Source organism: Nonomuraea sp. NPDC052265 (genome assembly GCF_044547985.1).
Taxonomy (GTDB): Bacteria; Actinomycetota; Actinomycetes; order Streptosporangiales; family Streptosporangiaceae; genus Nonomuraea.
This window is the reverse complement of record NZ_JBIUBJ010000002.1, coordinates 451,580-673,601: the sequence shown is the minus strand read 5'-3', so window position 1 is coordinate 673,601 and position 222,022 is coordinate 451,580. Positions and strand designations below refer to the sequence as shown.

The following is a 222,022-nucleotide window of genomic DNA, read 5'->3' as shown; positions in this document are numbered from 1 at the left end:
CCGCGGCCGGGCCCTCATCCAGCTCCGCGAACGCTGGACCTCGGGTTACGACGACGTCCACACGGCCGCCCTGTCCCGGCCCCCGGCCCCCGAGTCCGCGCCCGTCCTCCCCGCCGGAGAGCCGCCCGCGCCCGAGGAAGAGGCCGCGGGCCGCTCACCGGTCGTGGAAGAGGCCGCCGGGCGGTCGGCGGGTGCGGGGCTCGGTGTCAGCGAGCGCGCGGTGCTGACGCTGGTGCTGGTGCACTCGGTCGCGATCCCCAGGGCCGAGGGCCTGCTGCCGGAGGACTCGTGGCTGTCGCCGCACCCCACCCCGGTCGACGAGCTGCGCCGCCACACCCAGGTCCCGATCGGCGAGCTGGAGTCGGCGCTGCGCACGCTGCGGCACGCCGGCCTGCTGGCCCAGGTGAAGGCCGGCGAGGAGGCGGGCGGCTACGTCCCGGGGCCGCAGTTCCACCGGCTCACGCCGGCGGCCAGGCGGCGGTTGCAGGAGGAGCTGATCCTGGCCGCCGGCCCGCACACACCGCTCGCGGCGGCCGTACGCGCCCGCAGGTCGGCACGGTGAACGTCATGACAGATGGAAGGGTTACGGGGGTTCGGGTGTCGCAGATGGAGAACGTCGTCGGAGACCGGGTGCTGATCGCCGTGCAGGCGGTCAACATCTCACGGCTCTCGACCCATCCGGTGCCCACCGTCCCCGGCACGCTCATCGTCGTCGCGGGCGCGGGCCCGAAGGACTCCAACGGCGCGGGCAAGTCGTCGTTCATCGCCTCGATCACGGCGCTGCTCGGCGACGAGCAGTGGCGGTTCGCCTCGGGCGCCAAGGCGGTCTCCGAGCTGCTCTTCAACGCCGAGCTGGCCAGCGGCGCGGGCGCCCGCCAGTGGGCGAGCGCCGACCACGGCTACATCGTGGGCGTCTTCGGCCCGCCCGGCATGGACTCCTTCACCCCGCCGCCTGCCCCACCGCCTGCCCCGGCCCCGGCCGAGCCGGCCGCCGCGCACGACCTCACCCTGACCGAGGAGGACGAGGAGGGCGAGGCCGGCAGCGGGGAGCTGTTCGAGGTGCCCGACACGTCGGGCGGCGCGATCACGGTGTGGCTCAAGGTCAACCAGGAGGCGCCCCACCTGGAGATCCGCTGGCGGGAGGGGGTCCATCTGGCCGCCTCGCCGTCCGAGGCCGAGCGGGTGGCGCGGGCCGACGAGATCTGGGCGTCGCTGCCCAGGTCGGCGGGCAGGCGCGACGTGGTGGCCCGCGACCTGACCAAGGTGCTCTACGGCGACCGGGTCAGGTGCGTGTCGTTCCTGTCCACGTCCGTGCGCAGCAAGGTGGCCACCAACCTGCTCTCCCAGCCGCTCAACGAGATCTCCCCCGAGCGCGTCTTCGAGGCCATCGCGGCGCTCACCGGCCTCGACGCCGAGCTGGAGCAGGAACGCGAGGCCCGGCGCGACGAGCACGCCAAGCGGGTGCGGGCGGCGCAGGCGGCCGACCGGCTGGCCGAGTTCGAGGTGGAGTCGAAGGCGCTGCTCGGCACGTTCGACCGGCGCGACCAGGCCCGGGTGCGCCTGGCCGAGGCGTTGCGCTGCTGGCGCGGCAGGCAGGCGCGCAAGCTCGCCGACGCCGCCGCCAAGGACGAACTGCTGGCCGCCGAGCTCGGCCGCCACCGCGCGGCGGGCGAGTCGGCGGCCGAGTCGATCGCGCTGGTCAAGGCCGAGATCACCACGTTGCGCGAGGACACCCTCGACCGCCAGGTGTCCCAGGCCCGCAAGGAACTGGCCGCCATGCAGGCCCGTGCCACCAGGCTCGACGCCGACCGCGCGGTGGCCGAGAACTCCGCCGACGAGCTGCGGGCCGCGATCCCGGCGCTGGAGGAGACGCGCAGGTTCGCCGACGGGCGTGACGTGCCCGCCGCCGAGGGCGAGCTGCGGGAGGCCGGGCTCCGGCTCAACCAGGCGCTCAAGGCGCTCGGCGTGGCCGACCAGGAGGTGTCCTCGGCGCGGGCGGCGCTCGACGACGCGGAGGGCGGCCCGGCCGCGGCCCAGCTCGACGCGCTGTCGGCGGCGGGCGTCAGGGCGACCGGCCTGCTCGACGCCCTCGACGTGGCCGAGCAGGCCCGCGACGCCGCCTCTCCCGGTGGCGGCCTGCGCGGCTGGCCGCACGAGCACGCCGTCATCGTCGACGCCGAGCGGCTCGGCGAGGCGGCCCGCGCCCTGGCCGGCCTGCCGGGGTCCGTGCTGGTCAGCGCGGCCGGGGTGAGCGTGGTGGGGGCGTTCGACGGGGTGGCGACCGGCCGGGAGGCCCGGATCAAGGCCGCCGGCCAGCGGCTCAACCGGGCCGAGGACGCCCAGGAGAGCGCCGCGTCGGTGGTGCGCGAGGCCGAGGAGTCCGTCGCCGAGGCGCAGCGGCGGCTGGAGGGCGCGCGGGCCGGGGTGCGGCTGGCGGAGCTGGAGGCCAGGCTGGCCGAGCGGCGTGACCGGCTCGTCGGGCTCAACGCGGCGATCGAGGAGCTGACGCCGAAGGTGGCCGAGGCCGAGCGGCAGGCGGGCGCGCTCGACTTCCGGGCCCGTACCAGGGACATGGAGATCGAGCGGCTCGACGGGCGGCGGCAGCGGCACGAGAGCGAGCGGTCGCAGGCCCGCGAGCAGGAGGCGAAGGTCACGGCCGAGCGCGAGGCGCTCAGGCTCGACGCGCTGGCCGCCGACTGGGGCGGCACCGTGGAGACCGCCCGCGAGTGGATCGCGGCGCTGCCCGAGGAGGAGCGACCACGGGCGGCCGAGGAGTGGTGGCGGATCGCCGAGCGCCACTTCGACCAGGCGCTGCGCGACACCTTCCCCGAGGAGGACGCGGAGATCCCGGAGGAGCTGGCGTTCCTGCTGTCCGAGCGGGGCGGCAGCACGGCGCGCGAGCAGGCGACGTTCGCGGCGGTGTGCGGGGCGCTGGCCTCCTATCTGCGCGGCCAGGAGGAGTACGAGAAGCACCAGCGGCGGCAGATCGAGGCGCAGGTCGTCTCCCGGCAGCGCGACCTGGCGGCCGCGGCCCGGGGCGCGGAGGAGGCGGCGCAGTCGACGGCCGTCCATCGGGCGGCGCTGACGGCGGCGATCAAGGCGAGGCTGACCCGGGTGGCCGAGGAGTTCGAGAAGCTCGACACCTCCTACGGCGGCTACGGCGCGACGCTGGAGTTCCCGGTGCCGCCCGCGCCCGCCGATCCCGAGCAGCGCTGGCAGTGGCGGGTGACGCCGAAGTGGCGGCGGGGCGAGGGGCAGGGGTTCGTGCCGTACAACCGGCGGGCCAACACCGCGCTCATGGACGAGAAGGCCGTCAAGCTGGTGTGCGCGGCGGCCATCGCCTCCTCCGGCGGCGGCCATCTGTGCCTGGTGCTCGACGAGCTGGGCCGCAACCTGGGCAAGGAGCACCGCAGGGAGGCGGTCGCGCTGTTCCGGCGGATCGGCGAGACGTACGGCATCACGGTGATCGGGGCGCTGCAGGACGACATGGAACCGTACGCGATCGACGCCTGCGGCCAGTACGTCAAGCTGCGGCGGTCGTCGGACGCGATGCCGTACAACGAGCCGCCGGTGATCGTGGGCCATGACCAGCACGCCGAGCGGGTGCGCGCGCTGGCCGCGTACGTCGACCGGGGCCAGCCGGTCGAGCACGCGGTGTAGGAGGCGGACACGGGCGCGGCGCGGGGGGCGGCGCCGGGGCGGGCGGGTCAGGTGGCGCGGTCGAGTGCGTCCGCCGCCAGGGCCTGGCGGAAGTCGTCCCCCGCGTGCTCGACGGCGGCGAGCTGCACCGCCTCCCGCCGGAACACCATCGACAGCCCCCAGTCCGCCAGCACCCGCGCCTTGTGGTTGAACGTCGGCACCCACACCAGGTGGTACGCCCGGTGCGCCAGCCATCCCAGGAACCCGGTCAGCCTGATCGCGTACACCTGGGCCACGCCCTGGTGATGGCCGAGCCCGGCCACCGACCCCAGGTACGCGTGCCGGTACACCTTCAGCCCCCGCCCCCTGACGTACGCCGCCGGGTTGCGGGCCAGCAGCTTGGCCTGGCGCACCGCGTGCTGGGCGTTGGGCGCGGTGAACCGCCCAGGACGGGTCAGGTCGGGCACCGCCGCGCCGTCGCCGGCCGTGAACGCGCCTTCAGGCCCGCCACCGTCAGGTATTCGGTGGCGCGCAGCCGTCCGGCGTCGTCCACGGTCCAGCGGCCGAGGTCGGGGTGGAGTTCGGGCAGGACGGCGCCGGTCGCCTCGACCAGCGTCCAGCTCAGCTCGGCGGGCGCGATCCCGTCGTGGTAGCGCAGGGCCTCGTCGGCCAGCCCCTGCATCTCGGCCAGCGCCTCGACGCCCGAGAACCGCCGCCGACCACCACGAACGTCAGCGCCCTGCGCCGCACCTGCGGATCGTCGGTCGAGGCGGCCGCGGCGAGCTGGGCCAGGACGTGGTTGCGCAGGTGCGCGGCCTCGCCGACGGTCTTGAATCCGACCGCGTGCTCGGCCAGCCGGGGGATGGGCAGCGCGCGGGTGATCGACCCGGCCGCCATCACCAGGACGTCGTACGTGAGCGTCCTGGCCGGCCCCTGGACCGGCTGGAACCGCGCGGTGCGGGTCTCGTGGAAGACGCGGGTGACGTGGCCGGTGAGCACCCGCGCGCCCTTGAGCACCCGGTTGAGCGGGGCGACGACGTGGCGGGGCTCGATCGTCCCGCCGACCGCCTCGGCCAGGAACGGCTGGTACGTCATGTACCCCCGCGGATCGACCACGGATGTGCCCGCTGTAGCGGAACTCCGTCCTGAACAGCTCGGGCAGGTACGCCCCCATCGGCCCGAAGATCAGGCCCATCAGCCCGAGCGCGCCGGCCAGCGCCAGCCCGGCCAGGACGACCGACCCGGTCTCCATCAGCGGGAACATCACCAGGCCCCACGCGACGGCGGCGGCCGTGCCGGCCAGGAGCGTGCGGCGGCGGCCCAGCCGGTCGCTGACCACCGCCGAGACGACCGTGCCCGCGCCCATGAACAGCACGCCGATCATGGTCAGGCTCGGCATGGTCGTCTTCGGGATGCCGAGGGTGGTGGTGCCGTAGGACAGGCAGTAGGTGGTGGCGGTGTAGAAGAGCGTGTAGGCGACGGTCATCGCGCCGGCGGCGAGCAGCACCCGCCGCCACTGGTGGCGCATCAGGCCGGCGAACGGCACCTTGGCGATGCGGCGCTCGTCCATGGCGGCCCGGAAGACCGGCGTCTCGGAGATCCTCAACCGCACGTAGAGGCCGACGACGACGAGGAGCAGGCTGGCCACGAACGGCAGCCGCCATCCCCAGCCGGCGAACTGCTCGTCGACATGAGGCTGGCCATGGCGATCCTGGTCGTGCTGGGCGCCGCGGCCCGGGGGGAGGTCTTCACTACGTTTCTCACTGTCCGGACTGACATCTTGTCAAGCGATATGACGAAGCTACCACCTGCGCAATGTCACACAGCCGCCCGATAGATTCGACCGCAAACGTCATCTTTTGGGAGGACCGCATCTTGGCCGTCGAACTGGTCATCTTCGACTGTGACGGTGTGCTCGTCGACAGCGAGCGCATCTCGGTACGCGTCGGCACGGCCGCACTGCGCCGCCTGGGCTGGACGATCGACGAGATCGAGTACGCCGAGCGCTTCGTCGGCTGCAGCAACGAATACTGGGACGAGCAGATCGGCGAGACGCCCCCGGGCTGGTACGACCGGATCAGTCAGGAGTACCTGGCCGCGATGGAGGCCGAGCTGCGCGCGATCGAGGGCATCGAGTCCGCCCTCGACCGCCTGGACATCCCCTTCTGCGTGGCCTCCAACGGCCGGCACGCCACCGTCCGCAACAGCCTGGAGCTGACCGGCCTCGCCCGGCACTTCGACGGCCGCGTCTTCAGCGCCGAGGACGTGGCCCGCGGCAAGCCCGCCCCCGACCTGTTCCTGCACGCGGCGGCCACGATAGGCGCCGCGCCCGAGGGGTGCGTGGTGGTCGAGGACAGCCCGTTCGGCGTGCGGGCGGCGATGAGCGCGGGGATGCGCTGCCTGGCGTTCGCGGGCGGCCTGACGCCGCCCTCGCGCCTCACCGGCCTGGGCGCCACCCTCTTCCACGACCCCGCCACAATCCCCGACCTGATCGCCACCCTCCCCTGACCACCCATCCCCGCCCAGGCGGGTGGCCGCCACGCGCCGCCGCGACGCGATCCACGGCCCACGGCGATCCTGGCCGGCACCGACGTGCTCGCCCTCGCCCCGACCGCCGCCGCCGCCTAGCTGACCAGCGTCGAGCCCCTGCGGGTCTTGCCCACCTTGAGCTGCACGGGGATGCGCGTACGCAGCTCGCCGACGTGGCTGACGATGCCGACCGCCCGGCCGCCGTCGCGCAGCCCGTCGAGGATGTCGAGAACGTCGTCGAGGGTGTCCTCGTCGAGCGTGCCGAAGCCCTCGTCCACGAACAGCGTGCCGACCTCCGCGCCGCCCGCCTCGGCCGTGACCACGTCGGCCAGGCCGAGCGCGAGCGCGAGCGAGGTGATGAAGCTCTCGCCGCCCGACAGGGTCGCCGGGTCGCGGTCGACGCCGGTCCAGGCGTCGGCCACCTTCAGGCCCAGGCCGCCGCCCGAACGCGCCCGCGATCCGGCGGTCTTGCGCAGGTCGTGCCGGAGCAGGTAGCGGCCGGACGACATGTGGTCGAGGCGTTCGTTGGCGGCGTCCACGACCTGCCTCAGCCGCTCCCCCAGCACGAACGACGTCAGGCTCATGTTCCACTGGTTGTCGCCGGACGTGCCCGAGGCCAGCGCCGCCATCCGCTCGGCCAGCCGGTGCCGCTCGGCCGCGGGACGCCACCGCTCGATGCGCGCGGCCAGCTCCTCGCGCAGCTCGGCGAGGCGTGCGGCCCTGGCCACCGCCCGGTCGCGCTCGCTCGCCAGCCGCGTGTACGCCTCCTCCGCCGCGTCCCGCTCGGCCTCGGCCGCCACCAGGTCCGGCTCGGGCTCGGCGGCGGCGGCGACCAGCTCGGGGTCGGCCAGCAGGCCGGTGACGGCGGCGTGCTGGTCGTCCAGCCGCCGCAGCAGCTCCGCCTTGCCCTCCCGCTCGGCCGGGCTCCGGTACGCCTCCTCCGCCTCCCGCGCGTCGGCGAACCCGGCCTCGGCCGCCGCCCGCTCGACCGCCTCGACGGCGGCGTCGAGCTCGCCGGCCGCCGCGACCGCCGACCTGGTGGCCTCCAGCGCCTCCCGCAGCAGTTCGGCCTCGTCGTTGAGCCTGGACAGGCGGGCCGTCAGGGTCGCGTCTGCGCCCCGGGCCGCGTCGAGCCGCGCCGCCAACCGCCCGGCGTCCCCGCTCAGCTCCTCATGCCTGGTACGTCCGGCCGCCAGCCGCGCCGCGATCCGCCGCCCCCGCTCCTCCAGCTCGGCACGTTCGCGGCCGAGCGCGGCCACCTCGGCCGCCGCCCCCGGCTCCCTGGCCGCCGTCGCCGCCAGCCGCCGCAACTCCTCCTCGGCCGCGGCCAGCACCCGGCCCCCGTCGAGCTCGCCCCCGGAGTGGCCTGTCGTGAGAGGAGGTTCCGGGAGGGTCTGGGTGAGGCGGGTGTGGAGCCGGGCGCGTTCGGCGGTGAGCCGGGTGCGGTGGGCGTGGTGGGCGGCGAGCGCCTCGGCGAGCTCCCTGGCCTGGTCTCTGACGTGGTCACGTTCGCCTTCGAGGCGGTCGAGCGCGCCGGCGAGGGCGGGCTCGCGGTCTACGACCGACCGCAGCCGGGCGAGCTCCCGTTCGGCCGCGAGCACGCCGTCGGCGGCGGTGTCGGCGGACAGCCCCTCGACGGCCTCCGAGACGTCGGCGAGCCGGGACTCGATCGAGGCCAGAGTACGTTCGGCGGCCTCGCGGTCGGCGGCGGCGGCCTCGTGGGCGGTCTCGGCGGCGTGCTCGTCCTCGGGCGAGGGGGCGCTGGGGGCCGGGGAGGCGGGCAGGGGGTGGTGCTCGGAGCCGCAGACCGCGCACGGCCGCCCGTCGGCCAGGTCGCGGGCCAGCTCAGCCGCCATGCCGTCGATCCTGGCCTGGCGCAGGTCGAGCCAGCGTTCGCGGGTCTCCTGGGCGCGGTCCACCAGGACCTGGTGGGCGGCGGCGGCCGACTCCAGCTCGGCGGCGAGGGCGTCGCGGCGGTGCGCGGCCTCCAGGGCGGAACGGGCGGCGTCGAGGTGTGCGGCGGCGGCGGGCACGGCCGCCGCCTCGGCGCGTACCTCGGCCAGGGCCGCGCCCGCCGCGGCCAGCCGGGCGGGGAGCTCGGCCTCGGCCGCCGCCACCTCGGCCTCGCGCTGTGCCAGCGCTTCGAGCTCGCCCGCCAGGGCGGTGAGCTCCCGGTCGACGTCGATCAGGTCGGCGGCGGCATCGCGTACGGCCTGGGCCGCCGGGATGCGCGCCGCGGCCACCCGCGCGTCGGCGAGCCTGCACTCGGCCGCCTCGATCAGGCCCGGCAGGACGCCGAGCCGCGCGACCACGGCCTCGTCGGCGCCGACCAGGTCGGCCAGCTCCTGCTCCACCCGCAACAGGTCGCGCCGGACGACCGACAGCCGGGCCTCCTCGGTGAGCAGTTCGGACAGTCGAGCCGGCTCGGCCCGCCGCTCCCGTTCCAAGCCCTCCAGCTCCTCCACCGACGGCTCCCCGCCGCCCGCCGGCCCGCCGGGGGACGGGCCGTCTTCGCGCCGGGCCGGTGGGGTGAGGAGGGGGCGGGCGCGGGCCAGGGCGTCGGCGACCATGGCACGGGCCTTGGCGGCGGCCTCGGCCCGTTGCCCGGCGGCCGTGATCAGCGGGAGCACGCGGTCGGCGCGGACGGCGTCGTCGATGAGGGCCTGGAGGTCGGCGCGTTCGTCGGCGCGCTCGTCGAGGGTGCGGCGCAGGGTCAGGGCCTCGGCGTGGCGGCGCCGGCGCTCGGCGAGGGCGGCGGCCTGCTCGAACCGCGACCGCGCCGCCCTCGCGGCCTCACCCGAGGCGGCGAGCCGTTCCTCGCACCGGTGGACGACGGCCCGCGCCGCGTCGAGCAACGCGCCGGCCCGTCCGAGCGGATCGTCGGGGCGCCCCTCGGAAGCCGGAGCCCCGTCCGCCCCGGAGGGGTACGAGGGCGCCGGGGTGAGGGTGGGGCCGGCGGCTTCTTCCAGGCGTTCGACGGCGAAGGCCACCTCCTGCCCGAGCTCCTGCTCCTCCCGCCCCGTGGCCCGCCGCCGCTCGGCGAGCCACGACTCGGCCTGGGTGAACACCTTGACGGTGAACAGCCGCTCCAGCAGCCGGGCGCGGTCGTCGCCGTCGGCGCGCAGGAACTTGGCGAAGTCGCCCTGCGGCAGCATCACCACCTGGCAGAACTGCTCGGCGTTCATCCCGAGCAGCCCGCCCACCAGATCGCCCGCCTCGTCGAGCCGGGTCGTGAGCCCCTGCCAGGCGGACCCGTGGCGCTCCTCGACGACGACCTTGGCCTTCTCCTCGGTGAACCCGGTGCCGCGCAGCTTGGGACGCTGCCACGACGGCGACCGCCGGATGCGCAGCGACCGGCCCCGGATCGAGACCTCCAGCGTCACCGACGGCCCGCTGCCGGCGGGCGCGTGGTCGCAGCGCAGGCTGCGGGCGCTGTTGCGCTGGCCGGGCACGACGCCGTAGAGGGCGAAGCAGAGGGCGTCGAGGATCGTTGTCTTGCCCGCCCCGGTGGGCCCGTGGATGAGGAACAGGCCCGCCTCGGTCAGGGCGTCGAAGTCGACCGTCTCGGTGCCGGGGAAGGAGCCGAAGGCCGTGAGTGAGAGCCGGTGGGGCCGCATCTACGCCATCGTCTCCTTCATCCGCGACGCCTCGATCGCGCGTCTCAGCAGGTCTTCCTCCTCGGGTGCGGCGGGCTCGCCGCGCACCTCGCGGACGAAGTCGAGGGCGACCTCCGCCTCTGGCCGCCCGCTGACCTTCACCGGCCCGGCGGCCGGCGCCGCGCCCACCGGCTCGAAGGACAGGGCGAGGGCGTGCGGGAAGCGGGCGCGCAGCCGGTCCATGGCCTGCTTGGGACGGACGGCGTCGGTCAGGGTGATCTGCAGCCAGTGGTCCTCGTAGGAGGAGAAGACGGGCAGGGTCAGCAGGTCGTCGAGGTCGCCGCGCAGCCGCCCGACCGGCCGGGGCACGGGCGCGGGCACGAACTCCGCGCCCGATCCGAGGGTGACCAGCCAGCAGCCCTTGACGTGGCCGGTCTCGGAGAAGGAGTAGGCCAGCGGGGAGCCGGAGTAGCGCACGGTGTCGGACATGCGCTGGCGCCCGTGCAGGTGGCCGAGCGCGACGTAGTCGACGCCGTCGAAGGCCGACAGGGGGACGTGGGACACGCCGCCCACGCTGATGTCGCGCTCGCTGTCGCTGGCCCGCCCGCCGGTGACGAAGCAGTGGGCCAGCACGACGGCGGCCCGATGGCGTACGGCGTCGGCGCGGACGCGGCCCATCGCGTGGGAGATCGCGGCGGTGTGGCCGCGGTCGGGCAGTTGCCAGGGGGCGCGCACCAGCTCCGGCTCCAGGTAGGGGATGCCGTAGAAGGCGACGTCGCCGACCAGCACCGGCTCCCACGACTGCGCGGGCTCGGTGCGGACGTGCACCCCCGAGGACTCGAACAGCGCCGACCCGAACCCCAGCCGCAGCGCCGAGTCGTGGTTGCCGCTGATCATCACCACCCGCGCCCCGGCGGCGCGCAGGCGGGCGAGCGCGTCGGAGAGCAGGGCCACCGCGTCGACCGGCGGCAGGGCGCGGTCGTAGACGTCGCCGGAGACGGCCACGACGTCGACCCGCTCGGCGCGCACCGTCTCGACCAGGTGGTCGACGAACGCGGCCTGCGCCCCGAGCAGGCTCTCCCGATGGAAGGAGCGCCCGAGGTGCCAGTCGGAGGTGTGCAGGATCCGCATGTCGCAGGAAGCTAACATCTCTCACCGACAAATGCGGCCCCTCCCGTCACAGAAGCCGGGAGTAGGCTGGAAGATCAGCGGGCAAACCAACGCACATGGGGAGGCCGATGCGCACTGGCCGTGGCACCTTGAGCGTCGCCGCCGGCCTGGTGCTGGTGGCTCTCGCGTCGGTCGGTTACGTGCTGCCGCCCGCCTTCGACCCGCCGCCCCTGAAGGCGGACCCCGCGTTCGAGGCGATTCCCGCGCAACCGGCGGACGAGCTGCGCCCGGTGGTCGCCGCCGACCCCGTACGGCGGGAGGAGATCTCGCTGCCGGCCGAGGGCCAGCGTCTGGAGGGCACCTTACGCCTGCCGCTCACGCCCGGCCCGCACCCGGCGATGGTGTTCGTGTCGGGGTCGGGCAACGGGTCGCGGACGGAGTTCACGCCGCAGGCGGAGTTCCTGGCCAGGGCGGGCGTGGCGACGATCGCGTTCGACAAGCGGACGGTCGGCTACGACTTCCGGGATCGCGACTTCGGGCTGCTGGCCGACGACGCGCTGCGCATGGTGGAGTACCTGCGCACCCGGCCGGAGGTGGACGCCTCGCGCGTCGGGCTGTGGGGGGTCAGCGAGGGCGGCTGGGTCGTCCCGATCGCGGCGGCCAAGAGCGCGGCGGTGGGCTTCACGGTGCTGGTCTCCTCGCCGAACGTCTCGCCGCTGCGGCAGGTCGCCTGGGCACTGAACGAGCAGTTGCTCCGGCTGCGCGCCCCCATCGGCGCCCGTGACCTGCTGACCAGGGCGATGGGCGGCGTCGGCCTCAACTTCCTGCGCTACGACGCGATGCCCGCCTTACGGCAGGTCAGGCAGCCGGTCCTGGCGTTCTACGGCACGACCGACCCCTCGATCCCCTTCGTGGAGTCCACCAAGGCGCTGGTCACGGCGCTCACCGAGGCGGGCAACGACCGGTACACGATCCGCTTCATGGACAAGGGCGACCACGCGATGCGGGTCAACGGCGGCCCGTTCACCAAGGGCTACCTGGAGACCCTGGCCAACTGGATCACCGGCCTGCCCGCCACCGCCAGGCCGTCGGTGCACATGGCGGGCAGCACGCCGGTCCAGCGCTTCGAGGCCAGCGACGTGCCCGCGGCCCCCTGGTACGCGGGCGGCACGATGCTCGGGCTGACCATCTGCCTGGCCGCCGTCGGGTACGTGGCGGGCCCGGTCGCGGCGATGGTCGTGCGGCTGCGCGGCCACGGCAGGCCCCCCGTCGAGACCAACGCCCGGTTGTGGCCGCCGATCCGGCGCAGGCTGCGCAGGATGGCGTGGACGGGCCTCGGCCTGCTGGCGTCGGTCGTGGCGTTCATCATGCTGCTGGTGCTGTTCTCGGTGAACCAGGCGGGCGCCTGGCCGGCCGTGCTGGCGGGCTGGCTGGTGGTCCGCGTGCTGGCCGCGCTCATGCTGGTCCAGGAGGTCACGGCGGTGGCCGCGTACGTGTCGGCGCTGCGCGAGGGCATGCAGCCCACCCGGTGGCAGTACGTGGCGATCGGCGGCGTGCTCGGCGGCACCGGGCTGCTCCTGGTGGCGGCGGCCTACTACGGCCTGTTCTCGTTCCCCTGGTAGGCGTTGCCCTGGTAGGCGTTCATCCAGCGGTCCAGCTCGGCGAAGACCTGCTTGCGCGCGGGCTCGGCCGACAGCACCAGGTCGTGCAGGCCGTCCTGGATCCGCACGCAGGTGACGTGGGGGCCGATCGAGGTGGCCCAGCGGGCCATGTGGGCGGGGTCGAGGACGATGTCGGCCGAGCGCGCCTCGGGCACGAAGTCGCGTACCCGCAGGCCGGTCGAGGAGGCGAGGACGAGCACCGGCACGTCCACCGCCAACCCGCGGTGCAGCCGCCGCTGGGCCCGCCGGATGGCGGCCAGCCACATGGCGTGCACGGAGAACCCGACCAGCGGCTTCAGTTCCAGGTCGTAGTCCCATTCGCCCTGTTCGGTGCGGTGCAGGCTCTGGCCGTAGGCGGTGCTGATGCCCAGGGGCAGCGGGCGCCGGACGTAGGACATCGGGGTCTTGAGCAGGTCGGCGGCCAGCCGGAGCGGGGCGGGCACGTTGAGGTCGAGGAACGGGCTGTTGAGCACGAGCCCCTGCACCAGGCCCCGGCCGCGGACGCGGTCGGCCCACAGCGCGGCGACCAGGCCGCCGGTGGAGTGGGCGTTGACGGTCAGCTCGTCGTGGTCGCGGCGGATGAGGCGGACTGCCTCGTCGATCTCGGGGAAGTGGTCGGTGACGCTCCTGATCAGGCCCCTGGTCTGGTGCGGGAGCAGTGAGCGGCCGTATTTGCGCAGGTCGAGGGCGTAGAAGTCGATGCCGCGCTGGACGTAGTGGTCGGCCAGGTGGTCCTGGAAGAAGTAGTCGGTGAACCCGTGGACGTAGAGCACCGCCCTGCGCGAGCCGGTCTTCCTGGAGATCAGGGTCGCGACGACCTCGCCCTCGAAGTCGGGCTGCATGGGGAGAACGGTGATCTCGTACATATCAGACAGAATATGGATTGTCCGGCCATGAGGGGACGCCGGGCGGAAGGTCCGTGCTTACCTTCATCGGGAAGTCGGCCTGACGCTTCTCCAGGAACGCCGTCACCCCCTCCACCGTGTCGGCCGCGCCGCCGAGCTCGGCCATGAGCCGGGAGTCGGCCGCGTGCGCCTCCCACGGCGAGGCCGCCGACAGGCCCGACCACATCAGCCTGCGCACGGCGGCGACGGAGACGGCCGAGGTGTTGCCGGCGATCTCGCGGCCCAGCGCGTACGCGGCGGGCAGCAGCTCGTCGTCGGGCAGGACCCGCGACACCAGGCGGCCCTCCAGCGCCTCGGCCGCGGGGAAGACCCGGCCGGTCACGGCCCACTCCATGGCCCGCGAGATGCCGACCACCCGGGGCAGGAACCAGCTCGACGCCGCCTCCGTGACGATGCCGCGCCGGGCGAACACGAACCCGAACCTGGCGCTCTCGGCGGCCAGCCGGACGTCCATGGGCAGCGTCATCGTGACGCCCACGCCCACCGCCGGGCCGTTGATCGCGGCGATGACGGGCTTGAGCGAGGCGGCGATCCGCAGCGCGACCGTGCCGCCGCCGTCGCGCGGCGCGCCCTCGACCAGCTCGCTCTGCTCCCGGTGGCCGGACGTCCCGTGGTCGGACGTTCCGTGGCCGAAGGTGCCACCGCCGCCGCTCAGGTCGGCCCCCGCGCAGAAGGCCCGCCCGGCCCCCGTGACCACCACGGCGCGGACGTCGTCGTCGGCGTCGGCGAGGTCGAACGCGCTGATCAGCTCGCCGCGCATGGTCAACGTGAACGCGTTGAGCCGTTCGGGGCGAGACAGGGTGATGGTGGCGACGCGATCGGCCACGTGGTACTCGATCTCGGAGAAGGCCATGGGCAGAATCTTATTCGGTTACCGATGTTCACCCTCCGATAAAGACATATTTCGCATCTAATGCGTAGGCTGCCCGCGCTGTTCGTACCTGCGGGTTACGGTGGAGTTCGGGGAAACGGGGATGGCGTGCAGGGTAAGGAACCGGTGAGCGCGGGAGCGGTCCTCGGCTGGCTGGCGCTCTCGGCGCTGGCGCCCGGGGCCGCCCATCTGCGTGCCGGCCGGCGCCGGACCGGCCTGATCATGCTGTCGTGTTACGTCGCCGGGCTGCTGGCGCTGCTGGCGGTGGCGCTGACGACCGACAACCTGCTGGGTGCGCTGACCCAGGACTCGTGGCTGACCGTGATCGTCGTCGGAGCCGTGTCGCTGGGCGTCGCCTGGTTCGCGGTGATCGTGCACTCCTTCGTGGTGCTGCGTCCCGGACGGCTGCCGCGGAGCGGCCAGATCCTGGCCGGCACCCTGGCGGGGCTGCTCGCCGTCGTGGTGGTCGTGCCGTTCGGGGTGGTCGCGAACAACGTGTGGACCTACCAGAAGACCCTCGGCGACATCTTCACCGGCCCGGAGCCGGTCGAGCCCTCCGCGCAGGCCGGGCAGAAGCCGCCGGAGGACCCGTGGACCGGGCGGGAGCGCGTCAACCTCCTGCTCCTCGGCGGCGACGCCGACGACAACCGCACCGGCGTGCGCACCGACAGCATGAACGTGGCCAGCATCGACGTGAAGTCCGGCAACACCGTGCTGGTCAGCCTGCCGCGCAACCTGGAGAACGTGCGCTTCCGCCCCGGAACGCCCATGGCCCAGCGCTTCCCCGGCGGCTTCCGCCTGCCGCCCGACCCCGGCGGCGGCCGCAGCGACCTGCTCAACAGCGTCTGGGAGTACGCCGACGCCCACCCGGAGATCTTCGGCGGCCGTCAGCACCAGGGCCCGCAGGTGCTCATGGACACCATCGGCTACACCCTCGGCCTGGAGATCGACTGGTACGCCCTGGTCAACATGTGGGGCTTCGCCCGTCTCATCGACGCCATCGGCGGCATCACGATCACCGTCGAGCAGGACGTGGTGTTCGGCAAGTACAACGAGGGCCTGGTCAAGGCCGGCACCAGGAAGCTCAAGGGCGCCGACGCGATGTGGTACGCCCGCTCGCGCACGTTCAGCGACGACTACACCAGGATGCGGCGGCAGCGCTGCGTGCTGGGGGCGCTGCTGGACCAGGCCGACCCGGCGACCGTGCTGGCCCGGTTCAACCGGATCGCGCTGGCCGCCAAGGAGCTGATCAGGACCGACATCCCGCGCTCGATGCTGACGAACCTGGTGCCGCTGGCGCTCAAGGTCAAGAACGCGAAGGTGACGAGCCTGCAGTTCGTGCCGCCGCTGATCAGCACCGGCTACCCCGACTGGGACAGGATCCGCGGGCTGACCGCCAAGGCCGTCCGCGACTCCGCCGCGGCCACGTCCGCCGTCGCGGCCTCGGCGACCCCGTCGGCGTCGGGCGGCACGTCCCCCAAGCCGGGGAAGTCCGCCAAGCCGTCCGGGCCGCCGACGAAGGGGCTCACCGAGGGGTGCGGGGCGGGCTGAGTCCACGCGGGACGCCCTGGAGACCCGGTCGCGGATGGCATCCTGGGTGAACCGGCAAATCTGGAGGAGATTCGGGATGTCCCACCCGCTCGGCACGTCACCCGCCATCCGGCACACCCCCCTCGACGCCGACGAGAGAGCGCGAGCGGAGGCGGGCTTCGTCCCCCTGGTCGCCCAGCAGCTCACCGAGAACGGGCGGTTCAGGGTGAGCGCCGACACCCCGGAGCTGGTCGAGGTGTTCCAGGGGGTCGCCCGCAAGGTGGGCGAGCTGCTCGGACGGCCCGTGGTCAGCTACTCCAACGGCCGGTACATGGTGATCACCTTCGGGCAGGGCTCAGCGGCCGGCTGAGGCAGGAAGGCGGTCCAGGAGGGCGCGCAGGATCCGGTGGGGGTGCGTCCACAGCAGGGCGCCGCCGACGCCGGGCACGACGTGCCGTACGGCCCCCGGGATGCGGGCGGTCAGCCCCTCCCCCTGGTCGGGCGAGTGGGTGGCGTCGTGCTCGCCGTACCAGACGTCGACCGGCACCGTGATCGACGACAGGTCGATCCCCCAGCGGCCCATCGCCAGGACGGTGTCGCGGGCGTAACCGGCCGGCCCCTGCGCGAACGCCTCCCCCAGCGCCTCGCGGTACCCGTAGGCGAACTCCGGCCCCTGGTAGACGGCCAGGTCGCAGGCGGGGCTGCCGCCCATCACCAGGTCCCACATCGCCTGCGGCGTGAAGCCCGCGAAGACCTGCTCGGCGGCCGCCGGGTCGTGCGTGGACAGGTCCGTCAACCGCCGCAGCTCGGCGGGCAGCGCGTCGGCGAAGCGGGGGTCGGCCACCTCGTCGGCGGCGGAGACCAGGGCCAGCGCGCCGACCACGCCGGCGGCGGCGCAGGCCAGCGCGAACGGCGCGCCCTGCGAGTTGCCGACCATGGCGGGACGCCCGAGGCCCAGACGTCCGGCGAAGACCTCCACGTCGGCGGCGAAGTCCGCGAACGTGCGGCCCGGCGCGGGGGTGGAGGCGCCCAGTCCGGGCCGGTCGAGGGAGATCAGGCGCACGCCGAGGTCGCCGGGCGCCGCCGCGCCCATGCCCAGCCGGCGGCTCGTGGCCGCTCCCGGGGAGAGCAGGACCGGCGTCCCGTCCGGCGGCCCCCACTCGGCCCAGCCCAGGAGCCTGCCGCCGGGCAGCCGTTCCGCGCCGGTACGGGCGGGACGTTCGATCAAGGTGTTCATGCGCCCATCATCCCGTGAGCACCTCGGGGGACATCCACCGGTTTTCCGGGCGCGCCGGGGCTGCCGCCGGGTGAATCCGCAGGTCATCCGGCACACTGGGCTTGTGCTCATCGATCTGGTCCCGCCCTTTGAGGGGCGTCACTGCGAGACGACGACCGCCGGCACCCTGCTGCGCCACGCGGGCGTGGAGCTGTCGGAATCGATGCTGTTCGGGCTGGGCGAGGGGCTGAGCTTCGTCTACTGGGACAGCGGCTCGCTGGACGTCCCGCTGATCGGCGGCCGGGTCAAGCCGCACGCGCTCACCGAGAAGCTGGCCTTCGCGCTCGGGTTCACGCTGGACACGCAGGAGACCTCCTCCCCCATCACGGCCTGGTCGAACGTCCGCCGCCACCTCGACGAGGGCACCCCCGTCGGGATCCGGCTCGACTGCTACCACCTCGACTACGTCAGGACGCCCTACCATTTCGGCGGCCACTACGTCGCGATGGTCGGCTACGACGAGGGCCACGCCCACCTCGTGGACACCGCCCAGCAGGGCACCCGCAACCGGGTCCCGCTCGACTCCCTCGAACGGGCCCGCGCGGCGACCGGGCCGATGACCGCGCACAACCTGTCGTACACGGTGGGGCCGTGCGCCGAGCCCGACCTGCCGTACGCCATCAGGGAGGCCGTCCGGTCCACCGCAGCCGCCTTCCTCAATCCGGCGATGAGGAACGTCGGCTACCGGGGCATCGAGCAGGCCGCCGCGCTCATCCGCACCTGGCTGGAACGCGGGCCGACCGCGCAGCTCACGCGTACGGCCAACCTCATGGAGCGGGGCGGCACCGGCGGCGCGTTCTTCCGCAACCTCTACACCGAGTTCCTGGCCGAGGCCCAGACGATCGCGCCCGGCAAGGCCCTGGAGACGGCCTGCCAGGCGTACATGGCGCTGGCGCCCAAGTGGAGCGAGGTGGCCGACCTGCTGGCCAGGGCCGGGGAGACGGGCCGGCAGCAGCCGCTCGACGAGGCCGGGGCGCTGCTGTACGACCTGGCCGAGCGCGAGCGGCTGGCCATGGAGACGCTCTACGAGGTCGCGTAGAGACCCTCCCGAGGCTCAAGGGGTCAGCGGGGACGGCGGAAGACGGCACGCCAGCGCCGGCGCCCGCCGTCGGACAGGTCCTCGACCCGCTCCGCCACCAGCCCGCCTGTCGCGAACGCCGCGATCTCCGACGCCGTCAGCGGCCACGGCGGCGCGCCGACCGGCCCGCCGTCCTCGCGGCCCGACGCGATCACCAGCAGCGTGCCCCCGGGACGGACGAACGCGGCGACGCTCTCGGTGGCGGGGGCGTGCAGCTCCTCGGGGAGGGCCTGCACGGTCATGATCTCCACCACCAGGTCGAAGGCGTGCCGCCAGTCGGCCGGCGGGTCGAGCAGGTCGGCGGCGACGTACTCGACGGGACTGTCCGGGAAGCGCTCGCGGGCCAGGCGCACGGCCGACTCGCTGACGTCGAAGGCGACCGTCGCGTAGCCGAGGGCGGCCACGTGCTCGGCGTCGTCGCCCAGCCCCGCGCCCACCACGAGCGCCCGGCCGCCGCCGGGCCCGTGACCGGCGGCCCACTCCACGAGCAGGAAGTGCGGGGAATGCGAGTCCCAGGGCACGATCGCGTCGCCGGTCGCGGACGCGGCGTAGAGGTGCTCGAACCAGCCGGTCGGGTCGTCGGCCGCGAGCGATCGGGCGGCCAGCCGCCTGGCGTCGGCGTCGGGGTCTGGCTCGGTCATGCGTGGAACGACTCCTTGGCAAGGCGGCCCAGGCGGGTCTCGTCGATGACGTGGCCCAGGCCGGGCTGGGTGAGCGGGACGGCGATGACGCCCGCGTTCGCGCCGACCAGCGGCGTGACGATCTGGTTCTGCTTGGGCGGCTGGGTGACGTCGCACGGCAGCGTGCAGCCGGGCAGGCTCGCGACCGCCACCGTGGCGGCCCTGGCCAGGCCCGCTCCCTGGCCGCCCGCGCACTGGATGTCCCAGCCCGCGGCGGCGGCCCGGTCGTGCGCCCGGCGCGCCTCCGACAGCGACGGGAAGGCGGTGGGGCGCAGCAGGAGGACCCTGGCGGCGCGCAGGGTCAGGTAGTCGTCCAGCTCGGCGGTCGAGCGCACCTCGACGGCGACCGAGGCGGCCACGTCGTCCTGCAGCGAGGCGTGCGCGTGGACGTCGCCGAGCGGGAAGGGCCGCTCGATGACCTCAAGGCCGTAGGAGTCGAGGGCGACGAGCTGGCCCAGGTCGGAGTAGGCGTTGCCGCCGTCGACGGCCAGGGTCAGCGCGGGGTAGGCCTGCCGCACCGCGCGTACGGGCTCGACGTCCCAGCCGGGCCTGATGTCGAGGGTGACGTGCCCGTAACCGGCGCAGACCTGCTGGTTGACGCGGGCGACCAGGCTCTCGACGGACGGGTCGGGCGCCAGCCGCACGGTGGCCATCACCGAGGTACGGGTGCCGCCGATGGCGTGCGCGAGCGGCACGCCGCGCATCCTGGTCCACAGGTCCCAGCAGGCCATGTCGACGGCCGGGTCGCCGCTCGGCACGGCGTCGGGGTGCTCCCAGTCGACGCCGATCAGCAGCGCGGCCAGCGACTCCTCCAGCCTGGACCAGGCCTTGGGCTCGGGTGAGACGGCCTCGCCCCAGCCGGTCATGCCGCCGTGGTCGGTGAGCTTGACGAGCAGGCTCTCCGACCTCGCGCCGTGCGGCAGGACCAGCCGGAAGACCTCCAGCTCCCGCACTCGCGGCATGAGAACCCCCTTTAACTCATGACGAGAGAGTCGTCGCGCCTGGTGAAGGCCGTCCACGCCGATGCGTTTGGCAGCGTTCTCAGCACTTTGACGTTCTCATCACTATGACGCGGTCCCTTCCATAGTGCCTGCCTTGGCGGACTGCACAAAACGGGGGGCCAGCACGAAGGCCAGGACGGCGAGCACGACGGTGAATCCGAGTCCCACGGCGTAGTTCTCGCCGGTGGCGGTGAACAGGGCGCCGCTGACCGCGACGGCGACCACGGTGAACACCGACTCGCCGACGCCCACGGCCGCGCTGTTCTGCCCCTCCTCGCCCTCCTTGGACATCTCCAGCACCAGCACGGACACCGTGGGGTGCAGCGCGCCGATGCCGAGGCCCGAGATGGCCATGGCGACGTAGGCGACGGCGATGGGCAGGGAGTCGACGAGCACGAGCGACACCAGCGCGATGCCGACGGCGATCATCGCGGCGCCGCCGCGGATGGCGGCCATGTGGCTGATCGTGCCGCGGCCCTTGATCCAGGAGCCGGTGGACCAGCCGAGCGCGCCGACCGTGAGGACGACGCCGGCGCCGGTGGCGGTCAGGCCGCGCTCGTTCATCAGCATGAGCGGGATGAGCACTTCGGCGGCCATGAGCGAGCCGTAGGCCAGGCCGCGCAGCACGGGCGCGGACGGCAGGCCGCGGGCGGCGCGCAGCGAGCCGGGCAGCAGCAGCCTGGGCAGGGCCACGGCCAGCAGGACGACCCCGGCCACGAGCAGCGGCAGGCCGGCCAGCTCCAGGGCGCTGCCGTACTGGATGAGGGCGGCGGCGACGGCGGTCAGCGAGGCCCAGACGAGCTTGCGGCCGAGTCCGGGGGCCGGTTCGGCGGAGCCGTGCTCGGCAGAGCGGCCGGCGGTGCCGCGCCACAGCAGCAGGGCCGAGGGGATGACCAGCGCGGAGACGCCGAGGAAGATCCACCGCCAGCTCACGTTCTCCACGACGAACCCGGCGATGGCCGGGCCGATCATGGACGGCACCACCCAGGCGGCCGAGAACAAGGCGAACACCTTGGGATGCATGGCCCCCGGGAAGACCCGGGCGACCAGCACGTACAAGGAGACCTGGATCAACCCGGCGCCGAGCCCCTGCACGAAGCGGCCCGCGACCAGCACCTCCATCGTCGGCGCGAACCCGGCCACCAGGAGCCCGGCCACGAAGGTGGCCACGCCGACGGCGATCGGCTGCACCGGCCCCCGCACGTCGCTCCACCTGCCGCCGAGCACGGTCGCGATCACGCTGGCCGCGAGGGTGGCGCTGAAGGCCAGGTTGTACAGGGGCATGCCGCCCAGGTCGCGGGCCACGATGGGCATCGCGGTCGCCACCGCCATCGCCTCGAAGGCCACCAGCATGACGAGCGCGACCAGGCCGACGCTGAGCGCCCGGTACTGCGCGGACAGCACGCCGGCCGGGGCCGGGGCGACGTCCTTGATCGGTTCAACGGTCGTAGTCATGACCGTAAAGTTACGAGGAACCGCAGGTCGGCACATCGGGCGCGGGGCCTAGGCAATTGGGCCTAAGGCATGCGGGACTCGATGCCGTCGAGCAGCAGGTCGAGACCGTAGCGGAAGCGCTCCTCGCCGTCGGCCGCGACCAGGTCGTCGATGTGTTCGACCAGGTAGGGGAAACGGTCCCGCGGCAGCGCGCGGTAGTAGTCGGCGATCTGGGTCGCGAACGAGACGAAGTACTCCTCCGGCGAGGACATGTCCGAGGCGCGCAGCCGGCTGGTGTGCACCGAGCCCTCGTAGGCGTCTCCGATGATGTAGAGGGACAGGCGGTCGAGGGCGAGGGCGGCCTCGCGCGGCGGCATCCCGGCCTCCAGCAGCAGCCCGTAGACGAACTCGCCGGTACGCAGCGAGTTCTCCCCTGTGGGGATGTTCGCCAGGGCCGCCCTGGCGACGTCGGCGTGCTTGTTCAGCACCCGGTAGACCTCCATCGCGTACGCCCTGAGCTGGTCCTTCCAGTGGCCGGGGTCGCGCTCGGGCAGCCGGATCTCACCGAGGACGCGGTCGTAGACGAGTTCGAGCAGCTCCTCCTTGTTGGCGACGTGCGCGTACAGCGAGGCGGGGCCGGTGTCGAGCTCCTGGGCGACGCGTCTCATGCTCAGCGCGTCGAGCCCTTCGGCGTCGAGGACGCGCAGCCCGGTCTCGACGATGAGGTCCTGGCTGAGCTGCCGCCTGATCTGCGCGGGCTTGCGGGACTTGCGCCACGGCGGCACCGGCATGGCTTCTTCCTTGCTCCCCATGGCGAACACTGTACTTGACACGAACACTGTTCGCCACTAAAACGGTGTTCGTAACGAACAGTGTTCGTAGCTAGAACAGCGTTCTTAAGGAGCTCCCGATGACAGTGACCAATGCGGCGCAGGCCACGGAGGCCGTCGCACCCTACCGGTGGCGCTGGGCCGCCCTTTTCGTGATCCTCGCCGCCGAGGTGATGGACCTGCTCGACGCGTTGATCACCACGATCGCCGCGCCCACCATCCGCGCCGACCTGGGCGGCAGCGACAGCCTCGTGCAGTGGCTCGGCGCCGGCTACACGCTGGCCATGGCCGTCGGCCTGATCACCGGCGGGCGGCTGGGCGACCTGTTCGGCCGCAAGCGCATGTTCCTCATCGGCGCCTTCGGGTTCACCGCCGCCTCGCTGTTGTGCGGCGTGGCGGCCGGCCCCGAGATGCTCATCGCCAGCCGCGTGCTGCAGGGCCTGTTCGGCGCCGTGATGCTGCCCCAGGGCCTGGGGCTGATCAAGGAGATGTTCCCGCCGCAGGAGATCGGCAAGGCGTTCGGCATGTTCGGTCCCGTCATGACGATCTCGTCGGTCGGCGGCCCCGTGCTGGCCGGCTGGCTGGTGGACGCCGACTTCTTCGGCACCGGCTGGCGCATGATCTTCCTGATCAACCTGCCGATCGGCCTGGCCGCCGCGCTGGCCGGCATCCGCTTCCTGCCCGAGTACCGCCTCTCGAACGCCACCAGGCTCGACCTGGTCGGCGTCGGCCTGGTCTCGGTCGCCGGGTTCCTGCTGATCTACCCGCTGATCCAGGGCCGCGAGCTGGACTGGCCCGCCTGGACGTTCGTCTCGATGGCCGCCTCGCTGGTGGTCTTCGCCCTGTTCGGCAGGTACGAGTCGCGCCGCGCCGCGTCCGGCAAGGACCCGCTGGTCACCCCCAGTCTGTTCCGCAAGCGGGCCTTCTCCGGCGGTCTGGTGGCCGGTCTGGCGTTCTTCTCCGGCATGATGGGCCTCAGCCTGGTCTTCAGCATCTACATGCAGGCCGGCCTGCACTTCAGCCCGCTCAAGGCCGGCCTGGCCAGCCTTCCCCAGGCGGTCGGCGGTGTGCTCGGCTTCGGCCTGGCCATGTCCGGGCTGCAGGAGAAGCTGGGGCGCGGCCTGCTGCAGATCGGCGTGGTCGTCATGGCCGCCGGCGCGGCCGTGCTCGGGGTGACCATCCACCTGGCCGGCACCGACGTCGGCGTCTGGCAGCTCGCTCCCGGGCTGGCGCTGGTCGGCATCGGCATGGGCCTGACGATGGCGCCGTTCTTCGACATCGTGCTGGCCGGCGTCGAGCCGCACGAGTCGGGGTCGGCCTCGGGCACGATGACCGCCGTCCAGCAGCTGGGCGGCGCGCTCGGCACCGCCGTCCTCGGCACGCTCTTCTTCAACCTGCTCAAGCACGAGTGGAGCTTCGGCTCGGCGATGCAGGTGACCGTCTGGGTCGAGATCGGGCTGCTGGCCGTCACCTTCGCCCTGTCGTTCATGATGCCGCGCAAGGCCCGCCCCGAACAGGCCGGCCACTGAATGCTGACCCGGCCGCGGCTCCCCTACGGGGGGAGCCGCGGCCCCGGCCTTTCCCGGGCCCCTGCTCCCGCTTTCCGGCCCCGTTCGTCAGGCCCCGTTTCTCAGGCCCCGTTTCTCAGGCCCCGTTTCTCAGGCCCCGTTTCTCAGGCCCCGTTTCTCAGGCCCCGTTTCTCAGGCCCCGGCGTGACGCTCGGCCCACCGGGCGATGTCGCGGCGTTCGACGGCGGCGGCCATCAGGTCGGGGAAGGCGTCGGGGGTGCAGGCGAAGGCGGGCACGCCCATCGCGGCCAGCGCGGCGGCGTTCTCGTGGTCGTAGAAGGGCGCGCCCTCGTCGGAGAGCGCGAGCAGCACGATCACCTGCACGCCGGCCTGCGTCATCGCCGCCACCCGGCGCAGCATCTCCTCGCGTACGCCGCCCTCGTACAGGTCGCTGATCAGCACGAAGATCGAGTCGGCCGGGCGGGTGATGAGGCTCTGGGAGTAGGCGATGGCCCTGTTGATGTCGGTGCCGCCGCCGAGCTGGGTGCCGAACAGCAGCTCGACCGGGTCGTGCAGCTGCTCGGTCAGGTCGACCACCGCCGTGTCGAACACCACCAGCGACGTCTTCAGCGACCGCATCGAGGCCAGGACCGCCCCGAACACGCTCGAATACACCACCGACGCCGCCATCGAACCGCTCTGGTCGATGCAGAGCACCACCTCGCGCTGCACCGACCGCTGCCTGCGCGCGTAGCCGACGAGCCGCGACGGGACGACCGTGTTCCGCTCCGGCAGGTAGTTCTTGAGGTTCGCCCGGATCGTCCGGTCCCAGTCGATGTCGGCCACCCGTCTGGGCCGGTGCGTACGCGCGGAACGGTCGAGCGCGCCCGTCACCGCCGCCCGCGTACGGTCGGCGAGGCGGCGTTCCAGCTCTTGGACGACCTTGCGCACCACGGCCCTGGCCGACTCGCGGGCCTGGGCTGGCATGACCCGGTTGAGCGCGAGCAGCGTGCCCACCAGGTGCACGTCGGGCTCCACAGCCTCCAGCATCTCCGGTTCGAGCAGGAGCCTGGTCAGGTTCAGCCGCTCGATGGCGTCCTTCTGCATGACCTGGACGACCGTGGACGGGAAGTACGTCCTGATGTCGCCCAGCCAGCGGGCCACCCGCGGCGCGGACGCCCCGAGGCCGCCCTCGCGCCGGCTCTGCCCCTCGCGGCCGTCCTGGTCGTAGACGGCGGCCAGGGCCGCGTCCATCTGCGCGTCGGCACCCGGCAGGGCGCAGCCGGTGCCGTCGGCGTCGCCACCCCCGAGCACCAGCCGCCACCTGCGCATGCGCTCATCCACGGTCACTCCCGATGATCGCCAGTACGGTCGCCACGGCTCCCGCCGCGCGCCGCTCGTCCACGTGCGGCTCCCCCGCGCCGCCGGTGTCACCCGCGCGGCCCGCCGCGCTCACCCGCTCGCCGACGGCCCGCCGCTCCGGCACCGCGAACCCGCCGAACGTGCGGCGCAGCAGCGGCAGCACGTCGGTGAACTGGTCGGCGGGCAGCGCGGTCAGCCACGCGTCGACCAGGCCCAGCAGGCGCGGGTCGTGCACCAGGAGCAGGCCGCCGCCGGACAGGAAGCCCTCGACCCAGGCCGCCGCCCTGACCGGGGTCTGGCCCCGGGACATGGCCCGGGACATGCGGTCGCCCGCGTCGTCGAGCGCACCGCAGTCGAGCAGGACGCGGGTGAGCCGGCCCTCGATGAGACCGTGCAGGTCCCGCCGGTCGGCGATGCCCCGCAACGTCCCCAGCCACCGCCCGCGCGGCGACGATCCGGCGCCCCCCTCGTCGGCCGCCGCGGTGGGCGGGCCGGCCGGGGGTCCCGCGGGCGGTTCGGAGAGGAGGGCGACGGCGGCGTGGACGGCGTCGACGTGCTTCAGCAGCCCGGCCGCCGAGTCGTCGTCGAGCGCGGTGACCGCCACCGGCAGCCCGACGCAGATCCGGTCGAGCATCGAGCGCACGATCACCGCCAGCCCCTCGGCCGAGGTGCCGCGCACGTCGCCGTAGCGGTGGGCGCGCACCATCGCGGGCAGCGCCGCCATCAGGTGCGTGACGTCGGTGTCCAGCGCCGCCTTGGCCGACAGCGCGGCGAGCACGCCGGGCAGCGCCCGCGGCAGGTCGGCCAGCAGGCACAGCTCCACCAGCGCGGTCAGGTCGGCGAGCGCCGCCGACGCCGCACCGGCCAGGTCACGGGCGCGCTGCGCGGCCGCAGCGGCGACAGTGGTGCCGAGGGCGGCGTGCTCGATGAGCGCGAGGTCGTGCTCGGGCCGCCACTGCAGCGTCCATGACTCCCTGAACGTGCCCTTCCCGCGCGCCTGCCCCGGCGTGCCCCAGCCCACCTCCAGCAGCCGCAGCCGGTGCAGCAGGTGGCTGCGCTCCAGGTCGAGCGGCTTGCGCAGGTCGAGGTCGAGCTCCCGGTCGAGGGCCTCGGGACGGAGCCTCAGCCGCCGCCGCTGCTCGCGCAGGTCGCGCTGGAGCGGGACCATCGGGGTGCCGTCGGTGACGTGACCCAGCCGGTCGCCGACGACCATCCGCCGCTGGATCAGCTCGACGGCCAGGTCGTCGCCCTCGCACAGCACCGCCCTGGCCGCCTCGGTCACCTCGCCCAGCCCGGCCAGCGGCCTGCCGCGCAGCCCGGCCAGGGTCGCGGCCAGGCGTACGGACTCGATGACGTGCGCGGAGGAGACCGGCAGCCCCTCCTCGCGCAACACGGCGGCGGCCGCGGTGAGCCAGCGCTCGACCGGCCGGTCGGGGGCGGTGAACAGGTGGTGGTACCAGCCCGGCGAGGTGATGCCCGCGCCGTAGCCGCTCCAGGAGGCCAGCCGCCCGTAGGTCCACGGCACCCACGTCAGCTCGGCCTTCACCTTCGGCATCCCGCGCAGCAGCGCGTTGTCGGCCGCGGCCGGGGGCAGCGGACCGGCCAGCGCGGGCACGTGCCAGGCGCCGCAGACCACCGCGATCGTGCCGAACCCCTCCTTGATCGCCGCGCGCAGCACCTTGCGCATGTACGCCTCGCGCCTGGCCTCGCGGCCGGCCGGCTCGTGCCCCTCGCGCACGGCGGCCATGGCCTCCGCGATCGCCTCGAAGGGGGTGTCGCCGCGGTGCTCGACGACGTCCTCCCACCAGCGTTCGGGGTCGTCGTGTCCGGCGGCGGCGGCCAGCGCGCCGATGGGGTCGGTACGCAGCCCGTCGCCCCCCTCGTCGTCCTCCTCCTGGCCGGCCAGGGAGTGGGCGGCGGGCAGGTCGCAGAAGCGCACCGGGACGCCGGCGGCGACGCCGTACAGGATCGCCTGCCACTCGGGCGAGAACCGCGCGAACGGCCAGAACGCGGCCTTGGCCGGATCGCCGGGCACGTGCGCGAGCAGCGCGACCGGCGGCTCCATGTCGGGGGCGAGCGGCACGAGCGCGTCGGCCTCCGGCGGCCCCTCGACGAGGATCGCGTCGGGGCGCAGGCGTTCGAGCTCGCGCCGCAGCGCCCGGGCCGAGCCGGGGCCGTGATGGCGCACGCCCAGGACGGAGACGGCGCTCATGACACCTCGCGGCAGGCGCGGTAGAAGTCGCGCCAGTCGGGACGCTCGCGCACCACGGTCTCCAGGTACTCGCGCCACACCACCCGGTCCGACACCGGCTCCTGCACCACCGCGCCCACGATCCCGGCCGCCACGTCGGACGGCCGCAGCACGCCGTCGCCGAAGTGGGCGGCCAGCGCGATGCCGCTGGTGAGCACCGAGATCGCCTCGGCCGTGGACAGGGTGCCGCTCGGCGACTTGACCTTGGTGCGGCCGTCCTCGGTGACACCGGCGCGCAGCTCGCGGAAGACGGTCACCACGCGCCGGATCTCGGCCAGGCCGGTGGCGGTCTCCGGCAACTCCAGCGAGCGGCCGAGCTCGGTGACGCGCCGGGCGACGATGTGCACCTCCTCCTCGGCGTCGGCGGGCACGGGGAGCACGACGGTGTTGAACCGGCGGCGCAGGGCGCTGGACAGCTCGTTGACGCCCCGGTCGCGGTCGTTGGCGGTGGCGATGACGTTGAAGCCCCGCTCGGCCTGCACCTCGCGGTTGAGCTCGGGGATCGGCAGCGTCTTCTCCGACAGGACGGTGATCAGCGCGTCCTGGACGTCGGAGGGCATGCGGGTCAGCTCCTCGACGCGGGCGACCCGCCCCTCGGCCATGGCCCGCATCACCGGCGAGGGGGTCAGCGCCTCGAACGAGGGGCCCTCGGCCAGCAGCCTGGCGTAGTTCCAGCCGTACCTGACGGCCTCCTCGGCCGTGCCCGCGGTGCCCTGGACGAGCAGCGTCGAGTCGCCGCTGACGGCGGCGGCCAGATGCTCCGACAGCCACGTCTTGGCCGTGCCGGGCACGCCGAGCAGCAGCAGCGCGCGGTCGGTCGCGAGCGTGGCCACGGCGACCTCGACGATGCGGCGGGCGCCGACGTACTTGGGGGTGACGCGGTCGCCGTCGCCCAGGACGTACCGGGTCACCGCCCACGGCGACAGCTTCCAGCCGGGGGGCCGGGGCCGGTCGTCGTCCTTGGCCAGGTAGGCCAGTTCCTCGGCGTACTGGTCTTCGGCGTGGGGACGCAGGACGGTCATGCAAGCTCCTTGTACATGTCGGCACGGAAACGCAGGAGGGCGGCGACCTGCTGGATCGGCGCCACCGGCGAGTAGCTCTCGGCCAGCGGGAACAGGGCGGGGTCGATGTGCTCGCCCGCCAGCTTGACCAGCTCGCCCAGGTTCCACGGCTGGATGGCCGCCACCTTGACGATCTTGTGGAGGACGGCCGTGGCCAGGCCCTCCCCCCAAAGGGACGAGACGCCGCCGAGAACCATGATCAACTGGCTGTCCAGGTCGTGTTCCCTGACGAAGCCGGCGGCGAGCTCCTGCTGCTCGCCGGGCGGGAGCGCTTCGAGCAGGTCGGCGATCGGGTCCCAGCCGAACATCGCGCGCGCCCACTCCGGATCCTTCTGCAGCACCGCGGCCCGGACCCAGGCGGCCTTCACCTCGGCGTCCCAGTCGGGGACGCGCATCGTGAGCAGCTCGGACGGCGGCCGGCCCCAGACGCCCAGCGGGGCGCGGGCCAGGATCTGCTGCAACCACCAGGCCCGCTCGCCGATGCCGCGCGGCGGCTTGGGCCGCACGCCGTCGCGTTCCATCGCGCTGTCGCACTCCAGGGGCGCCTCGACGGCGATGGTCGAGCCGGAGATCGACACGCAGGCCCGCGCCCGCTCGGCCATGCGCCTGGACAGGCGGGAGCCGGGCAGCCGGGTCAGCAGGTTGGCGGCGGCCTGGCGGACCTCCCGGCGGCGGTCGTCGAGCGCCGCTTCCAGGAACGGCTCGTCGGCCATGCCGAGCCCGTCGGCCAGCAGCTCGACGAACTCGGCCCGGTCGTCGGGCGTCTCCCGCTCCCACGTGCTCTCCAGCAGCTCCCTGGCTTCGGCGGGGTCGGCGGCGCGCAGGGCGCGCAGGTGGGCGCGGCGGTCGGCGGGGCCGCCCAGCTCCCACGTCTCGCCGGTGGGCTCCTCCAGCAGGTAGCCCCACGCCTGGTTGAGATCGGCCAGCCACCGGCCGCGCCGCCCGGCCAGGAGGCCCAGATGGGCGCGGATCGAACGGTCGCGCCTGCCCCTTTCGAGCAGGTCGGGCAGCACGTCGAAGGGCACCCTGCGGCCGGTCGCGGCGGCCGCGGCCAGCCATTCGGGGAGCAGGCGGTCGTACTCGCCGCCCATGATGCGGACCAGCCGCCCGGCCGCGCGCCTGTCGACGGCGGGCAGCTCCTCGGCGGGGGCGGGCGCCGGCGGCGCGGACTCGGCCGGTCGCCGGCCCGCGCGCCGCCGGGCCGTCTCGACGGCGGCGGCCTGCAGCAGGTCTCCTCCGTACGGCCTGCGGTCGGTGCCCACGAGGGCCGTGGAGGCCAGGTCGTCCCAGGTCACAGGATCACCGCCGTTCCTTCGTCGTCCCAGGTGGTGAGGGGGCGCAGGCCCTGCGGGGTCCATTCGGCGGCCAGCGTGACGGGGTGGCCGCCCGAGACGGCGATCAGCCGCCAGGGGTCGCGGGCGCGGGGGTGCAGCGGCAGCCCGCCGACCGACGTGCGGCCGGGGACGACGCCCGCCAGGACGACCGGCCACGACTCGGTCCAGGGGTCCTCGGCCAGCACCCGCGCCACCTCGTCGAGCGCCTCGTCGCCCGACACCCCGCCCGGCCCCGCGAGCCCGCCCGGCCCCATGACCCCGCCCGGCCCCGCGACCCCGGCCGGGAGGGGGGTGGTGGCGGGGTGGCGGGCGGCGACGAGGGCGCGGAGGGGCGCGGCGCCCGGGTAGAAGGTGAGGTCGGCGTCGATCGAGGTGCCCGTGACCAGCGAGGCGTCGAGCGGCTGGCCCTGAGGGGCGAACGAGAGGATCAGCGCCGCCCGGCCGGTCGAGCGGCCCTTGAGCCAGACGCGGCGGGCGGTCAGCCGGTCGTGCTCGTCGTCGCGCCGGCCGAGCACGTGCCAGTGGTCGCGCACCGCCGGCCCGGCCAGCACCTCTTCCCGGGTGACGGGGAAACCGGTGCGGATCTGGACGGTCTGCGCCAACGGGTCGGGCAGGCCGGCGCGGCGGCGGTAGGCGACGGCCAGGAGGTTGATCAGCGCGTACTCCTCCAGGAGGCGGCCGGGCCAGTCGTCCTCGGCGCGCACCTGGGTCAGCCGGGACACCAGGCCCGCCACACCGGGGGCCTGGGCGTCGATGAGGCGCTTGGCCAGGCCGTGCCAGTCGTGCTCGGCGGAGGACGCGAGGCCCTGGCGGATCTGGTCGGCCAGCCAGCGCTCCAGCTCCGCCAGCCCGGCCCCCACCCGCGCATGCCGCACTGACTCCACCCGCCCCACCCCGGACGCCCCGTCACGGGATGCCTCGTCGCGCGGGGCCCCGTCACTGGAGGACTCGTCACGGGAGGACTCGTCACGGGAGGACTCGTCGCGGGAGGACTCGTCGCGGAGGGCCTCGATGCGGGCCGCGGACCTGGCGGCGCGCTCGGCGCGGCCGTCGAGCCATTCGGTCACCCACTGCGGCGCCGCCTCCTCGGCGGGCACGCCGTCGGCCGACCACAACAGCAGCAGGCCCAGCGCGTGTTTGCAGGGGAACTTGCGGCTGGGGCAGCTGCACCGGTAGGCGGGCTCGCTCAGGTCGACGCACGCCAGGTAGGGCTTGGACCCGCCGCCCTTGCACTCGCCGTAGAGGACGCTGCCCGTCGTGCCGCGCGAGGACCATGTGCCCGCGGCGGCCACGCTCTGGGCCGCCTTCTGGGACGAGGCGTCGGGGGCGAGGGCGAGCACCTGATCACGGCTCCACCGTTCGATCACCTGCCGCAGACTAGCCAGGCCGACCGACAGTCCGCGCACCGAGCACCCCGTTGACGGACACGCTGCCCTCGCCCACTTCCCGTAAGAACGGACACGCTGCCCCCACCCGCTTCCCGTAAGAACGGACGCGCTGAACCCACCCGCCCGCACCCCCGTAAAGACGGACGCGCTGAACCCGCCGCCCGGTCCCCCGTAAGATCGGCCGTGTGGAGCTGAGGATCTATCCCGATGGTGCGCCCACCGAGGTCGCCGACGAGACGGCGGCCCTGGCGCTGGCCGCCACGTTCGACGGCCAGGCCGTCCTCGACGGCACCCGTTTCCTGCGGCGCGACGTCACCGGCGCGCCCGTGGGCTTCGACGAACGACCGCCCGTGGCCGCCGCGCTCGACCTGCTCCCCCATCCGGAGGGCGGCTGGTACCGCGAGACCTGGCGGTCGCCCGTCACGGTCCGGCCCGACGGCTACCCCGGCCCGCGCGCCAGCGCCACCGGCATCTACTTCCTGCTCCAGCCCGGCGAGGAATCCGTTCCCCACATGGTGAGGTCGGACGAGGTGTGGCTGTGGCACCGGGGCGGCCCCCTGAGCCTGACCGTGGGAGACCGCGACGTCGTCCTGGGGCCGCTGGTGGAGCGGGGGCAGGTGCCGCAGGCGGTCGTGCCCGGCGGCGTGTGGCAGTCCGCGCGTCCGGCCGGGGACGAGGCGGTGCTGGTGAGCTGCGTCGTGTCGCCGGGGTTCGACTTCGCCGATTTCACCGCGTGATCGGAAAGATCGTCTTATATAGAAGGCATGCCGGGCATCGAGGCGGCCCTGACCGCCGCTGGGAAGAGCGTCGCGGAACGTGCCATGCGCGAATGGCTGGCCACCCGGGCCGCGCGCAAGGACCGTACGAGTGAGCTGAAGGACCTCGTCCAGAGCGGGTTCCGCGACCGGCTGGCGCCCCGGAAGATCGACAACCAGCTCCAGGGCATCGCGCTGGCCGTCGAGGGCCGGCTGTCGCGGCTCATCGAGCAGGAGTACCGCGGGCTGGACGAGTCCGCCCGGGCCGCCGTCCTGCTGGAGGCCGTGGCCGCGCTGCGCGCCGCCGACCTGTCGGACGAGGCCCTGTTCGAGTCCGACGCCGACCCGGCCAAGCTCGCCGAACGCGTCCTGGCCGCCCTTCCTGAATCCCGTCTCGGGGAGGCCGAGGACCGCCTGTACGCCGTCCTGCTCGCCGAGTCCGTCGACTGCCTGGTCGGCCTCATGCGGCAGCTCCCCCAGTACCTGCCGCGCGCCGCCACCGAGACGCTGGGCCGGCTCAGCGGCCTGGCCGAGGGCGTGGAACGCCTGCTCGCCAGGATGCCGCAGCGCACGCTGGAGGCCCCGGAGGGCACCCAGGACGACGCCGCCTTCGAACGCCTCTACCTCGGCTTCGCCAGCCGCACCCTCGACGAGGTCGAGCTGTTCGGCGTCCGGGTGGAGACCTACCGCCCGCGCACGTCGCTGAGCGTCGCCTACATCAGCCTCAACGTCTCCTCCGGCGAACGCGGGCCGCGCACGCCGGAGCGGCTGTCGGTCGCCGCGCTCACCGACGGGCACCCGGCCGAGCACGGCACCGAGCGCATCGAGTCGGTGCTCGGCCGCTCCAGGCGCACGCTGCTGCGCGGCGACGCGGGCTCGGGCAAGAGCACGCTGCTGCGCTGGCTGGCGGTCACCGCCGCGCGCGGCGGCTTCTCGGGCGACCTGGCCGCCTGGAACGGCTGCGTGCCCCTGATGATCAAGCTGAGGAGCCATTCGTCGGGACGGCTGCCCGCCCCCGCCGCCTTCCTCGACGACGTCGCCCAGGAGGTCGCCGGGCGCATGCCGCGCGGCTGGGCGGAGCGCGTGCTGGACTCCGGCCGCGGGCTGCTGCTGGTCGACGGGGTGGACGAGCTGCTCGTCCGGCACCGGCCGGCCGTACGGGAGTGGCTGTCGCGGCTGCTGGCGGCCTATCCGGAGCTGCGGGTCGTGGTGACCTCCCGCCCGACCGCCGCCGACGCGCGCTGGCTGGCCGACGAGGGGTTCGCGGCGGCCACGCTGGAGCCGATGACGCCCGACGACCAGCGGGAGCTGATCCGCCAGTGGCACGTCGCGATGCGCGACTGCCCGAGCCTGCCGTGCGACCCCGGCGAGCTGGAGGGCTACGAGGTCGCCCTGCTGGCCAGGATGGAGTCCAATCCGCACCTGGGCGTGGTCGCCTCGACGCCGCTGCTGGCCGCCATGCTGTGCGCGCTCAACCTCGACCGCCGCACCCAGCTCCCGCGCAGCCGGATGGGCTTCTACGACGCCGTGCTCAGCCTGCTGCTCGAACGCCGCGACGCCGAACGGCGGATCGACGACGACGTGTCCCTGGACCCCGGCCAGAAGGTCTGGATCCTGCGCGACCTGGCCTGGCGGCTGGTGTCGATGGGCCGTTCGGAGCTGTCGAAGGCGACCGCGCTGCGGCGGGTCGAGCAGAAGCTCGCCTCGATGACCCGCGTCTCGCACACCGCCTCCGACGTGCTCGAACACCTGCTTCGCAGGAGCGGCGTGCTGCGCGAGCCGGTGCCCGGCAGGATCGACTTCGCGCACCGGACCGTGCAGGAGTACCTGGCCGCCGGACAGCTCGTGGAGGACGAGGACGTCGAGGCGGCGGTCGAGCGGGCACACCTGGACCAGTGGCGCGAGGTCGTGGTGATGGCCGCCGGGCACGCGAACGGGCGGCTGCGCGCGGAGCTGTTGAGCGGCCTGCTGGACCGCGCCGACCAGGGCGACAAGCACGCCCGCAGGCTGCGGCTGCTGGTGGCGGCGTGCCTGGAGACCGTCCAGGAGATCCCGGCGGGGGTGCGCGACCGGTTCGAGGCGTGCCTGGCGCAGGTGGTCCCGCCGCGTACGGAGGAGGAGGCGACCCTGCTGGCGGCGGCGGGCGAGGAGATCCTGCGCCGCCTGCCCCGCGACCTGACGGGCCTGCCGGTGCAGCGGGCGGCGTGGACGGTCCGCACGACGTTCCTGATCAACGGCCCGGAGGCCCTGGACCGCCTGGCCGGCTACGCGTCCGACCCGCGGTGGCAGGTGCGTGAGCAGCTTCGCCAGGGCTGGCAGTACTTCGACGCCGACGTCTACGCCCGGCGGGTCCTCGCCGAGATGGAGGACGTCACCTTCTCCAGCGCCCGCCATCTCCGCGGCGCCGCCCTTCTGAAGGCGTCCGAGGTGACCGTCACCGTGCCCACTCCTCTCCCCGACCTGCGATTCCTCCGCGACATGCCCCAGACGGAGCTGCTGATGGTGCAGGACGCCCCGATCGGCTCCTTGGACGGGGTGGCGTCGCTGCCCCGGCTGACCGAGCTCGGCCTGTACTTCTACACCACACCTCATGCCGTCGACCTCGGCGCCCTGGACGGATCGCCGAGTCTGCGCAGCGTGCGGCTCTGGGGAGTCCGGCTCGGCGATCCGGCCTTCCTCGACCGTCTGCCGCGCCTGAGGGAGCTCATCCTCGACCTGCTCGACGACGATCGGGACGCCTGGCACGCGCCGCTCGCCCGGCAGGACGAGCTGGAGTCACTGCACCTCCGGCGCGACGGCCTGCCGATCCCCGGGACGGTCTTCTCCGGGATGCGGCGACTGGAGAAGTTGTGGCTGGACAGCGTCACGGAAGCCGCCGCCTGCCTCGACGCCGCCTCCCTGACCTGCCCGTCCGTCACCGACGTGTCCCTCGACGGGGTCGGCGGGCTCGATCTCGCGGCGCTCGGCCGCTTCTCCCTGACCCGCCTCCGCCTGCGTCACTGCCCCGCTCTGACGGATCTCACCCCGCTGTGCGGGCAGACGCGGCTCTCCACCCTGACCCTGGCCCTGTGCCCAGGCGTGACCGACCTGTCCCCGCTCGCCGCCCTGCCCGGGCTGCGCAGCCTGGGCCTGTTCCTCATGCCCGCCGACCTCGACGTGAGCCCGCTGGCCGGGCTGCCGGGGCTCACCGTTCTGCTCGGGCGTACCCAGAAGGTCGTCAACGGGCAGGGCGTGAGGATCAAGAGGGTGTGACGTCCGGCGGCCGGTGAACGGTCGCTTTATCTACCCGGAATTTCGTGCTAAACGTGGCAATATCCCGTTCGGAGTTCCCATCAACCGGCCCTGCCCGGCCTGGCGCCCTGCTCTGATCACCGTCCAGGCCGTGGTCACAGAACTTGCCCGGCGCGTACACGTTCACCCCCCAGGGACGCCCGGCGCCCGCCTGTGTGCGGGCGCCGCCTCCCGCTGGACGAGAAGGGGAACCACCATGACCCTGCCCCTCGCCGCCACCCCCGCCGTCGAGCCCGCGCCCGCCCGCCGCCGCGGGCTCGTGCTGCTGCTCAGCGCCCTCGCCGGATTCCTGCTGACCGTCGTGTGGTCGGCCGAGTTCGTGGACCGGACGATCGGCTCGACCGTCGCCGACACGATGCTCGGCCGCGACGCCGACGCCACCCCCATCGCCGGGACGCTCTCCGGCATCGTCTTCGCCTTCGCCTCCGGCCTGGCGGGCTCGTTCACCGCGTGCAACATCGCCGCGCTCGGCGCGGTCGCGCCCCTGGTCGGGGCCCGGCCGTCGGTCGGCGTCCGGATCCGGGGAACCCTTCGGCCGCTCGGCTGGCTGGCGGCCGGCGCGCTGACCGTGTCCGGCGCGTACGGCGTCGTGGTGGGCGTCGTCGGCACCTCCATGCCGCAGTTCGCCACGGCCCGGCCCGCGCCGGGCACCCTGTCCCCCGGCCTGATCCAGGCGATGGTCACGTTCGGGCTGATCGGGCTGGCCTTCCTCTACCTGGGCCTGGCCGCGCTCGGCTACCTGCCCGACCCGCTGGCCCGCCACCCGAGGGCCCGCATGGCCGTCATGGGCGCGCTGATCGGCGGCTTCCTGATCGGCCGCCCGTTCCCCTTGTTCCGCCAGCTCTTCAGGGACGCCGCCGAGAGCCACAACCCCCTGTACGGCGCGCTGGCCTTCATGCTCCAGTCGGCCGGCAACATCGTCGTCATGGCGATCCTGTTCACGCTGCTCGCCCTGGCCACGGGGGGCCGCGCGCACCGCTGGCTGACCGCGTCCCCGGCCCGCCTGGCCCTGATCACCGGCGCGGCGCTGATCGTGGCCGGGGTCTTCACCCTTCTGTACTGGGACGTCCGGATCCTGGCCCGCCGCGACCTCATCTGGTACCCGACGGCGCCCTGGAGCTGAGCGGCGCGGCGGCAGCCCCGGGGCGGGCTACCGGCCGTTTCTGCGGGAAGGAGGAAGGTGACCGTGGGAGGTGCGCGATGAGGGCCGTCATGAACGCCGCGATGCTGCGGATCCGCAGGCACCGGCCGGACCGCAACCCGTTGCGCCGCCGCTCCGACCGGCTGGAGAGCGCCGGGCTGGCAGTGGCGGTGCTCCTCGTCCTGCTCAGCGTCTGGCCCGCCGTGCTGGCCGGCCGGGTCGCCTACGAGGGCGGCCTGCGCGACGCCCGCGTGGGGCCGGGCTTCCGCCAGCAGGTGACCGCGACGATGCTGCGGGAGCCCCGGCCGGTGCGGCCCGCGTTCGGCGAGGCCCCGACCTCCACGGTGCCGGCGAGCTGGACCACGCCGGCGGGCGTGGTCAGGACCGGGCAGGTCCAGGTCCCGGCCGGTACGCGGGTGGGCGAGACCGTGCCCCTGTGGATCGACCGCGACGGCGACCCCACGACGCCGCCGGCCGGCCACACCGACGTGGTGCTGCGCGGCGTGGGCATGGCGGCGTTCGTCCAGGTCCTGGCGTTCCTGCTGGTGCTGGGGGTGGTCGCGGCGCTGCGCCGGCTGCTGGACCGGCGCAGGTACGCCGACTGGGACGCGGCCTGGATCCGCGCCGACGACCGCTGGCGCCGCCCCCGGCGCCCGTAGCCGGGTCATCCGGTTTACCGCCGTGTGTCCGGGCAGCCGTACGCCGGAGGAGGCGAGCCATGGAAACCAAGGAGTGGACCGTGCGGATCCATCTCGCCGAGGAGGGCGACGACACCTCGGCGCGGGCGGTCCTGACCAACCCGGACGGCACGACGGTCGAGGGCGCGGGCCGCGCCCGCCGCAACCCCGCCGACCCGTCGATGCCCGTGGTCGGGGACGAGCTGGCGGTCGCGCGGGCGCTGGCCGACCTGGCCGGCCGGCTGACCAGCGAAGCCCGGCACGAGCTCGGCGACGGCGGCCCGGTGCCGACCCGGTCCTGGTGAGGGACGAAGAGGTGAGGGACCAAGGGGCGGAAACGAGGACACCGACCCGGCCATGGCGGCCAACGCCCGGCACGTGATCGGCGAGGTGCTCGGCCACCCCGTACGCTGACGGGATTCTTGGGTTTTTTCCGGCGAGATGATTGTCTGTCCGGAGGAACTACGAGGAGGCCACCGGTGAGCCGTCAGATCGTGTCAATCGTGGGTGGGAAGGACACCACCGGCGAGAGCGTGTACGAGTCGACCAATCCCGCCCGCCCCGGCGAGGTCGTGGCCCGGGTCGGCCTGGCCGACGCCGCCGCGTTCGCCGCCGCCTGCCGCACCGCCAAGGAGGCCCAGCGCGAGTGGGCCAAGGTGCCGGCGCCGGTGCGCGGCCGGGTGATCGCCTCCATCGGGCGGCTGGTCGAGGCCAACGCCGAGAGCCTGGCCCGCCTGGTCACCAGGGAGATCGGCAAGCCGTACGCCGAGGCGCTGGGCGAGGTACGGGAGATCGTCGACACCTGCGACTTCTTCCTGGGCGAGGGCCGCAGGCTCTACGGGCAGACCGTTCCGTCCGAGATGCCGGACAAGAACCTGTTCACGTTCCGGAACCCGGTCGGGGTGGCCGCGGTGATCACGGCGGGCAACTTCCCCGTGGCCGTGCCCTCCTGGTACCTCGTGCCCGCGCTGCTGTGCGGCAACGCCGTGGTGTGGAAGCCCGCCGAGTACGCCGCCGCCTCCGCCGAGGCCATGTACCGGCTGTTCGCCGCCTCGGGCCTGCCCGACGGGGTGCTCAACGTGGTCTTCGCCGACGGCGCGCAGACCTTCGCGGGGCTGGAGGTGGCCCTTGCGGAGGGCAGCGTGCACAAGGTCGGCTTCACCGGGTCGAGCGAGGTCGGCAGGAAGGTCGGCGAGCTGTCCGGACGCCACCTGCAGTCGGCGTGCCTGGAGCTCGGCGGCAAGAACCCGATGGTCATCATGCCGGACGCCGATCTCGACCTGGCCGTCGAGGGCGCGCTGTTCTCCGGCTTCGGCACCGCCGGCCAGCGCTGCACCAGCCTCGGCACGGTCATCGTGCACGAGAGCGTGCACGACGAGTTCGTCGAGCGGTTCGCGCGGGCGGCCGGGGAGGCCAGGATCGGCGACCCCGAGCAGGACGTGCTGGCCGGCCCGCTGCTCGACCAGAAGTTCGCCGACCGGTACGAGGAGTACCTGACCTGGATCGAGCCGCACCACGAGGTCGTCTCGGGCAGCACCGGCAAGATCACCAAGGACAACCCGCGCGGCGACTTCGACGGCGACGGCGGCCTCTACTACCACCCGGTCATCGTCGACGGCGTGCGGCCCGGCGACCGGCTGTTCCTGGAGGAGACGTTCGGCCCGATCGTCGGCGTGACCACCTTCACCACCCTGGACGAGGCCGTCGAGCTGGCCAACCGCCCCGGTTACGGCCTGTCGAGCTCGATCTACACGACCAGCCCCAAGCACGCCTTCCGCTTCCGCGAGGGCATTTCGGCCGGCATGGTCAGCGTCAACAACTCCACCTCCGGCGCCGAGGCCCACTTGCCCTTCGGCGGCAACGGCAAGTCGGGCAACGGCAGCCGCCAGTCGGGCGTGTGGGTGCTCGACCAGTTCACCCGCTGGCAGGCCATGAACTGGGACTTCTCGGGCCGGCTGCAGAAGGCGCAGATGGACGTGGCGGAGATCGTCCCGGATCTGGAGTTCCGGATCTGAGAAAGGCGGAGCCGCCCCCGGGCCGGGGGCGGCTCTCACGCGTACGGGCGGATCAGACCTGGCCGGCCTTCTCCAGGGCCTCGCAGCAGGTGTTCACCAGCAGGCGGGTGACCACGTACGGGTCGACGTTGGCGTTCGGGCGGCGGTCCTCGATGTAGCCCTTCTTGTCCACCTCGACCTGCCACGGGATGCGTACGGACGCGCCGCGGTTGGACACGCCGTAGGTGTACTTGTTCCACGGGGCGGTCTCGTGGTGGCCGGTCAGGCGCAGCTCGATGTCGGCGCCGTACTGGGAGACGTGCTCCATGGGCTTGTCGCCCTCGCCGAGCGCCTCGCAGGCGGTGATGATGGCGTCGTAGCCCTCGCGCATGGCCTTGGTGGAGAAGTTGGTGTGCGCGCCGGCGCCGTTCCAGTCGCCGCGGGCGGGCTTGGCGTCGAGGGTGGCCTCGACGCCGAACTCCTCGGCCGTCCGGTAGAGCAGGTAGCGGGCGACCCACATGTGGTCGGAGACCTCAAGGGGGCCCGCCGGGCCGATCTGGAACTCCCACTGGCCGGGCATGACCTCGGCGTTGATGCCGGAGACGGCGAGGCCGGCCGCCAGGCAGCGGTCGAGGTGCAGCTCGACGATCTCGCGGCCGAACACGGCCTCGGCGCCCACGCCGCAGTAGTAGTGGCCCTGCGGGGCGGGGAAGCCGCCCTCGGGGAAGCCGAGCGGGCGGCTGCCCTTGAAGAAGGTGTACTCCTGCTCGATGCCGAACCAGGACTCCTGGTCGGCGTACCGCTCGGCGATCGGGCGGAGCAGGGCGCGGGTGTTGCTGGAGTGGGCCTCCCCGTCGATCTCCTCGACCTCGCACAGGACGAGCACGGCGTCGCCGCCGCGGATCGGGTCGGGGCAGGTGAACACCGGGCGGAGCACGCGGTCGGAGGCGTGGCCCTTGGCCTGGTTGGTGCTGGAGCCGTCGAAGCCCCAGACCGGAGGCTCGGCACCGTCGGCCAGGATCTTCGTCTTCGAGCGCAGCAGAGCCGTGGGCTCGGTGCCGTCGATCCAGATGTACTCAGCCTTGTAGCTCACGGTGATCCTTTCGGGATTTCTCTCAGCCACGCCGAGTCTTATGGACGGCCATTTCCCGGTTTTTGCCCGAATGTGAACGCCGTGTTAATCGTGCCGCCACCCGTGTCCCTATTAGGGGGTAAATCCAATAAAGGCGGTTAGCTGGGGCAGGTCGGTCGTCCGGGGGACGGCGGCCGTACGACGATCGAGGCCGGGGGATGATGATCATGGAGGATGTCTGGTTCGGCGCGCTTCTGGCGCCCGAGGCGGCGGCCGGCGACCGGGTCCTGCGCCACGCCGAGCTGGCCGACCGGCTGGGCCTGGACCTGATCGGCGTCCAGGACCATCCCTACCAGGCGGGCTTCCTCGACTCCTGGACCCTGCTGACCTCGATCGCGCAGCGCACCGAGCGCGTCCGGCTGGTGCCCGACGTGACGAACCTGCCGCTGCGCCCGCCCGCCGTGCTGGCCAGGGCCGCCGCCTCGCTCGACATCCTCAGCGGCGGCCGGGTGGAGCTGGGCCTCGGCGCGGGCGCGCTCTGGGACGCCATCGCCGCCATGGGCGGCCGCCGGCTCTCCCCCGGCGAGTCGATCGACGCGCTGGCCGAGGCGATCACCGTCATCCGGGCGCTGTGGACGCCGGGCGACCCGGTCACCTTCTCCGGCGCCCACCACCGGCTGGAGGGCGCCCGGCCGGGCCCGTTCCCGCCGCACCCGATCGGGATCTGGGTGGGCGCGACCAGGCGGCGGATGCTGGAGCTGACCGGGCGGACGGGCGACGGCTGGCTGACCTCCTCCTTCCACAGTCCACCCGAGGCCGTGACCGCGCAGGCCAGGATCATCGACGCGGCCGCCGAGGACGCCGGGCGCGACCCGGCCACGATCCGCAAGGTCTACAACCTCTGCGGCAGCCTGTCGCCGCTGCCCGGCGAGGGCTTCCTCGACGGTCCGGCCGCCCTGTGGGCCGAGCAGCTCACGGACCTGGTGTTCCGGGCGGGCATGAACGGGTTCGTGCTGGCCCCCGGGGTGGAGGCCGAGCGGGACCTGCGGGTGTTCGCCGAGGAGGTCGCCCCCGCCGTACGGGCGGCGGTGGCCAGGGAGCGCGGCCGGCCCGCGCCCGAGCCGGCCCGGCGGCCGGTGGTGATCCCCGACCTGGACGAGGCCGGCCGCCCCAGGACGGCGGGACGCGCCCCCGGCACCCTGACGCCCGACCAGGCCCGTCTCGGCCGCCGCCTGGTGGACGTGCACGACGGCTACCGCGCCCAGCTCCGCCAGGTCAGGGACGCGGTCGAGCAGGTGGCGGCCGAGACGGCGGCCCGGCACCCGGACGGCGGCCGGCTCGCGGTGCGCCAGAACCACTGGACGCTCGGCGTGTTCTGCGCGACCTTCCGCCGCCTGCTGACCGTGCACCACGAGGTCGAGAACGGCCGGACCTTCCCGGCCCTCACCGAGCACGACCCCGCCCTGGAGCCGGTGGTCAAGAAGCTGGAACAGGAGCACGAGGTCATCGCCGAGCTGCTGGCCCGCCTGGACCGGGCGTGCGCGGAGATGATCGCCGCCCCGGCCGGGATCGACCGGGTGCGGGCCGGCGTCGAACGGCTCTCGCAGGCCCTCGCCTCGCACTTCGCCTACGAGGAGGAGGAACTGGCCGAGGCCGTCGGCCGCCTGGAGATCCGTCTCTAGCCCGAGGAGCCTTCGTGGACGTGTCCGCGCCCGTGTGGTGGCTGACGATCCTGGGGATCGCCGGTCTGCTGCTGTTCGACTTCTTCTTCCACGTACGGCGGGCGCACGTCCCCACGCTGCGCGAGGCGGCCGTCTGGTCGGGCCTGTACGTCGGGATCGCCCTGCTGTTCGGCGTGGGCGTGTGGGTGTTCGGCGGCGCCGAGCCGGGCGCGGAGTACTTCGCCGGGTACGTGACCGAGAAGGCGCTGTCGGTCGACAACCTGTTCGTCTTCCTCGTCATCATGGCGAGCTTCCGGGTGCCGCGCGCCGACCAGCAGAAGGCCCTGCTGTTCGGCATCGTGTTCTCGCTGGTCGCCCGGACCGGGTTCATCCTCCTCGGGGCCGCGATGATCGAGACGTTCGCGTGGGTGTTCTACGTCTTCAGCCTGATCCTGCTGCTCACGGCGGGCAACCTGCTGCGGCCCGAGGGCAGCGAGGGCCACACCGACAACCTCATGGTCCGCCTGGCCCGCAGGGTGTTCCGCGCCTCCGACACCTACGACGGCGACCGGCTGTTCACGGTGCGGGACGGCAGGCGGGTGATGACGCCGATGCTGCTGGTCATGATCGCCCTGGCCGGCACCGACGTGCTGTTCGCGCTCGACTCCATCCCGGCCATCTTCGGCCTCACCCAGAACGTCTACCTGGTCTTCACCGCCACCGCCTTCTCCCTGCTGGGCCTGCGGCAGCTCTACTTCCTCATCGACGGCCTGCTCGACCGGCTCATCTACCTCGCCTACGGGCTGGCGGTCATCCTGGCCTTCATCGGCGTCAAGCTCGGGCTGCACGCGCTGCACGAGAACAACGTGCCGTTCGTCAACGGCGGCGAGCCGGTGAAGGTGACCGAGATCAGCACCGGGCTGTCCCTATCGGTGATCGTCGGCGTGCTGCTCGTCACCGTGGCCGCCTCGCTGGCCAGCCCCCGCGGCCGGGCGCAGAACGTGGCGTCGGCCGTACGCCGGCACGCCCAGGACTACCTCGACGTGGAGAAGGACCCGGCGCGGCGCGAGGAGGTCTACCGCGAGCTGCTCGCGGCCGAGGCGCGGCTGGGCGAGCTGCCGGACCGGCAGCGGGCCCACGTCGCCCGCGACGAGCGGCTGGCGGCCCTGGTGACCCGGGCGCACGCCGAGCACGACCCGTCTAGGTAGGGGTGGCCTGGCGGGAGGTCAGCGGCGCGGCGATGTGCTCCAGCGGCGTGCGCTCGGCCTTCACCCCGAACACGATCTCCACCACCCCCGCCGCCACCATCATCCCCGCGCCGAAGCAGTAGCCGTAGAACAGCCTGGTCGGGTCGGGGCTGTGCTGGTCGCCGATGAGCGAGGCGAAGACGGTCGGCCCGAACGCCCCCGCGACCTGCCCGAGCGCGAAGAAGATCGCGATGGCCTGGGCCCGCAGCTCGATCGGGAAGATCTCGCTCACGGTCAGGTACGCCGAGCTGGCCGCCGCCGAGGCGATGAAGAAGATCACGGACCAGAGCACGGTCTGCGTGACCGCCGTCAGCAGCCCCTCCTTGAACAACCAGCCGGTCACCGCCAGCAGCAGCCCCGACGTGATGTACGTGCCGGAGATCATCTGCCGGCGCCCGACCGTGTCGAACAGCCTGCCCAGCAGCAGCGGCCCGAGCAGGTTCCCGGCCGCGAAGGCGAACATGTACTGCGGCACCGAGCCCGCGGGGACGCCGTAGAAGTGCGTCAGCACCAGCGCGTACGTGAAGAAGATGGCGTTGTAGAGGAACGACTGGCAGATCATCAGCGTCGCCCCCAGCACCGAGCGCTGCGGGTACGTGCGGAACAACGTCCTGGCGACCTGCGACAGCGGCGCGTGGTGCTCGGGGACGACCTCCAGCGCCTGGTCCTGCGGCACCGGCTCCAGCGTGACCCGGTCCTCCCGCTCGACCTCCCGCTCGATGCGGCCGACGACCTGCTCGGCCTCCTCCTCGCGGCCGTGCGTCATCAGCCAGCGCGGGCTCTCCGGCAGGTGCCTGCGCAGCCGCCAGATGGCCAGGCCGATCACCGGCCCGACCACGAACCCCAGCCGCCAGGCCACGTCGGGCTCCAGCGGCCCGCCCGGGTGCAGCAGCAGGAACGTGGCCGAGGTGGCCAGCAGCGACCCCAGCCAGTACGTGCCGTTGATGGCCAGGTCGACGTGGCCCCGGTAGTGGGAGGGGATCATCTCGTCGATGGCGGAGTTGACGGCCGCGTACTCGCCGCCGATGCCCGCCCCGGCCACGAGACGCAGCAGCAGGAAGCTCCACAGGTCCCACGACAGGGCCGTCAGGCCGCTGGCGACCAGGTAGATGCCGAGCGTGAGGATGAACAGCTTCCTGCGGCCGAGCCGGTCGGACAGCCAGCCGAAGTAGAGCGCGCCGACCACCTCGCCCATCAGGTAGACGGTGGCCGACAGACCCACCTGCGTGGAGGTGAGGCCGAGCGTGTCGGGGCGCTGCAGGAACGCCCCGACGTTGCTGGCGATGGTGATCTCCAGCCCGTCGAGCACCCAGGCCACGCCGAGCGCGATCACCAGCCGGGTGTGGAACGGCGCCCACGGCAGTCGGTCCATCCGGGCGGGGACCAGGCTGCGTACGACGCCGTCCTTGCTCATGCCTCCTTACTGTAAGTGACCATACGATCACCCGTCGGCACGGGCCCCGTTGCCGTTGCCGTCGTAGCCGAGCAGCCGCATGGCCGTGTCCGGGTCCATGGCCGCGGCCAGGAGCTGGGCCCGCCGGTGGGCCTCGTCGCGCTCGCGTTCCGCCTTGGCCTGCGCCGCCCGTACGCCCCTGACCGCCACGAACGCCAGCCCGGCACCCACGATCACCCCGACGACCACGACGAACAGCAGGAGCAGCAGGGCCGGCGAGGCGAGCGCGGGAGCCGCCGCGACGCCCGTGCCCGGCACTGTGCCGGCCACTGTGCCGGTCACTGTGCCGGTCACCGCCAGCGCCGCGATGAGGGCCAGCGCGATCAGCCCGAGCAGGCTGGCCACGACCAGCCACGCCCGCCCGGCGCGCCGCCGCGGACGGAGCTCGGGGCCCGCCACGGGAACCGGCGCCGGGGTCGGGCCCACCGTCGGGACCACGCCCGGCACCGGGACCGCCGCGGGCCTCGGGCCGGGCGACCAGGGCACGAACTCGGGCCGGTCCACGGCCTGCTCCACGCCCTGGCCGACCCGGGTGACCTCGGCCGTGATCACCTGCGCCACCGCCGTGCCGGCGCCCGCGGCCGGGGCGGCGAAGGCCACCGCCCGCGGCTCGGCCTCCTCCTCCACCGGGCCGGGCAGCTCGCGATCGATGCGGCTGTGCTCCTTGTGCGCCCTGGCCGCGTCGTGGTGGTAGTCCTCAAGCTGCTCGTAGAGCTCGTCGGAGGCGTAGATCGTGCCGTTGACGAGCGGTCCGGGCTCCCCGCGGATGACGGCCACCACGTCGTCGCCGTTGAGCGTCTTGTGCGTCTCCAGCGCGTGCGCCAGGCACAGCACCTCCCTGCGGTGTTCCTCCAGCAGCCGCTCGGTCTTCTCCAGCAGCCGCACCAGGTTGAACTCGATCCGCTCGCCCAGCACGTCGGGGGTCAGGTCGGGCTGGGCGCGCACCGGCTCGCGCTCGGTGATGCCGATGCCCCCGCCCCCGCCGGGCCGGCCGCGCACGGCCTTGCCGCCGTGGATGTCCAGCTCCTGGAGCGCGGGCAGCGAGGTGACGCCCGACCCCATCCCCCAGTACGACTCCATCAGCGCGGTGAGGAACGTGGCCGCGTGCAGGTCGCCGGAGACGCCGGAGGAGTTGTCCTCGCCGAAGAACATGCGCTCGCCGGCCAGCGAGGCCAGGGAGACCATGATGTCGGCCTCGTACTCGGACTTCCAGCGGGTGAACTGGTCCTCGGGCTTGATCGAGGCGACCATGCCCAGGTAGTCGGCGCCCTTCTCGATGGTGGCGATGTCGATCTCCAGGTGGAACCGGGTCACGTACGCCACCACGGCGTGGCACGCCTCGTGCACGGCCACCGCGTGCCGCTCGCGCTCGATGTACTCGACGTCCTCGGGCGGGCCGAGCTGCTTGAGCCGCTTGGCGCGCAGCACGTCCGACCAGGTGATGACCTCCCGCCCGTCGCGGATGGCGGTGATCAGCGACTCGTTGACCAGGTCCTTGATCGTGGCCCCGGTCGCGTACGGCGTGATCGTGGCCAGCTTGTCGATCTGCTGCTCGGTGAGCTCGTGCTCGACCTTGTCGAAGTAGCCCTGGTACGTCCGGACCCGTCCGGCCTTGGACGGGTAGCCGACCTTGTAGATGCGGTCGATACGGCCCGGCCGCAGCAGCGCCTCGTCCAGCGCGTCGGGCCGGTTGGTGGCCATCATGACGAGGATGCGGTATTTGGGCGGCGGCTTGGGCCGCATCCCGAGCAGCCGCCTGACCAGCCGGTTGAAGAAGCCGCGCGGCTTCTTGAGCCCGGACAGCTCGGTGAGCAGCGCCTGGAGGGTGCCGGGGTCGCCGCTGTTCATCATGCCGCCGCCGGCGAAGAAGCGCTCGCGCCAGGTGCCCGGCGGCTCGTCGGCCTCGCGGCGGCCCTTGAAGGCCAGCACCGAGCGCGTCTCCTCCGACAGGTACGTCATCCCGTGGCAGCCGGAGTGCGCCGAGAAGCCGCCCTGCCCGGGCGGCCCCTGCTGGGCCAGCTTGCCGCGCTTGCCGAGCGAGTCGGCCTCGTCGAAGAAGACGATCACGCCGCCGTACCGCAACGCCAGCTTGCGCAGCTTTCTGAACAGGCCCTTGACCTTCAGGATGCCGATGCCCATGAACATGTTCGTGAAGGCTCCCGGATCCACGAACACGTACGGCTTGCCGGTCTCGCCGGCCACGGCCTCGGCCATCAGGGTCTTGCCGGTGCCGGGCGGGCCCCACAGCAGCAGGCCGCTGGGCACGTACCCGCCGCGCCGCTCGATCTCGTCGGGCCGCTCCAGGAAGACGATGTTCTCCTGCACCCGCTCGACCACGTGGTCCTGGCCCCAGACGTCGGCGAAGCGGGTCTTGATGTCGTCGGGGAAGTACGTCTCCACGCCGCCCCTGGACAGGAACCAGAACAGGCCGACGAACTGGATGATGACGAAGAAGAACAGGAAGACTAGCTGCATCAGGAACGGCAGCGCCTGCCAGATCAGCGTCGGCGCCTGCAACAGGGCGACGAACGGGCTGACGTCCAGCACGGCCCCCGCCACGAGCGCGGTCAGCGTGACGAAGAAGGCGATCTTGAGGGCCCTGGAGATGCGGTACCTGGTCCAGTCGTCGAAGCGCCGGTGCGTCCACCGCTCGAACCCGCCGAAGACCTTCTGGCTCCAGAACCGGTGGTAGCCCGACCAGTGCTCGCTGACGAGGAAGTGCAGTTGCCGCGCGGCCTCCGCGCCGAGCAGCCAGAAGATCCACTGGTACTCGTAGCCGATCTTCCGAGCCGCCTCGGGGAAGGTCACCACGCCCGTCCAGTCGGCCATCACCTTCCAGGTGAGGATCAGGTAGGCCAGGACCAGCGCGATGAGGAACTTGCTCCGGTCCCAGAACTGCATCTTCTTCCTGGTCACGGAGTCCGGGTCGGAGGGCCCGCTGCCGGGGGCGCGCAGCCCTTCGTGCTGAACCGTGCTCGTCTCTGGGGTGGTCACTGGCGCTCCCTCATCCGGGCAGCCGGAGCAGCTTGAAAGAACCCGCGATCTTGTCGAACTCGGCGCCGCGGTCGCGGAAGCAGGTCGCCTGGCAGCCGATGAGCATGACCGAGACCGTCGCGCCCTTCCCGTCGAGGATCGCGGTCTGGTCGAACGTCTGGACGTCGACGCCGATCTGGTAGTTGAAGCGCACCCGTACGCCCTTGGCGCCGTTGTCCAGGGCGAGGACGTCGTCGCTGAGGAGCTCGAAGTTGGCGAACATGGGCGGCCGGCCGGTGGTCGTGGCCTGCTGCTCGTACGCCTCGCGCATCGGGTCGGTCACCGGCAGGACGAAGTCGCGCAGCCGGTTGAGCGAGATCGCGTCGCGCTGCTGCTCGGTGAGCTTGTGCACGGTGGCGTACACGAAGGGGTCGGACGAGCTCAGCAGGTGGTTGACCGACGGCTCGGACGACTGGTCGAACGCCGTGGACCAGACCCGCTGCGCGCGTGTCGCCGCCGCCAGCGAACCGGGCCGGTCACCGGTCAGATACAGTTCGATCGGATAGGCGTTGAGCTGGGTGAACGAGGCGGGCACCTTGAAATAGGTGGTGCCTTCCCTGTCCCGTACGTAGGTGAAATCCGGCTGCCCGCACGCCGACAGCATGAGGACCGCGACCATGAGCGCGATCCAAGCCCGTGTTTTCGTCACCAGGGCTTACCTCCGCTTTACGGACCAACGGAGTTGTTGTGCCCGCTTTCATGCGGAATGAGGCCGGATGCACGCTGAGAAATCTTGACCAAATCTTGGCCATTGATTGGCTTTACTTGTTACACATCCACAAAACGTGGTATGCGCCGGTCCGCCACACTCTACGGTCGCCCGGGATACAACGTTCGTGCAACCCCCATTGGTTCACCACAGGAAGTAGCAAAGGATATGAGGACGCCCATCCCGAGCCTCGGAGCGCACCATGAAAGAACCCGCGACGGAGACCGTCGATCCCTTCGGCATGACGGCTGAGCGGCAGTTCGCCGACCTGTGGTCGAGGACCGCCCTGTCGGTCAAGGAGCGCCGGCTGCTGCTGCTCGGGCTGCTCGTCGGACAGGGGCTCGACGACATGACCGGCGTGCAGCTCGACGTCGCGCTGCGCGCGGGCGACCTGAGCGAGAGCGAGCTGCGGGAGGTGGTGGTGTTCCTGACCCACTACGCCGGATGGACGCGCGGGTCGCGGCTCAACGACCAGGTCGAGGAGCTGATCGAGCGGGTCAGGCAGGCTCGATCCGGTAGAGCGGACCCCGCAGGCTGAGCGCGTACAGCTCGCCGTCGAGCCCCTCCCCGAACGACGAGAGCTGCTCGACCCGGCCGATCTCGGCCGCCTTCGACGGCTCCCCCGCGGGCGCGGCCCTGACCCAGCCCGCGCAGAAGTCCCCGTACAGGAAGCTGCCGCGCAGCCAGGGCAGGGCGGCGCCGCGGTAGACGTACCCGGCGATCACCGAGCAGTTGCCGTCCTTGTGCAGCGGGTAGGTGATGACCGGCTCGGTCAGGCCGCGGCCCGTGCCGCCGCGGAAGGGCCGCTCGCCCTCGCGCAGGTTCCAGCCGTAGTTCTCGCCGCCCTCGGAGGCGGCCGGCTGGTGGTCGATCTCCTCCACCTCGTCCTGGCCGACGTCGCCGATCCACAGGTCGCCGGTGCGCCGGTCGAAGCCGAACCGCCACGGGTTGCGCAGGCCGTAGGCCCAGATCTCGGCCCGCGCGCCGTCCTTCCCGGCGAACGGGTTGTCCTCGGGCACCTTGTACGGCCTGCCGCGCGGGTCGATGCGCAGGATCTTGCCCAGCAGCGTGCCGAGGTCCTGGCCGTTGCCCTGCGGGTCGCCGGCGCTGCCGCCGTCGCCGAGCCCGACGTAGAGATGGCCGTCGGGGCCGAAGGCGAGCTGGCCGCCGTTGTGGTTGGCGTAGGGCTGCTCCTGGGTGAGCACGTCGCGCCGGCCGGTGGCACGCCGCCCGTCGAAGGCCCATTCGGTGACGTGGGTGGCGCCGCGCGCGTCGGTCCAGTCGAGGTAGAGCCAGCGGCCCGAGGGATGGAAGGCCACGCCGAGCAGGCCCTGCTCGTTGCCGCCGCTCACCTCGCCCGACAGGTCCACGAGGACGTCGCCGTCCGTGGCGCGCAGCCGGCCGCCCTGCTCGGCGACGTAGAGCCGCTCGTCGCCCGCGCGCACGGCGAAGGCGACCGGCCGCTCGAACCGGCCGAGCTCGCGGAAGCGCACCTGCCCGTGCTCGGGAGCGCTCTTCGGCGCGGGATCCGCCGTCGCGGAGGTCGCGCTAGGAGCTGTCGTGGAGGTCGCGGTGGGAGCTGTCGTGGAAGCCGGGGCGAGGGGCACGGAGGCCGGGCCGGGTGGAGGCGGGGCGGCCGAGCAGGCGGTGAGGGCCAGGAGGAGCACGGCCGCGAGGGGGCGCACGCCGTCCATACTCGCACGCCCGATCGAGGACGTTAAGGTTCAGAGCATGCCTACCGCATTGATCACGGGCGCCACCGCCGGCATCGGCGCCGCCTTCGCCCGCCGCCTGGCCGCCGACGCCTGCTCGCTCGTCCTGGTCGCCCGCGACGAGCAGCGGCTCGTCCAGGTCGCCGACCAGCTCAAGCTCAGGTACGGCGTCGGCGTCGAGGTGCTGCCCGCCGACCTGGCCACCGAGGAGGGCCTGGCCAAGGTCGAGTCGAGGCTCCGCGACGGCGTCGACCTGCTGGTGAACAACGCCGGCTTCGGCCACCCCGGCGACTTCCTCAAGGTGCCGGTCGAGGACGAGCTGCGCATGCTCAAGGTCCACTGCGAGGCCGTGCTGCGGCTCACCCTGGCGGCGCTGCCCGCGATGCGCAAGCGCGACCGGGGCGCGGTGATCAACGTGGCGTCGGTGGCGGCGTTCTTCTCGCGCGGCACCTACAGCGCGTCGAAGGCGTGGGTGGTCAACTTCAGCGAGTCCGCGGCCAACGACGTGCGCAACCCGCGGATCAAGATCATGGCGCTGTGCCCCGGTTTCGTGCGGACCGAGTTCCACCAGCGGGCGTCCATGGACACCTCGGGCATCCCCGGCTTCCTGTGGCTGAAGGCCGACAACGTGGTCAGGGACGCCCTGCGCGACCTCGCGCTCGGCAAGCGGGTCTCGGTGCCCGACCTGCGCTACAAGGCCATCGTGGCGATCGGCCGGCTGGTGCCGCACAACCTGGCCGGGCGCGTGTCGGCCCGGCTCGGCCGCCGCTGAGGCGGGGCGTAGGACAAGATGGGCCCCCGCCGCGGGAGGGGGTCGCGGTGGGGGCCCGGGACGGCCGTGAGGAACTCACGGCCGGGAACCGGCAGATCCGGCTGGACCTGCTAGCGGTTGGCCTCGTGGCCGATGGCCAGGCCGCTCGTCGGGTCGAAGAAGTGCAGGTTGTGCGTGTCCAGGACCAGGTCGATGCGCTGGCCGGGACGCGCGTGGCTGCGGGCGTTGACGCGGGCGGTCCACAGGGACTTGTCGCCCACGAGCGGCAGCGCCGCCTCCTCGTCGTCGCCCGTGTCGGCGGCGGCGACGGTGTCCTTGTGCTCGACCGGCGGGGCGTCGATGAGGAACAGCACGTTGATCTCGGAGCCCAGCTCCTCGGTGACCTCCACCTTGACCGGCAGGGTGGCCCAGCCGTTGGCGTGGTTGCCGGCCGAGTTGGCGTCCTCGAAGTCCGACGGGCGGATGCCGAGGATGACCTTCTTGCCGATGTACTGGTCGAGGCCAGGCTTGTCGGCGAACGCCGAGTCGGGGATCGGCAGGCTGATGTCGGCGAAGCGGACGACCGCGCCGTTGTCGCGGACCAGTTCGGCGGTGACGAAGTTCATCGAGGGCGAGCCCATGAAGCCGGCGACGAACAGGTTGACCGGCTTGTCGAACAGGTTCTGCGGGGTGTCGACCTGCTGGAGCAGACCGTCGCGCAGGACGCAGACGCGGTCGCCCAGGGTCATGGCCTCGACCTGGTCGTGGGTGACGTACACCGTGGTGACGCCGAGGCGCTCGTGCAGGGTGTTGAGCGAGGCGCGCATGGAGACGCGGAGCTTGGCGTCGAGGTTCGACAGCGGCTCGTCCATGAGGAAGGCCTGCGGCTCGCGGACGATGGCGCGGCCCATGGCGACACGCTGGCGCTGACCACCGGACAGGGCGGCCGGCTTGCGCTTGAGGTAGGTCTCCAGGCCGAGCATCTTGGCGGCCTCGTTGACCCGCTTCTGGATCTCCGGCTTGGGCATCTTGCGAAGCTTGAGGCCGAAGGCGAGGTTCTCCTCGACCGTCATGTGCGGGTAGAGCGCGTAGTTCTGGAAGACCATCGCGATGTCGCGGTCCTTGGGCGGCAGGTGGTTGACCACCTTGTCGCCGATGGCGATCTCGCCGCCACTGATGTCCTCAAGGCCGGCGATCATCCGGAGCGCGGTCGACTTGCCGCAACCGGACGGGCCGACCAGCACCATGAACTCGCCGTCCTTGATCTCAAGGTTCAGCCCGTTCACGGCCTTCACGCCACCGGCGTAGATCTTGTCGACGTTCGTCAGAACGATGGATGCCATGACATTCCTTCGCGCTCCAGGGCGATCGGCCCGGATGTTGGTTCTCGGTTCCCGTGGATACGTTTTCACGTATCTCACCCGAAACGGACATCGGTGTCAAGGGGTGCCGCGTGACCAGCCCTTGTGGACCCGGTCCGCTTCCGGCGGAACGGAATCCATGATGGAATCGTTTCCATGGAGAAGCGGGCGACGATCAAGGATGTGGCCGAGGCGGCGGGCGTCGGCGTCGCGACCGTGTCCCGGGTGTTGTCGGGCGGCTCGGCCAGCCCGAGCACCAGGGAACGCGTCCTGGCCGTCGCCGCCCAGCTCGACTACCGGCCCAGCGCCCTCGGCCGCAACCTGCGCCAGCGCCGCACCGGCGGCCTGGGCCTGCTGGTGCCCGACCTCACCGACACCTTCTACGGCCAGCTGTCCGAGGGCGTGCTGGCCTGCGCCCGGTCGGCGGGCGAGCCGGTCGTGCTGGGCTCGACGGGCGGCGACCCGGAGCAGGAGGCCGAGCTGATCGGCATGCTCCTCGAACAGAGCGTCGACCGGGTCATCGCGGTGCCCTCCGGCGACGCCGAGACGTGGGCCCCGGCGCTCAGGGCGGGCATGACGGTGGTCTTCGCCGACCGCCTGCCGCCCGAGGCCGGGCGCGAGGAGGAGCACGACCGCGACCCCGCCGAAAGCGCCCTCGACGATCTCATGCTCCTCGACGGCGTGCCCCCGCGCGGGCGCGTCCCCGAGGGCGCCGCGCGTCCGCCGGACGTGCCCGCCGTCCTGGCCGACGACCGCGCGGGCATCCGTACGGCCGTGCGCTACCTCAGGGGCCTCGGCCATCGTCGCATCGCCTTCCTCGGCGGCCCCGGGCACGACCGGCGGGCCGACGCCTTCCGCGAGGCCGTGGGCGCGCCGGTGGACGAGGAGCTGGTGGTGTTCGGCACCGGCAGCCGCGACTCGGCGTACGCCGCCGCCTCGGGCCTGTTCCAGAGCCGTCCCGACCTGTCGGCCGTCGTCGCGGGCGGGAACGTCCTGGGCGAGGCGGCCGTGCTGGCCGCCCGCGAGCTGGACCTGCGGGTGCCCAGGGACGTGTCGCTGGTGATGTACGACGACGTGCCCTGGGCCGAGCTGTGCGCCCCGCCGCTGACCGTGATCGCCCAGCCCGGGCGGGACATGGGATACCGGGCGTGCGAGCTGGTGCTGCGCGAGGGCACCCGGCGGGCCCGCACGGTGGTGCTGCCCACCGAGCTGATCATCCGCGGGAGCTGCGGCCCCCGCAGGTGACCGCGGGTTCGCAGCACCACCTCTCAGCCGCGTAGTACCTCAGAGCTACGCGGAAGGTGCATCCTCCAGCGGGAAGCCGACTACAAGGCGTGATCCCTACCTTCGGTGCCGAAAGGAAGAACCGGCACCGAAGGGACATCCGCCATGGCATCGCTCAGGACCCGCCTGCTCGCCACGCTCGTCACCGCCGCGGTGGCGGTGCCGGCGTCCGCCGCGGGCGGGTCCGCCGGGGTGCCCGCGCCCGTTCCCGCCGCCGTGGCGCCGCTGCGCGCCGCGACCCCCGCCGCGCTCGCCGGGCGGTACGCCGCCGGCCGCGCGGCCGTCCTGGCCGCCGAGCGCACCGCCGCCGCGCGGGGGCACCGCCTGCGGGCGGCGGCGCTGCGGGTCATGGCGGACCCGTCGCGCACGTTCCTGTCCTTCGACGGGCGCGACGGCGGACGGACCGTGGAGGTCTTCGGCGACCTCGCCACGGCCCGGCGGATCGCCGTCCTGGTGCCCGGCTCCGACACCAACCTCGACCGGTACGGCCTCCTGCGCGCCGGCGCGCTGCGGCTGCGCGAGGCGCTCGGGGACGGTTCGGCGGTCATCGCCTGGGCCGGGTACCGCACGCCCAGCACGCTCAGCCTGGACGTGCTGACGCCCGCGCGGGCCGACGAGGCCGTGCCGGGGCTGCGCGCGTTCGTACGGGAGCTGCGCGCGCTCAAGCCCGGCGCCCGGCTGTCGCTGGTGTGCCACTCCTACGGCTCGGTGGTGTGCGGACGGGCCGCGCCGGGCCTGGACGTGGCCGACATCGTCCTGATGGGCAGCCCCGGCGCGGGCGTCCCCGACGTCGCCGCGATGCGCACCCGCGCGGTCGTGTGGGCCGGGCGCGGCGGCGGCGACTGGATCGGCGGCGTGCCCCACGCGCTGGTCGAGCTGCCGTTCGTCACGGTCGGGCTGGGGGCCGACCCGCTCTCGCCCGGGTTCGGCGCCCGCGTCTTCGCGGCGGGCGGCGGCGGCCACAGCGACTACCTGCGGCCCGGCTCCCCCGCGCTGACGGCCGTCGCCCGCATCGTCTCAGGAAGGGCCTCCCGCGATGTCTGACTCCTCCCTCCGCGCCCCCTCCGGCCCGCACGCCCTCCCCGACCGCCCGACCTCCGGCCCGCGCGGGCTCGTCGCGCGGATCGAGGCCGGGACTCCTCCGGAGCGCGACCGGGCCCTCGACGCCCTGCGGGCCCTGGCCATCCTCGGGGTGGTGGCCGGGCACTGGCTGGTGACCGCCGTGGTCACCGACAGCGGCAGCCTGCGCGTCACCAGCCCGCTCAAGGCCCTGCCGCAGCTCGCCCCGGTGTCGTGGGCGTTGCAGATGCTGGCGATCTTCTTCCTGGTGGGCGGCCAGGTCGCGGCGAAGGGCTACTGGTCGGCGCGGGCGGCGGGCATCGGCTACGGCCCGTGGCTGCGCGGCCGGCTGGGCCGGCTGTCGCGCCCGGCCGCGGTGGTCCTGGCGGTGTGGGCCGTGGCCGCGGTCGTGATGCTCGCCTCCGGCGTGTCGCTGGAGGACGTGCGGGTCCTGGTCAAGATGGTGGTGAACCCGATGTGGTTCCTGCTGGTGTTCGCCGCGCTGACGGCCGCCACGCCGCTGGTCGCCCGGCTGCACCCGGCCTGGCCGCTCGCGGCGGTCGTGGCCGCCGACGTGGTGCGGTTCGGGCCCGGCGGCCCGGAGTGGTTGTGGTGGGTGAACGTGGCGGCCGGGTGGCTGGTGCCGTACTGCCTGGGCGCGGCCTGGGCGCGCGGGGAGCTGCGCAGCCGGGCCTCCGGCTGGACGCTGCTGGCCGGCGGCGGGGCCGGGGCCGTGGCGCTGGTGCTGTGGTGCGGTTATCCGGCGACCATGGTCGGGGTGCCGGGCGCCCCGGCCTCCAACCTGGACCCGCCCTCATTGGCGGCCGTCGCCTACGGGCTCGCCCAGTGCGGCGCGGCGCTGCTGCTGCTCGGCCCGATGCGCCGGCTGCTGCGCCGCCCCGCCGCCTGGGCGGCCGTGGCCGTGGCGAACCTGGCCGCCATGACGATCTTCCTGTGGCACCAGACCGCGTTGATCGTGGTGACCGAGCTGGGCCTGCTGGCGAGCCGGGCGCTGGGTGGCCCGCCGGGTGGCGACGCGCTGCCCGGCCTGCACACGGTTCCCGACGGGTTCGGCTGGATGGCGGCCCGGCTGGCCTGGCTGCCGCTGTTCGCGGTGGCGCTGCTGGTGTGCTGCGCCGCCTTCCACACCTACGAACGCCGGCGCGCCCGCTAGAGCAGCTTCTCGATGGCCGCGACGACGGCCGGGTCGTCGGGGGTGGTGCGGGGGCGGAAGCGGGCCACGACGTTGCCCTCGCGGTCGAGCAGGAACTTCTCGAAGTTCCACTGGACGTCGCCCGCCGCGCCCTCCTCGTCGGCGGCCTGAGTGAGCTCGGCGTAGAGCGGGTGGCGGCCGGGGCCGTTGACGTCGGCCTTGGCCAGCAGCGGGAAGTCGACGCCGTAGGTGGCCGAGCAGAACTCCTGGATCTCCTCCGCCGTGCCCGGCTCCTGGCCGGCGAACTGGTTGCAGGGCATGCCGACCACGCTGAAGCCGCGCGGGCCGAAGTCCTGCTGGAGCTTGACCAGGCCGCTGTACTGCGGGGTCAGGCCGCAGCGGGAGGCCACGTTGACCAGGAGCACGGCCTTGTCGCCGGCGAGGTCGCCGAGCGTGGTGGGGTCGTCCGTGAGGGTGCGGAGCGGGATGTCGCGAAGGTTCATGATCTGAAGCTTACAGAACGACGCCGGCCGCAGATTGTGACCTATTCCTCATTTTTCCCCTATAACCCCTGAATATCAATAAGTCGTGATCTTGGATTCGCGCCTGATTTTTCATGGTCAATTAGCAAAGAAGGGCGTTTGTCAGGCAGGGTGACGCGGTCCCCGTCCCCTTCGAAAGGGAATCCGCATGCCCATGCTCCGCCGTACCGGTGTCCTGGTCCTGGCCGCCACGCTCGTGGCGGCGACCGGCACCACGGCCGCACAGGCGCAGAGCTCCCAGAGCAGTGGCAGGAACAAGGCCATCGCCAAGTCCCTGGTCGCCCAGCGCGGCTGGGGTGCCGCGAGCTACGGCTGCCTGGTCAGACTCTGGGCCAGAGAGAGCGGCTGGAACCACAGGGCCGGCAACCGGTCGGGCGCCTACGGCATCCCGCAGGCACTCCCGGGCCACAAGATGGCCTCCTCGGGCGCCGACTGGCGCACGAACCCGCGTACCCAGATCAGGTGGGGTCTGGGCTACATCAAGCAGCGGTACGGCTCGCCGTGTCGCGCGTGGGCGCACTTCCAATCCCACAGTTGGTACTGAGCCAAACCCCAGGTATGTCCGCGTTTTTCCTCAAGGACATGCCATATAGGTGACGGGCAGGGCAATCCTGGCCCAGCGAGATCGCCTTTTATCCGAATTGAGCGCGCAAACACCTGTCCTTCGCGTGTCGAGATCGCGGGCCCGCGGTCACGGCCCGTAATAGGAATCGTGCTAGAGGACACGTCGTGGCGCCTTCCGGGCCGTCCAGCACGATCGGGCGGTACAGGATCCCGGGGGGCCGCGCGGACCCTCCTCGTCCGAGCCACGGGCGCTGGATCGGCAGGGCGCCCCGCGGGGGCGCCCGTCCGCACGCGACCTGGAAGCAAGGATCGCCTTGGACAGCAAACGCGTGCTCAGCGGCACTCTTCTCACTATCAGCGCGTTCGGCGTCACGACCGGTTCGGCCTGGGCGGAGTCCCGGCCTCCGGTGATCAAGACGCGGACCTGGACAACGTCAGCGCAGCCCAAGATCGCGGCCGTGAGGCCCGCCGGAAGAAACAAGAAGATCGCCCTGGGGCAGGTCGTCCAGCGCGCGTGGAACTACCGGGAGTTCCGCTGCCTGGACAACCTGTGGACCAGAGAGAGCAATTGGAACCACCACGCGCTCAACCGGTCGTCGGGCGCCTACGGGATCCCGCAGGCGCTGCCCGCCGGCAAGATGAGCGGCGCGGGCAAGGACTGGAGGTCCAACCCCGAGACGCAGATCCGCTGGGGCCTGGCCTACATCAAGGGAAGGTACGGCAGGCCCTGCGGCGCCTGGGGGCACTGGAGATCGCACAACTGGTACTGATTCCCGCCGCGGAGGGCATCCGGGCCTTTCCCGGGTGCCCTCCTACTGACCGGCGTGCACCGCGATGGCCTGGATCAGCAGCTCGACCCCGAACTCGAACTCCGCCTCGTGGTCGCACTCGGCCAGCAGCGGCGTCAGCGCGCTCACCTCGGGGAACAGCGCCGGATCGACCTCGGCGGCCTCGACCGTGCGACTGTGGACGGGCGCGAACGTGGGCGTCACCCCGACCTCGCGGAGCAGCGAGCCCACGATGAAGGCGATGAACATGCGCAGCATCCGGACCGCGTCCGGCCCGTCGAAGCCCGCGCCGCGCAGCGTGGCCAGCGCCCGCTCGACCGGCAGCAGCCCGGCGTGGGAGTGGAGCTGGCGGCTGACCACCACCATGGTCGAGCGCGGATGGTGATGGGCGATCTGCCGGAAGGCGCGGGCCTGCGCCCGCACCCGGTCGGTCCAGTGGGCGTCGGGGTCGTCGGTGAACTCGATCCCGCTCAGCACGCTCTCGGCCACGCCGTTGAGCAGAGCGTCCTTGTTCGGCACGTGGTTGTACAGCGACATCACGCCGACCCCGAGCTCGGCGGCGATGCGGCGCATGGAGACCGCGTCCGCGCCCTCGCGCTCGATGAGGTCGATGGCCGCGGCCACGATGCGCGGCCTGGACAAGGGCTCGGTGGTCATAGCTCATTCTATTGACGCACGTACACCGTACGTGCAAGGGTCGAGCCGTGGACGTACACCGTACGTAATCCCCTCGCGGAGGTCCCCCATGTCGACGCACGATCTCTACACCCTCCCCGCCGAGCTCTCCACCTGGGACGTCGGGATGGCCGGCGCCAGCCGGTTCACCTGGGAGTACGACGAGGGCCGCGATCGCATGCTGGCCTTGTACCAGAAGGGCAAGGACAAGCAGTGGGACTCGGCCAAGCGCATCGACTGGGACCTGGAGGTGGACCCGTACAACGTGCTCGGGATCCCCGACACCACGATCGCCATCTACGACACCCCGCTGTGGCACCGGCTCGGCCCCCAGCAGCGCCAGGACGTCCGGCTGCACGGCGCGGCCTGGCAGTTCTCCCAGTTCCTGCACGGTGAGCAGGGTGCGATGATCTGCTCGGCCCGGATCGTGGAGTCGGTCCCCGACCTGGACTCCAAGTTCTACGCCGCCACCCAGACCATGGACGAGGCCCGCCACGCCGAGACCTACGCCCGTTTCCTCCAGGAGAAGCTGGGACTGGCCTACCCGATCAACGAGCACCTCAAGGCGCTGCTGGAGAGCACGCTCAGCGACTCCCGCTGGGACATGCCCTACCTCGGCATGCAGGTGCTCATCGAGGGCCTGGCGCTGGCCGCGTTCGGCGTGATGCGCGACATCACCACCAAGCCGCTGCCCAAGCAGATCCTCGCGTACGTGATGCAGGACGAGGCCCGGCACGTCGCCTTCGGCCGCATGGCGCTGCGCGACTACTACAAGAACCTGTCGGAGTCCGAGCTGCGCGAGCGCGAGGACTTCGTCATCGAGGGCTGCTACCTGATGCGCGACCGGCTGCGCGGCGTGGAGTCCTGGGAGCACCTGGGCCTGTCCAAGGCGGAGACCGACGAGGTCATGCGGGCCACCGACCAGTCGGAGTACCTGCGGCTGTTCCGTTCGCTGCTGTTCAGCAGGATCGTGCCGTGCGTCAAGGACATCGGGCTGTGGAGTCCGCGGCTGCAGCAGGCGTACGCCGACATGGGCGTGCTGGAGATGGCCGGCCAGTCGCTCGACGCCCTCATGAAGCAGGACGAGGACATCGCCGACAAGCTGGACGAGGCCCGCTTCGCCGCCGAGGAGTCGGAGCGGCACGCCGAGGTCGCCGACACCATCGCCCTCGGCTCGACCGCCCCCTGACCGGCGCGCCCGCCCGCTCCGCGGGTGCTCAGCGTCCGCTGTGGAAGCGCCGGTGCAGCTCGCGCACCTGGCCGGCCAGCTCGGGGACGGGCCCGTCCACCGCGACGCCCGGCGCGACGGCGTTGACCGGCAGCGTGCTCACCGGCGGCGCCGGCACGCCCAGCTCGCCCAGCCAGTCGGCGAGCTGGGCCGACGACGCCACGTAGACGATGCGCCCCAGCCCCACCCAGGCGTGGGCCGCCGCGCACATCGGGCAGTGCTCGCCGGAGGTGTAGACGGTGGCCTCCGCCCGCTCCGGCGGGGCCAGGTGGGCCGCCGCCCATCGCGCCAGCTCGAATTCCGGATGCCGGGTGCGGTCGCCCCCGGCCACCCGGTTGTGGTCCTCGGCCAGCACAGTGCCGTCCCCGGCGACCAGCACCGACCCGAAGGGCTCGTCGCCCGACTCCAGCGCCTCGGTCGCCAGCTCGACACAGCGGCGCAGGTACGGCAGTTCACTCTCGTCGATCATCGCAACTTCCTGTCCGGTGAGAAAACGTGAGCGGAAAGGACAGCCCCGCCTTGGCCTCCGCCGCGCCCGAGCCGCAGGTGGACGGGCTGCCAGGCCGCCTCGACGGTGGCGGAGGCACGGTCGGCGGGCACGTCATGCAGGTCTCGTTTCTGCACGTTACCTGCAGAAACCCCCACATTTACCGCAAAAAATGGGTTGATCCCACGTATTAACCTGGATGGGATGCCTCCCGATACTGACACACCTCGCCGTCCCCTGCTCTCCTCCAACTCCCTGTGGCGGATGAAGTCCTACCTCCGCCCGTACGCCGCCAGACTGGTGCTCATCTGGCTGGCCGCGATCCTCAGCATCGCCGCGAGCATCGCGCTGCCCCTGATCAGTGAGAAGGTCATCGACGGCCCCGTGACGCGGGGCGACTCCGACGGGCTGCTCCCGCTCGGGCTCATCGCCCTGGGCGTGGGCGTCGTGGAGGCCGGGCTGATCTTCCTGCGGCGCTGGACCCAGGTCAAGCCCGTCCTCGGGCTGGAGACCGCGATCCGCGACGACCTCTACGAGCACCTGCAGCGCCTGCCGATGGGCTTCCACGGCGACTGGCAGTCGGGCCAGTTGTTGTCGCGGGCCACGACGGACCTGTCCACGATCCGCCGCTTCCTCGGCTTCGGCATGCTCTTCCTGGTGATGAACATCCTCCAGCTCATCACCGTGACCGTGCTGCTGCTGAACAAGTACTGGCCGCTCGGGCTGCTGGTGCTGGCCTCGGCCGTGCCGATCGTGTGGACGTCCCTGCGGTTCGAGAAGCGGTACATCAAGATCTCCCGCCAGGTCCAGGACGAGCAGGGCGACCTCGCCACGCTCGTCGAGGAGTCGGCCATCGGCATCCGTACGATCAAGGCCTTCGGCCGCCGCCACCACGTCTACGACCGGTACGACGAGGCGGCCCGCAAGGTGTACGGCAGCTCGGTCGGCAAGGCCAACCTGTCGGCGAAGTTCTTCGCCTTCCTCGAAGTGATCCCCAACGTCACCCTCGCCCTGGTGCTGCTGCTCGGCGCCCTCGCGGTGGGCTCCGGCTCGATGACGCTGGGCACGCTGGTCGCCTTCACCACCCTGATGCTCCAGCTCGTCTGGCCGATCGCGAGCCTCGGCTACATCCTGGCCATGGCCCAGGAGGCGATGACCTCCGCCGACCGCGTCATGGAGGTCATGGACACCGTCCCGGCGATCGAGGGCGGCACCCGCACGATCGAGCTGCCCCGCGGCCACCTGCGGTTCGAGGGCGTCGGGTTCACCTTCCCCGGCGCCGACGGGCCGGTGCTGCGGGACGTCTGGCTGGACGTGCGCCCCGGCGAGACGGTGGCCGTCGTCGGCGCGACCGGCGCGGGCAAGACCACGCTGACCGCGCTGGTGCCCCGGCTGATCGACCCCACCGTGGGCCGCGTGACGATCGACGGCCAGGACGTGCGCGACCTCGACCTGACCACGCTGCGCTCGCTGGTGGCCACCGCGTTCGAGGAGCCGACCCTGTTCTCGATGAGCGTGCGCGAGAACCTCATGCTCGGCCGGCTCGACGCCACCGAGGAGGAGCTGGCCGACGCGATCCGCACCGCGCAGGCCGGATTCGTCTACGACCTCCCCTGGGGTCTCGACACCCGGATCGGCGAGCAGGGCCTGTCGCTGTCCGGCGGGCAGCGGCAGCGGCTCGCCCTGGCGCGGGCGGTGCTGAGCAGGCCGCGCGTCCTCGTCCTCGACGACACCCTGTCCGCGCTCGACGTGGAGACCGAGGCGCTGGTGGAGGAGGCGCTGCGGCACGTCCTGCGCGAGGCGACCGGCATCGTGGTCGCCCACCGCGCCTCGACCGTGCTGCTGGCCGACAAGGTGGCGCTGCTGCGCGACGGCACCATCACCCACGTCGGACGCCACCACGAGCTGCTGGCCGACGTCCCCGAGTACCGCGAGCTGCTGGCCCAGGACGCCGACTTCGACCCCTCGGAAGGAGCGCTGCGATGACCACCGCCCCCGTCTCCTCCTGGCGCGGCGTCGCCTCCGAAGAGCAGGACGAACTGCCGGAGAAGGTCTCGGTACTCCTGCGGGAGCGCTCCCGCAGGCTGCTCGGCGACCTGCTGCGCCCGTACCGCAAGGCCATCGCGCTGCTCACCGCGATCATCGTCGTCTCGAACGCGGCGGCGCTCGCGATCCCGTACCTGGTCAAGGTGGGGATCGACGACGGCATCCCGCCGATGACCCGCGGGGCGGCGCCCGAGATCCTGCTGGTCGTGGTCGGGGTGATCCTGGCCGCGGCCGTCACGCAGGCGCTCACCCGGCAGGCGTTCCTGCGCCTGTCGGGGAAGATCGGCCAGAGCGTGCTGCTGGAGCTGCGCAGGCGGGTGTTCGACCACTTCCAGCGGCTGTCGCTGAGCTTCCACGAGAAGTACACCTCGGGCCGGGTCATCTCCCGGCTGACCTCCGACATCGAGGCCATCTCCGAACTGCTTCAGTCGGGCTTCGACGGGCTGGTCAAGGCGGTGCTGACGATGTTCGGCACGGCCGGGCTGCTGCTGATCCTCGACGTGCACCTCGGCCTGGTCGCGCTCGTCCCGCTGCCGCTGCTGCTGCTGTTCACGCGGTGGTTCCGGCGCCAGTCGGTGATCGTCTACCGGCGGACGCGCGAGACGGTCGCGCTGGTGATCGTGCACTTCGTCGAGTCGATGACCGGCATCCGGGCGGTGCAGGCGTTCCGCAGGGAGCCGCGCAACCAGGAGATCTTCGCCCAGCTCAACGACGACTACCGGGACGCCAACGCGCGCAGCATGCTGCTGGGCGCGGAGTTCATGTTCGGCATCAAGCTGATCGGCAACCTGACCGTGGGCGGGGTGCTGCTCTACGGCGGCTACCTGGCCATCAACGGCGAGGTGACGGTCGGCGTGCTGGCCGCGTTCCTGCTGTACCTGCGGCAGTTCTACGAGCCGATGCAGGAGCTCAGCCAGTTCTACAACACCCTGCAGTCGGCGGGCGCGGCCCTGGAGAAGCTGTCGGGCGTGCTGGAGGAGGAGCCCGGTGTGCCCGAGCCGCGGCGGCCCGAGGCGCTCCCCCAGTCGGCCCGCGGCATGGTGCGCTTCGAGGGCGTGCGGTTCGCCTACGTCGAGGAGATGCCGATCCTGCCCGGCCTCGACCTGACGATCCCCGGCGGGCAGAGCGTGGCGCTTGTCGGCGCGACCGGCGCGGGCAAGACGACACTGGCCAAGCTGATCTCCCGCTTCTACGACCCGACCGCGGGCCGCGTCCTGCTCGACGGGGTCGACCTGCGCGACCTGGACGAGCCGACGCTGCGCCAGGCCGTGGTCATGGTGACGCAGGAGAACTTCCTGTTCAGCGGCACGGTCGCGGACAACATCCGGTTCGGCCGGCCGGACGCCACCGACCGGCAGGTACGCGAGGCGGCCAAGGCGATCGGCGCGCACGAGTTCGTCGCCGGCCTGCCCGACGGCTACGACACCGAGGTCGGCAAGCGCGGCGGACGGATGTCGGCGGGTCAGCGGCAGCTCATCGCGTTCGCCAGGGCGTTCCTCGCCGATCCCGCGGTGCTCATCCTCGACGAGGCCACCTCCAGCCTCGACGTGCCGAGCGAGCGGCTGGTGCAGCGGGCGCTGCGCACGATCCTCGCCGACCGCACCGCGCTGATCATCGCCCACCGGCTCTCGACGGTGGAGATCGCCGACCGGGTGCTGGTGATGGAGGCCGGCCAGGTCGTCGAGGACGGGCCGCCCGACCGGCTCATCGCCGCCTCGGGCCGCTTCGCCGGGCTGCACCGGGCCTGGCTGGAGAGCCTGAGCCAGTAGCCGGGACACCATTGGCCCGCCGCGCGGGCGGCGGGCTAATGGTGAACGGGCGTGACGGCCACGAGGCTCCGGTACAGCTCGTACCCGACGAACAGGGCGACGGGCACCCCGATCGCGACGAGCAACCGGCCGGCCAGGGGCGCTCCCGGCAGGGGCGTCTTCGGCTCCTCCAGCAGCGGGCCCGACGCGGTGCCGAGCTCGGGCAGCAGTTCGGGCAGCAGTTCGGGGTCCGGCCGCAGCTCGGGGTGCCTGGCCAGGTAGCCGCTGGGGAACGACGTCACGTGATAGGCGCCGCATCCCGGGCAGCACGTGCCCGACCAGGGGGGTTGCACGGCAACGCCGGAGCTGAGCCAGATCTCGACCTCGTTGCCGTGGTCGTCGGCGAAATGCCGGACGACGAATTCCTCCTCCCAGACACGCAGACAGCGAAGGCACTCGAAGGGCCAGGTCTCGCGGGTCTCGAACCCGTCGCGCACGAGGATCACCCCCGGCTGGGATTCGGTGGTCTAGGTGGTCTGGACCTGAGTGTGCGCCTGACCGGGCGCTTCCGCAAGGGCCCCTTATGACACTTCAAGCTACGAAACGCTTACCAAGTGTCATGGTTTAGCGCCGCTTTTTAGTACATGCCCGTCCCGCCGGTCCGTTCCCGGCGTCAGTACGGACGCCGCGGCGGGACCGGGCTGAGCAGCGGCGTCGCATCCGGTGCGACGGGCTCGGCCGCCCGGAACAGCTCCGGATGGCGGGCGAGATAGCCGGCCGGGAACGTGGTGGTCTGCTGGCAGCCGCAGTGCGGGCAGATCACCCCGGACGACGGCGGCGGCACCACCAACCCGTCCCTGAGCCAGATCTCGGCGGCGTTCCCGTGCTCGTCGTCGATGTGCCTGACGAGGTAGTCCTCTTCCCAGACGTGCCAGCAGCCGCGGCACTCGAAGGGCAGGGTCCTGCGTTCTTCCTCCACTGAGGTCACCCCCTCACTACGAGTGTCCGCCTCCCCTCCCGGACATCGCAAGCCGGGGGTCACCGAACCGTGAGCACGAAGGTGAGCGCGCCGAGCACGACGCTGAGGGTGCCGAGCCAGGCGAACAGCGCGTCGAGGCCCGCGTCGATGGGCCGTCCGCCGTGCAGGGCCTCCTGGACCCGGCGGAAGCGCACCCCGGTCCTGATCAGCAGGACGGCGCCGCAGAGCGCGGCCAGCGCGAACCCCGCGACGGCCACGGCGGGCAGGCCGTGGCGCACCGCGAGCCCGGCGGCGCCGAGCCCGCCCGTGGACAGCGCCACGGCGGTGCGCACCCAGGCGAGCCGCGTGCGCTCGCTCTGCAGGCCCTCGTCCCAGATCTCCTGTGACATCTACACCGACAGGATGATGAGCACGAGGGCGACGATCGCGACGGTGGCGACGCCGTACCCGAAGACGGCCGCCAAGGCGGGCGGCGGGAGCGGCGACTGGTTGCGCAGGGCGCGCTGGATGTTGCGCCAGCGCGGGTAGGCCATGCCCGCCGCCAGCGCGGACAGCGTCACGAGCATGACGGCCAGCACGGTGCGGACCCACGGCACGAACACGTCCGCGGGCACCGCCGCCATGGCCACCCCGCCCGCGCTGAGCGCCAGCGCCGTGCTCAGCCACGTGAGAAAGGTGCGTTCGTTGGCCAAGGTGAAACGCGGGTCGGGCTCCATGCTTTATATGGTAATTCGTCCCCTTTTCCCCTAGAGAAGCCGGGATTTCAGCTGCACGCCTTGGCGACCTGCTGCGCGTAGTCGACCGCTTCGCCGGCCACCTTCTGGGCCGCGTCGACGGCGTCGTTGACGTTGTTGACGTCGATCCCGCCCAAAGTCTTGGCAAGGTCTTCGCTGGCCTGCTTGAGCGTGGTGTTGGCGGCCTTGTCGGCCACGTCGTTGAGCTTGCCCGCGGCGTCGTCGAGCGCCTTCTCCATGGCCTTGGGATCGTCGGTGAGGTCCTTGACCTTGACGGCCAGGTCGGTGACGATCTTCGGCGCCTCCAGGCACGCCTGGGCCTTGTCGATCGTGTCGTTGACCTCGCCACACCCGGCGGCCAGGACGCATACGGCGAAGAGCGCCAGGGGAACGAACCGGCTCTTGATGAGTCGCATACCTCGACCATACCCAGCCCCCCTCCTCCGCGGCGGCCCCCGATCCCCCACATCCACGCCACCCCATGAACAACCCCTCGTTGTACGGACAACCACTCCCAACCCCAGCCGCGAATCCCCTGATTCAAGGGCCGGTCCACCCCTGAACCCCGACCGTGAGGCCCTGAACCTCGGACACCCTCCTAGCAGCCGTTCCAGATGGTCCATGTCGTTGTGCCGGTAGCGACGTAAGCGGGCCCCGCCCAGGCGTACGGCGTCGATGAGGCAGGCGTGCACCAGCCGGTCGCCGATCACCACGTCGCCCGGGCCCAGCAGCGCGCCCAGGGCGAGCCGTGACCCGCCGCTGCCCGTCCCGAGCCGCCGGATCGCCGCGACGGCGGCCTCCTTGACGCGGGGATCCCCCGACAGGCCGAGATGGTCGTTGGACCCGGCCTGCACCAGCACCCGCCCGCCGACCACCACCTCCCCGTCGCCCGGCCGCTCCTCGACGGGGTGGTAGTAGGGATAGACGCCCAGATCCTTGACCGGCTGACACTCGGGCAGACGACATTTCGCGAACACATCGGTCATGACTTCTCGCTCCCCTTGGGTGCGGGCCCCTGTACCCGCTCGGACGGCTCGGCCCAGTGCCGCCCTCGCCGTTTCCCGGCAGCTCTCCGCAGGCAGTCGGCGAAGAGCCCTGGACGACACTCACCGCCCCCGATCCAGACGCCGTCCCCGCATGTCAGGACACGCACAAGAGGTCTGGGCGGAAGACGACGACGCCCGGGTTCTAGGATCTGATTCATGGCAATGTGCGAGCATCTTTCCAAGGCCGACGACCCGGCGGCGAAGACCCCAGAAGGCTGTGAGGAGTGCCTGGCCAGCGGCAGCCGGTGGGTGCACCTGCGGCGCTGTCTTGAGTGCGGCCACATCGGCTGCTGCGACTCCTCGCCCAACAAGCACGCGACCAAGCACTTCCACGAGACCACGCACCCGGTGATGCAGTCGTACGAACCGGGCGAGAACTGGCGCTGGTGCTTCGTGGACAACCAGATGGGCTGACCGGACGGCGCCGCACAGGCGCCTCACCCGCCAGAACCGCACCCTGCGGGATGCGCCCGGGCCGCCAGCCGCACTCCCGCACGCTGGGGAGCGTTCACGACGCCGCCACGCTTAGGGGTCAGGGCCCTTCGGGGACAACGCCCCCAGGCAAGGGCGGGCCCATCGGGGACATCCCTCGGGCGGGGTCAGCGCGCGTCGCGATCAGCGTCCCTCAGGGGCAGCCCAAACAGCGCGCCTCAGGAGCCAACGCGCCTCAGGAGCCAACGCACCTCAGGAGCGGAGCGCCTCGGGGCTCGTGGGTTCTTGGGGTCAGCGTTCGAGGATGGCCTCTTCGAAGTCGAGTTGGGCCATCACCTCGCGCAGTACCTCGTCGTCGAGGCGGCGCTCGTCGCGGAGCCGGACGAACACCTCGCGCTCGGCCGTGAGCATGTCACGGCGCAGCCGCCGGTAGAGGCTGCTGGGGGTCTCGGCGCCGCCCTGGGCGGTGCCGCCGCCCAGGCGTTCCCACGCGGTCAGCGAGCGCCGCCACGACTTCTCCTTGAGCTGGTCGATGACCTGTTTCTTGATCTCGTCGGGCTCGCCCTCCTGCTCGACCATCCGTTCGAGCTCGGCCAGGCCCGCCTCCAGCGCGGCCTGCTGGGCGGCGGCCTCGGCCAGCGTGTCCTCGTAGCGCTCCTGGTCGCTCGACACACGCAGCTTCCTGATCAGCGCGGGGAACGTCATGCCCTGGATCAGCAGGGTGCCGATCACCGTGGTGAACGTCAGGAAGAGCAGCATGGCCCGGTCGCGGGCCGGGATCTCCGGCGGGATGGAGAAGGCCGCCGCCAGCGACACCACGCCGCGCATGCCGGCCCAGCCGAGGATCACCGTCTGCTGCGGGCTGGGCGACGCGCCCCGCCGTACGAGCTTGACCAGCGGGGTGAACGCGAACACCCACACGAACCTGGACACGATCGTCACCCCGAGCACCGCCAGCGCGTAGCCGGCCACCTGCCAGGGGCCGTAGCCCGTGATGCCCTTGACCACGGTCACGAGCTGCAGCCCGATGAGCGCGAAGACGATCGACTCCAGGAAGAAGTCGGTGACCTTCCACACGGCGTCGGACACCAGCCGGGTGCCGAACCCTCGCTGGTGCATGCGGTTGCCCAGGTAGAGGCCGACGACCACCACGGAGATCACGCCCGAGGCGTGCACCGGCTCGGGACCGAGCCCGGAGACGTGCACGGACTCGGCCGCGAGGTAGGCCGCGAACGGGATCAGCAACATCAGCGTGTTCTCGACCAGCGAGTCGCGGGTGTGCTGGAACACCCACGCGAACACGAACGCCAGCGCCAGCCCGATCGCCACCCCGCCCAGCGCCGCGAACAGGAACTGCGCCACGCCCTGGAGCAGGTCGATGCTGCCGCCCACGGCCGCCCCGATGGCAACCCGGTAGGCCGTCAGCGCCGTGGCGTCGTTGAACAGGCTCTCGCCGATGAGGATCGTCAGCGACCTGCGCGGCAGCCCGAGCCGCCGGCCCACGGCGACGGCCGCCACGGCGTCGGGCGGCGCGATGATCGCGCCGAGCGCGAAGGCGGCGGCGAGCGGGAGCTCCGGCAGCAGCAGGTGGACGACCAGCCCCACCACGGCCGTGGTGAACAGCACCAGGCCGATCGACAGCAGCGCCACGGCCCGTTTGACGTCACGCAGGCGCAGGTAGGAGCTGTCGAGCGCGGCCGAGTAGAGCAGCGGCGGCAGGAACACGAACAGCACCAGCTCGGGCTGCAGCGGCACCGACGGCACCAGTGGCGAGACCAGCAGCCCGGCCGCGACCAGCAACAGCGGGGCCGGCCAGCCCCGACGCCGCGCCACGGCCGCCACCGCGACCGCGCCACCGGCCATCAGCAGCAGTTGCAGGCCCATGGTCGGATTCAACGACGCTCCTCCAGCTCGCCCGGGTGGATGCCGAGAGCGTACCCGGCGGGCGGGAGGAGGGTGTCACCACTCCCGGCGGTCGTGCCCGTCGCCGTAGTCCTGCTGCTGGTCGGGGCGCAGGCGTTCGCCGGTCGAGAACAGGGGGTCCACGACGTAGGGACGGCCCATGTTCGGGTCGGGCGACTGCGGCGGGTACTCCTGACGGCCGAGCGCCAGCAGCGGGTCCACCGGGTTGGGCTGCGGGGACTGCTGCTGGTAGCCCTGGTAGGTGTCGGCCGCATGGTAGGAGTCCTGGACGGGCGCGGGATTGTGCCTGCGGCCCGCGCCGGGGATGCCGTGCATGGGGGTGCCGAGCCCGGCCGTGCTCTGCGGCTGGGGCTGGGGCTGGGAATGCGGTTGAGGCTGCGACTGGGACGGCGGCTGCTGGTAGGAGCCGTACGGGTCCGGGGGGTACTGCTGGGCCGGTGGGAAGGGCTCGGCGGCCTGGGACGGGAAGCCGAGCGGGTCGGTGCTCAGCGGCGACGAGCGGCGCCGGTCGCCGGGGAGCTGGTAGACGGGCTCGTTGGTGTCGACGTACTGGGGGCCGGTGAAGGGGTCGCCGGTGTACTGCGGGCCGCTCAGCGGGTCACCCGTGTACTGGGGGCCGCTGTAGGCGTCGCCGGTGTACTGCGGGCCGCTGAACGGGTCGCCGGTGTAGTGGGGGCCGCTGTGCGGGTCGCCGGGGTACTGGGCGGCGGGCTGCTCGACGTACTGGGGGCCGGTGAAGGGGATGCGCTCGCCGTACGACGGGGTCTCCCTGGGGCCCGTGGTCTCGCTGTAGGAGGCCACCAGCTTGTCCTGCGGCGCCGGGCCGCGCGCCACGAGCACGTCGCTGGGCGACAGCGACGCGGTGGGCCGCTCGTCGAGCGCGGGCTGCGGAGGCTGCTGCTGGGCGTGCTGGGCCGGCCGGTGGTACGTACCGGTGCCCGGCATGACCTCGGTGCCCGGATCGGCCGCGGGCACGGCGGGCTGCTCGCCCGTGGCCTCGGCGTAGCCGTCGTCGAGCGTGTCGAGCAGCCTGCCGACGTCCTCCATCGGCATGCGGAAGCTCGCTGTGCACATCTCCCCTCGCCACAGGCTGAGGACGAGTGTGCCCTCATGCCACGTGACCCGGAGGCACCGCTCCTGACCTCGTGCATCGAAGAAGACTTCGCCGAACGACGGCAACGGGACAACTTCCGACATGGCAGACATACTGCTTTAACCAGCCTTTATTCGTCCACTCAACCCCGGAAAACCCTACCTAAACGCTCTCACCATCGAGACCGTAAACCCCACCGATCACGCCAGCAAGATCTTCCTGACCAGTTGGAGTTCCGTTCGACAGTGTGCCACGCGAGCCTCGCGACGGGCCCGTGAACGCCGGGATGCGCATGGCCGACCACAGTGCGTCCGGCGCGTCGGCCCAGGATTGCGGGTACCGTTGACGACCGTGCCGGACTCCCATCTCCCGTCAGTGGACGAACTGCTCAGCATCGCGGTCGGCGCTCTCGGAGGGAGCGAACGGCAGGGCCAGATGACCATGGTCAAGGCCGTCCAGAAGGCCATCGACGACGAGGAGCACCTGGCCGTCCAGGCGGGCACGGGCACCGGCAAGTCGCTGGCGTACCTGGTGCCCTCGATCCGGCACGCCATGGACAGCGACACCCCCGTCGTGATCTCCACGGCCACCATCGCGCTGCAGCGCCAGCTCGTCGACCGCGACCTGCCCCGGCTGTCGGAGGCGCTGGGCAAGGAGCTGCCGCACGAGCCGACGTTCGCCATCCTCAAGGGCCGGCGCAACTACCTGTGCCGCTACAAGGCGACGGCGGGCTGGCCCGAGGAGGACGAGCAGGACCAGCTCTTCGACCCGCGCGAGGTGAGCGCGACCGGCCGCATGGTGCAGCGCATCCAGGAGTGGGCCGACGAGACCGAGACGGGCGACCGCGACGAGCTGGTGCCCGGGGTCAGCGAGCAGGCCTGGCGGCAGTTCTCGGTGAGCGCGCAGGAGTGCCTGGGCGCCACGCGCTGCCCGAGCGGCCCCGAGTGCTTCGCCGAGCTGGCCAGGGCGCGCGCGGGCGAGGTCGACGTCGTGGTGACCAACCACGCGCTGCTGGCCATCGACGCCATGGGCGACCTGCCGGTGCTGCCCGAGCACGAGGTCGTGGTCGTCGACGAGGCCCACGAGCTGGTCGACCGGGTGACCTCGGTGGTGACCGGCGAGCTGTCGGAGGCGTCGGTGCTGCTGGCCGTGCGCCGAGTCGGCCGGCTGATCGAGCAGCCGCTCGCCGACCAGCTCATGGAGGCGGGCGAAGACCTCAAGGCGCTGCTGGCCGCCGCGCCCCCCGGCCGCATCGACGAGCTGCCGCAGGTGCTCGGGCTCACGCTGCAGCTCATCCGCGACACGGCCTGGCGCTGCATCACCGCCATGGGCCCGCGCAACGCCGACAAGGACGACCCCGACAAGGCGGGCCAGCGCAAGGCCGCCTTCACCGCGCTCGACGAGGTGCACGACACCGCCGTCCGCATGCTCGACGCCTACGGCCACGCCTCCGAGGCCGACCGCGCCGAGGTGGTCTGGCTCGACGGCGCCACCGACCGCCGTCCGCCCATGCTGCGGGTGGCGCCGCTGAGCGTGAGCGGCATGCTGCGCGACCGGCTGTTCGGCGAGCGCACGGTGGTGCTCACCTCCGCCACGCTCGCCCTCGGCGGCACGTTCGAGGGGCTGGCCGCGCAGTGGGGGCTGGGCGACAGCAAGCGCTGGCAGGGCATCGACGTCGGCTCGCCGTTCGACCACCCGCGCGCCGGCATCCTCTACGTCGCCAAACACCTCCCCCAGCCGGGCCGCGACGGGCTGCCGGAGCAGTATCTCGACGAGATCACCGAGCTGATCGAGGCGGCCGGCGGACGCACGCTGGGGCTGTTCTCCTCGATGCGCGCCGCCAAGGCCGCCACGGAGGCGCTGCGCGGGCGGCTCGACGTGCCGCTGCTGTGCCAGGGTGACGACTCGACCATGCTGCTGGTCAAGCAGTTCGCCGAGGACGAGCCGACCTGCCTGTTCGGCACGTTGTCGCTGTGGCAGGGGGTCGACGTCCCCGGGCCGTCGCTGCGGCTGGTCATCATCGACCGGGTGCCGTTCCCGCGTCCCGACGACCCGCTCACCTCGGCCCGCCAGCGGCACGTGGCGGCGCGCGGCGGCAACGGGTTCATGGCGGTGGCCGCCAACCACGCGGCCCTGCTGCTGGCCCAGGGCACCGGCCGGCTGCTGCGCGCCCAGAACGACAAGGGCGTCATCGCGGTCCTCGACCCGCGCCTGGCCACGGCCCGTTACAGCGGTTTCCTCCTGGGCTCGCTGCCGCCCTTCTGGCGCACCACCGACCCGGCCGTCCCCCGCGCCGCCCTCAAGCGCCTTTCGACCGAGTCCTGACCTTTCCAGCGGGCCGCCGAGGGCCACGGAGAAGGGCAGGGCGGGCTCGCGTCGCGGCGGCCCGCCGGTGAAGGGTCAGCGGGCGTTTCCTGGAAGGCCCCCGGCCGAAGTGCGGCGGGTGGCCCGACCAGGCGAAGCCGTAAGGAAAAGGCCCCGACCAGGCGAAGCCGTAAGGGAAAGGCTCCGGCCAGGTGGCGAGAAGCTAGAACGGGGTGAGGTCGGGACGCTTCGGCGTGAGGCCGTCACCCGAGGAGGTGCCGCGCAGGCGGCGGGACATCCACGGCATCAGGTGCTCGCGGATCCACTGGGCGTCCTCGCGGCGCCGCGCCCGCGGGTCGACCATCCGCTCCGGCCAGTCCTTGCGCCAGTCGTCGAACGGCACCCCCAGCACGTCGAGCACGCGGGCGGCCACCAGCCGATGCCCGTCCTCGTTCATGTGCAGACGGTCGGCGCTCCAGGCCCGCCAGTCGCGCAGCCCCTGCATCGACCACTGGTCGACCAGGCGGCACCCGTAGAGGTCGGCGATGGAGCGGATGTGCAGGTAGAAGATGGCGAAGCGACCGCGCAGCCGCCGCATCAGCGGCGTGTCGCGCGGGTCGACCCCGGTGAACAGCAACACGTCCGCGCCCCCGGCCCGCAGGTCGCGCACCGCGCGGGCCAGGCGCTTGGCCATCACGTCGGGGTCGCTGCCCGGCCGCAGCAGGTCGTTGCCGCCCGCGCAGAAGCTCACCAGGTCGGGGCCCATCTCGATGGCCCGCGGCACCTGCTCGGTGATGATCTGGTCGAGCAGTTTGCCGCGGACGGCCAGGTTCGCATAGCGGAACGCCGGGTCGTCCGCGGCGAGCCGTTCGGCGACCCGGTCGGCCCAGCCGCGGTAGTGCCCGTCGGGGCCTGGATCATTCAGTCCTTCCGTGAAACTGTCCCCGAGGGCGACGAAGGACTTGTATTGCCTCATGAGCTGCTGTTCATCTCCGCGATAGCGTGTAGCGCCAGGACGTAGGACTGTAGTCCGAATCCGGCGATCGTGCCCGTCGCCACCCCGGCGACGACCGAGGTGTGGCGAAACTCTTCCCTCGCCGCGGGGTTGCTGATGTGCACCTCGACGAGCGGGGCGGTGCGCTGGGCGATGGCGTCGCGCACGGCGTAGGAGTAGTGGGTGAAGGCGGCCGGGTTGAGCACGACGGGGATGCGGCCGTCGGCGGCCTCGTGCAGCCAGCCGATCAGCTCGGCCTCGTCGTCGGTCTGGCGCACCTCGACGTGCTCGCCGAGCTTGCGGCCGGTGTCGCGGCACAGCTCGGCGAGGTCCTCAAGCGTCTCGGCCCCGTAGACGTCGGGCTCGCGGGTGCCGAGCCTGCTCAGGTTGGGGCCGTTGAGCACGAGGATCATCGCGCGATCTCCTTGTAGGCGGCTTCGAGCAGCTCTTCGGCGGGGTCTTCGAGGCGGCCGGGCCTGGCCAGGTCGTCGAGGACGACGAAGCGCTGCTTGGCGCCCCGGTTCTTCTTGTCCAGCCGCATGTGGTCGCGCAGCCGCGGCCAGGCATCGGCGTGGTAGGAGATCGGCAGGCCGACCGAGGTGAGGATCGCGCGGGTGCGGCCCACCAGGTCGGCGCGGCCGGACAGCCGGGACAGCTCGGCGGCGTAGACCATGCCGATGGCCACCGCCTCGCCGTGGCGGATCGTGTAGTGCTCGTCGCGCTCGATGGCGTGGGCCAGCGTGTGGCCGTAGTTGAGGATCTCGCGCAGGCCCTGCTCGCGCAGGTCGGTGCCCACGACGTGGGCCTTGACGCGGATCTTGCGCTCGATCAGCTCGCGGGTGTGGGGGCCGTCGGGCCTGGTGGCGCCCTCGGGGTCGGACTCGACGAGCGCGAGGATCTGCGGATCGGCGATGAAGCCGCCCTTGATGACCTCGGCCAGCCCCGCCACGTAGTCGGCCTTCGGCATGCCGGGCAGCACGGCCAGGTCGCAGAGCACCCCGGCGGGCGGCAGGAACGTGCCCACCAGGTTCTTGCCCTCGGGGGTGTCGATGCCGTTCTTGCCGCCGACGGCGGCGTCGACCATGGCCAGCAGCGTCGTCGGCGCGAGCACGACCTGCACGCCGCGCAGCCAGGTGCCGGCCACGAACCCGGCCAGGTCGGTCGTCGCGCCCCCGCCCACGCCCACGACGGCGTCGGAGCGGGTCAGGCCGTGGCGGCCGAGCGCGGACCACAGGCCGGCGGCCACCTCGGGCGTCTTGCACGCCTCGCCGTCGGGGATGGGCAGGTCGGCCACCTCGTAGCCGGCCTCGGCCAGGGCCGCGAGGACCGGGCGGGACAGCTCGGGCAGGCCCTGCGGGCGGACGACGGCGACCGTGCGCACGCCCGGCCTGAGCAGGCCCGGCAGCTCGGCCTGCACGCCGCTGCCCACCACGACGTCGTAGGGGCTGTCGCCGGGTACGGGGATCCGCGTCGCGGTCATGCCGGCAGGCCCTCCAGGATCTCGTCGGCGAGCTCGCCCGGGTCGCGCTTGTCGGTGTCGACCGTGACGACGGCCAGGCGCTCGTAGACCGGCCGCCGCTCCTCCATCAGCTTCTTGAGCCGGCTGCGCGGGTTGAGCACGAGCAGCGGCCTGGCCGAGGCGAGCCCGACCCGCTGGACCGCGTCGGCCAGGCCCACCTGGAGGTAGATCACGTGGTGACCGGCGAGCAGGGCCTGGGTCTCCTCGTTGAGCACGGCGCCGCCGCCGAGCGACAGGACGCCGTCGTGCTCGGCCAGGGCGCGGCGCACGGCCTCGTGCTCCAGCTCGCGGAAGCGGGCCTCGCCGTCCTCGACGAAGATGTCGGGGACCGGCTTGCCGGCCACGGCCTCGACGTCGGCGTCGGTGTCGCGGAAGCCGACGCCCAGCCGCTCGGCGAGCAGCCGCCCGAGCGTGGTCTTGCCGGATCCGGGCGGGCCGATGAGCACGGCTCTGGTCACTGGTCGCTCACCCCTTCTCGTTCGCCCCGCGAGGCCGTCACTTGATCACCATCGAGGAGAGGTAGCCGGACAGGTTGCGGGCGACCTCCTCCACCGAGTCGCCGCCGAACTTCTCCAGGGCGGCGTCGGCCAGCACCAGCGCGACCATGGCCTCGGCCACGATGCCCGCGGCCGGGACGGCGCACACGTCGGAGCGCTCGTGGTGGGCCTTGGCGGCCTCGCCGGTCTTGACGTCGATCGTGGCCAGGGCCCTCGGCACGGTGGAGATGGGCTTCATGGCGGCGCTGACCCGCAGGACCTCGCCGTTGGTCATGCCGCCCTCGACGCCGCCCGCGCGGTTGGTGACCCGCTTGACGCCGTTCTCGGCGGTGTACTCGATCTCGTCGTGGGCGCGCGAGCCGGGCCGCCGGGCGGTCTCGAAGCCGTCGCCGACCGCGACACCCTTGATCGCCTGGATGCCCATGAGGGCCGCGGCGAGCCGGGAGTCGAGCCTGCGGTCCCAGTGGGTGTAGCTGCCCAGGCCGGGCGGCAGGCCGTAGGCGAGCACCTCGACGACGCCGCCGAGCGTGTCGCCGTCTTTGTGGGCCTGGTCGATCACGGTGACCATGGCGGCGCTGCCCTCGGCGTCGGAGCAGCGGACCGGGTCTTCGTCGATCCTGGCCAGGTCGCCGGGGCCGGGCAGGACCTCGGCGGGGCTCTGCGCGCCGCCGATGGAGGTGACGTGGCTGAGGATGTCGACGCCGAGCGCCTGCTTCAGGAAGCGCCTGGCGACCTCGCCGAGCGCGACGCGGGCGGCGGTCTCGCGGGCGCTGGCCCGGTCGAGCACCTGGCGGGCGTCGTCGAAGCCGTACTTCTGCATGCCGGCCAGGTCGGCGTGGCCGGGGCGGGGACGGGACCGCGGCGCGTTGCGGGCCAGGCCCTCCAGCTCGGCCGGGTCGACCGGGTCGGCCGACATGACCTTCTCCCACTTGGGCCACTCGGTGTTGCCCACGCGGACGGCGATCGGGCTGCCCATGGTGCGGCCGTGGCGCACGCCGCCGGCGATCGTCACCTGGTCCTGCTCGAACTTCATCCGCGCGCCGCGGCCGTAGCCGAGCCTGCGGCGGCGCAGGGCCTCGTCGATCGCGGCGGTGGTCACCTCGACCCCGGCGGGCAGTCCTTCGAGGATGGCAACGAGTTCGGGGCCGTGGGACTCTCCGGCCGTCAACCAGCGCAACATGACTCCAAGTCTTCCACGTGCCGCCGGGTGGGATGGCCGTCGTTCACCAGCCGAGACAGAGCACCACAAAAGCGCCGAGCAGCATGAACGGCCCGAAAGGGAACTGGGTGTGCCGGTCGCCCCGCCGGGTGAGCAGCAGCGCGACCGCGTACAGCGCGCCGAGCACCTGTCCGGCGAACGCCGCGGCCACCCACGCCTGCCAGCTCATCGCCGCCGCCGCCATGCCGATGAGCCCGGCCAGCTTGACGTCGCCGAGCCCCATCGCGTCGGGCCGGGCGAACCACAGCAGGCCGTAGACGGCCGCCAGCGCCGCCGCGCCGAGCAGCGCGCGCGGCAGCTCCCCGGTGGGCAGCAGGGTCAGTGCGATGATCGGGTACGCGGGCAGCGTGATCGCGTCCGGCAGCAGGGTGGTGCGCCAGTCGATGACCGCCAGCGCCGTGCCGGCCAGCGCGAGACCGGCGTACGGCGGCCCGGCGAGCCAGGCGGTCAGGGCCGTCACGGCGGCGGTCAGCAGTTCCACGCCGGGCGGCCACGACGGCGGGGGCGCGAGGTCGTCGTAGGAGTCGGCCAGGGACCTGACCTGGCGTCCGGCGACCAGACCGAGCAGCGCCATCAGTGCGACCACGAGCAGACCCTAATGCGGCGGCCCGGCGGCCGTCCCGGGATCGCGCCGGGCGGCCCGGGTATGGCGCGCGCCAAGAGCCAAGCCTCGCCCCGGCGGGCCTTCGCGTTCGGGCCGGGGGGCCGCGACGCACGCCGGCGGTCATGGGTTCGGGGGCGATCTCCCAAGGAACTTTGATCGTCCGGGCCGGGGTGGCACGCGGCTCGGAGGGTCGTCAGGAACTTACTTTCTGTCGTGGCCCCCCCGGAAGAGTGACCGAGAGGAAGACCCATGTTCCGTGGCATCCTGGCCGGCGGCCTCGCGCTGAGCGCCGCAAGCCTCATCATGACCGGCCCCGCCGCGTACGCCGACCTGCAGGCCCCGTACGCGCGGGCCGCGGCGATCGTCGACGCGGACGGCGAGCTGAACAACGGCAAGAACATCCTCAAGACGTGGCGGGCCTCCACCGGCCGCTACTGCGTGATGGTCGACAAGCACGTCACCACGTCCACCGCGGTGATCCAGATCACCCCGCGGGCGCCCCGCCGCCTGCCGTTCATCGCGTACCGCAGCCCGTCGGCGACCTGCCACGAGACCAACACCATCACCGTCGGCGTCTACGACACCAGCACCGGCCGGCTCGCCGACGGCGGCTTCGACCTGACCATCTCCTGACCGAGAACCGAGGGAGCACCCAGATGAACATCATCAGGCGCGCCGCCGTCGCGGCGCTCGCCGCGGCGGCCGTCCTGACGCCGGCGGCGGCGCACGCGGACACCCCGTACGCCCAGGCCTCCGCCACCGTCGGGCCGGACGGCTCGGTGACCGAGAGCAAGAACGTCGAGGAGGTCAAGCGCCTGTTCCGCGGGACCTACTGCGTGATCCTCGGCGAGGACGTCGACTACGACGGCGACGTGGTGATCCACGTGACGCCGACGGGCCGGGCCGTCTACCCGCGCTCGCTGTCGGTGCAGCGCCAGGCGGCGATCTGCGGCGGCCACTACCGGGCGGTCGCCGTCTACAGCCAGCTCGCCAACGGCGTGGGGGCCGACACCGGGTTCTACCTGACCGTCTCCTGAGAGACGTCCCGCGGACGCCCCCGGCCGGTGACCGACACCGGCCGGGGGCGTCGGCGCGTCCAGCCGCTCGCGCGGTGGACCGGCGTTCAGCCGCTCCTGCGGGAGAACCAGCGGCGGCGGGGCGGGGCGGGCTCCATCCTGGCGACGGTGACGCCGCTGAGCCGGTCGACCGTGCCGGACTCGACCGCGGCCAGCGCCCGCAGCACCTCGCCCTCGATCACGAACTGCACCGGCCCGGCCACGTCGACCACGACCGCCGCGGCCTCCTCGTGCACGGCCGCCCGGCAGACCTGGAGCGTGCCGGTCTGGATGGGCCGGGCGTCCTCGCGCCACCTGGTCAGCGCGTCGGTGCCGGTGAAGGCGAGCACCGCGTGCCTGCCGTCGGCGCCGACGAGCTTGGGCAGCGCCATCTCGCTCTCCTTCTCCTGACGCAGCCCGTGCTCGCCGACCTCGGACTCGGTCAGCAGGGCGACCACCGGCACCAGCAGCCGCGCGCCGCTCAGGGCGGCCAGCACGTCGGCGGGGCCGCACGTGCCCGCCTCGTAGGCGGCCAGGGCGGCGGCCACGGCGGGGGCGGCGCTGCCGTCGTCGTCGGGGTCGAGTGGCTGTGGGATGGTCGGCACAGCGAATGAGACTACCCGCGGGTGCCGGCGCCCCGGTTCCCGGCGTGGTTCTGTCGGTGCGGGCTGGTAGACAGATGCGGTGCGGATCTCGCGACTTCCTCTCGACGAGCAGACCGCGGCCGTGCGGGCCGTCCTGGAGACCGACCCGGTGCTCGTGCGGGTGCTCGGCGGGGCCAAGGCGGCGCGCTGCGCCGAGACCTGGCCCGAGCTGACCGTGCTGCCCTGGCCTAGCTAGGGCTCGCCGAGGTCCGCGATGGCCGCGACCGGCCCGCCGCCCGAGGGCCCCTGGTGCACGGCGGCCACCGAGACGAAGACCGCGGGGTCGCCGGTGACCGAGGCCGCCACCCCGCCGACGGCCGCCTTGATCTGCCGGTGCCAGTGCACGTCGGAGTCGTCCAGCATGATGTTGCGCCGCCCGCGCACCCGTCCGGACGGGTCGGCCTCGCACTTCATGAACACGTTGACCAGCCGTCCGCCGAGGTCGGAGGGGTGGGGGCGGTCCGGCAGCGACAGCCCGGCGTCCTTGATGGCCGCCCAGATGCCGTCGGCGTCGAGCGCGTCCTTCATGACGCTGTGCCCGATGCGGTAGCGCCCGCCGATGCCGCGCACGTTCCCCACCAGCACGATCTGCGCCCGGTCCAGCTCCACCCCCGACGAGCACGAGGCCACCGACGAGTACAGCGACAGGTCCTTGTGGATCTGGTCGGCGGCCGGCATGTCGATCTCGCCGAGCGCGACCGCGATGCCGAGCGCGGTGGTGGAGTTGGACAGGTCCATCGACGGGCCGGTCTCCTCGATGGCGGTGTCCTGGCCGCGGCTCCTGGCCTCGGTGATGGTGGCCAGGGTGAGCAGCGGCGTCTTGGTCTGCACGTAGTGGACGTCGCGCGGGTCGTCGATGCCGGCGATCTTCATGGCCTCCCGCACCCCGGCGGCCACCTTCTCCACCATCGCCGGGCGGCCGATGTCCTCGGGCAGGATCACCTCGCTCATCGCCACGCCCACCGACAGGCGCGGCTCGTCGCTCGCCGGCGCGTCCGCCGTGGTGGCGAAGACGGTGGCGTGCGGGCTGAGGACGCCGTCGGTGCCGCCCGACCACACCAGCGGCACGCTCTCGGGGGCCGGGTGGCCGTGTTCGGCCAGGACCTCGCGGAAGGCGCGGTCGGCCAGGATGCGCGTGTAGTCGTTGACGCCGCCGTTGCCCTCGGTCTTGCCGATCACCGCGAGCACCCGGTGCGCCTCGATCACCCCGTCCGCGATGAGCCGTGACAGCCCGGAGGCGTCGGTCACGCTCTCGATCGGCACCTTTCGCACTTCAATCGGGTCCGGCATGCGTTGCCCCTTCTCCAGTACCGGCTTCCCCACCGTCGCGACGCTAGCCGAGCGGCCCGGCGGGGTTCATGGGCAATGTCTGCCCATGAACGGCCGCCACGATGTCAAGGTGCGCCGGCCTCTCAAGCTCTCGGCGGAACCACGAAGCTCACAAAAGCACCGAAGGTAGTGTTCCCGGATGTGATTCGCGAAGCCCACGTCAACGGCATCAAGCTCGTCTACCGCGAGGAGGGCGACCCCGCCGCTCCCCCGCTGGTCCTCGTCCACGGCAGGACCGCGAACCACAACGACTGGAACGGCATCACCCAGCACTTCGCCGCCCGCCACCACGTCCTCGCCCCCGACCTGCGGGGCCACGGGGCCAGCGACCGTCCGGGCGAGTACGCGGTGAGCACGATGGCCGAGGACGTCGTGGCACTCCTCGACCACCTGGGCCTCGACCGCGTCCGGCTGGTCGGGCACTCGCTGGGCGGCATGGTGTCCTACCACGTGGCCATGCGCCATCCCGGGCGCGTCGAGCGGCTGGTGCTGGAGGACGTCACGGCGCCGTACCCGATCGAGGGGCGGCAGCCCCTGGTCGAGGACGGCTCCACCGCCTTCGACTGGCGGATGATGCACCAGACCGAGCCGTACATCGTCGATCCCGACCCGGCGCTGGCCGCCGAGCTGGGCAGGATCACGGCGCCCACGCTGGTGCTGTCGGGCGGGAGGCTGAGCCCGTTCGACGCCCCCGCGCTGGCCCGCCTGATCCCCGGGGCCGAGCTGATCACGATCGAGGCCGGGCACCTCGTCCACGCCACCGAACGGGCCGCCTTCCTGGACGCGGTGGACGCCTTCCTGGACAGGTGAGCCCCGGACGTCCGCAGCTCTATGCTGGTCACCCCCCACGATTCACGGAGATCCGCTGTGTCCAGCCCCCCACCGGCCGCCCCCCGTCCCGGCATGACCCCGGAGCGGGTCGGGATGTTCAGCGACGCGGTGTTCGCGATCGCGATCACGCTGCTCGTCCTGGAGATCCCCCGTCCGGAGGAGGCGCAGTTCGGCGACCTCGCGGGCTTCCTGGCCGAGCGCCAGGGGTCGTTCATGGCGTTCGCGCTGGCCTTCCTCATGCTCTGGTTCAGCTGGCGGGCCCATCACACGCTCTTCGACCAGCTCCACCGGGTCACGCAGCCCGTCCTGCTGCTGCACGTGCCGCTGCTGCTGTTCTCGGCGTTCCTGCCGTACACGATGAACCTGTGGAGCGAGATGTCCTCCTTCCACGGCGGCGGCGAGGCGTCCAAGGGGCTGGCGCTGGCGCTGTTCGCGGGCACCGAGGCGATCCTGATGTTCTGCCAGGGCGCGCTGTTCACGCTGGCGCTCGTGCAGGGGCTGCTGAACGGCAACGCCGGCAGGCGGCGCATGGGCACCTCGGCCTGGGTGTACTGGGGCTGCGGCGTGTTGTGGGCGGTCAGCGCCGTGCTGGCCTTCGGCGTGGGCGAGGACTCCACGTACCTGTGGATGGCCACGCCGGTCGTGGTCGCGATCATCGTGCTCGTCCGGAGGCGGCTCGCTCCCGGCGCGGTTCAGCCGGATGTTAAGGGGCGAACGTGACCCCAATGTCACAAAGATCCGCCAAGGTGGAAAGGTGCGAACGAGGCTCAGCGATCACGTAAGGGAACGACTGGGCACGTTCGGCCTCATGGCGCCCTCCATCGTGCAGTGCGCGGTGGGCTCGGCGCTGGCCTGGATCGTCGCCGTCGACCTGCTCGGGCACACCCGGCCGTTCTTCGCGCCGATCTCCGTGCTGATCTGCGTCGGCGTGGGGCTCGGCCAGCGGCTGCGGCGCGTGGCCGAGCTGGTGGTCGGCGTGAGCCTCGGCGTCGGCGTCGGCGACCTGCTGGTGTCGTGGATCGGCTCGGGGCCCTGGCAGCTCGCGCTGGTCGTCGGGCTGGCCATGGCCGTGGCGCTGCTGCTCAACGGCGGGGCGCTGTTCGTCGCGCAGGCGGGGTCCTCGGCGGTGCTGGTGGCCACGCTGCTGCCCGGCGAGAACGCCGGCGGCCTCGACCGCATGGCCGACGCCCTCACCGGGGGCGTCATCGGCGTCGCGGCGGTCGCGCTGATGCCCGCCAGCCCGTTCACGATCGCGGCCAAGCATCTGTCCGGGGTGCTGGACGCGCTGTCCACCGTCCTGGAGCAGGCGGCGGAGTCGATCGAGAAGCGGGACGTCGATCTGGCCGCCGAGGCGCTGGAGGAGGCGCGGACGACCCAGGCGGCCGTCGAGGAGTTCGCGATGGCGCTGGAGACCAGCAAGGAGATCACCATGATCTCGCCGCTGCACTGGCACCGCCGGGCCGCCCTGGCCCGGTACGAGACCGCCGCCGTACCCGTCGACCTGGCGCTGCGCAACGCCCGGGTGCTGGTCCGCCGCACGCTGGCGGCGCTGGGCGAGGCGAGCCCGCCGCCCACGGCGCTGGCCGAGGCGATGCGGGAGGTCTCGGAGGCGGCGCTGCTGCTGCAACTGGAGCTGGCCGCCGGACGCGATCCCCTGCTGGCGCGGCAGGCGCTGCTCGCGGTGGCCGGCCGGGAACGGCCCGAGCGGCTGGGCTTCTCCGCGCACGTCATCATCGCGCAACTGCGTTCGATCGCGGTCGACCTGCTGCAGGCCACGGGCCTGGAACACGAGGAGGCCAGCCAGGCGCTCACCCCGCTCGACGAGCCCCAGGCCGGCTAGGTCCCTTCCCGGGCACGTCGAAGGCGGGCCCTCCGGACAGGCGCACGTCGAAGGCGGGCGCCCGGACGGGCGCCCGCCTTCGACGGCTCGCGAGGAGGTCAGACCGCCAGGAGCGCGGCCTCGGCCTCCAGGGTCGCGGCGGTGGCGTTGATCACGGCGGCCACCCGCAGCGCCTCCTGGACCTGCTCACGCGGCATGCCCGCGCCCCGCAGCACCTGCTCGTGCGACTCCAGGCAGCGGCCGCAGCCGTTGACCGCGGAGACCGCCAGGCACCACAGCTCGAAGTCCGTCTTGTCCACGCCCGGGTTGCCGATCACGGACATCCGGAGCCTGGCCGGCAGCGTCGCGTACGTCTCGTCGCCGATCAGGTGGGTGGCGCGGTAGTAGACGTTGTTCATCGCCATGATCGACGCGGCCGCCTTGGCGGCGGTGAACGCCTCGGCCGACAGGTGGTCGGCGGCGTCCCGCGAGAGCTCGGCGATGACCCGCGCCGACCTGGTGGCCAGGGCGCACGCCAGGACGGCGCCCCAGAGCTGCTGGTCGGTCAGCGACGAGGTGGTCGTGACCGAGCCCAGGTTGAGCCTGGTGTCCTTGGCGTAGTCGGGCAGGAGCGACTTCAGGTTGTCGACGCTCACTGGGCCAGCAGCTTCTGGGCGTCGAGGCCGGCCTCGCCCTTGTTCCAGTTGCACGGGCACAGCTCGTCGGACTGCAGGGCGTCGAGGACCCGCAGGACCTCCTTGACGTTGCGGCCCACGGAACCGGCGGTCACCATCGAGAACTGGATCTCGTTGTTCTGGTCGACGATGAACGTGGCGCGCTGGGCGACGCCGTCCTGGCCGAGCACGCCGCAGGCCTGCGACAGCTCGCGCTTGATGTCGCTCAGCATCGGGAAGGGCAGGTCGCGCAGGTCCTCGTGGTTCTTGCGCCAGGCGTGGTGCACGAACTCGGAGTCGATCGAGACGCCGAGCACCTGGGCGTCACGGTCGGCGAACTCGCCGTTGAGACGGCCGAACTCGGCGATCTCGGTCGGGCAGACGAACGTGAAGTCCTTCGGCCAGAAGAACACCACGCGCCACTTGCCCTCGTAGGTCTTGTGGTTGATCTCAGCGAACGCCTTGTCGGGGTCGAGGTCGACACAGGCCGTGAGTTCGTACTCGGGGAAGCGGTCACCGACGGTGAGCAAGTTCCTACTCCTTCGGAGGAAGTGCGGGTCAGGGCACCTACGTTGCCGCACCTACCATTGATTCGAGAAATCGAGCAGTCGTACCAATCTGAGAGGTGATTCCTATCAGTGAGCCCATGCCCACCCTGGCTCAGCTGCGTTCCTTCCTCGCCGTGGCCGAGCATCTCCACTTCAGGGAGGCGGCGACGGCACTGAAGATGAGCCAACCCACCTTGTCCGGAAATGTCGCCTCATTGGAGGAGATATTGGACACACAGCTCCTTGAGCGGACCACCCGGAAGGTGCTGCTCACCCCCGCCGGCGAGCGCGTGGCCGAGCACGCCTGGCGGGTGCTGGCCTCCGTGGAGGACCTGATGGGCGAGGCCGCCCAGAACCGCGAGCCGTTCAGCGGCCCGGCCCACCTCGGCGTGATCCCCACCGTGGCGCCGTACGTGCTGCCCGCGCTGCTGCCCATGTTCGCCCAGCGCTTCCCGCACCTGAAGCTGACCATCCACGAGGCCAAGACGGAGACGATCCTGGAGGAGGTCCGCGAGGGGCGGCTCGACCTGGTCCTGCTCGCCCTGCCGACGGACCTGGGCGGCCTGGTGGAATCGCCGCTCTACGAGGAGGAGTTCCTGCTGGCCCTCCCCCACGACCACCCGCTGGCCGCCGACCCCGCCCCGCTCGACCGCGACGCCCTCAAGGGCCTGGACATCGTCCTGCTCAACCAGGGCCACTGCCTGCGCGAACAGGCCATCGACGTGTGCCGCGAGGTGGGCGCGCGGGCCACCGCGACCACGTACGCGACCAGCCTGCCGACGCTGGTGCAACTCGTGGCGGGCGGCCTGGGCGTGACGCTGCTGCCGGAGTCGGCCGTTCCGGTGGAGACCGGCAAGCGGGTACGCCTGGCCCTGCGCCGCTTCGCCGCCCCCGCCCCGGGCCGCACGATCGGCCTGGCCTACCGCGCCTCCTCGGCCCGCGTGACCGAGTACGCCCAGCTCGCCAAGGCCATCCGCACCGCCATCCGCCAACGCCGCCTCCCGGTCAAGCTCACCTCATGAACGCACGCAGCGCCCCGGCGATCTCCACCACGTCGTCGAGCTTGCCGGAGGCGACGGCGACGACCAGGTCGTAGGCGTCGTCGTCGGCCGGATCGAGCTCGATCCCGTTCTTCGCGAGGAAGACGTAGGTCGTGAGCCAGCCCGCGCGCTTGTTCCCGTCGACGAGCGGATGGTTGGTGACGATCGAATGAAGGAGGGCCGCGGCCTTGGTCATCAGGTCGGGATAGGCGTCATGCCCGAACAGCGAGGTCCGCGGCCGCAGGAGCGCGGCCTCCAGGAGCCCGAGGTCGCGCACCTGAACGGGGCCGCCCACCGCGACACGGGCGATGCGGAGCCCTTGTTCGAGGCTGACGTGGCGGATCACTCGCCCAGCCTGCGCAACAGGTCCGCGAATCGCTTGGCGCCCTTCTCCGCCAGAGCGTCGGTGATCTCGTCGTCAGAGGCGCGCTCCAGGTATTCCTCGATCGCACGCAGCACGATCTGCTGCATGCTGCGCCCCTCCGACTCGGCGCGCTTGCGGAGAGCCTCGGTCTGTTCGTCGTTCAGGCGAAGGGTCATGGCCATGCCCTCATCGTAAGTCGGAGACGGTATCACGGCGATACCACAACGAGCACTTTACTCTCCGGGACCTTCCGGTTACGCCGTTTCGGGGTCAGCGGGGGACGAGGTGGAAGAAGGAGCCGTCGGAGGGGGTGAGGGTGGGGTCGGAGAGGTCGTCCAGGCGAGCGGTCGCGTCGGGCGGGAGGGTGAGGTCGAAGGCGGCCAGGTTCTCCCCTAGCTGCCGCACCGAACGCGGCCCGAGCAGCACCGACGTGACACCCGGACGGCCCGCGACCCAGGCCAGGGCGACCGCGGCGGGGTCTGCGCCCAGGTCGGACGCGACCTCGGCCAGCCCCTCGGCGACGGCCAGGTTGCGGTCGTTGAGCAGCGACTGCGCCCAGCGGGTCGCGCCGGGCATCGCGGCGCCGAGCAGGCGGCCCATGCGGCTGTCCGGGTCGGGGATCTCGCCGCGCCGGTAGCGGCCGGTCAGGACGCCGCCGCCGAGCGCGCCGTACACGACCGCGCCGAGGCCGAAGCGGGCGCAGGCGGGCAGGATCTCGGCCTCGACGACCCGCTGGATCAGCGAGTACTGCGGCTGCAGGCTCACGAACGGCGTCCCGCCCACCCGCTCGGCGGCCCACTGCGCCTCGACGAGCTGGGCGGCGGTGAAGTTGGAGCAGCCGAGGTAGCGCACCTTGCCCGAGCGTACGAAGCCGTCGAGGGTGGCCATCGTCTCCTCGATCGGCGTGCCCGGGTCCCACTGGTGGCACTGGTACAGGTCGATGTAGTCGGTGCCGAGGCGGCGCAGGCTGGCCTCCAGGGCGCGGGTGAGGTGCCGCCTGGACAGGCCGCGTCCCTCCGGGCCGACCGGCATGGCGCCCTTGGTGGCCAGCACGACCCACTCGCGCCTGCCTCGCAGCGCCCGGCCGACGATCTCCTCGGTCTCGCCCCGGTGGTAGAGGTCGGCGGTGTCGACGAAGTTGCCGCCCGCGTCGAGGTAGGCGTCGATGACGCGGCCCGCCTCGGCCTCGTCGCCCGCGGCCAGGCCGTGCTCGGTGCCGAAGTTCATGGTGCCGAGGCACGCGCGGGAGACGCGCAGCCCCGAACGCCCCAAGGTCTGGAAGTCCACGAAAGCCCCCTAGAATCGGAATGACCGTTCCGCTTGTAATGCCGGGAACGATACGGAACAACGGTTCCGGATGTCAACGCGAGGATGTCAACGCGAGGATGTCGATGAGGATGTCGATACGAGGAGGACCCATGCGTGCCGACGCCCGGCGCAACCGCGCCCGCGTGCTGGAGGCGGCCGAGGTCGTGCTGGCCCGCGACGGGCTCGACGCCTCGATGCGCGAGATCGCCACGCTGGCCGGCGTGGGCGTGGGGACGATCTACCGCCAGTTCCCCACCAAGGAGGCCCTCTACCAGGCGATCGTGACCGACCGGCAGGAGCGGCTGGCCGAGATGGCCGAGGAACTGGCCGGCGCCGCCGACGCCGGAGCGGCCTTCTTCGAGTTCTTCGACCGCATCGTGGCCCACTCGACGGTCAAGAGGATCCTGGTGGACGCCCTGGCCAGCGCCGGCATCGACGCCAAGGCGGGCGCGCCCGACATCAAGGGCGCGATCAGCGCGCTGCTGGTGCGCGCGCAGGAGGCCGGGGCGGTGCGGGAGGACGTGGGCATGGCGGAGCTGCTCGCCCTGCTCAGCGCCGCCTGCCTGGCGGCGCAGCACAACAACTGGAGCGACGACCTGCGGGCCAGGACCCTGGCCGTGATGTTCGACGGCCTGCGCCGGGCTACCCCTGAGACAGGCGCTTGAGCCGGGTCACCGCCTCGTCGATGACCTCCTCCTTCTTGCAGAACGCGAACCGGACGAAGTGGCCGCCGCGCTCGGGGTGCTCGTAGAAGACCTGCGTGGGGATGGCCACCACCCCGGCCAGCTCGGCCAGGCGGCGGGTGAACTCCAGGCCGTCGGTGAAGCCCAGCGGCCGGATGTCGGTCTGCACGAAGTACGTGCCCGCCGGCCTGAGCACCTCGAACCCCGCCGCGGCCAGCCCGTCCATCAGCCGGTCGCGCTTGTCCTGGAGCCCGGCGCGCAGCGCGGCCACCCACTCCAGCTCGGTGCGCAGCCCGTACGCCACCGCGAGTTGCCAGGGCGCGCTCGCGGTGAAGGTGAGGAACTGCTTGACCGTCGAGACCGCCCGTACCAGCTCGGGCGGCGCGCACACCCAGCCGGTCTTCCAGCCCGTGACCGAGAACGTCTTGCCCGCCGAGGAGATCATGACCGTGCGCTCGCGCATGCCGGGCAGCGTGGCCAGCGGCACGTGCTCGACGCCGTCGTAGGTGAGGTGCTCGTAGACCTCGTCGGTGATCGCGATCAGGCCGTGCTCCTGGCACAGCTCGGCGATGACCGTCAGCTCGTCCCTGGTGAAGACCGTCCCCGTCGGGTTGTGCGGCGAGTTGACCAGGATCGCCCGGGTGCGCGGCGTGACGGCCGCGCGCAGCTCGTCGGGGTCGAAGGTGAAGCGGCCGTCCACCGGCCGCAGCGTCACGGCCGCGAGCCTGGCCTGGGCCAGCGCGATCGAGGCCGCGTAGGAGTCGTAGTACGGCTCGAAGGCGATCACCTCGTCACCCGGCTCGCACAGCGCCAGCACGCTCGCCGCGATGGCCTCGGTGGCGCCCACGGTGACCAGCACCTCGCCCGCGGGGTCGTAGTCGAGCCGGTAGTGGGCCATCCGGTGCTCCGAGACCGCCTGCCGGAGCTCCAGCACCCCCGGCCCCGGCGGGTACTGGTTGGCACCCGAGGTGATCGCCTGCACCGCGCGGTCGAGCATGGCGGCCGGGCCGTCGGTGTCGGGGAAGCCCTGTCCGAGGTTGATGGCCCCGGTCTGCACGGCGAGCGCGCTCATCTCGGCGAAAATCGTCGTGCCGAAGGCGCGCATCCTGGAAACAAGTGGTTCCGTCACGCCCCCACACTATTAGTCTCGTCTCGTGATCTTCCGGGTCGTGCTAGCCCTCGCCCTGAGCGTTCCCCTCGTCACGCGTGACACGCCGCCTCCCGTCGAGGCCGCGCCCTGTCCGGTCGCCATGCCCGAGCACACCGTCTGCGGCTTCCTGACGGCACCCGAGCGCCGCGACACGCCGGGGCGGACGGTCAAGGTCGGGTACGCCGTCCACACCTCGACGTCCCCCGACCGCCGTCCGGACCCGATCGTGTACATGGGCGGCGGGCCCGCGTCGTCGTCGCTCCAGCTCACCGGGTTCCTGAGCCAGATGTTCCCCGACCGCGACGTGGTGACGATCGAGCAACGCGGCGGGAAGTACTCCCGTCCGGTGCTGAGCTGCCCCGAGACGGCCGAGGCGATGCTCGGACGGCTGCGCAGGCCACCCGCCGACGTCGCCGCGGCGGCCCGGCGCTGCCGCGCCCGCCTCCAGGAGCAGGGCATCGACCTGCGCGGCTACAACACCAAGGAGATCGTCGCCGACGTGGTCGCCTTACGCCAGGCGCTCGGCTACCCGTCCTGGAACCTGTTCGGCGTCAGCTACTCCACCCGCGTCATGACGGACGCCGCCGCGGCCGACCCGGAAGGCGTGCGGGCGGTCGTGCTGGACTCGTTCCTGCCCGAGGCCGTGGCCTGGTACGACGACGCCGACCGCAACCTGCGCGACACCGTGGCCGCGCTCGGCGCGGGCGACGCGTTCGACCGGGTGGTGTCCAGGCTCAACCGCTCCCCCGCACGGGTGCCGACCACCGATCCGCTGCTCGGCCGGCCGTTCACGGCCACGATGTCCGGCGACGACGTGGCCACGGTCCTCGCCGAGGCGCTGCACGAGGCGAACGTGTCGGCCGTCGCGCCCGCGCTGGTCGGCGGCCTGGCCGAGGGGCACGACGAGCTGCTGCGGCCGCTGGCCGACGCGGTGGGCCAGGGGCTGGTGTCGCACGAGTTCGGGCTGTACCACGCGGTGCAGTGCCAGGACGAGGTGCCGTTCAACGCCTTCACCACCAGATCCCGACTTTTCACGGTAAATGTGGACAAAGCGGTGTGTGATGCTTGGCAGCTCCCCAGATCCACCCCCGTGAACGCCGTCCCCAAGGCCCCCGTCTACGTCGTCGGCGGCGAGCAGGATCCCACCACCCCCGCGCGGACCGCCGGACCGGCCGCCAGGGCCATCCCCGGCGCCCGCTTCGAGACGTTCCGCGGCAGCCACGCCGTCTTCCTCACCAGCGCGTGCGCCAGGAAGCGCATCGCCGGGTTCGTCGAGGCCCCCGACCGCGCCTGGCCGAGGCCCTGCGGGGCCGACCCGGCCCAGCCGCCCACGCTGCGGCTGGCCGACACGCACGTCACCGGCGCGCCGTACCGGATCTCGCAGGCCCCCTGGCTGGCCGCGCCCTTCGGGCTGTTCGTGCTCGTCTCGCTCGCCCAGCTCGTCGCCGGCGCGCTGCGCGGCCTGTCGGTTACCGCCTACGCGGGGCTGGCCGGCGTGGCGTTCGCCGGGCTGACCGGCCAGGCCGTCTACGGGATGGCCGGCAGGAACGAGACGGCCCTGGCCGTCGGCGTCCCGGGCACGATCGGCCTGTACACGTGGATCGCGGCGGCCTCGGCCGTGCTGAGCGTCGCGGCCCTGTTCCACACACGGCGCTGGCCGCACATCGTGGCGGCGGTCGCCGGCGCCGGATTCCTCGTATGGTGGTTCATCTGGTTCCTGTGACGCGCATCCGAGAGCTGGACGCCCTCCGCGGCTTCGCGGTGGGCGGCATCATGCTGGTCAACACCTGGCAGCACGCGAGCCACGTGCCGTACACCGGCATCGACCGCACGATCGAGGCCCTGTTCCAGAGCCGCTTCTACCCGATCTTCTCGCTGCTGTTCGGGATCAGCTTCGTGCTGTTCCTCGACCGCTCGAAGAGCCGCTGGGCGCTGGCGCGCCGGCTGGCCTGGCTGGCCGGCTTCGGCCTGCTCCAGCACACCTTCTACGAGGGCGAGGTGCTGACCGACTACGCCCTCTACGGCCTGGTGGTGCTGCTGCCCGCCTCGTTCCTGCCGGGCGGCGTGCCGGTGCTGGCCCTGGGCCTGGCGGCGACCGGCTGGGCGACCTGGCACGGCGCGGGCCCGACGCTCATCCCGGGCCTGTTCCTGGTCGGCATGGGGCTGATGCGGCTGCGCCCGCCGCGGAGCCTGCTGGCGCCGCTGTTCGCGGGCTCGGCGGTGACGTCCTTGGTGCTGACGGCCACCTGGGCGGGCGTCGCCGACGTGCCGGGGGCGGGCGACTGGACCGTCTACAGCGTGGCCGCGCTGGCCGGGGCGACGGCGTACACCAGCGGGCTGCTGCTGGTGCTGCGGCCGTGGTTGTCGGCCCTGCTGGAGCCGCTGGGCAGGATGGCGCTGACCAACTACGTCACGGGCACGGCGGTGATCGCGCTGTGCACGGTCCCGCTGAAGACCGGCACCACCCGCTGGCCGGTGCTCGCGGTGGCGCTGACGACCGTGGTGGCGCAGACGTTGCTCAGCGGCTGGTGGCTCACCAGATTTCGGTACGGCCCCCTTGAGTGGATCTGGCGGTGCCTGACCTGGTTTCGACTGGTGCCCAACCGGTTAGAGTCGGGCCGTGACCACAATCGCCCTCTGCCAGATTCCGGTCTCTCCTGACCCCTCCACCAACCTCAAGAGGGCCAGGGAGGCGCTCGCCCGCGCCGAGGGGGCCGACCTGGCGATCTTCCCCGAGGCCACCCTCACCCGGTACGGCAGGCGTGTCACCGAGCTGGCAGAGCCGCTCGACGGGCCGTTCGTGTCGGGGCTGTCGGAGGCGGCCCGCGCCCACGGCCTGGCGGTGATCGCCGGGGTGTTCGAGCCGGGCGAGGGCCCGGCCGGCGCCAAGGTGCACAACACGGCCGTGGCGATCGACGCGGACGGCGCGGTCAGGGCCGCGTACCGGAAGATCCACCTGTTCGACTCCTTCGGCTCCAAGGAGTCCGACATGGTGGCGCCGGGCGCCGAGCCGACCGTGGTCGAGCTGGCCGGGCTGCGCGTCGGGCTGGTCACCTGTTACGACATCCGCTTCCCCGAGCTGACCAGGGCGCTGGTCGACAAGGGCGCCGACCTGTTCGCGGTGATCGCCGCCTGGGGGTCGGGCCCGCTGAAGGAGGACCATTGGGTCACGCTGGTCCGCGCACGGGCCCTGGAGAACACGATGTGGACCGCCGCCGTCGGCCAGGCGCCCAACCCGGAGGAGTCGAAGGACGGGTTCGGCGTGGGCCGCAGCATGCTGGTCGACCCGCTCGGGGTGGTACGGGCCGACCTCGGCACCGGTCCGGGGGTCCAGCTCGTACACCTCGACACCGAATGGACGGCGACCGCCAGGGCCATCCTCCCGTGTCTGGATCACCGGGTGCTCAAGGGTCAACCGACCGTAAAGTAGAGCCATGAGCGGAACGCAGATGCAGAAGGTCGTGCCGCCGCGTCTGCTCGTGCCTTACCTGTCGGGCAAACGCACCGTGATCTCCGGCTACGTCTACCGCGTCCAGGACTGCGTCAGGCTGACCACGCCGGCGGCCCTCTACTACGGCCTCGACCTGTCCTTCGACGGCTCGGAGCTGTTCCCCGAGGTCCCCGAGCTCTACGTCATGCGCTGGCACGCCCGCGACGTCGACACCTACGCGGTGCCCTACGGCCCGCACATGGGAGGTGACTGGAGCGACGTGCCGCCGTTCGCCGGCAACGGGTTCACCACCTCGCCCGACCACGTGGTGCCGCAGTTCCACACCGTCCCGATGCCGATCCCGGCGGGCGCGGAGATCGTCCACGTCACCGGCGAGGGCGAGCGGCCCTTCGCCGGTTACGACGGGCTGACCTGGCGGCCCGCCGCATGAGCGAGGAGATCACGCCGGTCGCCTCCGGCTTCGTGGCCCGCTTCGGCGAGCGTACGCTGCCGGCCGCGCTCGGCCCCGACAACGGCCAGGTCGTGCTGTTCAGCGAGGTGGACCTCGACGGCTTCGAGCCCTCCTCGGGCTACTGGCGGCGGGTGGTGGCCAGGTCGCAGCTGGAGTGGCTGGTGCTCATCCGCACCGTCGGCGCCTTCGGCGGCGAGCCGTGCATCGTGCTCGACGAGGACGACGACGGCCTGCACATCGCCTACACCGGCCACAGCGGCATGAAGGCCGAGGCGCTCGGCTACTGGATGGTCGACCACGGCGCGTACGAGGTCGTCGTGCCGCGCGAGGAGGTCTTCTCCATCCGCGTCGAGCGCATCCCCGTGCCGTAGCGGTTATCCCAGGTTCCGGTAGCGGGCCAGGCGGGCCGCCAGGCGGTCGGCCGGGCTCACCTCCAGCAGCTTGGCGATCTCGTGCTCCAGCGCCCGCCCCACGCGCTCGCAGAACCGCCTGGGCTCGTAGGCGGCGTCGGGCAGCTCGGGGATCACCCGGTCGACGATGCCGTCACTCCGCAGGTCGGTGGCCCGGATGCGCTGGGCCTGGGCGATCTCGGGGGCGAAGTCGACCGACCGGTAGAGGATGGCCGAGGCGCCCTCCGGCGGCAGCGGCGACAGCCAGGCGTGTTGCGCGCACAGCACCCGGTCGGCCGGCAGCAGCGCCAGCGCCGCCCCGCCCGCGCCCTCGCCGAGCAGCAGGCAGACGGTCGGGGCGTCGAGCGTGACCAGCTCGGCCAGGCAGCGGGCGATCTCGGCGGCCAGCCCGCCCTCCTCGGCCGACTTAGACAGGTCGGCGCCCGCGGTGTCGACCACGGTGACCAGCGGCAGCCCCAGCTCGGCCGCCAGGCGCATGCCGCGCCTGGCCACCCTGAGCCCGGCCGGGCCGAGCGGCGAGCGCTGACGCTGCCTGCGCCGGTCCTGGCCGAGCACCACGGCCGGCGCGGCGCCGAACCTGGCCAGCGCCAGCACGAGCCCCGGCTCGTTCTCGCCGGCGCCGCTGCCGCTGAGCGGCGTCACGTCGGTGGCGGCGAGCTTGAGCAGCGTGCGCACCCCCGGACGGTCGTCGCGGCGCGAGCGGGTGATCGCCTCCCACGCCTCGACGGGCCGCAGGTCCTCCTCGGGCGGCTCGCCCGCCTCGACGCCGGTACGGCCGGCGCACAACACCGAAAGGGCCCTGATCGCGACCCTGCGGGCGTCGTCGGCCGACACCACGGCGTCGACCAGGCCGTGGTCGTAGAAGTTCTCGGCCACCTGGACGCCGTCGGGAAAGGGGTAGCCGTGCAGCGCCTCGAACACCCGCGGCCCGAGGAACCCGATCAGCGCGCCCGGCTCGGCCGCCGTGACGTGCCCGAGCGACCCCCAGGAGGCCAGCACGCCGCCCGTCGTCGGGTGGCGCAGGTAGACGACGTACGGCAGCCCGGCCGCGCGGTGCTCCTGCACCGCCACGGTGATCCGGACCATCTGGACGAACGCCGACGCCCCTTCCTGCATCCGCGTGCCGCCCGAGGCCGGGGCGGCCAGCAGCGGCAGCCGCTCACGCGTGGCGCGCTCGATCGCGGCGGCGATGCGGGTGGCCGCGGCGACCCCGACCGACCCCGCCATGAAGGAGAACTCGCAGACCACGACGGCGACCCTGCGGCCGTCGAGCAGCCCCTCGCCGGTGATCACCGACTCGTCGTAGCCGGACTTCACGCGGGCCGCCGCCAGCTCCTCGGCGTAGGAGGAGCCGGGCTCCGCCGGGTCGGCGGGCGGCGCGTCCCACGACTTCCACGACCCCCTGTCGAGGACCGCTTCGATCAGTGTGCGCGCGTCCGGACGGCTCACTATCGCTCCTAACGATCAACCGATGATGCCATGGTGACGCACGAGGGTACATGCCGGAGCCGGGAATTGCCGATCATCCCTCCCGCTCTTCGAGCCAGGCGAGCACGGCCTCGCCGTCCTGGCCGAGCGCGGGGGGCGCGGTGTGCTCGGCCGTGGGCAGGCCGTCGAAGCGCAGCGGCGGCCCGGGAAGCTCGATCGGGCCGAGCACGGGGTGGTCCACCTCGATCAGCAGCCCCTGGGAGCGGGTCTGCTCCCATGCGTAGACCTCGTCGATCGACCTGATCGCGCCCGCGGGCACGCCGGCCTCGCCCAGCCTGGCCAGCCAGTGGGCGCGGTCGTGGTCGGCCAGGGCCTTCTCCATGTCGGCGATCAGCTCATCCCGGTGCGCGAATCTCTGCCTGTTGGTCGCATATTTCGCCACATCAGGGTCGATGTCGAGTAGCTTGGCGACCTTCCTCCACTGGCCGTCGTTCGCCACGGCGATCTGCAGCAGGCCGTCGGCGCAGTGGAAGGCGCCGTAGGGGGCGATGGAGGCGTGGTGGTTGCCGTTGGCGCCGGGGACCTGGCCGCCGACCGTCCAGGCCGTGCCGTGGTAGGAGTGCACGCCGGCGACCGCGGCCAGCAGGGACGTGCGCACCACCCGGCCCCGGCCGGTGTGCTCGCGCTCGTACAGGGCCGCCGCCACGCCGTACGCGCCGTGGATGCCGGCCAGCAGGTCGGCGATCGAGGCCCCCACCCGGTACGGCTCCTCGCGCGAGGGCCCGGTCAGCGACATCAGCCCCGCCTCGCCCTGGGCGATCACGTCGTAGCCCGGCCGGCCGCCCTCGGGCCCGTCGTGGCCGAACCCGGTGATCGACAGGACGACCAGCCGCGGGTTGAGCTCGTGCAGGCGCTCGACGGGGAAGCCGAGCCGGTCGAGCACCCCGGTGCGGAAGTTCTCGATCAGCACGTCGCACCGGCGGACGAGCCGCTCGATCAGCTCCTTGCCCTCGGCGGACTTGAGATCGACGGCGATGGACTGCTTGTTGCGGTTGGCCGCCAGGAAGTAGGTCGAGATGTCGTGGTCAGGCCCGACGAAGGGCGGCCCCCAGCCGCGCGACTCGTCACCTCCGTCCGGATGCTCCACCTTGATCACCCGGGCGCCCAGGTCGCCGAGCATCTGCGCGGCGTGCGGCCCGGCGAGGGCCCTGGACAGATCGAGGACGACGACGTCGCCGAGGGGTCCGAGCAAGGTCAACCTCCAGCTTGCGTTGGGCCGGAAGAATATTCTCTCAGGCGGCCGTCGCCCATCGCCTACCCTGGTCCGGTGAATTCCCTGGCCCGCCGCATCCAGGCCCTGCCGCCCTCCTGCGGGCCCGTCCGCCTGGTGGCCGTCGACGGCCCGGCGGGGTCGGGCAAGACCACGTTCGCGGGCCGGCTCGGCGCGGCGCTGGGCTGCCAGGTGATCCACAGCGACGACTTCCCCGTCCACTGGGACGACGGCCCCGGTGCCTGGTTCCGCCTGCTGGACGAGCAGGTCCTGCAACCTCTCCGGCACGGTCGCCCGGCCGGTTTCCGCAGGTACGACTGGGTGCGCGAGCGCTACGCCGACCACGTCGCCGTGCCGGCCGCGCCCGTCCTGGTCGTCGAGGGCGTCGGCACCGCCCGCCGGTCGGCCGCCCGTCTGCTGGCCTTCACCGTCTGGGTGGAGGCCCCGGAGGCGGTGCGGCTGCGGCGTGTCCTCGACCGCGACGGCCCGGAGCTCGAACCCCGGTGGCGGCAGTGGTTCGCGGCCGAACGGGCCTGGTTCGCCGCCGACCGCACCCGCGAGCGCGCCGATCTCGTCGTCGAGACGTGAACCGGGTCGCCCTCCCGCCCGACTGAGCAGGGTGCCGGAAGGACGGCATGACAGACGAGCTCACCACCGCGCTCCGCTCAAGCGGGATCCAGGTGAGATCCAGGTGGGATCTGGGTGGGATCTAGGTGGGATCCAGGTGGGTGACGTCGTTGAACGCCACCACCTCGAACCCTCCGCCCGCGGCCCGCCAGACCGACAGCGACGCGTTCAGCACCGGCGCGAACCGCAGGACGTCGGCCAGGTCGGCGTCGTCCCCTCCGGCCACGACGTGCCGCAGCCCCAGCACCACCGAGTCGTGGGCGACGATCAGCACCCGCCGCCCGTCCGCAGCCCCGCGCAGCCCGGCCAGGAAGTCCTTGAGCCGGACCACCACGTCGGCCAGCGACTCGCCGCCGGGCGGCCGGTAGGCGTAGGGGCCCTCGGCCCGCATCCGCCGTACCTCGCCGGGGAAACATTCGCCGATGGCGGCCAGGTTGAAGGGCGCGAACGCGCCCGACTCCTGGTCCCTCAGCCGCTCGTCCACGGTCACCGGCAGCGCGCCCACGCCCCAGGTCTCCCGGACGGCGTTCCAGGTGTCCAGCGCCCGCAGGTACGGCGAGCACCACACCACCTCGGGCGCCTCACCGGCGGGCAGCCCGGCCAGCCTGCGGCCGAGCGCCCGGGCCTGGAGCAGGCCGAGGTCGGTCAGCGACACCTCGTCGTCGCCCCGCTCGTAGATCAGCGGCCGGTCGCCGGCCTGCGCGTGCGCCAGGTTCGCCTGGCTCTCCCCGTGTCGTACGGCGATGATCAGCGAAGGTCCCATGCCCGCCATCCTCGCATCCGGACACGGCACCTCGCCGGGGCCGCCGGAGCGGGCCGTCGTAGGGTGATCCTCATGACTGAAGTCGCAGTACTCGGGGCCGGGCTCATGGGCGCCCCCATGGCCCGCAACCTGCTCAGGGCCGGCCTGGCGGTCAGGGTGTGGAACCGTACGCGGGACAAGGCCGAGCCGCTGGCGGCCGACGGCGCGGTCGTCGCCGGCTCCCCCGCCGAGGCGGTCGAGGGCGCCGACGTGATCGTCACCATGCTCAGCGACGGCGACGCCGTGCACGACGCGATGACCGCCGCCGCGCCCGCGCTCCGCCCCGGCCAGGTGTGGGCGCAGATGAGCACGGTCGGCGTGGCCGCGGTGGACCGTCTGGCCGCCCTGGCCGCGGAGCACGGGCTGACCTTCGCCGACGCGCCCGTCCAGGGCACCAGGCAGCCGGCCGAACAGGGCAAGCTGCTCATCCTGGCGGCCGCCCCCGAGTCCGCCAGGCAGGCGCTCGTCCCGGTCTTCGACGCCGTCGGCGCGCGCACCCTGTGGCTCGGCGAGGACGGCGCCCAGGGCACCGGCACCAAGCTCAAGATGGCCGCCGTCAGCTACGCCATCTCGATGACCGGCATCGTGGCCGAGGCCCTGGCCCTGGCCAAGGGGCTCGGCCTCGACCCCGGCCTGGTCCGCGAGGTGATGACCGGCGGCCCGCTGGACAACGTCTACTTCCAGGCCAAGTCGAAGGCCATCCTGGAGGGCGACTTCGAGCCGTCCTTCACCGTGCACAACGCCGAGAAGGACACCCGGCTGATCACCGAGGCGGGCCAGGCGGCCGGGGTGCGGCTGGACATGGTGGCGGCGGCCGGCGAACGCCTGCGCCGCGCCGAGGCGCAGGGGCACGGCGACCAGGACATGGTGGCCACGTACTTCGCCAGCTTCGACAAGGAGTAGCCCTCGCCGTTTCCCTACAGCTCGTCCACCTCCGCGAACGTCCTTCCGCCGGACAGCCTCGGGTAGCCGGGGCCGCGGTCGAAGAAGCGGTCCGTGGGCGGGCGGAGGCGGGCGCGCAGTTCGGCGGTGCCGCGTTCGTCGATGCGGTCGCCGTCCAGGACCACGCCGTAGTCGCCCAGGGCACCGGCGATCGAGACCTTGCCGTCGCGGACGTCGGCCGCCACCGCCCTCGGGTCGCGGTCGTAGGGGGAGCCCCAGCCGCCGCCGCCCGTCGTGCGGATGCGGATCAGGTCGCCGGCCTGGACGAGGTGGTCGTCCACCAGGCCGTCCATCTCCTTGCCCGCGATCTCCACCCGGAACGGGCGCCCGGCCAGGCCGCCGTTGACGCCCCAGCACGACAGGATCGACCGGTCGGCGATCGACATGTACGACGCGTCCCGGAGCATCCTGATGTGCTTGTCGTAGCCCAGCCCGCCGCGGAACATGCCCGGGCCGCCCGAGTCGCAGGCCAGCCCCAGCCGCTCCACCCGGAACGGCCAGCGCGCCTCGGCGAACTCGACCGGGATGTTGCGCGAGTCGGGGACGATGTGGATGGTGTCCTCGCCGTCGGCGTACCAGCGCCCGCCCGAGCCGCCGCCCAGGACCTCGCGCATCAGGTACGGCGTCCCGTCGGCGTCCTCGCCGTGGACGCCGGTGTAGCGGATGGTCTCCTGGTCGGCGGGCATGCGTCCGCCGGTGGCCTTGGCCAGCACGCCGGCCAGCACGCCGAGCAGGCGCAGGATGACGAACGTACGGGCGTTGGTGGGGGCCGGGAAGACCGGGGTGAGCAGCGTGCCCTTCTCCGGGAAGACCATCCTGATCAGCGGCACGACGCCCTCGTTGACGTCGAGCTCGGCCATGCGCTCGGGCGTGTCGGCGAGGTTGCGCAGCACCGGCGCGAGCCACTTCTTCAGGAAGACGCCGTCGGCGTAGTCGCCCGCGTGGTTGATCGGGCCCTTGGCCTGGGGGGAGGTGCCGGTGAAGTCGATCGTGAGCGGCGCGTCGGCGGCGTGGTCGACGGTGAGCGTGATGCGCTGGGCGTGCAGGCGGGGCTCGTCGACGCCGTCGTGCTCGGCGTAGTCCTCCCAGACGTACGTGCCTTCGGGGATCTTGACGAGCAGTTCCCTGCGGAAGGTCTCGGTGGTCTTGGAGACGATCGCGTCGAAGCACTCCTCGACGGCCTGCCTGCCGTACCGGTCGAACAGCTCGCCGAGGCGGCGGGCGCCCATGAGGCAGGCCGAGCACTCGGCGTCGAGGTCGCCGGCCAGGGAGTCGGGCATGCGGGAGTTGCGGGTCATGATGCGCAGCGCGGTCTCGTTCGGGGCGCCCTGGTCCCACAGCTTGATCGGCGGGATCATCAGGCCCTCTTCGTAGACCGAGCGGGCGTGCGAGGGCATCGAGCCGGGCACCGCGCCGCCGATGTCGTCGTGGTGGCCGAACGCCTGCACGAACGCCACCACGGCCCCCTCGTGGAAGACCGGCACGGTGACGCACAGGTCGGGCAGGTGGCCGATGCCGCCCTCGGACAGGTAGACGTCGTTGTGGAAGTAGACGTCGCCGGGCTTCATCGTCTCGATCGGGAAGTCGCGCACGATCGGCTGGACGAGCGCGCTGTAGGAGCGGCCGGTGAGCTTGCGCAGCCGGACGTCGTGGATGCCGGCGCGGAAGTCGTGCGCGTCGCGGATCATCGGGGAGCGGGCCGTACGGGCGATGGCCGTCTCGACCTCCTGCTCGACGGAGGCCAGCGTGCCCTCGACGATCTCCACCAGGATCGGATCAATCACGTCGGATCTCCACATTTCCGTATTCGTCCACCTTTGCGGTGAAGCCCGGGTGCACGGGGATCGTCGATCCGTACTCCTCGATGACCGCCGGGCCCTGGACGGTCGCGCCGGGGCCGAGGGCGGCACGCTGGTGGATCGGGGTGTCGCGGGTCTCGTCGAAATGCACGGGACGGACCGAGGTGGCCCCGCTGCCCGGCCCCTCCAGCCGCCGGACGGCCGGCCGGGTGATGGGACCGATGCCGGACACGCGCAGGTTGACCCATTCGACGCCGTGGCGGGGGTCGTCGCGGTAGGCGTACCCGTACAGCTTCTCGTGGGCGTCGTGGAAGCCGTCGATCACCGTGCGCTTCCAGTCGTCGTCGAGCGGGCCCGCCGGGGCGGCGACGCGCACCTCGAACGCCTGCCCGTAGTAGCGCAGGTCGGCGCTGCGGACGTAGACCGGGTCGTCGAAGCCCTCGCGGTCGAGCGCCTCGGCGGCCTGGCCCTCCAGCTCCTGGAAGATCTGCGCGGCGGTCTTGAGCGCGAGGTCGCGGGTGACGTACGTGCGCACGTAGTCGTTCTTGACGTCCACGGTGAGCAGGCCGAACGCCGAGACGTTGCCCGGGTCGCGCGGGACGACGACGGCCGGCAGCCCCAGGACGTCGATCAGGCGGCAGGCCAGCAGCGGCCCCGACCCGCCGAACGTCACCAGCGGGAAGTCCCGTACGTCGAGGCCGCGCTTGACGGTGAGCTGCCGGATCGCGTTGCTCTGGTTGAACGCGCTGATCTCCAGGATGCCGGTCGCGGTGCGCTCGGGGGTGAGCGCGAGCTTGTCGGCCAGCGCCTCGACGCCCTGGCGGGCGGCGTCGACGTCGAGCGGGATCTCGCCGCCGAGCAGGTGGGGCGGGATGCGGCCGAGGAAGACGTGCGCGTCGGTGACCGTGACCTCCGAGCCGCCCTTGCCGTAGCACAGCGGCCCCGGATCGGCGCCGGCGGAGCGGGGGCCGACCTTCAGCGTGCCCTCGGGCGAGATCCAGGCCACCGAGCCGCCGCCCGCGCCGACCGTGACGATGTCGATCATCGGGATCTTGCACGGGTAGTGGCCGACCGTGCCCTCGGTGGTCAGCGACGGCTCGCCGTCGATCACCACGGCCACGTCGGTCGAGGTGCCGCCGCCGTCGAGGGTGATCACCGAGGGGTGCCCGGCGGTGGAGGCGAGGAGCGCCGCGCCGAGCGCGCCCGCCGCCGGGCCCGACAGCACGGTGGTGATCGGCTGGTTGACGACCTCGCGGGCCGACAACACGCCGCCGTTGGACTTCATGACCGAGAACGGCATGCCCAGCCGGTTGGACAGGTTGGCGATGTAGCCGCGCATCGCGGGCTTGACCGCGGCGTCCACCAGGGTCGTGATCGAGCGCTCGTACTCGCGGTACTCGCGCAGCACGTCGCTGGAGAGCGAGATCACCGCCTCCGGGTGCTCGCGCCAGAGCACCTCACGCATGCGGCGCTCGTGCTCGGGGTTGGCGTAGGAGTGCAGGAAGCACACGCCGACCGCGTTGATCCCCTTCGACCTCAGCCAGCGCGCCGCCTCGACGGCCTGCTCCTCGGAGAACGGCCGCACCTCGTTGCCGAGGTGGTCGAGCCGCCCGCCGACCGTCCTGACGAGGTGCACGGGGACGATCCGCGGCGGTTTGACCCAGAAGTAGGAGTTGCCGTAGCCGTCCGGCACGCTCTGCCTGGCGATCTCCAGGATGAACTCGAAGCCCTCGGTGGTGATGAACCCGAGGTTCGCGATGCGGTCTTCGAGCAACTGGTTCGTCGCGACGGTGGTGCCGTGGACGATGGAGGCGACGTCGAGCTCGCCCAGCTTCCCGATGCCCGCGACGAACCCGTCGGCCGGGTTCGCGGGCGTCGAGGGGGTCTTGGTGGTGACGATCTCACCGGTCTGCTCGTCCACCGCCACGACGTCGGTGAACGTGCCCCCGGTGTCCACTCCGATACGGACGCTTCGCATGGCTCCTCAGCTTCGGCGACGGCCGAGAACTTCGTCGATGACCCGGGGCGCGTTCTGGGTGCCGACGTAGGCCGCCAGACGCACCACCAGCTCCTGGGACTTCGCCAGTTCGGCCTCGACTCTGGCCTTCCCCGACTGTCCCGCCTGCACGCCGAAATAGGCACCCATGATCGTGCCCACCACCCCGGCCACACCGGCGAACAGCGCGGCGAACTCCTTGGTGGCGAACACCGCGGCGCCGAAGGCGATCAGGATCGCGACGATGCCCGCCACGACGACCAGGAAACCGTACCGCCATCGGGTGGCGTCGGCCTGGGCGGCCGTCACGTCGTCCTGTGTCAGCATCGCGTCGAGCGTCGGTGGATTGTCGGTGACCACAGTTCCTCCTGAGAGTCCAGGGGAGAAATGTCCCACGAGGTCATGGGACAAGCCAAGCCGCTAAGCTGGCCCCCTGTGACCGAACTGTCTGCCTTGTCTGCCGTGCCATCTGGAGCCCGGGACGCCGTACTGAAGTTCTACTTCGGCCCCATGGACTGCGGGAAGTCCACTCTGGCGCTCCAGATGAACTACAACCACGGCCGCCAGGGGCGGCGGGGGCTGGTCCTGACCAAGCACGACCGCTCCGGCGGCCCGAAGGTCACCAGCCGGATCGGGCTGGGCCTGGAGGCGATCGAGGTGGAGGACTCCCTCGATCTCGTCGGCCTGGTCACCTCGCACGAGCGGATCGACTACCTGATCTGCGACGAGGCCTGCTTCTACTCGGTCGAGCAGATCGAGCAGCTCGCCGACCTGGTGGACGAGCACGGCATCGACGTCTACGCCTTCGGGCTGGCCTCCGACTTCCGGTCGGTCATGTTCCCGGGCGCGCAGCGGCTGTTCGAGCTGGCCGACGAGGTGTGCCGGCTCCAGGTCGAGGTGCTGTGCTGGTGCGGCCGCCCCGGGCAGCTCAACGCGCGCGTGGTGGGCGGGGTGCTGGCGCGGACGGGCGAGCAGGTCGTGATCGGCGACACCGACGCCTCGCCGGTGCGCTACCAGGTGCTCTGCCGCCGCCACCACCGCTCCGGCCAGCTCGGCGAGGGCGGCGCCCCGGCCTGACCCCCGCGCCTCACACCAGGCGGTGCAGGGCGTCCCGGAACAGGCGCTGCTCGTCCTCCGGCAGGGAGGACAGGAAGGCGCGCTCGGCGGCCTCCACGGCCGGCACCGCCAGGCGCATGGTCTCGCGGCCGCGCTCGGTCAGCTCCACCGCGTTCTTGCGGCGGTCGCCCGGATGCGGCCGCCGCGCCACCAGTTGCTTGGCCTCCAGCGCGTCGACCATGGCGACCATCGTCGTGCGGTCGATGCCGAGCCGCTGGGCCGCCTCCTGCTGCGACAGCGGCTCGGGGGCGTCGATCACCGACAGCACCCCGAGCTCCCGCCCGTCGAGGCCGTACGGCTCCAGCGCCGGGCCGGTGAACTCGGCCAGGCGCAGCGCGGCATGCTTGAGCAGGTAACCAAGGCGACGGCTCGACACCCCACGATTGTCGCACCGCCGCGGGCGGGGCCGTTCAGAGCGCGCAGTAGCCGTCGTCGTCGCACCCGTCGGCCGGCGGCGCGAGCTGGGTGATCGGCGTCTGCCCGGTGCGCTCGGCGACCTCGTCGATGGCCGCGGCGAAGGCGTCCTCGGGCTGCGCGCCCGACACCGCGAACTTGCCCTCGAACAGGAACAACGGCACCCCGCTGACGCCCAGCGCGCCGGCCCTGGCGAGCTGCTCGCGTACCTGCTCGCCGCCCTCGCCGGAGTCCTCGACGCCGACCTCCGCGGCCAGGCGGCCCAGCACGCCGGGGTCGCCCACGTTCGCGCCCTCGCCGAAGTACGCGCGGAACAGCCGGTCGGCCATCTCCTTGCCGAGCCCCTGGCCGGTGGCGACCTCGATGAGCCGGTGGGCCTCGAAGGTGTTGGAGCTGACGGCCCGCTCGTAGTCCATCTCCAGGCCCTCTTCGACGGCGACGGCCCGGACGCGCTCGGTCATCTGCCGCGCGCCGGACCCGAACTTGCGCTCAAGGGCCGGGATCAGCGGCTCGCCGTCCGTGGGGGCGTCCGGGTTGAGCTGGAACGGGCGCATGGTCACCTCGATCGTGCCGCCCTTGGCCCTGAAGCGCTCGGCGGCGCGGGCGAACCTGACATGCCCGATGTAACACCAGGGGCACACGACATCGGAGAAAATCTCGACTTTCACGCCAGCCACAACCACGCGGCCCGCACGGCGATTCCTGCCCGGGTCAGCCGGCGGCCAGCTCCTCCAGGCGGTAGGGCAGGTAGGCCGAGTCGTCCACCAGCGCGGACGCGCCGCGCCACCATCCGAACCACTCGCCGCTGCGCCACATCCAGTCGACCCGCTCGATGGCGGCCACCACGTCGCCGACGGTCGACCAGCGTTCGCCCAGGTCCTCCCGGGTGACGCCGTGGCGTACGGCCCAGGCCCGCAGGACGCCCGCGGCGGCGGCCGGGATCTCGCGGGCGTACGGGTCGGGCTTCTCACCGGGCAGCCGGTGGGGTCCGAGCCCGGCGGCCACCCCCCAGCTCCACTGGGCCTCGGCGGGCCTGGAGTAGCGCAGCGACTGGAAGTCGAGGTTGGACCCGAGCGCGTCGTCCAGGCGGCGGGCGACGACCGCGTCGAGCCGGCCGCCCGCGTCGAAGTGCACCACGAGCCGCTGTCCCGGCCTGACCCCGGGCGGCAGCTCGAAGCGGTCCTCGGCCTGCCAGGAGTTGAGGTCGACCTCGGCGGTGGGCCGGCCCCAGAGCTGGTCGGCGGCGTCGTCGGCGCACCAGGCGGCCAGCATCTCCAGCGCGGTCAGGTCGGTCCACGGCTCGATCGCGACGGCCGTGCGCAGCACCTCGTCGGGCGGCGGCAGCTTGCCGCCCCTTGGCCGCGTCCACCAGCCGGCGCCCAGTTCGCGGGTGCCGACGAGGAGCGCGGCGATGGCGGCCAGCTCGGCGGATCTGCGGGTGAGGGAGGCGCCGAGCGCGAGCCCGAGCGCGCGGTCGGTCCGTTCGTCGCCGAGCACCGGCCGCACGTCGGCGACCAGGGTCTCGGCGGTCGGGCGCTCGTCGCCCAGCAGGTTGCGTACGATGCGCCTGGCTTCGGTCCGTGCGTCTTCAGCGTGTGCCTGCCGCATACCGCCACGCTACGCCCGGAGATCCTTTTCCGCGAGAGTCGTCGTGGCGCGTCCCTCAGCCGCGCCGGCCGCGTCCGTCGCGGCCGAGCAGCCAGCCGACGGCGACGCCGGTGAGCGCGACGCCCGCGCCCAGGCCGAAGGAGGCCAGCAGCGCCCACGGGCGGCTCTCGGCATGTTGCCCCGGGGGCCGTTCGAAGACCGTGGGAGCGGCCTGGGCGGGTGCGGCGGCGGGCGGCTCCGGAGCGGCGGGCGGCGGGGCGCAGAGGTGGTCCTCGACGGCGGAGAAGAACTCCCCCGCCGTGCGTCTGGCCACCGAGCCGAGCATGCGCTGACCGACGCCGCCGATCATCCCGCCGATCACCGCGTCGGCGTCGTAGTCCACCCGGGTGCCGCCGTCGATCTCGCTCAGGCGCACCAGGACGGTGGCCTCGACCGTGCCGGGCGCGCCCTGCCCGCGCGCCCGCAGGGTGAAGCTCTCGGGCGCGTGCGGCTCGGCCAGCGCCACCTCCCCCTGGTAGACGCCCTTGACGGACGCCACGCCCGCGTTGACCGTCATCCTGTAGGTGTCCGGCCCGGTCTCCTCCAGGCGCTCGCAGCCCGGGATGGTGCGTACGAGCACCGCCGGGTCCTGGAGCGCGGCCCACACTCGATCACGTTGTACGCCGATCACGGCGCTGCCCGCCACCTTCATGCGGCCACTCTAGGCATCGGTGAGCGGCTGGTTAAGGGCAAGACCTGCCAGTCGGGCGACGCGTCGTGCGGATCAGGGCTGGCAAGATGGTGCTCCATGTGCTGGGGGCGTGGAGCGGTCGGGGACGGGGCCGGGCGTGGCGGGCTGGGGCCGGCCGTGCTCGCCGGGGTGCTGGTGGCGCTGGCCGCCGGGTGCGCGCCGGGCGGGACGACGGGCGGCGTCGGGCCGGGGCCTTCGGCGAAGCCGTCCGCGACCGGCGTCCGCACTCCCCGGCCCACCCCGCAGGGCCCGCCGGGTGCGCTGCCGCGCGCGGGCGAGGTGGGCCCGATCAGGGGCGAGAACGGCCTGCCCCCGGTGATCAGCTCGATCCCCACCAGGCGCAAGGTCGTCTTCCTGACCATCGACGACGGCTGGGAGCAGGACCCCGGCTTCGTCAAGCTGGTACGCGACCGGCGCGTCCCCATCACCGCCTTCGCCATGCGCGACGCGGTCGAGGCCATGGGCAGCCCCGACCCGGCGGGCGGCCCCGGCCGCTACGTGGGCGCCGGCAAGTGGGACTACTTCCGGCGGCTCCGCGACCTCCACGTGCCCGTCGAGAACCACACCCTGACCCACCCCGACCTCCGCCGCCTGCCCTTCGACGGCCAGCGCCGCGAGATCTGCGGCTCGGCGCAGGTGGTCAGGAAGGAGATCGGGACCCGGCCGGCGCTGTTCCGGCCGCCGTTCGGCAGCTACAACACCGACACGCTGCGGGCCGCCCGGCGGTGCGGGGTGAAGGCCGTGCTGTTGTGGACGGCCACCGTCCAGCCGGGCGGCAAGATCGCCTACCAGGTTCCCGACAAGCGCCTGCGTCCCGGCGACATCCTGCTCCTGCACTTCCGCCCCAACCTGGCGGCCGACTTCCGGGTGCTGATCGACAAGATCCGGCGGCGCGGCTTCGAGCTGGGCAATCTCCAGGCCTATCTGGACGCCGCCGGCGGGGTCCGCCGGGCGGGGTAGGCAGCGATCCGCCCGGCGGGTGACGCGCCGGGACGTACTCGTACGGGATCCTCGAAAAGTAGGCAGAACCGGGGGATGTGACCAACGTCGCATCGCGATGCTCTACGGCCTGTAGTACTACTACAGGTAGAAGTACTACAGCTTGTAGAGCAATGAGCGGGTGGGGATCGATGGACGCGCTTGACCTGGCACGGTGGCAGTTCGGGGTCACCACCGTGTACCACTTCTTGTTCGTGCCCCTGACCATCGGTCTGGGCATCTTCGTGGCGGGCCTGCAGACGGCCTGGCACCGTACGGGCAAGGAGCACTACCTCAGGCTCACGAAGTTCTTCGGGAAGCTGTTCCTGATCAACTTCGCCATGGGCGTGGTGACCGGCATCGTGCAGGAGTTCCAGTTCGGCATGAACTGGAGTGAGTACTCCACGTTCGTCGGTGACGTGTTCGGCGCCCCGCTGGCCATGGAGGCGCTGCTGGCCTTCTTCATGGAGTCCACGTTCCTCGGCCTGTGGATCTTCGGCTGGGACCGGCTGCCGAAGAAGGCGCACCTGGCCAGCATCTGGGCCGCCGCCATCGGGTCCAACCTGTCGGCCTACTTCATCCTCGCGGCGAACGCCTGGATGAAGCACCCGGTCGGCTACGAGGTCGTGGACGGCAAGGCCAGGATGACCGACCTGTGGGCGGTGCTGACCAACTCCACGGCGGTCACGCAGGTGCCCCACGTCATCGGGGCGGCGTTCATCGTGGCGGGCGGGTTCGTGCTGGCGGTGAGCGGCTACTGGCTGCTGCGGACGCGCGCGCCGATGTGGCGCAGCGCCGCCCGGGGCGCGCTGGTCATGACGGCGATCGCGGGGGCGGTCGTCGCGGGCACCGGCGACATGTCGGCCAAGCTGATGTACGAGCAGCAGCCCATGAAGCTGGCCTCGGCCGAGGGCCTGGAGCACGACACCGCCGGGGCGGCCTTCTCCCTCGCGCCCGGCATCGAGATCCCGAAGGTGCTCAGCTTCCTGGCCACCAACGACCTCAACGCCACCGTCCAGGGCACCGAGGACCTGCAGAAGCGCTTCGAGCAGCAGTTCGGCCCCGGCGACTACCGGCCCGACCAGACGATCGTGTTCTGGTCGTTCCGCGTGATGATCGTGTTCGGCATGGCCACGGCGGGGCTCGCGCTGCTCGGCCTCTGGCTGACCCGGCGCAGGCGCGAGGTGCCGTCCTGGCTGGCGCGGGCGCTGCTGATGGCGCTGCCGCTGCCGTTCGCCGCGGTGATCGCGGGCTGGCTGCTGAGCGAGATCGGCCGCCAGCCGTGGACGGTAGCCGGCGAGCTGCTGACCGCCTCCAGCGTCTCGCCCGGCGTGACCCTGGCCGAGGTCGCCATCTCGCTGACCGTCTTCACGCTCCTGTACGGCGGCCTGGCCGTGGCCGAGGTCGTCCTGCTGGCCAAGCACGTACGCAAGGGCGTCGAGGAGCGGCAGCCCGCTCCCGAGGCGCAGCCGCTCGAACCGTCGCTGATGTACTAGAGGGACCAGACCATGATCAACCTGTGGTTCGTCATCATCGCCTTCCTCTGGACCGGGTACTTCGTCCTCGAAGGCTTCGACTTCGGCGTCGGCCTGCTGGCGCCGCTGCTGAGCAGGAACGCCGCCGAGCAGCGCCAGAGCCTGCAGACCATCGGCCCGGTCTGGGACGGCAACGAGGTGTGGCTGATCACGGCGGTCGGCGCCATGTTCGCCGCGTTCCCCGCCTGGTACTCCGGCCTGTTCAGCGCGTTCTACCTGCCCGTCACGCTCATCCTGGTCGGCCTGATCGTGCGCGGCGTCGGGCTGGAATGGCGCGGCAAGGTCGCCAACCCGATCTGGTGCGACGTCGGCATCCTGGTCGGCAGCGGCCTCCCGGCGTTCCTGTGGGGCGCGATCTTCGCCGACGTGCTGTTCGACAGCGGCCCGGCGGCCCTGCTCGGCGGGGCGTTCACGCTGACGCTCTGCGTGCTGCACGGCGCGGTCTTCCTCGCGCTGCGGACCACCGGCCCGGTGCGCCGCCGGGCCAGGACCGCCGCCATGGCCGCGGCGGCGGTGGCCATCCCGGTCGCCGTGCTGGCCCTGTCGAACCTGGGCTCGCTGCCCGCCCTGGCCGCCATGGCCGCGCTGGCCGCCGCGGCGGCGCTGATCTGGCGGCGCAGGGAGGGCTGGGCGTTCGGCGCGACGGCCGCGGGCATCGTGCTGGCCACGCTGGCGGTCTTCATCGAGCTGCGCGTCTCGCCGCTGCCGGGGCTGACGCTGGCGCGGGCGGCCTCGGGGCCGTACACGCTGACGATGCTGAGCTGGATCGGGCTGATCACGCTGCCGTTCGTGCTGGTCTACCAGGGCTGGACGTACTGGGTGTTCCGCAGGCGGGTCATCCTGACGGCGGCGTAGGGCTTCGCTAACCGACCTTGCGCATCTGGTTCGTGCGATGGTCCTTCAGGTGGAGGTCGCCGCCGAGCCGTTCCTTCAGCAGCTCCAGCACCTTGCGGCTGGACAGCACGGTCCACAGGTTGCCCACCAGGTGGGGGTTGTACTCGGGTGCGGCGTCCATCCAGGCGTCCTTGCCGGACTGGCTGGCGAACGTCGTGACGAAGAACTGGCCGTCGGCGGTCCGGCAGTAGCCCGTACGGATCTCGGCGGCGTCGACCTGCATGCGCGGCTTGCAGCCGACCTTGGCGGCGAGCTGCTCGACGGTCTGGGGCGCCGCCGCCCGCGGGGCGCTCGGGCCGGCCGCCGCCGAGCCGCCCCCGGAGGAGCAGGCGGCGACCAGGCCGGCCAGCAGCGCGAGCACGGCCAGACGTGGAAATGTCGTCATGTGCGGAGGTACGCACGGCCGCCCGCGCCGGTTCAGCGCAGGACGACGCAGCCCCGGGCGCGCAGCAGGTCGAGCACCGGCGGATCGTCGTAGAGCTTGTTCCAGCGCAGGTCGAGCTTGCGCAGGCCGGTCAGCGCCGCGACCGAGGCGGGCAGCTCGCGCAGCCGGTTGTTGCGCAGGTCGAGATGGGTGAGGCCGGACGGCAGCGCGGGCAGCTCGCTCAGGTGGTTGTCGCGCAGGTCGAGCACGCGCAAGGCGGTCAGCGCCGCGAGGGAGGCGGGCAGCCGGGTCAGCCGGTTGCCCTGCGCGTGCAGCTCGCGCAGGCTGCCGAGCCCGCCGACGGTCTCCGGCAGCGTCTCCAGCCGGTTGTTGTACAGGCGCAGCTCCACCAGCGACGTCATCGACCCGAGCGCGTCCGGGAGCCTGGTCAGCCGGTTGTCGGTCAGGTTGAGGTAGGCCAGCCGGTCGAGGCGGCCGAGCGCGGCCGGGACGTCGGTGAGGCCGTTGTCGCTCAGGTAGAGGTAGTCGGTGAGCGGCAGGTCGCCCACCTCGGGCGGGATCGAGGCGAGCCGGTTGTGGCCGAGGTCGAGCATGCGCAGCCGGGTCAGGCCGCCGATGTCCGGCGGGATCTCGGTGAGGGCGTTCTCGGCGAGGTTGAGGGATTCGAGCGCGGTCAGCTTCCACAGCGCGGCGGGCACGGAGGTCAGCCGGTTGCCGCCGAGCGCCAGGTGGCGCAGGCGCGGGCCGAGGTCGCCGGGAAGGCGCTCGATCCGGTTGCCGTAGAGGAACAGCACCTCCAGGCCGGGCGGGCAGGCGGGGACCTCGCTCAGCTCGTTGCCGTCGAGGTGCAGGGCGCGCAGCGCGGTCAGACCGGACAGTTCGGGCAGCTCGCGCAGCCGGTTGCCGTCGAGCCGCAGCTCCTCCAGCGAGGCGAGCCCGGCCACCCGGCCGGGCACGTGCGTGATCTCGTTCCAGGCCAGGTCGATCGTCCGCACGTCGTCGGGGACGTCGGGGAAGCCGGTCAGGCCGGTGCCGGGCGCACGCATGCCGCAGATCATCGCATACGCAGCCCGAACAGGTCCGACGGCGAGATGGGCATGCGGTCGATCTCGATGCCCTCGGCGTCCTCGATCGCCGAGGCGATGACCGCCGACACCGGGATCACGCCGGCCTCGCCCGCGCCCTTGATGCCGAGCGGGTTGAGCGGCGAGGGCGTCTCCAGGTGGGCGGTCTCGATCGGGGGGATCTCGGTGGCGTACGGCATGAGGAAGTCCATGAAGGAGGCGTTGACGAGCTGGCCGTGGACGTCGTACTCCATGCGCTCGTACAGGGCGCCGCCGATGCCCTGGGCCACTCCCCCGTGGATCTGCCCCTCCACGATCATCGGGTTGATCAGCCGGCCGCAGTCGTGCACGACGGCGTACCTGACGACCTTGATCTCGGCGGTGTCCGGGTCGGTCTCGACGACGGCCGCGTGCATGCCGGAGGCGAACGTGGACCTGATCGGCGAGTAGTAGCCGCGCCCTTCCAGGCCCGGCTCGTCGCCCTCGGCCACCGGCGGGCGGGACGGGTCGGCCACGCCGGAGAACTGGGTCGCCTTGGCCGTCTCCTCGTCGAAGGCGTACCGCAGCGGGTTGGCCAGCACCGCCACCGTCGAGAGCGGGATCGCGGCGGTCGGCGCGCCGACGACGTGCACCATGCCCTCGTCGATCTCCAGGTCGGCCGGGTCGGCCTCCAGCGCGTCGGCCGCGATGCGCAGCGCCTTCTCCTTGACCTTCCGGCAGGCCAGGGCGATGGCGTTGCCGCTGACGACGGCGGCGCGGGAGGCGAAGGTGCCCACCGCGTACCCGAACCTGCGGGTGTCGCCGGTGACCACGCTGACGCGGTCGATGGGCACGCCCAGCTCGGCGGCGGCGATCTGGGCGAAGGCGGTCTCGTGGCCCTGCCCCTGGGAGGTCAGGCCCGTCGAGACGTGCACCCGGCCGTCGGAGGTGATCTGCACGTGCCCGCCCTCGTACGGGCCGACCCCCGTGCCCTCGACGTAGCAGCCGATGCCGATCCCCCGGCCGGGACGCCGCTCGAAGGAGTCCCAGCCGATCAGCTCCTTGATCATGCGGAGCATCTCCGGGTAGTTCCCGCTGTCGTAGATGAGCGGGCGGCCGTCCTGGAACGTCATCCCCTGGTCGTACGGGAACTCCTCGGGCCGGATGAAGTTGGCCGCGCGCACCTCGGTCCGGTCCTTGCCCAGATGGCGGGCGATCTTGTCCATGGTCCGCTCCATGCAGAACACGCCCTGCGGACGGCCGGCCCCGCGATAGGGCGTGACCTGCACGGTGTTGGTGTAGACCGCGGTGAACTCGACCCGGTAGGCCCCCGGCTTGTACGGCCCCAGCAACTGCGTGGAGGTGACGATCGGGACGATGATCCCGTACGGCGTGTAGGCGCCGTGGTCGTGCAGGATCGTCACGTCCAGGCCCAGGACGCGGCCGTCGTCGTCGAAGCCCACGCGTACGTGGTGGATCTGGGCGCGTTCGTGGGCGGAGGAGATGAAGTGCTCCCTGCGGTCCTCCGTCCACTTGATCTCGCGGCCGAGCGTCATCGCGGCCCACGGCACCAGGATCTCCTCCGGCCACGGGTGCACGATCTTGACGCCGAAGCCGCCGCCGACGTCCGGCGCGATCACCTCGACCTGCGGCAGCGGCAGCCCGAGCGCGGCGGCGACGGCCATGCGCACGCTGGTGGAGGTCTGGGTGCTGGAGTGGACGCGCAGGTCGCGGCCGTCCCAGCGGGCGTGCACGCCGCGTCCCTCCAGCGGCGTGCTGGCGCTGCGCTCGATGTCGAGCCGGAAGGCCAGCGTGTGCGGCGCGTCCTCGACGGCCTCGCGCGCGCCCCTGCCGTCGGCCCCCGGCACCTCCTGGACGAGGTGCGCCCCCACGTTCCCCGGCACGTCCTCGTGCACGAGCTGGGCGCCCTGCACCGCCTCGGCCAGGCCGACGACCGGCTTGAGCGGCTCGTAGGCGACCTCGATGAGCGCGCAGGCGTCCTCGGCGGCGTACCTGTCGGCGGCCACGACCATGACCACGGGCTCGCCCACGTGCCGGACGACCTCCCTGGCAAGCGGGTACGCCGTGCGCCCGTGGGTGAGCGCCGGGTGCGGGATGAGCAGCGGCAGCGGCCGGCCGACCCGCTCGGGCAGGTCCTCCCAGGTGTAGATCGCGACCAGGCCCGGGACGTCGAGCGCGGCGGACACGTCGATGTCGCCGACGCGGGCGTGGGCGTGGGGCGACCTGACGAAGGCGGCGGCGAGCGCGTCGCGGCCGAGGTCGTCGAGGTAGCGGCCCTGGCCGGTGAGCAGCCTCGGGTCCTCCCGCCGCCGCACCGGCTCACCGAACAGTCTGGTGCTCATGACACCTCCGCACGCGGCCCACCGGCCGGGGCCGGGCTCATGACTCCTCCGCCAGCAGCTCGGCGGCGCGGTGGACGGCCTTGACGATGTTCTGGTAGCCGGTGCACCGGCACAGGTTGCCGGAGACGCCTTCGAGCACCTCCTCGTGCGTGGGCGCCGGGTTGTCGGCCAGCAGGGCGGTGACCGTGCACAGGAAACCAGGGGTGCAGAAGCCGCACTGCAGGCCGTGGCACTCGGCGAAGGCCCGCTGCACCGGCGAGAGCCCGTCCGGGCCGGCCAGGCCCTCGACGGTGGTGATCTCGCGCCCGTCCACGGTGACCGCGAACGTCAGGCACGACCGGATCGGCTCGCCGTCGAGCAGCACCGTGCAGCAGCCGCAGACGCCGTGCTCGCAGCCGACGTGGGTGCCGGTCAGGCCCAGGTCGTGGCGCAGGCAGTCGGACAGCAGGCGGCGTCCGGGGACGCCGACCCGCCTGGCCGTGCCGTTCACGGTCAGCGTGATCTCATGTTCCACCGGTCGCCGTCCCCTCCCGTGCCGCCTCGCGCAGTGCCCGTTCGGCCAGCACGCCCACCAGGTGCCGCCGGTAGGCGGCGGTGGCGTGGATGTCCCCCTCGGGGTCGGTGCCCTCCCGCACGGTCCGCGCGACGGCGGACCAGTCCACGCCGGCGGCCGTCCGGCGGCCGCACTCGCGCGTCACGTCCATCAGGACGGGGACCGGGCCCACGCCGACGCAGGCGACCCTGGCCGCGGCGATCCGCAGGTCGTCGTCGAAGATGACCACGGCGCAGACGCCGGCCAGGGCGTAGTCGCCGTGCCGCCGGGACACCTCCTCGAACGCCGTCCCCGCCCGTCCGCCGAGCGCCGGGAAGTACGCCGACACGGCCAGCTCGTCCGGGCGGACGTCGGACTCCATGGGCCCGACGAAGAACTTCCGGGCCGGCACGTCCCGCTCGGTGATCCCGGCGGGCGTCCAGCGGGCCAGCCGTACCGAGCCGCCCAGGACGGCCAGCACCGCGGGCAGTTCGGCGGCGGGATCGGCGTGCACCAGGCTCCCGACGACCGTGCCCCGGTTGCGGATCACGGGGTGGGCGACCAGCCGCAGCGCCTTCGTCAGCAGCGGGTGCGCGCCGGACCGGGCCACCCGCGAGTGCCGGGCCAGCGCGCCCACGCGCACCCCGTCGCCGCCCGCCTCCACCGCGTCCAGGGCGGCCAGGCGGTTGATGTCGACGACGTGCTCCGGGGCGGCCAGCCGCATGTTGAGCATGGGGATCAGGCTCTGGCCGCCGGCCAGCACCTTGCCGCCTACCTCCGCGAGCGTCCGCAGCGCCGCGCCGAGGTCGCGGGGCGCGTGGTAGGTGAACGGCGGCGGTTTCACCCGGCCTCGCCCGGGGCCGGCCGCGGTGAGCGCCCGGCGATGACCCGCAGCAGGTGGTAGCCGCCCACCACCACGACGGTGCCGAGCGCGATGCCTTCCAGGGAGAAGTCTCCGCCGATCATGTGCGTCACCGGTCCGATCGCCAGGATGATGCCCGCGCCGATCGGGACCATGTTGACCGGGTCGGCGAAATCCACCCGGTTCTCGATCCAGATCTTGGCGCCGAGTAGTCCGATCATGCCGTACAGGATGACGGTGACGCCGCCGAGCACGCCGCCCGGCGTGGCGGCGACCAGCGCGCCGAACTTGGGGCACAGGCCGAACAGGATCGCGATCACACCGGCGATGTAGTAGGCGGCCGTGGAGTAGACCTTGGTGGCGGCCATGACGCCGATGTTCTCGGCGTAGGTGGTCGTGGGCGAGCCGCCGACGGCGCTGGCGACAACGGTGGCGGTGCCGTCGGCGATGATCGCCCGGCCGATGTAGGGGTCGACGTCGGTGCCGGTCATCTCGCCGACGGCCTTGACGTGGCCGACGTTCTCGGCGATGAGCGCGATCACCGCGGGCAGCACGAGCAGGACGGCGGAGAAGCGGAAGTCGGGCGCGTGGAAGTCCGGCAGCCCGAACCAGTCGGCCTTGGCCACGGCGTCGAAGCCGACCCGGTCGTGCGGGAAGGCCGTGGCCACGCAGTACGTGCCCTCGGCCGGGCAGGGCGCGCCGGCCGCGTCGCGCAGGTTCTGGCCGGGCAGCACGGAGGTGACCGGCCCGGCCACCCGGTCCAGCACCCAGGACAACACGAACCCGGTGACCAGCCCGATCAGCACCCCGACGCGCCCGGCGAACCCCTTGAACGCCACGATCACCACGAACGTCACCAGCATCGTGACCAGCGCCACCCACTGGTCCTGCCCCCAGTAGACGTCGGCGACCACGTACGCCAGCCCGAACCCGATGAGCATCACCACCGCGCCGGTGACGACGGGCGGGAAGACCCGGTGGATGATCTGCACCCCGAGCACGTGCACGGCCAGCCCCGCAAGCGCCAGCACGAGCCCGGCCACCAGGATCGAGCCGGTCACGACGGCGTCCGCGACGGACTGGTCGGTGCCGACGGCGGCCCTGATGGCGAACACGCCGCCGACGAACGACGCGCTGGTGCCCAGATAGCTGGGCACCTTGCCCTTCACGATCAGCAGGAACATGATCGTCGCGACGCCGGACATCATCACGGCGACGTTCGGGTCGAGCCCCATGACCAGCGGGAACACGAACGTGGCGCCGAACATCGCGATCACGTGCTGGGCGCCGAAGCCGATCATGCGCGGCCAGCTCAGCCGCTCGTCGGGCCTGACCACCTCGCCGGGCGCCAGATGCCTGCCGTCACCGTGTCTGGTCCATCCGAAAACCATCTGCGCCCTCTCTTCCGGGCCGGCGACCGTGCCTTTGCGGGCACATTAGGACCGCTGCGAGGCGGCTACACGGGCATGATCTGCCAAATCTCCCGCGATCACCAGAGCGAACCTCTCGTACGGGCGGGTCGCCGGCCGGTCAGAGCGGGGTTATCGGCCGGTTTCGGGCACCGGTTCGCGGCGCGTGGCGCGCAGCAGGTGGTAGCCGGCGAGCAGCACGATCGTGCCGAGCGCGATGCCGCTGAGGGAGAACGTGCTGGTGATCGGGAACGCGACCGGCCCGATGGCGCAGATGATGCCCGCGCCCACCGGGACCAGGTTGACCGGGTCGGACAGGTTCACCTTGTTCTCGACCCAGATCTTGGCGCCGAGCAGGCCGATCATGCCGTACAGGATGGTGGTGACGCCGCCGAGCACGCCGTCGGGGGTCGCGGCCACGAGCGCGCCGAACTTGGGGCACAGGCCGAACAGGATCGCGATGACGGCCGCGATGTAGTAGGCGGCCGTGGAGTAGACCTTGGTGGCCGCCATGACGCCGATGTTCTCGGCGTACGTGGTGGTGGCCGGGCCGCCGACCGAGGTGGCGACCACGGTGCCGACGCCGTCGGCCATGATGGCGCGGCCCATGTAGCCGTCGACGTCCGCGCCGGTCATCTCGCCGACGGCCTTGACGTGGCCGACGTTCTCGGCGATGAGCGCGATCACGACCGGCAGCACCAGCACGATCGCCGACACCTCGAACACGGGACCGTGCAGGGACGGCAGGCCGATCCAGTCGGCCTTGGCGACGCCCTGGAGGTCGACGCGGAAGTGCTCGGTCACCTTGCCGGTGGCGTCGGGGGACAGGATCTTGCCGCCCACCACGTCCCAGACCCACGACAGCACGAACCCGAAGACCAGGCCGAGCAGCACGCCGATCCGCCCGAGGAAGCCCTTGAAGACCCCGATGAACACGAACGTGGCCGCCATCGTCAGCAGCGCCACCCACGGGTCCTTGGGCCAGTAGACGTCGGCCGCGACGTAGGCCATGCCGAACCCGATCAGCATCACCACGCCGCCGGTGACGATCGGCGGGAAGACGCGGTGGATGATCTGCACGCCCAGCAGGTGGATGGCCAGCCCGCACAGGCCCAGCACGACGCCGACGGCGAGCAGCGCGCCGGTGACGGTCGCGTCGCCGCCCCCGGCCGCCCTGATCGCCACCACGGCCCCCACGAAGGACGCGCTCGACCCGACGTAGCTGGGGATCCTGCCCTTGACGATGAGCAGGAACAGGATCGTCGCGACGCCGGACATCATCACGGCGAGGTTCGCGTCGAGCCCCATGACCAGCGGGAACACGAACGTCGCGCCGAACATGGCGATGACGTGCTGGGCGCCGATGCCCACCATCCTGGGCCAGGAGAGCCGCTCGTCAGGCTTGACGACCTCTCCCGGCGTCAGATGTCTCCCGTCGCCGTGCAGCTTCCACCTGAACACCGCGAACCCACCTCAATCTTCCGCCTGACCAGCGGCGACGTCTTCCGGACAATGTCGGAGAGCACAATAAGGGGTGTCGCGACCATCCGGATACGGCGGGCCGTTATTGCACGTGGATCGTGAACCCGTCGCCGCTGACCACCTGGCCCGTACGGATCTTCGCCGTCTTCCGCAGCTCGACCTCGCCGTCGACCTGGACCAGGCCCTCGGCGATGAGGTGTTTGGCCATGCCGCCGGTCTCGGTGACGCCGCAGTACTTCAGCAGGTCGCACAGCGGGATGTACTCGGAACGCAGTTCGAAATCCAGATCCACGAGCCCCAAGCCTAGATGCCGCGCATGCGCAGTACGTGCAGGGCCAGGGTCAGGTTGAGCCGCAGGTGGGGATCGTCGGTGAAGTTGCCGAGCAGGCGTTCGAGCTTCCCGATCCGGTAGCGCAGCGTGTTGTAGTGGAAGTGCAGCCTGCGGGCGGTCTCGGCGACGTTGAGGTTGGTCTCCAGGAGCACCTGGAGGGTGCGCCGCAGGTCGGCGTTCTCGGCGTCCTCGTCCCAGGCCAGCGGGCCCAGCGTCTCGCGGACGAACGCGTGCAGCTCGCCGGTGTCGTTCACCAGCGACAGCAGCCGGTAGACGCCGAGCTGGTCGAAGTGCGCGACCGCGCCCGGCCCGTGGAGCTGCCGGCCCACCCGGGCCGCCTTCAGCGCCTGCGAGTACGCCTCCGGCAGCGTCTCCGCCCCCGGGCTCGGCCGCGAGGTCCCGGTGGAGAACGTCGCGGGCGGCACGTCGGCGAACGCCGAGGCCGCGTCCTTGGCGACCCTGGCGGCGTCGAGCGAGGCGTCCACCACGGCGACGACCTCGTGCGAGAACCCGGCCACCGCGCCGCGCGGGTCGTGCCGCCGCACGGCCGCCGTCCAGCAGGACACCAGCCGGTCCTGGGCGCTGCGCTCGTCGCCGTCGGGGTCGAGCTCGGCCACCAGCACGATGACCGGCCGTGCCAGGTCCCAGCCGAACGCCCTGGCCCTGGCGTTGACCCGCTCGGCCGTCCCGGCCCGGCCGGTGAGCGCGTCGCGCAGAAAGTCGGCCCGGTACTTGCTCTCGACGGCGTTGACCGCCTCCTGCCGGGTCACGACCAGCGCGGCGACGGTGGCGGCGCGTTCCAGGATGCCGATGTCGCTGTCCCTGATCGCGCCGGTGGCGCTGTAGGCGACGATCCGGCCGTGGTGGTGGCCGCCGGCCAGCACGGGGGCCGAGGCGAACGCCCTGCCGCGCCCCGGCACGTCGGCGGCCCGCGCGGGCGGCGGTCCCTCTCGGGAGATCGACTCGCGCAGCGCGGCGACGTGCTCGGCCGCCCCGGCGGTGGCCAGGACGCGGCCGGAGCCGTCCACGGCGGCCACGGCCACGTCGAGGAGCTGTGCCACCTCGGCGGCGACCTCGTTCAGCCCGCCGCCGGCCAGCACCACGTGGACCAGCGCCCGGTGCGCCTCCTCGGCGCGGGCGAGCACGGCGGCCTGGCGGTTGAGTATGTCGGTGAGCACCTGGTTGAGGATGTCGTCGAAGCCGACGTCGTTGGGCAGCAGGATGAGCGGGAAGCCGAGCCGGTCGGCCTGCTCGGTCATCTCGGCGGGCAGTTCGTCCACGTACCGGCCGAGCTTGATCGCCAGGGCGGCCAGGCCGCGCTCGTCCAGGTCGGCGACCAGGCGGCCGAGCGACTGCGGCGTGTTGCGCAGCGGGTAGCCGGTGGTCAGCAGCAGCTCGTGCGGCTTGACCCAGGCCAGGATGTCGGGCACCTCCATGACGTTGAGCCGCTGCACGATGCGCCCGAGGCCGCCCTCCCCCGCGATCAGCCTGGCCTCGGCCAGCGTCGAGACGCCGAGCACCTCTCCGACGGAGACGCCGTGGATGATCGTTCCGGTGCTGGCCAGACGCACGGGGGGCTCCATGTGGTGATTGTGACTCCACAGGTGGTCTGTCAGGAAGAGCCAACCTTCCCGCTGACTGTTGGCAAATTTCTCCGTACGGAGGGTTCTCCGGCCGTTCTACGGTCAGGACCAGGGTCCGATGGGAGGTTCGGTGACCGTCAGTACTCATGCGCGGCGTGTCCGCGTCCGCGTGACGGGCGCGGCGAGCACGGCCCTGCGTCCTGTGCTGGAGGGCCCGCGCAGCCCGGCCCGGGTGCTCGCGGCGTTCTCGGCGGGGATATACCTGGAGGTCAGGACCGACCGCGAGCCTTCGGTGATCGCCCTCATCACCGGCGAGGCGGCCCGGCTGCCCAACTCGGTGCTGCTGGCCACGTCGCTCCCCCAGGTCACCGTGGGTGACGACGCCTCCGTGGGCGACCGCGGCGTCGAGCTGGGCTCGCTGAGCCTCGGCGTCCGCCGCTGGTGGGACCCGGCTCCCGCGCTCGGCCCGGTGGACCCGCTGAGTCTGGCCGGCGTCGTCCTGGACGGCCCGGGACGGCCGGGCCTGGCCGGGAACGACGCGGTCGCGCTGTTGGCGCGCAGTTGCGCGGAGGCCCGGCTGCTGGGCGCGGTGACGGCGGCGGAACGGCTCGTGGGGCTCGGTCCGGGGCTCACGCCGAGCGGCGACGACGTCCTGGCCGGGCTGCTGGTGACGTTGAGGCACCTCGGCGCGGCGACCGGCACGGAGCGGGCGGTCTGGCTGGCCGACTGGCTGGCGGCCACCGTCACCTTCGACGCGCGCACCCGTACGACGCCGATCTCGGCGACGCTGCTGCACTGCGCGGCCAGGGGCGAGGCCAGCCCTGAGGTGACCGGCGTGCTGCGCGGCATCGCGGGCAGGCAGGCGCTCGAACCGGCGTTGCGGCGGCTGCACCGGCTGGGCCACACCTCGGGCGCCGACCTCGCCCAGGGCATCTCGATCGGGCTGGACTCGGTCCGGGCGCTGAGCAGGCGCCGGTGAGCGACGACCTGATCCAGCTCCGAAAAGGGACGTACCACGACTCGGTCACTCTGATGCGAATAAGTCGTGCGCTGACCAAAATGCCGGGTGTGGAGGTGGCGATGGTGGCCATGGCCACCGAGCTCAACCTCGCCATCGTCCGCGACCTCGGGTTCGAACCCCCGTCCGCGGGACCCGGCGACCTTCTCATCGCCCTCCGGGGCGCCGACCCCGCGCGGGCCGTCGAGGAGCTGGACGCCCGCCTGACCGCGCGGACCGCAGCCGCCGCCACCGCCACCGCCACCGCCACCGAGGAACAGCCGCCGCTCACCACCCGCTCGGCCGCCAGGACGCCGGCCGACCTGGTCCTGGTGTCCGTGCCCGGCGAGCACGCCTTCTGCGAGGCGTACGACGCCGTCGAGGCCGGGCTGCCGGTGATGATCTTCAGCGACGGCGTGCCCCCGGCCCAGGAGCGGTGGCTCAAGGAGCTGGCCGAGGAGCGCGGCGTCCTGGTCATGGGGCCTGACTGCGGCACCGCCGCGATCGCGGGCGTCGGGCTCGGCTTCGCCAACGTGCTGCGGCCCGGGCCCGTCGGCCTGGTCGCCGCCTCCGGCACGGGCGCCCAGCAGGTGTCCTGCCTGCTCGACTGGGCGGAGGCGGGCGTCAGCCACATCCTCGGCGTGGGCGGCAGGGACCTGTCGGCCGAGGTCGGCGGGCTGTCCACGATGCGTGCCCTGCGGCTGCTCGACGACGATCCGGCCACCGAGCTCGTCGTGCTGGTCGGCAAGCCGCCGGACCCGGAGGTGGCGCGGACCGTCCGGGAGGTGGCCGCCGGGCTGCGCACGCCGGTGGTGGAGGCGGTGCTGCCGGAGACCGACCTCACCGAGGCCGCCGGGCTGGCGCTGCGGGCCCTGGGCCGGAGCGTGCCCGCGTGGCCGTCGTGGCCGGGGGCGCGGCGCGGGGAGCCGCGGCGCGTCCGGGGCCTGTACGCGGGCGGCACCCTCTGCGCGGAGGCCGCCGTCCTGGCCGGGCCCGGCGAGTTCACCGACTTCGGGGACGACGCCTACACCAGGGGCCGGGCGCATCCGATGATCGATCCGACGCTGCGCCTGGAGGCCCTGTCCCGCGTCCGGGCGGACGAGGTGGTGCTCATGGACGTCGTGCTCGGCCACGCCGCCGACCCCGACCCGGCGGCCTCGCTGGCCGGGGCCGTCGCCCATACGCCCGCCACCGTCGTGGTGGCCCTCGTCGGCAGCGCGGGCGACCCCCAGGACCTGCACCGGCAGGCCGCCGCGCTGCGCGAGGCCGGGGCGGCCGTGTTCGTCTCCAACGCCGAGGCCGCCCGCCACGCCAGGAGCCTCCTGTGACCGCCCTGACCCCGCCTGTCGTTGTCGTCCGCCGTGCCGCCTGGAGGGTGTCGTGAGCCTGTTGTCGGGGCCGCCGCGGGTGATCACCGTCGGCGCGGGGCTGCTCGACGAGGCGCTGGCGGCCCAGGCCGTGCCGACGACGCCCGTCGCCTGGCGTCCGCCGCTGCCCGGCACCGCCGACGCCCTGGCCGAGGTGCTGGCCGACCCGCGCAGGACGGCCGCCAACGAGCTGGCCGTGCGCAGGCTCACCGGCGCGCGGCCGTACCTGGTGGGCTTGCGGCGGGCCGCCGAGGTGCTGCCCGTGGGGACGTTCCTGCACGCCGGGCCGCCGATCGAGTGGGAACGCGCCTCGGGCCCGATGCGCGGCGCGCTGATCGGCGCGATGTTGCTGGAGGGCCTGGCGGGCGACGAGCGGGAGGCCGAGGCCGGGCTGGCGGCGGGCGCGGTCGCCCTGCGGCCCTGCCACGAGCACGCCACGGTGGGGCCGATGGCGGGCGTGGTGAGCCCGTCGATGTGGCTGCTGGAGGTACGCGACGAGGAACACGGCGGCACCGCCTACTGCTCGCTCAACGAGGGCCTGGGCAAGGTGCTCAGGTACGGCGCGTACGGCCCCGAGGTGCTCGACCGGCTGCGCTGGATGGACGAGGTGCTCGGCCCGGTCCTGGCGGCGGCGCTGGCCCGTACCGGCCCGATCGACCTGCGCTCGCTGATCGCCCAGGCCCTGCAGATGGGCGACGAGCTGCACAACCGCAACCGCGCGGCCACCTCGCTGCTGCTGCGCGAGCTGGCCCCCGCCGTCGTCGAGGCCGCGCCCGCGCAGGCGGCGCAGGTGCTGCGCTTCATCAACGGCAACGACCACTTCTTCCTCAACGCGGGCATGGCCGCGGGCAAGGTGAGCACGGACGCCGCCCGCGACATCCCCGGCTCGTCCCTGGTCGTGGCCATGGCCAGGAACGGCACCGACTTCGGCGTGCAGGTCTCCGGGCTCGGCGGACGCTGGTTCACCGGCCCGGCCGGGGTGCCGGACGGGCTCTACCTCGGCGCGTACGGCCCCCAGGACGCCAACCCCGACATCGGCGACTCCACGATCACCGAGACCTTCGGGCTGGGCGGCTTCGCGATGGCCGCCGCGCCCGCGATCGTGCGCTTCGTCGGCGGCGAGGTGGCCGACGCGGTACGGGCCACCCGCTCGATGTACGAGATCACGCTCGCCGAACATCCCGCCTACCAGATCCCCGGGCTCGGATTCCGCGGCACGCCCGTCGGCATCGACGTGACGCTCGTCGCCAGGACGGGCATTCTGCCGGTCGTCAACACCGGCATCGCCGGACGTGTCGCGGGCACCGGCCAGGTCGGCGCGGGGCTGGTCGAGCCGCCCGCGCAGGCGTTCACCAGCGCCTTGATCGCGCTCGCCGCTGAGTAAGTGATCAGTTTGAAAATCCGTGTTTCGGCACGTCAGGGCAGTTGTAAAGGGTCTTCGCCTTCCATTACCGATTTTCCGCCGATATCGTGGCGAACCTCATAATCTGCAAGTAGCGCATGGCGCACGGTGTCGCGTACGGCGATCTACCGCACGAAGTGGTCACGCTCTGATGTGACGGATGAGGCTGAATGGGGGCGGCAGGATGGCAGCCGACCGCTTGCTCGGCGGGCCCGGCCCGGACCAGGGTGCACCGGGGGGTGACCCGCAGAGCCAGGGGCGTCTGGTCGGCAGGCGTTACCGGTTGATGTCGCCGGTCGGCAGGGGCGGCATGGGCATGGTGTGGCACGCCCACGACGTGCTGCTGGACCGGGACGTGGCGGTCAAGGAGCTGATCCTGCCGTACGGGCTGGATCAGGCGGGCAAGCAGATGGCGCACCGGCGCATGCTGCGCGAGGCCAGGTCGGCCGCGCGGCTGACGCATCCGGGCATCGTCACCGTCCACGACGTCGTCGAGGAGGACGGCCGCCCGTGGATCGTGATGGAGCTGGTCCGCGCCTGGTCGCTGGAGCAGGCCGTACGGCAGAGCGGCCCGCTGCCGGTGATCCAGGCCGCCGAGATCGGCATCCGCGTGCTCGACGCGCTCCGGCACGCGCACGCGGCCGGCATCCTGCACCGCGACGTCAAGCCGGGCAACGTGCTGCTGACCTCGGACCGGGTGGTGCTGACCGACTTCGGCATCGCCGCCATCGAGGGCGACGTGACGATCACCCAGACCGGGCTGCTCATGGGCTCACCCGCGTACGTGCCGCCGGAGCGGCTGTCCGGGCAGCCGATCGGGCAGGCGGCCGACCTGTGGTCCTTCGGCGCGACGCTGTACGCGGCCGTGGAGGGGCGGCCGCCGTACGAGGGGCCGGACGCGATCGCGGTGCTGGGCGCGGTGCTCACCCAGGAGCCGATCAGGCCGCAGCGGGCCGGGTCGCTGCTGCCGGTGATCGAGGGCCTGCTGCGCAAGAACCCGGCCGAGCGGCTCACCTCCGAGCAGGTCGCCGAGATGCTCGAAGCGGTGCTGCGCGCCCACGGCTCGGCCCGGCCGCGTCCGGCCGAGACGCTGCCGGCCGAGTCGGACCCGACGCCGGTGGGGTTGCTGCCGCCCCTTGAGTTCCCGTCCGGGCCGATGCCGTCGCGCATCGTGGAGACCCCTTCGGGGCCGGTGCGGGTGCCGTACGATCCGCTGGCCGGTCCGGCGGGCGGGTACGCGATGCCGCCCTACGACGGGCTGTCGAGCCCGTCCGGCAGCCATCGCACCGACCAGCTCCCGTCCCCGGCCGGCGGCTTCGACGCCTTCGGCGGCCCTTCGGGGCCGCACCGGATGGAGCCGCCCGCCGACGACCCGGACGACCTCGACGCGCCCGCCCCGCCCGCGCCGCAGCCGATCCTGCCGCTGACCTCGGACAGCAGGGCGGCGGTCACCCCGGCCCCGTGGCCGCTGGCCTCGGCCGACGACCTGCGCGAGCACTCGCGGGACCTGTCGCACGACATCAGCCACAGCCGCCTGGCCACCCTGCCCGGCTCCGGCGCGGGCTCGCGCACGGGCGCCACGCGCACCGGCCAGTCCAGCACCGGTTCCACGCGGACCGGTTCCACGCGCACCGGATCCGCCCGCACCGGATCCGCCCGCACCGGGCCCTCGCGCTCGGGCACGAGCCGCCGCCGGATCCAGGACGGCGGCGGCCCCTGGACGCGCAACGGCAGGCCCACGCCGCTGCTGATCGCCGGCGCGGTCGCGGGCGTGGCCGTGGTGATCGGCGCGATCGTGGTCATCCTGTCCGGCGGCGCGCCGCAGGTCTCGCCCGGCACGTCGTCGGCCGCCGCCACGAGCGCGGCGCCGCGGAAGGCCGGGCCGTCCCCGGTGCCCGACGGCTACAAGGAGCACACCCCGCCCGGCTTCGCGGCGGCGGTGCCGGACGGCTGGAAGCCGGCCACCTCGGGGGACGAGGCCACGTTCACCGGCCCCAAGGACTCCGGCACCCGGATCACGGTCGAGCAGGCCGCCCCGCAGGCCGACGGGCTCGCCGAGCTGAGCCGCCGCGAGACCGACGGCGGCGTGGAGGGCTACATCCAGGTGCAGCTCCGGGCCACGGACTACCGCGGCTGGAAGGCCGCCGACTGGGAGTACACCTACACCTCCAAGGACGGCGTCCCGATGCACGCCCTGACCCGGTACGTCACGCTCGACGACAAGACCGCCTTCATGATCTCGTTCGACATGCCCGAGCTGAAGTGGGACGACCAGGCCGAGGCCCGCAAGGTGTTCCTGGACACGTTCCGCCAGACCACCTGACCCCTCACATTTGTATCGATCATTCCAAAACGTGCTAGCGTGCTCCTCATGGCACGACCACGCACGTTCGAGGAGGACCGCGCCGTCGAGGCGGCCATGCGCGCGTTCTGGGACGCGGGCTACGAAGGCACCTCGACCCAGGACCTGTGCGAGGCCACCGGCCTCGGCCGCAGCAGCATCTACAACACCTTCGCGAACAAGCGTGACCTCTACGAGCGGGCCCTGCGCCGCTACCAGGAGGAGCGCACGTCCGCGCTGATCGACCTCATGGCCTCCGACCGGCCGGCCGTGGAGAAGATCCGGACCGTGCTGTGGCAGGCGGTCGACTGGGAGGCCGGCGACCCGGCCGGCTGCCTGGTGGTCAACGCCCTGGTGGAGATGGCTCCGCACGATCCGGAGATCGCCGCCCGGCTGCGCCGCGACGGCGACCGGCGGGTGGAGGCGATGCGGGGCGCGATCGAGCGCGGGCAGGCCCTCGGCGAGCTCGACGCCGACAAGGACGCCCTGGCGCTGGCGCACTTCGTCGTGGCCACGGTCAGCGGCATGCGCGTCGCGGCCAGGGGCGGCGCGGGCCGGACGGTGCTCGAATCCATCGCGACGACCGCGCTGGCCGCTTTCTGACCTTCCCGCCCCCCTTTCTGGCCGCTTTCCGACCTTCCGCACCCCCTGCTTCGTGTCCGAATTTTGTACTGAGCGTTCTAAAATTGAGGAGTTCTCATGCCTGTGGCGGTGTTCATCCTGGGGTTGGCGATCTTCGCCCAGGGCACCTCGGAGCTCATGCTGGCCGGACTGCTTCCGGAGATGGCCGCCGACCTCGGCGTGTCCGTCCCGGACGCGGGGCTGCTGATCTCGGCGTTCGCGATCGGGATGCTGGTGGGGGCGCCGGTGCTGGCGGTCGTGACGATGCGCTGGCCCCGCCGTACGGCGCTGCTGACGTTCATGGCGGTCTTCGCGCTGACCCACGTGGCCGGGGCCCTGACCTCCAGCTACGGGCTGCTGTTCGCCACCCGCGTGGCGGGCGCGTTCGTCTACGCCGGGTTCTGGGCGGTCGCGGCGTCCACGGCGGTCGGCCTGGTGCCGCCGAACGCCCGGGGCAGGGCGATGAGCATCGTGGCGGGCGGGCTGACCGTGGCCACCGTCGTCGGGCTGTCCCTCGGCACGGTCATCGGCCAGCATCTCGGCTGGCGCGCCGCGTTCTGGGCCGTGGCCGCGCTGTCGGCGCTGGCGGCCCTGGGCGTCCTGGCCACGATCCCCGGCGGCCGGCCCGAGCGGGCGGACGCGCCGGGTGTCGCCGCTCAACTGCGGTCGGTGCTGAGCCCGCGCCTGTGGGTCGCCTTCGCCACCACCGCGCTGGCGACCGGCGCGCTGCTGGTCTCCTTCAGCTACCTGAGCGCGATGCTGGTGGACACGACCGGCATGGAGGCCGCCTGGGTGCCCGCCGTCCTGGCGCTGTACGGCGTCGGCGCGATGATCGGCATCACGATCGGCGGGCGCACCGCCGACACCCGCCCGTTCCCGACCCTGTACGCGGGGATCGCCGGGCTGGTCGTGACCTCGGTGCTGCTGGCCCTGGCCGCGCCGGTCGCGGTGCTGGCCGTCCCGCTGGTCCTGCTGCTCGGCGGGTTCGGCTTCGCCACCAACCCGACGCTGAACACCCGCGTCTTCACCCTGGCCAAGGACGCCCCCACGATGGCCGCCGCGATGAACGTCTGCGCCTTCAACGTCGGCATCACCGTCGGACCGTGGCTCGGCGGGCTGGCCATCGGGGCGGGCGCCGGATACCCGTCCGTCGGCTGGATCGGCGCGGTGCTCGGCGTGGCGGCCCTGGGCGCGGTGGCCCTGTCCGCCCGGCCGGGCCGGGCGCCGGTCGCGGCGGCCCACCGGGCAGAAGCCGTCCCGAGGCCGTGAGGTACGGTCCTGGCCATGGAACTGGCGAGCATCCACTTCTATCCGGTCAAGTCCACCGCCGGGCACGACGTCCGTGAGGCCGAGGTGCGGCCGTGGGGGCTGGCCGGTGACCGGCGGTACCTGGTGACCGACGGGCAGGGCGGCATGCTGACCGCCCGCGAGCACCCGAGGCTGCTGGCCTGCGTGGCCGAGCTCGACGGTGACACCCTCACCCTGACCGGCCCGCACGCGCCCCCGCTGCGCGTCACCCCCACCGCCACCATGACGACCGTGACCGTCTGGCGCACGCCGGTCGAGCTCACCGACTGCGGCGACGACGCGGCCCGCTGGCTGTCGGACCTGATCGGCCGCCCGGCGCGGCTGGCCTGGCTCGACGACCCGACCCGCCGTCCCGTCAACCCCGAGTACGGCCTGCCCGGCGACCGGGTGAATCTGGCCGACGGCTATCCCCTGCTGCTGACCACGACCGCGTCCCTGGACCGGCTCAACGACTGGATCGCCGAGACGGCGGCCGAGCGCGGCGAGGAGCTCCGCCCACCCCTGCCCATGCACCGCTTCCGGCCCAGCGTGGTGATCGACGGGGTGGAGCGGCCGTTCGCCGAGGACGAGTGGAAGCGGCTGCGCATCGGCGAGGTCTCCTTCCGGGTGACCAAGGGCTGCGACCGCTGCGTGCTGACCACGATCGACACCGCGACGTACACCAAGGGCAAGGAGCCCATCAGGACGCTGTCCCGCCACCGCAAGCGGGACGGCAAGGTCTGGTTCGGCATCAACCTGATCCCGGACGCCCCCGGCACGATCACCGTGGGGGATTCCGTCACCATCCTCTGAAATAGGCACCTTTCCCAAGAGAAATGGATGCCTGTCCTCTTTGGGTGGATGTCGGGGGCTATGCGAGACTTCACAGGTGACCAGCACCCCCACGAAACCCCCCGTCTCGCTGCCTGACCTCGCCAACGTCCAGCGTCGGACCCTGGCCGTCCTGTCCGCCGCGCAGATCGTGGGTGGCGTGGGAGTGGCCGTCGGGCTGGCACTCAGCTCGGTGGTCGTCGACGAACTGTCCGGCTCGACCGTGATCAGCGGGTTCGCCGGGACCGCGACCGTGCTCGGGGCGGCGCTGCTCGCGCTGCCGACCGCGCGGCTGTCGAGCCTGGGTGGCCGCCGGGCGGGCCTGTCGCTGACCTACCTGGCGGCGCTGGCGGGCTGCGCGATCTCGGTGGCCGCGATCAGCCTGGGGAACTGGCCGCTGCTGCTGGCGGGGCTGGTCCTGGTCGGCGGCGGCAGCGCGGGCAGCCTGGCCGCCCGCTACTCGGCCACCGACCTGTCACCGCAGGGCCACGCCGCCCGGCACCTGTCGCTGGTGGTGTGGGCCTCGACGGTCGGCTCGGTCGCCGGGCCCAACCTGGCCGAGCCCGCCGACCGGATGGGGATCCAGGCGGGGCTGGCGGCCAAGGCCGGGCCGTTCGCGTTCGCGGCGCTGGCGTTCGCCGTGGCGTTGGCGATCATCATCGGCGGCCTGCGTCCCGACCCGCTCAAGCTGGCCCGCGAGCTGGACGGCGCCCCGGAGCCCGGCCCCGGCCGCCACCGCACGATCAGGACGGGCCTGCGCACGCTGCGCGAGACGCCCATGGCCCGCCGCGCGCTCGTCATGATCGCGGTGGCTCACACCGCGATGGTCTCGATCATGTCGATGACCCCCGTGAAGCTCCACCACGACGGCTCGGACCTGAACGTCATCGGCCTGGTGATCAGCCTGCACATCGCCGGCATGTACATGTTCTCGCCGGTCGTCGGCTGGCTGGCCGACCGGGCGGGCAAGGTGCCGGTGCTGGTGCTCGGCTCGGCGCTGCTGCTCGCCGCGGCCGTCCTGGCCGGCACCGCGGGGCACCGGGTGTGGCAGGTGACCACCGCCCTGGTCGTGCTCGGGCTCGGCTGGTCGTGCGGGCTCGTCGCCGGGTCGGCGCTGGTCACCGAGTCGGTGCCGATCGACCGCCGTCCCGCCGTGCAGGGCCTTTCCGACCTGCTGATGAACGTCTGCGGCGCCACCGGGACGATCATCGCGGGCGCCATCGTCGGCGTCCTGTCCTACGGCGTGCTCGGCCTGGTCGTCGGCGTCATGGTCACCCTGGCCGGCCTCTGGCTGGTCTCGGCCCGGTACCGCGACCACGCCTGACCCGCCCGGACGGTCACTTGGCGTCGCCGTAGGACGCGACGGCGACGGTCTCCATCGGGAAGCGCACCGGGGTCGAGCCGAACAGCAGCCTGCTCGCCTCGGCCGCCGCCGCCGTCACCGCCGCGGCGACCTCCTCCGCCTGCTCCCGCGGGCAGTGCACCATGACCTCGTCGTGCTGGAAGAACACCAGCCTGGCGGGCTCGGGCAGCTGCCCGCGCAGCACCGCCAGCAGCGCCAGCGCCCATTCGGCCGCCGTGCCCTGCACCACGAAGTTCCTGGTGAACCTGCCTCGGTCGCGGGCCGCCCGCGCGCCCTCCGGGCCGGACACCAGCTCCTTCCACCGCTCGGACGGCGGCGGGCTGGTACGCCCGAGCCACGACCGCACCAGCCGCCCGTCCTCCCCGGCCTTGGCCGCGTCCTCGACGAACTGGTACGCCTTCGGGAAGCGCTGCCGCATGACGGCCAGCAACTTGGAGGCGTCGCCGCTGGTGCCGCCGTACATGGCGGACAGCATCGCGATCTTGGCGTTGCCGCGCTCGCCCCCGAACGACTGGGCCAGCGCCGAGTAGAGATCGATCTCCCCCGCCGCCCTGGCCAGCCCTCCGTCGCCGGCCATCGCGGCCAGCACCCTCGGCTCCAGCTGGGCCGCGTCGGCGACGACCAGCGTCCATCCCTCGTCGGCCACCACGACCCGGCGCATCACCTTGGGGATCTGCAGCGCACCGCCGCCGCTGGTCGCCCACCGCCCGGACACCACGCCGCCGACGACGTACTCGGGGCGGAAGCGCCCGCCGCGCACCCACTGGTCGGCCCACACCCAGCCGTGGAAGCTGTACAGCCGGGCCAGCTCCTTGTAGGCCAGCAGCGGCGCGACGGCCGGATGCTCGATCTTCTTCAGCTCCCACGACCGGGTCGTCTTCAGCGCCACCCCCGCGCCCTTGAACGCCTTGACGAGCTGCTGCACCGAGTCGGGGTTGACCGGGCGCCCGAAGGCCGCCGCGACCTCGTCGGCCAGCGCCTGCAGCTTGGACGGGCGCATGCCGTGCACGGGCCGCGGCCCGAGCAGGTCGGTGAGCAGCGCGTCGTGCACGTCCCGGCGCCAGGGCATGCCCTCGTGCGACATCTCGGCGGCGACCAGCGCGCCCGCGGACTCGGCGGCGACCAGCAGCCGGAAGCGGCCCGGCTCGGGCAGCGCCTCGATGCGGCGGAGCTGGTCGGCCAGCACCTCGGCCACCGCCTCGGCCCCCAGCGGCTCGGGCGCGAACAGCGTGCCGGGCACGCTCGGCTGGTCGTCGGGCACCGGCAGGCCGTGCAGCCGGGCGTGCGCGGCCCGCGCCGAGCGCGGCTCGCCGTAGCGGCCCTCATGGGCGAGCAGCAGCCCCTCGGTGAGCGCGAGGTCGTGGCAGCGCGCGACCCGCACGCCCCGCTCCAGCAGCGGCGGGTACGTCTCCCGCGTGTCGGCCCAGACCCATCGCGGGCCGCCCCCGGCCTCCAGCTCCCGCACCTGGGACGCCGGATCGGCCGCGCGCCGGGCCGTTCCTCCGACGGGGAGCACCGTCTCCCCCGCTACCACGACATACACGCACATAAGGGTGCCAAACGGCTACGACAAACCGATGTGCACCTCGTCCTCCAGCGGCGGCCGGAGCTCCTGCTCCAGGCAGCCGGTGGCGGCGAAGCAGCGCAGGGTCAACTGGCCGGGCGTGACGGACACGTGCAGGAACTGCTTGAAGAACGGCGGACAGTCCCAGTCGGACAGCTCCGACAGGAAGCGGTGGAACACCTTGTCCACCGGCAGCCTGAACGGCCACGGCCAGGCGCCGAGCAGCCGCGCCGCCCAGCGCATCCGCCGGGTGACCGTGACCGGGCCCTCGATCGGCCGGGCCGGGCGGTTGCCGATCCGGCGGGACATGATGCACACCGCCTCCTCGGGCGTGAGGCGCAGCCAGTTCATCCGCAGCCGGCGGGCGTAGAGCTGGCTGTAGAAGGACAGCGAGTCGCCGCGCAGCGGGTAGCACTTGAAGTCGTCCTCGGCCACACCGGCGACGTCCACCCTGTCGATGATGTGGGTGGCGTGCATGAACGCGCCGCCGCCGCCGGTCACGACGTACTGGATCACCCGGTCGCCCACCTTGACCGGATAGCGCTGGTAGTTGTGCACGTCTCCGCCGATGGCCGCGACGTACCGGTGGGCCGGGTCGCGCACGATGTCATCGATCGTGCCGCCTTCCTCCAGCGGTGACGGCTTGTAGACGTTGCCGGTGTAGATGGGCTTCCCGGTCACCAGGATCTTCGGCCGCGGGTCGAGCGAGACGCGGCGCAGCCAGGCCGTCTGCGCCTTGTCGATCACGTTCCTGATGCCGGTGTCCACGCCCACGACGACCAGGCTGTCGCTCTCGATCGCCCAGTACGGCGCCGGCTGCGCGGCCTGCTGGGCCGGCCGTCCGCGCAGCTCGCGCGCCTCGGCCAGCCTGGCCTCGTCGATCGTCTCCGGCTTGCGCCACAGCAGGCCGCGCAGCCCGCGGTCCGGCTTCGGCTTGAGCGGCGGGGCGTCGCAGAAGACCCGCATGAAGCCGCCGAGCCCGTCGTACCAGTCGTGGTTGCCGGGGACGGCGTAGATCGGCGCCTGGTAGTCCTTGTACGGGCGGAAGAACTTGTTCCCGTACTCGTTGCCCGACCCCGTCGGGTAGATGACGTCGCTGGCGATGACGGCGAACGACGTGTCCTGCCCCAACCTCAGCATCCCGGGGACGACGGCGTACTGGGAGGCGTCGCCCTCGCCGGTGTCGCCGAGAATCAGGAAATTGAAATTTCCCCCGACGCCGGGCTTGATGCGAAATTCCGGATCTATCCCGCGCGCTTCCTGAGCCGCGATCCACCGTTCCCGCACCTCCCCGGAAGGATCACCGAACAATCCGGCCAGGATCTCGTTCCTGGACAACCAGAGTGTGCGTAAATTCAGCCAGGTGAATCCGCCCTTGTCCGGCCTGAGCTGGGCGAACGTCCCCGGTTCCGCACAGGCCCACCCGGCCCCCGCCTCCGACACCCGTGAGGAATGCTGCTTCCCGCGCTCGGCCGCCACTTCCACCATGACCACATCTTTACCGGCATCTACCATTGGCGCACACTCAACGCTCCGTACTCCCGGAAACACAGATGGTGCGGCATGGTGTAACCTCACGTCCCCAAGCAAGCCCTTGGGACGCGGAGGTGGGCTCCCATGACCAGGAACGGCCCGGACGACGCGACCCGGATGGGCACCCCCGACGAGGCTGCCGTGCAGGCGCTGCTCGCCTACGCCCTGCGTCTGCCCCGGTGGGGCGGCCGGGGCGTCGACCGGGCCCGCGAGGCCATCGCGCAGAGCCGGGCGCTGGCCGCCCGCTTTCCCGCCGAGCACACCGGCCTGCTGGTCCACTGCCTGCGCAGCACGGCCGGGCTGCTGTTAGACCGCTCCCGCGCCGTCGAGGCGCTGCCCATGGCGCAGGAGGCGGTGGCGCTCAGCCGCGGTCTCGGCGGCGGCCACCTCGCGGTCTCCCTGTACCGGCTGGCCGAGGCGTACGAGGCGCTCCACCGCTACAGCGACGCCGCCGAGGCGCTGGCCGAGGCCGATCAGATCCCGGGCGGCGACTGAGGGACGAGCACCCCCGGATTGAGGATCCCGGCCGGGTCCAGCCGGTCCTTGACGGCCTGGAGCACGCCGACGCCCAGCGGGCCCAGCTCCGCGCCGTAGGCGGCCCGGTGGTCGCGGCCCACCCCGTGGTGGTGCGAGATCGTACCGCCGGCCTCGACGATGGCCGCGTTCACCGCCTCCTTGGCCCGCTCCCACTGCTCGACGGGGTCGCCCTCCTGCGGGGTGACGACGGTGAAGTACAGCGAGGCGCCGGTCTCGTACACGTGGGAGACGTGGCACATGACCAGCGGCGAGCCGAGCGCGCCGAGCAGGGCCAGCCGGACCGCGTCGTACAGGCGCGGCAGGTTCGACCAGAACCCGGCCGTCTCCAGGGTCTCCACGGTGGCCCCCGCGCCGAGCAGCGAGTCGCGCAGGTACGGCGCGGAGAAACGGCCGTGCTCCCACGCCTGGCCGGGCTCGGGCCCCATCGGCTCGCCGCCGTGCCGGGCCAGGACCGCGGCGGCCGCGGCGTGCCGGTGGCCGATCCAGTCGCCCTCGACGCCGAGGATCACCAGGCAGCCGGACTCGCCGCCGCCGATCGCGTCCGGCCGGGCCAGGCCGATCATGGTCTCGGTCTCGTCGGAGAGCCGCAGAACGGTGGGAAGCGGGCCTTCCTGGGCGAGTGCCCGCACGGCGGCCGTCCCCGCTCGGAACGACTCGAACCGCCAGCCCTCGTAGCGGCGCTCGGCCGGACGCCTGCGCACCCGCAGCCGCAGCGACGTGATGACGCCGAACGCCCCCTCCGACCCCAGGACGAGCTGGCGCAGGTCGGGCCCGGCCGCGGACTTGGGCGCACGGCCGAGCTCCAGCGTGCCGGACGGCGTGGCCAAAGTGAGGCCGACGACCATGTCGTCGAAGCGGCCGTACCCGGCCGAGGCCTGGCCGCTGGAGCGGGCCGCGGCGAAGCCGCCGAGCGTGGCGTACTCGAAGGACTGGGGGAAGTGCCCGAGCGTGAGGCCGTGCTCTGCGAGCAGCCGCTCGGCCTCGGGCGCGCGCACGCCCGGCTCGAAGTCGGCCACCATCGACTCGGCGTCGACCGAGCGCAGCCGGTCGAGCCTGCCCAGGTCGAGCGCGATCACGCCGGTGAAGCCGGCCCGCGCGGCCACGAGCCCGCCGACGACGGAGGTGCCGCCGCCGAACGGCACGACCGCGACCCGCTCGGCCGCGCACAGCCGCAGCAGCTCGGCCACCTCGTCGTGGGAGCCGGGCAGCACGACCGCGTCGGGGGCGTCGGAGCCGTCCCCGGCGCGCATCCGCAGCAGGTCGGGCGTGGACTTGCCGCGCGTGTGCCGCAGCCTGGCCTCGTGGGACGTCAGCACGTGCTCGGGCCCGGCGACGGCCGCGAGCGCGGCCAGCACCGGCTCGGGCAGCGCGACCGGCGGCAGCCGCACCTCGTCGAAGGCGGCGGCCGGGGTGTCGGGCGCGCGCACGCCGAGGAGGTCGTGCAGCAGCTTGCGGATCTGTTCGGGCAGCTCGCGGGCCTTGGCGGGGTCGCCCCAGCCGCACCACAGCATGGGTTCACCGGTCACGCATACACTGTGACACATGACGTCGAACCGTCACAATGAGGGTGTGCTGGACGCGGCACGCGCGTGCGTGCTGGCCTACGGCGTGCGCAGGACCACGCTCACGGACGTGGCCAGGCGGGCGGGCGTGTCGCGGATGACGATCTACCGCCGCTGGCCGGACGTGCGCTCGCTGGTCGCCGACCTGATGACGCGGGAGTGGGTCGAAGTGGTGTCGCGGCTCGACCTGTGCGATCCGGTGCCCGCGATCGTGGCGGGCGTACGCGGGCTGCGCGCGCACCCGCTGTGGCGGAAGATCGTGGAGGCGGACCCGGAGCTGCTGCTGCCGTACCTGCTGGACCGGCGGGGGGCGAGCCACGAGGCGGTGCTGGCCCTGCTGGAGCCGGCGGTCGGCGGTCCGGCCAGGGCGCGGGCGGTGCTGCTGGTCGCCCAGTCGTTCCTGCTGTCGGCCCCCACGATGCTCGACCCCGTGACGCTCGACGACCTGGACGCCGAACTCGCCGCGCTGCTGGAGGCCTACCTTGGATAGCTCGCTGAACGCCCGCAGAAGGTCGTACGAACTGGGCGTGGTCGCCGCGGAGCGGCTCGACGTGCTGGTGGTGGGGCTCGGTGCGACGGGAGCCGGCGCGGCCCTGGACGCCGCCTCCCGAGGGTTGAGGGTGGCCGCGATCGACGCCCACGACCTGGCTTTCGGCACGTCGAGGTGGAGCTCCAAGATGGTGCACGGCGGGCTGCGCTACCTGGCCAAGGGCCAGGTGGACGTGGCCCACGAGAGCGCGGTCGAGCGCGGCATCCTGCTCAGGACGACGGCTCCGCACCTGGTCAAGGCCCATCCGTACCTGCTGCCGCTGACGCCGGCGGTCTCCCGGCGGCAGGCCGCCCTGGTGATGGCCGGCTACCGGCTCGGCGACGGGCTGCGGACCGCCGCGCGCACGCCGCGCCGCCTGCTGCCCGGCCCCTCGCGGCTCGGCGCTGCGCGCGCCCACACGCTCGCGCCGGTGCTGGCGCGGGACGGCCTGCGCGGCGGCCTGCTGTCGTGGGACGGCCGGCTGCTCGACGACGCCCGCCTGGTCGTGGCGCTGGCCAGGACCGCGGCCGGGCACGGCGCCCGCGTCCTGACCCGCTGCCGGGCCCTGCGGCTCACCGACGGGGGCGCCGAGGTGCGCGACGAGCTGACCGGCGAGCAGTTCACCATCCGGGCCAGGGCGGTGGTCAACGCGACGGGCGTGTGGGCCGGGCAGCTCGACCCGGCGGTGCGGCTGCGGCCGTCCCGGGGCAGCCATCTCGTGCTCGACGCCGGGACGCTGCCGGGGCTGATCGCCGGCATGCACGTGCCCATTCCCGGAGAGAGCAACCGATTCGCGCTCGTACTCCCCCAGGGCGATGGGCGCGTCTACGTCGGGCTGACCGACGAGCCGGTGGACGGGCCGGTGCCCGACGTTCCCGAGGTGCCCGCGGAGGACGTCACAGCGCTCCTGGAGGTGCTGAACGGCATCCTGGAGACTCGGGTGACCCCTGAGGCGGTGGCGGGCGCGTACGCGGGCCTGAGGCCGCTCCTGGCCGCGGACGGACGCACGGCGGACCTCTCGCGCCGGCACGCGGTCCTGTCGGACGGCGGCGTGGTCACGGTCGTCGGGGGCAAACTCACCACATACCGGCGAATGGCCGAGGACGCCGTGGACCGGGCGGTCTCCCTCAAAGAGCTCAGCGCCGGACCGAGCCGGACGAAGAAGATCCCGCTGGTCGGCGCGGGCCCGCAGCCGGGCGGAGTGCCGACGCGGCTCACCGAGCGGTACGGCAGCGAGGCCGAGGCGGCGTACGAGCTGGTCAAGGCCCATCCGGAGGAGATCGGGCTCGGCCTGACCAAGGGCGACCTGCTCTGGTCGGTCCGGCACGAGGGCGCACTCGACGAGGCCGACCTGCTGGACCGCAGGACCAGGATCGGCCTGGTCGCCGCCGACCGCGACCGGGCGCTGCCCGCGACACGCGACGTCCTCGGGAGCCGGTGACCCCGCCCCCGAACCCGCCGATGCATTAGGTTATCCTTACCTAATTCTTCGGGAAGGGGGAGGCGTTGGCGAGGGGCTGCGAGCACATGGCGGGCTGCCACACGGCAGCCATGCCCACCCTGGCCAGCGCCACCGCGGGAGCCAGGCTCTGGCTGCTCGTCGAGTACGCCGGCCCATGGCCGTCCCACCTGGAAAGCTTGCAACTTCCTGAAGAAATCTCCGAACTCGTGCGCAGAGCGCTCGAACGCGGTATCAGGCCCCAGCTCATCAGGCGTCCGGGGAAGCGGACCCGCCAGCGGGACCAGGGAATCCGTGTGCTATTGGCCTACGCGGCGGGCGACCACCCCTGGTTGGCGGGCGGTGTCGTCGCAGGTCCGGACGATCTTGACCTGGACGCGTTCGTGGCGGGAGCAGTCCCGGAGTCCTGCATACTTGAAGACGAGCCGGTATTTCTGGTCTGCACGCACGCCAAGCGCAATGTGTGCTGCGCCCGCATTGGACTACCCCTCGCTCGGTCGCTGGCCGAATCTTTGCCGGACAGAGTGTGGGAAACGTCACACGTTGGCGGCGATCGCTACGCCGCCAACCTCGTGTGCTTGCCACACGGAATTTTCTACGGCAGCATGTCTCAGGCTGCTGCACTGGCAGCGGCTAACGCGTACCGGTCGGGCGAGGTCATTCTCGACCGTCTCCGGGGGCGCGCAGGCATCCCTGAGCCATTGCAAGCCGTCGAGCATTTTGCCCGAGCCCATACGGGAGAGTGCTCCGTCGGCGCAGTGGCCGTGGAATCCTCCAGGTCGGACGGCGACGTCACCGAAGCAGTCGTGCGCTGCGGAGACGTCCGGTTCCAGGTTGTGGTTGAGCCATCGGCGTTCACAGCGCCGTGTGGTACGGCTTGCGCCGAGACGATCACCACCTACCGGCTGGTTTCGCTGGACAGGCTCACGCCTGTGCGGTACGCCACGCCCGCCCTCGCCTGACTAGGGAACATCACGGCCCGTCCTTGCGTTGGAACAGTGACGCCAAAAGCGTCCAATGCGGCTCAATTACCGAAATACCTCTCACGAAGGTGGTTTTCTCATGTCTCAGGTACGTCGGCAGCTCGCCCGCCCGCGCCCCAGCTGGGGTTGGCAGGATGATGCCGCGTGCCGGGGTGAGGATCTCGTGCTCTTCTTCGGCCCCGACGGGGAGCGGCAGCCCGAGCGTGACGTACGTGAGCGGAAGGCCAAGGCGATCTGCGCCGGATGCCCTGTCCGCAACGAGTGCCTAGACTACGCGCTGTCCCGGCCGGAGAAGTACGGCACGTGGGGCGGTCTCAACGAGGACGAGCGCGCCAGCGAGCGTCGCCGTCGCATGCGCCGCGCCGCCAGCGCCGGCATCTCCGCCGCCTGACACACCTCGGCAGCATCAACGATCATCGCGTGATCACTCAGTTGTCCCGATGAACCGGAGCCTGGCCTTCCATGTCCAGGCTCTGGCGAACCCGGTCGGGGCAACTGCCTGATCAGGCCCGAGATCGTCATCCCGCACAAAAGCATCGCCCGGCCACCCCGCCCAGTCTCGGGCAGGGGTGGCCGTCGCGTTTCCCACCACGCACGCCTTTCCTCCGGGCATGCGGGGTTCGTCAGGACAACGGCTGCGGCAACAAGGCCAACAGCGCCGACTTCCTCCTGCGCGTGCACAACGTCAAGCCGGACTTCGCCGCCCGGAGCGTCGAGATGCTCGGCGGCTTCAACCTGACCGATCCGCGCGGGCTCGTCCCGTTCGCCCCGACCCGCCAGGGCCGCACGCTGACCGGCTCCGACTTCGACGTCGAGTCGATCGTGCGCGCCACGGACGGCACGTACTTGATCGGCGACGAGTTCGGCCCCTTCCTGCTGCACTTCGACCGCGAGGGCCGGCTGCTCGACACCCCGATCGAGCTGCCCGGCGTCAAGGCCCCCGAGAACCCCTACCGCTGCGGATGAACGAGTTCGACCTGCGCGAGCGCGCATACACCGGGCGCATGTGGACGTACCGGCTGGAGGACCCCTCGCACTCCATCGGCGACGCCATCGCCGTGGACGCGAACCGCTTCCTCGTCATCGAGCGGGACCCGCGTGGCCTCGGCGGCACCCCCGGCACGTTCAGGTTCCCGTTCCAGACCATCGAGGACGTGGTCGTCCTCGACCACCGCACCCTGGGCGTCCTGGACGACAACGACTTCCCCTTCTCCAGCGGCCGCACGCCGGGCCGTCCCGACGACAACGAGTTCATCACCGTCCGGCTCTCGCGCGGCCTTCAGGCGGATCCGCGAATTCTTCGGTAGAGGCGTGCAGAGAAGCGTGGGCCGGCTCCGACCTCCTGGCGACAAGAGCCCGCAGAAGGAGTTCGACATGCAGTCCACGCTTCAGACCGTCATCTCGGCCGACGGCACCCGCATCGCGTTCGAGAGCAGCGGCGACGGCCATCCGGTGATCCTGGTGGGCGGCGCGTTCAACGACCGCACCACCGTCGCCGCCCTCGCCGCCGCGCTCGCCCCCGGCTTCCGCGCGATCGCCCACGACCGCCGGGGCCGGGGCGGCAGCGGCGACGCGCCCGCCTACGCCGTCGAGCGCGAGATCGAGGACCTCGCGGCGCTGATCGAGCACGCGGGCGGCCCGGCGAGCCTGTTCGGCCACTCCTCCCGCGCCGTCCTCGCGCTGGAGGCCGCCGCGTACGGCCGGCCGGAGGCGCTGCTTCCGGCTCTGGCGGACTTCCTGTCCTGAGCGGGATCACCCGCTCGCGCGGCTCCTGCCGAGGGCGTCCCGCATCTCCGCCGCCGCCGCCGGGGTCAGCAGGGGGTGGGAGTAGAGGTCGAGCAGGGTGAGCGCGAGCAGGTGGGCGCCCTCGGGGCTGAACACGTCCACGCCCAGGCCGCGGGAGACGTGCTTGTGCAGCACGCCGACCGACAGCGACATGGCCGTGGACACGGTCGCGCGGGCCTTGCGGCCGGCGAACGGCTCGTCCGTGCGGGTCTCGTCGAGCTCTTCGAGCCACCCCTCGGTCAGCTCGGCGATGCCGTCGAACAGCGGCGCCGCCCGTCCCTCGGCCAGCGCCCGCGCCACGTACAGCCGGTAGGGCGCCAGCGCGTCGAGCGCCGCCGCCACGGGGTTGCGCCCGGCGGGCACGGCGCCCGCGCGGACGTCGTCGTCGAGGCGCCGGACGATCCTGATCAGGTGCTCGTCGCACGCCTCGCGCAGCGCCTGCTTGGAGCCGTAGTGGTGGCGCAGCAGCCCCGAGGACACCCCCGCGGTCTCGGCGATGGCCCGGGTCGTGGCCCCCTCGAAGCCGTGCTCGCCGAAGTGCAGCAGCGCCGCCTCCCTGATGCGGGCGCGCGCGGTGAGGTCGTCGGGCTCGGTCATGCGGTACGGCTCCCGTCCGGACGTGCGGATCGTGACGACCCTACACGCGAGCGCACGAAGCGGACGGCGATAAGGTACCCCTCGTGCCGGATTCAGCGCTCGTGACCGCGGACGACCTCGACGAGGCCGTCGCCCTCGCCGTCGACACCCTGCGGGACGCGCCGTCGCAGGCGTGGGAGGAGAGGGCGGGCTCGCTGGAGTGGACCTGCTGGGAGACCGTCGAGCACCTCACCGACGACCTGTTCGCCTACGCCGCCCAGCTCGGGCTCACGGTGCCGCCGCTGGACACGTACGTGCCCTTCGCGCTGGACCGGCGCAGGCCCGGCGGCCCCAACAGCACCATCCACGCCGACCGCGCGGCCGGGCCCGTCGGCCTGCTGCAGGTGCTCCAGGCCAGCGGCGCGCTGCTGTCGGCCATGGTCCGCACCGCACCGCCGCACGCGCGCGGCCATCACATCTTCGGCATGGGGGACGCGACGGCGTTCGCCGCGATGGGCCTGGTGGAAACGCTCGTGCATCTGCACGACGTGTCCGCGGGGCTCGGCCTGGCCTGGGAGCCGCCCGCGGACCTGTGCTCGCGGGTGCTGGCCCGCCTGTTCCCCGACGCCCCCCTGGACACCGCCCCCTGGGCCACGCTGCTGTGGGCGACCGGCCGCGGCGAGCTGCCCGGACGGCCGCGCCTGACCCGATGGCGCTGGTACAACGAACCCCGCTGATCAGACGATCAGGTCGTCGAACTCCCCGTCCTTGGCCCCGAGGACGAACGCACTGATCTCGGCCTGCGTGTACACCAGCGCCGGGCCGTCGGGGAACCGGGAGTTGCGCATCGCGATCTCACCCGTGGGCAGGCCCGCGACCTCGACGCAGTTGCCGTTGGGGTTGCTCCGCCTGCTCTTGCGCCACACGACGGGGAGGTGACCGGCGGGGGTTCCGTTCCGGAAATCGTGCATGGGGGACAGCTCCTAGCGATCTTACGGATGCACGTGCATCCGCGTTTGCGCTGACCATACGACAGCACGACAGACTCCATATACCGGATGCCCAAAAATCCGACTATGGAGTGGATCACAGGAGTTTCAGCAGCTCATCCGGAAATGAGCTGTTCCAGAAAGCGCCGCGTCTGCTTCGGCTCCAGCGCCTGGACGCTCAGCCGGTCCATGACCTCCATGTAGTGGTCGGAGTCCACCGGCTTGTCCAGATAGAGGGCGCTGGTGAGCTGTTCCATGTAGACCACGTCGGGCAGCTCGCGCTCGGGGAAGCGCAGGATGCTGAACGAGCCGCCGGCCGCCGCGTGCCCGCCGCTCTCGAACGGCACCACCTGGACGGTGACGTTGCGCTCCTCCGTGGCGTCGAGCAGGTGGCGGATCTGCTCGCGCATGACCTCGGCCCCGCCGAGCGCCCGGCGCAGGACGGCCTCGTCGATCACGGCCCACAGCTTGAGCCCGCTCTCCAGGCGCTTCTGCCGGGTGACGCGCAGGGTGACGCGGCGGTCGAGCTCGGAGTCGAGCGCCTTCTCGTTGCCGAGCCGGATCACCGCCTTGGCGTAGGCGGGCGTCTGCAGGAGACCGGGGACGAACTGGTTCTCGAACGTGCGGATGGCGGAGGCGGCCCCCTCCAGGCCGATGTAGACCTCGAACCAGCCGGGGAGCAGGTCGCCGTACTTGTGCCACCAGCCGGGGGCGTTGGCCTGCCGGGCCAGGGCGAGCAGCGGCTCGCGGTCGTCGGGGGCGGTGACGCCGTAGAGGGTGAGCAGGTCGGCGACATCACGCTGCTTGAAGCTGACCTGCCCGAGCTCAAGTCTGCTGATCTTCGCATGAGATGCGCGAATGGAGTATCCGGCATCCTCTCGGGAGATGCCCTTCTCGGTACGGAGCCTGCGCAGTTGCGTACCCAGCAGGATCCGCAGCACCGTCGGGCTTCCCGGCGAGTAGCTGAGAAGCTTTCCCTCCGCGCTCTGTGCGCTCACTCGACCGCTCCTAGATCATCTGCACGTGCAGATGGTATTCGCATCGGTAAAACACGAAAAGTCTTGCATCACTAACCACACCCCGTAAAGATGGGCACTGGATCACCAGACCGCGCTTCGGGGGCCAAGAATGACGACTTTCGACGCTCGGCCGCAAGCCGCCATCGGTTCCGGGCCCCCAGGGTGGCTCGCCTCCATTCTGGTGGACGGGCGTGCCGGAGAGTGCGACGCGGTGTTCCCGTTCCATGATCGCACCGCGTTCGAGCCGGCGTGCGTGGCGATGGCCCGGCGTTTCGTGGACCAGACCCTCACCTCGTGGTCGGCCGCCGACCTGGCCTTCGACGTGGAGCTGGTGGTCTCGGAGCTGGTCACGAACGCGATGCGGCACGGCGGCGGGGCCGTACAGCTGCGGCTGCTCTTCCGCCGGCCCGAGCTGGCCTGCGTGGTGACCGACCACAGCGAGGCCGTCCCGGTGGCGGCGCCGGCCGACGTGTTCGCCGAGTTCGGACGCGGGCTGCGGCTGGTGGACGCGCTCTGCACCGCATGGGGCTGGTTCGCCCCCGACGGCTCCAAGAAGCTGGTGTGGGCGGTCCTGTCCGCCTAGACGCCGGTACGAGCGGCGCTGTCCGGTTGGGGGTCACCGCCGGTCCAGGAGGTCCAGCACGTCGGCGTCGGTGAGCTGGTCGAAGTGCTCGTACCACTGGCCGACCGCCCTGAAGTCGACCGGGGTCAGCAGCACCACCACCTCGTCGGCCTCCGCGCGCATCATCCTGACGGTCTCCTCGGCGCCGACCGGCACGGCCAGCGTCACCTTGGCGGGGCCGGCCGCGGCGACCGCGCGCAGGGCCGCCCTCGCGGTGACGCCCGTGGCCAGGCCGTCGTCCACGACGATCACCTCGCGCCCGGCCAGCGGCGGCAGCGGCCGGCCGGCCCGGTACGCCTCCACCCTCCTGGCCAGCTCGCGCCGCTCCTGCTCGACCACGCCGGCCACGTCCTCGGGCGTCAGGCCCAGCCGGTCGAGCATCGTCAGGTCGAACACCGGCTCGCCGCCCTCGGCGATCGCCCCCACCCCCAGCTCGGGTGCCGGCGGGTAGCCGATCTTCCGGGTGACGAGCACGTCCAGCTCCCCGCCGAGCCGGCCCACGATCGGCACGGCCACGGCGACCCCGCCGCGCGGCAACGCCAGCACGACGGGGTCCCGCGCCTCCGGCAGCCGCTCGGCCAGCAACGCCCCGGCCTCGGCCCGATCCGCGAACAGCCTCATGACCTGTGCCTACCCCCACGCCCCGCTCTACTCGCCTCCCCCGGGCGGAGGAGGCGAAGCAGGGCCGGACGGGCGGTCAGGGGCGGTTACGGCTGGAGCGGCGCATCTCCTTGTGGATGATCTTCCACTTGTTCTGCTGCTCCTTGCGCAGCCGCGCATCCGTGCGGGACGCCATCCAGGCCGCCTCGCGTTGCAGCTTGCGCCAGCTCTGCAGCCGGCGTTCGGGCAGCTCGCCGCTCTCCAGGGCGTCCAGGACCGCACATCCCGGCTCGCTCACGTGCCCGCAGTCGGCGAACCGGCAGCGCCGGGCCAGCTCCTCGATGTCGGAGAAGACGAGATCCACGCCCTCCCCGATGTCGTAGAGGCCGATCCGGCGGATGCCCGGAGTGTCGATGATCAGGCCGCCGCCGGGCAGCGGGATCAGCTCCCGGTGGACGGTCGTGTGCCGCCCCCGCCCGTCGGCCGCCCGGACCTGCTGGGTGTCCATCGCGCCCGTACCGGCCAGCGCGTTGACCAGGGTGGACTTGCCCGCGCCGGACGGCCCGAGCACGACCGCCGTACGGGAGCCGTGCAGGTAGCCCGCGGCCAGCGAGACCCCCTCCCCCAGCAGCGAGGAGACGGCGTGCACGTCGACGCCCGGCGCGGCGGCCCGTACGTCGGCCATCAGCTCGTCGAGCCCCGCCTCGAACAGGTCGGACTTGGTCACCAGCACGACGGGCGTGCCGCCGGACTCCCAGGCCAGCGCCACCAGACGCTCGATGCGGCCGAGGTCGGCGAAGTCGGTCGCGTGCATGGACGGCTCGGCCACGAAGACGATGTCGACGTTGGCCGCGAGCACCTGGCCCTGGCCGTCGCCGGACAGGCCGCCGACCGAGTCGCGGCTCACGCCGCCCCGGACGAACGCGGTGGTCCTCGAAAGCACCTGGTCGAGCTCGTACCGGCCTTCGGGCAGCCATCTGAGCGCGGCCCAGTCGCCGACGCACGGCAGGGCCACCGGGTCGTCGGCGGAGGAACGGCGCACGCGGGCGCCGTACTTGACGTGGTGCTGCCCGTCGGCGGCGATCACCTCGGCGGCGCCGCGGTCGACGCGGGCCACCCGCGCCGGGACGGTGTCAGCGGGAAGCTCGGCGGCGCGCAGGTCGGTCCAGCCGAGCAGGGAAAGATCGTGAGACAAGACGGTGAAACCTTTGATCGAGAAGGAAACGGGCAGCTCAGACGAGCTCCCGGAGGTAGACGGACTGCAGACGGAACAGAACGACCCGCATATCCCTCACCTCCTCGATCGGTTGCGCGAACGACTCTAATCACCCTGTCCCGGGCGATGCAATCGGATTATCTTCGCCGATCCATTGAACCCCGCCAGGGCGGCCGAGCGTACTTCCTCCCGACGGACGCGAGAAAGGGGAATGATGCGGATCAGCACGTATCCCCCGCCCTCGGCCGAGGGGCCGGCCCCGGTGGGCAAGCCGCGCCTACGCCATCTGATCCGGCGGGTGCGACCGGACGACGAGGTGGTCGTGTCCGCGCTCTACCGGGAGTACCACCGGCCGCTGCTGGCCTTCGTGGTACGGCTGACGGCGGGCGACCGGCAGTGGGCGGAAGACGTGGTGCAGGAGACGATGATCCGGGCCTGGCGCAGCGCCGAGCGGCTGGACCCCGACTCGGCCTCGCTCATGCCCTGGCTCGCCACGGTGGCCAGACGTATCGTGATCGATGACCGGCGGCGCAGGGAGGCGCGCCCGCGCGAATCGGGCGACGGGGCGCTGGACAGCGTGCCGGTGCCGGACGAGTTGGAGGGGCTGCTGCGCCAGGTGGTCGTGTCAGAGGCGCTGAAGGCGTTGTCACCGGCGCACCGCGAGATCCTGAACGAGACGATCCTGCGGGACCGGTCGGTCAACGACGCCGCCGCGGCGCTCGGCATCCCGGTGGGCACCGTGAAGTCCCGCGTCTACTACGCCGTCCGCGCCCTGCGGGTCGCGCTGGAGGAGCGGGGGGTGACGGCGTGAGCCCGGGGGTCGAGCACACCGACGTGGGCGCCTACGCCCTCGGCCTGCTGGAGGAGGACGACCGGCTGGCCTTCGAGGCCCACCTGCGCGCCTGCCCCTCCTGCCGCTTCGAGCTGTCCGACCTGGCGGGGGTCGCCAGTGTGCTGCACGGCATCGCCCCGGTGCAGGACGCCGGCCCTCCTCCCGATGAGGGGCAGGCCGGCGTGGTCGACCTGCTCCGCCGCAAGAAGGCGGCCGACCGGCGGGCACGCAGGGGGACGTTCCTGCTCGGCATGGCGGCGGCGGTCGCGCTGGCGGCCGGCGGGCTGACCATCGGCACGCAGCTCACCGGCGGCGGCGACCCGCCGCAGGCCATGTCGGGGCGCACCGACCACATGGGCCCGGCCGAGCAGTTCTACGCCGACGGCACGCCGATCGCGGGCAAGGGCGCCGGCGGGGTGTCGGGCGGGATGGTGGTGGAGTCGAAGGGCTGGGGCACGCACGCGGCGCTCAAGCTGTCGGGGGTGAAGGGGCCGCTGGAGTGCGAGCTGGTGTCGGTGGGCAAGTCGGGTGAGCGGCGCGTGATGACCGGATGGGCGGTGCCGGCGCCGGGTTACGGGGTGCCGGGCTCGCCCGCCCCGCTCTACATGCACGGCGGCAGCGCGATGCCGCTGAACGAGATCGACCGCTTCGAGGTGGTCACCAGGACGGGCACGACCCTGCTCACCGTCAAGACCTGAGCCCCCGGCCCGGGGAAGGCCCTTCCGCCGCGGCGGGAGGGCCTTCCCGCGTTCTACGAGGACGCGCGGTCGGCGGTGACGACGGCGTCGAGCAGGCCGGGGAACGCCGCGTCGAACTCGGCCCTGCGCAGGGTGTTCATGCGCGAGGTGCCGGCGTAGTGCTGCCGGATGAGGCCGGCCTCGCGCAGCACGCGGAAGTGGTGGGTGGCCGTGGACTTGCTCACGGAGATGTCGAACCCGCCGCAGGCGATGTCGCCGGGGGCGTCGCCGAGCTGGGTGACGATGCTGCGCCGGACCGGGTCGACGAGCGCTTCGAGAACCCGTTGGAGGGTGACCTCGCGCAGGTCGGGGTGGTCCGGGGTGCGGTCGGCGTCCATGGGCCCATAGTACGACACGCATCGAAGTTTGACGGTGATCGTACTTTGGCGGTTGAATGGCGGCCTCTGACGCGGAAGGACGATGTGATGACCAGGACGGTGCTGTTCCACGAGCTCGGCGGCCCCGAGGTGCTGAGGCTGGAGGACGTGGCGCCCGGCCAGCCGGGGCCGGGCGAGGTGCGGATCCGGGTGGAGGCGATCGGGCTCAACAGGGCCGAGGCGCTGTTCCGCAGCGGGCACTACATCGAGCCGGTACGGCGTTTCCCCGCCCGGCTGGGCACCGAGGCCGCCGGCGTGGTCGAGGCGGTGGGCGCGGGCGTCACCGGGTTGACGGTCGGCCTGCCGGTGAGCACGGTGCCGGCGTTCTCGCAGAACGACTACGGCCTGTACGCCGGACGGGCGGTCGTGCCTGCGGCGGCGGTGCTGCCCCGCCCCGAGGGGGTGGGCCCGGTGGAGGGCGCGGCCGTGTGGATGCCGTACCTGACGGCCTACGGCGCGCTGGTGGAGGTGGGCGGGATGCGTCCCGGTGACACGGTCGTGCTGAACGCCGCCTCCAGCAGCGTCGGCCTGGCCGCCATCCGGGTCGCCGACCGGATGGGCGCCACGCCGATCGCCCTCACCCGCACCGCGGCCAAGAAGGAGGCCCTGCTGAAGGAGGGCGCGGCCGAGGTGATCGTCACCGAGGAGGAGGACGTGACCGAGCGGGTGCTGGCGGCGACGGGCGGACGCGGGGCCGAGTACGTGTTCGACGCCGTGGCCGGGCCGGGCGTGAGGGACCTGGCCAAGGCGGTCGCCCCCGAGGGCCAGATACTGGTGTACGGCGCGCTGAGCGGCGAGCCGACGCCCTATCCCATGATCGACCTCGGCATGCCGGCCGTGAACATGCGGACGTACACGATGCTGGAGACGACGCGGGTGCCCGAGCGGCTGCGGCGGGCGACGGCGTTCGTGGCGTCGGGGCTGCGTTCCGGGGCCTTCCGTGCGGTGGTGGACCGCACGTTCGACCTGGAGGAGATCGTCGAGGCCCACCGGCACCTGGAGTCGAACGCGCAGTTCGGCAAGATCGTGGTGACGGTCCGGCACTGACCGTTTCGCGGAACGGTGAACCTCGGAGGGGCCGGGCCGCGTACTGCCTGGAGTACGCGCCGCTCCGTCCAGGGGCGGCGGCCCGATGCCGGTCAGGGGCGGTTCGGTCCCGCCCCTTCCGGCCGTACCGGCCGGTCCACGCGGACCGGCCGCCGCGACGGGGGAACTTCGGCCCCCGCTCGCGACCGGCGCCCCGCCGCACACCGGGAGCCCGTGCGGCGGGGCGTCCGGCCGTCCGCCGTCGGAGGCGGGACAGGCCGGGCGCGGGGCCTCGGGATCAGGACAGGCCGGGGGCGGGGAACTGGGCGGTCAGCTCGCTGACCTCGTGGTGGACGCGGGTGATGACGTCCTCGGCGTCGCCCTTGGCCAGGGCCGTGACGACCTCGTCCATCCAGGCGCCGATCTGCCGCATCTCGGCCTCGCCCATGCCGCGCGAGGTGACCGACGGGGTGCCGATGCGGATGCCCGACGGGTCGAACGGCTTGCGGGTGTCGAACGGCACCGCGTTGTAGTTGGTCTCCAGACCGGCCCGGTCGAGCGCCTGGGCGGCGGGCTTGCCGCCGATGCCCTTGGGCGTCAGGTCGAGCAGGATCAGGTGGTTGTCGGTGCCGCCGGAGACCAGGTCGAAGCCCCGGCTGGACAGCTCCTCGGCCAGGGCCTTGGCGTTGGCGACGACCTGGTGGGCGTAGTCGCGGAAGGACGGCTGGGCGGCCTCGTGCAGCGCGACGGCGATGGCGGCGGTGGTGTGGTTGTGCGGGCCGCCCTGGAGACCGGGGAAGACGGCCTTGTTCAGCGCGGTGGCGTGCTCATCGCCGGTGGCCATGAGCATGGCGCCGCGCGGGCCGCGCAGCGTCTTGTGGGTGGTCGTGGAGATCACGTCGGCGTGACCCACCGGGGACGGGTGGGCGCCGCCCGCGACCAGGCCGGCGATGTGCGCGATGTCGGCCGCGAGCACGGCGCCGACCTCGCGGGCGATGGAGGCGAAGCCCTCGAAGTCGATCGTGCGCGGGATGGCGGTGCCGCCGCAGAAGATGAGCTTCGGCCGGTGCTCCAGGGCCAGCTCGCGGACCTCGTCGAGGTCGACGCGGCCGGTGTCCCTGCGCACGCCGTAGCGGACCGGGTTGAACCACTTGCCGGTGGCCGAGACCGACCAGCCGTGGGTCAGGTGGCCGCCGAAGGGCAGGCCCATGCCGAGCACGGTGTCGCCGGGCTGCAGGAAGGCCAGGTAGACGGCCAGGTTGGCGGGCGAGCCCGAGTACGGCTGGACGTTGGCGTGGTTGACGCCGAACACGGCCTTGGCCCGCTCGATCGCCAGCGTCTCGATCTGGTCGATGACCTGCTGGCCCTCGTAGTAGCGCTTGCCCGCGTAGCCCTCGGAGTACTTGTTGGTCAGGACCGTGCCGGTCGCTTCGAGCACGGCCTTGGACACGTAGTTCTCGGACGCGATCAGCTTGACGGTGTCGGCCTGACGGCGCTCCTCCGCCTTGATGAGCTCGGCGAGCTGCGGGTCGGCGCTAGCAAGAGAACTCATGACTCCCCTGTCATCATTGACAATTGGCGAAGACCCAGGCGCTCGGCCTCCGCTCCCGGTTGATTCGCTCCCTGGTGGTCGATCCCACCGAATGCGCCAGTCGCGTCGCCCTAGACGATAGCGGATGCGCAACCGGGCGCTTCTCCCGCTACTTGGTCCGGCTCACACCCGGCCAGAGCCGATCGACCTCGGCGTTCAGGATGGCCCCGATGAGCACGGCCAGAGCGGTGATGTACAGCCACAGCAGCAGCGCGATCGGGGCGGCCAGGGAGCCGTAGACGGACACGGGCGTGAACCAGGCCGCCAGCACCGCCCGCAGCACGGCCGCGCACACGATCCACAGGAACAGGGCCAGGATCGCGCCGGGCAGCTCGCGGTACCACTTCGTCCGCACCGGCACGCTGACGTGGTAGAGCACGGTGAGGAAGAGCACCGAACCGATGATCACGACGGGCCAGTAGAGGATGTCGATGAGGATGCCGTACTCGCCGGGGAGGGCGTCCTTGAGCAGGGTGGGGCCGATGACGAGGATCGGCATGACGATGATGCCGATGATCAGGCCGACGACGTAGAGGCCGAACGACAGGAGCCGGGTGCGGATGATGCCGCGCTCCTCCCCCAGCCCGTACGCGACCGAGATGAGGTCGACGTAGACATAGAGCGCCCGCGAGCCCGACCACAGCGACAGCAGGAAGCCGAGGGAGATGATGGACACCTTGTTGGCGTCGTCCCGCAGCACGTCGGTGATGAGCGGGCTGATCACCTTCTTGACGGCCTCGTCGGTGAACAGCAGCCCGGCCTGCTCGATCACCCACGTCTTGACCTCGGTGACGACGCCGCCGCCGAGCCAGGTGCCGAGCTTGCCCAGCACGCCGATCAGGCCCAGCACGAACGGCGGCAGCGACAGCAGCGCGAAGAACGCGGCCTCGCCGGCCAGGCCGGTGACCCGGTAGTTGACACCGGCGTTCGTGGCCGCGCGCACGATCGCCCACGACTTGGTGTCGAGCACCCAGTTCAGCCTGGCCCGGGCGTTCGAGGCGAGCCGCCTCCTGGACCGGGAAGGCGCATTGGTGGACGTCATGGCACCCAACGGTATTTCGCAGTGTCTCTCCGGGACAGCTTACGTCCCGGCACCTGCCCTAGTCGTTGTCCACGATGCGCGCGCCCAGCGGAAGAAGCGAGACGGGGATCAGCTTGAGGTTCGCGATGCCCAGCGGGATGCCGATGATGGAGATGAACAGCGGGATCGAGGTGACGACGTGACCGATCGCCAGCCAGATGCCCGCGACCACGCACCAGATGATGTTGCCGATGAGGGAGAAGACGCCGGCGTCCGGGTCGCGCACGACCGTCCGGCCGAACGGCCACAGAGCGTAGGCGGCGATCCTGAACGAGGCGATGCCGAACGGGATGGTGACGATGAGAACGCAGCAGATGACCCCGGCCACGGCGTAGCCGATCGCCAGCCAGATGCCGGCGAACACGAGCCAGATGACGTTCAGAATGGTCCGCATGCTCACAGCATGTCACCGGCCGTGCCGCCGACGTCATCCGGTACGACCCTGAACTTACCCTGACCGCGGCGGCCTTCCCTTCCCCGGCGGCCCGGCGAACGCCTGGGCGATCTCCAGCCAGGCGCGGGCGGGCTCCCCGGCCGCCTCCAGTGCCGTGTCCGACAGGTGGACGCGCTGGGTGACGAGCAGGCAGAAGTCGAGCATCGGGCCGCGTACGACGGCGGACGCGTCCGCGGGGCCCGCGGTCCACAGGTCGCCGCCGGGGGTCGTGAGCTCGACGCGTACGGGCCCCGCGGGCTCGGGCAGGCCGCGGGCGGCGAAGCTGTAGGGACGGGCGCGGCAGCCGAGCAGGGCCACGTGCCGCAGCCGTTCGGTGGGTTCCCGGGTCAGACCGAGCCCGTCGGCCACGTCCTGCCCATGGGCCCAGGTCTCCATCAGGCGCGCGGTGACGAAGGACGCGCCCGACATCGCCGGCCCGAACCAGGGCACCCGGACGCGCGCGTCGAGCGTGCCGAACGCCTCCAGCGAGCGGGCGCGGGCCGCGCGGAACCAGGCGTGCAGCTCGCGCGGCGGCATGCCACGCGACGCCGCGGCGAGGTCGTCCACCGAGCCGGCCCGCGCGGCCAGGTCGCGGAAGGCGGCCGGATCGGTGACCGACAGGACGGCGGCGTCGTCGAACCAGGCCAGGTGGCTCACCTGGTCGCGCACGGCCCACCCCTCGGCGGGCGTGGGCGTCTCCCAGTCGGCGGGTCGCAGGGGCGCCAGCAGCGCCTCCAGGGAATCGGTCTCGGCCCGGAGGTCGGCCAGCAGCCCGGCCATGAGGTCCACGCACGCCACCCTAACCCGAACAACGTTCTAGGAGAATAATGCGGACGTGATCTGCGAGAGCTGCAAGGACAAGCGTCACGACGACTGCCGCGGCGGCTCCTGGTGCGACTGCCAGCACCAGAGCGAGGAGCGGCCCCAGGAGTCGGCGCTCGACTGGCCGCGTCAGGGTTAGGGCCCGGCGGAGTCCAGACTCTGGACCCCATCTTGGACATCCGGGATCTCCGGAGTATCTTCGAGGTATGCCAGCGGACCCCATGCTCGTCGGTCGACGCCACGTCGACCTTCAGCGTGTCCGCAGTGCCATCTGTTGCGACGCCCGCTAACTCATCTTCTCCACCGCGGAGCGCGTCGCACCCACCTGAACCCCTGCACTCGACGACGAGGCAGGAGGAACGCTGCGCGCGCCCACAATCCGAAGGACGCGCAATGAGCACCCCTGCCAGCCGGCATCACAAGCGCCCGCGCGGCGAAGGCCAGTGGGCCCTCGGTTACCGGGAGCCGCTGAACAAGAACGAAGAGAACAAGAAGAACGACGACGGTCTCAACGTCCGCCAGCGCATCATCGACATCTACGCCAAGCAGGGCTTCGACTCGATCGACCCCGCCGACCTGCGCGGCCGCATGCGCTGGTACGGCCTCTACACCCAGCGCAGGCCCGGCATCGACGGCGGCAAGACCGCGATCCTGGAGCCGGAGGAGCTCGACGACCGCTACTTCATGCTCCGCGTGCGCATCGACGGCGGCCAGCTCGACCTGCGCCAGCTCCGCACGATCGCCGACATCGCCAACGAGTACGCCCGCGGCACGGCCGACCTGACCGACCGGCAGAACATCCAGCTCCACTGGATCGAGATCGAGTCGGTGCCCGACATCTGGGAGCGTCTGGAGGCCGTGGGCCTGTCCACCACCGAGGCGTGCGGCGACACCCCGCGCGTGATCCTGGGCTGCCCGCTGGCCGGGATCGACTCCGAGGAGGTGCTGGACGCCACCCCCGACATCCACTCGGTCAACCGGGAGTTCATCGGCAACCCCGAGTACTCCAACCTGCCGCGCAAGTTCAAGACGGCGCTGAGCGGCTGCCCGGCCCACTGCACGGTGCACGAGATCAACGACGTGGCCTTCGTCGGCGTGGTCAACGAGCACGGCGAGGCGGGCTACGACCTGTGGGTCGGCGGCGGCCTGTCCACCAACCCGATGCTGGCCAAGCGCCTCGGCGTCTTCGTCAGCCCCGACCGCGTCGACGACGTGTACGCGGGCGTGATCGGCATCTTCCGCGACTACGGCTACCGGCGGCTGCGCCACAGGGCCCGGCTGAAGTTCCTGGTCAACGACTGGGGCGTGGAGAAGTTCCGCGAGGTGCTGGAGACCGAGTACGTCAAGGAGAGCCTGCCCGACGGCCCGGCGCCCGCCCTGCCGCGCGGCAGCCGCCGTGACCACGTGGGCGTCCATCCCCAGAAGGACGGCAACTTCTACGTCGGCTTCGCGCCCAAGGTGGGCCGCCTCGACGGCGACAAGCTCAACGTGATCGCCGACATCGCCGAGCGGCACGGCTCCGGCCGGGTGCGCACCACCGTCGAGCAGAAGATGGTCGTCCTCGACGTCGCGCCGGACCGGGTGGAGTCCCTCGTGGCCGAGCTGGAGGCCAACGACCTCCAGGTCAACCCCTCCACGTTCCGCCGCCAGACGATGGCCTGCACCGGCATCGAGTACTGCAAGCTCGCCATCGTCGAGACCAAGGCCACCGCCGCGCACCTGATCGACGAGCTGGAGCGGCGGCTGCCCGACTTCGAGCAGCCGCTCACCATCAACGTCAACGGCTGCCCCAACTCCTGCGCCCGCATCCAGGTCGCCGACATCGGCCTGAAGGGCCAGCTCGTCGTGGACGAGAACGGCGACCAGGTCGAGGGCTACCAGATCCACCTGGGCGGCTCGCTCGGCGTCGACTCGGGCTTCGGCCGCAAGGTGCGCGGCCTGAAGACCACCGCCAAGGCCCTGCCCGACTACGTCGAGCGCGTGGTGAGCAACTACGACGCCCAGAAGAAGGAGGGCGAGTCCTTCGCCGACTGGGTGCAGCGCGCGGACGAGGCGGACCTGAAATGACCACGCGAGCGGTTCCCTTCCACTGCCCGTACTGCGGCGACGAGGATCTGGAGCCCTACGAGGGGGACGGCGGCTGGTACTGCCGCGCCTGCGCCCGCGCCTTCAAGCTGAAGTTTCTCGGAATCGGAGTGAAGATATGACGCTGGTCGACATCGAGGTCGGTTTAAGAGATCAGCGCGGCACGCTCGACCTTCAGGACATCGTCGAGTCCGCCGCCACGTTCCTTGAGGGCGCCCCGGCCCGGGAGATCATCCGGTGGGCCGCGGCGACGTTCGGCGACCGGTTGTGCCTGACGTCCTCCATGAGCGACGCGTTGCTCATCGATCTGGTGAGCCGGGTCAAACCGGGCGTGGACGTGCTGTTCATCGACACCGGTTACCACTTCGCCGAGACGATCGGCACGCGTGACGCGGTGCGGCAGGTCTATGACGTCAACGTGATCGACATCAAGCCGTCCAGGACGGTCCAGGAGCAGGATCGCGACCTCGGGCCGCGCCTGTTCGGCCGCAACCCGGACCTGTGCTGCTACCTGCGCAAGGTGGAGCCCCTGAACCGGGCGCTGGAGCCGTACCTGGCGTGGATCTCCGGCATCCGCCGGGACGAGTCGTCCAGCCGTACGGACACCAGGGTCGTCGAGTGGGACGCCAAGCGCCAGATGGTGAAGGTCAACCCCATCGCCGCCTGGACGCAGGAGGACGTCGACAACTACATCGCCGACAACGGGGTGCTGATCAACCCGTTGCACTACGACAACTACCCCTCGATCGGCTGCGCGCCGTGCACGCGCCAGGTGGCCGAGGGCGAGGACCCGCGCAGCGGCCGCTGGGCGGGGCTGGGGAAGGTCGAATGCGGCATTCACCTGTGATCCCCGTCAGGGGCCGCGTCCCGTTGGCAGACGGGCCGGCCCCCGAGCGCGTGCCACTGGTGGCGGTGGCGCACGGGTCGCGTGACCCGCGTGCCGCCGCCACCGTGGCCGCGCTGCTGGACCGCGTGCGCCGGGCGCGTCCCGACGTGCCGGTGCGGGTGGCCTACCTCGACCACTGCGCCCCGACGCTGGGGCAGGCGCTCGACGGGCTGGGCGAGGCCGTGGTGCTGCCCCTGCTGCTCACCGAGGCCTACCACAGCCGGGTGGACCTGCCCGCGGCGCTCAACGAGGCCCGCGCGCGCGACCCGCGCCTGCGGGTGCACCACGGCACGACGCTCGGGCCGCACCCGCTGCTGCTGCCGGCGCTGGAGCGGCGGCTGTCGGAGGCGGGCGTCCCGGCCGGCGACCCCGATACGGCGGTGGTGCTGGTCTCGGCCGGGTCGAGCGACGCCAGGGCCAACGAGGTGGTCGCCGGCATGGCCCGCGCCTGGCGGCGCGCCGGCTGGTGGACGGTGACCGCGGCCTACGCCTCGGCCGCCGGGCCGGCGCCCGAGGAGGCCGTCGCGCGGCTCAGGGCCGCGGGCGCGCCGCGCGTGGCCGTCGCCCCCTACCTGCTGGCTCCCGGCTTCTTCGCCGACCGGATCCGCCGGGCCACCGCCCCGGCCGTCTGCGCCGACGTGCTCGGCCCGGCGCCCGAGCTGGTGGACGTGCTGCTCGAACGGTACGAGGCCACCCTGCGCGACCGCGTGCCGGTGGCCGGCTGAGCGCTCAGCACCGAGCCGTGATCTCGCCGGTCCTCGGATCGACCCTGACCACGTCGGGCCGGCACGAGCGGGTGCGGGCGTCCACCAGCGTCAGCCGCCACTCGGCGGGGTAGGACGCGGTCCTGGCCAGCAGCAGTTCGGCGCCCGCGGCGGTCATCGTGCCGGTGCCCCCGTCGGCGGCCCTCACGACGGCGGCGCTCACCTCGTTCACGCCGTCGCGGGCCCTGGCGTCGCCGAACCAACCGGGCGGCTGCCGGATCGTGGGCCCGCACGCCCCGGTGGCGGCCAGCTTGCCGTTGAGCCAGATCAGCCCGTAGCCACCGGACGGGCAGGTGAGGGCGAAGGACACCGCCTCGGCCTTCGACGCGAACGTGAACGTCTCCCGCCTTCCCCCCTGGGCGTAGCCGTGGAAGAGCGGCAGCCTGGGCTGGGCGCGTGCCGGCGCGGTCTGGACCAGGGCGCCGGCCCAGACGTCCCCGGGGGCTCGGGCGGCCTCGGGAGCGGGCCGGGCGTCCACGGTGAGCACCGTGACGGCCGTGACCGCCAGGGCCGCCGCCGCCACCGAGCCCGCCGCCCGGCCCCGGCGCCGCCGGATGCCGCGGACGCGGGCGTCCACGTCGGCCAGCCGCACCCCGCCCGGGGGCGCGTCGGCGCTGTCGTGGTCGAGCAGGTCGCGCAGTCGCTGTTGTGTCATCGTCAGCTCCCGGTCTCCGCCGCGGCCCTGGCCGCGGGGTCCAGCCGCAGCTTGGCCAGCGCGCGGCTGGCCTGGCTGCGTACGGTGGCCACCGAACAGCCCACGATCCCGGCGATCGCCTCGTCGGGCAGGTCCTCGAAGTACCGCAGCACGACCACGGCCCGTTGCTTGGCCGGGAGCGCGGCCAGGGCGGCCCTGAGCGCGTCCCGGGTGCCGAGCCCGGCCGTCTCGTCCAGTTCCTGCGGCTGGTCCGGGAGCTCGCCCGTGGCCACCTCGCCCCGCCAGCGCCGCCGCCACCAGGAGGCGTGCGTGTTGGTGAGGATGCGGTAGACGTACGGGTCGGGGTTCGCGCCGACGCGCCGCCAGGCCAGCCAGGCCCTGGCCAGCGCGGTCTGCGTCAGGTCCTCGGCGGTGGCCCAGTCGCGGCACAGCAGGTACGCCGTCCTGAGCAGGCGGGCCGAGCGCTGCTCGACGTAGCGCTCGAAGTCGGCACGATCCCGCATCGAGAGGTCCTCACTGTCCGGTGATGTTCACCGATCACTACGCCGAGGACCCCCGCGTACGTTGCACGGACTCAGTAACCCCGGTAGTCGCGGCGGCGTTCGCGGCGGTCGTGCTCCAGGGAGCGGTGCTCGTCGCGGATCTGCCGGCCGACCTCGCGGGCGTCGTCGCGCATCCGGCGGCCGATCTCGCGCCAGTCGTCGCCGTGCAGCGCCCGCCAGTGATCCCGCCAGGCGGCCAGACCGCGCTTGAGCGGCTGGGCGCGGGAGTCGCCGAGCACCTTGACGTCGCCCATCACGGCGTAGGCGCGCACCCGGATCACCGGCACGTTCATCCCGGGGGCGGCCTCCAGCACGTCGACCCTCTTGTCGCCCATCACGGCGACGCCGTCGAGGTCCACGTTCACGCCGTCCGGCACGATGATCTTGACGTCGCCCATCACGGACACCGCCGTGACGTCGACCACGTCCGTGCGCACCTCGGCCTCGCGCAGGTCGAGCAGCACGTCGCCCATGACGGCGACCGCGCCGAGCTGCTGGTCGATGCGCCAGGTGCCACGCCGCTTGGTGTCGCCCATGATGCCGACGAACCAGCGCCGCTTGCCGCCCTCGCGAGCCGGGGCGGGCGCGGGCGCGGGGCCGCCGCCCGCGGGGAGGTCCTGGGTGAGCAGGGCGAGCTCGGCGTGCGTGGTCGCGGTGTAGGCGGCCTCGGTACGGTCGGTCAGCTCGGCGAGCGTGAGCCTGCCCTCGACCGAGGCGACACGGAGCTGTTCCACGACGGCCTCGCGTTCGGCGTCCGACGCGCGCACCTCACCCGGATCTGTCATAGACGCAACATATCGCGTCTTGGACCGGTTGGGACTCCTCCCTCGGGAGGAACATCCGTACACCCTTGGATGGGCGCACCCTCCCGCGCCGGTCCCCGCGCGCCCGTCAGCGTGCTCCGGCGACCTCGGGCGGCGAAGACGCTAGGGTCCTGTCATGCATGAGGAACAGCTCTACCGCGCGGCGTTGAACGGCGAGACCGAGACCGTGGGCAAGCTGCTCACCGGGGGCGCCGACCCCAACAAGGCCAGCGAGGGCGAGGAGGCCGGGCTGCCGCTCTGCGCGGCCGCCGCCTGGGACCGCGTCGAGGTCGCCGAGGCGCTGCTCGCGGCCGGGGCCGAGGTCAACGGCCGCGAGGCCGGCGGCTGGACGGCGTTGTCGTGGGCCGCCGCCAACGGCCACGCCGCGACCGCGGGCGTGCTGATCGAGGCCGGGGCCGAGATCGACGCGGCCAACGACGACGGCGACACGCCGCTGACGCTGGCGGCCAGGCGCGGGGCGCTGGGCGTGGTGCAGACGCTGCTGGAGGCGGGCGCCGACCACGAGAAGTTCGACGGCGACGGCGACAGCCCGCTCGACATCGCGGCCGACTGGGTGGGCGTGCACCTGGAGTCCGCGCTGCTCGACCAGATCGCCCAGGAGGGCTGGGAGTACGTCGTCGGCCGCCAGTACGCCAAGGACGGCACCGAGCTGGTCACCGTGGCCGGCCGCTCCCCCGACGGCTCGGAGACCGAGCAGGTGCAGGCCCAGCGCGGCCACGCCGCCATCGCGACCCTCCTGGAGGACGCGGCGGGCGTCCACACGCCGGTCGACCAGCTCGTCGCCAGGGCCGTCGCCCACCGCGACGTCGACGAGGACGCCGAGACCTGGTGGATCGTGGCCGACTCGCTGGGCCGGCGGGCCGACGACGAGACGTACGAGGCGCTGGCCCGGCTGTGCGTGAGCGAGGACGCGCGGGAGCGGGAGTTCGGGGTCGACGCGATCGCCCAGTTCGGGTTCGCCGACGGCGAGAAGCCCTACCTGGACCACACACTCGCGCTGCTGCAGAAGATGGTGACCACCGAGGGCAACCCGCAGGTGCTGCGCTCGGTGCTGGCCGCGCTGGGCCACCAGGGCGACCCGCGCGCGCTGCCCGCCGTGCTCGACATCGTCGGCCGCGCGGGCCACAAGCGCACGATGACGGACGCCATCGCGCTGGCCGACGTCCTGCCCGCCGACCACGAGGAGGGCCTGTCGCTGCTCATCGAGATGTCCCGGGACGAGGAGGCCGAGATCCGCGACTGGGCCACGGCCGGGCTGGCCGGGCTGTCGGCGGACACGCCCCGCATCCGGGAGGCGCTGGCCGACCGGCTGGGCGACGCCGACCTGCGCACGGTGGCCGAGGCGACGCGGGGGCTCGCGGCGCGCGGCGACGAGCGGGCCGAGCAGGGCGTCAGGCGGGTGCTGGAGGAGAGCGACGACGACTACGCCAGAGACCTCGTCGCGGGGATCGGCGGGGAGTGACCCAGGCGCCCCCGGTGGCGTCCCGCCGCGCGGGTCCGCCGGGGGCGCGGGTTCCCGGCCTGGAGCTCGGGCCGCCCGCCCACCCGGTCAGTCCGACAGGGCGGTGCGGAGCCGGGTGAGCACGGCGCGCAGGATGCGGGAGACGTGCATCTGCGAGATGCCGAACTCGCTGGCGATCTCCGACTGGGTCATGTTGCCGTAGAAGCGCATCAGCAGGATGTTGCGCTCCCGCGACGGCAGGGCGTCGATGAGCGGCTTGACGGAGTACTTGCCGAGCAGCGTGTCCAGCGAGTCGTCCTGCGAGGGCAGGAAGTCGCCCAGGTCGGCGCCGTCGTTGTCGCCGCCGACGGGGGCGTCCAGCGACAGGGCGCTGTAGGCGGTCGAGGCGTCCAGGGTGAGCAGGACGTCCTCCTCCGTGATGTTCATGTGCGCGGCGAGCTCGGAGACGGTGGGCGAGTGGCCGAGCGTCTGGGTGAGGTCGGCTGTGGCCTTGTTGAGCTCCAGCCTGCGCTCCTGGTGGACGCGCGGCACCTTGACGGCCCACGTGCGGTCGCGGAAGTGCCGCTTGACCTCGCCGACCATCGTGATCATGGCGTAGCCGCGGAACTCGTGGCCGAGCTCGGGGTCGAAGCCGTTGATCGCCTTCATCAGGCCGACGTACGCGGCCTGGCGCAGGTCCTCCATCGGCTCGCGCTGGTGGCGGTAGCGACGGGTGACCTCGGTGACGAGGGAGTCGAACATGGTGACGACCCGCTCACGGATGCGGGCCTTGTGCTCGTCCGAGGCTTCCGGCCTGTTCATCTCAGCCAGAAGCTGTTCGGCGGTCATTTCGTCGAGTGCGATATCCAGGACGGCCATCTGAGTAGCTCCATATGCCCGAAGGCGGCCCTGTCCATGGAAAAAGCCCAGGCAGAGGCACGCCACGTTTGAACGTGAGTTGAAGCCCTCTGCTGGACTTCGGATCAAAGGATTCCCTATGAATCCCGATTTATCACCTTATTTTAGGTAACGACTTGATCACAGCCTACCACCTCACGGTCCCGACAGCGCGGGAGCCGTGGTCAGGACGTCGCGGGCCAGCGCGAGGTCGCCCGACAGCGCGGCGGGGAAGGCGTCCGGCTCTCCCCTGCCGCCCAGCAGGAAGCAGAACGCGACCACGTCCGCCGTCAGGTGGGCGTCCGGCGTGCCCGGCGCGGTGTCGGAGACGCCGAGCGGGATGCGCCACTCGCCGCCGCCCGCCCCGGTCAGCGTGAGCCGGAGGGTGCGGCCGGAGCCGTCCAGGCCGGAGAGGAGCATCGTCCAGGGCAGCAGGCGGGCGCACAGGTCGGCCGTCGGGCGGACGTGCTCGGGCACGGGGTCGGGCAGGCGGATCCCGGCCGTCGTGGCGGCGTCGGCGGTGTGCACCCACGTCTCCAGGCTCCTGGCCAGGACGTGGTCGCGCACGGCCGCCTCCATGCCGTCCACCGTGGCCGGCCCGGCCGGGTCGAGTCCGCCCAGGTGGCGGCAGAGGGCGTCGGCCTGGGCCCGCCAGTCGCGCCTGGTCTGCTCGGGGCTGCGGGCCCGTTCGTACGCCTGCACGTCGGCCGTGCGCCCGGCCGCGTCGCGGGCGGCCATCGGGGGGCCGAGCACGGGCGCGCCGACGGAGGCGGCCAGCAGGCCGTCCTTGGCGGCCAGGTGGGCCACGAGCTCCTGCAACGTCCAGCCCTCGACGATGACGCGCGACCAGTCGTCGTCCACGGCCGAGGCCAGCAGCGCGTCCATGGCGGCCACGCGGCCCGCGTACGGCAGCGCCCACCCGGCGGTCGGCGCCGCGGGACGGCGGCGGGCCCTGGCGCCGGCCAGGAGCTGCGGGCGCAGGGAGCCGGCCGGCACCGCCGGGTCCTCCATCAACGCGTCCAGAAAGAGGCGCTCGACAGGATCCATCACCCTTCTTCCTCCGCCAGCGCGTCCGCCAGGCGCCGCAGCGCCAGCCGGATGCGCGACTTGGCCGTGCCCTCGGGCACCCCCAGCTCCTCGCTCACCTGCCGGTAGGTCCGGCCGCCGAAGTAGGCCAGCTCCACCGGCCGGCGCAGCCCCTCGGGCAACGACGTCACCGCCTGCCGCACACGCTCGGCCTCCTCGGCGGCCAGCACGTCGTCCTCCGGTCTCACGGGTTCGCGCTCGAACAGCTTCGGCCCGAGGACGGAGACCCGGCGGCGCTCCTCGGCCCGTACGTGGTCGACCCCGCGGCGGTGGGCGATCGTGGCCAGCCAGGCGCGCAGCGTGCCGCGTTCCGGGTCGTAGGCCAGCGGGCGCTCCCAGAACGCCAGGAACACCTCCTGCGTGATGTCCTCGGCGATCACGCGGTCCCTGGTGACCCGTAAGGAGAGCCCGTAGATCAGCGCGGACAGCCGATCGTAGACCTCCCCGAGCGCCGACTCGTCGCCGCCGACCACCCGCTGGTGCAGCAGGCGGTCGTCGTACGGTGCCTCCACTGGCACCACACTCCCGTGGTCCGGACCGAGGCGGCGGGTGTGCCGCGACCCGAGCATGTCATTGTTCGCCGGAAATGTTGAGGCGGACGACCCCCGGCGGCGGCTCCGGAGCCCCGCGATAGTGTCGAAGGACGACGACCGGAGGGATCACCCGCCATGGCCACCACCCGCACCGCCACCACGCAGTGGAAGGGCGCCCTGATCGACGGCTCGGGCACCGTCTCGCTCGACACCTCGGGCGTGGGCACGTTCGAGGTCTCCTGGCCCTCCAGGGCCGAGGCTGCGGGCGGCAGGACCTCGCCCGAGGAGCTCATCGCCGCCGCCCACTCCTCCTGCTTCGCCATGGCCCTGTCGCACGGCCTGGCCGGCGGGGGCACGCCGCCGGAGTCGCTGCGCACGAGCGCGGACGTGACATTCCAGCCGGGTGAGGGCATCACGGGCATCGTGCTCACCGTTCAGGGGCACGTTCCGGGCATCACGGCCGAGCAGTTCCAGGAGGCCGCCGCGACCGCCAAGGCGAACTGCCCGGTCAGCAAGGCGTTGGCGGGCACCACGATCACACTGAAAGCCGAACTCCTCTAACAGGAACGCTTTCGCGTGCGACAATTGGGTCACATGCGCGAGGTCTGGCCGGGCGAACCCTATCCACTCGGCGGCACCTGGGACGGCGTCGGCACCAGCTTTGCCGTGTTCTCCGAGGTCGCCGAGCGGGTCGAGCTGTGCCTTTTTCACGATGACGACAGCGAGGAGCGGGTCCCGCTCCCGGAGGTCGACGGCTTCGTCTGGCACGGCTACCTGCCGGGTATCCAGCCGGGCCAGCGGTACGGCTACCGCGTCCACGGGCCGTACGAGCCGTCGCAGGGCCGTCGTTGCGACCCGTCCAAGCTGCTGCTCGACCCGTACGCCAAGGCCATCGACGGCGAGCTGACCTGGAACGAGGCGCTGTTCCCCTACTACTTCACCGATCCGTCGGTGCGCAACAGGGAGGACAGCGCCCCGTACATGCCGAAGAACGTGGTGGTCAACCCGTTCTTCGAGTGGGGCAACGACCGGCCGCCGCGCATCCCGTACCACGAGACGGTGATCTACGAGGCGCACGTGCGGGGGCTGACCATGCGCCACCCGGGCGTGCCGCAGGACCTGCGCGGCACGTACGCGGGGGTCGGGCACCCGGCGATCATCGAGCACCTGCTGTCCATCGGCGTCACGGCGGTCGAGCTCATGCCCGTGCACCACTACGTGCCCGAGCACTTCCTGGTGGCCCGGGGGCTGACCAACTACTGGGGCTACAACACGATGGCCTACCTGGCGCCCCACGGTCGCTACTCCGGCTCGGGCACGCGGGGCCAGCAGGTGCTGGAGTTCAAGGCCATGGTCAGGGCGCTGCACGAGGCGGGCATCGAGGTCATCCTCGACGTGGTCTACAACCACACCGCCGAGGGCGACCACATGGGGCCCACGCTGGGCTTCCGGGGCATCGACAACGTCAACTACTACCGCCTGCACGACGGCGACCGGCGCTACTACCTCGACTACACCGGGTGCGGCAACTCGCTCAACGTGCGCTCGCCGCACGCGCTGCAGCTCATCATGGACTCGCTGCGCTACTGGGTGCTGGAGATGCACGTCGACGGCTTCCGCTTCGACCTGGCCTCGGCCCTGGCCAGGGAACTGCACGACGTCGACCGGCTGAGCGCGTTCTTCGACCTCATCCAGCAGGACCCGGTGATCTCGCAGGTGAAGCTGATCGCCGAGCCCTGGGACGTGGGGCCGGGCGGCTACCAGGTCGGCAACTTCCCGCCGCTCTGGACGGAGTGGAACGGCAAATACCGCGACATCGTGCGAGATTTCTGGAGGGGCACGAACTCCGCCCTGCCCGAGTTCGCCTCCCGCCTGACCGGCTCGGCCGACCTCTACGAGTCCTCCGGCCGCCGCCCGGTGGCCTCGATCAACTTCGTCACCTGCCACGACGGCTTCACCCTGACCGACCTGGTCTCCTACGACCACAAGCACAACGAGGCCAACGCCGAGGAGAACCGCGACGGCACCAACGACAACCGCTCCTGGAACTGCGGCGCCGAGGGCCCGGTGGAGGACCCGGACATCGTCGCGCTCCGCCGCCGCCAGCGCCGCAACTTCCTGACCACGCTGTTCCTGTCGCAGGGCGTGCCCATGCTCTCCCACGGCGACGAGATCGGCCGCACGCAGCGGGGCAACAACAACGCCTACTGCCAGGACAACGAGCTGGCCTGGATCGACTGGTCGATGCTGCACGCCGAGTCCGACCTGCTGGAGTTCGTCCGGACGTTGTCGAAGCTGCGCCGCGAGCACCCGGTCTTCCAGCGCCGCCGCTTCTTCCACGGCCGCCACCCCGAGAACGGCAGACGCGACCTGGTCTGGCTGACCCCGGGCGGCAAGGAGATGACGGCCGGCGACTGGCACACCGGCTACGCCAAGTCTCTGATGGTCTACCTCAACGGCGAGGCCATCACCGAGCCCGGCCCGCGTGGCGAGCGGATCGTGGACGACTCCTTCCTCCTGCTCATCAACGCCCACCACGAGAACCTGTCGTTCACGCTGCCGGGGCCGGAGTTCGGGGCCGACTGGCTGCCGGTGCTCGACACCGGTCACGACGTGGTGGAGGAGGCGTTCGGCGACGAGCGGTGGCGGGCGGGCGACCTGGTGGCGGTCACCGGCCGGTCGTTCCAGGTGCTGCGGCTGCCCAGGGAGCCGCGGACGCCGTAGCCGGCGGGCCCGTCAGAAGACGCGGGCGATGCCGGCCGTGACCAGGAGCAGGGCGAACGTGGCCACCCCGGCCACGCCGTGCAGGACCACCGCCAGCACCGGGAAGCCGGTGGCCCGGCGCTGGTGCCGTCCGCCGCCGAGCCAGCGGGTGAACATCGTGAAGCCCAGCAGCGCGGCCACGGTGAGCCCGCAGAAGGCGATCCGGGCCAGCGGGGCGCTGCCGGTCAGCACGTACGCCACCCAGCAGGCCAGCGACGACACCGCGAGCGCCGGATGGGACAGCAGCAGCGCCACGGGGAAGCGGGTGACCTTGGCCTCCTGCCCGCGCAGGCCGCCGGCCGAGAGCCAGCGGTGGAGCAGATACAGACCGATCAGTGCGGCGATCGTCCATGTGGCGGCGGTGACCAGGCCCACGTCCCCTCCCGGCGAGTCCCTTCCGCCACCGTATGCAGGCAAGGGGCCTTTCGTCCTTCGATTACCCAAAGGTGCCATCAGCGGCAAAACCCCGGGGACGGATTGTCGGTGGGGTGTGCCAAGGTAGAGGAGTGCGGCGCATCTATCCCGATATTCAGGACAACCCGGACATCCCGCAGGCGTACGCCTACCCCGAGGGGCGGCCCTGGCTGCGGCTCAACATGGTGTCCAGCGCCGACGGCGCGGCCTGGCTGAAGGGGCGTTCGGGCGGGTTGTCGAGCAAGGGCGACAAGCGCATCTTCGGCGTCCTGCGCGGGCTGTCCGACGTGATCGTCGCGGGGGCGGCGACCGTCCGCACCGAGGGCTACGGCCCGGTCAAGCCGCGCGCCTCCTGGTCGTCGATCCGGGCCGGGCGTCCCGAGGTGCCGCCGATCGCGGTGATCACCCGCAGTCTCGACCTCGACCTCGACGGCGAGCTGTTCACCGACGCGACCAACCCGACGATCGTGATCACCTGCGAGGCCGCGCCCGCCGAGCGGCGCAAGCTGGCCGCCCAGCGGTCCGATTTGATCATCGCCGGGGATGAGGGCGTCGACATGCGGCTGGCCGTGCGCGAGCTGCACGAGCGCGGCCTGACCCGCGTCCTGTGCGAGGGCGGCCCGCGCATCAACGCGCAGCTCTCGGCCGACGACCTGATCGACGAGTTGTGCCTGTCGGTGAGTCCCATGCTGGTCGCGGGCGGCGCGGCCCGCATACTGAACGGCGTGGCCGCGCAGGTCCCCCTGGGCCTCCGCCAGGTCCTGGAAGAGGAGGGGGTCCTCTTCTGCAGATACACGAGGGAGCAGAGCCCATGACCGAGCAGCCGATCGAAGAGCCGGAGCCGGTGCCCAACCTCCCGGTCCGGCCACCCGTGCCGCCGATGCTGGCCAAGCCGGTCAAGGCCATGCCCAAGCAGGACGGCACCCTGTTCTACGAGCCCAAATGGGACGGCTTCCGCTGCATCGTGTTCAGGGACGGCGACGAGGTCTACCTCGGCAGCCGCAACGAGCGTCCGTTCACCCGCTACTTCCCCGAGCTGGTCGAGGCGGTCAAGGCCGAGCTGCCCGGCAAGGTGGTGATCGACGGCGAGATCGTGCTGCCCCGGGGGGCGCAGCTCGACTTCGACGCCCTCCAGCAGCGCATCCATCCGGCCGCCTCGCGGGTGAAGCTGCTCTCGGAGCAGACGCCGGCCCAGTTCATCGCCTTCGACCTGCTGGCGGTGGGCGACGAGTCGCTGATGGAGGAGCCGTTCTCCGAACGGCGGCGGCGGCTTGAGGAGCTGTTTCCGCACAAGGGCGGGTCCGTCCGGCTGACGCCGGTCACGACCGCCGACGAGCAGGCGCGCGAATGGTTCGAGACGTTCGAGGGGGCGGGGCTCGACGGCATCATCGTCAAGCCGGGCGACCAGCCCTACGTGCCCGACAAGCGCACGATGTTCAAGGTCAAGCACGAGCGCACGGCCGACGTGGTGATCTGCGGCTACCGTGAGCACAAGACCGGGCCCATCGTCGGCTCGCTGCTGCTCGGCCTCTACGGCGACGACGGCCGGCTCCACCACGTGGGCGTGGCGGCCTCGTTCCCGATGGCGCGCAGGGCCGAGCTGGTGGAGGAGCTCAAGCCGTACCTGGCGGAGTTGAGCGAGCATCCCTGGGGCCACTGGGCCGAGCAGTCCGCCGCCAACGCCGGGCAGCCGGCGGCGGGGCCCGCGACCGGCGGGCAGCGGGTGCCGGGCGCGGTGTCGCGCTGGAACGCCAAGAAGGACCTGTCGTTCATCCCGCTCAGGCCCGAGCTGGTGATCGAGGTGGCCTACGACCAGATGGAGGGCGACCGGTTCCGGCACACGGCGCACTTCCGGCGGTGGCGGCCCGACCGTACGCCTGAGTCGTGCACGTACGAGCAGTTGGAGCGGCCGGTCAGTTACGATCTCGACGACATCCTCGCCCGTTAGGGGGCAAAGCGGTCTAGTCTCTCCCTTATGACCACCGGTGATGAGCTCAAGGCGGCCGTGTCCGCGCGGCGCGACCTCGGCCCCGACTTCGAGGACGCGCTGGTGGAGTCGTTCCTCGACAAGGTGGGGCAGGAGGTCGACCGGCGGGTCGACGAACGCCTGGCCGGCGCTCCGCGCCCCAAGGCCCCCGCCAAGGGGTCGGACGGGCAGCGGCTGGCGCTGGCGATCGTCTCGCTCTCCCTGGGCACGCTGTCCACGGTCGCGCTCGCGTTCGCCGGGGGTGGGCGGGCGATGGCGCTGATCCCGATCTGGGTGGGGATCATCGTCGTCAACGTGGTGTTCAACAGCTCCCGCGAGAAGTAGCCCCCCGGCCGGAGCTCTGAGGGCGGCCGGTCGCGGACGGCGTGTGCCGTCGGGGCGGGGTCAGGTCAGCCAGATGAGACCGGCGAAGCGGCCGCCGGGCTGTTGGCGGCGGTGGGAGTAGAGCTCGGCGGACTCGATCGTGCAGCGCGCGTCGTGCCGTACGTCGGGGACGCCCGCCGCCCTGAGCTGTGACTCGATCCCGGCCCGCAGGTCGAGCGCCGGGGTCTCCCAGGACGTCGTCGACCACGTCGCCGGCACCTTCGAGGCGACCCGTTCGCGCAGCTCCGCGGGCACCTCGTAGCAGCGCCCGCAGGCGCCGGGGCCGATCAGCGCGACCATCCTGCCCGGCTGAGCGCCCTTGGCGGCCATGGCCTCGACGAGCGCGGTGGCGACGCCCGCCTCGGTTCCGGGACGGCCGGAATGCGCGGCGCCGACCATGCGCGCCTGGGGGTCGGCCACCAGCACGGCCGGGCAGTCGGCGCCCAGGGAGGCCAGCGCCAGGCGCGGCTCGGTGGTGAACACGCCGTCGAGCGGCGGCGGGTCGTCGCCGAAGGGCTCGCTCACGTACGCGACGTCTGCGCCGTGGACCTGGCGCATGTACACGACGGCGCGCACGCCCAGCTCGGCCGCCAGGCTCTCGCGGTTGGCCCGTACGGCCGCCGGGTCGTCGCCGACCATGCCGCCGAGGTTGCGCGAGCCGTACGGCGGGGCGCTGACCCCTCCGTGGCGGTCGGTGACGACGGCGTGCACTCCGGCGGCCAGCAGCATGCCCCGATCCTAGCCGCGGACCACCTCACGAGGAGCAGCCGGGAGCCGGGACCGCCGGGGCCGGCCCCACGGCTGGGCGGGTCAGGGGGTGGCGGGGCGGGGGGAGGAGCCGGGGCCGCCCGGGGAGGAGCCGTGGAGGATGACGCCGGGCCCGCGGCCGAGTTCCAGGTACATGCTCACCTCGTCGAAGCGCCACTCCCCCACCTCGACCACGTTCGGCAGCCGTCCCCACTCGCGGAACCCCAGGCTTTCGTACAGGGCGATCGCGCCGTGGTTGTTGCCTCGCACGTGCAGCGTGAGCGTCTCGATGCCGGCCGCGCGGGCGTCGTCCGCGAGGCCGGACACGACCAGCCGGCCGAGACCGAGCCCGCGCGCCCGCGGGTGTGCCATGACCTTGCCGATCTCGCCGGAGTGCCGGAAGACCGCTTCCCGGCCGCGACGCCAGATGCCCATGGCCTCGACCGTGCCGTCGACCGTGGCGAGGGCGAGACGTCCCTCGCCCTTCGCGGCCGCCGCGAGCGCGGCCTCCACCCAGGGGTCGGTCTCGTCCCGGGTGGGCGGCGCCAGGTAGCCGATCGCGCCGCCCAGCTCGACGACGGCGTGCAGTACGCGATGGACGGCGGCGAGCACGGGTTCGTCGGCGGTTTCCGGCCAGGTCAGCTCAATCTTCACGGAAGACCATTATGCCCCGATCCATCCAGGACTGGCCCGCCTATGGCAAGCAAGCATATGCTTGGGCACGTGCCTGAGTATCGCAATCTCATCGGTGGCGAGCTGATCCCCGCGGACCGGACGATGGACACCGTCAACCCCGCCACGGGCGAGGCGTGGGCCACGATCCCGGCCAGTGGCGCACGGGAGGCCGAGGCCGCCGTGGCGGCGGCGCGGGCGGCCTTCCCCGCCTGGTCGGCCATGCCCGCGCTGGGCCGGGCGCACTTCCTGCGCAAGGTGTCGGAGCTGTTCGGCCGGCACGCCGAGGAGCTGGCCCGGCTGGAGACCCGCGACAACGGCCGCATCCTGCGCGACACGCTCAAGAAGGACCTGCCGGGCATGGCCTACCTGTGGCAGCTCGCCGCCGGGCAGTGCCTGGAGGCGGTCAAGGGCGACACCGTCCTGCTCGGGCCCGACACGCTCGGGCTGACGCTGCGGGAGCCGTACGGGGTGGCGGTCTGCATCATCCCCTGGAACTCCCCCATCTCCACTTTCTCCGCCAAGGCGGCCTACGCCCTGGCCGCCGGGAACACGGTGATCGTCAAGCCCGCCGAGCAGGCGAGCGCGTCGGTGTTGCGGCTGGGCGAGCTGCTGGCCGAGGTGTTCCCGCCCGGCGTGCTGAACATCGTCAGCGGGCTCGGCGAGGAGGTCGGCGACGCGCTCGTCCGGCACCGGGACGTCGGCAAGATCAGCCTCACCGGCTCCACGGCCACCGGCCAGGCCATCACCCGGGCCTCGGCGGACGCGCTCAAACCGCTGACGTTCGAGCTGGGCGGCAAGTCGCCCAACATCGTCTTCCCTGACGCCGACCTGGACGCCGCCGCGCAGGGCGTCACCGTGAACTCGGTCTACACCGGCAACGCCGGGCAGGTCTGCGTGGCCGGGTCGCGCATCCTCGTCCACCGGTCGATCTGGGACGACCTGCTCGGGCGCGTCAGGCACATCTGCGCCGGGCTGGTCCTGGACGACCCCCTCGACCTGGCCACGTCCATGGGTCCGATCGTGTCGGCCGGGCAGTTCGAGCGGGTGCGGTCGTACCTGGAGACGGCCGAGAAGGAGGGGGCCGAGCTGGTCTTCGGCGGGCGGTCGGGGGCCGAGGTGGTGCCCGGCCTGCCGGGCGGCTACTGGGTGACGCCCACGCTCTACACGACCGAGGACAACGGCCTGCGCATCTGCCAGGAGGAGATCTTCGGGCCGGTGGCGGTGGCCATCCCGTTCGAGAGCGACGAGCAGGCGCTGGCGATCGCCAACGACTCCCCGTACGGGCTGGCGGCCGGGGTGTGGACGCGGGACCTCGGGCGGGCGCACCGGTTCGTGCGGGATCTGGAGAGCGGCACCGTCTGGGTGAACACCTACCGCCAGATGCCTCCGGGCCTGCCGTTCGGCGGCGTGAAGGACAGCGGGTACGGCCACGACTCGGTCGTGGAGTACACCCGCGAAAAGGCGGCCATCATCCAGATTTAGTTAGATAGATTCCCTCCATGAGCGAGGGGATCAACGACCAGTCCGAGCTGACCGAGCTGACCGAGGCAGCCGCCCAGTCGCGCGCGTCCGTGCTGCGCAGCCGAGCCGAATCGTACATCGCGCTGTCGCGGCACGAGGCCGCTATCGCCGATCTGACCGAGTCGATAGCGCTGGTCCCGGACAACGCCCGCGCCTGGCGGCTGCGCGGCGAGAGCCATCGGGTCATCGAGCGGTACGAGGCCGCCCTGGCGGACTTCGACGAGTCGTTGAGACTGGAACCCGACAGCGCGTACGCGCTGGGCTCGCGCGGCCAGGCGTACGCGGCGCTCGGCCGGCTGGAGGAGGCGATGGAGGACTTCGACCACGCCCTCACCCTCGCCCCCGAGTCCCTGTGGATCCTGGAGGCCAAGGCCGACGCCCTGGTCGACATGGACCGGCCGGCCGAGGCCCTGGACGAGCACGCCAAGATCATCGCGTTGAACGAGGAGCTGGCGTACTCGTGGGTGGCGCGCGGCGACCTGTACCAGCGCATGCACCTCTACAGCGAGGCCATCGACGACTACACCAGGGCTCTGCGGGCCGACCCCGACCACGTACGGGCGCTCAGCAGGCGCGGCGAGGCGCTGCGCATGACCGACCGCTACCAGGAGGCGCTGGCCGACCTGAACCGCGCGGTCGAGCTCGACCCCGACAACGACCGCGCGTTCGGCAGCCGGGGTGCGGTGCTGAGCGAGATGGGCGACAACGAGGCCGCGCTGCGCGATCTGGACAGGGCCGTCGAGCTGGACCCCGAGTACATCTGGGCCTACCGGGTGCGCGGCGAGATCTTCCAGGAGATGGAACGCCACGAGGAGGCGGTGACCGACTTCACGCTGGCCCTGCGCCTGGAGTTCGGTGACGACTAACTAGGCCGGAGCGAGGGGCGGGCCACCCCGAAGGGCGGCCCGCCGTCTCACGAACGCGCCTCACACAAGCGCGCCGTCTCACCAACGCGCCTCACAGAACGCGTCTGACAGAACGCGTCTGACAGAACGCGCCTGACAGAACGCGCCTCAGAGCGCGTCTCTCAGAGCGCCAGCAGTGCGTTGACCGGCAGGCGGCTGTCGGAAAGCGGCCGGACGGCGATGCGCAGCAGGGCCAGCGCGTTGTCGTCGCCGGCGATGCGGTTGGCGCTGAGCCCGCCGCATGCCTGGCAGTGGTGGATGATCAGCCACTCCCCGTCCGGCCTGACGGTGACGCTCAGCGCCGCCATCGGGCCCCGGCAGCCCGCCCGCCGGTCCCCCGGGATCCGGTGGTCGACGTGCAGGCTGGTCAGGCAGTGCGGGCAGTGGTTGCGGTGCGCCGTTCCCGGCGCGTCCATCGGTACGTCCAGCCGGCAGCCGACGCAGCGGAACGCGTCGCCGCGCTCGCCACGCCGTACGGCCTTGGGCTGTTGCGGCCTGGCCCGGCCAGGATTCCTCCTGGGCATGTCACAGGTCGCCGAACGCTTCGAGCGGGAACGGCGGCTGAGCGAGCGGGCGTACGGCCATGCGCATGAGGATGAGCTGGTTGTCGTCCCCGCAGATCGGGTTGGACGTCAGCTCGCCGCAGCGCGTGCAGCGGTGGATGATCATCCAGTCGCCGGTCCGGAGGACCGCGATGGAGATCGGGTTCATCCGCGACCGGCACTCCGACGGGCCGCCCTCCACCCGGTCGAGCACGTGCAACGAGTGCAGGCAGCTCGGGCAGTGGTTGCGGCGGGCGCCGCCGGGGGCGTGCGCGGCGACGGTCAGGCCGCAGCGGACGCACGCGAAGGTGTCGGTGCTGATGATGGAACGAGGTTTGCCGTTGGCAGACAACCTGGTTTCTCCTTGCCGGAATGGTGCGAAAAAAGGCAGCAAGGGAGCGCCGAGCGGGCCTCACAGGCACGCTGATGCGACAGGCGGTCCGGTCCGCTGAGGCCCTGATCCTTCAGAGACCTGTCCTCAGACTCTGGCGCTCAGGGGAGGCGGGGAACACCCGTGGCACGGAGAGGCGCGCTGGGCGCCGTGCCGGGCATCAAGCCACCTCGATTCCAGGAAGTCGTGTCGGACGGGACAGCTGTGAGGGTAACCATCCCCGCAGGTCCCGCGCCAACGGTTTTCCGGGGCCGGACAGGGCGCGGCGGTAGTGGCGGTGGGCGTCGTGCTCGAAGGTGCGGCTCGCGACGCGAGCAGGCGGGCCGCCTGTGGGCCGAGTGCCAGGCGATCTCGGAGTTCTGCTGGTCGCTGGTTCCGTCCGACCGCCACCGGAACCGCGTGATCCTGGCCACCCGGGCCTTCACCATCGGCGGCGGCACCACGGAGGTGCAGCTCAACATCATCGCCGAGCGCGCGCTCGGTCTCCCTCGTGATCCGTGACGCGCGCCCGCACGCATCTGACCTCGGCCGACATCGCCAGGTGACGCGCGGCGATCCCGGGCATGGCGGTCACCCCGAAGGCGGTCCGGTCCACGCGGGCGGCGACCACGACGGTGAAGCCGGTCGCGGTCACGTCGCAGCGTTCGACGGTGAGGGTGAGCGGCTGCTCCACCCCGGCGACGGTGAGTGTGCCGGTCAGCGTCTCGCCGTCGGTGCGTCCGCCGGTGAAGGTGATGACGGGGTGGCGGGCGACGTCGAGGAAGCGGGGGGAGCGTACGGTCTCGTCGCGCTGGTGGTTGCCGGTGTGGAAGCCGGCGGCGTCGATCTCGACGCGCACGCGGGAGTCGGCGAGCGGTTCGGCCACGTCGACGGTGCCGCTCCTGAGGTCGAAGGTGCCGCGGACGCGGGCGAGGCCGTACAGGTGCCTGGTGGTGAAGCGGATCGCGGAGTTCTCGACGTCGATCTCGTAGCGGCCCAGCGGGGGAAGGTTCGTCATGGATCCATTGCACGGCGGCGGGGCGGCCGTCCGGCAGGGCGGGCCGTCGGTCGCGGGGGCGACGATCGGAGGGAACGCATGCGACTTTCGTATGGTTTCCGACTTGCCCGACATCTATGGCATGCGGGGATGTCATAGCGTTTGCGGCATGAGTGCAGGGGCGTGTCGCCGTTCCCTCGTGCTGGACGTAACCATCGCGGGCGGCTTCGCGCTGCTCGACACCGGCTCGACGCTGCTCGGCCTCACGTGGTGGCCCGAGCGTCCTGGTCCGCTCGCCTGGGTGCTGCTGGCGGTCCAGGCGGCCGCCTGCCTGTCGCTGGTGGCCCGCCGCCGGACGCCGCTCACGGTCCTGGCCGTGCTGGGGACGTTCACGCTGGCGGTGACGTTGCTGATCTCGCCGGGCGGGCTGCTGGTCCCGGCCGGACCGGGGAACGTGTGGGCGCCGTTCGCGACCATCGCGGCGGCGTACGGACCGCTCTACCGCCGCGGGGACCGGCGGGTCGCCTTCGCCGCGCTGGCCGTGTACACGCTGGTCATCGCGCGGGTGTGGGAGCCGTCGGCCGGCGTCCTCGTCAACGGGGTGCTGCGCACCGCCGTCGGCCCGCTGCTCGCGCTCTACCTCGACGGACGGCGGCGGGTGGTCAGGATGCTGACCGAGCGCGCCGAGCGGGCGGAACGCGAGCGGCACCTGCTGGCCGAGCAGGCCCGCGCCGAGGAGCGCGCCCGGCTGGCCGCCGAGATGCACGACGTCGTCACCCACCGGGTGAGCCTCATGGTGCTGCAGGCCGGCGCGCTGCGGGTCACCGCGGCCGACGAGCAGACCCGGCAGGCGGCCGAGGAACTGCGCGCGGCGGGCTGCCAGGCGCTCGACGAGCTGCGCGACCTGATCGGCATCCTGCGCACCGCGCCTGAGCCGGACGCGCCGCCGTCGGCGGCCGACTTCGCCGCGCTGGTCGCCGAGTCCGCTTCCGTGGGCACCCCGGCCGAGCTGGTCGAGGAGGGGGACCGGGGGCTGGCCTCGCCGGTGGTGGGGCGCACGGCGTACCGGATCGTGCGCGAGGCGCTGACCAACGTGCGCAAGCACGCGCCGGGCGCGCGGGTGGAGGTGCGCATCGAGTACGGCCAGGCGCAGGTACGGCTCACCGTGCGCAACACGCCGCCGACCGGCCTGCCCGGCGGCCCGCTGGCCGCGACCGGCTCCGGCCTCGGCATCGCCAACCTGCGGCGGCGGGTCGAGGTCGTGCACGGCACGCTGCGCGCCGGGCCCGCCCCCGACGGCGGGTTCAGCGTCGAGGCCACCCTTCCCGCGTACGTGGCCACATGATCAGGGTCGTGGTCGTGGACGACGAGCCGATGGTCTGCCGCTTCCTGCGCACCATCCTCGGCTCGGCGCCCGACATCGAGGTCGTGGACGAGGCCCACGACGGCGCCGCCGGCGTCGAGGCGGTCGTGCGCAGCCGTCCGGACGTCGTGCTCATGGACCTGCGCATGCCCGTCCTGGACGGGCTCGCCGCGATCGAACGCCTGGGCGAGCTGCCCCGGCCGCCGGTCGTCGTGGTGCTGACGACGTTCGACGCCGACGAGTACGTGCTGCGCGCCCTGCGCGCGGGCGCCAGCGGATTCCTGGTCAAGTCCACGCCGCCGGAGGATCTGATCGGGCTGGTCCGGGTGGCCGCCGAGGGGCACACCGTGCTGTCGCCGGTCGCCGCCCGCAGGCTGGTGGCGGCCTCGGCCGCGGCGGACCCGGCGCGCGCCCGCGCCCGCGAGCTGGTCGAGTCGCTGACCGGGCGCGAGCGCGAGGTGCTGGCCTGCCTCGGCGAAGGGTTGTCGAACGCGCAGATCGCCGCCCGCCTCCACCTGGCCGAGCCCACCGTCAAGGGGTACGTGTCGCGCCTGCTGGACAAGCTGGGCTGCCTCAACCGCACCCAGGCGGGCCTGATCGCCCACGACGCGGGCCTGACCCGGTAGCCGCCGCGGGGCCGAGGGTTTGGCGGCCGGGGTGCGAGGTAGGTGATAAGCCGCAAAGGGGGACAAAAGCGATGAGTAATCCGCAACAGCCCGAACTTCGCCGGTCGGGTAAGTCCGGCGCGAACTCCAAATCCGCGGACGCCGTGCCGGAGTCCAAGAGCGGCGGCAAGCGGGCCGGCCGGCCGCACGGCAGCGACAAGGGACACAAGGGCGGCGGCAAGGGCGGCGGCGTGCCCCCTGGCCAGCACCCGCCGTATCCGGGGTGAGCATGATGAAGGGCAGCCTGCAGTTCATCGGCAACGCGACCACGCTGATCCGCTACAACGGCTTCACGCTGCTGACGGATCCCAACTTCCTGCACCGCGGCCAGCGGGCGTACCTGGGCTACGGCCTGAGTTCGCGGCGGCTGAAGGACCCGGCCATCGACGTGTCGGACCTGCCGCCCGTCGACGCGGTGGTGCTGTCGCACCTGCACGGGGACCACTGGGACCGGGTGACCGAGAAGGGCCTGGACAAGGACACCCAGATCGTCACCACCCGGCAGGCGGCGCGTACGCTGCGCCACCGCGGCTTCGGCCGCAGCACGGGCCTGGAGGTGTGGGAGCAGCACGAGCTGAACGGCCCGCAGGGCAGCGTGACCATCACCGCCCTGCCCGCCAGGCACGCGCCCGGCCCCGCCGAGGCGCTGCTGCCGCCGGTGATCGGGACGATGCTGGAGTTCCGCGGCCCCGAGGGGCTGGTGGAGCTGCGTCTGCACATCAGCGGCGACACGCTGCTCGACCGCCGCCTGGAGGCGATCCCGCGCCGCTTTCCCGAGGTCGACCTGGCCCTCGTGCACCTGGGCGGCACCCGCCTGCTCGGCACGCTGCTCGTCACCATGGACGGCGAGCAGGGCGCGACCTGGGTCGATCTGATCAACCCGCACACGGTGGTGCCGGTGCACTTCGACGACTACGGCGTCTTCAGCTCACCGCTGGACGACTTCCGGCACCACATCGAACAGGTGGGCCTGGCCGACCGCGTGGTCTACCTGGAACGCGGCGAGACCCGCGAACTGGCGCCGCACCACCTCGTGCGCCACTGACCGCCGTCGCGACTGCGCACCCGTCCGGGCTCGTCCTGGACGGGTGCTTCGGCTGTGCACCGAGGATGAGATTTCTTCTACTCGGATGGAGAAACTTCTACCGCGAGCGGGATTCTCGGTATCCGAATCCTCCTCCGGCGGGAGGTATGCGAGTTACCTTCGATCTCGGCCGCACCTCGTGTGCCGCCGCACGGCCGGGCCGTCGGGTCCCGTCCCAGGCGCCGGGTCCGGCCGTGCGGCCCTCACCCGGCGTCCGGCACGGGCCGCGGGTCAGGAGATGCGGGCCAGCTTCTCCGACGTCCGCTGGAACGCCTTGCCGTTCCACTTGTAGGTCTGGCGGACGAGCAGGTCGGGGCAGCAGCGGGGAGCCCGGTCGCTGACCACCTTGCCGCTCAGCTGCACCTGGCCCTGCTGCACGGTGACGTTCTGGGACTTGAAGTAGCGGTTCTTGCCCAGTTCGCCGATCAGCCGCGGGGCCGAGCGCCTGGACGCGCCGTCGTAGACGAAGGCGATCATCGGGTTGCCCGACGTGGGGCTCGGGCAGGACGAGACGACGACGGTCTCGGGCCGTCCGTCACGCGTGAGGTCGCCGACGGCGGCGACGCGGGCGCGGACGACGTACCAGCTGTCCTTCGGCCCCGGCTTGGGGCAGTGGAGCGCCCGCTCCACGACGGGCGCCCAGTCGACGCCCTTGAAGGGGTCCGTCGCCTGGCCGGTTCCGGCGAAGGCGGCGCCCGCGGCGAGGATCGGCGCCAGCGAGGTCGACAGGGCGACGGTCGACGCCCAGACGAGGAGTCGGCGGGCGATCGGGCTGCTCTTGTGCGTGGCGCTTGAGTTCATGACCGTTCTGATGCAGGAAACGCCTGACAAGTTCGGCCGAAGGCGCATGACTTCCGGCGTCATGCCGTTCGCAGCGTTTCGTCACACGGAAGGCGCGCAGGGCTTTGTGGGGACTCGACCACATTTTCGGGAACGCCGTCGCGGCGTTACACGCGACACGCCCAGACCTGCGGCTCTCTTCCTGTGCCGCGACACGATCGCCACCACCGTTACCGGTCTGAGATGTTCACTTCTGTCGCCACCTCGCCCCCTGCCCAGGCAGTCGCCTGGCCGAGGTTGGCACGGAAGGACACCGCATATGCGCCCAGCCACCCGAGCAGCCCTCACCACCCTCGCCGTCGCGTGCTGCACCTTCAGCTCGTTGCCGGCCTGGGCCGCCGCACCGGCCGGGAACGCGCCGTCGTGCGTGACCGTCTGGCAGACCACCGGGACCATCACCAAGACCGGCTACGCCCGCAACGACTGCGGCTACCGGCTCAGGCTGAAGATCATCTGGGCGCACGGGACCGACGGCGCGTGCCAGACCGTGGATTCCGGCGAGACCATCTACTCGCGCGTGCCGCGCGGCGTGCGCACCTTCGACGGAGCCGACACCTGCTGACCGGCTCCCGCGAAAAGGCCGGCCCCCGCGACGGGGCCGGCCTTTCGCCGTCACCGCTTTCCGTGCCGGACCGCTCTCCGTGCCGGGACCGCCTCTTGCCGTCACCCGCGCGCCCGCTGGGGGCCGGTCACGCCCCTGTGTCGGGCCTGGCCTTGCTGGGCTGGACGCGCTTGGGCTCGCCCGGCATCTTCGGGTAGTTGGGCGGGTAGGGCAGGTCGCCGCGATCGTCGGCGGCGTACATCTCCAGCAGGGGCTCGATCGAGTACGCCTGGTCGTCGATGGCCGCGTGCACGTCGCCCAGCTTGGCGAAGCGCGCCGGGACGGTGCGGATGTCGAAGTCGCGCGGGTCGGCGTCGGCCAGCTCGTCCCAGGTCAGCGGGGTCGAGACGGGGGCGTGCGGACGGGCCCGGACGGAGTAGGCGCTGGCGACCGTGCGGTCTCTGGCGTTCTGGTTGAAGTCGACGAACACGCGGTCGCCGCGCTCCTCCTTCCACCAGGCGGTGGTCACCAGGCTCGGGTCACGCGCCTCGACCGCCCTGGCCAGCGCGATGCCGGCGTGCCGCACCTGGACGAAGTCCCAGCGGGGCTCGATGCGCACCGCGATGTGCACGCCGCGGTTGCCCGAGGTCTTGACGAACCCCGTCATGCCCAGCTCGTCGAGCACCTCGCGGGTGCGCTCGGCGGCCCGGCGCGCGGTGTCGAACTCCAGGCCCGGCTGCGGGTCGAGGTCGATGCGCAGCTCGTCGGGGTGCTCGACGTCGGCGGCCCGCACCTGCCAGGGGTGGAAGTCGATCGTGCCCAGGTTGGCGCAGTAGGCGATCGCGGCGACCTCGGTCACCCGCAGCGAGTCGGCGGTGCGGCCGCTGGGGAAGGTGACCGTGACCGACTGCAGCCACTCGGGGTGCCTGGGCGGCATGCGCTTCTGGTAGATGGCCTCGGTCTGCACGCCGTCGGGGTGGCGCTTGATGTTGGTCGGCCGGTCTCTGAGCGCGCGCAGGGCCCCCTCGCCGACGCTCACGTAATATTCGACCAGCTCCCGCTTTGTCGCCCCGATCTCCGGGAAGTAGACCTTGTCGGGATTGGTGACCTTGACGGTCCGCTCCCCCACCTTGAGCTCTATGAACGGCGATGCCATGCCACCGAACCTACTCCCCCGCCCCGACAAAAGAGGTGGGCCCGTCCCGGAGCCGCGTCGGTGGCGGGACCGGAGCTCGACGGGACGGACCTGAGATCATCCGTCGCCGTTCCGGGCGCTGGCGCGCCACCCGGCCGGCCATCTCCGGTCGCCTGCGGCGCCAGCACGGGCGTGGGCTGTGCCGCTACGGCGAGCCGCGGACGATCTCACCCCTTGGCAGGAGGCGATGACACCCCCTTACCGACAAAGACGCGAATTGGGCCGAGAAAGGATGCTTCACCCTGCGGAGATCTCTTTTTGCCGGATCTCGTAGTCTGGACGCATGGACAAGGTGGTCAAGAGCGAGGCCGAATGGCGGACCAGGCTCTCTCCTGAGGAGTTCCACGTGCTCAGGGAGGCCGGGACCGAGCGCCCGTTCACGGGGGAGTACGTCGACACCAAGACCGAGGGCGTGTACTCGTGCCGCGCCTGCGGCGCCGAGTTGTTCCGGTCCGACACGAAGTTCGAGTCGCACTGCGGATGGCCCAGCTTCTACGAGCCGTCGGAGTCGGAGGCGGTGAGGCTGATCGAGGACGGCAGTCACGGCATGGTACGCACGGAGGTGCGCTGCGCACGCTGCGACTCCCACCTCGGTCACGTCTTCCACGGCGAGGGCTACGCGACGCCGACCGACGATCGTTACTGCATCAACTCGGTCTCCTTGCGCCTCGAACCCAAGGGGTGATCGATCAGCGACAGAGCGTACCGATCGCCCACGACGGGTAGGGGCCTGTTTGTGGGCCGTGTCCATCTTCGCCACCGCTGGGTGACGATTGAGACGATCGGACGTGTCGTGACACAGCGGTGCGAGGTGTGCTCGAAGACGAGGGTCCGGGTGCGCTAGTACGGCTTCGGGTCACTTCGGCCGGGGGTACGTGACACGGCAGTTGTGATCGGAAGGGCCCAGGATGTTGGCGAGGACGGGGTTCCCGTTCTCGCCGAACTCCGCCTGCACGAACACGATCGGCCGCTTCACGCCGTTCGCCCGGAGGTATTCCAGGCCGCGTTTGCACAGCGTGATGGCCGTGGGCGAGTTGTCGGCGGTGTCCGGCAAGTTCGTGTAGATGCGTAAATATCCACCTACGGTGCGGATGTCCTTGAGGTGTTTCATCGCCTTGTCGCCCGGTCCCCAGTGGGTGCGGAAGTAGTCGGCGGCCTCCCGGTCGGTGTGCCGCGACGGCCCGTCGGCCTTGTAACCGCGCGAGTTGTCCGTGTTGGAGCCGCTTGCGTCGTCGGCTTTGGAACCGCCCGAGTCGTCCGTCTGGGAACTGCCCGCATCGTCCGCCTTGGGCACGCTCACCTCGGCGTCGCCGGTCTCGGTCTTCCCCGAGACGGTGTCCGCCTTCTCCGGGACCGCGTCCGGCTTCGCGGTGGGCTCGGCCGTGCCGGTCCTGGCGGGCGCGCCGGAGCCGTCGGGCTCGGCGGCGGGCGACGTGCTCGGCCGGGTCTCGCCCTTCTGCAGCTCGCGGGCCTGCGCGGCGCCCTTGCCGTTCGCCCGGCCGGGGTTCGCCGGGACCCGGCTCTCGGCCGCCGGGTCCTGCCTGGCCGTGTTGCCCTCCGCGCCGGACGGCGTGCCGGAGGCGGTCACCGTCCCGCCGAGCGCGCCGTTCAGGCCGAGCAGCAGCGCGACCCCTCCGGCCAGCGCGACCGCGCCCGCCGCCAGGCCGCGCCTTCCCGTACGCGCGCGCCGCCGCCGTCCACGCCGGCCACGTCCCGCACGCACCCCCACCCGCCCGCCGGACGTCTCCTCGCCACTCCCCCGCTGACCGGTCGCCCACCCATCGGACGGCCATTCGCTGGAGCGTCGCTCACCGGTCGCCCACAAGTCGATCGGTCGCTCACCGGTCGTTCGCTCACCGGGCCACTCGCCGGTCGGTCGTACACCGGGCCGTCGCTCGCCCGGCGGCTGGGCGGCCGGGGTCGCGGCGCGTGCCGCCGCGTGGCGGCCCGCCGCGCGGCGCCGTCCGGGGACCGGCCCTTCCGCAGACTGCTGCTCCACCCCGCCCTCCTCGCCCCCTCGTGGACCGTGCCACCGACGTCACGCCATCCACGGGAATTCATCCTCGATTGTGACAAAGGGGATAGATCAATGCAGGGAGATCGTCAAGTTGGCCTTGATCTTCCTCGCCGCCCACCACCACACTGCTCCCGAAGCCCAGGACGAGATCCCGAAATGTCAGAACTTGCGCAAGACGCTCGGAGACCTCGTCGCGGTCGACGACGTCAGCTTCACCATCGCCGCCGGTGAGACGTACGGCCTCCTCGGCCCCGACGACGCGGGCAAGACCACGCGCCGGGGCGGCGGCCTTGCTGCTGGCGTTCTCACTGGTCGGAGGGGGTACGGCGACGCTGCTCGGCGCGGTGGCGCGAACCTCTCCACGGTGGCCGACGTCCTGCCGCAGCTCGGCGTGCTCGCGCTCTTCGCGGTGGCGTTCCCCGCCCTGGGGTCGTGGCGGCTGCGGGCCGCCCTGACCCGCTAGGGCAGGGCCGCGACGAGCTCCTGCACCGGCTTGCGCGCGCCCGTGAAGAACGGGATCTCCACGCGGGTGTGGCGGCGGGCCTCCGCGCCGCGCAGCGTGCGCATCAGGTCGACGATGCGGTGGAGCTCGTCGGCCTCGAACGCCAGCATCCACTCGTAGTCGTTGAGCGAGAAGCAGGCCACGGTGTTGGCCCGCACGTCGGGGTAGTCGCGGGCCATCCGGCCGTGCTCGGCCAGCATCGCCCGCCGCTCGGAGTCCTCCAGCAGGTACCACTCGTAGGAGCGCACGAACGGGTAGACGCTCACGTACGCCCGCGGCTCCTCCTCGGCCAGGAAGGCCGGGATGTGGGACTTGTTGAACTCGGCCGGCCGGTGGAGCGCCATCGCCGACCAGACCGGCTTGCTGTGCCGGCCGAGGCCGGTACGGCGGAACCGGGAGTAGACGTCCTGGAGGTCCTCGGGCGTGGGCGCGTGCCACCAGAACATGTAGTCGGCGTCGGCACGGAAGCCGGCGACGTCGTAGACCCCCCTGGTCACGATGTCCTTGCCGGCCGCCTGGCCGAGCAGTTCCTCGACCTCGTCGGCCATGTTCTCCCGGTTGCCCGGGACCTGCTCGGTCACCTGGAAGACCGACCACATGGTGTAACGGATCACCTGGTTGAGATCGCGGGCCTTCAGCCGCGGCGCGCCCTCTGTCATGTCCCTCATTCTCCTTGTCGCGACAGGTGGTCCAGAATCCGGGTCGCGGCGGTGCGGGCGGTCCCGACGCAGGCCGGGACGCCGATGCCGTCGTAGGCCGCGCCGCACACGGCGAGCCCGGCGGCGCCCGAGACCGCGGCGCGCACCCTGGCCACCCGGTCGAGATGGCCCACGTTGTACTGCGGCAGCGCGCCGCCCCAGCGGGTGACCCGGGTGTCGACCGGCAGGCCGCGCACGCCCACCACGTCGGCCAGCTCGGCCGTGGCCAGCGACACCAGCTCGGCGTCGTCGCGCTGGAGCAGGTGCTCCTCGCCGATCCTGCCGACCGAGCAGCGCACGACCAGCAGGTCCTGGGCCAGGTGGGGCCACTTGACCGAGCTGAACGTCACCGCCTTGACCGGCCGGCCCTCCACCGGCGGCACCAGGTAGCCGCTGCCGCCGGGCGGCTGCGGAAGCGCGTCGATCGGGTAGGCGAGCGTGACGACGGCCATGCTGGCGTACTCGATCCGGGCCAGCTCGGCGGCGGCCTTGGGCACCTCGGCCTTGAGCAGGCGGGCGGCGGCGGCGCCGGGCGTGGCCAGGATCACCGCGTCGGCCTCGATCACCTCGGGCTGCGGCACCGGCCCGGCGACGAGCCGCCAGCCGTGCTCGGTGCGGTGGAGCTCGCGTACGGTCACGCCGGTCCTGACGTCGGCCCCGGACGCCTTGGCCACCGCCTCGGGCAGCCCGCCCAGCCCCTGGCGCAGCGTCGTGAAGACCGGCCCGCCGTTCTTGGGGGCCTCCTCGACGATGTGCCGGGCGGCGTTCAGCAGCGAGCGCTCGGCTCTGGCGACGGCCGCGACCTGCGGCATCGTCGCCTCCAGCGACAACATGTCGGAACGGCCGGCGTAGACGCCGCCGAGCAGCGGCTCGACCAGCCGCTCGACGATCTCGCCGCCCATCCGGGCCCGGATGTAGGAGGCCACGGACACGTCGGTGCGCACCAGCGTGGGCGGCAGGACCTGGTCGAGCGGCACGCGCAGCAGGCCGCCGGGCGAGACGATGCCCGACCTCGCCAGCTCGGCCAGGTCGGCGGGCACGCCCATGACGTGCCCCTTCGGCATCTGCCGCAGCGCGCCCCTGGAGTAGACGGCCGACCGCACGGTGCCGGGGAAGACCAGATCGTCCCCCAGCCCGACGGCCTTGGCCAGCTCGACGCCCTCCGGCCGCCGGGCCAGCATGGCCTCGGCCCCGGCGTCGACACTCACCCCCGCGACCTCGGAGGCGTGCAGCTTGCCGCCGAGGCGGGGGCTGCCCTCCAACACGGTCACCTTGACCTGCTCGCTCGTACCCTGACGGAGGAACCACGCGGCCGCCAGGCCGGAGATCCCACCGCCGATGACGACGACGTGCGCCCGATTCCCTTCCACGCCTCCTGACGCTACCGCCTCGGCAGACCGCCCAGCGGATCGGGGCACGTGACCGTACCGTGACGTAGGTCGCCAAACCGGGGTGATCCACCGTCCGTCATAGAGGGCATGAGGAGAATCCGGTTAGGCATCGCGCTCTCGGCCTGCGCCGCCCTGCTGCTCGCGGGCTGCGGCGCCGGCGGTGGCGAGGCCATGGTCGCTTCGGGCGGCTCGGCGGAGTCGGCCCCGCAGGGGCCGGCCGCCCCCGAGGCACAGGATCTGGCCGCGCCGAAGAAGCAGGCCGTGCAGCGGCAGAGCGGCGACAGCGCGGTCTCCGGGGTCAAGCCGGCCCAGCGGCAGCAGGACCGGCAGGTCATCTACACCGGCACCATGACCGTACGGGCCAAGCAGGTCACCTCGGCGGCCCAGCAGGCCAAGCAGCTCGTCACGGCGGCGGGCGGCTACCTGTCGAAGGAGGAGACCAACTCCGCCAGCGACACCGAGGACTCGGCCCTGCTGGAGTTCAAGATCCCGCCCGCCCGGTACGCCGACGTGACCGGCAGGCTGGGCAAGGACCTGGGCAAGCAGCTCTCGATGACCCAGGGCACCCAGGACGTCACCCTCCAGGTCGCCGACGTCGACAGCCGGCTGAAGTCGGCGCGGGAGTCGCTGGAGTCGTTGCGCACGCTGCTGAAGAAGGCCGACGACATCGGGCAGGTGCTGCAGGTGGAGCGGGAGATCAACTCCCGCGAGTCGGACCTGGAGGCGTTGCAGGCCCAGCAGAAGGAGCTGGCCACCCAGGTCGCGATGGCCACGCTGACGCTCCGGCTGGTCGGGCCGGTGGCCGTGGTCGAGGACCCGGCCGAGGAGCCGGCGGGCTTCCTCGGCGGGCTGAAGGCCGGGTGGGGGGCGCTGGTGTCGTTCACCAAGACGGCGCTGACCGTGTTCGGGGCGCTGCTGCCGTGGCTGGTCGTCATGGTGCCGCTGGTGGGCGTGGCGGTGTTCCTGGTCCGGCGCAACCGCGCGCGCCGCCCCGCTCCCCCGGCCGAGCCCAAGCCCGCCGAGCCCGGGCCGTCGGCGGCCTGACGGTCAGGCGCCGGCTTCGTGGACCAGGTCGGTCAGGCGCTTGAGCTGGTCGGGGTCGGTGGAGGGGAGCACGCCGTGGCCGAGGTTGAACACGTGACCCTCGGCCGCCGCGCCGCGCCGCAGCACCTCGCGGGCCTTGCGTTCCACGACCTCCCACGGCGCGAGCAGGATCGCCGGGTCGAGGTTGCCCTGCAGCGCCTTGCCCGGCCCGACGCGCCGGGCCGCCTCGTCGAGCGGCACCCGCCAGTCGACGCCCACGACGTCGGCCCCGGCCTCGCCGAGGACGCCGAGCAGCTCGCCGGTGCCCACGCCGAAGTGGATGCGGGGCACGCCCGCGACGCCCTCGAAGATGCGCCGGGTGTGGGGCAGGATGAACTCGCGGTAGTCCTCCGGGGCCACCGCGCCCACCCACGAGTCGAAGAGCTGGATCGCCGAGGCGCCGGCCGCGATCTGGATGCGCAGGTGCTCCAGCACGATGTCGGTCAGGCGCTCCATGAGGGAGTGCCACAGGGCCGGCCGGCCGTACATCATGGCCTTGGTGCGGTCGTGGTTCTTCGACGGGCCGCCCTCGATCAGGTAGGACCCGAGGGTGAAGGGCGCGCCGGCGAAGCCGATCAGCGGGGTGCCGGCCAGCTCGCCGACCAGGGCCGAGATGGCCTCCGTCACGTAGGGCACGTCGCCTGGCTCCAGCGGGCGCAGGGCCTCCACGCCCCGCGCGTCGCGGATCGGGTCGGCGACGACCGGGCCGACGCCCGGCTTGATGTCGAGGTCGACGCCGATGGCCTTGAGCGGGACGACGATGTCGCTGAAGAAGATGGCCGCGTCGACGCCGTAGCGGCGCACCGGCTGCATGGTGATCTCGACGATCAGGTCGGGCGTCGCGCAGGCGGTGAGCATCGGCACACCCTCGCGGACCTTCAGGTATTCGGGCAGCGAACGCCCGGCCTGCCTCATGTACCAGACCGGGGTGTGCGGGACGGGCTGCCTGCGGCAGGCGCGCAGGAAGGCTGAGTCGGCGAGATTCACCCTCCAAGGGTGCCATGGCACCCGATCGGCCAGGACATCGGCGCGGGGTGTCGGAAAAACATGCATTGGATACCCAAAATCATGATCAGATAGCCAGATGAAGGTTTACCGGTCTGCCCGGCAGCGGCGTCGCACACGGGTCGAACACACCCCATGGCCGCCCAGAGAGCCGGTCTCGACTGGACCAAATGTTCACCAACCCACCGCGCGGCATCGATTCAGCGACCACTTTCGGGACACGCCGAGCGCGTTGCGGGGAATTGTCAGCGGCTCGTGCCAACGTCGGAGCCACGACCCGAAGAAAGGCCCCGGTTCGATGACTGGTGCGATGACCGCGTTGTGGAGTTCCCCGGAGCGTCGCAGCGAGCGCTGTGCCGCCTGCGCTGGCGAGCGGCTGTTCGAGCAGCCGCCCTGCTTCGACGGGCACAGGCCGGGCGAGTGCCCGGAATGGGCCTGCGTCGAATGCGGCCACGCGATCCTGCTCGGCACGGCCGAGACCACCCGACCGGTTCGCCAGCTTGTTACGGCAGCGGCTTGATCACCAAGGATGAGCACCCCCGTGGTCCCCTTCCGTCCGTCCTCGACCTACGCTTCGGCTATGACCCTCGGTGACCAGCCACCGCCGCCCGCCGCGTTCACCCGCGCGGCGGAGAGCCTGCGGCTGTGCGAGGTCCGGCCGGAGATCGAGCTCGAGGACCTGCCCGCGCCGCAGCGGCTGGCCCCCTACTCGGCCGCCATCGGCGCCTCGGTCTACCGCGACGACGACGAGCTCGCGGTCGGCCGGCTGATCCTGCTCTACGACCCCGACGGTCAGCGCGGCTGGGAGGGCCCGTTCCGGCTGGTGGCCTACGTGCGGGCCGACATGGAGCCGGAGATCACCTCCGACCCGCTGCTCGGCCCGGTCGTGTGGAGCTGGCTGACCGAGGCCCTGGAGGCGCACGAAGCCGACTACTCCGCCGCGGGCGGTACCGTGACTAGAGCCGTGTCCGAGGGCTTCGGCAACAAGGCGGAAGACCCGGTCACGACCGAGCTTGAGCTGCGTGCGTCCTGGTCGCCCGCCGAGGAGGATCTGACCGGCCACGTCGCCGCCTGGTGCGACCTCATGTGCCTGGCGGCGGGGATCCCGCCGCTCCCGCCCGACGTGGCCGCGTTGCCGCGCCGACGTGATGATCCGGAGAGTGACCGTACGAAGTGAGGGCACCAGTCAAGACAGCACCAGCGTCATGAGGTCGGTGAGCTCATGACAGAAGAACGCATCGTAGAGCCCCTGCTCGAACCCCGCGAGGGCATCCCGCCGGTGATCGCCGACGCGCAGGGGCTGGCGCGCGTCGTCGACGCCTTCGCCGCGGGCACCGGGCCCGTGGCGGTCGACGCCGAGCGCGCCTCCGGCTACCGCTACGGCAACCGGGCCTACCTGGTCCAGCTCCGCCGGGCCGGCGCGGGCACCGCGTTGATCGACCCGGTCGGCTGCCCCGACCTGTCGGCGCTGGACACCGCGCTGACCGGCACCGAGGTCGTGCTGCACGCCGCGTCCCAGGACCTGCCGTGCCTGATGGAGGTCGGCTTCAAACCACGCGAGATCTTCGACACCGAGCTGGCCGGCCGGCTGCTCGGTTACGAACGCGTCGGGCTCGGCACGATGGTCGAGACCGTCCTCGGGCTGCGGCTGGAGAAGGGCCACTCGGCCGCCGACTGGTCCACCAGGCCGCTGCCGGAGGACTGGCTGCGCTACGCGGCCCTCGACGTCGAGGTGCTGGTCGAGCTGCGCGACATGCTCCACCAGGAGCTGACGGAGTCGGGGAAGCTGGAGTGGGCGCGCGAGGAGTTCGCGGCCGTGCTCAACACCCCGCCGCCGATGCCGCGCTCCGACCCCTGGCGGCGTACGTCGGGCATCCACAAGGTGCGCAACGTGCGCGCGCTGGCCATCGTGCGCGAGTTGTGGACCATGCGCGACACGATCGCCAGGGAGAGCGACCTGGCCCCCGGCCGGGTGCTGCCCGACGCCGCGATCGTCACCGCCGCCCTTGAGGGCCCCCGCACGAAGAAGGCGCTGACGGAGATCTCGGCCTTCACCGGCCGCAGCGCCCGCCGGTACATGAACGACTGGCTGGCCGCCGTCAACCGGGCGCGGGCGCTGCCCGACGCCCAGCTCCCCCAGCCGAGCACGCCCGGCGACGGGCCGCCCCCGCCCAACCGCTGGGCCGACCGCGACCCGGCGGCGGCCAAGCGCCTGGCGGCGGCGCGGGCCGTGGTGGCCGCGCTGGCCGAGGAGCACCGCATGCCCACGGAGAACCTGCTCCAGCCCGACGCGGTGCGCAGGCTCACCTGGGAACCCCCGTCCGAGATCACCGACGAGAGCGTGACCGCGCGGTTGCGGGCGCTCGGGGCGCGTGAGTGGCAGCTCTCGCTCACGGCCCACCTCATCACCAAGGCGCTGGCCCGGCTCGAAGGCCGGGGCGACAGCTAGCCCCCGCCGGCATGCGGGCGGAGGGCCCAGCCCTCCGCCCGCCGCGGTCGCCGTCCCACTTGACGCTCGGAAGGGGACGGCCGTACGTTTCGGGAAAGCGCTTTCCTCGCCCCGCTGCCTGAAGGGATCCTCATGAGCGTGCGCACCATCGGCGTCGTGATGAACGGCGTCACCGGACGAATGGGCTACCGCCAGCACCTCGTCCGCTCCGTGCTGGCCATCAACGAGCAGGGCGGCGTCACGCTCTCGGACGGCGAACGGGTCAGGCTGCGGCCGGTGCTGGTCGGCCGGAACGCCGACAGGATCGCCGACATCGCGAACAGGCACGGGATCCCGGACTTCACCACCGACCTGGACGCCGCCCTCGCCGACGACGGCAACCTGATCTACTTCGACGCCCAGGTCACCAGCGCCCGCGTCAAGGCCGTGCTCAAGGCCATCGAGGCGGGCAAGCACGTCTACGCCGAGAAGCCCACGGCCGAGTCGGTCGAGGAGGCGCTGGCGCTGGCCGAGGCCGCCACGGCCAAGGGCGTCAAGAACGGCGTCGTCCAGGACAAGCTGTTCCTGCCGGGCCTGCTCAAGCTGAAGCGGCTGATCGACGGCGGGTTCTTCGGCCGGATCCTGTCGGTGCGCGGCGAGTTCGGCTACTGGGTGTTCGAGGGCGACTGGCAGGAGGCGCAGCGCCCGTCCTGGAACTACCGGGCCCAGGACGGCGGCGGCATCGTGCTCGACATGTTCCCGCACTGGCACTACGTGATGGAGAACCTGTTCGGCCGGGTCCGGTCGGTCTACGCCAAGGCCGTCACGCACGTCCCGTCCCGGGTGGACGAGCAGGGCCGGCCGTACGAGGCCACCGCGGACGACGCCGCGTACGGCATCTTCGAGCTCGAAGGGGACGTGATCGCGCAGATCAACTCCTCCTGGACGGTCCGCGTGAACCGGGACGAGCTGGTCGAGTTCCAGGTGGACGGCACGCACGGCAGCGCCGTCGCGGGCCTGCGCAACTGCCGCTTCCAGCACCGGGCCGCCACCCCCAAGCCGGTCTGGAACCCCGACCTGCCCGCCACGGCCCGCTTCCGCGAGGACTGGCAGGAGGTGCCGGACAACGCCGAGTTCGACAACGGGTTCAAGGTCCAGTGGGCGGCTTTCGTCCGGCACGTGCTGGAGGACGCGCCCTTCCCCAACGACTTCGCCTCAGGCGCGCGCGGCGTACAGCTCGCCGAGCTGGGCCTGCGCTCGAACGCCGAGGGCCGCAGGATCGAGGTGCCGCAGCTGTGAGGATCGACCTGCCGGGCGGCGCGTACGAGCTGCGCGAGCCGGTGACCTGGCCGGTGTCGGCCGCCCCGGCCACGAGCCGGGTGGTCTACGCGGCCGCGCACGTGGTCGCCGACCCGCTCGGCGACAACACGCCCGGCTCCCCCGCCGCCGTGGACTGGGACGCCACGCTGCGCTTCCGCCGCCACCTGTGGTCGCACGGCCTGCGGGTGGCCGACGCCATGGACACCGCCCAGCGCAACATGGGCCTGGACTGGGCGGCGACCAAGGAGCTGATCCGGCTCAGCGCCCAGGAGGCGCAGCCCTTCGGCGACCCGGCGGCGCTGGTGGCCTGCGGCGCGGGCACCGACCACGCGCCCGGCGCCGCCGACCTGCACACGATCACCGCCGCGTACGCCGAGCAGGTCGAGACCGTCCAGGCGGCCGGCGCGGGCGTGATCGTCATGGCCTCCCGGCAGCTCGCCAGGGTGGCCGCGGGGCCGCGGGACTACCACCAGGTGTACGGCAAGGTCCTCGGCCTGGCCGACCGCCCGGTCATCCTGCACTGGCTGGGCGAGATGTTCGACCCGCAGCTCGCCGGTTACTGGGGCGCGCGCGACGTGGACGCCGCGACGGAGTCGTTCCTGGAGCTGGTCCACGCCCACGCCGCCGTGGTGGACGGCGTGAAGGTGTCGCTGCTGGACGAGAAGCACGAGGTACGGCTGCGCGCCGCGCTCCCCGAGGGCGTCCGGCTCTACACCGGTGACGACTTCAACTACCCCTCCCTCATCCGGTCGGGCTCGCACGCGCTGCTCGGCATCTTCGACGCGATCGCCCCGGCCGCCGCCGCGGCCCTGCGCGAGCTGGACGCGGCCAAGGCAGCCGGCGGCGAGCAGGCGGCCCACCACTTGGCCCGCTACGACGAGATCCTGGCCCCGACGGTCGCCCTGTCACGGAAGATCTTCGAGGCGCCGACGTACCACTACAAGACCGGCATCGTCTTCCTGGCCTGGCTGAACGGCCACCAGGACGCGTTCGCCATGGTGAACGGCGCCCAGTCGGCGCGCTCGCTGCGCCACCTGTCGGAGGTGTTCCGGCTGGCCGACCGGGCCGGGCTGCTGGCCGACCAGGAGCTGGCCGTGCGCAGGATGACGGCGCTGCTGGCGGTGAACGGCCTGTGAGCCTGTCGCTGAACCAGTGGACGACCAGGCGCTGGTCGGTCGCCGAGGCGGTGGACGGCTGCGCGCGGCACGGCCTGGAGGCGATCGGGCTGTGGCGCGAGAAGGTGGCCGAGGAGGGGCTGGCACGCAGCGTCAAGCTGGTGCGGGAGGCCGGGCTGCGGGTGTCCTCGCTGTGCCGGGGCGGCTTCCTCACGGCGGGCGGGCTGCCCGGCGAGGAGGGCCGGCGCGCCTTCGACCGGGCGCTCGACGACAACCGGCGGGCCGTGGACGAGGCGGCCGAGCTGGGGGCCGCGTGCCTGGTGATGGTGGTCGGCGGGCTGCCGGGGGTGCGGCCGGGCGAGCCGCTGCCGTCCGGTTTCTCCAAGGACGTCGCCGGTGCCCGCGCGCGGGTCGCCGAGGCGCTGTCGGTGCTGGCCCCCTACGCCGGCGAGCGCGGGGTCAGGCTGGCGCTGGAGCCGCTGCATCCCGTCTACTGCCCGGACCGGGCGGTGCTGTCCACGCTGGGCCAGGCGCTCGACCTGAGCCTGCCGTACCCCGAGGAGCAGGTGGGGGTGGTGGTGGACACCTTCCACGTGTGGTGGGACCCCAGGCTGTTCGAGGACGTCGCGCGGGCCGGCCGGCGGATCGCCTCGTACCAGGTGTGCGACTACCTGCACCCGCTGCCCGCGGACGTGCTGCTCGGCCGGGGCATGATGGGCGACGGGGTGATCGACTTCGCGCCGATCACCCGGGCCGTGCTGGCGGCCGGTTACGCGGGCGACATCGAGGTGGAGATCTTCAACGCAGACGTCTGGGCGGCCGACCCGGACGAGGTGCTGGCCACGATGAAGGCCCGCTACGCCGAGCTGGTGGTCTAAAGGCGGCCGGGGTCGATCGTGCCGTCGAGGGTGAGGGCGGCTTCGAGCAGGAAGTAGTCGCCCCAGATCAGCTCGTGGGCGGTGGCCGGGCCCTTGCGCCGGTCGAGCAGCCGTCCCCCAGGCCAGCGGGTCGAAGCCGATGCTCAGGGACCGGGCGGCGGCCACGGCGGTCGTGGCGCCCGGCTCCTCGTCGCCGGCGAGCAGGCGGGGAGCGCGGCGCCGTACCAGAACAGCATGCCGCGCAGCAGGGTGGGGGCGTCGGTGCGGGACGCCAGCCGCTCGGCGACCTGGCCGGCGGCGCCGGCGTAGCGGGGCTCGCCCGTGACGACCGCGACCAGGGACAGCAGGCCGCCCCAGAAGCCGCCGCACCAGTCCCCGTCGTCGGACCAGGTCCATTCGCCCGTCACGGGGTCGGCGTAGAGGGGGAAGCGTCCTTCCGACTGCGCGAGGGTCGTGCCGACCCCGCGCACCAGCTCTGTGACCAGCATGGGACCGCCTCGTCCGGAAACGTGGTGCCCTCCCCGGTTACCTCCTGGCGGCACGGGCTTAACGGGAGGCGTCCCGCACGATCGGGTGGCGCCGCGGCTACAGGATCACCGTGCCCGCGGCTCCGTCGAGGGTGATCTTCTGGCCCGTGGTGATGCGGCGGGTGGCGCCGGGGACGCCGACGACGGCGGGGATGCCGTACTCGCGGGCCACCACGGCGCCGTGCGACATGGCGCCGCCCATCTCCATCACCAGGCCGCCGGCCGTGAGGAACAGCGGGGTCCAGCCGGGGTCGGTCGAGGGGCAGACCAGGATCTCGCCCGGCTCCAGGTGGGCGCCGGTCGGGTCGAGCACGACCCTGGCCACGCCGGTGACCGTCCCGGCCGAGGCCGCCGTGCCGGTCAGCGCCCCCTCGGGGGCGGGTCCGGCCAGGGCCTCGGGCTCGGTGCCGTCGGAGAGCATGATCCGGGGCACGTGCCTGCGGCGCGACTCCCGCTCGTACGCCGCCCGCCGCTCCCGCACGAGGTCGCGCAGGTCGCCGCCGGCCAGGGCGGACCTGGCCTCCTCCAGGCGCAGGAAGTACACGTCGCGGGCGTCGTCCAGGACGCCGGCGCCGACGAGGTGCGCGCCGACCGCGCGCATGCTGTGCCGGACGGCGGCGATGGCCCTGACCGCGTGGAACTTGGGCAGTTCGCGCAGCCCCGCGTACGCCCGGGTGCGGCCGAGCGCGAAGCGCACCACGGGCCCCCGCCACCGGCCCCTGCGCGCGGCCAGCGCGGCGACCCGGTCCACCTCCTCCTCCGCCGCCCGCGCGCCCCTGGCGAACAGCGCCGCGGGGGCGAGGTCGGAGCCGCCGTCGATGCGCAGGTAGTTGGCCAGGACGCCGAGGATGTGGGTGGGGTCGTCGGACCAGCGGGGCACGCCGAGGTCGATCTCGGCCACGCCGCGGTGCCCGTACCTGTCCAGGAACGCGGCGATGCCCTGCTGGGCCCGCGGCGGCAGCTCGCCGGCCCGGTAGCGGCGGGCCAGCTCGGCCGCGGGCACGTCCCGGAACGGCTCGGGCTCGACGCGGGTGGCCAGGTCCCACAGTTCGAGGTCCATCTCGGTGGTCGGGTTGTGCGGGACGCCGCGCAGGACGTTCTGCAGGTCGCCCACCCGCGTGCCGGAGAGCCGGGCGGCCAGGCCGAGCAGGGCGTAGCCGGTGATCACGATCGGCATGATCGAGACGATGGCCGGGAACGTCCCGCCGAGCAGGCGTTCGGCGTGGTCGAGGCGCTGGGCGGGGGTGGCGCCGGGCGGCGGTTCGAGCCGTCCGTCCAGCTCCTCGCCGACGCGGGCGGCGTAGGCGAGCGCCCTGGCCGGGCTCAGCAGCGCGTCGCGGACGCGCGCCGGCGCGTGGACGCGACGGGCGAAGCGGCGCAGGCCGCGCAGGAACGGGCGGCGCGAGGTCTGGACCACCGACAGCCGCGGGTCGTGGACCAGCTCCCGGACGACGGCCGCGGCCCGCGCCTCCCCCAGGGGCATCAGGCGCGTCAGGACGGCCCGGCCCGCGCGGCTGCGCAGCGGTGTGGTCAGGTCGATCCACAGGCGCTGCCCCGCCTCCGACAGGAACGCGGGCCCGTCGAGCCGGTCGGCGGGCACGTGCCGGAACAGGCCCGCCGCGCCCGAGCCGACCAGGTTGAACGCCGACACCCCCATCGGCGTGAACGGCCCCATCACGCCCTGGACGACGTTGAGCGACAGGTGCACCCGCAGGCCGGGACCGGCCGGCTCGGGCAGCGGATAGAGCGTGGTGATCGGCCTGGCCTGGGTGAGCCAGAGCGTGCCGTCCTCGTCGATGGCCCATTCGGTGTCCTGGGGCGCGCCGTAGTGCTCCTCGACGCGCGCGCCGAGGGCGGCCAGGTCGAGCACCTGCGCGTCGGTCAGGCACAGCCCGCCGGGGGCGGTCTCGACGCGTTCGACGCCGCCGCCGGGCAGCGGCCGGACGGCCAGCCTCTTGTCTCCCGCGTGCCGTTCCAGCACCTCGCCGCCGAAGACGACGAAGCGGTCGGGGTTGACCGCGCCGGAGACGACCGCCTCCCCGAGGCCGGGGCTCGCGTCGAGGACGGTCCGGCGCCGCCTGCCGGTCACCGGGTCGGCGGTGAACATCACCCCGGCCACCCGCGCGTCCACCATCACCTGGACGACCACCGCGAGCCGGACGGCGGCGTGGTCGACGCCGTTGGACTCCCGGTAGGCCACGGCCCGGTCGGTCCACAGCGAGGCCCAGCAGCGGCGTACGGCGTCGAGCACCGCCTCGGCGCCCACCACGTTGAGAAAGGTGTCCTGCTGGCCGGCGAAGCTGGCGAACGGCAGGTCCTCCGCCGTGGCCGAGGAGCGCACCGCCACCGGGACGTCCGCGCCGAGCCGCGCGTAGGACGTCACGACCGCCTCGCGGACCGCGCCGGGCACCGGGGCCTGGAGCAGGTGCCGCCTGGCCCGCCCGGCGAGCCCGTCGCCCGGGGTGAGGTCGAGCCCGGCGGCGACCTGGCGGTAGGCGTCGGTGGTGAGGACCCAGCCAGTGGGGACGGGCAGGCCGGCCCGGGTCAGCTCGCCGAGGTTGGCGGCCTTTCCGCCCACGTCGGCGAGCATCGTGGCGTCGATCTCGGAGAAGTCACGTGTGGTCCTCATCAGGAAGGCACCCCTTCTCCAGAGTTTGCCACAAATTCATCAACTGTTGAACAGCGGTGTCCCGTCCAGTTCCCAGGCCGGGTCGAGCGGCACGCCGAGCAGGGCCAGGGCGGTCGGGCCGACGTCCACGAGGCGGGGCCCGGCGAGCGCACGGCCGCCCAGGTCCGCGCCCAGCCGGTTGGCGATCACGAACACCGTGCGCTCCTCCGGCGATGTGCCGCCGTGGCCGCCCTCGTCCACGTGGCCGTGGTCGGTGGTGACCAGGACGGTCCAGCTCTCCCCCGGACGGGCGCGGACGGCGTCCAGGAGGCGGCCGAGGTAGGCGTCCTGGGCGTGCAGGGCGGCGGCGTACTCGGGGCAGTGGGGGCCGAGGGCGTGGGCCACCTCGTCGGTGTCGCCGAGGTAGACGAAGGCGAGGTCGGGGCCGGCGTCGACGAGGTGGCGCTCGGCGGCGTCGGCGATCTGCCTGTCGGCGGCGGTCCAGGTGAGGGCGTAGCCGTCCAGGACCATGCGGTGGTCGATGGCGGGGCCGAACGCGTTGTGCTCGCCCAGGGCGGCCCAGGAGAGGAAGGCGGCGGTGGTGAGGTCGGGACGGGCATCCTTCGCACGACTCAAAAAGTCCGGAAATTTCGTGAACTGGGGGCTGGTGAAGCTGTTGTCCACGACGCCGTGTTTGTCGGGCCAGGTGCCCGTGGCGATGGACGACCAGCCGGGGCCCGAGTCCGTCCGCGACCTGATCACGCGGCCCGTCGCGGGCGGCTCCGGCGCCTTGGGCACGACCTCGCCGGGCGACTCCGTCCTGGGGGCCGCCGCCTCGCCGTACGGGAGCCGGCTGGTGCCGTACGCGCCGGAGGCCATCAAGGACGACAGGACCGGCGGGGCGAGGGCGACGAGCCGGTCGAAGCGCAGGCCGTCCATGCCGACCACGAGGACTTTGTTCTTGTTAAGGGGCATTCCCCTATCTAAGCGGTGAACCGCCGCACCCAGGTGGCCGCGCCCGGCAGGATCTCCTCGACCGGCGTCACCTGCGGGTACCAGGTGCGCTCCCACTCCAGCGAGACCCACCCGGCGTACCCGGCCGCGCGCAGCAGCTCGCCGGCCTCGTCCAGCGGGACCGAGCCCGTCCCCATCGGGACCGGGGTGGTGTCCTCGGCCGAGACGGCGTCCTTGACCTGGACGTAGGCGAGCGAGGGGCCGAGCGCGGCGAGCGTGGCGGCCGGGGGCTCGCCGTTCCGCCAGGGGTGCAGCAGGTCCCACAGCGCGCCGGTGGACTCCGGGCAGCCCGCCTCGGCCAGCAGCCCGGCCACGGCCGCGCCGGTGGGCATCTTGTCGTGCGTCTCGACCAGGACGCGTACGCCGAGGGCGGCGGCCGTACCGGCGACGGACCTCAGCCTGCGGGCGCCGACCGCCGGATCGTCGCCGCGCGGGAACACCCGCACGCCCGGCGCGCCCAGGTCGGCGGCGAGCCGCAGGTCGGCGAGAAGCGCCTCGGCGACCGGCTCGTCCGGACCCGGCTCACAGATGCCGACATATCCGGCCAGGGCGGCGATCTCCAGCCCCGCCCGCCCCACCCGCTCCCGCACCTCGCGCCGCTCCCGTGCGGTGAGCCCGGCATGGACGCCGGTGTCCGGATGCAGCCGAAGCTCAAGCCCCTGACAGCCGTGCGCGGCGGCGATCTCGACCGCCCGCTCCAGCCCCTCCCCCGGCATCCCCAGGGTGCTGACCGCCAGCCTCACGCGATCCTCCTGACGCTCTCCCGCAGCACGACCTCGCCCGTGACGTGCTCCACCACGGGCGCGGCGGTGGCGTCCTCGCCGCGGAGCGCGAGCTCCAGGGCCCGCGCCCCCATGTCCTTCAGCGGCAGCCGCACGGTCGTCAGCGCGGGCACATGATCACGCAGCGTGACGATGTCGTCGAACCCGGCCACCGAGACGTCCTCCGGCACCCGGATCCCGCGCTCCCGGCAGGCGGCCAGCGCCCCCACGGCCATCACGTCGTTGACCGCGAACACGCAGGTGGCGTCGCCGATCTCGGTCGCGGCCCGGTAGCCGCCGTCGCGGTCGAACGCCCCGTGGACCACGACGGGCCCGGGCAGCCCCAGCTCCCGCAGCGCCTCGGCGAACCCCTCGCACCGGTCGGCGGCGGTCACCAGGTGTGGCGGCCCGGCCAGCACGGCGAAGCGGGTGTGGCCGAGCCCGGCCAGCGCGCGGGCCAGGGCCGCGGCCCCGGCCCGGTTGGCGGGCGCGACGGTGTCCACGCCGAGCAGGTCCTGCCCCACGCACGCGGCCCGCCCGCCGCCCTCCCGGTACCGGGCCAGCTCCTCGCGCAGCCGCCCGGTCACGACGGGGTCGGCGACCCGCGAGCCGGCCAGCAGGACGGCGCGCACGCGCTGGGCGTTCATGGTGGCGACGTAGGCGATCTCCTGCTCGGGGTCGCGGTGGGTGGTGCCCACCATGACCAGCAGGCCCTCGGTGGCGGCGGCCCGCATCGCGCCGTCTGCCAGCGCCGCGAAGTAGGGGTCGGTCAGGTCGTGGACGACGATGCCGATGACGTTGCTCGCCCCCCGGGCCAGCGTCTGGGCGGCGATGTTCGCGCGGTAGCCGAGCTCGTCGGCGGCCCGCTCGACGCGGGCCCGCAGGGTCGCGCCCACCTGGCGGGTGCTGCCGTTGAGCACCCGCGAGGCGGTGGCGAGGGAGACGCCCGCCTGTTTGGCGACGTCCTCAAGCGTGACCACGAGACCTCCCGGAAAGCGGTTTCCAAGTCTGCCGGACGACGACCTGGCTCCGCATCCTCGCACGCCCGGCCCCGGCGGCGACAGAACCCGCGCGCCGTGCTCAGACGGGCGGGGCCGGGCGCCTCACGCCCAGGGGAACAGGATGTCGAACAGGCCCTTCTTCTCGCTCGGCGCGGGCGCTGGCTGCTCCTGCTGGGTGGGGGGCGGCGCCTGCGTGGGGGCGCTGGTCTCCTGCCGCTCCGGCTTCTTGGTGGCGGGCGCCTCGGCCGCGTCCTCGGGGGCGCCGTCGGAGGTCTCGTTCATGCCGCCGCGCGTGCCGTGGGTGACCTCGTCGTCGGGCGTGGCCGTCGGGCGGCTCTCGCGGGCGGGGGTGGTGGGCCGCGCCGAGGGTTCGCGGGTGGGACGGGGGCGGCGGGCCACGGGGGTGGGGGTTACGGTCTCGGACACGGTCGGCTCGGCGGTGTCCGTAACCTCGGGCTCGGGGGTGGCCGCCTCGGTCTCCTCCGGGAGCGCGGTCTGCGGCGGGGCACTGACCTCGCTCGCGCCCGCGCAGCGGGCGACCTCACAGGGGTCGTCGGAGGAGGTGCCGGTGAGCAGCCAGCCCGCCCCGGCACCGACCAGCACCACCGCGACGGCCGCCAGCACCAGCACCCTGGTACGCCGGCGCACCTCCCGCTCGCCACGGCGTTCGTCGGTGTCGTCGGTCCAGCCCGAGCCGAGGAAGCCGCGCTTCGTCCCGCCCGCGTCGTCGTCGCGCTCGGGCTTGAAGCCCTGGTCCAGCGGCAGGTAGGGCAGGTCGTCGTCGGTGGCGTGGTCGCCGGTGGCGGCGTCGGGCGCGTCCGCCCCGAGGACGGCGTGCGGCCCGCTCGCGCCCTCGTACGGCCCGATCAGCGTCTCGTGCGGCCCGCTCAGGGCCTCATGGGGACCGCTCAGAACCTCGTGGGGACCGCTCAGAACCTCGTGGGGACCGCTCGCCCCCCCGCCCACGACGTCGTGCGCGCCGCTGGGGCCGTCCAGCACGTCGTGCGCGCCGCTGGGGCCGTCCAGCACGTCGTGCGCGCCGCTGGGGCCGTCCAGCACGTCGTGCGGCGCGGCGGCCGAGGTCACCGGGGGTTCGACGGGCTGCGCGGCCTGGCCGGGCGTGAGGATGTAGGTCTCGTTGCCGGAGACCTGGATGGCGGGCTGCTCGTCGGTGTCCTCGGTGCTCCACCGGGGGGACAGCACATCTCCGGTCATCTCCGGATTTAACGACTTACTACCCTGCCCATCCTCGTACGGCCTGTCGTTCTCGTCGCGCGCCACGATGGACCCTCTCTAGCTCTGAATACGGACCGCGACCTTTCTTAACAGACTTGTCCGGAAATTTCACTTGTTTCCCTAAAGTTACTCTCCGTCACATTCGCCCCAGCCAGCGATTCAGCGCCGCCTCCAGCGAATGGCCCCGCGCCCCCGACGTCCAGGCCGTATACCCGTCGGGCCGCACGAGCAGCGCCTCGGCGTCGTGCTCCGCGCTCCCCCGTACGACCTCCAGCCGGTCCGCCCAAGGGGCGGCCGCCGCCACCAGGTCGTCGCGCCCGGCGAGGTCCAGCAGCAGCGCCCGGCCGCCGCGCAGCAGCTCCGCGCCTGATCTCCGCCCCCAGGGCCGCCGCGCGGCGCGCGAACACCTGCTCGGCCCACGCCTGCGGGCTGCCCACGATGCTCGGCCCGCCGTCCGACACCGCCCCGAGGTCGAGCCCGAACATGCCGGAGAAGTGGAAGCGCACGCTCCCGTACGTGGTACGACCCACCGCCTCCAGCAGCCCGCGCCGGTCGAGGCTCTGGGCCGCGCCCGCGTGCAGCGTCCCGGCCTTGGACTGGCCGCTCGGCACGGGGAGCCGTTCGAGCACCAGCGGCCGCACCCCCTGAAGGCCCAGCTCGGCGGCGAGCAACATGCCCACGGGCCCGCCACCCACCACGACGACATCGAACACCGCACCCTCCCCGTGACCAGATGAGTACGCAATCCTCGTACATACGAACAATGCCCGTCAAATCATCGTTCGCGTTGTCCGTACAATGGCCGCATGCTGCACCCGTCGCGTGACCAGATCCAGTTGGTGGAGGTCCTCGCCGCGCTCGGCCATCCCGTACGCGCCAAGATCGTGCGCGCGCTGGCCTCGGGGGACGAGCTGTTCTGCGGCGAGGTCGTGGCCGACGTGCCGAAGTCGACGCTGACCGCCCACTGGCGGGTGCTGCGCGAGGCCGGCGTCATCCGCCAGCGCCCGGAGGGCCGCAAGCTGTTCATCCGGCTGCGCCGCGACGACCTCGACGCCCGCTTCCCCGGCCTGGTCGGCCTGCTCCTGTCCGAAGACCTTTAGGCCGCCGCCCTCACAGGCAGGGGTTCGTGGTGGAGTCGACCACCTTGTCCTTGAGCGAGCCCGGGATCGCCGACACCACGCGCACGCCCGGCCAGTCGGCCCCGATGACGAGCTGCACGATCGGCCCGTCGGGCAGCGGGGTGACCTTGGTCGCGTACGGCTTGGGGTTCACCGGGGCGACCTTGCCCGCCACCGGCGTGCGCTTGTCCTTCGACAGCCGGGCGGCCACCGCGTCCCCGTAGGCGATCCCGTTGTCGGCGTCCTTCCTCGCGTACCGGATCGACGTGGTGGCCACCGGCGCGGCGTTGCCGACCTGGACGACGGCGAAACCCTGGTCGGCCAGCTCGTCGGCCACCTGACCGGCCTTGCCCACCTCGGTCGTGCCGTTGAGCACCTGGACGCGCACCCGCTCGTTCTCGACCTTGGGCTTGGCGGCGGTCGAGGGCGCGCTCACCTCGACGTCGGAGCGCACGGCCTCGAAGAAGTTCCGGGCGTCCGGCTGCTTGAGCTGAACCCGGTTCTTGTCGGCCGGGTACGCCTCCACGGGCACGGTGATGCCCTTGAGCTCCTTGGCGGTCAGCCCCTTGACGCTGCCCGCGATCTCCAGCATCCGCGGCAGTGTGAGCTTGTCGTCCAGGGTGACGGCCTTGACCCCGGCCCTGAGGAACGCGTTGGCCTTGACGGGGTCGGTGAGCAGCCCGCCGTCGGTGATCTTGTCCAGCACCTTGGTGAGGAAGACCTGCTGGCGCTGGATCCGGCCGAGGTCGCTGCCGTCGCCGAGGGCGTAGCGGGTGCGCACGTACCCGAGGGCCTGCTCGCCGGAGACCACGTGCTTGCCCGCGCTGAGCTGGAGCTTGGCCTTGGGGTCGTTGACCGCCTTGGGCAGGCAGATCTCGATGCCGCCGATGGCGTCGACGATGCCCTTGAAGCCGGTGAAGTCCACCTTCACGATGTGGTTGATCTTGATGTTGGTGAGCGATTCGAGCGTCCGGACCGTGCAGTCGATGCCGCCGTCGTTGAAGGCGGAGTTGATCTGGCGCAGTCCGCCGGCCAGCGTCGCGCCGCTGTGGCTCTGGCACTGCGGGATCATGACCATGGTGTCCCGGGGGAAGCTGATCATGGTGGCCTTGTCCCGGTCCGGAGAGATGTGCAGCATCATGATCGTGTCGGTGCGCTCGCCGAGGCCCTGCGACTTCGCGCCGTACTTCTTGTTGTCGCCCTCACGCGAGTCCGAGCCGACGAGCAGCACGTTGAGCGCGCCGGTCTCGGGCGGCCGCGACGGCCCGGCGTTCACAGGAATGCGCGGGATCCCGTTGTCGAGGCTGAGGTAGTACGCGTACCCGCCCAGCGTGACCGCGACCAGCACGAACGTCAGCGCCATGCTCACCCACGCCAGCGGCGTGATCCGCCGCGCGCGCCCCGGAGGCCGGTCCAGGTGTCGGTGGGGGCGATGCTGCGGCCGTTCCGCCGCTCTCCGGCCCTCGCTCACGCGCCCCCCTCTACGCGCGCCCTCGACAGGACGCACCCCGCGCGCCCCTCGCAGAGCGCGGCCCCCTCTGGTGTGACGCGCAGCATACTGACATTCCGCCGTTTATACGGAATGTCGCAGATTTCACCCGATGACAGCCTCCAAGGGACGCGTCCGCCGAGGGTTCCAGCCGAACCACACGAATCCGGGGCGTCACTACGGTCCATGACGCCATCATGACGTCCATGCTTCTGACCGAGATGGCGCCCCCTCCAGGCGCCGAGGCGCTGGCCGGGCTGCGCGCCGCGGCCCGAACCGCCCGCCGGGCCGTCTTCGTCGCGCTCACCGGCTCGATCGCGCTGCTGGCCACGGCCCAGATACTCGCCGACCGGGCGCCGACCAGAGAGCAGACGTTACCGCTCGCCGTGCTGTCGCTGGCGGCGTACGCGATCGCGCTGCCCGTCCTGGTGGCCACCCAGCTCGTCTGGAGCGCGCGGGCGCGCGTGGTGCGCCGTCGCGAGCGCGAGCTGTTCGCCGTGCCGCCTTCGGCCCGGCGGCGTCCGCTGAGCCGGCTCGCCGTCGCGTGCGGCTGGGCGGTGCTGCTGCTGCTCGGCGGCACCTCTCCCGGCCAGTTCAGGGCGGCCGCCCTGTACGCCTTCGCCGACGCCCTGAGCTGGGCCGTCGAGGCCGCCCTGGTGATCGGCCTGGCCGCCGGGGTGTCGTTCCTCATCTGGTGGGCACGGGACGCCCTGGGGATAGTGGCGCGTGCCGGTCGTCCGGGAGGATCACCTGGCGATCCGTGGGATCCCGGCCGGGGCGCGCGTCCACGAGGGGGCGCGGCGCTCTGGACGGGCGCGGCCGTGGCGGTCGCCGCCCTGCTCGGAGCCCGCGCTCACCTCTGGGAGCCGCCCATGCCGATCATTTACGCGCTGCTGACCGCCGCCCTCGTCTGCGGAGTAGTTACCGACGAGTAGCATAGGCCGCGGAACCCCATCCAAGAACGAGGAGCGAATCCGTGCCTTCCTCTCGTGACGTCGTGTTCGTCGACGGCGTACGCACGCCCTTCGGCAGGTCAGGGCCGAAGGGACTGTACGCGGAGACCCGCGCCGACGACATGGTCGTCCGCGTCATCCGCGAGCTCGTCCGGCGCAACCCCGGTCTGCCTCCCGAGCGCGTGGACGAGGTGGCCATCGCCGCGACGACCCAGATCGGCGACCAGGGCCTGACCATCGGCCGTTCGGCGGCGGTGCTGGCCGGTCTGCCCAAGAGCGTGCCCGGCTACGCGATCGACCGCATGTGCGCGGGCGCCATGACCGCGGTCACCACGGTCGCGGGCGGCATCGCCTTCGGCGCGTACGACGTGGCCATCGCCGGCGGCGTCGAGCACATGGGCCGCCACCCCATGGGCGAGGGCGTGGACCCCAACCCGCGTTTCCTGTCGGAGAAGCTGGTCGACCCGAGCGCGCTGGTCATGGGCATGACCGCCGAGAACCTGCACGACCGCTACCCGTCGATCTCCAAGGAGCGCGCCGACGCCTACGCGGTGCTCTCGCAGGAGAAGGCGGCCAAGGCGTACGCCGACGGCAAGATCCAGCCCGACCTCGTCCCCACCGCGATCAGGACGGCCGAGAAGGGCTGGGGCCTGGCCGCCGAGGACGAGGCGCCGCGCCCCGGCACCACGATGGAGGCGCTGGGCGCGCTCAAGACGCCCTTCCGCCCGCACGGCAACGTCACCGCGGGCAACTCCTCCGGCATCAACGACGGCGCCACCGGCTGCATCATGGCCGCCCGTGACGTCGCCGGCGAGCTGGGCCTGACGCCGAAGATGCGCCTGGTCTCCTACGCGTTCGCGGGCGTGGACCCCGAGGTGATGGGCGTGGGCCCGATCCCGTCCACCGAGCGGGCGCTGCGCCTGGCCGGGCTGTCCATCGGCGACATCGGCCTGTTCGAGATCAACGAGGCGTTCGCCGTCCAGGTGCTGGCCTTCCTGGAGCACTTCGGCATCGCCGACGACGACCAGCGCGTCAACCCGTACGGCGGCGCGATCGCCTTCGGCCACCCGCTGGCCTCCTCGGGCGTACGGCTCATGACGCAGCTCGCCCGCCAGTTCGGCGAGCGGCCCGACGTGCGGTACGGCATCACCACCATGTGCGTCGGCATGGGCATGGGCGGCACTGTGATCTGGGAGAACCTGGCATGAGCGACATCGAGACCTGGCGCGCGCTGCTGAGCGGGCGCAACACCGACGAGGTCGTCACCAAGGCCCTGGTGCGCGACGTGCCGCTGCCCGGCGGGGCGGGCACGATGGCCCTGATCACGCTGGACAACGGCTTCGACCACACCAAGCCCAACACCTTCGGCCCGCACGGCCTGTTCGCGCTGGAGGAGGCCCTGTCGCAGATCGCCGCGCGCACCGACCTGGCCGCCGTGGGCGTCACGGGCAAGCCGTTCATCTTCGCCGTCGGCGCCGACCTCAAGGGCGCGGCGGCCGTGGCCTCGCGCGAGGAGGCCCAGGCCATCGGCGCGCTGGGCCACCACGTCTTCCGCAGGCTGGGCGAGCTGCCGATCCCGACGTTCGCGTTCGTGAACGGCGCGGCCATGGGCGGCGGCCTGGAGATCGCGCTGCACTGCGCGTACCGGACGATCTCCTCCGGCGTGCCCGCGGTGGCGCTGCCCGAGTGCTCCCTCGGCCTGGTGCCGGGCTGGGGCGGCACGCAGCTCCTCCCCCGCCTGATCGGCCCGGCGAACGCGATCAAGCTGATCATCGAGAACCCGCTGTCGCAGAACCGCATGATCAAGGGCGGCGACGCGTACAAGCTGGGCGTCGCGGACGCGATGTTCGAGCCGGCCGACTTCCTGGAGGAGTCGCTGCGCTGGGCCGCCCGCGTGGTCAAGGGCGAGGTCACCGTCGAGCGGCAGGAGCACGACGGCTGGGACAAGGCCGTCGCCGACGCGCGCTTCCTGGTGGACATGAAGCTGCGCGGCGCCTCCCCCGCCCCCTACCGGGCGCTCGACCTGATCGCGCTGGCCGCGACCGCCACGCGCGACGAGGGCTTCGCCGCCGAGACCGAGGCGCTGGCCGACCTGCTGACGGGCGACGAGCTGCGGGCCGGGCTCTACTCCTTCGACCTGGTCCAGCGCCGCGCCAAGCGGCCCGCGGGCGCGCCGGACAGGTCGCTGGCCCGCAAGGTCACCAAGGTCGGCGTCGTGGGCGCCGGGCTGATGGCCTCGCAGATGGCGCTGCTGTTCGCCCGCCGCCTGGAGGTCCCGGTCGTCCTGACCGACCTCGACCAGTCCCGCCTGGACAAGGGCGTCGGGTACGTCCACGCCGAGGTCGACAAGCTGCTGGGCAAGGGCCGCGTCTCGGGCGACCAGGCCAACCGGCTCAGGTCCCTGGTCACCGGCTCGCTGACCAAGGACGCCTTCGCCGACGCCGACTTCGTGATCGAGGCCGTCTTCGAGGACATGGCGGTCAAGAAGCAGGTGTTCGCCGAGGTCGAGGCCGTGGTCTCGGCCGAGTGCGTGCTCGCCACCAACACCTCCTCGCTCTCGCTCACCGAGATGGGCGCCGGGCTGGCCCACCCCGAGCGGCTGGTCGGGTTCCACTTCTTCAACCCCGTCGCCGTGATGCCGCTGCTGGAGATCATCAGGGGCGCCTCGACCGACGACGCCACGCTGGCCACGGCGTTCGCGGTCGGCAAGTCGCTGAAGAAGTCGTCCGTGCTGGTCAAGGACGCTCCGGCGTTCGTGGTCAACCGGCTGCTGACCTGCTTCATGGGCGAGGTCGTGGCCGCCGTGGACGAGGGCACGCCGCTGGAGGTCGCCGAGCATGCGCTCGACGGGCTCGGGCTGCCCATGACGCCGTTCGCGCTGCTGCAGCTCGTCGGCCCGGCCGTCGGCCTGCACGTGGCCGAGACGCTGCACGCGGCCTTCCCCGAGCGCTTCGGCGTCTCGGAGAACATGGCCAAGCTGGTCGCCTCGGGCAAGCCCGGCGTCTACCGTCCGGACTTCTCGCTCGACCCGGAGGCGGTGGCCCTGTTCGCCGGCGGCACGTCGCCGTCCACGGCCGTGCAGGTCCGCGAGCGCGTGCTCGGGGCGCTGGCCCGGGAGATCCGGATCATGCTGGACGAGGGCGTCGTCGCCGGGCCGCAGGACATCGACCTGTGCATGATCCTGGGCGCCGGCTGGCCGTTCCATCTGGGTGGCATCACGCCTTATCTGGACAGGTCGGGGATCGCCCAGCCTCGGTTCCTTCCGCCCGGTGTGGCTTCGCTGCCCGCGTGATTTTACGGAGGCCCGCCCGGCGGGTCTCCGTACGTCATGGCCGTCTTCGCCGTAGCGTACTGTGCCGTCCTACGAACGGAGAGTAACCATGATGCGAGCAGTCGGCACGATCGCTCTGTGCGGAGCCCTCGTGCTGGGCGCGTCGTCGCCCTCCCTGGCGGCGCCGCGTACCCCCAAGGTCGTCCTCAAGGTCACCGTCGCGGTGAAGAACGGTCCCACCAAGGGCGCCTGGCTCAACTGCAGCCCCGACGGCGGCACCCACCCCTCCGCCCACGCGGCCTGCCAGCTCCTGCGTAAGGTGAACGGCGACCCGGCCAAGATCAACGTCTCGCCGAAGGCGGCCGCGGCCTGCGGCAAGGAGGTGGAGCCGCGTGCCGTCATGATCCTCGGCAAGTGGTACGACAAGACCGTCAAGTGGGGCAAGGTCTACACCAACGCCTGCACGATGAAGGCGGGCCTCGGAACGCTCCTGGCGATCTGAGCGAGCAGGGGGGTGGGCGGCCGGCCCATCCCCCGCCGTCTCAGTCGCCGGCCACGGCGGCGCCCCGCCTGCTGTGACGGTAGCCGTAGGTGAAGTAGACGACCACGCCGATCACCATCCACACGACGAACCTGAGCCAGGTCTCCAGCGGCAGGTTGAGCATCAGGTAGAGGCAGGCCAGCACCGACAGGATCGGCAGCAGCGGCACCAGCGGCACCCGGAAGGCCCGCTCCAGGTCCGGCCGGGTGCGCCGGAGCACGATCACGCCGATCGAGACCACCATGAACGCGAACAGCGTGCCGATGTTCACCAGCTCGGCCAGCTCCCCGAACGACACGAACCCGGCCAGCGCCATGGTCACCAGGCCGATGAGGATGGTGAGCCTGGCGGGCGTGCCGAAGGTGGGGTGGACCACGGCCAGCCGGCGCGGCAGCAGTCCGTCGCGGCACATGGCGAACAACACCCGGGTCTGCCCGAGCAGCAGCACCAGCACCACGGTCGTCAGTCCGGCGATGGCGCCCACGCTGATGATCGTGGCCAGCCAGGGTTGGCCGACGGCGGTGAACGCGTCCGACAGCGGCGCGCTCGTGCTCAGCTGCCGGTACGGCTGCATGCCGACCACGACCAGCGAGACGGCGACGTAGAGGACCGTGCAGACGGCCAGCGAGCCGATGATCCCGCGCGGCACGTCGTGCTGCGGGCGCACGGTCTCCTCGGCGGCGGTGGCCACGATGTCGAAGCCGATGAAGGCGAAGAACACGATGGCCGCGGCCGAGAAGATGCCGATCACGCCGAACGCGACGGGCGAGACGCCGAACAGCACCTGGATCAGCGGCGCCTTCAGGCCCTCGACCCGCGGCGTGGTCACCGGCTCGGGGATGAACGGCGTGTAGTTGGCGGCCTTGACGAAGAACAGCCCGGCCACGATGACCAGCAGCACCACCGCGATCTTGGTGATCACCAGGATCAGGTTGACCCGCGAGGAGATCTTGATCCCGGCCACCAGGATCGCGGTGAGGATCAGCACGATGACCACCGCGGGCACGTTGACCACGGGATCGTCACCCGCGATGGACGGCGGCAGGTGGAGGCCGACCGAGTCGAGCATCGAGGCGAAGTAGCCCGACCAGCCGACCGCCACCACGGCCGCGGCCAGCGCCAGCTCCAGGATCAGGTCCCAGCCGATCACCCACGCGGGGAACTCGCCGAGGGTGGCGAAGGAGAAGGTGTAGGCGGACCCGGCCACGGGGATGGTGGAGGCGAACTCGGCGTAGCACAGCGCCGCCAGGCCGCACACGACGGCCGCCACGACGAACGAGACCGCGACCGCCGGCCCCGCCACCTCCTTGGCCACCTGGCCGGTCAGCACGAAGATCCCGGTGCCGACGATCACGCCGATGCCGAAGACCATCAGGTCCATGGCGGTCAGGCGCTTTCGCAGCTGGTGCTCGGGCGTTTCGGTGTCGCGGATCGACTGTTCGACGCTCTTCGTGCGAAAGATGTCCACGATCAGCGATCCTTCCCAGACCCTCCGTGATCATGCGCTCCCGCCGGGCCTCCCGGTGAAGCGCCTCGCCGGGGGTAGCGGACCCGCATCATGTTCGACGATCTGCTGGACACGCTGGCCAGGCAGGACGTGGCGGTGGTGTTGTCGCTCGTCCTGGTCTTCCTGACCCTGGACGCCTCGGTCGGGATCGGCCTGATCACGCCCGGCGACGGTCTGCTGCTCGTCGCGGGCGCCACGGCGGGCAGCGTGCCCGAGACGCTGGCGCTGATCGGCACCGGCGTGCTGGCCTGCCTCCTGGGCGCGACGGGCGGCCACTGGCTGGGCCGCCGGTACGGTCCCCGCCTGCGCCGGAGCAGGCTCGGCCGGCGCGTCGGCGAGGAACGCTGGACCCGCGCGGAGCAGATCCTGCGGCGCAGCGGCTGGGCGCTGGCGCTGGCCTACTTCCTGCCGATGGTGCACACGCTGACGCCGGCCGTGGCGGGCGCGGTGGGCATGCCCTACCGCCGGTTCATGCCGTGGGCGCTGCTGGGCAGCACGGCGTGGGTGAGCACGTACATCGTGCTGGGGGCGGTGGCCGGGCAGGTGGCGCGGCGGGACGCGGGCCTGCTGCTGCCCGTGGCGGGCGCGGCGGTGGTCGCCATGCTGGCGATCACCGCCGTGGTCCGCCGGGTGCTCAACGGCGGACGGGCTGCTCCACGCGAGAGGTCCGCCTGGCGACGGCCTCGGTGATCTGGCGCGCGAGGTCCTGGCCGGTCAGGCCGATGCGGCCGAGGATCGCGGCCCGCTTGGCGTGGTCGAGGAACTCCTGCGGGATGCCGAAGGTGCGCACCGGGACGTCGACGTCGGCGTCGCGGAGCAGGCGGGCCACGGCGTCGCCCACGCCGCCCACGCGGCCGTTGTCCTCGACCACGGCGACCAGCTTGTGGGCGCCGGCGGCCAGCGTCAGCGCCTCGTCGAGCGGCTTGACCCAGCGCGGGTCGACCACGGTGGCCGAGATGCCCTGCGCGTCGAGCAGGACGGCCGCCTCCATGCACACGTGCGCCATCGGGCCGACGCCCACCAGCAGCACGTCGGGCTCCCCCTCGGCGGCGCGCAGCAGATCCATCTCGCCCAGGCGGCCCACGGCCTCCAGGGGCTCGGCCACCGGGCCCTTGGGGAAGCGCAGCACGGTCGGCCCGTCGGAGACCTCCACGGCCTCGCGCAGCAGCTCGGTGACGCGGTCGCCGTCGCGCGGCACCGCGATCCGCAGGCCGGGCACGACCTGGAGGATCGACAGGTCCCACATGCCGTTGTGGCTGGCGCCGTCGTCGCCGGTGACGCCGGCCCGGTCGAGGACGACGGTGACCGGGAGCCGGTGCAGGGCGACGTCCATCAGGAGCTGGTCGAAGGCCCGGTTGAGGAACGTGGCGTAGACGGCCACGACCGGGTGCAGGCCGCCGAGCGCGAGACCGGCGGCGCTGGTCAGCGCGTGCTGCTCGGCGATGCCGACGTCGTAGATGCGGTCGGGGAAGGCGTCGGCGAAGGCGTTGAGGCCGGTGGGGTGGAGCATGGCCGCGGTGATGGCGACCAGGTCTTCACGCTCCTTGCCGAGCCTGACCAGCTCCTCGCTGAAGACGTTGGTCCAGATGCGGGGCTTGGGCTTCTCGGCGCCGGTGGCGCGGTCGAAGGCGCCGGGCGAGTGGAACTGGTCCTCGTCGTGGTTCTCGGCGGGGGTGTAGCCGCGGCCCTTCTGGGTGAGGGCGTGGACGATGACCGGGCCGCGGAAGGCGCGGGCCTTGCGCAGCGCCGCCTCCATGGCCTGCTCGTCGTGGCCGTCGATCGGGCCGACGTACTTCATGCCGAGGTCCTCGAACATGACCTGCGGGGCCAGGACGTCCTTGACGCCCTTCTTGAAGCCGTGGAGGGCGTCGTAGATGACCGGAACGTTCCCGAGCTTGTCCTTGACGTACTCGAGCATGTCCTCGTAGCGGCGGTTGACGCGCAGCGAGGACAGGTGGGAGGCCAGGCCGCCGATGGTCGGGGAGTAGGAGCGGCCGTTGTCGTTGACCACGATCACGACGGGCAGGTCTTTGATCGCGGCGATGTTGTTGAGCGCCTCCCAGGCCATGCCGCCGGTGAGCGCGCCGTCGCCGATCACCGCGACGACCGTGCGCTCGCGCTCGCCGCGCAGCTTGAACGCCTTGGCCAGGCCGTCGGCGTAGGACAGCGCGGTGGAGGCGTGGGAGTTCTCGACGAAGTCGTGCTCGGACTCGGCCTGGCTCGGGTAGCCGGACAGGCCGCCCTCCTGCTTGAGCGCCTCGAAGCCGGCCGCGCGGCCGGTGAGGAGCTTGTGCACGTACGCCTGGTGGCCGGTGTCCCAGATCACGGGGTCGTGCGGGGAGTCGAAGACGCGGTGGAGTGCGATGGTGAGCTCGACCACCCCCAGGTTCGGCCCCAGGTGGCCGCCGAACCTGGCGCAGGAGTCGACCAGCAGGTCACGGACCTCCCCCGCGAGCCGCGGCAGCTCCTCGACAGCGAGTCGTTTGACGTCGTGCGGTCCCTCAATCGAGCCCAGCAACCCGCTCACGGATGCGACTCCCCTCTGCCTCGTTCGCCGTCTGTTCCTTTTCGACGACGCAGAAGAGTCTAGTTCGCCGACGTCTCACTGACTCCATCGAGTCAAATCCACCCACTTATGTCCGATCTTGACCTAGTCTTTCCGGACATATGAACTCCCTCCCTAAAGGCAGGATCGCGGCTTTGGTCGCCGCTGCCCTCGCACTCGCCATGGCCGCCGCCTCCCTCGTGCTCGTGCTCTCCGACGTCGCCACGACCTCGGCCGAGCGTGCGCCGGTCAGCCAGGCCCAGAAACTCGCCTCCCCGCCCGCCGGCGCCGCGGCTCGCAGCGGCGGCGCGGCCGCGCCCGGCGGCCGGGCGCAGGCAACGGCGAACCCGCTCTACAGGACCGGCAGGCTCGTCGACGTGAACTGCGCGCCGGGCGCCCTGCCCGCGGGCAGCATGATCGCCTACCGCCGCTTCCTGACCCGCGTGACGAACTGCCTGAACAAGGCGTGGGCCACCCAGTTCCGCAAGGCCCGCATGCCGTTCAGCAAGCCGCGCCTGCGGATCATCACCAAGAAGGTGCGGACCCCCTGCGGCGCCTGGAACACCGGCGCGGACGGCGTCTACTGCTCCACCGACCGCACGATGTACCTGATGATCAGCCGTGACCAGCTCCGCAACCCGTTCCCGCTGGGCATCAGCCGCCTGATCGCCCACGAGTACGGCCACCACGTCCAGCAGGCCAGCGGCATCTGGAACTACTACTGGACGGCCAGGTCCACCGCGGGCAAGGCCGGGCGCCTCCAGCTCTCGCGCAAGTCCGAACTGCAGGCCGAGTGCTTCTCCGCCGTCTTCATGAGCACGATGAAGGGCACCGACCTGGTGAACCAGTCCGACTGGGACTACACGGTCCAGTGGTTCTACAAGAACGGCGCCAAGGGCTGGCCGCAGAACGACCACGGCAAGGGCCCGACGCAGGCGGCCTGGATGACCAGGGGCTTCAACCGGGGCGCGCCGGGCGCCTGCAACACGTGGGCGGCGGCTGCACGAAACGTCCAGTGACGTCGGGCGTTTCCGCTTTACCTGGAACCCCCTCTTTTGTAGTGTGCCTTCCCATGCGTACCCCCCGATTGGCGATCATTGCCGGTGCCCTGGCGAGCGTTTTCGTCGCCGGTACGGCCCACGCGGCCGCGGCCGCCCCGGCAAACAAGCCGGTCCTGACGAAGAACCCGATCTACAAGACCGGCCGGCTCGCGCTCAAGACGTGCGAGGAGCCGCCGGTCCAGTCCGGGACCGAGGACGAGGCGCGGGTCTACTTCGACGCGGTGCTCGGCTGCCTGAACCAGGCCTGGGCCCCGAAGCTCAAGCAGGCGGGCTTCGCCTTCAGCAAGCCGAAGTTCAGGGTGACCACCAAGCTGGGCACTCCGACGGGATGCGGCGGCTTCCCCGAGGGCGCGCAGGCCCTGTACTGCCCGGTCAACAAGACGATGACCCTCCTGCTCAGCCCGAACGTCGTCGAGGAGCCGTCGGACCCGGTGCTGATGCTGGTCGTGGCCCACGAGTACGGGCACCACGTCCAGAAACTCACCGGCATGCTCCGGCACAACAAGCGCGGCGAGTACGTCCTGGACAACCCGCGTGACCTGGAGCCGGTCCGCCGTACCGAGCTGCAGGCCGAGTGCTACGCCGGGGTCTTCATGGGCAGCGTCTGGGACTCCCTGGGCCGCAGCCAGCAGGAGTTCGACTCCCTGCTCAGGAGCTCGCACAGCCTGGACCTGAGCGCGATCGGCGTGAAGACGCGCTCGTCGGCCGACCAGACCCACGGCACGGACGCCAACGTCGCGTACTGGCTCAAGCGCGGCTTCACCGGCAAGACGGCGGGCTCCTGCAACACCTGGACCGCCTCCAAGGGCAAGGTCCGCTAGCCCGAACCCGCACAAACTCCTCTAAGATCCGCGATCGTGCGCATTCCCCTCATGGCGCTTGCCATGTGCATGATCGCGGATCTTCTGCTGCCGGCTCCGGCCGCCGCGGCGGGCAGGCCGGCGCGAGGGGGACTGTCGGCCGCGCCGGTCGTCGCGCGGGAACGCCTGTCGTGCAAGGTCCCCGCCATCAGGGCGGGCAGCGCCGCCTCGCTCAAGTCCTTCCACCGGGCCATGGCCGCATGCGCCGACCGCTTCTGGGCCGGCCGGTTCGCGGCCGCGGGCCTGACCTACACCCCGCCCGAGGTCACCGTCACCACGGGCGGCGACTCCGTCTGCGGCCGGATCACCGTCAACGGCGCGCAGTACTGCCCGGCGCAGCGCACGATCGTCATCCGCATCATGAAGCACGACCTGAACGACCCGTTCCGGATGAACGTCGCGCACTCCGTCGCGCACGAGTGGGGACACCACGTCCAGCAGCTCACCGGCGTGTTGGACGCGCAGAACGCCCTGTACTGGCCCGCCTCCACGGGAGCGCGCACCGTGCTCAGCCACCGGCTGGAGATGCAGGCCGAGTGCTTCGCCGGCGTCTTCTACAGCGCCGCGCTCACCTCGATCAGACCCGACGTCAGCTGGCGCGACTGGCTGGACGCCGTCCGCCGGGCGGACTACAGCAAGATCCACGGACGCCCGCGCAACCTGGCCTACTGGCAGAACCGCGGCTACCGCGAGGGCACCACCGCCGCCTGCGACACCTGGACGGCCGCGAAGGACCGGGTGCGCTAGGAGCTGACCCGGGCCAGCACCTCCAGCGGGTCGGCCAGCACGTGGGCGAAGGCCAGCTCGGCCGCCCCGACCAGGGTCACGTGGTCGCCGAGCGCCGAGGTGCGCAGCCGTACGTGCTCGCGCTGGGGGGCCATGGCGTGCAGCGCCAGCCGGGTGCGGACCTGCGCCGCCGAGCCGAGGTAGACCTCCCGCAGCATGCCCCCGAAGATGACCATCTCCGGGTTGAAGATGTTGACCAGGTTCGCCACGCCCAGCCCGAGCCAGTCGCCGACCCGGCTCAGCGCCTCCTGCGCGACGATGTCGCCCCGGTCGGCCGCGTCGACCACGGCCCGCACCGCGTCGCGGCCGTGCTGGCCGGGCCCGAAGCGGCCGGCCAGCTCCAGCAGCGCCCGCTCCCCCACCTCGGCCTCCAGGCAGCCGTGCGAGCCGCAGGAGCACTCGCGCCCGCCGGGGTTGACGACCATGTGGCCGACCTCGCCGCCGTAGCCGTCGAAGCCGCCGAGCAGGTGGCCGCCGGTGATGATGCCGCCGCCGATGCCCACGTCGCCGTGCAGGCAGATGAGGTCGCGCACGCCCACGCCGAGGCCGCGACTGTGCTCGGCCAGGGCCGCCAGGTTGGCGTCGTTGCCCACGCTGACCGGCAGCCCGAGCCCCAGCCTGCGGGCCAGCTCCTCGCCGAACGGCACGTCGTGGGCCATCAGGTTGGGCCCGAACGTCACCACCCCGTCGCCCTTGCGCACCCCGCCGGACACGGCGGCGGCGGCGCCGACGCACACGGTGTCGTCGCGCGTCTTGCGCCGCATCTGCCTGGCGAACCCCGACAGCACCCCGGCCAGCTCGTCGAGGACGAATGTGCCCCGGTCGCGGGTGGTCTCCCGGCGGTCGAGGATGACGCCGCCCAGCCCCACCCGGGCCGCCACCAGCCGGTCGGGGCCCACGTCGAACGCGAACACGTAGACGCGCGCCGACTCCGGCCGCACCACCAGCGAGGGCCGGCCGGCCCGGCCGGTCTCGCGCGGCAGTTCCTCCCGCACCAGGCCGGCGGCGGTGAGGTCGGAGGTCAGCGCCATGATGGTGCTGCGGTTGAGCCCCATCTTCGAGGTCAGCTCGGCGCGCGAGATCGGCCCGCCCAGATGGACATGGCGAAGCAGCGCGCCGAGATTGTGGCGCCTGATGTCCTCCTGGGACGGTCCGGCACGCATCGTCTGGGGTTCCTTCAGGGGCTGCGGGTCGCTGATCACCTTAGACCAGCAGCAGCCGCCCGCTTGCGCGCCAGGGCGTCGACGCCCGCGGCGAGCAGCAGGACGCACCCCGTGACCAGGTACTTCACGCTCGCACCGTAGCCCATCAGGCCCATGCCGTTCTCGATCACGGCCACCACGGCGCCGCCGAGCACCGCGTCGAGCACCCGTCCCTTGCCGCCGAACAGGCTGGTGCCGCCGATGACCGCCGCGCCGACCGCGTACAGCAGCACCGAGCTGCCGCCCGTGTTCGGGTCGACCGAGCTGGCCCTGGAGGCGGCCACGATCCCGCCGACCGCGGCCATCGACGAGCAGATCACGAACGCCGCGATCTTGATGCGGTCGACCGGGATGCCGGCCCGGCGCGCGGCCTCGGTGTTGCCGCCGACCGCGTACAGGTGCCGGCCGAACGCGGTGCGCCGCAGCACGAGCGTCCACACGACCAGCAGCACGACGATCACCGGCACCACGATCGGCACGCCGGTGAGCGAGACCAGCGCGGGGTTGCGGCTGCGCTCCAGGTTGAGCACGTAGACCGCGAGCCCGCCGAACAGCGCCAGGGCGCCCACGCGGGCCGCGATCAGCGACAGTGGGTCGGCGACCAGGCCGCGCGCGGACCGGTTCCTGGCCCGCAGGAGCTGGACGGCCGCGAAGGCCACCACGCACACCGCGTACAGGATCCAGCCGAGCAGCGGCGGCAGGTTCTTGTTGGCGACGGCGACGATCACGCTGTCCCGGACCGAGATGTTCGTGCCCTCGTTGACCAACACCAGGACCAGGCCCTGGAAGGCCAGGAAGGCGGCCAGCGTGACCACGAAAGACGGTATGCCGACCTTGGCCACCAGCGTGCCGAGCACGACGCCGATGAGCACGCCGGTGGCGATGGCGGCCAGTACGCAGACGTACCAGGGCAGGCCGAAGGTGGCGAGCGTGACGGCGAGCACCGCCGCGCAGACGCCGCTGGCGAAGCCGGCGGACAGGTCGATCTCGCCCAGCAGCAGGACGAACACCAGGCCCATGGCGATGAGCGTGACGTTCGCGCCCTGGGTGAACAGGTTGGCGAAGTTGATCGAGGTGACGAAGGCGGGCCGGGCCAGGGCGAAGACCGTGCAGAGGACGATCAGGCCGAGCACGGCGGGCAGCGCGCCCATGTCGCCGCCGCGGACGCGCTCCCAGTACGCGCGCACGCTGTGGGCGATCGACGGGGACTGCGTGGCGACGACGATGGCCTCGCCCGGAAGTTCCTTGACCTTGCTCATGGGGTGACCCCGTTCTTGAGGCCGAGTTCGCCGCTGCGACCGGAGGTGATCAGTTCGACGACCTGCGCGTGCGTCAGGTCGGCGGTCTTGACCTGGGCGGCCATCCTGCCGAGGTAGAGCGCCGCGATCCGGTCGGAGACGGCGAACACGTCGTTCATGTTGTGCGAGATGAGGACGACCGCCAGGCCCGTGTCGGCCAGCCTGCGCACGAGTTCGAGCACCTGCGCCGTCTGGGCCACGCCGAGGGCCGCGGTGGGCTCGTCGAGGATGACGACCTTGCTGTTCCACAGCACGGCCTTGGCGATCGCGACGGTCTGGCGCTGGCCGCCGGACAGGCTGGAGACCTGCTGCCTGATGGACTTCACCGTACGCACGGACAGGCTGCTGAGGGTCTTCTCGGCCAGCTCCTCCATGCTGTCCTCGTCGAGCAGGAAGCCGTTCTTGCGTTCCCTGCCGAGGAACATGTTCTGGACGATGTCGAGGTTGTCGCAGAGCGCCAGGTCCTGGTAGACGATCTCGATGCCGAGCTCGCCCGCGTCCCGGGGGGTGTGGACGGTGACCTGGCGGCCGTCGAAGAGGATCTGGCCCGAATCGATGGGGTAGATGCCGCCGATGCACTTGACCAGCGTCGACTTGCCGGCGCCGTTGTCGCCGACGAGCGCCGTGACCTCGCCGGGGTAGGCGGAGAACTCGACCTCGTGCAGCACCTTCACCGGACCGAAGCTCTTGTCGATCCCGCGCACTTCGAGGAGGGGGGTCATGGGGCTCCCTAAAGAGGGGCGCGGCCTCGCGCCGATGGCCTTCGGCCGCGCCCTTCCACGCTATTGAATTCCGGCCTCAGTGCACTTCTTGGCGAAGTCGGCGGTGCAGAGCTCCTCCTTGGTGACGTAACCGTCGGCCACGACGTCCTTGACGTTGTCGAAGGTGATGGCCTGCGGGTCCAGCAGCTCGGAGGGCACGTCCTGGCTGGTCTCGGGGTCCTTGACGCTGGCGCTCGCCGTGGGCTTCTCGCCCTTGGCCAGCGCGACTGCGAGCTTGGCCCCGGCGTCGGCCTCCTTCTTGACCGCCTTGTAGACCGTCATGCACTGGTCGCCCACCAGGATGTTCTGCAGGCCCTGGACCGTGGCGTCCTGCCCGGTGACCGGCACCTTGCCGTTGAGGTTCTGCTTCTTCAGCACGGTGATGGCGGCGTTGCCGAGGCCGTCGTTGGCGGCCAGCACGCCGGCGATCTTCGGCTGCTGGGTGAGCATCTGCTCGAAGATCGTCCCGGCCTGGGCGTTGTCCCAGTCGGGCACGGCCTGGTCGGGGCCCTTGACGTACTCGCCGGAGTCGAACTTGGGCTTGAGCACGCCGTCGTAGCCGCTCTTGAACAGGGTCGCGTTGTTGTCGGTCGGCGAGCCGTTCAGGTAGGCGACGATGGGCTTGTCGGCCTTCTTGTCGGCCAGGCACTTGCTCAGGCCCTCGCCCTGGAGCGTGCCGACCTTGGTGTTGTCGAAGCTGACGTAGTAGGCGGCGCCGCCGCCCAGGGTCAGGCGGTCGTAGTCGATGGTGGCCACGCCCTGCGACTTGGCCTTCTCGATCACGGCCTTGCCGCTGCCGCTGTCCAGGTTGACGATCATCAGGACGGTGGCCCCGTTGGTGATCATCTGGTCGGCGATGGTCTGGAACGCCGTCTTGTCATTCTGGGCGTTCTGGATGTCGTACTGGACGCCGGCGGCCTTGAACGCCTCTTCCAGGTACTTGCGGTCCGCCGTCTCCCAGCGCGCCGACGACTTGCTGTCCGGAAGGATGACGCCGATCTTGCCGGCCTTCGCGGACTGCGCCGCCGTGGCGGAGGAGGTGGAGGTGGTACCGGTCTGACCGCTTTCGCCCCCGCAGGCGGTGAGACCGAGGGCGAGCGTCGCCGCCGCGGCGGTCAGGCTGAGGATCCCCTTGCGCATGATGCAGGGTCCTTTCTTCCGGAGGGGCCCGGATGAATGTTGTTTGCGGCAACGTATTCCGCCACGGCCTGCTTTGGAAGACCCTTCCGTAGCGGAGTTTGTTGTTTCCGGTAACAATCCAGAAACGTGGGGGCGCGGAATGGTAACTGAGAGTAACTATTTGGTTACTGTGCGTGACGGATGAGGCGCGTGAGGATGGTGAGGCCCTCGAAACGAAAGGAACCCCGCCATGCGCCACCGTGCCCGCCTCGCCGCCCTGACCGTGGTCCTCGCCTCCGCGACCGCCGCGCTTCTCGCGCCCCTGCCCGCCCAGGCCGCGACCGGCCAGGTCGTCGTCTTCCAGGTCGAGCCCCTCCCCCTGGAGATCTACAACGACCCCGGCGGCTGCACGAAGTTGCCCGTCGCCGCGCACGTGCTCAACAACCAGACCGATCAGGTCGTCCGCATCTACGGCGACCCGTTCTGTTTCGGGTCGTCCGTCGCGGTCCAGCCGGGCTACGGCAGCCATGTCCCGGCGGGGTCGGGAAGCTTCTCCGTCGCGTAGACGAGCGCCGATCGGCCCCCGCACCCCCGCACCCCCGCGGGTCGGCGGGACCGTCGCGGTCGCCGACGTCACGGGCGTGGTCGGGACGACGGCCCGTTGACCTGTCGGGCCCGGTCGCTAGACTGCGCGCCCATGACCGATTTCGACGAGCACGGGCGCCCCGAGCCGCCCCTCATGGGCGACGAGGCCGAGACCCTCCTGGGCTTCCTCGACTTCCTGCGGGCCACCCTGGAGTGGAAGTGCTCCGGCCTCGACGCGGCGGGCCTCGGCGCCACCACCGCCGCGTCCTCGCTGACGCTCGGCGGCATGCTCAAGCACCTGGCCTACGTCGAGGACCACTGGTTCTCCCGCCGGCTGCACGGGAACGCCCCGCACGCCCCCTGGGACACCGTCGACTGGACGGCCGATCCCGACTGGGACTGGCACTCCGCCGCCGACGACTCCCCCGGCGAGCTGCGCGCGCTCTGGCGGGACGCGGTGGCCCGCTCCCGCGCCCTGACCGCCGAGGCGCTGGCCGCGGGCGGGCTCGACCAGCCCGCCCAGCGTCCCTGGCGGGACGGCCGCCGCCCGCACCTGCGCTGGATCCTCGTCCACATGATCGAGGAGTACGCCCGGCACAACGGCCACGCCGACCTCATCCGCGAGTCCGTCGACGGGCAGACCGGCGAGTAGCCCGGCGGGTCAGGCCAGCAGGCTCTGCGTGATCAGGGCCAGCGCGGACACCGTGGCCACGACCAGGACGGCCGTGCGTACCTTGCCGCCGTCCAGGTAGCGCCGCAGCGGCCCGGAGGCCAGGAAGCCCAGGATCATCGGCACGATCAGGGTCGCGCCCGTGGCCAGCGCGCGGGCGGGCAGATGGCCGACGAACGCCAGGATGGCGATCGACTGCGCGGCACTCAGGAAGAAGAACATCGCCAGGGTGGCCCGGATCTGCGGCCCCCTGGCGCTCTGGTACACCAGCGCCAGGGGCGGGCCGCCGATGCCCGTGGCGGTGCCGGTGATCCCCGACAGGAAGCCCGCGCCGGTGATCGTCGCGCCGTTGCGGGCGATGCTGACCGTACGGGCGGTGAGCCCGACCGCCAGCAGCACCATCACGCCGACCAGCACGCCGAGTGCCTGGACGGAGACGTACACGACGATGACGGCGCCGACGGCGCTGCCGGGAACCCGGCCGAGCAGCGCGAATCCCAGCCCCCGCCAGTCCACCCGCCGCCACTCGACGGCCAGCGTGAACAGCGGCAGGGTCATGTTGACCACCTGGATCGCGCCCGGCATCAGGCTCGGGTCGAGCATCGTCAGCACGGGCGCCGCCACCAGCCCCAGCCCGAACCCCACGCTCCCCTGCACGACCGCCCCGACAAAAACCGCCATACTTCCGACAATCAGCACCAATGCCGCATCACTCACGCAGAAAAGTCAACCACCTTCCCCCTCAGGTGCGGGGCTGGGTGGTTTGTGGGGGTTGAAGGCTTATGCTGCTCACCGTGCACTCCCCCGCCCCGCGCGCTCTCACCACCCTCGCCGCCCGGACGATCCTGACCGTCCTGACAGTCCTGTCGGCCGGGACGACGGTCCTCCAGGCGGGGCCCGCGCAGGCCGCGACGCCCGGGCTCGGCCGGTCGGCGTGCCCGGAGACGGCGATGAGCTCCGGCGGGATCCCCAGGAGCCGCGAATACCTCACAGCGGTCGTGAAATGCCTGGACAAGTCCTGGGCCGCGTACCTCAGGCACACCGGCCGGACGTTCCGCAAGCCCGTCGTCCGCTACTACGACGAGCCGGTGCGCGAGGTGTGCGGGTTCGCCTGGCCCGAGCACGCGGCGGCCTTCTACTGCATCGGCCGCGACACCCTCGTCTTCCCCCTGACCGGCGCCTGGATCGAAGGCCGCACCGACCTCTACCCGTTCAAGGTCGCCGCCCACGAGTACGGCCATCATGTGCAGAGCCTCCTCGGCGTGCGCAAGGGCGCGCAGAGCCGGCGCTACGAGCTCCAGGCCGACTGCCTGGCGGGCGCGTTCCTGGGCAGCGTGTGGCCGTCCCTGAGCCGCACCCGGCAGGACTGGACGGCGCTGCTCGACGCCACCAGGGCCGCCGGAGACGAGGACGAGGAGCACAGCCACGGCATCGGCGCCAACCGCGTCCGCTGGCTGGAGCGGGGTTACCGGGCCGTCTCGCCGGCGGCCTGCGACACCTGGTCGGCCCCCGCCTCGCAGGTCTCCTGACAGTCGAGGCGGCCCTGCATGCCGTCGAGGATGAGCGCGAGCCCACCCTCGAAGGACCGCTCCCCCTGGGGGTCGCCCACCTCCGTCAGCCCGGCCGTCAGCCGGGGGTGGGCCCGTCGGAAGGCGGCCATGTCCGGCCTGGCCCCGTCGGCGTCCGGCCGCATCCGGTCGGCCTGCTCCTCCAGCACGAACCCGGCGACGTACACGCTCATCGCGAACAGCCCGCGCACCGCGTCGGCCACCGCGAACCCGGCCGACTCCAGCGCCACCACCGACCGCTCCACCACCTCGAACAGCACCGGTGAGGGCCGGGTGCCGGCCACCAGCCGGGCGCCGTCGCGGTGGGAGTTGAGCATCGCCCGGTCGCGGTGGGCATGATCCCTCACCCACTCCCGCCAGGCGGCGGGCTCGGTGAGAGCGGGGCGGTTCATGTGGGCGGCGGTCATCGCCTCGGCCATCGCGTCGAGGAGCTCCTGCTTGTTCCTGAAGTGCCAGTAGAGCGCGGGCGCCTGGACGCCGAGCTCGGCCGCGAGCCGCCGCAGCGTGAGCCCGTCGAGCCCGGTCTCCTGGAGCAGCCGCAGCGCGGCGGCCACGATGGTGCCCTTCTCAAGTGCCACGGTTGACAGCTTAACAACGTTCAATGCGTCCTTAACGCTGTTAGATTCAACGCCGTCAAGGAGCCTCGCGATGATCTACGCGGAGGGTTTGCGAAAGCGGTACGCGGCCAAGGAGGCGCTCAGGGGCATCGACCTCGACGTCCCGGCCGGCACGGTCTGCGGGCTGCTCGGCCCCAACGGGGCGGGCAAGCCGACTGTCAAGGTATGACCCCTAAATGCCGCAGTGCGGAGCCGCAGACTGTAGGGCTTTGACGAATCGTTGCGGTGGTGCTGAACGCGTGGGGCAAGATCACAAAAGGGAGGGCATTACGCTGGTCAGCGAACGGGAGGGGCTGGGCCCCTCCCCGCGTTGTGCGCCCCTCCGCCCCCCTTTTGTGATCTTGGAGGGGCCCCGCGTGTTCGGCTCCGAAACGATTCGGTAAGGCCCTGACCGCTACAGCGCCTCGTGGCCCTACGGCGGGTCCAGCGGGCCAGAGGCACGCAGTACGATGCTCGGCCCGAGGGGGTTCCCAAAAGCTCTTGGTGGATCGCGCAGCAGGTCCGGCGTTGACCGCGCCCTCAGTCGTGGGATGCCGGGAGTGGCCCGACGATCTCATCGAAAGCGCCGCTGCCGAGACCATGCCGGAACGCCAGGATCTCGGAATCCGTGAAGGACAGGATCGGGCCGGCTGGGTCCTTGGAGTCACGAACCTCGATCATCCCGTTGTGTCTTCTCAGCTCGACGCAGTTGCCGTTGCCGCCACTGAACGGACTCTTCTTCCAATCGGTGTCCACGATCTCCATCCGCGACCCTTCCATACCCGCGTCACGCGAGGCGTTCCACTACTTCCATCAGCATAGATGCTGAATCGTTCGGACTCAGCGCACCGGCTTCGAGGTAGTCGAACACCGACTCGTAGGGGTGCACCTCCGGCGCTTCCTCCAGATAGACGGCGCTGAGGCACCTGGCCGTTGCTCGGCCCTGACGGCCGCGGGCGCAGCGTGGCCGACCTGTCGATGCACCTGCTGTCGCTGGCCGCCATGGTCGCGGCGGCCGTGCTGCTGGCCGGATGGCGTACGCACGGCTCCCCGGGCGAGACGGCGGCGGCGTTCGGGCTGCTGGCGCTGTTCGGCCTGGCGATGATCTGGGTGGGCACCTACATCGGCCTGTACGTGCGCAGCGGCGCGCAGGCCGACGCCGCCACGTTCGGCTGGCTGTTCCCGATGACGTTCCTGGCCAACACGTTCGTGCCCACCGAGGGCCTGCCCGCCTGGCTGCGGCCGGTGGCCGACTGGAACCCGATGAGCGCGACCGTGGCCGCCGCCCGCCTCCTGTTCGGCAACCCCACCTCGGCGGGCTCGGTCTGGCCGCTGCGGCATCCGGTCGCGGCGAGCCTGCTCTGGTCGGTGGCGCTCATCGCCGTGTTCGCCCCGCTGGCGACCCACCGGTACCGCACGTCCAGCCGGTGACAGGGAGAGCCGGTGAACAGCGGAGCCGGTGAACAGCGGAGAGCCGCCCGGCGGAGGGTGTTCCGCCGGGCGGCTCTCACGGGTCGGGTGATACCCCCGATGCGGGCGCGTGAGGATCCGCGCCCCGTCCCCGGCCCCGCGTCCGGCTCTTGACCGGGCGCGGGCGCGGGAAGTCCTACTTGGCCAGCAGCGAGCGCAGGACGTACTGCATGATGCCGCCGTGCCGGTAGTAGTCGGCCTCGCCGGGCGTGTCGATGCGGACGACCGCGTCGAACTCCACGTCACCGGCCTTGACGTGCACGGTGGACGGGATGCCGCCGCCGTTGAGCGCCTCGACGCCGGTGATGTCGAACGTCTCCTCGCCGGTCAGCCCGAGCGAGTCCGCCGTGGCCCCCTCGGGGAACTGCAGTGGGAGCACGCCCATGCCGATCAGGTTGGAGCGGTGGATGCGCTCGTAGGACTCGGCGATCACGGCGCGCACGCCGAGCAGCGCGGTGCCCTTGGCCGCCCAGTCGCGAGAGGAGCCCGAGCCGTACTCCTTGCCCGCCAGCACCACCAGCGGTGTGCCGGCCTCGGCGTAGTTGACCGAGGCGTCGTAGATGAACGACACCGGGCCGTCGGCCTGGGTGAAGTCGCGGGTGTAGCCGCCCTCGGTGCCCGGCGCGATCTGGTTGCGCAGGCGGATGTTGGCGAACGTGCCGCGGATCATCACCTCGTGGTTGCCGCGCCGCGAGCCGTAGGAGTTGAAGTCTCTGACCTCGACGCCGTTGGCCTGGAGGTACTGGGCGGCGGGGGTGCCGACCTTGATCGAACCGGCCGGCGAGATGTGGTCGGTGGTGACCGAGTCGCCGACCTTGACCAGCACGCGGGCGCCCGGGATGTCGGTCACCGGCTCCGGATTCTCCGGCATGCCCTCGAAGTAGGGGGCCTTGCGCACATAGGTGGAGGACGGGTCCCACTCGAAGGTGTCGCCGGTCGGGATCGGCAGCGAGCGCCAGTGGTCGTCGCCCTTGAACACGTCGGCGTAGTCGCGCTCGAACATGTCACGGCCGATCGAGGAGTGGACCACGGCCGCGATCTCCTCCGGCGCGGGCCAGACGTCCCTGAGGAACACCGGCTGCCCGTCGGAGCCGAGCCCGAGCGGCTGGTTGTCGAGGTCGATGTCCATCGTGCCGGCCAGCGCGTAGGCCACCACGAGCGGCGGCGAGGCCAGGTAGTTCATCTTGACGTCGGGGTTGATGCGGCCCTCGAAGTTCCGGTTGCCGGACAGGACCGCGGTGACCGCGAGGTCGTTGGCCTGGATGGCGTCGGAGATCTCCGTGGGCAGCGGGCCCGAGTTGCCGATGCAGGTGGTGCAGCCGTAGCCGACCAGGTTGAAGCCGATCTTGTCGAGGTACGGCTGCAGCCCGGAGCGCTCGAAGTAGCCGGTGACGACCTGCGAACCCGGGGCCAGCGAGGTCTTGACCCACGGCTTGCGGGTCAGGCCCTTCTCGACGGCGTTGCGGGCCAGCAGCGCGGCGCCGATCATGACGTACGGGTTGGAGGTGTTGGTGCACGAGGTGATCGCGGCGATCGACACGATGCCGTGGTCGATCTCGAACGACG

The 222,022-nt window shown here is 72.4% G+C and carries 220 protein-coding genes and 5 pseudogenes (2 of these 225 cut by a window edge); 108 read left to right on the top strand and 117 right to left on the bottom strand.

Features of this window, described 5'->3' with window-relative positions:
• Both ACIHAD_RS08315 and ACIHAD_RS08310 read left to right on the top strand, forming a co-directional pair.
• On the top strand, positions 1-562 hold the end of the coding sequence (locus ACIHAD_RS08315) for a hypothetical protein (RefSeq protein WP_397353655.1). It extends 797 nt beyond the left edge of the window; 562 of the gene's 1,359 nt are visible here — the last part of the coding sequence; its start codon lies beyond the left edge, outside the window; the stop codon is at positions 560-562.
• A gap of 44 nt (positions 563-606) precedes the next feature.
• Complete coding sequence (locus ACIHAD_RS08310; protein ID WP_397353654.1) at positions 607-3,660, top strand: chromosome partitioning protein ParA; 3,054 nt, start codon at positions 607-609, stop codon at positions 3,658-3,660.
• 47 nt (positions 3,661-3,707) lie between these two features.
• Here ACIHAD_RS08310 and ACIHAD_RS08305 read toward each other — a convergent pair whose 3' ends face one another.
• The 4 genes and pseudogenes from ACIHAD_RS08305 to ACIHAD_RS08290 form a co-directional block, all read right to left on the bottom strand.
• Positions 3,708-4,106 carry a hypothetical protein gene (locus ACIHAD_RS08305; RefSeq protein WP_397353653.1) on the bottom strand — a complete coding sequence of 133 codons (399 nt, stop codon included), beginning with the start codon at positions 4,104-4,106 and terminating at the stop codon, positions 3,708-3,710.
• A complete protein-coding gene (locus ACIHAD_RS08300) occupies positions 4,094-4,321 on the bottom strand; it encodes a hypothetical protein (protein ID WP_397353887.1) in 228 nt (75 codons plus the stop codon). Before ACIHAD_RS08300 ends, ACIHAD_RS08305 begins: the two co-directional genes overlap by 13 nt.
• Complete coding sequence (locus ACIHAD_RS08295; protein ID WP_397353878.1) at positions 4,261-4,755, bottom strand: FAD-dependent oxidoreductase; 495 nt, start codon at positions 4,753-4,755, stop codon at positions 4,261-4,263. Before ACIHAD_RS08295 ends, ACIHAD_RS08300 begins: the two co-directional genes overlap by 61 nt.
• 67 nt (positions 4,756-4,822) lie before the next feature.
• Positions 4,823-5,251 (bottom strand): annotated as a pseudogene (locus ACIHAD_RS08290) (MFS transporter); the annotation flags it as partial.
• Positions 5,252-5,514: 263 nt separating this feature from the next.
• Between ACIHAD_RS08290 and ACIHAD_RS08285 the strand changes: the two are divergent.
• A complete protein-coding gene (locus tag ACIHAD_RS08285) occupies positions 5,515-6,147 on the top strand; it encodes an HAD family hydrolase (RefSeq protein WP_397353652.1) in 633 nt (210 codons plus the stop codon).
• Positions 6,148-6,263: 116 nt separating this feature from the next.
• Here ACIHAD_RS08285 and ACIHAD_RS08280 read toward each other — a convergent pair whose 3' ends face one another.
• Entirely contained in the window at positions 6,264-9,785 is a 3,522-nt protein-coding gene (locus tag ACIHAD_RS08280) for an AAA family ATPase (RefSeq protein ID WP_397353651.1), read from the bottom strand.
• Positions 9,786-10,895, bottom strand: a complete 1,110-nt coding sequence (locus ACIHAD_RS08275; protein ID WP_397353650.1) for an exonuclease SbcCD subunit D — start codon at positions 10,893-10,895, stop codon at positions 9,786-9,788.
• Between the two features lie 107 nt (positions 10,896-11,002).
• On the opposite strand from ACIHAD_RS08275, the gene ACIHAD_RS08270 reads away from it, so the two are divergent.
• The gene (locus tag ACIHAD_RS08270; protein ID WP_397353649.1) at positions 11,003-12,496 is read left to right on the top strand and encodes an alpha/beta hydrolase family protein; all 1,494 of its coding nucleotides are present in this window, start codon (positions 11,003-11,005) and stop codon (positions 12,494-12,496) included.
• Here the strand turns inward: ACIHAD_RS08270 and ACIHAD_RS08265 are convergent.
• Together ACIHAD_RS08265 and ACIHAD_RS08260 are read right to left on the bottom strand one after the other, a co-directional pair.
• Entirely contained in the window at positions 12,469-13,401 is a 933-nt protein-coding gene (locus ACIHAD_RS08265) for an alpha/beta hydrolase (RefSeq protein ID WP_397353648.1), read from the bottom strand. The two genes, ACIHAD_RS08270 and ACIHAD_RS08265, sit on opposite strands and share 28 nt — an antisense overlap.
• A 1-nt stretch (position 13,402) precedes the next feature.
• Complete coding sequence (locus tag ACIHAD_RS08260) at positions 13,403-14,293, bottom strand: enoyl-CoA hydratase-related protein (protein WP_397353647.1); 891 nt, start codon at positions 14,291-14,293, stop codon at positions 13,403-13,405.
• A gap of 144 nt (positions 14,294-14,437) precedes the next feature.
• On the opposite strand from ACIHAD_RS08260, the gene ACIHAD_RS08255 reads away from it, so the two are divergent.
• Together ACIHAD_RS08255 and ACIHAD_RS08250 are read left to right on the top strand one after the other, a co-directional pair.
• Positions 14,438-15,862: an LCP family protein gene (locus tag ACIHAD_RS08255; protein ID WP_397353646.1), complete on the top strand. Its 1,425-nt coding sequence runs from the start codon at positions 14,438-14,440 to the stop codon at positions 15,860-15,862.
• A 76-nt stretch (positions 15,863-15,938) separates the two neighbouring features.
• The gene (locus tag ACIHAD_RS08250) at positions 15,939-16,211 is read left to right on the top strand and encodes a hypothetical protein (RefSeq protein ID WP_397353645.1); all 273 of its coding nucleotides are present in this window, start codon (positions 15,939-15,941) and stop codon (positions 16,209-16,211) included.
• Here the strand turns inward: ACIHAD_RS08250 and ACIHAD_RS08245 are convergent.
• Complete coding sequence (locus ACIHAD_RS08245; RefSeq protein WP_397353644.1) at positions 16,197-17,078, bottom strand: alpha/beta fold hydrolase; 882 nt, start codon at positions 17,076-17,078, stop codon at positions 16,197-16,199. The genes ACIHAD_RS08250 and ACIHAD_RS08245 overlap by 15 nt on opposite strands.
• A gap of 103 nt (positions 17,079-17,181) precedes the next feature.
• On the opposite strand from ACIHAD_RS08245, the gene ACIHAD_RS08240 reads away from it, so the two are divergent.
• On the top strand, positions 17,182-18,156 hold the full coding sequence (locus ACIHAD_RS08240; RefSeq protein ID WP_397353642.1) for a BtrH N-terminal domain-containing protein: 975 nt from the start codon (positions 17,182-17,184) through the stop codon (positions 18,154-18,156).
• A gap of 23 nt (positions 18,157-18,179) precedes the next feature.
• Here the strand turns inward: ACIHAD_RS08240 and ACIHAD_RS08235 are convergent, their stop codons facing one another.
• The 4 genes from ACIHAD_RS08235 to ACIHAD_RS08220 form a co-directional block, all read right to left on the bottom strand.
• Positions 18,180-18,836, bottom strand: a complete 657-nt coding sequence (locus tag ACIHAD_RS08235; RefSeq protein ID WP_397353641.1) for a class I SAM-dependent methyltransferase — start codon at positions 18,834-18,836, stop codon at positions 18,180-18,182.
• The gene (locus ACIHAD_RS08230) at positions 18,833-19,837 is read right to left on the bottom strand and encodes an enolase C-terminal domain-like protein (protein WP_397353640.1); all 1,005 of its coding nucleotides are present in this window, start codon (positions 19,835-19,837) and stop codon (positions 18,833-18,835) included. Before ACIHAD_RS08230 ends, ACIHAD_RS08235 begins: the two co-directional genes overlap by 4 nt.
• Before the next feature lie 102 nt (positions 19,838-19,939).
• Complete coding sequence (locus ACIHAD_RS08225) at positions 19,940-21,331, bottom strand: MFS transporter (protein WP_397353639.1); 1,392 nt, start codon at positions 21,329-21,331, stop codon at positions 19,940-19,942.
• Positions 21,332-21,393: 62 nt separating this feature from the next.
• On the bottom strand, positions 21,394-22,122 hold the full coding sequence (locus ACIHAD_RS08220; protein ID WP_397353638.1) for a TetR/AcrR family transcriptional regulator C-terminal domain-containing protein: 729 nt from the start codon (positions 22,120-22,122) through the stop codon (positions 21,394-21,396).
• Positions 22,123-22,220: 98 nt separating this feature from the next.
• Here ACIHAD_RS08220 and ACIHAD_RS08215 point away from each other — a divergent pair, with 98 nt between their 5' ends.
• Positions 22,221-23,669: a DHA2 family efflux MFS transporter permease subunit gene (locus ACIHAD_RS08215; protein WP_397353637.1), complete on the top strand. Its 1,449-nt coding sequence runs from the start codon at positions 22,221-22,223 to the stop codon at positions 23,667-23,669.
• Positions 23,670-23,840: 171 nt separating this feature from the next.
• Here the strand turns inward: ACIHAD_RS08215 and ACIHAD_RS08210 are convergent, their stop codons facing one another.
• The 5 genes from ACIHAD_RS08210 to ACIHAD_RS08190 are packed head-to-tail and all read right to left on the bottom strand — an operon-like array spanning position 23,841 to position 31,023.
• Complete coding sequence (locus ACIHAD_RS08210) at positions 23,841-24,980, bottom strand: VWA domain-containing protein (RefSeq protein ID WP_397353877.1); 1,140 nt, start codon at positions 24,978-24,980, stop codon at positions 23,841-23,843.
• 4 nt (positions 24,981-24,984) lie between these two features.
• Positions 24,985-27,222 (bottom strand): DUF5682 family protein, encoded by a 2,238-nt coding sequence (locus ACIHAD_RS08205; RefSeq protein ID WP_397353636.1) that lies wholly within the window; start codon positions 27,220-27,222, stop codon positions 24,985-24,987.
• Complete coding sequence (locus tag ACIHAD_RS08200) at positions 27,219-28,283, bottom strand: AAA family ATPase (RefSeq protein ID WP_397353635.1); 1,065 nt, start codon at positions 28,281-28,283, stop codon at positions 27,219-27,221. Before ACIHAD_RS08200 ends, ACIHAD_RS08205 begins: the two co-directional genes overlap by 4 nt.
• The gene (locus ACIHAD_RS08195) at positions 28,280-29,617 is read right to left on the bottom strand and encodes a DUF5691 domain-containing protein (protein WP_397353634.1); all 1,338 of its coding nucleotides are present in this window, start codon (positions 29,615-29,617) and stop codon (positions 28,280-28,282) included. Before ACIHAD_RS08195 ends, ACIHAD_RS08200 begins: the two co-directional genes overlap by 4 nt.
• Positions 29,614-31,023, bottom strand: a complete 1,410-nt coding sequence (locus ACIHAD_RS08190; RefSeq protein ID WP_397353633.1) for an SWIM zinc finger family protein — start codon at positions 31,021-31,023, stop codon at positions 29,614-29,616. Before ACIHAD_RS08190 ends, ACIHAD_RS08195 begins: the two co-directional genes overlap by 4 nt.
• A gap of 206 nt (positions 31,024-31,229) precedes the next feature.
• Between ACIHAD_RS08190 and ACIHAD_RS08185 the strand changes: the two genes are divergently transcribed.
• The 6 genes from ACIHAD_RS08185 to ACIHAD_RS08160 all read left to right on the top strand — a co-directional run bounded on the left by ACIHAD_RS08185 (position 31,230) and on the right by ACIHAD_RS08160 (position 38,923).
• On the top strand, positions 31,230-31,781 hold the full coding sequence (locus ACIHAD_RS08185) for a cupin domain-containing protein (protein ID WP_397353632.1): 552 nt from the start codon (positions 31,230-31,232) through the stop codon (positions 31,779-31,781).
• A gap of 27 nt (positions 31,782-31,808) precedes the next feature.
• Positions 31,809-35,051, top strand: a complete 3,243-nt coding sequence (locus ACIHAD_RS08180; RefSeq protein ID WP_397353631.1) for an NACHT domain-containing protein — start codon at positions 31,809-31,811, stop codon at positions 35,049-35,051.
• Positions 35,052-35,286: 235 nt separating this feature from the next.
• Positions 35,287-36,213, top strand: coding sequence for a hypothetical protein (locus ACIHAD_RS08175; protein WP_397353630.1), 927 nt, complete (start codon positions 35,287-35,289; stop codon positions 36,211-36,213).
• Between the two features lie 77 nt (positions 36,214-36,290).
• Positions 36,291-36,890 carry a hypothetical protein gene (locus ACIHAD_RS08170; protein WP_397353629.1) on the top strand — a complete coding sequence of 200 codons (600 nt, stop codon included), beginning with the start codon at positions 36,291-36,293 and terminating at the stop codon, positions 36,888-36,890.
• A 59-nt stretch (positions 36,891-36,949) separates the two neighbouring features.
• Complete coding sequence (locus tag ACIHAD_RS08165; RefSeq protein ID WP_397353628.1) at positions 36,950-37,213, top strand: DUF1876 domain-containing protein; 264 nt, start codon at positions 36,950-36,952, stop codon at positions 37,211-37,213.
• A 174-nt stretch (positions 37,214-37,387) separates the two neighbouring features.
• Complete coding sequence (locus ACIHAD_RS08160) at positions 37,388-38,923, top strand: aldehyde dehydrogenase family protein (RefSeq protein WP_397353627.1); 1,536 nt, start codon at positions 37,388-37,390, stop codon at positions 38,921-38,923.
• A gap of 52 nt (positions 38,924-38,975) precedes the next feature.
• Here the strand turns inward: ACIHAD_RS08160 and glnII are convergent, their stop codons facing one another.
• Positions 38,976-39,995, bottom strand: a complete 1,020-nt coding sequence (gene glnII, locus ACIHAD_RS08155) for a glutamine synthetase (protein WP_397353626.1) — start codon at positions 39,993-39,995, stop codon at positions 38,976-38,978.
• A gap of 206 nt (positions 39,996-40,201) precedes the next feature.
• Between glnII and ACIHAD_RS08150 the strand changes: the two genes are divergently transcribed.
• Complete coding sequence (locus tag ACIHAD_RS08150; protein WP_397353625.1) at positions 40,202-41,656, top strand: LLM class flavin-dependent oxidoreductase; 1,455 nt, start codon at positions 40,202-40,204, stop codon at positions 41,654-41,656.
• A 14-nt stretch (positions 41,657-41,670) separates the two neighbouring features.
• Positions 41,671-42,843, top strand: a complete 1,173-nt coding sequence (locus ACIHAD_RS08145; RefSeq protein ID WP_397353624.1) for a TerC family protein — start codon at positions 41,671-41,673, stop codon at positions 42,841-42,843.
• On the opposite strand, the gene ACIHAD_RS08140 is transcribed toward ACIHAD_RS08145, so the two are convergent.
• The 3 genes from ACIHAD_RS08140 to ACIHAD_RS08130 are packed head-to-tail and all read right to left on the bottom strand — an operon-like array spanning position 42,836 to position 48,017.
• Complete coding sequence (locus ACIHAD_RS08140; protein WP_397353623.1) at positions 42,836-44,296, bottom strand: MFS transporter; 1,461 nt, start codon at positions 44,294-44,296, stop codon at positions 42,836-42,838. The two genes, ACIHAD_RS08145 and ACIHAD_RS08140, sit on opposite strands and share 8 nt — an antisense overlap.
• A gap of 27 nt (positions 44,297-44,323) precedes the next feature.
• A complete protein-coding gene (locus ACIHAD_RS08135) occupies positions 44,324-47,329 on the bottom strand; it encodes an AAA family ATPase (protein ID WP_397353622.1) in 3,006 nt (1,001 codons plus the stop codon).
• Between the two features lie 10 nt (positions 47,330-47,339).
• Positions 47,340-48,017, bottom strand: a complete 678-nt coding sequence (locus tag ACIHAD_RS08130) for a lipoprotein (protein ID WP_397353621.1) — start codon at positions 48,015-48,017, stop codon at positions 47,340-47,342.
• A gap of 262 nt (positions 48,018-48,279) precedes the next feature.
• Here ACIHAD_RS08130 and ACIHAD_RS08125 point away from each other — a divergent pair, with 262 nt between their 5' ends.
• On the top strand, positions 48,280-48,615 hold the full coding sequence (locus tag ACIHAD_RS08125) for a carboxymuconolactone decarboxylase family protein (RefSeq protein WP_397353620.1): 336 nt from the start codon (positions 48,280-48,282) through the stop codon (positions 48,613-48,615).
• On the opposite strand, the gene ACIHAD_RS08120 is transcribed toward ACIHAD_RS08125, so the two are convergent.
• Positions 48,575-49,762 carry a PQQ-dependent sugar dehydrogenase gene (locus ACIHAD_RS08120; protein ID WP_397353619.1) on the bottom strand — a complete coding sequence of 396 codons (1,188 nt, stop codon included), beginning with the start codon at positions 49,760-49,762 and terminating at the stop codon, positions 48,575-48,577. The two genes, ACIHAD_RS08125 and ACIHAD_RS08120, sit on opposite strands and share 41 nt — an antisense overlap.
• A 46-nt stretch (positions 49,763-49,808) precedes the next feature.
• On the opposite strand from ACIHAD_RS08120, the gene ACIHAD_RS08115 reads away from it, so the two are divergent.
• Positions 49,809-50,561, top strand: a complete 753-nt coding sequence (locus tag ACIHAD_RS08115) for an SDR family NAD(P)-dependent oxidoreductase (RefSeq protein WP_397353618.1) — start codon at positions 49,809-49,811, stop codon at positions 50,559-50,561.
• Between the two features lie 110 nt (positions 50,562-50,671).
• Here the strand turns inward: ACIHAD_RS08115 and ACIHAD_RS08110 are convergent, their stop codons facing one another.
• Complete coding sequence (locus ACIHAD_RS08110) at positions 50,672-51,883, bottom strand: ABC transporter ATP-binding protein (protein ID WP_397353616.1); 1,212 nt, start codon at positions 51,881-51,883, stop codon at positions 50,672-50,674.
• Between the two features lie 174 nt (positions 51,884-52,057).
• Between ACIHAD_RS08110 and ACIHAD_RS08105 the strand changes: the two genes are divergently transcribed.
• The 3 genes from ACIHAD_RS08105 to ACIHAD_RS08095 all read left to right on the top strand — a co-directional run bounded on the left by ACIHAD_RS08105 (position 52,058) and on the right by ACIHAD_RS08095 (position 55,418).
• Positions 52,058-53,146 (top strand): LacI family DNA-binding transcriptional regulator, encoded by a 1,089-nt coding sequence (locus tag ACIHAD_RS08105; protein ID WP_397353615.1) that lies wholly within the window; start codon positions 52,058-52,060, stop codon positions 53,144-53,146.
• 144 nt (positions 53,147-53,290) lie between these two features.
• Positions 53,291-54,229: an alpha/beta hydrolase gene (locus ACIHAD_RS08100; RefSeq protein WP_397353614.1), complete on the top strand. Its 939-nt coding sequence runs from the start codon at positions 53,291-53,293 to the stop codon at positions 54,227-54,229.
• Positions 54,222-55,418: an acyltransferase gene (locus ACIHAD_RS08095; RefSeq protein WP_397353613.1), complete on the top strand. Its 1,197-nt coding sequence runs from the start codon at positions 54,222-54,224 to the stop codon at positions 55,416-55,418. The genes ACIHAD_RS08100 and ACIHAD_RS08095 overlap by 8 nt, the downstream gene beginning before the upstream one ends.
• On the opposite strand, the gene ACIHAD_RS08090 is transcribed toward ACIHAD_RS08095, so the two are convergent.
• Positions 55,415-55,900: a glutathione peroxidase gene (locus ACIHAD_RS08090; RefSeq protein ID WP_397353612.1), complete on the bottom strand. Its 486-nt coding sequence runs from the start codon at positions 55,898-55,900 to the stop codon at positions 55,415-55,417. The genes ACIHAD_RS08095 and ACIHAD_RS08090 overlap by 4 nt on opposite strands.
• Before the next feature lie 187 nt (positions 55,901-56,087).
• Between ACIHAD_RS08090 and ACIHAD_RS08085 the strand changes: the two genes are divergently transcribed.
• Complete coding sequence (locus tag ACIHAD_RS08085) at positions 56,088-56,483, top strand: transglycosylase SLT domain-containing protein (RefSeq protein ID WP_397353611.1); 396 nt, start codon at positions 56,088-56,090, stop codon at positions 56,481-56,483.
• A 334-nt stretch (positions 56,484-56,817) separates the two neighbouring features.
• On the top strand, positions 56,818-57,273 hold the full coding sequence (locus ACIHAD_RS08080) for a transglycosylase SLT domain-containing protein (RefSeq protein WP_397353610.1): 456 nt from the start codon (positions 56,818-56,820) through the stop codon (positions 57,271-57,273).
• 42 nt (positions 57,274-57,315) lie between these two features.
• Here the strand turns inward: ACIHAD_RS08080 and ACIHAD_RS08075 are convergent, their stop codons facing one another.
• Positions 57,316-57,948 (bottom strand): TetR/AcrR family transcriptional regulator, encoded by a 633-nt coding sequence (locus ACIHAD_RS08075; protein WP_397353609.1) that lies wholly within the window; start codon positions 57,946-57,948, stop codon positions 57,316-57,318.
• An 88-nt stretch (positions 57,949-58,036) separates the two neighbouring features.
• On the opposite strand from ACIHAD_RS08075, the gene ACIHAD_RS08070 reads away from it, so the two are divergent.
• A complete protein-coding gene (locus ACIHAD_RS08070) occupies positions 58,037-59,155 on the top strand; it encodes a ferritin-like domain-containing protein (protein WP_397353608.1) in 1,119 nt (372 codons plus the stop codon).
• A 28-nt stretch (positions 59,156-59,183) separates the two neighbouring features.
• Here the strand turns inward: ACIHAD_RS08070 and ACIHAD_RS08065 are convergent, their stop codons facing one another.
• The gene (locus ACIHAD_RS08065; RefSeq protein WP_397353607.1) at positions 59,184-59,663 is read right to left on the bottom strand and encodes a nucleoside deaminase; all 480 of its coding nucleotides are present in this window, start codon (positions 59,661-59,663) and stop codon (positions 59,184-59,186) included.
• 222 nt (positions 59,664-59,885) lie between these two features.
• Between ACIHAD_RS08065 and ACIHAD_RS08060 the strand changes: the two genes are divergently transcribed.
• Positions 59,886-61,667, top strand: a complete 1,782-nt coding sequence (locus tag ACIHAD_RS08060) for an ABC transporter ATP-binding protein (protein WP_397353606.1) — start codon at positions 59,886-59,888, stop codon at positions 61,665-61,667.
• Complete coding sequence (locus ACIHAD_RS08055) at positions 61,664-63,496, top strand: ABC transporter ATP-binding protein (RefSeq protein ID WP_397353605.1); 1,833 nt, start codon at positions 61,664-61,666, stop codon at positions 63,494-63,496. Before ACIHAD_RS08060 ends, ACIHAD_RS08055 begins: the two co-directional genes overlap by 4 nt.
• Before the next feature lie 35 nt (positions 63,497-63,531).
• On the opposite strand, the gene ACIHAD_RS08050 is transcribed toward ACIHAD_RS08055, so the two are convergent.
• From ACIHAD_RS08050 to ACIHAD_RS08030, 5 genes are all read right to left on the bottom strand, one after another.
• The gene (locus tag ACIHAD_RS08050; protein WP_397353604.1) at positions 63,532-63,972 is read right to left on the bottom strand and encodes a hypothetical protein; all 441 of its coding nucleotides are present in this window, start codon (positions 63,970-63,972) and stop codon (positions 63,532-63,534) included.
• Between the two features lie 176 nt (positions 63,973-64,148).
• Positions 64,149-64,463, bottom strand: a complete 315-nt coding sequence (locus ACIHAD_RS08045; protein WP_397353603.1) for a hypothetical protein — start codon at positions 64,461-64,463, stop codon at positions 64,149-64,151.
• A gap of 50 nt (positions 64,464-64,513) precedes the next feature.
• Positions 64,514-64,843 carry a DUF202 domain-containing protein gene (locus ACIHAD_RS08040; protein ID WP_397353602.1) on the bottom strand — a complete coding sequence of 110 codons (330 nt, stop codon included), beginning with the start codon at positions 64,841-64,843 and terminating at the stop codon, positions 64,514-64,516.
• Positions 64,844-65,170, bottom strand: a complete 327-nt coding sequence (locus ACIHAD_RS08035; RefSeq protein ID WP_397353601.1) for a YidH family protein — start codon at positions 65,168-65,170, stop codon at positions 64,844-64,846.
• Positions 65,171-65,217: 47 nt separating this feature from the next.
• Positions 65,218-66,174 (bottom strand): aminotransferase class I/II-fold pyridoxal phosphate-dependent enzyme, encoded by a 957-nt coding sequence (locus ACIHAD_RS08030; RefSeq protein ID WP_397353599.1) that lies wholly within the window; start codon positions 66,172-66,174, stop codon positions 65,218-65,220.
• Between the two features lie 216 nt (positions 66,175-66,390).
• Between ACIHAD_RS08030 and ACIHAD_RS08025 the strand changes: the two genes are divergently transcribed.
• On the top strand, positions 66,391-66,648 hold the full coding sequence (locus ACIHAD_RS08025; protein WP_397353598.1) for a ubiquitin carboxyl-terminal hydrolase 14: 258 nt from the start codon (positions 66,391-66,393) through the stop codon (positions 66,646-66,648).
• 309 nt (positions 66,649-66,957) lie between these two features.
• Here the strand turns inward: ACIHAD_RS08025 and ACIHAD_RS08020 are convergent, their stop codons facing one another.
• Positions 66,958-68,562, bottom strand: a complete 1,605-nt coding sequence (locus ACIHAD_RS08020; protein WP_397353597.1) for a Na+/H+ antiporter — start codon at positions 68,560-68,562, stop codon at positions 66,958-66,960.
• Between the two features lie 63 nt (positions 68,563-68,625).
• Positions 68,626-69,642: a hypothetical protein gene (locus ACIHAD_RS08015; protein ID WP_397353596.1), complete on the bottom strand. Its 1,017-nt coding sequence runs from the start codon at positions 69,640-69,642 to the stop codon at positions 68,626-68,628.
• 391 nt (positions 69,643-70,033) lie between these two features.
• Here ACIHAD_RS08015 and ACIHAD_RS08010 point away from each other — a divergent pair, with 391 nt between their 5' ends.
• Positions 70,034-72,007 carry an ATP-dependent DNA helicase gene (locus ACIHAD_RS08010; protein WP_397353594.1) on the top strand — a complete coding sequence of 658 codons (1,974 nt, stop codon included), beginning with the start codon at positions 70,034-70,036 and terminating at the stop codon, positions 72,005-72,007.
• Between the two features lie 202 nt (positions 72,008-72,209).
• Here ACIHAD_RS08010 and ACIHAD_RS08005 read toward each other — a convergent pair whose 3' ends face one another.
• From ACIHAD_RS08005 to ACIHAD_RS07980, 6 genes are read right to left on the bottom strand one after another with little or no spacing between them, the layout of a single operon-like run.
• A complete protein-coding gene (locus ACIHAD_RS08005; RefSeq protein ID WP_397353593.1) occupies positions 72,210-72,962 on the bottom strand; it encodes an SGNH/GDSL hydrolase family protein in 753 nt (250 codons plus the stop codon).
• Positions 72,959-73,393: a type II 3-dehydroquinate dehydratase gene (aroQ, locus tag ACIHAD_RS08000; RefSeq protein WP_357701330.1), complete on the bottom strand. Its 435-nt coding sequence runs from the start codon at positions 73,391-73,393 to the stop codon at positions 72,959-72,961. Before aroQ ends, ACIHAD_RS08005 begins: the two co-directional genes overlap by 4 nt.
• On the bottom strand, positions 73,390-74,460 hold the full coding sequence (aroB, locus tag ACIHAD_RS07995) for a 3-dehydroquinate synthase (RefSeq protein WP_397353592.1): 1,071 nt from the start codon (positions 74,458-74,460) through the stop codon (positions 73,390-73,392). The genes aroQ and aroB overlap by 4 nt, the downstream gene beginning before the upstream one ends.
• On the bottom strand, positions 74,457-74,957 hold the full coding sequence (locus ACIHAD_RS07990) for a shikimate kinase (protein ID WP_397353591.1): 501 nt from the start codon (positions 74,955-74,957) through the stop codon (positions 74,457-74,459). The genes aroB and ACIHAD_RS07990 overlap by 4 nt, the downstream gene beginning before the upstream one ends.
• Positions 74,958-74,994: 37 nt before the next feature.
• Positions 74,995-76,176: a chorismate synthase gene (gene aroC, locus ACIHAD_RS07985; protein ID WP_397353590.1), complete on the bottom strand. Its 1,182-nt coding sequence runs from the start codon at positions 76,174-76,176 to the stop codon at positions 74,995-74,997.
• A 43-nt stretch (positions 76,177-76,219) separates the two neighbouring features.
• Entirely contained in the window at positions 76,220-76,801 is a 582-nt protein-coding gene (locus ACIHAD_RS07980; protein ID WP_397353589.1) for a prepilin peptidase, read from the bottom strand.
• Positions 76,802-77,068: 267 nt separating this feature from the next.
• Between ACIHAD_RS07980 and ACIHAD_RS07975 the strand changes: the two genes are divergently transcribed.
• Positions 77,069-77,452 (top strand): hypothetical protein, encoded by a 384-nt coding sequence (locus tag ACIHAD_RS07975; RefSeq protein WP_397353588.1) that lies wholly within the window; start codon positions 77,069-77,071, stop codon positions 77,450-77,452.
• Positions 77,453-77,475: 23 nt separating this feature from the next.
• Positions 77,476-77,856 (top strand): hypothetical protein, encoded by a 381-nt coding sequence (locus ACIHAD_RS07970; protein ID WP_397353587.1) that lies wholly within the window; start codon positions 77,476-77,478, stop codon positions 77,854-77,856.
• Between the two features lie 86 nt (positions 77,857-77,942).
• On the opposite strand, the gene ACIHAD_RS07965 is transcribed toward ACIHAD_RS07970, so the two are convergent.
• A complete protein-coding gene (locus ACIHAD_RS07965) occupies positions 77,943-78,479 on the bottom strand; it encodes an SseB family protein (RefSeq protein ID WP_397353586.1) in 537 nt (178 codons plus the stop codon).
• A gap of 79 nt (positions 78,480-78,558) precedes the next feature.
• Between ACIHAD_RS07965 and ACIHAD_RS07960 the strand changes: the two genes are divergently transcribed.
• Positions 78,559-78,714, top strand: coding sequence for a hypothetical protein (locus ACIHAD_RS07960; RefSeq protein WP_397353585.1), 156 nt, complete (start codon positions 78,559-78,561; stop codon positions 78,712-78,714).
• Here ACIHAD_RS07960 and ACIHAD_RS07955 read toward each other — a convergent pair.
• Complete coding sequence (locus ACIHAD_RS07955) at positions 78,711-79,808, bottom strand: ring-opening amidohydrolase (protein WP_397353584.1); 1,098 nt, start codon at positions 79,806-79,808, stop codon at positions 78,711-78,713. The genes ACIHAD_RS07960 and ACIHAD_RS07955 overlap by 4 nt on opposite strands.
• A 180-nt stretch (positions 79,809-79,988) precedes the next feature.
• Between ACIHAD_RS07955 and ACIHAD_RS07950 the strand changes: the two genes are divergently transcribed.
• From ACIHAD_RS07950 to ACIHAD_RS07940, 3 genes are read left to right on the top strand one after another with little or no spacing between them, the layout of a single operon-like run.
• On the top strand, positions 79,989-80,657 hold the full coding sequence (locus tag ACIHAD_RS07950; RefSeq protein ID WP_397353583.1) for an alpha/beta fold hydrolase: 669 nt from the start codon (positions 79,989-79,991) through the stop codon (positions 80,655-80,657).
• 57 nt (positions 80,658-80,714) lie between these two features.
• Positions 80,715-81,398 (top strand): TMEM175 family protein, encoded by a 684-nt coding sequence (locus tag ACIHAD_RS07945; RefSeq protein ID WP_397353582.1) that lies wholly within the window; start codon positions 80,715-80,717, stop codon positions 81,396-81,398.
• 34 nt (positions 81,399-81,432) lie between these two features.
• Positions 81,433-82,518, top strand: coding sequence for an aromatic acid exporter family protein (locus tag ACIHAD_RS07940; RefSeq protein ID WP_397353581.1), 1,086 nt, complete (start codon positions 81,433-81,435; stop codon positions 82,516-82,518).
• 98 nt (positions 82,519-82,616) lie between these two features.
• Here the strand turns inward: ACIHAD_RS07940 and ACIHAD_RS07935 are convergent, their stop codons facing one another.
• Positions 82,617-83,153 carry a carboxymuconolactone decarboxylase family protein gene (locus ACIHAD_RS07935; RefSeq protein ID WP_397353580.1) on the bottom strand — a complete coding sequence of 179 codons (537 nt, stop codon included), beginning with the start codon at positions 83,151-83,153 and terminating at the stop codon, positions 82,617-82,619.
• Positions 83,150-83,701: a peroxiredoxin gene (locus ACIHAD_RS07930; protein ID WP_357964755.1), complete on the bottom strand. Its 552-nt coding sequence runs from the start codon at positions 83,699-83,701 to the stop codon at positions 83,150-83,152. The genes ACIHAD_RS07935 and ACIHAD_RS07930 overlap by 4 nt, the downstream gene beginning before the upstream one ends.
• 116 nt (positions 83,702-83,817) lie before the next feature.
• Between ACIHAD_RS07930 and ACIHAD_RS07925 the strand changes: the two genes are divergently transcribed.
• Entirely contained in the window at positions 83,818-84,741 is a 924-nt protein-coding gene (locus ACIHAD_RS07925) for a LysR substrate-binding domain-containing protein (RefSeq protein ID WP_397353579.1), read from the top strand.
• Here ACIHAD_RS07925 and ACIHAD_RS07920 read toward each other — a convergent pair.
• The 3 genes from ACIHAD_RS07920 to ACIHAD_RS07910 all read right to left on the bottom strand — a co-directional run bounded on the left by ACIHAD_RS07920 (position 84,731) and on the right by ACIHAD_RS07910 (position 86,410).
• Positions 84,731-85,105: a type II toxin-antitoxin system death-on-curing family toxin gene (locus ACIHAD_RS07920; RefSeq protein ID WP_397353578.1), complete on the bottom strand. Its 375-nt coding sequence runs from the start codon at positions 85,103-85,105 to the stop codon at positions 84,731-84,733. The genes ACIHAD_RS07925 and ACIHAD_RS07920 overlap by 11 nt on opposite strands.
• On the bottom strand, positions 85,102-85,305 hold the full coding sequence (locus tag ACIHAD_RS07915; RefSeq protein WP_357964761.1) for a ribbon-helix-helix protein, CopG family: 204 nt from the start codon (positions 85,303-85,305) through the stop codon (positions 85,102-85,104). Before ACIHAD_RS07915 ends, ACIHAD_RS07920 begins: the two co-directional genes overlap by 4 nt.
• 88 nt (positions 85,306-85,393) lie before the next feature.
• Positions 85,394-86,410 carry an aldo/keto reductase gene (locus ACIHAD_RS07910; RefSeq protein ID WP_397353577.1) on the bottom strand — a complete coding sequence of 339 codons (1,017 nt, stop codon included), beginning with the start codon at positions 86,408-86,410 and terminating at the stop codon, positions 85,394-85,396.
• A gap of 131 nt (positions 86,411-86,541) precedes the next feature.
• Here ACIHAD_RS07910 and ACIHAD_RS07905 point away from each other — a divergent pair, with 131 nt between their 5' ends.
• On the top strand, positions 86,542-87,096 hold the full coding sequence (locus ACIHAD_RS07905) for a helix-turn-helix domain-containing protein (protein WP_397353575.1): 555 nt from the start codon (positions 86,542-86,544) through the stop codon (positions 87,094-87,096).
• Here ACIHAD_RS07905 and ACIHAD_RS07900 read toward each other — a convergent pair.
• Positions 87,074-88,243 (bottom strand): pyridoxal phosphate-dependent aminotransferase, encoded by a 1,170-nt coding sequence (locus ACIHAD_RS07900; RefSeq protein ID WP_397353574.1) that lies wholly within the window; start codon positions 88,241-88,243, stop codon positions 87,074-87,076. The two genes, ACIHAD_RS07905 and ACIHAD_RS07900, sit on opposite strands and share 23 nt — an antisense overlap.
• A 25-nt stretch (positions 88,244-88,268) precedes the next feature.
• On the opposite strand from ACIHAD_RS07900, the gene ACIHAD_RS07895 reads away from it, so the two are divergent.
• The 5 genes from ACIHAD_RS07895 to ACIHAD_RS07875 are packed head-to-tail and all read left to right on the top strand — an operon-like array spanning position 88,269 to position 92,537.
• Positions 88,269-89,987 carry an alpha/beta fold hydrolase gene (locus ACIHAD_RS07895; protein WP_397353573.1) on the top strand — a complete coding sequence of 573 codons (1,719 nt, stop codon included), beginning with the start codon at positions 88,269-88,271 and terminating at the stop codon, positions 89,985-89,987.
• Positions 89,984-90,925: a DUF418 domain-containing protein gene (locus tag ACIHAD_RS07890; RefSeq protein WP_397353572.1), complete on the top strand. Its 942-nt coding sequence runs from the start codon at positions 89,984-89,986 to the stop codon at positions 90,923-90,925. Before ACIHAD_RS07895 ends, ACIHAD_RS07890 begins: the two co-directional genes overlap by 4 nt.
• Positions 90,885-91,694, top strand: coding sequence for a carbon-nitrogen hydrolase family protein (locus tag ACIHAD_RS07885; RefSeq protein WP_397353571.1), 810 nt, complete (start codon positions 90,885-90,887; stop codon positions 91,692-91,694). Before ACIHAD_RS07890 ends, ACIHAD_RS07885 begins: the two co-directional genes overlap by 41 nt.
• 4 nt (positions 91,695-91,698) lie before the next feature.
• A complete protein-coding gene (locus ACIHAD_RS07880; protein ID WP_357698257.1) occupies positions 91,699-92,145 on the top strand; it encodes a hypothetical protein in 447 nt (148 codons plus the stop codon).
• Positions 92,142-92,537, top strand: a complete 396-nt coding sequence (locus ACIHAD_RS07875) for a hypothetical protein (protein ID WP_397353570.1) — start codon at positions 92,142-92,144, stop codon at positions 92,535-92,537. Before ACIHAD_RS07880 ends, ACIHAD_RS07875 begins: the two co-directional genes overlap by 4 nt.
• 3 nt (positions 92,538-92,540) lie before the next feature.
• Here the strand turns inward: ACIHAD_RS07875 and ACIHAD_RS07870 are convergent, their stop codons facing one another.
• Complete coding sequence (locus tag ACIHAD_RS07870) at positions 92,541-94,025, bottom strand: carboxyl transferase domain-containing protein (protein ID WP_397353569.1); 1,485 nt, start codon at positions 94,023-94,025, stop codon at positions 92,541-92,543.
• Positions 94,026-94,098: 73 nt separating this feature from the next.
• Complete coding sequence (locus ACIHAD_RS07865; protein ID WP_397353568.1) at positions 94,099-95,256, bottom strand: CaiB/BaiF CoA transferase family protein; 1,158 nt, start codon at positions 95,254-95,256, stop codon at positions 94,099-94,101.
• Between the two features lie 75 nt (positions 95,257-95,331).
• Between ACIHAD_RS07865 and ACIHAD_RS07860 the strand changes: the two genes are divergently transcribed.
• Positions 95,332-95,862, top strand: coding sequence for an AAA family ATPase (locus tag ACIHAD_RS07860; RefSeq protein ID WP_352322413.1), 531 nt, complete (start codon positions 95,332-95,334; stop codon positions 95,860-95,862).
• A 121-nt stretch (positions 95,863-95,983) separates the two neighbouring features.
• Here the strand turns inward: ACIHAD_RS07860 and ACIHAD_RS07855 are convergent, their stop codons facing one another.
• Complete coding sequence (locus ACIHAD_RS07855; RefSeq protein WP_397353567.1) at positions 95,984-96,664, bottom strand: histidine phosphatase family protein; 681 nt, start codon at positions 96,662-96,664, stop codon at positions 95,984-95,986.
• A 72-nt stretch (positions 96,665-96,736) separates the two neighbouring features.
• Here ACIHAD_RS07855 and ACIHAD_RS07850 point away from each other — a divergent pair, with 72 nt between their 5' ends.
• Positions 96,737-97,606, top strand: a complete 870-nt coding sequence (locus ACIHAD_RS07850) for an NAD(P)-dependent oxidoreductase (RefSeq protein ID WP_397353566.1) — start codon at positions 96,737-96,739, stop codon at positions 97,604-97,606.
• Positions 97,607-97,620: 14 nt separating this feature from the next.
• Here the strand turns inward: ACIHAD_RS07850 and ACIHAD_RS07845 are convergent, their stop codons facing one another.
• Genes ACIHAD_RS07845 through ACIHAD_RS07835 form a run of 3 tightly spaced genes read right to left on the bottom strand, consistent with a single transcriptional unit; the run spans position 97,621 to position 101,800 of the window.
• A complete protein-coding gene (locus ACIHAD_RS07845) occupies positions 97,621-99,429 on the bottom strand; it encodes a hydantoinase B/oxoprolinase family protein (protein WP_397353565.1) in 1,809 nt (602 codons plus the stop codon).
• Entirely contained in the window at positions 99,422-101,422 is a 2,001-nt protein-coding gene (locus ACIHAD_RS07840; RefSeq protein ID WP_397353564.1) for a hydantoinase/oxoprolinase family protein, read from the bottom strand. Before ACIHAD_RS07840 ends, ACIHAD_RS07845 begins: the two co-directional genes overlap by 8 nt.
• Positions 101,423-101,428: 6 nt before the next feature.
• On the bottom strand, positions 101,429-101,800 hold the full coding sequence (locus ACIHAD_RS07835) for a hypothetical protein (protein WP_357992394.1): 372 nt from the start codon (positions 101,798-101,800) through the stop codon (positions 101,429-101,431).
• Positions 101,801-101,902: 102 nt separating this feature from the next.
• On the opposite strand from ACIHAD_RS07835, the gene ACIHAD_RS07830 reads away from it, so the two are divergent.
• Positions 101,903-102,517 (top strand): thymidine kinase, encoded by a 615-nt coding sequence (locus tag ACIHAD_RS07830; RefSeq protein WP_397353563.1) that lies wholly within the window; start codon positions 101,903-101,905, stop codon positions 102,515-102,517.
• Positions 102,518-102,527: 10 nt separating this feature from the next.
• Here the strand turns inward: ACIHAD_RS07830 and ACIHAD_RS07825 are convergent, their stop codons facing one another.
• Genes ACIHAD_RS07825 through ACIHAD_RS07810 form a run of 4 tightly spaced genes read right to left on the bottom strand, consistent with a single transcriptional unit; the run spans position 102,528 to position 105,269 of the window.
• A complete protein-coding gene (locus tag ACIHAD_RS07825) occupies positions 102,528-102,932 on the bottom strand; it encodes a MarR family winged helix-turn-helix transcriptional regulator (RefSeq protein WP_397353561.1) in 405 nt (134 codons plus the stop codon).
• A gap of 34 nt (positions 102,933-102,966) precedes the next feature.
• Positions 102,967-103,638 carry a DsbA family protein gene (locus ACIHAD_RS07820; protein WP_397353560.1) on the bottom strand — a complete coding sequence of 224 codons (672 nt, stop codon included), beginning with the start codon at positions 103,636-103,638 and terminating at the stop codon, positions 102,967-102,969.
• Between the two features lie 43 nt (positions 103,639-103,681).
• Positions 103,682-104,578, bottom strand: a complete 897-nt coding sequence (locus tag ACIHAD_RS07815) for a hypothetical protein (protein ID WP_397353559.1) — start codon at positions 104,576-104,578, stop codon at positions 103,682-103,684.
• A gap of 55 nt (positions 104,579-104,633) precedes the next feature.
• A complete protein-coding gene (locus ACIHAD_RS07810; protein WP_397353558.1) occupies positions 104,634-105,269 on the bottom strand; it encodes a carbon monoxide dehydrogenase subunit G in 636 nt (211 codons plus the stop codon).
• Between the two features lie 96 nt (positions 105,270-105,365).
• Here ACIHAD_RS07810 and ACIHAD_RS07805 point away from each other — a divergent pair, with 96 nt between their 5' ends.
• The 3 genes from ACIHAD_RS07805 to cydB all read left to right on the top strand — a co-directional run bounded on the left by ACIHAD_RS07805 (position 105,366) and on the right by cydB (position 108,676).
• The gene (locus ACIHAD_RS07805; RefSeq protein WP_397353557.1) at positions 105,366-106,268 is read left to right on the top strand and encodes a polysaccharide deacetylase family protein; all 903 of its coding nucleotides are present in this window, start codon (positions 105,366-105,368) and stop codon (positions 106,266-106,268) included.
• A 170-nt stretch (positions 106,269-106,438) separates the two neighbouring features.
• Entirely contained in the window at positions 106,439-107,782 is a 1,344-nt protein-coding gene (locus tag ACIHAD_RS07800; RefSeq protein WP_397353556.1) for a cytochrome ubiquinol oxidase subunit I, read from the top strand.
• Between the two features lie 12 nt (positions 107,783-107,794).
• Complete coding sequence (gene cydB / locus ACIHAD_RS07795; protein ID WP_397353555.1) at positions 107,795-108,676, top strand: cytochrome d ubiquinol oxidase subunit II; 882 nt, start codon at positions 107,795-107,797, stop codon at positions 108,674-108,676.
• Positions 108,677-108,683: 7 nt separating this feature from the next.
• Here cydB and ACIHAD_RS07790 read toward each other — a convergent pair whose 3' ends face one another.
• The 9 genes from ACIHAD_RS07790 to ACIHAD_RS07750 form a co-directional block, all read right to left on the bottom strand.
• Positions 108,684-109,100, bottom strand: a complete 417-nt coding sequence (locus ACIHAD_RS07790; RefSeq protein ID WP_397353554.1) for a hypothetical protein — start codon at positions 109,098-109,100, stop codon at positions 108,684-108,686.
• 32 nt (positions 109,101-109,132) lie between these two features.
• Positions 109,133-110,146: a leucine-rich repeat domain-containing protein gene (locus ACIHAD_RS07785; protein ID WP_397353553.1), complete on the bottom strand. Its 1,014-nt coding sequence runs from the start codon at positions 110,144-110,146 to the stop codon at positions 109,133-109,135.
• A gap of 8 nt (positions 110,147-110,154) precedes the next feature.
• Positions 110,155-112,506: an aerobic carbon-monoxide dehydrogenase large subunit gene (cutA, locus tag ACIHAD_RS07780; protein ID WP_397353552.1), complete on the bottom strand. Its 2,352-nt coding sequence runs from the start codon at positions 112,504-112,506 to the stop codon at positions 110,155-110,157.
• A 37-nt stretch (positions 112,507-112,543) separates the two neighbouring features.
• Positions 112,544-113,020, bottom strand: coding sequence for a (2Fe-2S)-binding protein (locus ACIHAD_RS07775; RefSeq protein WP_397353551.1), 477 nt, complete (start codon positions 113,018-113,020; stop codon positions 112,544-112,546).
• A complete protein-coding gene (locus tag ACIHAD_RS07770) occupies positions 113,010-113,882 on the bottom strand; it encodes an FAD binding domain-containing protein (RefSeq protein ID WP_397353550.1) in 873 nt (290 codons plus the stop codon). The genes ACIHAD_RS07775 and ACIHAD_RS07770 overlap by 11 nt, the downstream gene beginning before the upstream one ends.
• Positions 113,879-115,291 carry a uracil-xanthine permease family protein gene (locus ACIHAD_RS07765; RefSeq protein WP_397353549.1) on the bottom strand — a complete coding sequence of 471 codons (1,413 nt, stop codon included), beginning with the start codon at positions 115,289-115,291 and terminating at the stop codon, positions 113,879-113,881. Before ACIHAD_RS07765 ends, ACIHAD_RS07770 begins: the two co-directional genes overlap by 4 nt.
• Before the next feature lie 150 nt (positions 115,292-115,441).
• Positions 115,442-116,770 carry a uracil-xanthine permease family protein gene (locus ACIHAD_RS07760; protein WP_397353548.1) on the bottom strand — a complete coding sequence of 443 codons (1,329 nt, stop codon included), beginning with the start codon at positions 116,768-116,770 and terminating at the stop codon, positions 115,442-115,444.
• A 103-nt stretch (positions 116,771-116,873) separates the two neighbouring features.
• Complete coding sequence (locus ACIHAD_RS07755; protein ID WP_352363868.1) at positions 116,874-117,083, bottom strand: RNA-binding S4 domain-containing protein; 210 nt, start codon at positions 117,081-117,083, stop codon at positions 116,874-116,876.
• An 11-nt stretch (positions 117,084-117,094) separates the two neighbouring features.
• Entirely contained in the window at positions 117,095-118,705 is a 1,611-nt protein-coding gene (locus ACIHAD_RS07750) for a PucR family transcriptional regulator (RefSeq protein WP_397353547.1), read from the bottom strand.
• Positions 118,706-118,835: 130 nt separating this feature from the next.
• On the opposite strand from ACIHAD_RS07750, the gene ACIHAD_RS07745 reads away from it, so the two are divergent.
• The 8 genes from ACIHAD_RS07745 to ACIHAD_RS07710 all read left to right on the top strand — a co-directional run bounded on the left by ACIHAD_RS07745 (position 118,836) and on the right by ACIHAD_RS07710 (position 128,875).
• Positions 118,836-119,684 (top strand): DUF2877 domain-containing protein, encoded by an 849-nt coding sequence (locus ACIHAD_RS07745; RefSeq protein ID WP_397353546.1) that lies wholly within the window; start codon positions 118,836-118,838, stop codon positions 119,682-119,684.
• Complete coding sequence (locus ACIHAD_RS07740) at positions 119,681-121,030, top strand: FdrA family protein (RefSeq protein WP_397353545.1); 1,350 nt, start codon at positions 119,681-119,683, stop codon at positions 121,028-121,030. The genes ACIHAD_RS07745 and ACIHAD_RS07740 overlap by 4 nt, the downstream gene beginning before the upstream one ends.
• Positions 121,031-121,082: 52 nt before the next feature.
• A complete protein-coding gene (locus tag ACIHAD_RS07735; RefSeq protein ID WP_397353544.1) occupies positions 121,083-122,453 on the top strand; it encodes a DUF1116 domain-containing protein in 1,371 nt (456 codons plus the stop codon).
• Between the two features lie 202 nt (positions 122,454-122,655).
• Positions 122,656-124,794 (top strand): protein kinase, encoded by a 2,139-nt coding sequence (locus ACIHAD_RS07730; RefSeq protein ID WP_397353543.1) that lies wholly within the window; start codon positions 122,656-122,658, stop codon positions 124,792-124,794.
• A 48-nt stretch (positions 124,795-124,842) separates the two neighbouring features.
• Positions 124,843-125,415, top strand: a complete 573-nt coding sequence (locus ACIHAD_RS07725) for a TetR/AcrR family transcriptional regulator (RefSeq protein WP_397353542.1) — start codon at positions 124,843-124,845, stop codon at positions 125,413-125,415.
• Positions 125,416-125,511: 96 nt separating this feature from the next.
• Positions 125,512-126,702, top strand: coding sequence for a Cmx/CmrA family chloramphenicol efflux MFS transporter (locus ACIHAD_RS07720; protein WP_397353541.1), 1,191 nt, complete (start codon positions 125,512-125,514; stop codon positions 126,700-126,702).
• A 15-nt stretch (positions 126,703-126,717) separates the two neighbouring features.
• Positions 126,718-127,533, top strand: coding sequence for an MOSC domain-containing protein (locus ACIHAD_RS07715; RefSeq protein ID WP_397353540.1), 816 nt, complete (start codon positions 126,718-126,720; stop codon positions 127,531-127,533).
• A gap of 76 nt (positions 127,534-127,609) precedes the next feature.
• The gene (locus ACIHAD_RS07710; RefSeq protein ID WP_397353539.1) at positions 127,610-128,875 is read left to right on the top strand and encodes an MFS transporter; all 1,266 of its coding nucleotides are present in this window, start codon (positions 127,610-127,612) and stop codon (positions 128,873-128,875) included.
• 13 nt (positions 128,876-128,888) lie between these two features.
• On the opposite strand, the gene ACIHAD_RS07705 is transcribed toward ACIHAD_RS07710, so the two are convergent.
• Positions 128,889-130,463, bottom strand: a complete 1,575-nt coding sequence (locus ACIHAD_RS07705; protein WP_397353538.1) for a bifunctional 3'-5' exonuclease/DNA polymerase — start codon at positions 130,461-130,463, stop codon at positions 128,889-128,891.
• A 15-nt stretch (positions 130,464-130,478) separates the two neighbouring features.
• The gene (locus ACIHAD_RS07700) at positions 130,479-131,966 is read right to left on the bottom strand and encodes a metallophosphoesterase family protein (protein WP_397353537.1); all 1,488 of its coding nucleotides are present in this window, start codon (positions 131,964-131,966) and stop codon (positions 130,479-130,481) included.
• 129 nt (positions 131,967-132,095) lie between these two features.
• On the opposite strand from ACIHAD_RS07700, the gene ACIHAD_RS07695 reads away from it, so the two are divergent.
• On the top strand, positions 132,096-132,506 hold the full coding sequence (locus ACIHAD_RS07695; protein ID WP_397353536.1) for a hypothetical protein: 411 nt from the start codon (positions 132,096-132,098) through the stop codon (positions 132,504-132,506).
• Here ACIHAD_RS07695 and ACIHAD_RS07690 read toward each other — a convergent pair.
• A complete protein-coding gene (locus ACIHAD_RS07690; protein WP_397353876.1) occupies positions 132,485-134,059 on the bottom strand; it encodes an FAD-binding oxidoreductase in 1,575 nt (524 codons plus the stop codon). The two genes, ACIHAD_RS07695 and ACIHAD_RS07690, sit on opposite strands and share 22 nt — an antisense overlap.
• 31 nt (positions 134,060-134,090) lie before the next feature.
• Here ACIHAD_RS07690 and ACIHAD_RS07685 point away from each other — a divergent pair, with 31 nt between their 5' ends.
• The 6 genes and pseudogenes from ACIHAD_RS07685 to ACIHAD_RS07660 all read left to right on the top strand — a co-directional run bounded on the left by ACIHAD_RS07685 (position 134,091) and on the right by ACIHAD_RS07660 (position 138,827).
• Entirely contained in the window at positions 134,091-134,600 is a 510-nt protein-coding gene (locus ACIHAD_RS07685) for a TetR/AcrR family transcriptional regulator (protein WP_397353535.1), read from the top strand.
• Positions 134,593-136,080 (top strand): glycerol-3-phosphate dehydrogenase/oxidase, encoded by a 1,488-nt coding sequence (locus ACIHAD_RS07680; RefSeq protein ID WP_397353534.1) that lies wholly within the window; start codon positions 134,593-134,595, stop codon positions 136,078-136,080. The genes ACIHAD_RS07685 and ACIHAD_RS07680 overlap by 8 nt, the downstream gene beginning before the upstream one ends.
• A 110-nt stretch (positions 136,081-136,190) precedes the next feature.
• Positions 136,191-137,060: a sucrase ferredoxin gene (locus tag ACIHAD_RS07675; RefSeq protein WP_397353533.1), complete on the top strand. Its 870-nt coding sequence runs from the start codon at positions 136,191-136,193 to the stop codon at positions 137,058-137,060.
• Between the two features lie 100 nt (positions 137,061-137,160).
• Positions 137,161-137,472 (top strand): WhiB family transcriptional regulator, encoded by a 312-nt coding sequence (locus tag ACIHAD_RS07670; protein WP_125634885.1) that lies wholly within the window; start codon positions 137,161-137,163, stop codon positions 137,470-137,472.
• Between the two features lie 71 nt (positions 137,473-137,543).
• A pseudogene (locus ACIHAD_RS07665) lies at positions 137,544-138,388 on the top strand (esterase-like activity of phytase family protein).
• Positions 138,389-138,455: 67 nt separating this feature from the next.
• On the top strand, positions 138,456-138,827 hold the full coding sequence (locus ACIHAD_RS07660; protein ID WP_397353532.1) for an alpha/beta fold hydrolase: 372 nt from the start codon (positions 138,456-138,458) through the stop codon (positions 138,825-138,827).
• Positions 138,828-138,833: 6 nt separating this feature from the next.
• Here ACIHAD_RS07660 and ACIHAD_RS07655 read toward each other — a convergent pair whose 3' ends face one another.
• A complete protein-coding gene (locus ACIHAD_RS07655; protein ID WP_397353531.1) occupies positions 138,834-139,463 on the bottom strand; it encodes a TetR/AcrR family transcriptional regulator in 630 nt (209 codons plus the stop codon).
• 83 nt (positions 139,464-139,546) lie between these two features.
• Between ACIHAD_RS07655 and ACIHAD_RS07650 the strand changes: the two genes are divergently transcribed.
• On the top strand, positions 139,547-140,179 hold the full coding sequence (locus ACIHAD_RS07650) for a hypothetical protein (RefSeq protein WP_397353530.1): 633 nt from the start codon (positions 139,547-139,549) through the stop codon (positions 140,177-140,179).
• On the opposite strand, the gene ACIHAD_RS07645 is transcribed toward ACIHAD_RS07650, so the two are convergent.
• Both ACIHAD_RS07645 and ACIHAD_RS07640 read right to left on the bottom strand, forming a co-directional pair.
• Positions 140,180-140,413 (bottom strand): DUF397 domain-containing protein, encoded by a 234-nt coding sequence (locus ACIHAD_RS07645; RefSeq protein ID WP_397353529.1) that lies wholly within the window; start codon positions 140,411-140,413, stop codon positions 140,180-140,182.
• Positions 140,414-140,547: 134 nt separating this feature from the next.
• Positions 140,548-141,429, bottom strand: coding sequence for a helix-turn-helix domain-containing protein (locus ACIHAD_RS07640; protein ID WP_397353528.1), 882 nt, complete (start codon positions 141,427-141,429; stop codon positions 140,548-140,550).
• Between the two features lie 202 nt (positions 141,430-141,631).
• Here ACIHAD_RS07640 and ACIHAD_RS07635 point away from each other — a divergent pair, with 202 nt between their 5' ends.
• Positions 141,632-142,033, top strand: coding sequence for an ATP-binding protein (locus tag ACIHAD_RS07635; protein WP_397353527.1), 402 nt, complete (start codon positions 141,632-141,634; stop codon positions 142,031-142,033).
• A 33-nt stretch (positions 142,034-142,066) separates the two neighbouring features.
• On the opposite strand, the gene ACIHAD_RS07630 is transcribed toward ACIHAD_RS07635, so the two are convergent.
• A complete protein-coding gene (locus ACIHAD_RS07630; RefSeq protein WP_397353526.1) occupies positions 142,067-142,693 on the bottom strand; it encodes a phosphoribosyltransferase in 627 nt (208 codons plus the stop codon).
• Positions 142,694-142,769: 76 nt separating this feature from the next.
• A complete protein-coding gene (rsgA, locus tag ACIHAD_RS07625; protein WP_397353525.1) occupies positions 142,770-143,867 on the bottom strand; it encodes a ribosome small subunit-dependent GTPase A in 1,098 nt (365 codons plus the stop codon).
• A 343-nt stretch (positions 143,868-144,210) separates the two neighbouring features.
• Between rsgA and ACIHAD_RS07620 the strand changes: the two genes are divergently transcribed.
• A complete protein-coding gene (locus tag ACIHAD_RS07620) occupies positions 144,211-144,699 on the top strand; it encodes a sigma-70 family RNA polymerase sigma factor (RefSeq protein WP_397353875.1) in 489 nt (162 codons plus the stop codon).
• On the top strand, positions 144,696-145,418 hold the full coding sequence (locus ACIHAD_RS07615; RefSeq protein WP_397353524.1) for an anti-sigma factor family protein: 723 nt from the start codon (positions 144,696-144,698) through the stop codon (positions 145,416-145,418). Before ACIHAD_RS07620 ends, ACIHAD_RS07615 begins: the two co-directional genes overlap by 4 nt.
• A 53-nt stretch (positions 145,419-145,471) precedes the next feature.
• Here the strand turns inward: ACIHAD_RS07615 and ACIHAD_RS07610 are convergent, their stop codons facing one another.
• Positions 145,472-145,795 carry an ArsR/SmtB family transcription factor gene (locus ACIHAD_RS07610; RefSeq protein WP_397353523.1) on the bottom strand — a complete coding sequence of 108 codons (324 nt, stop codon included), beginning with the start codon at positions 145,793-145,795 and terminating at the stop codon, positions 145,472-145,474.
• Positions 145,796-145,882: 87 nt separating this feature from the next.
• Here ACIHAD_RS07610 and ACIHAD_RS07605 point away from each other — a divergent pair, with 87 nt between their 5' ends.
• Positions 145,883-146,881 (top strand): zinc-dependent alcohol dehydrogenase family protein, encoded by a 999-nt coding sequence (locus ACIHAD_RS07605; RefSeq protein ID WP_397353522.1) that lies wholly within the window; start codon positions 145,883-145,885, stop codon positions 146,879-146,881.
• 277 nt (positions 146,882-147,158) lie between these two features.
• Here ACIHAD_RS07605 and glyA read toward each other — a convergent pair whose 3' ends face one another.
• The 4 genes from glyA to ACIHAD_RS07585 all read right to left on the bottom strand — a co-directional run bounded on the left by glyA (position 147,159) and on the right by ACIHAD_RS07585 (position 150,745).
• Positions 147,159-148,412 (bottom strand): serine hydroxymethyltransferase, encoded by a 1,254-nt coding sequence (gene glyA / locus ACIHAD_RS07600; RefSeq protein ID WP_397353520.1) that lies wholly within the window; start codon positions 148,410-148,412, stop codon positions 147,159-147,161.
• A 148-nt stretch (positions 148,413-148,560) separates the two neighbouring features.
• Positions 148,561-149,493 carry a YihY/virulence factor BrkB family protein gene (locus ACIHAD_RS07595; RefSeq protein WP_397353519.1) on the bottom strand — a complete coding sequence of 311 codons (933 nt, stop codon included), beginning with the start codon at positions 149,491-149,493 and terminating at the stop codon, positions 148,561-148,563.
• A 58-nt stretch (positions 149,494-149,551) separates the two neighbouring features.
• Positions 149,552-149,926, bottom strand: coding sequence for a YccF domain-containing protein (locus ACIHAD_RS07590; RefSeq protein WP_397353518.1), 375 nt, complete (start codon positions 149,924-149,926; stop codon positions 149,552-149,554).
• Between the two features lie 54 nt (positions 149,927-149,980).
• Positions 149,981-150,745: a TIGR03084 family metal-binding protein gene (locus ACIHAD_RS07585; RefSeq protein WP_397353874.1), complete on the bottom strand. Its 765-nt coding sequence runs from the start codon at positions 150,743-150,745 to the stop codon at positions 149,981-149,983.
• A gap of 55 nt (positions 150,746-150,800) precedes the next feature.
• On the opposite strand from ACIHAD_RS07585, the gene ACIHAD_RS07580 reads away from it, so the two are divergent.
• The 5 genes from ACIHAD_RS07580 (at position 150,801) to ACIHAD_RS07560 (ending at position 154,483) form a co-directional block, all read left to right on the top strand.
• Positions 150,801-150,926, top strand: a complete 126-nt coding sequence (locus tag ACIHAD_RS07580) for a hypothetical protein (protein WP_260478325.1) — start codon at positions 150,801-150,803, stop codon at positions 150,924-150,926.
• 67 nt (positions 150,927-150,993) lie between these two features.
• The gene (locus ACIHAD_RS07575) at positions 150,994-151,077 is read left to right on the top strand and encodes a putative leader peptide (RefSeq protein ID WP_311132608.1); all 84 of its coding nucleotides are present in this window, start codon (positions 150,994-150,996) and stop codon (positions 151,075-151,077) included.
• Positions 151,078-151,180: 103 nt separating this feature from the next.
• Positions 151,181-152,854: a nitrite/sulfite reductase gene (locus ACIHAD_RS07570; protein WP_397353517.1), complete on the top strand. Its 1,674-nt coding sequence runs from the start codon at positions 151,181-151,183 to the stop codon at positions 152,852-152,854.
• 136 nt (positions 152,855-152,990) lie between these two features.
• Positions 152,991-153,719 carry a phosphoadenylyl-sulfate reductase gene (locus tag ACIHAD_RS07565; RefSeq protein ID WP_352328173.1) on the top strand — a complete coding sequence of 243 codons (729 nt, stop codon included), beginning with the start codon at positions 152,991-152,993 and terminating at the stop codon, positions 153,717-153,719.
• 23 nt (positions 153,720-153,742) lie between these two features.
• The gene (locus ACIHAD_RS07560; protein WP_397353516.1) at positions 153,743-154,483 is read left to right on the top strand and encodes a sirohydrochlorin chelatase; all 741 of its coding nucleotides are present in this window, start codon (positions 153,743-153,745) and stop codon (positions 154,481-154,483) included.
• A gap of 4 nt (positions 154,484-154,487) precedes the next feature.
• Here ACIHAD_RS07560 and ACIHAD_RS07555 read toward each other — a convergent pair whose 3' ends face one another.
• The 3 genes from ACIHAD_RS07555 to ACIHAD_RS07545 form a co-directional block, all read right to left on the bottom strand.
• Positions 154,488-155,177: a hypothetical protein gene (locus ACIHAD_RS07555; protein ID WP_397353515.1), complete on the bottom strand. Its 690-nt coding sequence runs from the start codon at positions 155,175-155,177 to the stop codon at positions 154,488-154,490.
• A gap of 2 nt (positions 155,178-155,179) precedes the next feature.
• Positions 155,180-155,680: a SigE family RNA polymerase sigma factor gene (locus ACIHAD_RS07550; protein ID WP_397353514.1), complete on the bottom strand. Its 501-nt coding sequence runs from the start codon at positions 155,678-155,680 to the stop codon at positions 155,180-155,182.
• A gap of 71 nt (positions 155,681-155,751) precedes the next feature.
• Positions 155,752-156,504 carry a DUF1707 domain-containing protein gene (locus ACIHAD_RS07545; protein ID WP_397353513.1) on the bottom strand — a complete coding sequence of 251 codons (753 nt, stop codon included), beginning with the start codon at positions 156,502-156,504 and terminating at the stop codon, positions 155,752-155,754.
• A gap of 154 nt (positions 156,505-156,658) precedes the next feature.
• On the opposite strand from ACIHAD_RS07545, the gene ACIHAD_RS07540 reads away from it, so the two are divergent.
• The gene (locus ACIHAD_RS07540) at positions 156,659-158,005 is read left to right on the top strand and encodes an ankyrin repeat domain-containing protein (RefSeq protein ID WP_397353512.1); all 1,347 of its coding nucleotides are present in this window, start codon (positions 156,659-156,661) and stop codon (positions 158,003-158,005) included.
• Between the two features lie 87 nt (positions 158,006-158,092).
• On the opposite strand, the gene ACIHAD_RS07535 is transcribed toward ACIHAD_RS07540, so the two are convergent.
• The 3 genes from ACIHAD_RS07535 to ACIHAD_RS07525 form a co-directional block, all read right to left on the bottom strand.
• Complete coding sequence (locus ACIHAD_RS07535) at positions 158,093-158,863, bottom strand: SigB/SigF/SigG family RNA polymerase sigma factor (RefSeq protein ID WP_397353511.1); 771 nt, start codon at positions 158,861-158,863, stop codon at positions 158,093-158,095.
• A gap of 174 nt (positions 158,864-159,037) precedes the next feature.
• Positions 159,038-159,928, bottom strand: a complete 891-nt coding sequence (locus tag ACIHAD_RS07530) for a maleylpyruvate isomerase family mycothiol-dependent enzyme (RefSeq protein WP_397353510.1) — start codon at positions 159,926-159,928, stop codon at positions 159,038-159,040.
• The gene (locus ACIHAD_RS07525) at positions 159,928-160,485 is read right to left on the bottom strand and encodes a sigma-70 family RNA polymerase sigma factor (RefSeq protein WP_397353509.1); all 558 of its coding nucleotides are present in this window, start codon (positions 160,483-160,485) and stop codon (positions 159,928-159,930) included. Before ACIHAD_RS07525 ends, ACIHAD_RS07530 begins: the two co-directional genes overlap by 1 nt.
• 150 nt (positions 160,486-160,635) lie before the next feature.
• Between ACIHAD_RS07525 and ACIHAD_RS07520 the strand changes: the two genes are divergently transcribed.
• Both ACIHAD_RS07520 and glgX read left to right on the top strand, forming a co-directional pair.
• A complete protein-coding gene (locus ACIHAD_RS07520; RefSeq protein ID WP_397353508.1) occupies positions 160,636-161,061 on the top strand; it encodes an OsmC family peroxiredoxin in 426 nt (141 codons plus the stop codon).
• Positions 161,062-161,094: 33 nt separating this feature from the next.
• On the top strand, positions 161,095-163,224 hold the full coding sequence (gene glgX, locus ACIHAD_RS07515; RefSeq protein ID WP_397353507.1) for a glycogen debranching protein GlgX: 2,130 nt from the start codon (positions 161,095-161,097) through the stop codon (positions 163,222-163,224).
• Positions 163,225-163,236: 12 nt separating this feature from the next.
• Here the strand turns inward: glgX and ACIHAD_RS07510 are convergent, their stop codons facing one another.
• Complete coding sequence (locus ACIHAD_RS07510; protein ID WP_397353506.1) at positions 163,237-163,638, bottom strand: hypothetical protein; 402 nt, start codon at positions 163,636-163,638, stop codon at positions 163,237-163,239.
• Between the two features lie 131 nt (positions 163,639-163,769).
• Here ACIHAD_RS07510 and ACIHAD_RS07505 point away from each other — a divergent pair, with 131 nt between their 5' ends.
• Genes ACIHAD_RS07505 through ACIHAD_RS07495 form a run of 3 tightly spaced genes read left to right on the top strand, consistent with a single transcriptional unit; the run spans position 163,770 to position 165,988 of the window.
• On the top strand, positions 163,770-164,492 hold the full coding sequence (locus tag ACIHAD_RS07505) for a pyrimidine reductase family protein (RefSeq protein WP_397353505.1): 723 nt from the start codon (positions 163,770-163,772) through the stop codon (positions 164,490-164,492).
• The gene (locus ACIHAD_RS07500; RefSeq protein ID WP_397353504.1) at positions 164,489-165,625 is read left to right on the top strand and encodes an ATP-dependent DNA ligase; all 1,137 of its coding nucleotides are present in this window, start codon (positions 164,489-164,491) and stop codon (positions 165,623-165,625) included. Before ACIHAD_RS07505 ends, ACIHAD_RS07500 begins: the two co-directional genes overlap by 4 nt.
• A 27-nt stretch (positions 165,626-165,652) precedes the next feature.
• Positions 165,653-165,988 carry a hypothetical protein gene (locus ACIHAD_RS07495; protein ID WP_397353502.1) on the top strand — a complete coding sequence of 112 codons (336 nt, stop codon included), beginning with the start codon at positions 165,653-165,655 and terminating at the stop codon, positions 165,986-165,988.
• Positions 165,989-166,048: 60 nt separating this feature from the next.
• On the opposite strand, the gene pgeF is transcribed toward ACIHAD_RS07495, so the two are convergent.
• Both pgeF and ACIHAD_RS07485 read right to left on the bottom strand, forming a co-directional pair.
• On the bottom strand, positions 166,049-166,756 hold the full coding sequence (gene pgeF, locus ACIHAD_RS07490; protein ID WP_397353501.1) for a peptidoglycan editing factor PgeF: 708 nt from the start codon (positions 166,754-166,756) through the stop codon (positions 166,049-166,051).
• An 81-nt stretch (positions 166,757-166,837) separates the two neighbouring features.
• A complete protein-coding gene (locus ACIHAD_RS07485; RefSeq protein WP_397353500.1) occupies positions 166,838-167,428 on the bottom strand; it encodes a GNAT family N-acetyltransferase in 591 nt (196 codons plus the stop codon).
• Positions 167,429-167,485: 57 nt separating this feature from the next.
• Between ACIHAD_RS07485 and ACIHAD_RS07480 the strand changes: the two genes are divergently transcribed.
• Both ACIHAD_RS07480 and ACIHAD_RS07475 read left to right on the top strand, forming a co-directional pair.
• A complete protein-coding gene (locus ACIHAD_RS07480) occupies positions 167,486-168,931 on the top strand; it encodes an aldehyde dehydrogenase family protein (protein WP_397353873.1) in 1,446 nt (481 codons plus the stop codon).
• 17 nt (positions 168,932-168,948) lie between these two features.
• Positions 168,949-169,836 carry a tetratricopeptide repeat protein gene (locus ACIHAD_RS07475; RefSeq protein ID WP_397353499.1) on the top strand — a complete coding sequence of 296 codons (888 nt, stop codon included), beginning with the start codon at positions 168,949-168,951 and terminating at the stop codon, positions 169,834-169,836.
• A 161-nt stretch (positions 169,837-169,997) separates the two neighbouring features.
• Here ACIHAD_RS07475 and ACIHAD_RS07470 read toward each other — a convergent pair whose 3' ends face one another.
• Positions 169,998-170,399 carry an RNHCP domain-containing protein gene (locus ACIHAD_RS07470; protein WP_397353498.1) on the bottom strand — a complete coding sequence of 134 codons (402 nt, stop codon included), beginning with the start codon at positions 170,397-170,399 and terminating at the stop codon, positions 169,998-170,000.
• A gap of 1 nt (position 170,400) precedes the next feature.
• On the bottom strand, positions 170,401-170,769 hold the full coding sequence (locus tag ACIHAD_RS07465) for an RNHCP domain-containing protein (protein ID WP_397353497.1): 369 nt from the start codon (positions 170,767-170,769) through the stop codon (positions 170,401-170,403).
• Positions 170,770-171,201: 432 nt separating this feature from the next.
• Here ACIHAD_RS07465 and ACIHAD_RS07460 point away from each other — a divergent pair.
• A pseudogene (locus ACIHAD_RS07460) lies at positions 171,202-171,309 on the top strand (acyl-CoA dehydrogenase family protein); the annotation flags it as partial.
• On the opposite strand, the gene ACIHAD_RS07455 reads toward ACIHAD_RS07460, so the two are convergent.
• Entirely contained in the window at positions 171,269-171,805 is a 537-nt protein-coding gene (locus ACIHAD_RS07455) for a YceI family protein (RefSeq protein ID WP_397353496.1), read from the bottom strand. The pseudogene ACIHAD_RS07460 and the gene ACIHAD_RS07455 overlap by 41 nt on opposite strands.
• Positions 171,806-171,983: 178 nt before the next feature.
• Between ACIHAD_RS07455 and ACIHAD_RS07450 the strand changes: the two genes are divergently transcribed.
• The 4 genes from ACIHAD_RS07450 (at position 171,984) to ACIHAD_RS07435 (ending at position 174,857) form a co-directional block, all read left to right on the top strand.
• Entirely contained in the window at positions 171,984-173,129 is a 1,146-nt protein-coding gene (locus tag ACIHAD_RS07450) for a sensor histidine kinase (RefSeq protein ID WP_397353495.1), read from the top strand.
• Positions 173,126-173,773, top strand: a complete 648-nt coding sequence (locus tag ACIHAD_RS07445; protein ID WP_397353494.1) for a response regulator — start codon at positions 173,126-173,128, stop codon at positions 173,771-173,773. Before ACIHAD_RS07450 ends, ACIHAD_RS07445 begins: the two co-directional genes overlap by 4 nt.
• 71 nt (positions 173,774-173,844) lie before the next feature.
• Positions 173,845-174,039 (top strand): hypothetical protein, encoded by a 195-nt coding sequence (locus ACIHAD_RS07440; RefSeq protein ID WP_358284776.1) that lies wholly within the window; start codon positions 173,845-173,847, stop codon positions 174,037-174,039.
• 2 nt (positions 174,040-174,041) lie between these two features.
• A complete protein-coding gene (locus ACIHAD_RS07435; protein ID WP_397353872.1) occupies positions 174,042-174,857 on the top strand; it encodes an MBL fold metallo-hydrolase in 816 nt (271 codons plus the stop codon).
• 270 nt (positions 174,858-175,127) lie between these two features.
• On the opposite strand, the gene ACIHAD_RS07430 is transcribed toward ACIHAD_RS07435, so the two are convergent.
• The gene (locus tag ACIHAD_RS07430; protein ID WP_397353493.1) at positions 175,128-175,697 is read right to left on the bottom strand and encodes a hypothetical protein; all 570 of its coding nucleotides are present in this window, start codon (positions 175,695-175,697) and stop codon (positions 175,128-175,130) included.
• 298 nt (positions 175,698-175,995) lie between these two features.
• On the opposite strand from ACIHAD_RS07430, the gene ACIHAD_RS07425 reads away from it, so the two are divergent.
• The gene (locus tag ACIHAD_RS07425; RefSeq protein WP_397353492.1) at positions 175,996-176,298 is read left to right on the top strand and encodes a hypothetical protein; all 303 of its coding nucleotides are present in this window, start codon (positions 175,996-175,998) and stop codon (positions 176,296-176,298) included.
• Positions 176,299-176,425: 127 nt separating this feature from the next.
• On the opposite strand, the gene ligD is transcribed toward ACIHAD_RS07425, so the two are convergent.
• Complete coding sequence (ligD, locus tag ACIHAD_RS07420; RefSeq protein WP_397353491.1) at positions 176,426-177,433, bottom strand: non-homologous end-joining DNA ligase; 1,008 nt, start codon at positions 177,431-177,433, stop codon at positions 176,426-176,428.
• 322 nt (positions 177,434-177,755) lie between these two features.
• Between ligD and msrB the strand changes: the two genes are divergently transcribed.
• A complete protein-coding gene (gene msrB, locus ACIHAD_RS07415; RefSeq protein ID WP_397353490.1) occupies positions 177,756-178,157 on the top strand; it encodes a peptide-methionine (R)-S-oxide reductase MsrB in 402 nt (133 codons plus the stop codon).
• Between the two features lie 171 nt (positions 178,158-178,328).
• Here msrB and ACIHAD_RS07410 read toward each other — a convergent pair whose 3' ends face one another.
• On the bottom strand, positions 178,329-179,195 hold the full coding sequence (locus ACIHAD_RS07410) for a hypothetical protein (RefSeq protein WP_397353489.1): 867 nt from the start codon (positions 179,193-179,195) through the stop codon (positions 178,329-178,331).
• 385 nt (positions 179,196-179,580) lie between these two features.
• On the opposite strand from ACIHAD_RS07410, the gene ACIHAD_RS07405 reads away from it, so the two are divergent.
• Positions 179,581-179,952 (top strand): hypothetical protein, encoded by a 372-nt coding sequence (locus ACIHAD_RS07405; RefSeq protein ID WP_397353488.1) that lies wholly within the window; start codon positions 179,581-179,583, stop codon positions 179,950-179,952.
• Here ACIHAD_RS07405 and hemQ read toward each other — a convergent pair.
• Positions 179,949-180,650: a hydrogen peroxide-dependent heme synthase gene (gene hemQ, locus ACIHAD_RS07400; RefSeq protein WP_397353487.1), complete on the bottom strand. Its 702-nt coding sequence runs from the start codon at positions 180,648-180,650 to the stop codon at positions 179,949-179,951. The genes ACIHAD_RS07405 and hemQ overlap by 4 nt on opposite strands.
• Positions 180,651-180,655: 5 nt before the next feature.
• The gene (gene hemG, locus ACIHAD_RS07395; RefSeq protein WP_397353486.1) at positions 180,656-182,059 is read right to left on the bottom strand and encodes a protoporphyrinogen oxidase; all 1,404 of its coding nucleotides are present in this window, start codon (positions 182,057-182,059) and stop codon (positions 180,656-180,658) included.
• A 108-nt stretch (positions 182,060-182,167) separates the two neighbouring features.
• Between hemG and ACIHAD_RS07390 the strand changes: the two genes are divergently transcribed.
• Positions 182,168-183,124, top strand: a complete 957-nt coding sequence (locus ACIHAD_RS07390; protein ID WP_397353485.1) for a DUF4349 domain-containing protein — start codon at positions 182,168-182,170, stop codon at positions 183,122-183,124.
• Between the two features lie 3 nt (positions 183,125-183,127).
• On the opposite strand, the gene hemE is transcribed toward ACIHAD_RS07390, so the two are convergent.
• Positions 183,128-184,150 carry a uroporphyrinogen decarboxylase gene (gene hemE / locus ACIHAD_RS07385; RefSeq protein ID WP_397353484.1) on the bottom strand — a complete coding sequence of 341 codons (1,023 nt, stop codon included), beginning with the start codon at positions 184,148-184,150 and terminating at the stop codon, positions 183,128-183,130.
• Between the two features lie 598 nt (positions 184,151-184,748).
• Between hemE and ACIHAD_RS07380 the strand changes: the two genes are divergently transcribed.
• The 5 genes from ACIHAD_RS07380 to ACIHAD_RS07360 all read left to right on the top strand — a co-directional run bounded on the left by ACIHAD_RS07380 (position 184,749) and on the right by ACIHAD_RS07360 (position 189,909).
• The gene (locus ACIHAD_RS07380) at positions 184,749-185,345 is read left to right on the top strand and encodes a DUF3000 domain-containing protein (protein ID WP_357698075.1); all 597 of its coding nucleotides are present in this window, start codon (positions 184,749-184,751) and stop codon (positions 185,343-185,345) included.
• 45 nt (positions 185,346-185,390) lie between these two features.
• Positions 185,391-186,617: an HRDC domain-containing protein gene (locus ACIHAD_RS07375; protein WP_397353483.1), complete on the top strand. Its 1,227-nt coding sequence runs from the start codon at positions 185,391-185,393 to the stop codon at positions 186,615-186,617.
• 132 nt (positions 186,618-186,749) lie between these two features.
• Positions 186,750-187,895, top strand: a complete 1,146-nt coding sequence (locus tag ACIHAD_RS07370; protein WP_397353482.1) for a Gfo/Idh/MocA family protein — start codon at positions 186,750-186,752, stop codon at positions 187,893-187,895.
• Complete coding sequence (locus tag ACIHAD_RS07365) at positions 187,892-189,052, top strand: dihydrodipicolinate synthase family protein (RefSeq protein ID WP_397353481.1); 1,161 nt, start codon at positions 187,892-187,894, stop codon at positions 189,050-189,052. Before ACIHAD_RS07370 ends, ACIHAD_RS07365 begins: the two co-directional genes overlap by 4 nt.
• Positions 189,049-189,909: a sugar phosphate isomerase/epimerase family protein gene (locus tag ACIHAD_RS07360; protein ID WP_397353480.1), complete on the top strand. Its 861-nt coding sequence runs from the start codon at positions 189,049-189,051 to the stop codon at positions 189,907-189,909. Before ACIHAD_RS07365 ends, ACIHAD_RS07360 begins: the two co-directional genes overlap by 4 nt.
• Positions 189,910-190,052: 143 nt before the next feature.
• Here ACIHAD_RS07360 and ACIHAD_RS07355 read toward each other — a convergent pair whose 3' ends face one another.
• The 8 genes and pseudogenes from ACIHAD_RS07355 to ACIHAD_RS07320 form a co-directional block, all read right to left on the bottom strand.
• Positions 190,053-190,397: a hypothetical protein gene (locus ACIHAD_RS07355; RefSeq protein ID WP_397353479.1), complete on the bottom strand. Its 345-nt coding sequence runs from the start codon at positions 190,395-190,397 to the stop codon at positions 190,053-190,055.
• A gap of 97 nt (positions 190,398-190,494) precedes the next feature.
• Entirely contained in the window at positions 190,495-193,065 is a 2,571-nt protein-coding gene (locus ACIHAD_RS07350; protein ID WP_397353478.1) for a PEP/pyruvate-binding domain-containing protein, read from the bottom strand.
• Positions 193,066-193,104: 39 nt separating this feature from the next.
• Positions 193,105-194,019 carry an alkaline phosphatase family protein gene (locus ACIHAD_RS07345; protein ID WP_397353477.1) on the bottom strand — a complete coding sequence of 305 codons (915 nt, stop codon included), beginning with the start codon at positions 194,017-194,019 and terminating at the stop codon, positions 193,105-193,107.
• 8 nt (positions 194,020-194,027) lie between these two features.
• Positions 194,028-194,801 (bottom strand): sugar phosphate isomerase/epimerase family protein, encoded by a 774-nt coding sequence (locus ACIHAD_RS07340; protein ID WP_397353476.1) that lies wholly within the window; start codon positions 194,799-194,801, stop codon positions 194,028-194,030.
• Positions 194,798-195,799, bottom strand: coding sequence for a LacI family DNA-binding transcriptional regulator (locus tag ACIHAD_RS07335; protein ID WP_397353475.1), 1,002 nt, complete (start codon positions 195,797-195,799; stop codon positions 194,798-194,800). The genes ACIHAD_RS07340 and ACIHAD_RS07335 overlap by 4 nt, the downstream gene beginning before the upstream one ends.
• 123 nt (positions 195,800-195,922) lie before the next feature.
• Positions 195,923-197,035: a hypothetical protein gene (locus tag ACIHAD_RS07330; RefSeq protein ID WP_397353474.1), complete on the bottom strand. Its 1,113-nt coding sequence runs from the start codon at positions 197,033-197,035 to the stop codon at positions 195,923-195,925.
• Between the two features lie 157 nt (positions 197,036-197,192).
• Positions 197,193-197,387, bottom strand: a complete 195-nt coding sequence (locus ACIHAD_RS07325) for a hypothetical protein (RefSeq protein WP_397353871.1) — start codon at positions 197,385-197,387, stop codon at positions 197,193-197,195.
• Positions 197,388-197,472: 85 nt separating this feature from the next.
• Positions 197,473-197,730, bottom strand: a pseudogene (locus ACIHAD_RS07320) (FAD-dependent monooxygenase); the annotation flags it as partial.
• 132 nt (positions 197,731-197,862) lie between these two features.
• Between ACIHAD_RS07320 and ACIHAD_RS07315 the strand changes: the two are divergent.
• Positions 197,863-198,156: an ArsR/SmtB family transcription factor gene (locus ACIHAD_RS07315; RefSeq protein ID WP_397353473.1), complete on the top strand. Its 294-nt coding sequence runs from the start codon at positions 197,863-197,865 to the stop codon at positions 198,154-198,156.
• Positions 198,157-198,166: 10 nt separating this feature from the next.
• Here the strand turns inward: ACIHAD_RS07315 and ACIHAD_RS07310 are convergent, their stop codons facing one another.
• Complete coding sequence (locus ACIHAD_RS07310) at positions 198,167-199,537, bottom strand: LCP family protein (RefSeq protein WP_397353472.1); 1,371 nt, start codon at positions 199,535-199,537, stop codon at positions 198,167-198,169.
• 332 nt (positions 199,538-199,869) lie between these two features.
• Between ACIHAD_RS07310 and ACIHAD_RS07305 the strand changes: the two genes are divergently transcribed.
• From ACIHAD_RS07305 to ACIHAD_RS07290, 4 genes are all read left to right on the top strand, one after another.
• Positions 199,870-200,598: a hypothetical protein gene (locus tag ACIHAD_RS07305; protein ID WP_397353471.1), complete on the top strand. Its 729-nt coding sequence runs from the start codon at positions 199,870-199,872 to the stop codon at positions 200,596-200,598.
• 62 nt (positions 200,599-200,660) lie between these two features.
• Positions 200,661-201,824 (top strand): thiolase family protein, encoded by a 1,164-nt coding sequence (locus tag ACIHAD_RS07300; RefSeq protein ID WP_397353870.1) that lies wholly within the window; start codon positions 200,661-200,663, stop codon positions 201,822-201,824.
• Positions 201,821-203,908, top strand: coding sequence for a 3-hydroxyacyl-CoA dehydrogenase NAD-binding domain-containing protein (locus ACIHAD_RS07295; RefSeq protein WP_397353470.1), 2,088 nt, complete (start codon positions 201,821-201,823; stop codon positions 203,906-203,908). The genes ACIHAD_RS07300 and ACIHAD_RS07295 overlap by 4 nt, the downstream gene beginning before the upstream one ends.
• A gap of 88 nt (positions 203,909-203,996) precedes the next feature.
• Positions 203,997-204,389: an SSI family serine proteinase inhibitor gene (locus ACIHAD_RS07290; RefSeq protein ID WP_397353469.1), complete on the top strand. Its 393-nt coding sequence runs from the start codon at positions 203,997-203,999 to the stop codon at positions 204,387-204,389.
• 40 nt (positions 204,390-204,429) lie between these two features.
• Here the strand turns inward: ACIHAD_RS07290 and ACIHAD_RS07285 are convergent, their stop codons facing one another.
• The gene (locus ACIHAD_RS07285) at positions 204,430-205,896 is read right to left on the bottom strand and encodes an amino acid permease (RefSeq protein ID WP_397353468.1); all 1,467 of its coding nucleotides are present in this window, start codon (positions 205,894-205,896) and stop codon (positions 204,430-204,432) included.
• Positions 205,897-205,986: 90 nt separating this feature from the next.
• Between ACIHAD_RS07285 and ACIHAD_RS07280 the strand changes: the two genes are divergently transcribed.
• Positions 205,987-206,625, top strand: coding sequence for a DedA family protein (locus tag ACIHAD_RS07280; protein ID WP_397353467.1), 639 nt, complete (start codon positions 205,987-205,989; stop codon positions 206,623-206,625).
• On the opposite strand, the gene dxs is transcribed toward ACIHAD_RS07280, so the two are convergent.
• Positions 206,570-208,453, bottom strand: coding sequence for a 1-deoxy-D-xylulose-5-phosphate synthase (gene dxs, locus ACIHAD_RS07275; RefSeq protein WP_397353869.1), 1,884 nt, complete (start codon positions 208,451-208,453; stop codon positions 206,570-206,572). The two genes, ACIHAD_RS07280 and dxs, sit on opposite strands and share 56 nt — an antisense overlap.
• 182 nt (positions 208,454-208,635) lie before the next feature.
• On the opposite strand from dxs, the gene ACIHAD_RS07270 reads away from it, so the two are divergent.
• From ACIHAD_RS07270 to ACIHAD_RS07260, 3 genes are read left to right on the top strand one after another with little or no spacing between them, the layout of a single operon-like run.
• Complete coding sequence (locus ACIHAD_RS07270; RefSeq protein WP_397353465.1) at positions 208,636-209,499, top strand: neutral zinc metallopeptidase; 864 nt, start codon at positions 208,636-208,638, stop codon at positions 209,497-209,499.
• Positions 209,500-209,552: 53 nt separating this feature from the next.
• The gene (locus ACIHAD_RS07265; RefSeq protein ID WP_397353464.1) at positions 209,553-210,362 is read left to right on the top strand and encodes a neutral zinc metallopeptidase; all 810 of its coding nucleotides are present in this window, start codon (positions 209,553-209,555) and stop codon (positions 210,360-210,362) included.
• A gap of 36 nt (positions 210,363-210,398) precedes the next feature.
• Complete coding sequence (locus ACIHAD_RS07260; RefSeq protein WP_397353463.1) at positions 210,399-211,148, top strand: neutral zinc metallopeptidase; 750 nt, start codon at positions 210,399-210,401, stop codon at positions 211,146-211,148.
• Here the strand turns inward: ACIHAD_RS07260 and ACIHAD_RS07255 are convergent.
• Genes ACIHAD_RS07255 through ACIHAD_RS07240 form a run of 4 tightly spaced genes read right to left on the bottom strand, consistent with a single transcriptional unit; the run spans position 211,145 to position 215,588 of the window.
• On the bottom strand, positions 211,145-212,350 hold the full coding sequence (locus tag ACIHAD_RS07255; protein ID WP_397353462.1) for an ROK family protein: 1,206 nt from the start codon (positions 212,348-212,350) through the stop codon (positions 211,145-211,147). The two genes, ACIHAD_RS07260 and ACIHAD_RS07255, sit on opposite strands and share 4 nt — an antisense overlap.
• 35 nt (positions 212,351-212,385) lie before the next feature.
• Positions 212,386-213,648, bottom strand: a complete 1,263-nt coding sequence (locus ACIHAD_RS07250) for a sugar ABC transporter permease (protein WP_397353461.1) — start codon at positions 213,646-213,648, stop codon at positions 212,386-212,388.
• Entirely contained in the window at positions 213,645-214,409 is a 765-nt protein-coding gene (locus tag ACIHAD_RS07245; RefSeq protein ID WP_357965035.1) for an ATP-binding cassette domain-containing protein, read from the bottom strand. Before ACIHAD_RS07245 ends, ACIHAD_RS07250 begins: the two co-directional genes overlap by 4 nt.
• Positions 214,410-214,469: 60 nt before the next feature.
• On the bottom strand, positions 214,470-215,588 hold the full coding sequence (locus ACIHAD_RS07240) for a sugar ABC transporter substrate-binding protein (protein WP_397353460.1): 1,119 nt from the start codon (positions 215,586-215,588) through the stop codon (positions 214,470-214,472).
• 229 nt (positions 215,589-215,817) lie between these two features.
• Here ACIHAD_RS07240 and ACIHAD_RS07235 point away from each other — a divergent pair, with 229 nt between their 5' ends.
• A complete protein-coding gene (locus ACIHAD_RS07235; protein WP_397353459.1) occupies positions 215,818-216,132 on the top strand; it encodes a hypothetical protein in 315 nt (104 codons plus the stop codon).
• Positions 216,133-216,264: 132 nt separating this feature from the next.
• A complete protein-coding gene (locus ACIHAD_RS07230; protein WP_397353458.1) occupies positions 216,265-216,804 on the top strand; it encodes a DinB family protein in 540 nt (179 codons plus the stop codon).
• A 9-nt stretch (positions 216,805-216,813) separates the two neighbouring features.
• Here ACIHAD_RS07230 and ACIHAD_RS07225 read toward each other — a convergent pair whose 3' ends face one another.
• The gene (locus ACIHAD_RS07225) at positions 216,814-217,503 is read right to left on the bottom strand and encodes a sulfite exporter TauE/SafE family protein (RefSeq protein ID WP_397353457.1); all 690 of its coding nucleotides are present in this window, start codon (positions 217,501-217,503) and stop codon (positions 216,814-216,816) included.
• A 101-nt stretch (positions 217,504-217,604) separates the two neighbouring features.
• On the opposite strand from ACIHAD_RS07225, the gene ACIHAD_RS07220 reads away from it, so the two are divergent.
• Positions 217,605-218,351 (top strand): neutral zinc metallopeptidase, encoded by a 747-nt coding sequence (locus ACIHAD_RS07220; protein WP_397353456.1) that lies wholly within the window; start codon positions 217,605-217,607, stop codon positions 218,349-218,351.
• Here the strand turns inward: ACIHAD_RS07220 and ACIHAD_RS07215 are convergent.
• The gene (locus tag ACIHAD_RS07215; protein ID WP_397353455.1) at positions 218,288-218,968 is read right to left on the bottom strand and encodes a TetR/AcrR family transcriptional regulator C-terminal domain-containing protein; all 681 of its coding nucleotides are present in this window, start codon (positions 218,966-218,968) and stop codon (positions 218,288-218,290) included. The two genes, ACIHAD_RS07220 and ACIHAD_RS07215, sit on opposite strands and share 64 nt — an antisense overlap.
• 70 nt (positions 218,969-219,038) lie before the next feature.
• Here ACIHAD_RS07215 and ACIHAD_RS07210 point away from each other — a divergent pair.
• Positions 219,039-219,164 (top strand): annotated as a pseudogene (locus ACIHAD_RS07210) (daunorubicin/doxorubicin resistance ABC transporter ATP-binding protein DrrA); the annotation flags it as partial.
• A gap of 362 nt (positions 219,165-219,526) precedes the next feature.
• Here the strand turns inward: ACIHAD_RS07210 and ACIHAD_RS07205 are convergent.
• Positions 219,527-219,751, bottom strand: a complete 225-nt coding sequence (locus tag ACIHAD_RS07205; RefSeq protein WP_397353454.1) for a DUF397 domain-containing protein — start codon at positions 219,749-219,751, stop codon at positions 219,527-219,529.
• A gap of 168 nt (positions 219,752-219,919) precedes the next feature.
• Between ACIHAD_RS07205 and ACIHAD_RS07200 the strand changes: the two genes are divergently transcribed.
• Positions 219,920-220,417: an ABC transporter permease gene (locus ACIHAD_RS07200; protein ID WP_397353453.1), complete on the top strand. Its 498-nt coding sequence runs from the start codon at positions 219,920-219,922 to the stop codon at positions 220,415-220,417.
• Between the two features lie 175 nt (positions 220,418-220,592).
• On the opposite strand, the gene acnA is transcribed toward ACIHAD_RS07200, so the two are convergent.
• Positions 220,593-222,022, bottom strand: partial view of an aconitate hydratase AcnA gene (acnA, locus tag ACIHAD_RS07195; RefSeq protein WP_397353452.1) — the 3' portion only. 1,300 nt of this gene lie beyond the right edge of the window; the window shows 1,430 of its 2,730 coding nt (coding positions 1,301-2,730); the start codon falls outside the window, past its right edge — the gene reads right to left on this strand; the stop codon is at positions 220,593-220,595.

Excerpts from the sequence above, each read along its gene's own strand:
- ACIHAD_RS08310 (WP_397353654.1), top strand. The coding sequence starts at position 607 with ATGGAGAACGTCGTCGGAGACCGGGTGCTGATCGCCGTGCAGGCGGTC.
- ACIHAD_RS08300 (WP_397353887.1), bottom strand. The coding sequence starts at position 4,321 with ATGCAGGGGCTGGCCGACGAGGCCCTGCGCTACCACGACGGGATCGCG.
- ACIHAD_RS08280 (WP_397353651.1), bottom strand. The coding sequence starts at position 9,785 with ATGCGGCCCCACCGGCTCTCACTCACGGCCTTCGGCTCCTTCCCCGGC.
- ACIHAD_RS08275 (WP_397353650.1), bottom strand. The coding sequence starts at position 10,895 with ATGCGGATCCTGCACACCTCCGACTGGCACCTCGGGCGCTCCTTCCAT.
- ACIHAD_RS08270 (WP_397353649.1), top strand. The coding sequence starts at position 11,003 with ATGCGCACTGGCCGTGGCACCTTGAGCGTCGCCGCCGGCCTGGTGCTG.
- ACIHAD_RS08265 (WP_397353648.1), bottom strand. The coding sequence starts at position 13,401 with ATGTACGAGATCACCGTTCTCCCCATGCAGCCCGACTTCGAGGGCGAG.
- ACIHAD_RS08260 (WP_397353647.1), bottom strand. The coding sequence starts at position 14,293 with ATGGCCTTCTCCGAGATCGAGTACCACGTGGCCGATCGCGTCGCCACC.
- ACIHAD_RS08250 (WP_397353645.1), top strand. The coding sequence starts at position 15,939 with ATGTCCCACCCGCTCGGCACGTCACCCGCCATCCGGCACACCCCCCTC.
- ACIHAD_RS08245 (WP_397353644.1), bottom strand. The coding sequence starts at position 17,078 with ATGAACACCTTGATCGAACGTCCCGCCCGTACCGGCGCGGAACGGCTG.
- ACIHAD_RS08235 (WP_397353641.1), bottom strand. The coding sequence starts at position 18,836 with ATGACCGAGCCAGACCCCGACGCCGACGCCAGGCGGCTGGCCGCCCGA.
- ACIHAD_RS08230 (WP_397353640.1), bottom strand. The coding sequence starts at position 19,837 with ATGCCGCGAGTGCGGGAGCTGGAGGTCTTCCGGCTGGTCCTGCCGCAC.
- ACIHAD_RS08225 (WP_397353639.1), bottom strand. The coding sequence starts at position 21,331 with ATGACTACGACCGTTGAACCGATCAAGGACGTCGCCCCGGCCCCGGCC.
- ACIHAD_RS08220 (WP_397353638.1), bottom strand. The coding sequence starts at position 22,122 with ATGGGGAGCAAGGAAGAAGCCATGCCGGTGCCGCCGTGGCGCAAGTCC.
- ACIHAD_RS08215 (WP_397353637.1), top strand. The coding sequence starts at position 22,221 with ATGACAGTGACCAATGCGGCGCAGGCCACGGAGGCCGTCGCACCCTAC.
- ACIHAD_RS08210 (WP_397353877.1), bottom strand. The coding sequence starts at position 24,980 with ATGCGCAGGTGGCGGCTGGTGCTCGGGGGTGGCGACGCCGACGGCACC.
- ACIHAD_RS08205 (WP_397353636.1), bottom strand. The coding sequence starts at position 27,222 with ATGAGCGCCGTCTCCGTCCTGGGCGTGCGCCATCACGGCCCCGGCTCG.
- ACIHAD_RS08200 (WP_397353635.1), bottom strand. The coding sequence starts at position 28,283 with ATGACCGTCCTGCGTCCCCACGCCGAAGACCAGTACGCCGAGGAACTG.
- ACIHAD_RS08180 (WP_397353631.1), top strand. The coding sequence starts at position 31,809 with ATGCCGGGCATCGAGGCGGCCCTGACCGCCGCTGGGAAGAGCGTCGCG.
- ACIHAD_RS08175 (WP_397353630.1), top strand. The coding sequence starts at position 35,287 with ATGACCCTGCCCCTCGCCGCCACCCCCGCCGTCGAGCCCGCGCCCGCC.
- ACIHAD_RS08170 (WP_397353629.1), top strand. The coding sequence starts at position 36,291 with ATGAGGGCCGTCATGAACGCCGCGATGCTGCGGATCCGCAGGCACCGG.
- ACIHAD_RS08165 (WP_397353628.1), top strand. The coding sequence starts at position 36,950 with ATGGAAACCAAGGAGTGGACCGTGCGGATCCATCTCGCCGAGGAGGGC.
- ACIHAD_RS08150 (WP_397353625.1), top strand. The coding sequence starts at position 40,202 with ATGGAGGATGTCTGGTTCGGCGCGCTTCTGGCGCCCGAGGCGGCGGCC.
- ACIHAD_RS08140 (WP_397353623.1), bottom strand. The coding sequence starts at position 44,296 with ATGAGCAAGGACGGCGTCGTACGCAGCCTGGTCCCCGCCCGGATGGAC.
- ACIHAD_RS08125 (WP_397353620.1), top strand. The coding sequence starts at position 48,280 with ATGAAAGAACCCGCGACGGAGACCGTCGATCCCTTCGGCATGACGGCT.
- ACIHAD_RS08115 (WP_397353618.1), top strand. The coding sequence starts at position 49,809 with ATGCCTACCGCATTGATCACGGGCGCCACCGCCGGCATCGGCGCCGCC.
- ACIHAD_RS08110 (WP_397353616.1), bottom strand. The coding sequence starts at position 51,883 with ATGGCATCCATCGTTCTGACGAACGTCGACAAGATCTACGCCGGTGGC.
- ACIHAD_RS08105 (WP_397353615.1), top strand. The coding sequence starts at position 52,058 with ATGGAGAAGCGGGCGACGATCAAGGATGTGGCCGAGGCGGCGGGCGTC.
- ACIHAD_RS08100 (WP_397353614.1), top strand. The coding sequence starts at position 53,291 with ATGGCATCGCTCAGGACCCGCCTGCTCGCCACGCTCGTCACCGCCGCG.
- ACIHAD_RS08095 (WP_397353613.1), top strand. The coding sequence starts at position 54,222 with ATGTCTGACTCCTCCCTCCGCGCCCCCTCCGGCCCGCACGCCCTCCCC.
- ACIHAD_RS08090 (WP_397353612.1), bottom strand. The coding sequence starts at position 55,900 with ATGAACCTTCGCGACATCCCGCTCCGCACCCTCACGGACGACCCCACC.
- ACIHAD_RS08085 (WP_397353611.1), top strand. The coding sequence starts at position 56,088 with ATGCCCATGCTCCGCCGTACCGGTGTCCTGGTCCTGGCCGCCACGCTC.
- ACIHAD_RS08075 (WP_397353609.1), bottom strand. The coding sequence starts at position 57,948 with ATGACCACCGAGCCCTTGTCCAGGCCGCGCATCGTGGCCGCGGCCATC.
- ACIHAD_RS08070 (WP_397353608.1), top strand. The coding sequence starts at position 58,037 with ATGTCGACGCACGATCTCTACACCCTCCCCGCCGAGCTCTCCACCTGG.
- ACIHAD_RS08065 (WP_397353607.1), bottom strand. The coding sequence starts at position 59,663 with ATGATCGACGAGAGTGAACTGCCGTACCTGCGCCGCTGTGTCGAGCTG.
- ACIHAD_RS08060 (WP_397353606.1), top strand. The coding sequence starts at position 59,886 with ATGCCTCCCGATACTGACACACCTCGCCGTCCCCTGCTCTCCTCCAAC.
- ACIHAD_RS08055 (WP_397353605.1), top strand. The coding sequence starts at position 61,664 with ATGACCACCGCCCCCGTCTCCTCCTGGCGCGGCGTCGCCTCCGAAGAG.
- ACIHAD_RS08040 (WP_397353602.1), bottom strand. The coding sequence starts at position 64,843 with ATGTCACAGGAGATCTGGGACGAGGGCCTGCAGAGCGAGCGCACGCGG.
- ACIHAD_RS08035 (WP_397353601.1), bottom strand. The coding sequence starts at position 65,170 with ATGGAGCCCGACCCGCGTTTCACCTTGGCCAACGAACGCACCTTTCTC.
- ACIHAD_RS08030 (WP_397353599.1), bottom strand. The coding sequence starts at position 66,174 with ATGACCGATGTGTTCGCGAAATGTCGTCTGCCCGAGTGTCAGCCGGTC.
- ACIHAD_RS08025 (WP_397353598.1), top strand. The coding sequence starts at position 66,391 with ATGGCAATGTGCGAGCATCTTTCCAAGGCCGACGACCCGGCGGCGAAG.
- ACIHAD_RS08015 (WP_397353596.1), bottom strand. The coding sequence starts at position 69,642 with ATGCCGATGGAGGACGTCGGCAGGCTGCTCGACACGCTCGACGACGGC.
- ACIHAD_RS08005 (WP_397353593.1), bottom strand. The coding sequence starts at position 72,962 with ATGAGGCAATACAAGTCCTTCGTCGCCCTCGGGGACAGTTTCACGGAA.
- aroQ (WP_357701330.1), bottom strand. The coding sequence starts at position 73,393 with ATGATCCTCGTGCTCAACGGCCCCAACCTGAGCAGGCTCGGCACCCGC.
- aroB (WP_397353592.1), bottom strand. The coding sequence starts at position 74,460 with ATGACCGCGACGCGGATCCCCGTACCCGGCGACAGCCCCTACGACGTC.
- aroC (WP_397353590.1), bottom strand. The coding sequence starts at position 76,176 with ATGTTGCGCTGGTTGACGGCCGGAGAGTCCCACGGCCCCGAACTCGTT.
- ACIHAD_RS07975 (WP_397353588.1), top strand. The coding sequence starts at position 77,069 with ATGTTCCGTGGCATCCTGGCCGGCGGCCTCGCGCTGAGCGCCGCAAGC.
- ACIHAD_RS07970 (WP_397353587.1), top strand. The coding sequence starts at position 77,476 with ATGAACATCATCAGGCGCGCCGCCGTCGCGGCGCTCGCCGCGGCGGCC.
- ACIHAD_RS07955 (WP_397353584.1), bottom strand. The coding sequence starts at position 79,808 with ATGCCGGACCCGATTGAAGTGCGAAAGGTGCCGATCGAGAGCGTGACC.
- ACIHAD_RS07925 (WP_397353579.1), top strand. The coding sequence starts at position 83,818 with ATGCCCACCCTGGCTCAGCTGCGTTCCTTCCTCGCCGTGGCCGAGCAT.
- ACIHAD_RS07915 (WP_357964761.1), bottom strand. The coding sequence starts at position 85,305 with ATGGCCATGACCCTTCGCCTGAACGACGAACAGACCGAGGCTCTCCGC.
- ACIHAD_RS07905 (WP_397353575.1), top strand. The coding sequence starts at position 86,542 with ATGCGTGCCGACGCCCGGCGCAACCGCGCCCGCGTGCTGGAGGCGGCC.
- ACIHAD_RS07880 (WP_357698257.1), top strand. The coding sequence starts at position 91,699 with ATGAGCGGAACGCAGATGCAGAAGGTCGTGCCGCCGCGTCTGCTCGTG.
- ACIHAD_RS07875 (WP_397353570.1), top strand. The coding sequence starts at position 92,142 with ATGAGCGAGGAGATCACGCCGGTCGCCTCCGGCTTCGTGGCCCGCTTC.
- ACIHAD_RS07855 (WP_397353567.1), bottom strand. The coding sequence starts at position 96,664 with ATGGGACCTTCGCTGATCATCGCCGTACGACACGGGGAGAGCCAGGCG.
- ACIHAD_RS07850 (WP_397353566.1), top strand. The coding sequence starts at position 96,737 with ATGACTGAAGTCGCAGTACTCGGGGCCGGGCTCATGGGCGCCCCCATG.
- ACIHAD_RS07840 (WP_397353564.1), bottom strand. The coding sequence starts at position 101,422 with ATGCGAAGCGTCCGTATCGGAGTGGACACCGGGGGCACGTTCACCGAC.
- ACIHAD_RS07815 (WP_397353559.1), bottom strand. The coding sequence starts at position 104,578 with ATGCGGCAGGCACACGCTGAAGACGCACGGACCGAAGCCAGGCGCATC.
- ACIHAD_RS07810 (WP_397353558.1), bottom strand. The coding sequence starts at position 105,269 with ATGAAGGTGGCGGGCAGCGCCGTGATCGGCGTACAACGTGATCGAGTG.
- ACIHAD_RS07805 (WP_397353557.1), top strand. The coding sequence starts at position 105,366 with ATGTGCTGGGGGCGTGGAGCGGTCGGGGACGGGGCCGGGCGTGGCGGG.
- ACIHAD_RS07800 (WP_397353556.1), top strand. The coding sequence starts at position 106,439 with ATGGACGCGCTTGACCTGGCACGGTGGCAGTTCGGGGTCACCACCGTG.
- cydB (WP_397353555.1), top strand. The coding sequence starts at position 107,795 with ATGATCAACCTGTGGTTCGTCATCATCGCCTTCCTCTGGACCGGGTAC.
- ACIHAD_RS07790 (WP_397353554.1), bottom strand. The coding sequence starts at position 109,100 with ATGACGACATTTCCACGTCTGGCCGTGCTCGCGCTGCTGGCCGGCCTG.
- ACIHAD_RS07785 (WP_397353553.1), bottom strand. The coding sequence starts at position 110,146 with ATGCGTGCGCCCGGCACCGGCCTGACCGGCTTCCCCGACGTCCCCGAC.
- cutA (WP_397353552.1), bottom strand. The coding sequence starts at position 112,506 with ATGAGCACCAGACTGTTCGGTGAGCCGGTGCGGCGGCGGGAGGACCCG.
- ACIHAD_RS07765 (WP_397353549.1), bottom strand. The coding sequence starts at position 115,291 with ATGGTTTTCGGATGGACCAGACACGGTGACGGCAGGCATCTGGCGCCC.
- ACIHAD_RS07750 (WP_397353547.1), bottom strand. The coding sequence starts at position 118,705 with ATGGAGCCCCCCGTGCGTCTGGCCAGCACCGGAACGATCATCCACGGC.
- ACIHAD_RS07730 (WP_397353543.1), top strand. The coding sequence starts at position 122,656 with ATGGCAGCCGACCGCTTGCTCGGCGGGCCCGGCCCGGACCAGGGTGCA.
- ACIHAD_RS07725 (WP_397353542.1), top strand. The coding sequence starts at position 124,843 with ATGGCACGACCACGCACGTTCGAGGAGGACCGCGCCGTCGAGGCGGCC.
- ACIHAD_RS07720 (WP_397353541.1), top strand. The coding sequence starts at position 125,512 with ATGCCTGTGGCGGTGTTCATCCTGGGGTTGGCGATCTTCGCCCAGGGC.
- ACIHAD_RS07715 (WP_397353540.1), top strand. The coding sequence starts at position 126,718 with ATGGAACTGGCGAGCATCCACTTCTATCCGGTCAAGTCCACCGCCGGG.
- ACIHAD_RS07705 (WP_397353538.1), bottom strand. The coding sequence starts at position 130,463 with ATGTGCGTGTATGTCGTGGTAGCGGGGGAGACGGTGCTCCCCGTCGGA.
- ACIHAD_RS07700 (WP_397353537.1), bottom strand. The coding sequence starts at position 131,966 with ATGGTGGAAGTGGCGGCCGAGCGCGGGAAGCAGCATTCCTCACGGGTG.
- ACIHAD_RS07695 (WP_397353536.1), top strand. The coding sequence starts at position 132,096 with ATGACCAGGAACGGCCCGGACGACGCGACCCGGATGGGCACCCCCGAC.
- ACIHAD_RS07690 (WP_397353876.1), bottom strand. The coding sequence starts at position 134,059 with ATGCTGTGGTGCGGCTGGGGCGACCCCGCCAAGGCCCGCGAGCTGCCC.
- ACIHAD_RS07685 (WP_397353535.1), top strand. The coding sequence starts at position 134,091 with ATGACGTCGAACCGTCACAATGAGGGTGTGCTGGACGCGGCACGCGCG.
- ACIHAD_RS07675 (WP_397353533.1), top strand. The coding sequence starts at position 136,191 with ATGCCCACCCTGGCCAGCGCCACCGCGGGAGCCAGGCTCTGGCTGCTC.
- ACIHAD_RS07670 (WP_125634885.1), top strand. The coding sequence starts at position 137,161 with ATGTCTCAGGTACGTCGGCAGCTCGCCCGCCCGCGCCCCAGCTGGGGT.
- ACIHAD_RS07660 (WP_397353532.1), top strand. The coding sequence starts at position 138,456 with ATGCAGTCCACGCTTCAGACCGTCATCTCGGCCGACGGCACCCGCATC.
- ACIHAD_RS07655 (WP_397353531.1), bottom strand. The coding sequence starts at position 139,463 with ATGACCGAGCCCGACGACCTCACCGCGCGCGCCCGCATCAGGGAGGCG.
- ACIHAD_RS07645 (WP_397353529.1), bottom strand. The coding sequence starts at position 140,413 with ATGCACGATTTCCGGAACGGAACCCCCGCCGGTCACCTCCCCGTCGTG.
- ACIHAD_RS07630 (WP_397353526.1), bottom strand. The coding sequence starts at position 142,693 with ATGAGGCTGTTCGCGGATCGGGCCGAGGCCGGGGCGTTGCTGGCCGAG.
- ACIHAD_RS07610 (WP_397353523.1), bottom strand. The coding sequence starts at position 145,795 with ATGGACGCCGACCGCACCCCGGACCACCCCGACCTGCGCGAGGTCACC.
- ACIHAD_RS07605 (WP_397353522.1), top strand. The coding sequence starts at position 145,883 with ATGACCAGGACGGTGCTGTTCCACGAGCTCGGCGGCCCCGAGGTGCTG.
- glyA (WP_397353520.1), bottom strand. The coding sequence starts at position 148,412 with ATGAGTTCTCTTGCTAGCGCCGACCCGCAGCTCGCCGAGCTCATCAAG.
- ACIHAD_RS07595 (WP_397353519.1), bottom strand. The coding sequence starts at position 149,493 with ATGACGTCCACCAATGCGCCTTCCCGGTCCAGGAGGCGGCTCGCCTCG.
- ACIHAD_RS07590 (WP_397353518.1), bottom strand. The coding sequence starts at position 149,926 with ATGCGGACCATTCTGAACGTCATCTGGCTCGTGTTCGCCGGCATCTGG.
- ACIHAD_RS07585 (WP_397353874.1), bottom strand. The coding sequence starts at position 150,745 with ATGGCCGGGCTGCTGGCCGACCTCCGGGCCGAGACCGATTCCCTGGAG.
- ACIHAD_RS07575 (WP_311132608.1), top strand. The coding sequence starts at position 150,994 with ATGCCAGCGGACCCCATGCTCGTCGGTCGACGCCACGTCGACCTTCAG.
- ACIHAD_RS07570 (WP_397353517.1), top strand. The coding sequence starts at position 151,181 with ATGAGCACCCCTGCCAGCCGGCATCACAAGCGCCCGCGCGGCGAAGGC.
- ACIHAD_RS07565 (WP_352328173.1), top strand. The coding sequence starts at position 152,991 with ATGACGCTGGTCGACATCGAGGTCGGTTTAAGAGATCAGCGCGGCACG.
- ACIHAD_RS07555 (WP_397353515.1), bottom strand. The coding sequence starts at position 155,177 with ATGACACAACAGCGACTGCGCGACCTGCTCGACCACGACAGCGCCGAC.
- ACIHAD_RS07550 (WP_397353514.1), bottom strand. The coding sequence starts at position 155,680 with ATGCGGGATCGTGCCGACTTCGAGCGCTACGTCGAGCAGCGCTCGGCC.
- ACIHAD_RS07545 (WP_397353513.1), bottom strand. The coding sequence starts at position 156,504 with ATGACAGATCCGGGTGAGGTGCGCGCGTCGGACGCCGAACGCGAGGCC.
- ACIHAD_RS07540 (WP_397353512.1), top strand. The coding sequence starts at position 156,659 with ATGCATGAGGAACAGCTCTACCGCGCGGCGTTGAACGGCGAGACCGAG.
- ACIHAD_RS07535 (WP_397353511.1), bottom strand. The coding sequence starts at position 158,863 with ATGGCCGTCCTGGATATCGCACTCGACGAAATGACCGCCGAACAGCTT.
- ACIHAD_RS07530 (WP_397353510.1), bottom strand. The coding sequence starts at position 159,928 with ATGGATCCTGTCGAGCGCCTCTTTCTGGACGCGTTGATGGAGGACCCG.
- ACIHAD_RS07520 (WP_397353508.1), top strand. The coding sequence starts at position 160,636 with ATGGCCACCACCCGCACCGCCACCACGCAGTGGAAGGGCGCCCTGATC.
- glgX (WP_397353507.1), top strand. The coding sequence starts at position 161,095 with ATGCGCGAGGTCTGGCCGGGCGAACCCTATCCACTCGGCGGCACCTGG.
- ACIHAD_RS07500 (WP_397353504.1), top strand. The coding sequence starts at position 164,489 with ATGACCGAGCAGCCGATCGAAGAGCCGGAGCCGGTGCCCAACCTCCCG.
- ACIHAD_RS07495 (WP_397353502.1), top strand. The coding sequence starts at position 165,653 with ATGACCACCGGTGATGAGCTCAAGGCGGCCGTGTCCGCGCGGCGCGAC.
- pgeF (WP_397353501.1), bottom strand. The coding sequence starts at position 166,756 with ATGCTGCTGGCCGCCGGAGTGCACGCCGTCGTCACCGACCGCCACGGA.
- ACIHAD_RS07480 (WP_397353873.1), top strand. The coding sequence starts at position 167,486 with ATGCTTGGGCACGTGCCTGAGTATCGCAATCTCATCGGTGGCGAGCTG.
- ACIHAD_RS07475 (WP_397353499.1), top strand. The coding sequence starts at position 168,949 with ATGAGCGAGGGGATCAACGACCAGTCCGAGCTGACCGAGCTGACCGAG.
- ACIHAD_RS07470 (WP_397353498.1), bottom strand. The coding sequence starts at position 170,399 with ATGCCCAGGAGGAATCCTGGCCGGGCCAGGCCGCAACAGCCCAAGGCC.
- ACIHAD_RS07455 (WP_397353496.1), bottom strand. The coding sequence starts at position 171,805 with ATGACGAACCTTCCCCCGCTGGGCCGCTACGAGATCGACGTCGAGAAC.
- ACIHAD_RS07445 (WP_397353494.1), top strand. The coding sequence starts at position 173,126 with ATGATCAGGGTCGTGGTCGTGGACGACGAGCCGATGGTCTGCCGCTTC.
- ACIHAD_RS07440 (WP_358284776.1), top strand. The coding sequence starts at position 173,845 with ATGAGTAATCCGCAACAGCCCGAACTTCGCCGGTCGGGTAAGTCCGGC.
- ACIHAD_RS07435 (WP_397353872.1), top strand. The coding sequence starts at position 174,042 with ATGATGAAGGGCAGCCTGCAGTTCATCGGCAACGCGACCACGCTGATC.
- ACIHAD_RS07430 (WP_397353493.1), bottom strand. The coding sequence starts at position 175,697 with ATGAACTCAAGCGCCACGCACAAGAGCAGCCCGATCGCCCGCCGACTC.
- ACIHAD_RS07425 (WP_397353492.1), top strand. The coding sequence starts at position 175,996 with ATGCGCCCAGCCACCCGAGCAGCCCTCACCACCCTCGCCGTCGCGTGC.
- ligD (WP_397353491.1), bottom strand. The coding sequence starts at position 177,433 with ATGGCATCGCCGTTCATAGAGCTCAAGGTGGGGGAGCGGACCGTCAAG.
- msrB (WP_397353490.1), top strand. The coding sequence starts at position 177,756 with ATGGACAAGGTGGTCAAGAGCGAGGCCGAATGGCGGACCAGGCTCTCT.
- hemQ (WP_397353487.1), bottom strand. The coding sequence starts at position 180,650 with ATGACAGAGGGCGCGCCGCGGCTGAAGGCCCGCGATCTCAACCAGGTG.
- ACIHAD_RS07390 (WP_397353485.1), top strand. The coding sequence starts at position 182,168 with ATGAGGAGAATCCGGTTAGGCATCGCGCTCTCGGCCTGCGCCGCCCTG.
- ACIHAD_RS07380 (WP_357698075.1), top strand. The coding sequence starts at position 184,749 with ATGACCCTCGGTGACCAGCCACCGCCGCCCGCCGCGTTCACCCGCGCG.
- ACIHAD_RS07375 (WP_397353483.1), top strand. The coding sequence starts at position 185,391 with ATGACAGAAGAACGCATCGTAGAGCCCCTGCTCGAACCCCGCGAGGGC.
- ACIHAD_RS07370 (WP_397353482.1), top strand. The coding sequence starts at position 186,750 with ATGAGCGTGCGCACCATCGGCGTCGTGATGAACGGCGTCACCGGACGA.
- ACIHAD_RS07355 (WP_397353479.1), bottom strand. The coding sequence starts at position 190,397 with ATGCTGGTCACAGAGCTGGTGCGCGGGGTCGGCACGACCCTCGCGCAG.
- ACIHAD_RS07350 (WP_397353478.1), bottom strand. The coding sequence starts at position 193,065 with ATGAGGACCACACGTGACTTCTCCGAGATCGACGCCACGATGCTCGCC.
- ACIHAD_RS07345 (WP_397353477.1), bottom strand. The coding sequence starts at position 194,019 with ATGCCCCTTAACAAGAACAAAGTCCTCGTGGTCGGCATGGACGGCCTG.
- ACIHAD_RS07330 (WP_397353474.1), bottom strand. The coding sequence starts at position 197,035 with ATGACCGGAGATGTGCTGTCCCCCCGGTGGAGCACCGAGGACACCGAC.
- ACIHAD_RS07315 (WP_397353473.1), top strand. The coding sequence starts at position 197,863 with ATGCTGCACCCGTCGCGTGACCAGATCCAGTTGGTGGAGGTCCTCGCC.
- ACIHAD_RS07310 (WP_397353472.1), bottom strand. The coding sequence starts at position 199,537 with ATGGCGCTGACGTTCGTGCTGGTCGCGGTCACGCTGGGCGGGTACGCG.
- ACIHAD_RS07305 (WP_397353471.1), top strand. The coding sequence starts at position 199,870 with ATGCTTCTGACCGAGATGGCGCCCCCTCCAGGCGCCGAGGCGCTGGCC.
- ACIHAD_RS07295 (WP_397353470.1), top strand. The coding sequence starts at position 201,821 with ATGAGCGACATCGAGACCTGGCGCGCGCTGCTGAGCGGGCGCAACACC.
- ACIHAD_RS07290 (WP_397353469.1), top strand. The coding sequence starts at position 203,997 with ATGATGCGAGCAGTCGGCACGATCGCTCTGTGCGGAGCCCTCGTGCTG.
- ACIHAD_RS07280 (WP_397353467.1), top strand. The coding sequence starts at position 205,987 with ATGTTCGACGATCTGCTGGACACGCTGGCCAGGCAGGACGTGGCGGTG.
- ACIHAD_RS07265 (WP_397353464.1), top strand. The coding sequence starts at position 209,553 with ATGCGTACCCCCCGATTGGCGATCATTGCCGGTGCCCTGGCGAGCGTT.
- ACIHAD_RS07255 (WP_397353462.1), bottom strand. The coding sequence starts at position 212,350 with ATGCGTGCCGGACCGTCCCAGGAGGACATCAGGCGCCACAATCTCGGC.
- ACIHAD_RS07250 (WP_397353461.1), bottom strand. The coding sequence starts at position 213,648 with ATGAGCAAGGTCAAGGAACTTCCGGGCGAGGCCATCGTCGTCGCCACG.
- ACIHAD_RS07245 (WP_357965035.1), bottom strand. The coding sequence starts at position 214,409 with ATGACCCCCCTCCTCGAAGTGCGCGGGATCGACAAGAGCTTCGGTCCG.
- ACIHAD_RS07240 (WP_397353460.1), bottom strand. The coding sequence starts at position 215,588 with ATGCGCAAGGGGATCCTCAGCCTGACCGCCGCGGCGGCGACGCTCGCC.
- ACIHAD_RS07235 (WP_397353459.1), top strand. The coding sequence starts at position 215,818 with ATGCGCCACCGTGCCCGCCTCGCCGCCCTGACCGTGGTCCTCGCCTCC.
- ACIHAD_RS07230 (WP_397353458.1), top strand. The coding sequence starts at position 216,265 with ATGACCGATTTCGACGAGCACGGGCGCCCCGAGCCGCCCCTCATGGGC.
- ACIHAD_RS07225 (WP_397353457.1), bottom strand. The coding sequence starts at position 217,503 with ATGGCGGTTTTTGTCGGGGCGGTCGTGCAGGGGAGCGTGGGGTTCGGG.
- ACIHAD_RS07220 (WP_397353456.1), top strand. The coding sequence starts at position 217,605 with ATGCTGCTCACCGTGCACTCCCCCGCCCCGCGCGCTCTCACCACCCTC.
- ACIHAD_RS07205 (WP_397353454.1), bottom strand. The coding sequence starts at position 219,751 with ATGGAGATCGTGGACACCGATTGGAAGAAGAGTCCGTTCAGTGGCGGC.